191 protein-coding genes, 3 tRNA genes, 3 rRNA genes and 3 pseudogenes (1 of these 200 only partly in view) are annotated in these 230,686 nt (G+C 34.7%); 120 read left to right on the top strand and 80 right to left on the bottom strand.

Annotated elements, in window-relative coordinates; translation table 11 throughout:
- The 4 genes from AC5LXV_RS02225 to AC5LXV_RS02210 form a co-directional block, all read right to left on the bottom strand.
- Positions 1-232, bottom strand: the beginning of a protein-coding gene (locus AC5LXV_RS02225) for a PTS mannose/fructose/sorbose/N-acetylgalactosamine transporter subunit IIC (protein WP_034884326.1). 515 nt of this gene lie to the left of the window's left edge; the window shows 232 of its 747 coding nt (coding positions 1-232); its start codon is at positions 230-232; its stop codon lies beyond the left edge, outside the window.
- A gap of 25 nt (positions 233-257) precedes the next feature.
- On the bottom strand, positions 258-743 hold the full coding sequence (locus AC5LXV_RS02220; RefSeq protein WP_034884328.1) for a PTS sugar transporter subunit IIB: 486 nt from the start codon (positions 741-743) through the stop codon (positions 258-260).
- Positions 744-747: 4 nt separating this feature from the next.
- Entirely contained in the window at positions 748-1,167 is a 420-nt protein-coding gene (locus AC5LXV_RS02215; RefSeq protein ID WP_034884330.1) for a PTS sugar transporter subunit IIA, read from the bottom strand.
- A 105-nt stretch (positions 1,168-1,272) separates the two neighbouring features.
- Complete coding sequence (locus AC5LXV_RS02210) at positions 1,273-4,074, bottom strand: sigma 54-interacting transcriptional regulator (protein WP_034884332.1); 2,802 nt, start codon at positions 4,072-4,074, stop codon at positions 1,273-1,275.
- Positions 4,075-4,629: 555 nt separating this feature from the next.
- Here AC5LXV_RS02210 and AC5LXV_RS02205 point away from each other — a divergent pair.
- The 15 genes from AC5LXV_RS02205 to ggt all read left to right on the top strand — a co-directional run bounded on the left by AC5LXV_RS02205 (position 4,630) and on the right by ggt (position 23,386).
- A complete protein-coding gene (locus tag AC5LXV_RS02205; RefSeq protein WP_110434851.1) occupies positions 4,630-5,355 on the top strand; it encodes a PA3715 family protein in 726 nt (241 codons plus the stop codon).
- Between the two features lie 358 nt (positions 5,356-5,713).
- Positions 5,714-7,576, top strand: a complete 1,863-nt coding sequence (locus AC5LXV_RS02200) for a beta-glucoside-specific PTS transporter subunit IIABC (protein WP_493467270.1) — start codon at positions 5,714-5,716, stop codon at positions 7,574-7,576.
- A 12-nt stretch (positions 7,577-7,588) separates the two neighbouring features.
- The gene (locus tag AC5LXV_RS02195; RefSeq protein ID WP_493467269.1) at positions 7,589-9,055 is read left to right on the top strand and encodes a glycoside hydrolase family 1 protein; all 1,467 of its coding nucleotides are present in this window, start codon (positions 7,589-7,591) and stop codon (positions 9,053-9,055) included.
- 14 nt (positions 9,056-9,069) lie between these two features.
- Positions 9,070-9,906 (top strand): BglG family transcription antiterminator LicT, encoded by an 837-nt coding sequence (gene licT / locus AC5LXV_RS02190; protein WP_493467268.1) that lies wholly within the window; start codon positions 9,070-9,072, stop codon positions 9,904-9,906.
- A 522-nt stretch (positions 9,907-10,428) separates the two neighbouring features.
- Positions 10,429-11,250: a hypothetical protein gene (locus AC5LXV_RS02185; protein ID WP_493467267.1), complete on the top strand. Its 822-nt coding sequence runs from the start codon at positions 10,429-10,431 to the stop codon at positions 11,248-11,250.
- A 15-nt stretch (positions 11,251-11,265) separates the two neighbouring features.
- Positions 11,266-11,949, top strand: a complete 684-nt coding sequence (locus AC5LXV_RS02180) for a hypothetical protein (RefSeq protein WP_493467266.1) — start codon at positions 11,266-11,268, stop codon at positions 11,947-11,949.
- Between the two features lie 319 nt (positions 11,950-12,268).
- Positions 12,269-13,549, top strand: a complete 1,281-nt coding sequence (locus AC5LXV_RS02175; RefSeq protein WP_110424573.1) for an MFS transporter — start codon at positions 12,269-12,271, stop codon at positions 13,547-13,549.
- 14 nt (positions 13,550-13,563) lie between these two features.
- Positions 13,564-14,424 (top strand): pyridoxal kinase PdxY, encoded by an 861-nt coding sequence (gene pdxY / locus AC5LXV_RS02170; RefSeq protein WP_110434858.1) that lies wholly within the window; start codon positions 13,564-13,566, stop codon positions 14,422-14,424.
- 100 nt (positions 14,425-14,524) lie between these two features.
- Positions 14,525-14,992, top strand: a complete 468-nt coding sequence (locus AC5LXV_RS02165; RefSeq protein WP_493467265.1) for an STY0301 family protein — start codon at positions 14,525-14,527, stop codon at positions 14,990-14,992.
- 224 nt (positions 14,993-15,216) lie between these two features.
- Positions 15,217-16,194, top strand: coding sequence for a hypothetical protein (locus AC5LXV_RS02160; RefSeq protein WP_493467264.1), 978 nt, complete (start codon positions 15,217-15,219; stop codon positions 16,192-16,194).
- A 148-nt stretch (positions 16,195-16,342) separates the two neighbouring features.
- Positions 16,343-16,474: a hypothetical protein gene (locus tag AC5LXV_RS02155; protein WP_493467263.1), complete on the top strand. Its 132-nt coding sequence runs from the start codon at positions 16,343-16,345 to the stop codon at positions 16,472-16,474.
- Between the two features lie 243 nt (positions 16,475-16,717).
- On the top strand, positions 16,718-17,305 hold the full coding sequence (locus tag AC5LXV_RS02150; protein ID WP_493467262.1) for a transposase: 588 nt from the start codon (positions 16,718-16,720) through the stop codon (positions 17,303-17,305).
- A 341-nt stretch (positions 17,306-17,646) separates the two neighbouring features.
- Entirely contained in the window at positions 17,647-17,976 is a 330-nt protein-coding gene (gene gapS6a / locus AC5LXV_RS02145; protein WP_144190112.1) for a GapS6a family protein, read from the top strand.
- Positions 17,976-21,356, top strand: coding sequence for a tetratricopeptide repeat protein (locus AC5LXV_RS02140; RefSeq protein ID WP_493467261.1), 3,381 nt, complete (start codon positions 17,976-17,978; stop codon positions 21,354-21,356). Before gapS6a ends, AC5LXV_RS02140 begins: the two co-directional genes overlap by 1 nt.
- 284 nt (positions 21,357-21,640) lie before the next feature.
- The gene (gene ggt / locus AC5LXV_RS02135; RefSeq protein WP_493467260.1) at positions 21,641-23,386 is read left to right on the top strand and encodes a gamma-glutamyltransferase; all 1,746 of its coding nucleotides are present in this window, start codon (positions 21,641-21,643) and stop codon (positions 23,384-23,386) included.
- A gap of 130 nt (positions 23,387-23,516) precedes the next feature.
- On the opposite strand, the gene AC5LXV_RS02130 is transcribed toward ggt, so the two are convergent.
- Complete coding sequence (locus tag AC5LXV_RS02130) at positions 23,517-24,914, bottom strand: RtcB family protein (RefSeq protein WP_493467259.1); 1,398 nt, start codon at positions 24,912-24,914, stop codon at positions 23,517-23,519.
- A 146-nt stretch (positions 24,915-25,060) separates the two neighbouring features.
- A complete protein-coding gene (rtcR, locus tag AC5LXV_RS02125) occupies positions 25,061-26,683 on the bottom strand; it encodes an RNA repair transcriptional activator RtcR (RefSeq protein WP_493467258.1) in 1,623 nt (540 codons plus the stop codon).
- Between the two features lie 263 nt (positions 26,684-26,946).
- Here rtcR and AC5LXV_RS02120 point away from each other — a divergent pair, with 263 nt between their 5' ends.
- Positions 26,947-28,167 carry an RtcB family protein gene (locus AC5LXV_RS02120; RefSeq protein WP_493445651.1) on the top strand — a complete coding sequence of 407 codons (1,221 nt, stop codon included), beginning with the start codon at positions 26,947-26,949 and terminating at the stop codon, positions 28,165-28,167.
- Between the two features lie 1,864 nt (positions 28,168-30,031).
- On the opposite strand, the gene AC5LXV_RS02115 is transcribed toward AC5LXV_RS02120, so the two are convergent.
- Positions 30,032-30,859 carry a PAAR domain-containing protein gene (locus AC5LXV_RS02115; protein ID WP_493467257.1) on the bottom strand — a complete coding sequence of 276 codons (828 nt, stop codon included), beginning with the start codon at positions 30,857-30,859 and terminating at the stop codon, positions 30,032-30,034.
- Positions 30,860-31,604: 745 nt separating this feature from the next.
- Here AC5LXV_RS02115 and AC5LXV_RS02110 point away from each other — a divergent pair.
- Both AC5LXV_RS02110 and AC5LXV_RS02105 read left to right on the top strand, forming a co-directional pair.
- Positions 31,605-32,360, top strand: a complete 756-nt coding sequence (locus AC5LXV_RS02110) for a nucleotidyltransferase domain-containing protein (RefSeq protein WP_493467256.1) — start codon at positions 31,605-31,607, stop codon at positions 32,358-32,360.
- Positions 32,361-32,375: 15 nt separating this feature from the next.
- On the top strand, positions 32,376-33,437 hold the full coding sequence (locus AC5LXV_RS02105) for a nucleotidyltransferase domain-containing protein (protein ID WP_493467255.1): 1,062 nt from the start codon (positions 32,376-32,378) through the stop codon (positions 33,435-33,437).
- Between the two features lie 65 nt (positions 33,438-33,502).
- Here the strand turns inward: AC5LXV_RS02105 and treC are convergent, their stop codons facing one another.
- The 6 genes from treC to AC5LXV_RS02075 all read right to left on the bottom strand — a co-directional run bounded on the left by treC (position 33,503) and on the right by AC5LXV_RS02075 (position 42,368).
- On the bottom strand, positions 33,503-35,179 hold the full coding sequence (gene treC, locus AC5LXV_RS02100; protein WP_493467254.1) for an alpha,alpha-phosphotrehalase: 1,677 nt from the start codon (positions 35,177-35,179) through the stop codon (positions 33,503-33,505).
- Between the two features lie 78 nt (positions 35,180-35,257).
- Positions 35,258-36,685 carry a PTS trehalose transporter subunit IIBC gene (gene treB, locus AC5LXV_RS02095; RefSeq protein ID WP_493467253.1) on the bottom strand — a complete coding sequence of 476 codons (1,428 nt, stop codon included), beginning with the start codon at positions 36,683-36,685 and terminating at the stop codon, positions 35,258-35,260.
- 180 nt (positions 36,686-36,865) lie between these two features.
- Entirely contained in the window at positions 36,866-37,828 is a 963-nt protein-coding gene (treR, locus tag AC5LXV_RS02090; protein WP_493467252.1) for a trehalose operon repressor TreR, read from the bottom strand.
- A 575-nt stretch (positions 37,829-38,403) separates the two neighbouring features.
- Positions 38,404-39,492 (bottom strand): 5-methylcytosine restriction system specificity protein McrC, encoded by a 1,089-nt coding sequence (locus tag AC5LXV_RS02085; protein ID WP_493467251.1) that lies wholly within the window; start codon positions 39,490-39,492, stop codon positions 38,404-38,406.
- 5 nt (positions 39,493-39,497) lie between these two features.
- Entirely contained in the window at positions 39,498-41,876 is a 2,379-nt protein-coding gene (locus tag AC5LXV_RS02080) for an AAA family ATPase (RefSeq protein WP_493467250.1), read from the bottom strand.
- 153 nt (positions 41,877-42,029) lie between these two features.
- Positions 42,030-42,368 carry a winged helix-turn-helix transcriptional regulator gene (locus AC5LXV_RS02075; protein ID WP_110434881.1) on the bottom strand — a complete coding sequence of 113 codons (339 nt, stop codon included), beginning with the start codon at positions 42,366-42,368 and terminating at the stop codon, positions 42,030-42,032.
- A 134-nt stretch (positions 42,369-42,502) separates the two neighbouring features.
- Between AC5LXV_RS02075 and AC5LXV_RS02070 the strand changes: the two genes are divergently transcribed.
- The 3 genes from AC5LXV_RS02070 (at position 42,503) to AC5LXV_RS02060 (ending at position 46,285) form a co-directional block, all read left to right on the top strand.
- Complete coding sequence (locus AC5LXV_RS02070) at positions 42,503-43,138, top strand: NAD(P)-dependent oxidoreductase (RefSeq protein WP_110434882.1); 636 nt, start codon at positions 42,503-42,505, stop codon at positions 43,136-43,138.
- A 342-nt stretch (positions 43,139-43,480) separates the two neighbouring features.
- On the top strand, positions 43,481-44,848 hold the full coding sequence (allB, locus tag AC5LXV_RS02065; RefSeq protein WP_493467249.1) for an allantoinase AllB: 1,368 nt from the start codon (positions 43,481-43,483) through the stop codon (positions 44,846-44,848).
- Positions 44,849-44,902: 54 nt separating this feature from the next.
- Complete coding sequence (locus tag AC5LXV_RS02060; RefSeq protein ID WP_493467248.1) at positions 44,903-46,285, top strand: NCS1 family transporter; 1,383 nt, start codon at positions 44,903-44,905, stop codon at positions 46,283-46,285.
- Positions 46,286-46,326: 41 nt separating this feature from the next.
- Here AC5LXV_RS02060 and flhA read toward each other — a convergent pair whose 3' ends face one another.
- The 5 genes from flhA to flgA all read right to left on the bottom strand — a co-directional run bounded on the left by flhA (position 46,327) and on the right by flgA (position 51,228).
- A complete protein-coding gene (flhA, locus tag AC5LXV_RS02055) occupies positions 46,327-48,414 on the bottom strand; it encodes a flagellar biosynthesis protein FlhA (RefSeq protein WP_110434884.1) in 2,088 nt (695 codons plus the stop codon).
- 25 nt (positions 48,415-48,439) lie between these two features.
- Entirely contained in the window at positions 48,440-49,570 is a 1,131-nt protein-coding gene (gene flhB, locus AC5LXV_RS02050) for a flagellar biosynthesis protein FlhB (RefSeq protein WP_493452720.1), read from the bottom strand.
- A gap of 143 nt (positions 49,571-49,713) precedes the next feature.
- Positions 49,714-50,148, bottom strand: coding sequence for a flagella synthesis protein FlgN (locus AC5LXV_RS02045; protein ID WP_110434886.1), 435 nt, complete (start codon positions 50,146-50,148; stop codon positions 49,714-49,716).
- Between the two features lie 22 nt (positions 50,149-50,170).
- Positions 50,171-50,470, bottom strand: coding sequence for a flagellar biosynthesis anti-sigma factor FlgM (gene flgM, locus AC5LXV_RS02040; RefSeq protein ID WP_493467247.1), 300 nt, complete (start codon positions 50,468-50,470; stop codon positions 50,171-50,173).
- Positions 50,471-50,553: 83 nt separating this feature from the next.
- Positions 50,554-51,228 (bottom strand): flagellar basal body P-ring formation chaperone FlgA, encoded by a 675-nt coding sequence (flgA, locus tag AC5LXV_RS02035; RefSeq protein WP_493467246.1) that lies wholly within the window; start codon positions 51,226-51,228, stop codon positions 50,554-50,556.
- A 155-nt stretch (positions 51,229-51,383) separates the two neighbouring features.
- Between flgA and flgB the strand changes: the two genes are divergently transcribed.
- From flgB to AC5LXV_RS01980, 11 genes are all read left to right on the top strand, one after another.
- Positions 51,384-51,794 carry a flagellar basal body rod protein FlgB gene (flgB, locus tag AC5LXV_RS02030; RefSeq protein ID WP_110434889.1) on the top strand — a complete coding sequence of 137 codons (411 nt, stop codon included), beginning with the start codon at positions 51,384-51,386 and terminating at the stop codon, positions 51,792-51,794.
- 5 nt (positions 51,795-51,799) lie between these two features.
- Entirely contained in the window at positions 51,800-52,204 is a 405-nt protein-coding gene (gene flgC, locus AC5LXV_RS02025) for a flagellar basal body rod protein FlgC (protein WP_110434890.1), read from the top strand.
- Positions 52,205-52,217: 13 nt separating this feature from the next.
- The gene (locus tag AC5LXV_RS02020; RefSeq protein WP_493467245.1) at positions 52,218-52,943 is read left to right on the top strand and encodes a flagellar hook assembly protein FlgD; all 726 of its coding nucleotides are present in this window, start codon (positions 52,218-52,220) and stop codon (positions 52,941-52,943) included.
- 16 nt (positions 52,944-52,959) lie between these two features.
- Positions 52,960-54,171 (top strand): flagellar hook protein FlgE, encoded by a 1,212-nt coding sequence (flgE, locus tag AC5LXV_RS02015; protein WP_493467244.1) that lies wholly within the window; start codon positions 52,960-52,962, stop codon positions 54,169-54,171.
- Positions 54,172-54,185: 14 nt separating this feature from the next.
- Entirely contained in the window at positions 54,186-54,941 is a 756-nt protein-coding gene (locus AC5LXV_RS02010; protein ID WP_110434893.1) for a flagellar basal body rod protein FlgF, read from the top strand.
- 18 nt (positions 54,942-54,959) lie between these two features.
- Positions 54,960-55,742: a flagellar basal-body rod protein FlgG gene (gene flgG / locus AC5LXV_RS02005; protein ID WP_110434894.1), complete on the top strand. Its 783-nt coding sequence runs from the start codon at positions 54,960-54,962 to the stop codon at positions 55,740-55,742.
- A 21-nt stretch (positions 55,743-55,763) separates the two neighbouring features.
- On the top strand, positions 55,764-56,441 hold the full coding sequence (locus AC5LXV_RS02000) for a flagellar basal body L-ring protein FlgH (protein WP_493445641.1): 678 nt from the start codon (positions 55,764-55,766) through the stop codon (positions 56,439-56,441).
- Between the two features lie 11 nt (positions 56,442-56,452).
- Positions 56,453-57,562 (top strand): flagellar basal body P-ring protein FlgI, encoded by a 1,110-nt coding sequence (locus AC5LXV_RS01995; RefSeq protein ID WP_493467243.1) that lies wholly within the window; start codon positions 56,453-56,455, stop codon positions 57,560-57,562.
- A 27-nt stretch (positions 57,563-57,589) separates the two neighbouring features.
- Positions 57,590-58,123 (top strand): rod-binding protein, encoded by a 534-nt coding sequence (locus AC5LXV_RS01990; protein WP_110434897.1) that lies wholly within the window; start codon positions 57,590-57,592, stop codon positions 58,121-58,123.
- A 15-nt stretch (positions 58,124-58,138) separates the two neighbouring features.
- Positions 58,139-59,164, top strand: a complete 1,026-nt coding sequence (gene flgJ / locus AC5LXV_RS01985; RefSeq protein ID WP_493467242.1) for a flagellar assembly peptidoglycan hydrolase FlgJ — start codon at positions 58,139-58,141, stop codon at positions 59,162-59,164.
- A gap of 1,120 nt (positions 59,165-60,284) precedes the next feature.
- Positions 60,285-60,512: an integrase core domain-containing protein gene (locus AC5LXV_RS01980; RefSeq protein WP_493467956.1), complete on the top strand. Its 228-nt coding sequence runs from the start codon at positions 60,285-60,287 to the stop codon at positions 60,510-60,512.
- A gap of 452 nt (positions 60,513-60,964) precedes the next feature.
- On the opposite strand, the gene flgL is transcribed toward AC5LXV_RS01980, so the two are convergent.
- The 8 genes from flgL to AC5LXV_RS01940 all read right to left on the bottom strand — a co-directional run bounded on the left by flgL (position 60,965) and on the right by AC5LXV_RS01940 (position 68,419).
- Positions 60,965-61,900, bottom strand: coding sequence for a flagellar hook-associated protein FlgL (gene flgL / locus AC5LXV_RS01975; RefSeq protein WP_493467241.1), 936 nt, complete (start codon positions 61,898-61,900; stop codon positions 60,965-60,967).
- Between the two features lie 15 nt (positions 61,901-61,915).
- Positions 61,916-63,559, bottom strand: a complete 1,644-nt coding sequence (gene flgK / locus AC5LXV_RS01970) for a flagellar hook-associated protein FlgK (RefSeq protein ID WP_493467240.1) — start codon at positions 63,557-63,559, stop codon at positions 61,916-61,918.
- 163 nt (positions 63,560-63,722) lie between these two features.
- Complete coding sequence (gene motB / locus AC5LXV_RS01965; protein WP_110434901.1) at positions 63,723-64,619, bottom strand: flagellar motor protein MotB; 897 nt, start codon at positions 64,617-64,619, stop codon at positions 63,723-63,725.
- Positions 64,619-65,506 (bottom strand): flagellar motor stator protein MotA, encoded by an 888-nt coding sequence (gene motA, locus AC5LXV_RS01960; protein WP_110434902.1) that lies wholly within the window; start codon positions 65,504-65,506, stop codon positions 64,619-64,621. Before motA ends, motB begins: the two co-directional genes overlap by 1 nt.
- 67 nt (positions 65,507-65,573) lie before the next feature.
- On the bottom strand, positions 65,574-66,179 hold the full coding sequence (gene flhC, locus AC5LXV_RS01955) for a flagellar transcriptional regulator FlhC (protein WP_493452710.1): 606 nt from the start codon (positions 66,177-66,179) through the stop codon (positions 65,574-65,576).
- Positions 66,180-66,191: 12 nt separating this feature from the next.
- Positions 66,192-66,512, bottom strand: a complete 321-nt coding sequence (flhD, locus tag AC5LXV_RS01950; RefSeq protein WP_034883583.1) for a flagellar transcriptional regulator FlhD — start codon at positions 66,510-66,512, stop codon at positions 66,192-66,194.
- Positions 66,513-66,709: 197 nt separating this feature from the next.
- On the bottom strand, positions 66,710-67,420 hold the full coding sequence (locus AC5LXV_RS01945; protein ID WP_110434904.1) for an RNA polymerase sigma factor FliA: 711 nt from the start codon (positions 67,418-67,420) through the stop codon (positions 66,710-66,712).
- Between the two features lie 174 nt (positions 67,421-67,594).
- Complete coding sequence (locus AC5LXV_RS01940) at positions 67,595-68,419, bottom strand: flagellin N-terminal helical domain-containing protein (RefSeq protein ID WP_493467239.1); 825 nt, start codon at positions 68,417-68,419, stop codon at positions 67,595-67,597.
- Between the two features lie 339 nt (positions 68,420-68,758).
- On the opposite strand from AC5LXV_RS01940, the gene fliD reads away from it, so the two are divergent.
- The 3 genes from fliD to fliT are packed head-to-tail and all read left to right on the top strand — an operon-like array spanning position 68,759 to position 70,943.
- Positions 68,759-70,189, top strand: coding sequence for a flagellar filament capping protein FliD (gene fliD / locus AC5LXV_RS01935; protein WP_493467238.1), 1,431 nt, complete (start codon positions 68,759-68,761; stop codon positions 70,187-70,189).
- Between the two features lie 11 nt (positions 70,190-70,200).
- Positions 70,201-70,581 carry a flagellar export chaperone FliS gene (gene fliS, locus AC5LXV_RS01930; RefSeq protein WP_493467237.1) on the top strand — a complete coding sequence of 127 codons (381 nt, stop codon included), beginning with the start codon at positions 70,201-70,203 and terminating at the stop codon, positions 70,579-70,581.
- The gene (fliT, locus tag AC5LXV_RS01925) at positions 70,581-70,943 is read left to right on the top strand and encodes a flagellar protein FliT (protein WP_493467236.1); all 363 of its coding nucleotides are present in this window, start codon (positions 70,581-70,583) and stop codon (positions 70,941-70,943) included. The genes fliS and fliT overlap by 1 nt, the downstream gene beginning before the upstream one ends.
- Before the next feature lie 801 nt (positions 70,944-71,744).
- On the opposite strand, the gene fliE is transcribed toward fliT, so the two are convergent.
- The gene (gene fliE, locus AC5LXV_RS01920) at positions 71,745-72,044 is read right to left on the bottom strand and encodes a flagellar hook-basal body complex protein FliE (RefSeq protein WP_493460633.1); all 300 of its coding nucleotides are present in this window, start codon (positions 72,042-72,044) and stop codon (positions 71,745-71,747) included.
- A gap of 178 nt (positions 72,045-72,222) precedes the next feature.
- Here fliE and fliF point away from each other — a divergent pair, with 178 nt between their 5' ends.
- The 13 genes and pseudogenes from fliF (at position 72,223) to fliR (ending at position 83,583) form a co-directional block, all read left to right on the top strand.
- A complete protein-coding gene (gene fliF / locus AC5LXV_RS01915) occupies positions 72,223-73,926 on the top strand; it encodes a flagellar basal-body MS-ring/collar protein FliF (protein WP_493467235.1) in 1,704 nt (567 codons plus the stop codon).
- The gene (gene fliG / locus AC5LXV_RS01910) at positions 73,926-74,924 is read left to right on the top strand and encodes a flagellar motor switch protein FliG (protein ID WP_110434911.1); all 999 of its coding nucleotides are present in this window, start codon (positions 73,926-73,928) and stop codon (positions 74,922-74,924) included. The genes fliF and fliG overlap by 1 nt, the downstream gene beginning before the upstream one ends.
- A complete protein-coding gene (locus AC5LXV_RS01905) occupies positions 74,917-75,669 on the top strand; it encodes a FliH/SctL family protein (protein WP_493467234.1) in 753 nt (250 codons plus the stop codon). The genes fliG and AC5LXV_RS01905 overlap by 8 nt, the downstream gene beginning before the upstream one ends.
- Positions 75,659-77,035, top strand: a complete 1,377-nt coding sequence (fliI, locus tag AC5LXV_RS01900; RefSeq protein ID WP_110434913.1) for a flagellar protein export ATPase FliI — start codon at positions 75,659-75,661, stop codon at positions 77,033-77,035. The genes AC5LXV_RS01905 and fliI overlap by 11 nt, the downstream gene beginning before the upstream one ends.
- Before the next feature lie 17 nt (positions 77,036-77,052).
- On the top strand, positions 77,053-77,517 hold the full coding sequence (fliJ, locus tag AC5LXV_RS01895) for a flagellar export protein FliJ (RefSeq protein WP_110434914.1): 465 nt from the start codon (positions 77,053-77,055) through the stop codon (positions 77,515-77,517).
- Positions 77,507-79,240 (top strand): flagellar hook-length control protein FliK, encoded by a 1,734-nt coding sequence (locus tag AC5LXV_RS01890; protein ID WP_493467233.1) that lies wholly within the window; start codon positions 77,507-77,509, stop codon positions 79,238-79,240. The genes fliJ and AC5LXV_RS01890 overlap by 11 nt, the downstream gene beginning before the upstream one ends.
- A 182-nt stretch (positions 79,241-79,422) precedes the next feature.
- Complete coding sequence (locus tag AC5LXV_RS01885) at positions 79,423-79,890, top strand: flagellar basal body-associated FliL family protein (protein ID WP_034883540.1); 468 nt, start codon at positions 79,423-79,425, stop codon at positions 79,888-79,890.
- Positions 79,891-79,895: 5 nt separating this feature from the next.
- Positions 79,896-80,933: a flagellar motor switch protein FliM gene (gene fliM, locus AC5LXV_RS01880; protein WP_110434916.1), complete on the top strand. Its 1,038-nt coding sequence runs from the start codon at positions 79,896-79,898 to the stop codon at positions 80,931-80,933.
- A 109-nt stretch (positions 80,934-81,042) separates the two neighbouring features.
- A pseudogene (gene fliN / locus AC5LXV_RS01875) lies at positions 81,043-81,306 on the top strand (flagellar motor switch protein FliN); the annotation flags it as partial.
- Positions 81,307-81,330: 24 nt separating this feature from the next.
- On the top strand, positions 81,331-81,738 hold the full coding sequence (gene fliO, locus AC5LXV_RS01870; protein WP_110434918.1) for a flagellar biosynthetic protein FliO: 408 nt from the start codon (positions 81,331-81,333) through the stop codon (positions 81,736-81,738).
- A gap of 2 nt (positions 81,739-81,740) precedes the next feature.
- On the top strand, positions 81,741-82,481 hold the full coding sequence (gene fliP, locus AC5LXV_RS01865; RefSeq protein ID WP_110434919.1) for a flagellar type III secretion system pore protein FliP: 741 nt from the start codon (positions 81,741-81,743) through the stop codon (positions 82,479-82,481).
- 23 nt (positions 82,482-82,504) lie between these two features.
- Complete coding sequence (fliQ, locus tag AC5LXV_RS01860) at positions 82,505-82,774, top strand: flagellar biosynthesis protein FliQ (protein WP_110434920.1); 270 nt, start codon at positions 82,505-82,507, stop codon at positions 82,772-82,774.
- 5 nt (positions 82,775-82,779) lie between these two features.
- On the top strand, positions 82,780-83,583 hold the full coding sequence (fliR, locus tag AC5LXV_RS01855) for a flagellar biosynthetic protein FliR (protein ID WP_493452701.1): 804 nt from the start codon (positions 82,780-82,782) through the stop codon (positions 83,581-83,583).
- Positions 83,584-83,903: 320 nt separating this feature from the next.
- On the opposite strand, the gene AC5LXV_RS01850 is transcribed toward fliR, so the two are convergent.
- From AC5LXV_RS01850 to AC5LXV_RS01810, 9 genes are all read right to left on the bottom strand, one after another.
- Positions 83,904-85,085, bottom strand: a complete 1,182-nt coding sequence (locus tag AC5LXV_RS01850) for a serine hydrolase (protein ID WP_493467232.1) — start codon at positions 85,083-85,085, stop codon at positions 83,904-83,906.
- 14 nt (positions 85,086-85,099) lie between these two features.
- Positions 85,100-86,206, bottom strand: a complete 1,107-nt coding sequence (mrdB, locus tag AC5LXV_RS01845; protein ID WP_110434923.1) for a peptidoglycan glycosyltransferase MrdB — start codon at positions 86,204-86,206, stop codon at positions 85,100-85,102.
- A 2-nt stretch (positions 86,207-86,208) separates the two neighbouring features.
- Positions 86,209-88,146, bottom strand: a complete 1,938-nt coding sequence (gene mrdA, locus AC5LXV_RS01840; RefSeq protein ID WP_493452730.1) for a penicillin-binding protein 2 — start codon at positions 88,144-88,146, stop codon at positions 86,209-86,211.
- Between the two features lie 29 nt (positions 88,147-88,175).
- On the bottom strand, positions 88,176-89,189 hold the full coding sequence (locus AC5LXV_RS01835) for a PhoH family protein (protein ID WP_110434925.1): 1,014 nt from the start codon (positions 89,187-89,189) through the stop codon (positions 88,176-88,178).
- A gap of 24 nt (positions 89,190-89,213) precedes the next feature.
- Positions 89,214-89,693 (bottom strand): zinc-ribbon domain-containing protein, encoded by a 480-nt coding sequence (locus tag AC5LXV_RS01830; protein WP_493445631.1) that lies wholly within the window; start codon positions 89,691-89,693, stop codon positions 89,214-89,216.
- A gap of 64 nt (positions 89,694-89,757) precedes the next feature.
- Positions 89,758-91,185, bottom strand: a complete 1,428-nt coding sequence (gene miaB / locus AC5LXV_RS01825; protein ID WP_110434927.1) for a tRNA (N6-isopentenyl adenosine(37)-C2)-methylthiotransferase MiaB — start codon at positions 91,183-91,185, stop codon at positions 89,758-89,760.
- 189 nt (positions 91,186-91,374) lie between these two features.
- Positions 91,375-94,206 carry a M16 family metallopeptidase gene (locus AC5LXV_RS01820; protein WP_493467231.1) on the bottom strand — a complete coding sequence of 944 codons (2,832 nt, stop codon included), beginning with the start codon at positions 94,204-94,206 and terminating at the stop codon, positions 91,375-91,377.
- 77 nt (positions 94,207-94,283) lie between these two features.
- Complete coding sequence (locus AC5LXV_RS01815) at positions 94,284-96,719, bottom strand: TonB-dependent receptor plug domain-containing protein (protein WP_493467230.1); 2,436 nt, start codon at positions 96,717-96,719, stop codon at positions 94,284-94,286.
- Positions 96,720-96,752: 33 nt separating this feature from the next.
- The gene (locus AC5LXV_RS01810; protein ID WP_493467229.1) at positions 96,753-98,417 is read right to left on the bottom strand and encodes an ABC transporter ATP-binding protein/permease; all 1,665 of its coding nucleotides are present in this window, start codon (positions 98,415-98,417) and stop codon (positions 96,753-96,755) included.
- Between the two features lie 193 nt (positions 98,418-98,610).
- Between AC5LXV_RS01810 and AC5LXV_RS01805 the strand changes: the two genes are divergently transcribed.
- Positions 98,611-99,843: an N-acetylmuramoyl-L-alanine amidase gene (locus AC5LXV_RS01805; protein ID WP_493445626.1), complete on the top strand. Its 1,233-nt coding sequence runs from the start codon at positions 98,611-98,613 to the stop codon at positions 99,841-99,843.
- 28 nt (positions 99,844-99,871) lie between these two features.
- Here AC5LXV_RS01805 and rsmG read toward each other — a convergent pair whose 3' ends face one another.
- Positions 99,872-100,471: a 16S rRNA (guanine(527)-N(7))-methyltransferase RsmG gene (gene rsmG / locus AC5LXV_RS01800; RefSeq protein WP_110434932.1), complete on the bottom strand. Its 600-nt coding sequence runs from the start codon at positions 100,469-100,471 to the stop codon at positions 99,872-99,874.
- A complete protein-coding gene (gene mnmG, locus AC5LXV_RS01795; protein WP_110434933.1) occupies positions 100,449-102,341 on the bottom strand; it encodes a tRNA uridine-5-carboxymethylaminomethyl(34) synthesis enzyme MnmG in 1,893 nt (630 codons plus the stop codon). Before mnmG ends, rsmG begins: the two co-directional genes overlap by 23 nt.
- Before the next feature lie 1,569 nt (positions 102,342-103,910).
- Between mnmG and hda the strand changes: the two genes are divergently transcribed.
- Together hda and AC5LXV_RS01785 are read left to right on the top strand one after the other, a co-directional pair.
- Positions 103,911-104,594, top strand: a complete 684-nt coding sequence (gene hda / locus AC5LXV_RS01790) for a DnaA inactivator Hda (protein ID WP_493467955.1) — start codon at positions 103,911-103,913, stop codon at positions 104,592-104,594.
- A gap of 1 nt (position 104,595) precedes the next feature.
- Entirely contained in the window at positions 104,596-105,375 is a 780-nt protein-coding gene (locus tag AC5LXV_RS01785) for a Cof-type HAD-IIB family hydrolase (protein ID WP_493467228.1), read from the top strand.
- A 72-nt stretch (positions 105,376-105,447) separates the two neighbouring features.
- On the opposite strand, the gene AC5LXV_RS01780 is transcribed toward AC5LXV_RS01785, so the two are convergent.
- Positions 105,448-106,953, bottom strand: a complete 1,506-nt coding sequence (locus AC5LXV_RS01780) for an MFS transporter (protein WP_493467227.1) — start codon at positions 106,951-106,953, stop codon at positions 105,448-105,450.
- A 301-nt stretch (positions 106,954-107,254) separates the two neighbouring features.
- Here AC5LXV_RS01780 and AC5LXV_RS01775 point away from each other — a divergent pair, with 301 nt between their 5' ends.
- From AC5LXV_RS01775 to AC5LXV_RS01760, 4 genes are read left to right on the top strand one after another with little or no spacing between them, the layout of a single operon-like run.
- A complete protein-coding gene (locus AC5LXV_RS01775) occupies positions 107,255-108,817 on the top strand; it encodes an oligogalacturonate-specific porin KdgM family protein (RefSeq protein ID WP_493467226.1) in 1,563 nt (520 codons plus the stop codon).
- Between the two features lie 32 nt (positions 108,818-108,849).
- Positions 108,850-110,421, top strand: coding sequence for an SGNH/GDSL hydrolase family protein (locus AC5LXV_RS01770; protein WP_493467225.1), 1,572 nt, complete (start codon positions 108,850-108,852; stop codon positions 110,419-110,421).
- A 21-nt stretch (positions 110,422-110,442) separates the two neighbouring features.
- Positions 110,443-111,609 (top strand): pectate lyase family protein, encoded by a 1,167-nt coding sequence (locus tag AC5LXV_RS01765; RefSeq protein WP_493467224.1) that lies wholly within the window; start codon positions 110,443-110,445, stop codon positions 111,607-111,609.
- Between the two features lie 35 nt (positions 111,610-111,644).
- Positions 111,645-113,888, top strand: a complete 2,244-nt coding sequence (locus AC5LXV_RS01760) for a right-handed parallel beta-helix repeat-containing protein (RefSeq protein ID WP_493467223.1) — start codon at positions 111,645-111,647, stop codon at positions 113,886-113,888.
- Between the two features lie 285 nt (positions 113,889-114,173).
- Here the strand turns inward: AC5LXV_RS01760 and AC5LXV_RS01755 are convergent, their stop codons facing one another.
- Positions 114,174-114,809, bottom strand: a complete 636-nt coding sequence (locus tag AC5LXV_RS01755; RefSeq protein WP_493467222.1) for an RpiB/LacA/LacB family sugar-phosphate isomerase — start codon at positions 114,807-114,809, stop codon at positions 114,174-114,176.
- 240 nt (positions 114,810-115,049) lie between these two features.
- Here AC5LXV_RS01755 and AC5LXV_RS01750 point away from each other — a divergent pair, with 240 nt between their 5' ends.
- From AC5LXV_RS01750 to kdgR, 4 genes are all read left to right on the top strand, one after another.
- Positions 115,050-116,222, top strand: coding sequence for an oligogalacturonate lyase family protein (locus tag AC5LXV_RS01750; protein ID WP_110432214.1), 1,173 nt, complete (start codon positions 115,050-115,052; stop codon positions 116,220-116,222).
- A gap of 49 nt (positions 116,223-116,271) precedes the next feature.
- Positions 116,272-117,066 (top strand): gluconate 5-dehydrogenase, encoded by a 795-nt coding sequence (locus tag AC5LXV_RS01745; RefSeq protein WP_110432229.1) that lies wholly within the window; start codon positions 116,272-116,274, stop codon positions 117,064-117,066.
- A gap of 99 nt (positions 117,067-117,165) precedes the next feature.
- On the top strand, positions 117,166-117,486 hold the full coding sequence (locus AC5LXV_RS01740; protein ID WP_110432215.1) for a cupin domain-containing protein: 321 nt from the start codon (positions 117,166-117,168) through the stop codon (positions 117,484-117,486).
- Between the two features lie 110 nt (positions 117,487-117,596).
- Positions 117,597-118,391, top strand: coding sequence for a DNA-binding transcriptional regulator KdgR (gene kdgR / locus AC5LXV_RS01735; protein WP_493445618.1), 795 nt, complete (start codon positions 117,597-117,599; stop codon positions 118,389-118,391).
- A 6-nt stretch (positions 118,392-118,397) separates the two neighbouring features.
- On the opposite strand, the gene AC5LXV_RS01730 is transcribed toward kdgR, so the two are convergent.
- The 3 genes from AC5LXV_RS01730 to tusB form a co-directional block, all read right to left on the bottom strand.
- Positions 118,398-119,504, bottom strand: coding sequence for an anhydro-N-acetylmuramic acid kinase (locus tag AC5LXV_RS01730; protein WP_493467221.1), 1,107 nt, complete (start codon positions 119,502-119,504; stop codon positions 118,398-118,400).
- A 4-nt stretch (positions 119,505-119,508) separates the two neighbouring features.
- Positions 119,509-120,072 (bottom strand): L-threonylcarbamoyladenylate synthase type 1 TsaC, encoded by a 564-nt coding sequence (gene tsaC, locus AC5LXV_RS01725; protein WP_110432218.1) that lies wholly within the window; start codon positions 120,070-120,072, stop codon positions 119,509-119,511.
- A 121-nt stretch (positions 120,073-120,193) separates the two neighbouring features.
- A complete protein-coding gene (gene tusB / locus AC5LXV_RS01720; RefSeq protein WP_493445616.1) occupies positions 120,194-120,475 on the bottom strand; it encodes a sulfurtransferase complex subunit TusB in 282 nt (93 codons plus the stop codon).
- 142 nt (positions 120,476-120,617) lie between these two features.
- Between tusB and tsaE the strand changes: the two genes are divergently transcribed.
- The 21 genes and pseudogenes from tsaE to AC5LXV_RS01615 all read left to right on the top strand — a co-directional run bounded on the left by tsaE (position 120,618) and on the right by AC5LXV_RS01615 (position 142,324).
- Positions 120,618-121,091 (top strand): tRNA (adenosine(37)-N6)-threonylcarbamoyltransferase complex ATPase subunit type 1 TsaE, encoded by a 474-nt coding sequence (gene tsaE, locus AC5LXV_RS01715; protein ID WP_110422359.1) that lies wholly within the window; start codon positions 120,618-120,620, stop codon positions 121,089-121,091.
- 59 nt (positions 121,092-121,150) lie between these two features.
- Positions 121,151-121,855: pseudogene (locus AC5LXV_RS01710) on the top strand (N-acetylmuramoyl-L-alanine amidase); the annotation flags it as partial.
- Positions 121,856-121,875: 20 nt separating this feature from the next.
- Positions 121,876-123,738 (top strand): DNA mismatch repair endonuclease MutL, encoded by a 1,863-nt coding sequence (gene mutL, locus AC5LXV_RS01705; RefSeq protein ID WP_493467220.1) that lies wholly within the window; start codon positions 121,876-121,878, stop codon positions 123,736-123,738.
- Positions 123,735-124,646, top strand: coding sequence for a tRNA (adenosine(37)-N6)-dimethylallyltransferase MiaA (miaA, locus tag AC5LXV_RS01700; protein WP_493467219.1), 912 nt, complete (start codon positions 123,735-123,737; stop codon positions 124,644-124,646). The genes mutL and miaA overlap by 4 nt, the downstream gene beginning before the upstream one ends.
- A 310-nt stretch (positions 124,647-124,956) precedes the next feature.
- Positions 124,957-125,202, top strand: a complete 246-nt coding sequence (gene hfq, locus AC5LXV_RS01695; protein WP_065555596.1) for an RNA chaperone Hfq — start codon at positions 124,957-124,959, stop codon at positions 125,200-125,202.
- 21 nt (positions 125,203-125,223) lie between these two features.
- Entirely contained in the window at positions 125,224-126,519 is a 1,296-nt protein-coding gene (gene hflX / locus AC5LXV_RS01690) for a ribosome rescue GTPase HflX (RefSeq protein WP_493467218.1), read from the top strand.
- Positions 126,520-126,542: 23 nt separating this feature from the next.
- Positions 126,543-127,763 (top strand): FtsH protease activity modulator HflK, encoded by a 1,221-nt coding sequence (gene hflK / locus AC5LXV_RS01685; protein ID WP_493467217.1) that lies wholly within the window; start codon positions 126,543-126,545, stop codon positions 127,761-127,763.
- A gap of 11 nt (positions 127,764-127,774) precedes the next feature.
- Positions 127,775-128,737, top strand: coding sequence for a protease modulator HflC (gene hflC / locus AC5LXV_RS01680; protein ID WP_110432226.1), 963 nt, complete (start codon positions 127,775-127,777; stop codon positions 128,735-128,737).
- A 19-nt stretch (positions 128,738-128,756) separates the two neighbouring features.
- Complete coding sequence (locus tag AC5LXV_RS01675; RefSeq protein ID WP_110432227.1) at positions 128,757-130,055, top strand: adenylosuccinate synthase; 1,299 nt, start codon at positions 128,757-128,759, stop codon at positions 130,053-130,055.
- Positions 130,056-130,147: 92 nt separating this feature from the next.
- Positions 130,148-131,329, top strand: coding sequence for a formate-dependent phosphoribosylglycinamide formyltransferase (gene purT, locus AC5LXV_RS01670; protein WP_493467216.1), 1,182 nt, complete (start codon positions 130,148-130,150; stop codon positions 131,327-131,329).
- Positions 131,330-131,630: 301 nt separating this feature from the next.
- A 16S ribosomal RNA gene (locus tag AC5LXV_RS01665) occupies positions 131,631-133,168 on the top strand.
- Between the two features lie 55 nt (positions 133,169-133,223).
- Positions 133,224-133,300, top strand: a tRNA-Ile gene (locus AC5LXV_RS01660).
- 49 nt (positions 133,301-133,349) lie between these two features.
- Positions 133,350-133,425, top strand: a tRNA-Ala gene (locus AC5LXV_RS01655).
- Positions 133,426-133,633: 208 nt separating this feature from the next.
- A 23S ribosomal RNA gene (locus AC5LXV_RS01650) occupies positions 133,634-136,532 on the top strand.
- Positions 136,533-136,666: 134 nt separating this feature from the next.
- Positions 136,667-136,782 (top strand): 5S ribosomal RNA (gene rrf / locus AC5LXV_RS01645).
- Together the 16S, 23S and 5S rRNA genes with 2 tRNA genes alongside form the textbook arrangement of a ribosomal RNA operon.
- Before the next feature lie 75 nt (positions 136,783-136,857).
- Positions 136,858-137,424 (top strand): pseudouridine synthase, encoded by a 567-nt coding sequence (locus AC5LXV_RS01640; protein ID WP_110422370.1) that lies wholly within the window; start codon positions 136,858-136,860, stop codon positions 137,422-137,424.
- A gap of 155 nt (positions 137,425-137,579) precedes the next feature.
- Positions 137,580-138,503 (top strand): annotated as a pseudogene (ftsY, locus tag AC5LXV_RS01635) (signal recognition particle-docking protein FtsY); the annotation flags it as partial.
- 9 nt (positions 138,504-138,512) lie between these two features.
- A complete protein-coding gene (gene ftsE, locus AC5LXV_RS01630) occupies positions 138,513-139,172 on the top strand; it encodes a cell division ATP-binding protein FtsE (RefSeq protein ID WP_110432230.1) in 660 nt (219 codons plus the stop codon).
- On the top strand, positions 139,172-140,146 hold the full coding sequence (gene ftsX, locus AC5LXV_RS01625; protein ID WP_493467215.1) for a permease-like cell division protein FtsX: 975 nt from the start codon (positions 139,172-139,174) through the stop codon (positions 140,144-140,146). Before ftsE ends, ftsX begins: the two co-directional genes overlap by 1 nt.
- Positions 140,147-140,308: 162 nt before the next feature.
- Positions 140,309-141,169, top strand: coding sequence for an RNA polymerase sigma factor RpoH (rpoH, locus tag AC5LXV_RS01620; RefSeq protein WP_493445611.1), 861 nt, complete (start codon positions 140,309-140,311; stop codon positions 141,167-141,169).
- An 855-nt stretch (positions 141,170-142,024) separates the two neighbouring features.
- Positions 142,025-142,324, top strand: a complete 300-nt coding sequence (locus AC5LXV_RS01615) for a hypothetical protein (RefSeq protein ID WP_493445610.1) — start codon at positions 142,025-142,027, stop codon at positions 142,322-142,324.
- On the opposite strand, the gene AC5LXV_RS01610 is transcribed toward AC5LXV_RS01615, so the two are convergent.
- Positions 142,310-142,999 (bottom strand): aspartate/glutamate racemase family protein, encoded by a 690-nt coding sequence (locus AC5LXV_RS01610; protein WP_493467214.1) that lies wholly within the window; start codon positions 142,997-142,999, stop codon positions 142,310-142,312. The genes AC5LXV_RS01615 and AC5LXV_RS01610 overlap by 15 nt on opposite strands.
- Before the next feature lie 188 nt (positions 143,000-143,187).
- Here AC5LXV_RS01610 and AC5LXV_RS01605 point away from each other — a divergent pair, with 188 nt between their 5' ends.
- A complete protein-coding gene (locus AC5LXV_RS01605; RefSeq protein WP_493467213.1) occupies positions 143,188-144,012 on the top strand; it encodes a hypothetical protein in 825 nt (274 codons plus the stop codon).
- A gap of 52 nt (positions 144,013-144,064) precedes the next feature.
- The gene (gene cobB, locus AC5LXV_RS01600) at positions 144,065-144,751 is read left to right on the top strand and encodes a Sir2 family NAD+-dependent deacetylase (protein ID WP_493467212.1); all 687 of its coding nucleotides are present in this window, start codon (positions 144,065-144,067) and stop codon (positions 144,749-144,751) included.
- A 9-nt stretch (positions 144,752-144,760) separates the two neighbouring features.
- On the opposite strand, the gene mtgA is transcribed toward cobB, so the two are convergent.
- On the bottom strand, positions 144,761-145,453 hold the full coding sequence (gene mtgA, locus AC5LXV_RS01595; RefSeq protein WP_493467211.1) for a monofunctional biosynthetic peptidoglycan transglycosylase: 693 nt from the start codon (positions 145,451-145,453) through the stop codon (positions 144,761-144,763).
- Positions 145,454-145,534: 81 nt separating this feature from the next.
- A complete protein-coding gene (gene mobB, locus AC5LXV_RS01590; protein WP_110422376.1) occupies positions 145,535-146,029 on the bottom strand; it encodes a molybdopterin-guanine dinucleotide biosynthesis protein B in 495 nt (164 codons plus the stop codon).
- Between the two features lie 73 nt (positions 146,030-146,102).
- On the opposite strand from mobB, the gene AC5LXV_RS01585 reads away from it, so the two are divergent.
- Positions 146,103-147,134 carry a threonine aldolase family protein gene (locus AC5LXV_RS01585; protein WP_493467210.1) on the top strand — a complete coding sequence of 344 codons (1,032 nt, stop codon included), beginning with the start codon at positions 146,103-146,105 and terminating at the stop codon, positions 147,132-147,134.
- A gap of 371 nt (positions 147,135-147,505) precedes the next feature.
- Here AC5LXV_RS01585 and mobA read toward each other — a convergent pair whose 3' ends face one another.
- The gene (gene mobA, locus AC5LXV_RS01580) at positions 147,506-148,099 is read right to left on the bottom strand and encodes a molybdenum cofactor guanylyltransferase MobA (RefSeq protein ID WP_110432238.1); all 594 of its coding nucleotides are present in this window, start codon (positions 148,097-148,099) and stop codon (positions 147,506-147,508) included.
- Positions 148,100-148,335: 236 nt separating this feature from the next.
- Between mobA and AC5LXV_RS01575 the strand changes: the two genes are divergently transcribed.
- Entirely contained in the window at positions 148,336-148,605 is a 270-nt protein-coding gene (locus AC5LXV_RS01575) for a YihD family protein (protein ID WP_034884473.1), read from the top strand.
- 14 nt (positions 148,606-148,619) lie between these two features.
- Entirely contained in the window at positions 148,620-149,366 is a 747-nt protein-coding gene (locus AC5LXV_RS01570) for a DsbA family protein (RefSeq protein ID WP_493467209.1), read from the top strand.
- An 89-nt stretch (positions 149,367-149,455) separates the two neighbouring features.
- Here AC5LXV_RS01570 and AC5LXV_RS01565 read toward each other — a convergent pair whose 3' ends face one another.
- Together AC5LXV_RS01565 and AC5LXV_RS01560 are read right to left on the bottom strand one after the other, a co-directional pair.
- The gene (locus AC5LXV_RS01565) at positions 149,456-151,420 is read right to left on the bottom strand and encodes a MacB family efflux pump subunit (protein ID WP_493467208.1); all 1,965 of its coding nucleotides are present in this window, start codon (positions 151,418-151,420) and stop codon (positions 149,456-149,458) included.
- 1 nt (position 151,421) lies between these two features.
- Positions 151,422-152,621 carry an efflux RND transporter periplasmic adaptor subunit gene (locus AC5LXV_RS01560; protein WP_493467207.1) on the bottom strand — a complete coding sequence of 400 codons (1,200 nt, stop codon included), beginning with the start codon at positions 152,619-152,621 and terminating at the stop codon, positions 151,422-151,424.
- Between the two features lie 305 nt (positions 152,622-152,926).
- On the opposite strand from AC5LXV_RS01560, the gene AC5LXV_RS01555 reads away from it, so the two are divergent.
- Both AC5LXV_RS01555 and AC5LXV_RS01550 read left to right on the top strand, forming a co-directional pair.
- Positions 152,927-153,688, top strand: coding sequence for an IclR family transcriptional regulator (locus AC5LXV_RS01555; protein WP_110422382.1), 762 nt, complete (start codon positions 152,927-152,929; stop codon positions 153,686-153,688).
- 53 nt (positions 153,689-153,741) lie between these two features.
- Entirely contained in the window at positions 153,742-154,509 is a 768-nt protein-coding gene (locus AC5LXV_RS01550) for an IclR family transcriptional regulator (RefSeq protein WP_110432242.1), read from the top strand.
- A 43-nt stretch (positions 154,510-154,552) separates the two neighbouring features.
- Here AC5LXV_RS01550 and kdgK read toward each other — a convergent pair whose 3' ends face one another.
- The 5 genes from kdgK to AC5LXV_RS01525 all read right to left on the bottom strand — a co-directional run bounded on the left by kdgK (position 154,553) and on the right by AC5LXV_RS01525 (position 158,891).
- Positions 154,553-155,485, bottom strand: coding sequence for a 2-dehydro-3-deoxygluconokinase (gene kdgK / locus AC5LXV_RS01545; RefSeq protein WP_493445603.1), 933 nt, complete (start codon positions 155,483-155,485; stop codon positions 154,553-154,555).
- 95 nt (positions 155,486-155,580) lie between these two features.
- Positions 155,581-156,045 (bottom strand): NanQ anomerase/TabA/YiaL family protein, encoded by a 465-nt coding sequence (locus tag AC5LXV_RS01540; protein ID WP_493467206.1) that lies wholly within the window; start codon positions 156,043-156,045, stop codon positions 155,581-155,583.
- Positions 156,046-156,122: 77 nt separating this feature from the next.
- Positions 156,123-156,884 (bottom strand): 2-dehydro-3-deoxy-D-gluconate 5-dehydrogenase KduD, encoded by a 762-nt coding sequence (kduD, locus tag AC5LXV_RS01535; RefSeq protein ID WP_110422385.1) that lies wholly within the window; start codon positions 156,882-156,884, stop codon positions 156,123-156,125.
- A gap of 28 nt (positions 156,885-156,912) precedes the next feature.
- Positions 156,913-157,917, bottom strand: coding sequence for a zinc-dependent alcohol dehydrogenase (locus tag AC5LXV_RS01530; RefSeq protein ID WP_493445601.1), 1,005 nt, complete (start codon positions 157,915-157,917; stop codon positions 156,913-156,915).
- Positions 157,918-157,946: 29 nt separating this feature from the next.
- Positions 157,947-158,891, bottom strand: a complete 945-nt coding sequence (locus tag AC5LXV_RS01525; protein WP_493467205.1) for a C-terminal binding protein — start codon at positions 158,889-158,891, stop codon at positions 157,947-157,949.
- Between the two features lie 466 nt (positions 158,892-159,357).
- Between AC5LXV_RS01525 and kdgT the strand changes: the two genes are divergently transcribed.
- From kdgT to AC5LXV_RS01485, 8 genes are all read left to right on the top strand, one after another.
- The gene (kdgT, locus tag AC5LXV_RS01520; protein ID WP_110432246.1) at positions 159,358-160,356 is read left to right on the top strand and encodes a 2-keto-3-deoxygluconate transporter; all 999 of its coding nucleotides are present in this window, start codon (positions 159,358-159,360) and stop codon (positions 160,354-160,356) included.
- Between the two features lie 25 nt (positions 160,357-160,381).
- The gene (locus AC5LXV_RS01515) at positions 160,382-160,816 is read left to right on the top strand and encodes a nuclear transport factor 2 family protein (protein WP_110432247.1); all 435 of its coding nucleotides are present in this window, start codon (positions 160,382-160,384) and stop codon (positions 160,814-160,816) included.
- Positions 160,817-162,410: 1,594 nt separating this feature from the next.
- Positions 162,411-162,959, top strand: coding sequence for a pentapeptide repeat-containing protein (locus AC5LXV_RS01510; RefSeq protein WP_493467204.1), 549 nt, complete (start codon positions 162,411-162,413; stop codon positions 162,957-162,959).
- Positions 162,960-163,511: 552 nt separating this feature from the next.
- The gene (locus tag AC5LXV_RS01505) at positions 163,512-164,030 is read left to right on the top strand and encodes a pentapeptide repeat-containing protein (RefSeq protein ID WP_493467203.1); all 519 of its coding nucleotides are present in this window, start codon (positions 163,512-163,514) and stop codon (positions 164,028-164,030) included.
- A 620-nt stretch (positions 164,031-164,650) separates the two neighbouring features.
- A complete protein-coding gene (locus tag AC5LXV_RS01500) occupies positions 164,651-165,664 on the top strand; it encodes a pentapeptide repeat-containing protein (RefSeq protein ID WP_493452359.1) in 1,014 nt (337 codons plus the stop codon).
- Positions 165,665-166,176: 512 nt separating this feature from the next.
- Complete coding sequence (locus AC5LXV_RS01495) at positions 166,177-167,295, top strand: pentapeptide repeat-containing protein (RefSeq protein ID WP_493467202.1); 1,119 nt, start codon at positions 166,177-166,179, stop codon at positions 167,293-167,295.
- An 846-nt stretch (positions 167,296-168,141) separates the two neighbouring features.
- Positions 168,142-168,876 (top strand): pentapeptide repeat-containing protein, encoded by a 735-nt coding sequence (locus AC5LXV_RS01490; RefSeq protein ID WP_493445597.1) that lies wholly within the window; start codon positions 168,142-168,144, stop codon positions 168,874-168,876.
- A 1,149-nt stretch (positions 168,877-170,025) separates the two neighbouring features.
- On the top strand, positions 170,026-170,280 hold the full coding sequence (locus AC5LXV_RS01485) for a YfhL family 4Fe-4S dicluster ferredoxin (RefSeq protein ID WP_110432253.1): 255 nt from the start codon (positions 170,026-170,028) through the stop codon (positions 170,278-170,280).
- Here AC5LXV_RS01485 and ispH read toward each other — a convergent pair.
- The 5 genes from ispH to folE form a co-directional block, all read right to left on the bottom strand.
- Positions 170,277-171,227: a 4-hydroxy-3-methylbut-2-enyl diphosphate reductase gene (gene ispH, locus AC5LXV_RS01480; RefSeq protein WP_493452442.1), complete on the bottom strand. Its 951-nt coding sequence runs from the start codon at positions 171,225-171,227 to the stop codon at positions 170,277-170,279. The genes AC5LXV_RS01485 and ispH overlap by 4 nt on opposite strands.
- Before the next feature lies 1 nt (position 171,228).
- Positions 171,229-171,699, bottom strand: a complete 471-nt coding sequence (gene lspA, locus AC5LXV_RS01475; RefSeq protein WP_110432255.1) for a signal peptidase II — start codon at positions 171,697-171,699, stop codon at positions 171,229-171,231.
- A gap of 94 nt (positions 171,700-171,793) precedes the next feature.
- A complete protein-coding gene (gene ileS, locus AC5LXV_RS01470) occupies positions 171,794-174,601 on the bottom strand; it encodes an isoleucine--tRNA ligase (RefSeq protein ID WP_493467201.1) in 2,808 nt (935 codons plus the stop codon).
- 37 nt (positions 174,602-174,638) lie between these two features.
- Positions 174,639-175,577 carry a bifunctional riboflavin kinase/FAD synthetase gene (gene ribF, locus AC5LXV_RS01465; protein WP_493467200.1) on the bottom strand — a complete coding sequence of 313 codons (939 nt, stop codon included), beginning with the start codon at positions 175,575-175,577 and terminating at the stop codon, positions 174,639-174,641.
- 187 nt (positions 175,578-175,764) lie between these two features.
- The gene (gene folE, locus AC5LXV_RS01460; RefSeq protein WP_110422393.1) at positions 175,765-176,424 is read right to left on the bottom strand and encodes a GTP cyclohydrolase I FolE; all 660 of its coding nucleotides are present in this window, start codon (positions 176,422-176,424) and stop codon (positions 175,765-175,767) included.
- A gap of 203 nt (positions 176,425-176,627) precedes the next feature.
- Between folE and polA the strand changes: the two genes are divergently transcribed.
- The 6 genes from polA (at position 176,628) to asnB (ending at position 185,263) form a co-directional block, all read left to right on the top strand.
- Positions 176,628-179,402: a DNA polymerase I gene (gene polA / locus AC5LXV_RS01455; RefSeq protein ID WP_493467199.1), complete on the top strand. Its 2,775-nt coding sequence runs from the start codon at positions 176,628-176,630 to the stop codon at positions 179,400-179,402.
- A gap of 264 nt (positions 179,403-179,666) precedes the next feature.
- Entirely contained in the window at positions 179,667-181,097 is a 1,431-nt protein-coding gene (gene gltX / locus AC5LXV_RS01450) for a glutamate--tRNA ligase (protein ID WP_493445594.1), read from the top strand.
- Positions 181,098-181,148: 51 nt separating this feature from the next.
- Positions 181,149-182,753 carry an intermembrane phospholipid transport protein YdbH family protein gene (locus AC5LXV_RS01445; protein WP_493467198.1) on the top strand — a complete coding sequence of 535 codons (1,605 nt, stop codon included), beginning with the start codon at positions 181,149-181,151 and terminating at the stop codon, positions 182,751-182,753.
- A gap of 18 nt (positions 182,754-182,771) precedes the next feature.
- On the top strand, positions 182,772-182,957 hold the full coding sequence (locus AC5LXV_RS01440) for a YnbE family lipoprotein (RefSeq protein ID WP_110422397.1): 186 nt from the start codon (positions 182,772-182,774) through the stop codon (positions 182,955-182,957).
- Positions 182,958-183,082: 125 nt separating this feature from the next.
- Complete coding sequence (locus AC5LXV_RS01435; protein WP_493452368.1) at positions 183,083-183,427, top strand: YdbL family probable chaperone protein; 345 nt, start codon at positions 183,083-183,085, stop codon at positions 183,425-183,427.
- Between the two features lie 162 nt (positions 183,428-183,589).
- Entirely contained in the window at positions 183,590-185,263 is a 1,674-nt protein-coding gene (gene asnB / locus AC5LXV_RS01430) for an asparagine synthase B (RefSeq protein WP_493467197.1), read from the top strand.
- Positions 185,264-185,347: 84 nt separating this feature from the next.
- Here the strand turns inward: asnB and satP are convergent, their stop codons facing one another.
- Positions 185,348-185,926: an acetate uptake transporter gene (gene satP / locus AC5LXV_RS01425; protein WP_110432263.1), complete on the bottom strand. Its 579-nt coding sequence runs from the start codon at positions 185,924-185,926 to the stop codon at positions 185,348-185,350.
- A gap of 230 nt (positions 185,927-186,156) precedes the next feature.
- On the opposite strand from satP, the gene dnaK reads away from it, so the two are divergent.
- The 5 genes from dnaK (at position 186,157) to AC5LXV_RS01400 (ending at position 191,614) form a co-directional block, all read left to right on the top strand.
- Positions 186,157-188,076: a molecular chaperone DnaK gene (dnaK, locus tag AC5LXV_RS01420; protein ID WP_493467196.1), complete on the top strand. Its 1,920-nt coding sequence runs from the start codon at positions 186,157-186,159 to the stop codon at positions 188,074-188,076.
- A 125-nt stretch (positions 188,077-188,201) separates the two neighbouring features.
- A complete protein-coding gene (gene dnaJ / locus AC5LXV_RS01415; RefSeq protein ID WP_493467195.1) occupies positions 188,202-189,338 on the top strand; it encodes a molecular chaperone DnaJ in 1,137 nt (378 codons plus the stop codon).
- 194 nt (positions 189,339-189,532) lie between these two features.
- Positions 189,533-190,030, top strand: a complete 498-nt coding sequence (locus AC5LXV_RS01410) for a MarR family winged helix-turn-helix transcriptional regulator (RefSeq protein WP_493467194.1) — start codon at positions 189,533-189,535, stop codon at positions 190,028-190,030.
- Complete coding sequence (locus tag AC5LXV_RS01405; RefSeq protein ID WP_110422404.1) at positions 190,027-190,662, top strand: peroxiredoxin-like family protein; 636 nt, start codon at positions 190,027-190,029, stop codon at positions 190,660-190,662. The genes AC5LXV_RS01410 and AC5LXV_RS01405 overlap by 4 nt, the downstream gene beginning before the upstream one ends.
- A gap of 229 nt (positions 190,663-190,891) precedes the next feature.
- The gene (locus AC5LXV_RS01400; RefSeq protein ID WP_110422545.1) at positions 190,892-191,614 is read left to right on the top strand and encodes a GntR family transcriptional regulator; all 723 of its coding nucleotides are present in this window, start codon (positions 190,892-190,894) and stop codon (positions 191,612-191,614) included.
- 54 nt (positions 191,615-191,668) lie between these two features.
- Here AC5LXV_RS01400 and AC5LXV_RS01395 read toward each other — a convergent pair whose 3' ends face one another.
- Positions 191,669-192,868, bottom strand: coding sequence for an enolase C-terminal domain-like protein (locus AC5LXV_RS01395; protein ID WP_493467193.1), 1,200 nt, complete (start codon positions 192,866-192,868; stop codon positions 191,669-191,671).
- A gap of 267 nt (positions 192,869-193,135) precedes the next feature.
- Here AC5LXV_RS01395 and AC5LXV_RS01390 point away from each other — a divergent pair, with 267 nt between their 5' ends.
- On the top strand, positions 193,136-194,536 hold the full coding sequence (locus tag AC5LXV_RS01390) for a PTS transporter subunit EIIC (protein WP_493467192.1): 1,401 nt from the start codon (positions 193,136-193,138) through the stop codon (positions 194,534-194,536).
- Positions 194,537-194,905: 369 nt separating this feature from the next.
- On the opposite strand, the gene grcA is transcribed toward AC5LXV_RS01390, so the two are convergent.
- Positions 194,906-195,289 carry an autonomous glycyl radical cofactor GrcA gene (gene grcA, locus AC5LXV_RS01385; RefSeq protein ID WP_110432270.1) on the bottom strand — a complete coding sequence of 128 codons (384 nt, stop codon included), beginning with the start codon at positions 195,287-195,289 and terminating at the stop codon, positions 194,906-194,908.
- A 186-nt stretch (positions 195,290-195,475) separates the two neighbouring features.
- The gene (locus tag AC5LXV_RS01380; protein WP_493467191.1) at positions 195,476-196,039 is read right to left on the bottom strand and encodes a DJ-1/PfpI family protein; all 564 of its coding nucleotides are present in this window, start codon (positions 196,037-196,039) and stop codon (positions 195,476-195,478) included.
- A 246-nt stretch (positions 196,040-196,285) separates the two neighbouring features.
- Here AC5LXV_RS01380 and AC5LXV_RS01375 point away from each other — a divergent pair, with 246 nt between their 5' ends.
- The 7 genes from AC5LXV_RS01375 to AC5LXV_RS01345 all read left to right on the top strand — a co-directional run bounded on the left by AC5LXV_RS01375 (position 196,286) and on the right by AC5LXV_RS01345 (position 205,596).
- Positions 196,286-197,806 (top strand): MFS transporter, encoded by a 1,521-nt coding sequence (locus AC5LXV_RS01375; RefSeq protein WP_110432344.1) that lies wholly within the window; start codon positions 196,286-196,288, stop codon positions 197,804-197,806.
- A gap of 31 nt (positions 197,807-197,837) precedes the next feature.
- Entirely contained in the window at positions 197,838-198,977 is a 1,140-nt protein-coding gene (bglB, locus tag AC5LXV_RS01370) for a beta-galactosidase BglB (protein WP_493467190.1), read from the top strand.
- Between the two features lie 95 nt (positions 198,978-199,072).
- Entirely contained in the window at positions 199,073-199,762 is a 690-nt protein-coding gene (gene ung, locus AC5LXV_RS01365) for a uracil-DNA glycosylase (RefSeq protein WP_110432272.1), read from the top strand.
- Positions 199,759-200,757 carry a gluconate operon transcriptional repressor GntR gene (gntR, locus tag AC5LXV_RS01360; protein ID WP_110432273.1) on the top strand — a complete coding sequence of 333 codons (999 nt, stop codon included), beginning with the start codon at positions 199,759-199,761 and terminating at the stop codon, positions 200,755-200,757. The genes ung and gntR overlap by 4 nt, the downstream gene beginning before the upstream one ends.
- Before the next feature lie 151 nt (positions 200,758-200,908).
- Positions 200,909-201,535 (top strand): uracil phosphoribosyltransferase, encoded by a 627-nt coding sequence (gene upp / locus AC5LXV_RS01355; protein ID WP_034883276.1) that lies wholly within the window; start codon positions 200,909-200,911, stop codon positions 201,533-201,535.
- A 95-nt stretch (positions 201,536-201,630) separates the two neighbouring features.
- Positions 201,631-202,893: a uracil-xanthine permease family protein gene (locus tag AC5LXV_RS01350; protein ID WP_493467189.1), complete on the top strand. Its 1,263-nt coding sequence runs from the start codon at positions 201,631-201,633 to the stop codon at positions 202,891-202,893.
- Between the two features lie 1,422 nt (positions 202,894-204,315).
- Entirely contained in the window at positions 204,316-205,596 is a 1,281-nt protein-coding gene (locus tag AC5LXV_RS01345) for a hypothetical protein (RefSeq protein WP_493467188.1), read from the top strand.
- Between the two features lie 682 nt (positions 205,597-206,278).
- Here AC5LXV_RS01345 and lysS read toward each other — a convergent pair.
- The 5 genes from lysS to AC5LXV_RS01320 all read right to left on the bottom strand — a co-directional run bounded on the left by lysS (position 206,279) and on the right by AC5LXV_RS01320 (position 211,432).
- Entirely contained in the window at positions 206,279-207,793 is a 1,515-nt protein-coding gene (lysS, locus tag AC5LXV_RS01340) for a lysine--tRNA ligase (protein WP_110432275.1), read from the bottom strand.
- 25 nt (positions 207,794-207,818) lie between these two features.
- Positions 207,819-208,917, bottom strand: a protein-coding gene (gene prfB / locus AC5LXV_RS01335; RefSeq protein WP_493467187.1) for a peptide chain release factor 2 whose coding sequence is annotated in 2 segments (ribosomal slippage) — positions 207,819-208,841 and positions 208,843-208,917 — 1,098 coding nt in all. Because the reading frame shifts where the segments join, the coding sequence is not laid out codon by codon here.
- Positions 208,918-209,081: 164 nt separating this feature from the next.
- Entirely contained in the window at positions 209,082-209,708 is a 627-nt protein-coding gene (locus AC5LXV_RS01330) for a Fe-Mn family superoxide dismutase (RefSeq protein WP_493467186.1), read from the bottom strand.
- Positions 209,709-209,847: 139 nt separating this feature from the next.
- A complete protein-coding gene (locus AC5LXV_RS01325; protein WP_493467185.1) occupies positions 209,848-210,675 on the bottom strand; it encodes a VanW family protein in 828 nt (275 codons plus the stop codon).
- A gap of 28 nt (positions 210,676-210,703) precedes the next feature.
- Positions 210,704-211,432, bottom strand: a complete 729-nt coding sequence (locus AC5LXV_RS01320) for a type 1 glutamine amidotransferase (RefSeq protein WP_493467184.1) — start codon at positions 211,430-211,432, stop codon at positions 210,704-210,706.
- A 1,165-nt stretch (positions 211,433-212,597) separates the two neighbouring features.
- On the opposite strand from AC5LXV_RS01320, the gene AC5LXV_RS01315 reads away from it, so the two are divergent.
- The 6 genes from AC5LXV_RS01315 to AC5LXV_RS01290 all read left to right on the top strand — a co-directional run bounded on the left by AC5LXV_RS01315 (position 212,598) and on the right by AC5LXV_RS01290 (position 216,842).
- A complete protein-coding gene (locus tag AC5LXV_RS01315; RefSeq protein WP_493467183.1) occupies positions 212,598-213,035 on the top strand; it encodes a hypothetical protein in 438 nt (145 codons plus the stop codon).
- 153 nt (positions 213,036-213,188) lie between these two features.
- Complete coding sequence (locus AC5LXV_RS01310) at positions 213,189-214,001, top strand: DUF6708 domain-containing protein (RefSeq protein ID WP_493467182.1); 813 nt, start codon at positions 213,189-213,191, stop codon at positions 213,999-214,001.
- Between the two features lie 54 nt (positions 214,002-214,055).
- Complete coding sequence (locus tag AC5LXV_RS01305; protein WP_493467181.1) at positions 214,056-214,877, top strand: DUF6708 domain-containing protein; 822 nt, start codon at positions 214,056-214,058, stop codon at positions 214,875-214,877.
- 60 nt (positions 214,878-214,937) lie between these two features.
- On the top strand, positions 214,938-215,765 hold the full coding sequence (locus AC5LXV_RS01300; RefSeq protein WP_493467180.1) for a DUF6708 domain-containing protein: 828 nt from the start codon (positions 214,938-214,940) through the stop codon (positions 215,763-215,765).
- A 66-nt stretch (positions 215,766-215,831) separates the two neighbouring features.
- Complete coding sequence (locus AC5LXV_RS01295; protein WP_493467179.1) at positions 215,832-216,653, top strand: DUF6708 domain-containing protein; 822 nt, start codon at positions 215,832-215,834, stop codon at positions 216,651-216,653.
- A 54-nt stretch (positions 216,654-216,707) separates the two neighbouring features.
- The gene (locus AC5LXV_RS01290; protein ID WP_493467178.1) at positions 216,708-216,842 is read left to right on the top strand and encodes a hypothetical protein; all 135 of its coding nucleotides are present in this window, start codon (positions 216,708-216,710) and stop codon (positions 216,840-216,842) included.
- Between the two features lie 279 nt (positions 216,843-217,121).
- Here the strand turns inward: AC5LXV_RS01290 and AC5LXV_RS01285 are convergent.
- The 12 genes from AC5LXV_RS01285 to atpA form a co-directional block, all read right to left on the bottom strand.
- Positions 217,122-217,197, bottom strand: a tRNA-Asn gene (locus tag AC5LXV_RS01285).
- A 107-nt stretch (positions 217,198-217,304) separates the two neighbouring features.
- Entirely contained in the window at positions 217,305-217,895 is a 591-nt protein-coding gene (locus AC5LXV_RS01280; protein WP_493467177.1) for a YiiX/YebB-like N1pC/P60 family cysteine hydrolase, read from the bottom strand.
- Complete coding sequence (locus tag AC5LXV_RS01275) at positions 217,865-218,449, bottom strand: biotin transporter BioY (RefSeq protein ID WP_493467176.1); 585 nt, start codon at positions 218,447-218,449, stop codon at positions 217,865-217,867. The genes AC5LXV_RS01280 and AC5LXV_RS01275 overlap by 31 nt, the downstream gene beginning before the upstream one ends.
- Before the next feature lie 124 nt (positions 218,450-218,573).
- On the bottom strand, positions 218,574-219,206 hold the full coding sequence (locus AC5LXV_RS01270) for an MBL fold metallo-hydrolase (RefSeq protein ID WP_493467175.1): 633 nt from the start codon (positions 219,204-219,206) through the stop codon (positions 218,574-218,576).
- A 19-nt stretch (positions 219,207-219,225) separates the two neighbouring features.
- On the bottom strand, positions 219,226-220,608 hold the full coding sequence (locus tag AC5LXV_RS01265; RefSeq protein WP_493467174.1) for an MFS transporter: 1,383 nt from the start codon (positions 220,606-220,608) through the stop codon (positions 219,226-219,228).
- Between the two features lie 106 nt (positions 220,609-220,714).
- Entirely contained in the window at positions 220,715-221,689 is a 975-nt protein-coding gene (panS, locus tag AC5LXV_RS01260; protein ID WP_493467173.1) for a ketopantoate/pantoate/pantothenate transporter PanS, read from the bottom strand.
- A gap of 43 nt (positions 221,690-221,732) precedes the next feature.
- Positions 221,733-222,539, bottom strand: a complete 807-nt coding sequence (locus tag AC5LXV_RS01255) for a TatD family hydrolase (RefSeq protein WP_493461330.1) — start codon at positions 222,537-222,539, stop codon at positions 221,733-221,735.
- 8 nt (positions 222,540-222,547) lie between these two features.
- Positions 222,548-225,751: an exodeoxyribonuclease V subunit gamma gene (gene recC, locus AC5LXV_RS01250; RefSeq protein ID WP_493467172.1), complete on the bottom strand. Its 3,204-nt coding sequence runs from the start codon at positions 225,749-225,751 to the stop codon at positions 222,548-222,550.
- Positions 225,752-226,370: 619 nt separating this feature from the next.
- Positions 226,371-226,796: a F0F1 ATP synthase subunit epsilon gene (locus AC5LXV_RS01245; RefSeq protein WP_034883253.1), complete on the bottom strand. Its 426-nt coding sequence runs from the start codon at positions 226,794-226,796 to the stop codon at positions 226,371-226,373.
- Positions 226,797-226,822: 26 nt separating this feature from the next.
- Entirely contained in the window at positions 226,823-228,205 is a 1,383-nt protein-coding gene (gene atpD, locus AC5LXV_RS01240) for a F0F1 ATP synthase subunit beta (protein ID WP_025314341.1), read from the bottom strand.
- Positions 228,206-228,252: 47 nt separating this feature from the next.
- Positions 228,253-229,122 (bottom strand): F0F1 ATP synthase subunit gamma, encoded by an 870-nt coding sequence (gene atpG / locus AC5LXV_RS01235; protein ID WP_034883246.1) that lies wholly within the window; start codon positions 229,120-229,122, stop codon positions 228,253-228,255.
- A 14-nt stretch (positions 229,123-229,136) separates the two neighbouring features.
- Positions 229,137-230,678, bottom strand: coding sequence for a F0F1 ATP synthase subunit alpha (gene atpA, locus AC5LXV_RS01230; RefSeq protein ID WP_110432288.1), 1,542 nt, complete (start codon positions 230,676-230,678; stop codon positions 229,137-229,139).
- Between the last annotated feature and the right edge of the window lie 8 nt (positions 230,679-230,686).

Raw genomic sequence — 230,686 nt, 5'->3', positions numbered from 1 at the left:
CTAAAGCGGGGTCTGATGGCACATTACCTCCTGGTGTGGAAGTGACCCCCAAGTAGACTAATTGCATTCCAGCACCGATTATCATTGATGCAGGCATATTACCGGTTAACAATCCAACAAAAATGGCGACAACTATTGGTTGTAGAAGCATTGCTGACAGGGTATAACCGAATCGCAAGCGAGCAAACCAATAATAAAGTCCCATGCAGACTGCAATCATTAAGGTACTCATACATCTCTCCTAATTAAATAAATCATTAATATTTTTTTAAAACATCATCGACTGGTTGAGGTTTATCTTCTGGGATGGTTTGGAAGTAAACATTCACACTCGCTTGCTTAAGTTTTTTGAGTATCTCAACATCAGCATCATCTAAAGTAATATTTTGAAAAACAGCTTTACGATTAGGTCCACCACCTAAGCCACCAACTTGTATTTGATCAATATTGAATCCCATTTCAACAGCTTGACAAACAGTGGTTAAATTAGGGAATAACACTAGTACATTTCCATCGCCAAGTTGATTTTCTAACCATGATTTAACAAAGCTTTGATTACCAAAACAATCTACTTTGACATTCGGAGGAGCTGCCATTAAGTAGATATTTTTCATAAATGGATCGTTTTCCAATTCATCGCTAACCACAGCTATTCGATTGGCTTGAGACTGACCAACCCATTTTGTTACGACTTGACCATGAATTAAACGACTATCAATTCGACATAACACGATATTTGCCATAGTTTTAGTTCTCCTGAAATTTTTGTTTTATTTCTGCTAGTACATCTTTGCAGCTTTCTTGGCCAACTCCGACTAACTCGTCAACGATATTCATTAGTGGCCCTTCATCTTTTCGATTAATTGCTTCGATCAACAACAAAGCATTAAGTCCTGAAATAACCGCAATAGGGTAATCAAGACTTAGACGTGCTGCGACATTAGAAGTGGTGCCACTTATGAAGTCAGTAAGAATCAGCGAGCCTTTTGGCATGGTAACCACTTGCTGTTTAACTTTTTCATAAAATTCATTGAATGTATCGTTAGCGGTTAACGCGATATCAAATACTCCCTCGATTTTGCCAAGGATCATGCTTAAACTTTCTTTAAGCTGTTTTCCCCAATCGCCATGAGTGAGTAATAAAATTTGAGATGATGAGTTATTCAACTTTTTGCTCCTTATTACTATTAACTTACAATAACAGGAGCAAAAAACGTGCCAACAAATTTGTCAGCTACCAAGGATGATAATTTATTTCTTAATAATCAATAACTAAGAGTATAATAATTCATAGATATATAAAAATTCTGCATCAGAGAGGCGAATAGTGTAACTCTTTTCAATAGGTAAAAAGGCTTCTTTGATGACAGATATCGCGTAATTAGAATGAATTGTCTGATTATCAATTGCCATCTGTAATGGTTTGCGACTAATTACAATACGTTCTACCATACAACAGCAGTGAATTAAAAAGCGAAGTGTCACTTGTTTGGAAGGATGCAGATCAAGTTTTTGACAAATATACTGATAAAGATCTTCCATTTCCCGCAAGATACGCTGTGGATTTAATACGGAGATCTGGTTAATGATACTTTCTAATGTTAACGCACCGATGAATTTCATGGTGCTTTTTTCAATAATTAACCGGCGTTCATTCTCACTCATATGAGGTTTTAGTAAGCTGATCACCAATTCCGGACCCTGCTCGGAGAAAAGTTCTTCTAATGAGATAAATGGAATGTCGGGTAGTTCTGGCTGAAAAGTACCAATAATACCTACTACACGCTCTTGTGTATTCAATATATTACGTAATCGTTCCGGACTACGAATATCATTATAATCAACAATCAATATGCGAGTATTAATCAGTAATTCTTTAAAGCTTTCTTCAATCACATTTTTAATTTTAACCGCAGTACCCATACCGGTAATACAAGATATCATTAATACTTGTTCGTGATCTTCATCGACTTGATCACACAACTTATAATCAATATTTTTATCTTGGATTAAATTAATTATTTCAGCAAAATCTTTGGCTGCATAAGTTATATCTAAACTAAAATCTAATAGTGCTGAAAGTGTAATATTGTGCAAAAGTAACACATTAATATTGAATAATTGGTGAATAACATTGCCAAAATGAACTAATGAACCGGTATCGACAATTAAAATCAATTGTTGGCATTCGTATTGCTTAATTTTTTCAATTAAAATAGCTAATGTGTCATGCACTGATTGCTCAAATGGCATATTAATCGGTGTGATTAGTTGATATTCTAAAATTCGATTAACATAATTAGCCATACTGGTTGCGGTAGTGTCACCATGAGCAATAAATATAACTTTATAATTGTCAGGCGCTGATTTTTTTAAGCGATTTAAACGGCATTCTTTTAAAAATAAACACCAATACACTATTTCCGTTGACGGGCATTGGATATAAAAAATAGCTTCTATACGCTTACAAACTAATACCGCATTTTCATACTCATCTTTACAGTGGTCTAAAATCAAATTAGATGAATACAAATTGGGAATTAATCCTTTTTGTATATATGCTAATAAGGTTAAAAAGTGTTTATGTAATAAACTTTTAAGATGATCTTGTAAAACAAATCCCAAAATTTCTTCAATATATTCTGTCAGGCTACTAATTCGTTTTTCTAACTGTTCACTATGTAAATATTGACTATGCCCACTATTTTTTTGATTGATGCCATAATCAAAAATATTTCGCAGTTTCTTTTTTAAGATCGATAGTGTTTCTTGTGGCGATACATGACTATTACGTAAATTCACATATTCTTGGGTAATAAAGGTATAAAAAAGATCACTATCTTCTTTGGCGGATAATAATGATAAGGTATTTTTCAACTGCAATTTATCTGTGGTAGATATCTCAATCTGGGCATCATTTTTGAATAAAGCATTAATTAATGTGGTCACTTCTGGAGTCGGCGCACAGGGTTCTTCAATAAAACGCTTATCAAGCAATAAGGTTGAGGATAGTTGATTAAGATCTGCCGCCCATCCTTGGGCACATAAAAACTGAATATCACTTTTTAACTGTCCGATATTACCTTTTAATGGTTTACTTAATAGATAAATTAAAGCAATTTTATCAATAGCAATCGTACGTTTTATCTTTCTGCTTTCAAGTAATATAAAATGAAAAATAAGTTCAGCACGCTCTTCTAAACTACGTTGCTCAATTGAAGGGAGCGTAATATAAACTTGAATACGTCTTAAAAAAGTACGCAGTAAACTTGATTGGATATTTTCTGTGGTAGCGCAAATTAAACGAATATTAACTTTTATTGGTTTATCACTTGAACCTAAAGGATGAAACTCTCCTTTATCAATTATTAAAAATAATTTTTCCTGACTTTCATTACTCAATCGATGTACTTCATCTAATAATAATAAGCCACCATTAGCTTGTTCAATCAGGCCGACTTTATTGTACGAAGCGCCAGTAAAAGCGCCTTGTTTATGACCAAATAGATGTGAAGAAAGTAACTCTTGGTTGTTATAGTATTCAGCACAATTAAAATAGATAAAAGGGACCGGTTGCTTATTTTGTTGTTCTCTAAGTTGATGCATTAACTCTGCAAAATAAGTTTTTCCAACACCAGAATCCCCCGTTAATAATACATGTAAACCATCAGGATAAAGTACCGCTGCACGCCCTTTTTCTACAGCCGTTTTCAAACTGCGATCATAACCAATCAATTGGCTAAATGGATCTATTATCGGTTCAGCAACTTTCGGTAATAACTGATATTGGGTACTTTCATCATAAACGTTTACTGTTAATTGCCGTTGAATCAACTCTTCGTAGGATTTTTTATCTAAAAAATAGACGGGGCGAGATTTGATTTTTAAAACTAAACCATCCAAAGTTAGTTGATTTAATTCTTTGCTTACAGAATTTCGCGCTATACCTAAATTATGTCCAATCGTATTGGCATCAAAACCCAAAACTTTAGTCAAGTCGGTAGTAAATTTATCCCTCAAAGTATTAGTAAGACGAATAAGTTCATGATGAATTATCTGTTTGCGTTTAGTCATAAACAGTAATTTTTATAAATAAATCAATAACAATAATATAACATAGTTTTATTGGATTAAGTCAAATTAACATTTTGGTTATGTGTGATAGGGTAATTATCACCGATATACCCGCAAATCTAACCGAGAAAAAAATAAAAATTATAATTCAACAATCTCAATACTAAATGATGATAAGACAGTGGAACATCAAGTGTTGCTTAACAAGCTAATGGATGCTAATAATTGAGAATTTAATCAAGGTTAATAATGAAAAACAACACTAAAGCAATTCGAATTGATATTGCGAATAAAGTGGGTGATAATATTTTTTAACTGGATTTTATTTTTAATTTTCACAATAAGATAGCTACAAATAATATAGAAATCTACAGTGATTTTATAGTAAATGATAATATTCTATTTATTGAACCTAGTGATGAAATTTATCAATTTAATATTATAGAAATAAAATACAGTATTGTGGTACACGTAGCCATTCGCAAACTTCTTGATAAAAATAAAGGTTAATGGAATAACTTAAAATCAGTTGATATAAAATTAAGGATCCCCCCAATGAAAAACATAAAAAAATTACTACTACTGATTACGCTTTGTTTGCCTATGGTAAGTAGTGCTGATTGTGAAAAATGGATTGATCAATTACTTGAAAAATACCACTCTTCTCGTGAAAGTGATATGCCGGTTTGTAAAATATGGCCTGCTGATGAAAGTAAAACAATTGTGGTTTTACCGTTTCCTCGTGGATCAGATGATTCTATTTTTTATGATCTTGATGTATTACTTATTGATACACAAAGTGGTGAAGTAATTGCTCATAATTGGGAACCCGATGCGTTTGTGAGTGATGCTATTCAATTAGTTGGTTTTGGAATCGATACTGCTCGTTATCAACTCAATAATGAATCCCGAGCTTTTGGAGTGCGGGTTGGTTTTCGCGGTAGCTCTAGCGTCTACCCTTTTTATGAACAACAAATTAACCTCTATGTACAGCAAAATGAAAAATTAAATCGCATTGTTAATCAGTTAGTGTTAAAAACATCTGGTGGTGAAATGTATAATTGTAAAGGTGAATTTCATAACAATGATGCTGTTTTATTATTAGGAAACAGTAGCACCAATAATTTTAAAGATCTGATTGTTTCTGATAAAGAGCAAAAGGGTATCATTAAAGTAAATAGCGAAGGGGAATGTGTTGAAGAAATCACTGAATCAACAAAAAGAGAATATATATTATATTATAACGGTGTTGAATACCCTTTACCGGAACCTATATATTAATCGCTAAGCAACCAAGATTCTTAATTAAAATCAAAACTTAAAATGGACAGATTCTATCTTTAATATTCTGTCCTTTATTTTTAACTCTAAAAGTTATTCTTTGGCATTTTATTCACTTTATATCTTAATAAATGATAACACTTAGTTAACTTAACTATTATTCTGCGGTAGTGATTGAGATCTAGTTCACAGTTCTTCTAAATGAAAATTGACTCAGCACCTATTGTATGTTTGTATGCTATTAAACAGGCATGTGACTGGTAGAGCAGGCAGGACCTTAATAAATTGCGTAGGTAAAACAGCATTTTATTAGGTTCTGCTTTTTTTTTACCACTAACAAGAGCAATAGGAGATAGTAATGGATTATCAAAAAATAGCAGAAACCATTCTAGATAATATTGGTGGCAAAAGTAACATCGCGCATTTAGAACATTGTGCAACAAGGCTAAGATTTACCTTAAAAGATGATAACCTGATTAATATTCCGGCTTTAGAAAAAATTGAGGGTGTTATAGGCGTACGGCAAAACGTTCAATGCCAAATAATTATTGGTAATGATGTGTTTGAAGTTTATAACGAAATAATTAAATTAATTGGCAACATTAACGAAAATAGCGTTAACCATCAGCCTAATAGCAAGAAAAAAATAAGTGCTATTTTACTCGATTTTCTTGTTTCAATTTTTCAACCATTAATTCCTGCAATTGCTGGCGGTGGTCTGTTGAAATCTTTTGTAATACTGTTTGCCATGCTCGGATTGATTGATGAGAATGGATCGAACTATAAAATTTTGCAATTAATTGGTAGTGCGCCCTTATATTTTTTACCGATACTGGTCGCATTTACCACGGCAAATAAACTAAAAGCGAATCCATTAGTAGCGGCATCCGCGGTAAGTGCGTTAATCCTTCCTGATATGGTGGCTCTGCTACAAAAAGACAGCAGCCTCTTCTCTCTGCCTTTAGAGAATATCAATTATGCGTTTCAAATATTTCCAGCCATTTTAACCATCCTTTTTTATTCTGTTGTTGAAAAATTTTTCACGAAATATTCATTTAAAGTTATTCGTCTGTTCTTTGTGCCAATGATGAGTTTAATCATAACAGTACCGGTCTCACTACTGTTACTTGGTCCCCTTGGCTACAACGCCGGTGTGATATTTTCTAAATTTATTATATTTTTTTATACCCATTTTTCATGGATTACCACCGGATTATTAGCCGCGGTACTCCCATTTATGGTTGTTGCCGGCATGCATAAAGCAATGCTGCCTTATGCCATTGATGCAATGGGTAAAACTGGATGTGAAATGTTATATATGCCGGCTTCTTTAGCACATAATATTGCCGAGTCAGGTGCTTGTTTTGGCGTAAGTATTAAAACTAAAAATAGTAAATTAAAATCGATTGCTTTATCTGCCGGATTATCCGCCCTTTTTGGTATTACCGAACCTGCGTTATATGGTGTGACAATTGTAAATAAAAAAATTCTTTATAGCGTGATGACCGCTGGTTTAATTGGTGGCGCTTTTGCTGGCATTATTTTATTAAAAGCATTTGTTCTGGTAGGTCCAGGTTTAGCCAGTATGACCATGTACATTGATAAAGACAATGCGATGAACATAGTCTGGGCATTTGTGACTTTAGGGATATCGTTTTTAGTGGCATTTATTCTTTCCGCCATACTATTCAAAGATAGTGTTGAGATTGATGATGAAAAGATAAATAACAATACTAAAAATATAACTAAAGATGAAGTTATCCAAATTAGAAGTCCGATTAAGGGTAAAGTGATAGCAATGACGGAAATTAACGATAATGTTTTCTCTACTGGTATTGTTGGTCAAGGTATCGGTATTATTCCCAATGATGGCGTTTTAAAATCACCATGTAAAGGGGTTATCGCTATGATATTCCATACTAAACATGCATTGAGTATTAAATTAAACAATGGTGCTGATCTGCTTTTTCATATAGGAATCGATACGGTACAACTCAATGGAGATGGCTTTGAGACACTGGTTAATGTTGGCGATATTGTCGATATTGGTGATGATTTAATTAAATTTGATATCAACATCATTAAAAATAAACAACTAGATCCTACTGTAATATTTTTAGTCACCAATCCAGAAGACTATACTATTTCTACTTTTAATGAAAATAAACAGGTCACTAACGACGATACTATTTTAGAAATTAAGCCAAAGGTATTAAGCTAAGGAGAGTAACCAATGAAAAATTTAGCATTTCCAGATAATTTCTTATGGGGCGGAGCGATAGCCGCCAATCAAATCGAAGGCGCATGGAATATTGACGGCAAAGGAATTTCTGTTGCAGATATAGCAACCTATAAACCAAATCTCGATGTCAAAGATTATGTTGCTCATATGGCGGTAACCAGTGAAGGAGTAATGGCAGCGATAAGCGATCCTTCTGATAAAAATTACCCAAAACGACGAGGTATTGATTTTTATCATCGCTATAAAGAAGATTTAGCACTTTTTGCTGAAATGGGATTTAAGACATTACGCTTATCAATTGCTTGGACCAGACTGTTTCCTACTGGTGAGGAACTTACACCAAATCCTGAAGGCGTTGAGTTTTATAAAAATGTTTTTAAAGAGATGAAACGACTTGCAATAGAACCTATTGTCACCTTATCGCATTATGAAATGCCAGTAGCATTAAGTATTAAATATAATGGTTGGGTAAAACGTTCAGTGATTGATGATTTTGTCCGTTTTTCTACCGTTTGTTTTGACCAGTTTGGCGCTTATGTAAAATATTGGTTAACCTTTAATGAAATAGATAGTATTTATCGACACCCGTTTACTACAGCCGGAATTATTCCGGATAAATGTAAAGACGGGCAGCTTGAACAAGATATCTATCAAGCGTTACATCATCAATTTGTAGCAAGTGCACTGGTTACCAAAATCGCCCGTGAAAAAATTGCAGATTGTAAAATAGGCTGTATGCTCACTAAATTAACCACTTATCCATTGACCTGTAAGCCTGAGGATGTGGAATTGGCGTTGCAAAAAACCTTAGACAATTATTTTTACGCCGATGTACAAATTAAAGGCGAATATCCTAAACTTACATTGGCTAATTTAAAACAAAAAGGAATTGATATTAAGTTTGAAGAGGGCGATAAGCAACTTCTTAAACAAAATACCGTCGATTTCTTATCTTTTAGCTACTATATGTCAAAAGCTGAATCGACAAATCCTGATGCTGATCGCATACCCGGTAATACGATTATCGGCGTTAAAAATCCTTATTTAAAATCCACTGAATGGGGCTGGCAAATCGATCCTAAAGGGTTAAAAATTTCGCTAATTGAACTCTATGACCGCTATAATATTCCAATGATGATCGTCGAAAATGGTATCGGCGCGGTTGATAAGTTAGAGGGTGGTACCGTTCATGACCATTATCGAATCGAATACTTTAAAGAACATTTTAAACAAATGAAAGAAGCCATTGATGAGGGCGTGGAGTTAATTGCTTATACCAGTTGGGCACCAATAGATTTAGTCAGCGCCAGTACATCGCAAATGTCGAAACGATATGGTTTTATTTATGTCGATCAAGATGATGAAGGTAATGGCACCTTAGCTAGATATAAAAAGGAATCATTTTATTGGTATAAAAAAGTGATTGAAACCAATGGTAAAGCTATTTACGACAAATAGCTGGAGTGTGAATAATGATTTTGGTGGTGAAAGTACTAAATTCTAGTGTCGTTTTAGTCGAAGAAGAGGGTATCGAGAAAATTGTATTAGGCAAAGGCATTGGTTTTGGTAAAAAACCAGGTGATACTATTGATGATGAGCGAGTCGATAAAATCTTTTTAGAGAATAATGTCAAGCTTGCTTATATCACCGATTTAGTCAAGGAAGTGCCTTTTCAATTTTTTCAGATAACCAAAGAAATCATCACATTAGCTGAAAATGACTTAAACAGAAAACTGAATAATAATATTTATTTAACCCTAACAGATCATATTTACTTTGCGGTCGAAAGAGTTAAACAGGGTCTGTTCATCCCCAACAAACTATATTGGGAAATAAAAAATTATTATCCACAAGAGTTTAATATTGCTAAGCAAGCTATTGAGTTACTCAATGCCAGATATGATCTCGCTTTTCCCGAAGAAGAAGCGAGTAATATCGCATTTCATCTGATTAACGCTCAAACCACCAGCACGCAAAATCTTAACGCATTTCAATATGCCAAAATGATAAATTCGATAGTGAATTTGGTGAAGTATTCCGTCGGCGTGCCAATAGATACCTCATCAATTCACTATAGCCGTTTTATTACCCATATTAAATTTTTTGTAGAACGATTTTATGCCAATAATCAATTACAAGAAGATAATAACGATCTTTATCAACAAATATCCTCGCTTTATCCTTATGCGATGCATATTGCAGAGAAAGTAAAACAGTACATCGATCAAACTTATCATTATTCAATATCCGATGATGAGGTGGTCTATTTGGGGATCCATATTAATAGACTAATACGCAATACTAAATAATTAGTCTTAGCAGTATATCTAAACGGATAATAACTAGGTAAGCAATCCTAATAAGATAATTTTCTCTTCTTTGATTCTAAAAAAATCTTGAGAGATCATTTAGTTCTCAATTATTTATAGCTAACTGTTTTACTAAAAATTGCTTTTAATTGATTAGCCTTACCAATATGGCAAAATTGGATTTCAAAATGGCGTATGATCATAACTTGTAATCTAAATAATATAGTTATCTTAATAAAATAACACTATTTGCCAACCTAACCAGTTAACATGCATTGATAGTACTAACGTCGTTATTGGTAATGGATATAATTAGATTAAACCTTAACCATATTAACGGTAAATAATATAGTTAACAAATCCCTATGATTCTATGTAATACGATGTATAATCACTACAATTAAAATAAATATTGTAGTTGATTAATACCATGATATTTATGATTAATTTATCGAACGGTGTTACTAACTAATTTCAGGAAGAACTATTATTGATAGTTTGAAAATATTAAGGAGTTGGAAAGTGTTACATGCAGTTATTAAGAAAAAATGCCATTATCTTTTAAAAGAGCAAAATAATATTAGAATACCTCGAGAAGATATCATTACCTCCACAATATTTGGTCCACTACGTTATTTTGAAGCTAAAGAAATTCATTTTTTCATTACATCTATCGCTGGAATTCAGACTAATTTAATTGATGATAGCAAGTTACAGATAAAAGCTAATATTGATTTTTGGCCATCTAAAATAGATACTTTTAATAATGAGTGTAGAAGAACTGAACCTGATATTGTCTTCAATTTCAAAGTGAATGACAAAAAGGAAACTTATATATTTGAGTTAAAATGGGGCACTTATTCTTTTTCAGAAGATCAAATAGAAAGAGAGTGGCAGTTTTTTAAATCGCCAGAAGAGGATGCAACATCTTATTTAATCTATTTAGCTAATTATGTTGATACGTTTAATGCTATTAAAGCCAGTAAAAATAAGAATTGGAAAAGTTTAACGTGGTTAAATTTTTTACATAAAATAAAAGAAATTAAGCATCAAAGTCATAATCCAAAATTACAGCATTATTTAGATGATTTAATCAGCTTTTTGGGTTGTTTAGATTTTAGAGAATTTGATTCTTTCTCTCATCTAAAACTCAACATAGATTCTGACTTAAAAATTAATTATCATTTTCGAAATATTGGGGATGATTTAATCAGCTTTTTGGATTGTTTAGATCTCAGAACATTTAACGCTTTCACCAATCTAAACCTCAACATAGATCCTGACTTAAAAATTAATTATCATTTTCGCAATATTGGAACTGATGTATCTTCATCTAACATTTAATTGGAGTGGTCAACAATGGAAAATAATATTATGCGCGAACAAGGTATAGCAATTACCAATGCATTAAATGAGTACAAAAGATTCACTGAAGAAGTCGAGGTGTTAAAAAGTACTATTTCAGATAAAATCAAAGCCTATTTTGATAAAAATGCTAAGCAATACAAAATAGATTCGACAAAATACACAACAAAAAAGTTTAACAACGGTTGGTTTTGTGAGTGGATTAGCTTAAGTGTTCCGATTTCAAAGATAAATGCCAAAACAGGAACAGAACCTTATGGCTATTTGAACTTTCAATTATGTTTTAGTGGCGAAACGGTTTTTGATAAATCAATAAGTGAAGAGCCATTTCCATTAATTCATATTATTTTTTGGGAAAGTATGGTACATCGAGATTCATATTTTAGATACCCAGTAAGTGAAAGTGAATATTTTGATGAAGACGAAGAAGCTGGTAAATTTATTTTTATTGATGATGAAAATAAATGTGTCTTATCTCTTCTTTACGATAAGCTTCCTAACAATTGTTGGACTTATAGTGTTGAGCTAATGAAGATCAATTCCGATAATATTGAAGATATATTATTTAAACCAGCTATTGAATTATTGGAAAACAACCAACTTATCCTAAGTAACAATAAGGCGTTAGAAGGCGTTATCAGAAAATATCCACCTTTAGAAGAATTTATTATTGAATAATAATCGCCAAGTAAATTACTAGCAATAGCTAATTTTTAATAAAAAATTAAGTCATTGCTAGTAGCTAATTCAATTATTTTAAGCATAATATATATAATTGAATAAAACATAGAGTTTTACTAATTCATCGAACTATTTTTATAAAGCTGACATTGTGGTTTAATACTTTAGTTTTTTAATACTTTAGTGTTTTAATACTTTGGCTTTTTAGATAATTTTCCCTCTCTTATCAGATTACAAATTGTGATATTAATGGTTTTGTGTTAGTTTCTCTGTTTCAACTAACTACATTCATCATCGGCTCCGCCAAGGTCTAACTATGCCCAATTCATCTGCTAAAAAAGTTGCTTTTGCTGCTTTTATTGGTACTACTATTGAGTGGTATGATTTTTATATCTATGCGTTAGCATCAGTATTATTTTTTGGTCAGCTCTTCTTCCCTTATGATAATCCATTTTTGCAAGTTTTAGGGGCTTTTGCCACTTTTGCCGTTGGTTTTTTATCTCGACCATTAGGCGCAATCATTTTTGGCCATATTGGCGACCGTTTGGGGCGTAAAAAATCGTTAATTATTACCTTGCTGTTAATGGGCATTGCTACAACGTGTGTTGGCTTGTTACCCTCTTATCCACAAGCGGGGATCACCGCACCAATACTGTTAGTTGGCTTACGAATATTACAAGGTATTGCTGTCGGTGGTGAATGGGGTGGTGCGGTATTAATGGCCAATGAGCATGCGCCGAAAGGCTTGAAAAACTTTTTCTCATCATTTGCTCAGTGGGGTAGCCCGGCAGGTAATATCCTCGCATTACTGGTTTTTTCTTATATCATTAGCTTGCCTACTGATAAACTTATTGATAGTGGTTATTGGCGTATCCCGTTTTTAGCCAGTTTTGTTCTATTAATTGTTGGTATCATTGCCAGAATTACCTTAACCGAGTCACCCGTATTTATTGAATCAGCTAAAAAGCAAGCTAGCCTGAAACAAAAAGAGTCGGTACCAATTATTGAGGTGTTTAAACAGGCAACGCCAATACTGATATTAGCCATATGCGCCAATGTACTGTCATTTAGTGGTATTTTTTCTAATACGCTAATGATTGGGTATACTACTATGGCGCTTGGTATTGAAAAAAAGGTCATCGTTGATGCACTATTTTGGATTGCGATGGTACACTTTATTGCGCAACCATTTATCTCTTACTTTTCAGAAAAGTTCTCAGCAACACGCTTTTTAATTGTCTCGGCGGTATTCGCTATGGCGTCAGTCTTTCTGTTGTTTCCAATTATTCAGGCAGGAACAAAAACTAGCTTTATTATTGGTATTTCATTAAATGTACTTTGTTACAGTGGTTTCTATGGGGTAATAGCTGGTTATTTAAGCCGAGTTTTTCCAGCCAGAATTCGCTATACCGGCTTATCCATGAGCTATCAAGCTTGCGCAGCCATTTTTGGTAGCTTAATTCCATTGTTGGGTGGATATATTATTTATGAACACGGAACTAATTGGTTACCATTAGCCTTATTTTATTGCGGTTTAGCAATGCTATCCATTATCAGCATCTATCTATTAAGTGGCTATCACTATTATGATGAATAAAAAGGCGACTATTTATGAAAACCGTTCTATCAATTCAATCTAATGTTGTTTATGGTTATGCTGGCAACAAAGTTGCCACATTGGCCATGCAATTACAAGGCGTTGAAGTTATGCCGATCCACACAGTACAACTATCGAGTAATACGGTTTATCCTGATTACGATGGTATTGTACTGGGCGCTCAACAAATTACTCGAATAGTAAACAGCTTAGAAAAAATTGGCGTTCTAAAATCAATTGATGCTGTCATATCGGGTTACATCGGCCTTGCCGAACAGGGCGAAGAGATCCTCGAAGCGGTAAAAAAAATTAAATACTATAACCCGAATGCCATTTATGTTTGCGACCCGGTTATGGGCGGTGATATCTATAAAGGTAGCTCATTGCCGCAAAATATTATTGATTTCTTCACTAAACAAGCCATCAAACACGCAGACTATATCACCCCCAATTTATTAGAACTGCAATTATTATCGAATATCGAAATTAAGACGTTTGACGATGTACAAACAGCAATCAAAAAACTACAAAATCAACCTATCCAAGCGGTATTAGTCAAAAATCTAGTTCATGCAGGCAAAACCACAGAGTTGTTTGAGATGATTTTGGCCACCAAGTCGCAAAACTATCACCTTGCACGACCACTATATGACTTCCCTTATCGCCCATTAGGTGTTGGGGACTTAATTTGTAGTTTATTTACGGCCCACTTAGTTAATGGCAAATCACAACTAAATGCCTTTGAGTTAGCCGCTAATGCAGCTAATCATGTACTGGCGGTGACAAAACAGAAGGATGCCAGAGAACTGGCAATCATTGATGCTCAAGAGTGGATTAAACAACCTAATTTACAGTATCGCGCAACACAATTCTGATAAAAACAGAATTTGAATAATCAGCTAACTTGATTTAAATTATTGCTATAATTAAAAATCTTAACAATAAGTAAGATACAATTTAAATAGGATTGATGATATGCGAGGCAAGATATTCAGTATAAGTTTAGTGGCAATGGTTTGGTTTGCAGCTATAAGTATAGCCAATGCTGACGAAATTGATTGCCCGGCCAGAATCAACATTAAATCCGACAATCCCGAGCTGGAAAATATTCCCGAAGGCTGGCAAGTTTCCGATAAAAAAGATCGCCACCTGTTACTCAGTGGTATAGGTGTTTATTCCGATGAACCGGTTAAATTATTCCAATTAAAGCCTGAAATTGGGATTATCGATGGCCAAAAACATGACCTCACTTGGCAAGTTAATTCTGTCTATGACGAAGGTGGCAGCTACGTTAGTTGTAGCTATAATCACGATGAAGTCCAATTGATAAAGAAACTCGATCCATCGATGAAAAGTTGTTGGGCACTTTATGCAAATGATAAAAACCAAGCCATAAAAGCCAAACTTATCTGTAGTGCTAGTGAATGGCAAAAAGTGGAATAAATCTGTTTTTTTATTTTAAATGCTTTGAATTTAATTATCTTCAATAGCGTTTGTTATGCTTAGTCGGTTTGATAATTATCTCATCGACTTATCAAATTTGGCATATTTTAATCTATGCTTAGATGTCATTAATTGAACTAATAAGAAATATATCAAAATTTGTAACAAGAAAATAAGATATTTGTGGTTTTACACAATGAAAAAAATAAAATAAAAGGAAAACAATGAATTTTTTTTACAAATTGAAGAATAATATTAAGAAATATCCTGTTTTGTTTATCGTGTTATTACTATTTTATGTTGTCGGTATAATTTTTCTTTTTATTAATAAAATGCAATTGGATATTTGTACATTTATAGTTTCTATTATATCAGTGATTATGATGCTGATAATTTATTATGTTGGTTTTGCAAGCTATCAACAAAAGCAATTAACTATTAGATGGCTTAAATTTATTTTTTTACTACCAAAAAAATCAAAAAAAAATTTACATAAAATATTTTTTCTATCTGGCTGGGGAACACTATTTGGTACTTTAGCTTTTATTACATTCTTATTAAAATTCGAATGGCGAGTTAGTTTTATTTTTTTTATATGTCAATGTTTTACAGCTATCCTTATAACAGCAAATTATATAGATCGTAAAAAAATCATTAGTTTGGCTGTAACAATTAAAGGTAGTATTTTAATTATTATATATACATTCTTTGATTTCTTAAGTAAAAATTTAGGGCGTTCTTTCGTCACACAAATAATATCAGTTCCCCCAGAACAAATTCCGACTATAACACATGGAGTATATTGGTATTACTTTATTACATTAATAAGTATGTTTTTACTGCTAATTATTATATTTTGGGCTGATTTAGCAAAAAATAGAAAACTTTTATATAAATTACCATTTTTAACTTATATTCTTATTTTCATAAGTGTTATATTACCGAGTCAATTAATTACTTATCATCATAATAGTATTATTAATACTATTATTGAAGAAACATACATTGCTGACACAATGAATTATTTTAAATGCGATAACAAAATTATAAAAAAAGTTCCCAGTAATAGTGCTCGATACTTGAAAGTTGATGAAAATGAATTTCGTGTATTCTATTTTAAAGAAGGTAAAAACAATATTCAATTAACCACATATCTCTGTAACGGATCTGATTATACTGAAATTGATATTCATAAAAAATAATTATTTAAATTGCAATTATGATGATTGCAATTTAAAAACACATTATTCATTGTTTTTATTTAATTTTTTCATTAAATATGGTATAATAAAAGCGTCAAATACTGATTTAATAAATTCAGTAAAATTACCATTAGAGGAATTATAAAAAATGAAGAATAAAATTAAAAATGCAAGAAGTCTTTCAAAATTAAACTTAGTTAAAATTTTGACCAGTATGGCAATGTTTTTCTTGAGCGGAATAAACATTGCCATAGATTTTATCATTTTTCATAAAAAATAACAAAAAATTTTTTATTTATACTTATCCTATAAACTGTTCTAGACATTTCATTTGTTATCTTTTTTAAATAATTAGCAAGTCTATACCATCAAAAAAATCAGCTATAATATATCATCCTCTTTTAGCTATTGAGCAACATCTTGCCGCTGAGCGTTTTTTGCTAGCATTGCCAGATTTGGTAGCGACAACGCCTCTATGTCGACGTTTTAAACCAGCTTCATTGTTTATAAATATTGCGCACCGATGACGTTAAGCAATCAACCACATAGCTTTATTGCAGATAAGTTTCACCTTTCAGCGCGAGCAGCACGGCGGTGGGATAATGTTATCCGTCAGTTGTTAGCACAATATGAACCGGATCTTTATCAAGCGATTCTTAACCTTGCTCAAGCAAAACCAACAGAAGTTTTTCAGCAAGCTAAGGCTTTTAAGTTGTGGCTTACTGGACTACTTAAGACGGCTGTCATGCCTTGCGATTATTGCCACTCTTTGAATACTATTCGCATTGGTCATCGGCTTAATTTTCGTTGTAAAACCTGTCGGCGAACCTTTAATCCACTGAAAAAATATCAACTTAATAAGTTATCTCACCATGAACGATGGTTGCCGTTTATTGATTTATTGCTGCAAGGTGAAACATATAAAACCATTCAGCAACAATTAGGCATTAATGCCAATACCGCAGCTAAATGGCAGCGCTATTTTTTTACATTGATGGAAGAACAAGGATTTACACTTTTAGTTAACTATTGCCGAGCAAAGCGACGCCAGCGTTATCGTCAAACTTGGTTAGATATTAATGCGAATAGTCCACATATCAAAGCAAAATAATATTATTATATTTGTAATAAATATTAAGGAGTCTATACCGTCTTATAATATCGTTGATGGTTTATTAAGGCTCTTTAGAAAAGTATCGATTTATCTGCAATTTTAGTGGGATAGTTTAGATGTTAGTATTTTTTATGATACAAAAAGCCATTAGTTCAAAATTGTTCATTAATTATATCTAATGGAGATATAAATAAATTATTTCTTCTTATCAGAAAATTCATAGGATCATTTTTAATAATTCTATAGAACAGAATTATACATATTGTTAAAGACAAATTTATTGTATAATTATACAGTATTTTATATAAATATAACTTAATTTATTGAAAGGTTTGAAGATGGAATTTATAACAACAACAATACTATCTGGTGTTATTTACGATATATTTAAAAAAGGGATGTTAATAACAAAAGATGTATTAGCAAACAATTTAAAAAAATGGTTAATGGATGATACTACTTTAGAAAAATTAACAGTCAAGCTGCAAGAATTAAATTTAAATGATGAAATGAGCGAAAAAGCAATAGAAAGAGAGATAAATTCTTCAAATGGAATAAAAGAATTACTCAGCAAAATTTCAGCCCATAATGTTGATATCGATATTCAAATTCACTCTGGCACAGGAGACAATATCATTGGCAATAAAATTATCAATGGTAACAGATAATGGATAAAAATGAATTCAATCATTCAATTCAGATTCATAAAGGTACTGGTGATAATATTAGCGGGAATAAAAATATTTCTATTGAAAATTTAAATATTTATCAAGAAATTGCTCCTAAAAGTATCCAAAAAAATGTCACACAAATTCTCAATGATTTAAGGGATTATAAAATTGATGAAGCAAAAATAAAGCTTACCACTTTACAGTCACTTGGTTGCCTAGATGAGGAAAGTTCTGCAATAATTGAAACACTTTCTATACATGCGGATCTCATTGCAAAAGAAAATATAGATAATGCCTTATCAGTAATTAATAGATATCTGTCAAAATATAAAAACTTATTAATTAGAGATCTTTGTTTGTCAGCTTTCATTAAATTAAGTTGTCATCAAAATAATGATACAGCAGCAAAAGAACGTTATCTGAATGAAGAGGATCCTGGTGAATATGCTAGAAAATCCTATTACCACTTTTTAGCTGATGCAGATGAATTAATAGAAATCTTTAATTCAAAAAAATTTTCTCTAACAGAAAATGAATTAGAAGGTATTATTGATGGAGCATTGTGCCATAATGAAGGCGAATTTGCATATCAAGTTGCACAATTTTTAGATCACAATTTTAAATCTTATAATAGCGAATTTTTAATATTATACTCAAGAGCAGTAAAATTAAATCCGATTATAAGTAATACTCATTATTGGCTCTGTTCGGCAGAGGTACGAAGTGAACTAATGGATATTTGTAATCAATTAATACACTTGTTTGAGGTATCCAAAAATAGAAATTATCGTATTTTTAATATTGCAACACCAATGATTCATTATTTAAGAGGTGATCACAAGGACTTACTTTCATTATGTAGCAAACATATAAATAAAGTTGAAAAAATAGATAATTTTGTAGCTCATTGTATTGATCAAAATATTGTGATTAAAAAGGTTGATATATCAGATATAGACTTCAAAAAAGTATTTGAGGATAAAAGTTATAAAAAAGAAGTAGTAGAAAAAGTATTAAGAAAAAAACAGATTTCACCGAAAGAAGTTTTCCTGATAAGTCGATTTGCATCTTCACAACAAATAAGAAATTGGCTTGAAGAATATGGAGAGTTTTCTACCAAAGATATAACAGAGTCACATTTCAATTCTTTTTATTTAAAAACATTATCTGTGACAAATAATAAAGACTTGCAATACATTAATGAAATTCGATGTGATTTTAATTTATTAATAAATAAATATTCGGAAATAATAAAAGAATTCAACCCTGAATATATTTTAGAGATTGCTAAAGAATTATTTGATATAGGTTTAGCTTATGAATCAAGTCGTTTACTTAACTTGTTAATCCCAATTCAGGATAGTTTTTGGAATTCTCAATTAATTTATATTTATATAAATAGTTTATATGAAGGACAACAATATTCACAACTATCCCGGTTCCTAAATAAAGTTGAAAAAAAGACTTGGAATAACGATATTTTTATCATTAAAGCAGCAATTACCTCATTTGAAGGAAATCTTGTTGAAGCTGTAAACATAATTAAAGAGGCATTAAGTTATAATAAATCATGTTTAACATCTTGGGAATATTTAATCAATTTAAGCATAAGTTTAAAAGCAGAAAAAATCGAAAACATATTGAACGATATCCCGCTAGAGCTATTTAATGAACCAAGTGAAGTAGGCAATAATTTATTAATATTGATGGCTAAAAATAACCTTTTCAATAAAGCTGAAAAAATTATTGTTTCATGGTTTCTCCAAGATCCCAATAAAGCAGCTTTTTATCTTAGTAATTTTCATCTTAGTTTAGGTATTAATGATAATGAACTTAGCTCAGAACCCGATAATAAACTATTAGTTTCAAACAAGATCAATAATTGTTTATGTGGAATAACTTATAAATTAGACAATAAAACCATCACTAAATTAATCGTAGAAAATCCAGATTTAAATCATGAAATGATTCTAGATGCCTCATCACCAATAGCAAAATTCTTAAACGAATTATCAATTGGAGAAAGTCGTAAATATTCTATTAATGTCATTGAAATTCTTGAAAGAATGACCCCGTATGAAACTGCAATAAGGTTAGCTCATGAACTAAGAAATAAATTAAACGATGGAAGTGATTGTTTTTGTTATTCTACTGTACCTGATGATCCAAATGAAATGATTGAATTTTTTAAAGAAAAATTAACGTTAGATAAGAATGACCAACAAACTGAAATCTTTAAAAATCCATTCTATCCAATGATCATTAAATCCTATTTTATGGGTAAAGTTCAAGATCCTTTTCAAGCTGCTTTAGAACAATTTACAGATAATAAATATGTAAAACACAATTTAATTAATGTTGGAGATGAGTTAGCAAAAGATATAGTTTTAGATATTTATACTATTTGTTATTTAACTTTAACTCAGTTATCAAAAAATATAGAACAAGCTGGACTAAATTTAAAAATAACAATTGAAACTAAGTTATATTTAGAAAATTGGATTGCAAAAATTGAATCAGGAAAATATTTGACTGCAGGGGTTGATAAGAATGGAAAACTTACAAGAACAACTTCGGAAGATATAATAAAAAATTTTAGTGATATGATCATAGAAATGAAACATCTTATTAAGATAGCTGATATTATTTATCCTAAACTTGTTGATGTTCATCCTGAATTAATATTTTTTAAAAAATTTATGGATAAAGGAACATATTCGACAATACTGTCAGCCATTAGCCTTGATATCCACTTATTATGTATTGATCAAGTATTTATTGAAGCTCTACAAACTTCTAATATAAAGATTTATAACCCAATAAATTTATTTGCTAAATTAGGAAATTCATTAGGTTTTCAACATAAAAAATTAGGCCTTTATCTACATGCCTCTGAGTGTATTCCTTATGTGTTAACTTTAGATGATTTTTATTTATTAGCAGAATCACAAGATAACTTTGCTGATATCTGGCTTGTAAAAATAATAAATAAATATCCTCAAGCAATAAGTAATAATTTTGAAGTGTATGCAAAATTTCTCGTATCTATTTTATCTAGATTTATATTTAATGCTATAAGACAGAGCAAATTTGTATTAGGTAATCCTAAGCAAAATTTTAAAATTAATAGTCCATTTAGCTTTGGTGCAGATAATGTTTTTTATGCATGTTGTAATAATATATTAAAATATCCAAGTGATTTAAAAAGTGAAGAAAAAATAGCATTTTATTTATGGCTTCTTGTTAAACATTATAAAAACATTGAATCACTTTTTGAATGGTTATCAATAGCTGGAAGTTCTTTTATTTTGGGCCATTTTATGAGTTTTGATGAAATTAATAGGCTAATATCTAACTTTGATAATTTAGAAAAATAATTTAAAACATTTAATTATAACCCTTGCCCTTTTACCCTGAAATTTCATGTTAAAATTATTCAGAAATCTATATCATTTCATTGTAATTTTTTTTAATAGTCTCCTGTGTTATTGAGCTGTTTTTAGCAAAGTTAATTAATATTTATTGCCCTTGAAGATAGAGTTCACGTCTTTGGTGATGAATTGATATGTCATGGTAATTTTACTTAATAGTTTTGGGTTTATAATTTTTGGCATAAAAAATGCATTCCTTAGTTATCATTAATAGATGAGGAATGGTTAAAATGGAAAATAAATATAAAGTTAAGCTGTTATTAAGTATGTTGCTCGTGAGTGGCTTGTGTCAGGCGGAACCGTTGCCTTTTTCAGAAACAGGCAAATATTGTGAGACGCCTTCTCGATGTCTTAATCCAATCACTACCCATGTTATGGTGACTTCGCCAAATTATTTAGCAACTCAAGCTGGTCTTGATGTGTTACATCAAGGTGGTAATGCGGTTGATGCTGCTATTGCGGTTGCATCGACATTAGCGGTTGTTTATCCACAAATGAATACTATTGGCGGTGATAATTTTTGGATAATTTATAACTCAAAAACCAAAGAAATTAAGGGATTAAACGCAAGCGGGCGATCTGGTAGTCTGGCGACGATTGCATTTTATAAACAACAAGGATTAGATAAAATTCCGTCGCGTGGTTATTTAGCTGCTAATACCGTCCCTGGCGTGGTTTCTGGTTGGGATGAAGCTTATCAGTATGCATCAAAAAGTATGAATAACTCTTTACCGTGGAATAAGTTGTTTGATTCGGCAATCAATTATGCTGAACATGGATTTGCTGTTTCACCGAGTTTAAATTATTGGTCTACCGTTAATATTGATACTAAAGATAAGGAGTTCCGAGATCTCAAGCGCTTTGATGAATTTAGTAAAATCTTTTTAAAAGATAATGGTGAGGTCTATCAAATTGGTGAAATTCTTAAACAACCTGATTTAGCAATTTCATTAAAATCCATTGCCAATAATGGCGCCAATGAATTTTACCGAGGCAATATTGCTGAGAAAATTGTTGATGATTTAAAGCGTCATGGCGGTGTGTTGACCTTAGAGGATTTTGCTAACCATAAAGCAACATGGGTTTCGCCTATTCATGTTAACTATCGGCAGTATACGGCTTATAATTTGCCTCCTAATACACAAGGGATGGCTTCTTTAGAGATTCTTAATATATTAAATAATTTTGATGTTAAATCATTAGGCGAAGGCAGTGCTGATTATTATCATTTAATCATTGAGGCGACCAAGCAAGCGTTTGCTGATCGTGATAAATATTTGACGGATCCTGATTTTAACCCGATCCCGCTTGAGTTCTTATTATCCTCTCAGCATGGTCAACAGCAAGCTAAACAAATTGATATGCAAACTGCACGTATCGATATTAAGCCATTAGATCCAAAAGGGGATACGGTTTGGTTTGGCGTTGTTGATGCACAAGGGAATGCGGTTTCTATCATTCAGAGTATTTATCATGATTTTGGTTCAGGAATTGTCGCCAAAGATACCGGGATTTTGCTGCAAAACAGAGGGAGCTTTTTTTCACTCGATCCCAACCATATTAATCGTTTAGAGCCAAATAAACGAACCTTTCATACCTTAAATCCAGCCATGTTATTTAAAGAGGGGGCACCGTATCTGGTCTATGGCACTATGGGAGGAGAAGGGCAACCACAAACTCAAGCTGCCATCGTCACGCGAATTGTCGATTTTAATTTGTCTCCTCAAGATGCCATTAATGCACCAAGATGGTTACATGGGCGAACTTGGGGAGCATCATCCAATGATCTTAAAATAGAAGGGCGAGTCGCTAAGAATATTATTGATACTCTTAAATCGCGTGGACATAATGTGAAAATTGTTGATGATTATACCGATACCATGGGGCATGCCGGTGCAATTTTAATTGATGCCGATAATCATAGATTAATGGGGGCAACCGATCCTCGTGGTGATGGTTTAGCGGCGGGGTATTGATGATTGATTAAAATAATAGATCAAATCAGAAATGATAAAACTAATATAATAAGGATAATGACATCAGTCATTATCTTTATTCACTCTATAGAGATGCCAATTTTTTGGAGAAACTGAGATCTTTTTTACATCATACTTTAAACGTTATCCAAGGTTTAAGTCTGACAGCGGTTTGGATTAAACCAGCGTTTTCTTGCGCTTGAATGACGGGTGTAATAGGTTTATATGCAGCAGGCGCTTCCTCAAATAGTCGCTCTTGTTTCAAAGTAACGCATTGCCATGGCAATAAAGAGTTATCTGAAGCCAATTTCTTACTGCGCATCGTTTGCCTTTTTTCTGCTCGTCCAGCACCATGCGAGCAAGACCATAACCAATCAGGATGACCTTTTCCGATTGCAACATAAGAATAATCGCCCATAGATCCGGGTATTAAAGCGATTTCACCTAAATGTGCAGGTGTTGCGCCTTTACGATGAATATTCATGCTATTTTCAGGAAAAATGACATTGTGTGATATATCGACCAATAATTGACTCGCATCTTGCTTAAAGAGTGTGTTAAAGGTTTTACGCACCAGCTCTGTGATCACAATGCGATTTATCCAAGCATAACGCACTGCAACCCCCATCGCTTGCAAATACTCTTGAGCATGATTGTCGGTCAAAGCAAATAGACCTGATTTAGGATATTTTTGATCAACCGGCCATAATGCTTTGGCTTTATCTTGCCAACGCTTGCCAATATAAAAACCGACATCACGTGATCCAGTATGAATCATCACCACAATAGCATCTTTCTTTAAACCTAATTGATAAGCGACATGGCGATCAATAATTTCATCAACAATTTGTAATTCAACAAAATGGTTACCGGAACCTACTGTGCCTAAACTTGACGGACGAATAATCGTCCGTTTTTCAAAAAAGGCTTCGGGAGCATACTGGCTATCGGCTGAAAGAAGATCATTGCCAGAAATTTTGCTAATCTCATGCGTTAGTCGATCAAAATTGACACTATTCCATAAACCTTGTTGCGGTAAAGCATTCAACCAAGCGGTAAGTCCTTCATCAAAGAGCGCTTGAAAAGAAGTGGGGGTAACCGGTACATCGCGCTCATCGTGCAATAACACCTGTTTCAATTGTTCAATGAGACTTGATTTTTGTTCATCCACCTCATTAAGACTTAAACCGGTAGTAAATAGGCGCATCCCACAATTAATATCGGTGCCTATCGCCGCAGGAATAATTAAATCAGGCGTCGTGGCAACAATACTTCCAACTGGTGCAATCGCACCGGGATGAAAGTCTGGCGTAGCCCTTGCAGCGCAAACTTTGCCATCACTATTGGGCATAGTTACCGATGCAAAATCAAGTAACTGCTCAACCGCTTTTTCTTCTAAAGGTAACGGATTAGGTAACAGTACTTGTGCCGTAATATCTTGTTTATTAAATGTATAGATATCATTATTAAAATGAGTTTCGATCCCACATCGGGATAAACGTTTTTGTAAACGGGTAAATGTAGACATAATAGCCACCTAGAAAACAATAAAATACCGTCCTCTCAATTTGAGAGGATAATTACTGTTTCCTGCAGCAGCACTATTCAGGAAAGTGGGCGTATTCTAGACCAAAGTTTATTAAGATGTAAACGGATAAATCATTTTTTATTAGATCATCCGTTCTTACTACGTATTATTTCCCAACTCAGGCCAAATTTAGCTAAGTATTTTTTTAAACGATCAGCATCGTTACTGCGCTGTTTTTTGCTTCTTGAAACAGCAAATAGTGTTCGGCCTGCTTCAGACAAGGAGGCGCTGTTTTGGCATATTTCTAATACTTTTTCTAACTGGCAACGATCAAATTCATCAATTTCAGTTGGCATTAAATCGTTATAGCTTTTGGTTGTTTGCTGCCAATTTTGCTGTAAACGGCCGATTTCTTGCTCAACTTGTTGTAATGTAATATTGGCTTGTGGCGCTAATGTCGCCATACGGGTAATCGAACTATTGAGTTCACGAAAATTGCCTTGCCATTTTACTTGAGGAGAAGTGGCAAATTTCAGATAGGCATTACGGGATTGTTGATTGAATCGTGGCATAATGCCATATTCTTTGGCATAACGGGCTAGCTCAAAATCTATATTGGGTTCGATATCTTCCTTTCTTTCCGCCAATCCTGGTAATTGATAACTCCAAAGGTTAATTCTGGCAAAAAGATCTTCACGAAACTCACCTTGCGCTATAGCCTGTTTGAGATCTTTATTGGTACCAGCAATTAATTGAAAATTGCTTTGAATCGGTTTGTCACTGCCATATGGATAAAATTGTTTTTCTTCTATCGCTTTCAATAGCATTGCTTGTTCATCAAGACCTAATTCACCAATTTCATCTAAAAACAGTAAGCCACCATCGGCACTTTTTAGTAATCCGGTGCGGGCAATATTGGCACCAGTAAATGCCCCTTTAACATGGCCAAACAAGGTTGACATTGCGCCATCACCGCGTAATGTTGCACAGTTGATCTCAACAAATTGCCCTTGAATTTGATGATTATTATGTTTGAGCAAATAAATCTGTTTAGCTAAAAATGATTTACCCGCACCAGTTGGCCCAGACAATAAAATCGGCGCATGTGATCGGCTAGCAACTTGTTCTATTTCGGCTATGAGCTGATTAAATTGCTGATTACGGGTGGCAATACCCGATTTTAAAAGATCGGTGGCCTGATTAGCATAGTGTTGGAAACGAGTTAGGATCTTATCATATCGATGTAGATTCAAATCGATCTGATTCATTGTGCCACGAGGAATCATTGCCAATATGTCATCATCATTTAATTCATTATTGCTAGCGCTAATATCTTTTGGTTGTGGCGGTGACATTTGGAGCAATTTGGCGGGAAAGTAGCGTGATTCAGTCAATAAAAACCAGCAAATCTGCGCAACGTGTGTCCCAGTAGTAATGTGAACATAATATTCTTCTTTATCAGGTTTGAAGGTATATTTTTCGGCAATATCAAATAAGCAAGTGTAGACTTGCTCAAAATCCCACGGATCGGCTATGTCTATCACAATTGGCCGAACTTCAGTCTGTGGTGATAACAGTTTAATATCTTTAATGATTTCACAAAGCAGATGATAATCATTTTGATAATAAAGTAACTCTAAACGAGTAATAGGTTTATCGGCATGATGACATAAAGCAATGGTTGGTCGCCAATGCCGCCATCGTCGTTTACCTTTGCCTCGTTGATCAAGGACATTTCCGAGAAAACCAAACACCACATTCTTTTTCATAAATTTATCTATTTTTATAAACTAATATCTGAAATTATAAAAAACACCATTAAAAAATACTATGCGAATTTTAATTAATCTTGAAGAAAATAATTTATTTTATTTAAAAACATATAATTAAAAAATAATTTCAGGTTCTTTTATTAATTGGCACGTTTTTCGCAATAATTAATATATTGATGCAAAAAATATTTTTATAAAACTAAACTTATTAACAAGTGATAACTTGTTAAGTGAGATGAAAAAGAGAAAAGGAATTAAAAATGACTCAATATCATTTATTACAAACCGAAAATGCCAAACCGATTAAGATGTGGACAGAAGGAGTACCTGTGGAGCTAGGAGCTAAAGAGCAATTAAGCAAAACAGCACAACTTCCTTTTATTTTTAAGCATATTGCGGTAATGCCAGATGTTCATGTTGGTAAAGGTTCGACTATTGGTAGTGTAATACCAACAATTGGAGCCATTATTCCTGCTGCCGTCGGTGTGGATATTGGTTGTGGGATGATAGCCGTACAAACATCATTAATGGCAACAGATTTACCAGATAATTTATTACCGTTAAGAACCGAAATAGAAAAGGCAGTTCCTCATGGTATCGCGCCCAAAAATCATAAACGAGATAATGGTAGTTGGCATAATCCACCAGCTTTGATCGACCAATATTGGCAACAATTATTACCAGGTTTTCAGAAGCTAATTGACAAGTATCCTCATTTGGAAAAGACCAATAACTATCGACATCTAGGAACTCTTGGTACAGGTAACCATTTTATCGAAATCTGTTTAGATGAAGCCGACCGAGTTTGGATCATGTTGCATAGTGGATCACGTGGTGTCGGCAATGCTATTGGTCGCTTTTTTATTGAGATGGCGAGAAAAGATATGGAAGTCCATATAAAAAATCTACCAGATAGAGATTTAGCTTACTTAGAAGAAGGTACTGAACATTTTCAGGATTATGTCGATGCCGTTCATTGGGCACAAGAGTTTGCTCGACTTAACCGTGAAGCAATGATGACCAATGTGATTTTAGCTATGCGAAAAATCATTACTAAACCATTTACAACACATATGTCGGCAATTAACTGTCACCATAATTATGTGCAAAAAGAACATCATTTTGGTGAAGAGATCTTTGTTACTCGTAAAGGAGCGGTTTCAGCCCGTAAAGGGGAATTAGGGATTATTCCAGGATCAATGGGAGCGAAAAGCTACATTGTTCGCGGACTAGGCAATGAAGAAAGCTTTTGCTCTTGTTCTCATGGTGCGGGACGGGTTATGAGTCGCACTGAAGCGAAAAAGAAATTTACCATCGCAGATCAAATTAAAGCAACTGCACATGTTGAATGTCGTAAAGATGCCAATGTGATTGATGAAATTCCAATGGCATATAAAGATATTGATGCCGTGATGACGGCACAAAATGAATTAGTTGAGATTGTTCATCAACTACGACAAGTGGTCTGTGTGAAAGGATAAATGATATCGAGGATAACTTCCTCGATAATCATAATAAAAATAGTAGATTAATTATAAATTATATAATTAGTTACCTTGTATCCATTAAATTTAACTAAATGTTTTTTTTAACAAATCTAAATATTTCTATTTTTTAGCCATTTTTCAATATACAGAAACGAGTAATGGCAACATAATAAAACTATTGGATAGATAATAAAATTGAGAGTCATAAGTGATGACATAAATAAATCATAGACATCAAATTCTAAATATAGGTGCGTATTAACAAATAAAATGGATGGATTAACAATCCATGAAATAAAACTAGTTAAGACAGCGATGAGAACACCTGAAATCAATAATATGACAGGCCGATTAACTTTATTTAATATAAAGAATGAAATAAGTATAAAACTGAAATAACACACCCCATAAAATAATAAATACTGCCATGCTGGCGTGCTGTATTTTCTGATAAAAAATCGATAACACCAAAGGTAACTCAGTAATCCTCCGATAAAATTAAACAACACTATAATAAATAGATTAATGGTTTTCATTGATTAATTATTTTTTCTTAAATCTTTTAACTCTTTTTTCAATCCATAAAAACGAGTAACGGCAACATAATAAAATTACTGGATAGATAATAAAATTGAGAGTTATAAGTAAAGTTATAAACAAATATATAAAAAAAACCTCAATATTTAGAGTCGCTCCTTTATAAAAACCTAAAATAAAAGGTGTAACCATCCATGAGATAAAAGTAATTACAGTCCCAGTAATTACGCCGATACTTATTAATGCGAAAGTTTTTTTTATTTTATTTAATATCCAGATTGAAATAAGAATAAGACAGAAATAACACACCCCATAAAATGCTAAATACTGCCATGCTGGCGTGCTGTATTTTCTGATAAAGAATCGATAACACCAAAGGTAACTCAGTAATCCTCCGATAAAATTAAACAACACTATAATAAATAGATTAACGGTTTTCATTGATTAATTATTTTCTCTTAAATCTTTTAACTCTTTTTTCAATCCATAAAAACGAGTAACGGCAACATAATAAAACTATTGGATAGATAATAAAATTGAGAGTTATAAGTAAAGTTATAAACAAATATATAAAAAAACCCTCAATATTTAGAGTCGCTCCTTTATAAATACCTAAAATAAAAGGTGTAACCATCCATGAGATAAAAGTAATTACAGTCCCAGTAATTACGCCGATACTTATCAATGCGAAAGTTTTTTTTATTTTATTTAATATCCAGATTGAAATAAGAATAAGACAGAAATAACACATCCCATAAAATACTAAATAATATAATTCTGGCGTGCCATGTTTTCTGATAAAGAATCGATAACACCAAAGGTAACTCAGTAATCCTCCGATAAAATTAAACAACACTATAATAAATAGATTAATGGTTTTCATTGATTAATTAATTTCTCTTAAATCTTTCAACTCTTTTTTCAATCCATAAAAACGAGTAACGGCAACATAATAAAATTACTGGATAGATAATAAAATTGAGAGTCATAAATGAAATCATAAACAAATATGGAAAAAAAGACTTACTATTTAGACCCAATCTTTCATAAATACCTAAAATAAAATGTGTAACTATCCATGCGATAAAAGTAATTACAATCCCAGTAATTACGCCGATACTTATCAATGCGAAAGTTTTTTTTATTTTATTTAATATCCAGATTGAAATAAGAATAAGACAAAAATAACACACCCCATAAAATAATAAATACTGCCATGCTGGCGTGCTGTATTTTCTGATAAAGAATCGATAACACCAAAGATAACTCAGTAATCCTCCGATAAAATTAAACAACACTATAATAAATAGATTAACGGTTTTCATTGGATAATCCTTTTTTTCTTTTCGACTTCTTTGACCGCATCTTCTAATGAGCCGGGTAAAAGATAAAGCTCGTCTAATCCATATTCATCTAATACTGATGAAACAGCCCGTGCACAATATGGGAGAACTCCCGTCTCATAATCACCATTAATTACTCGTTGTTCAATATTAATGGCTTGCTGACGTGTTAAAGTGATTTTTGTCAAATTAACATAATCACCAACTAATTCATGATATTTTTTGTATTCTTCTATTGAAAAAGGAAAATCACCATCATCGTAAAAAGCTTCGGCTTGTCCTCGATATCGCCGCATATAATCACCATTAGGATCGAAAATTAATGGATATTTATCTTTCTCATTAAAATTAATATATAGGGCAGAATGTACACCAAATCCAAATGTAGCACCCCTAACAGTAAATAAGTACGCTTCTATTTCATGTTGCTCTTCTTTTGTTGCATCATTATTTAAATTTTTGCTTATATTATTTTGAGTAATAGAGTTATTGATGATAGGGCTTAAACTATTATTTTCTGTCCCAACACTCACAAAAACAGCACTTTGCAACGCGATAATTTTATTACAGCCTATTGGGGAACATTTACATGCAACGATACAACCGTCATAAGCTGCTGGCTTTCCAGCAACGATAAAATTGTAAGTTCCTTCTATAATTTTTCCAGTACTTTGGCACTTAGGACATGAAACATAATCGCCAATGCAAGCTATACCTTGGTTAGCATAAAAGCTGTCTGCTGATCCTGAAATAATTCTGCCGCCAGTCGTGGTTATATCACCTATAATGGCTATTTGCTTACTCATCATAGCATCCCTGTTGTTTTTTTGAGCGATTTGTTGTGATTTTATGAAACAGATGTAGAAGATCAAGCTTATATTTGTAAAGATATTTTAATGAAATAAGTAAGTTACGTTTATTAGTAATTGAGTATCTATTGCATATAATCAAGTTATTTTTATAATAATTGTTACTTGAGAGAAATGGTTAAATAATGATAATTTAATTCATCACTTAAGAATGGTAAATTAACTTATGAATTTTAATCTAAAAATTCCAACAGTTTATTTTTTATGATTATATTATTTATTAAATCCATACAGAAGGTTGTACCGTTATAAGTAGAGTAACGATGTTTCGAGAAATTTTACCTGTTAAGTAGCATTCTACTCTTAAGGCAATTACGTGAGTTGGTTGCAAAGTAATCCGTTATGCAAACGCCTTAAGCCTTTCTCATTGAGTATTGACATTGTGCCATGGGCATTAATTGCTCAGCCCTAAAGAACCAAAATAGAAAAAGCGGTACCTTGTAGCATCGCGCCCAAAAATCATAAACGAGATAATGGTAGTTGAGATAATGGTAGTTGAAATAATGATAGTTGGCATAATCCACCAGCTTTGATAGATCAAAACGGCAATACAAGAACTGGCAATCATTGAACCTGATGACGAGATTAAAGAAGATTTAGCCGCATTAATAGCTGAAGAGAATGATTAAAAATTTTGTTCAATTGATGGTTATTATAAAAATTAATAAGGATGTTATTAAAAATGCAAAACCGTATACAAGAAAAACTTATTGAATTAGAACAACAATATAACATTAACATCATTTTTGCCTGTGAATCTGGTAGCCGAGCATGGGGATTTCCCTCACCAAATAGTGATTATGATGTTCGTTTTATTTATATTCATCCACTTGATAAATATCTATCAATTGATAATCCTGCTTCTCATCTGACTTTTCCAATCGACGATGAGTTGGATTTACATGGGTGGGATTTGAAAAAAACGTTACAGTTAATTCGCAAATCCAATACTACGCCATTTGAGTGGTTGCAGTCACCAATTATTTATCAGCAAAATGCTGCAATTGCCGAGCCATTATGGCAATTATGTGCAGAATTTTTTAATGCCCGTGGTAATATTTTTCACTATTTAGGTATAGCGAAAAGTGCTTGGCAAAGTAGTGAAGGGCAGCAAATTGGTGTCAAAAAGTTATTTTATGTGTTAAGACCACTATTATGTGCTAAATGGTGTTTGGAAAAACAGCAAATTGCGCCGATGGCAATAGCACCATTGTTGACGCTATTGCCCGATAATTTACGTAACAAAATCAATAAGATTATTGAGCAAAAAGCAACCATGGCTGAATCACAACTTATCGCTATCGATCCTGAAATATTACTATTTATTGAACAATCGATGAATGATATCTTGCAACAGGTTGCGCCAATAACTGAACGACATTTTAAACCGGCTAAATTAGATCAATTTTTCATAAAAACATTGATGGATTTACAATAGGGAAAAGAATATTAGATGACAATTGATGATTTAAAAAGGCAAAATTTAATCTTATTTGAAGTTATCAGTGGTAGTCGTGCTTTTGGATTAGCCACTGAAACATCCGATACTGATATCAAAGGGGTATTTTACCTACCGAAAGAAAAATTTTATGGACTTGAATACATTCCGCAAATTAGTAATGCCTCGAATGATATTGTCTATTATGAATTAGGCCGGTTTGTTGAATTACTGCTTAAAAATAACCCTAATATTTTAGAAGTGTTAGCTTCCAGCTCGGAATGTATTTTATATCAACATCCGATTATGCAGCAGTTGACCCTCGATCTTTTTTTATCTAAACAAACCGAACAAACATTTGCTCATTATGCAATATCGCAAATAAAAAAAGCTAAAGGGTTAAATAAAAAAATTAATAATCCGGTAGAAGTTAAACGAAAAACAGTACTGGATTTTTGTTATATCATTCAAGGGCAACATACTTATCCAATTACCAACTGGTTAACCAAAAATGGTTTACAGCAACAGTGTTGTGGTTTGGTTAATATACCTCATGGTAGAGATTTATATGCTCTCTTCTATGATGCGTCAGGTAGTTGTGGTTATCATGGCATTATTCAGCATGAAGATTCCACGGAACTCTGTTTATCTTCGGTGAAAATCGATACCCCTGTGATGGCTTATTTGAGTTTTAATCGTGATGGCTTCTCATCGCACTGCCGTGACTATAAAGCGTATTGGCAATGGGTCGCCAATCGTAATCAACAACGTTATAAAAATAATATTGAAAATGGTAATGACTTTGATGCTAAAAACATGATGCATACCATTCGGTTATTGCAAGTTGCCTACGAAATCATGACAAAAGGAACCATTACCAATAAACGACCTAATCGTGATGAACTGTTAGCCATTAAGCAGGGTAAATTAAGTTATGATGAGATTATGCAACTTGCTGAATCACTATTAGCAAAAATCGAAACTGCATCATTATCATCACGATTACCAGATCAACCTAATAACCAAAAAGCATTAGCAGTTTTGCTAACTATGCGTAATCACTTATATCAATCATAATGATTAATAAAAAAGCGCTCATTTTAATAATGGCGCTTTTTTACATTCAATTTTACTAAAGCTTATTATTTATCATCACCAGCCAATAAATATAATGCTTCGTATGGTCTTAATTGGATTTCAGCGTCGACTGCCGTTGCTTGCTGATAATTACTCAATAATCTTTGCCAATTAGCACTTTGTAAGTTTTTTGGTAACTGCCAGTTAACGGGTTTTTCGGTTAGATTGATTATCACTAATAGTTGTTGATTATTATAACGGCGCAAGTAACACCAATAATCAGCAATATTGGCGGTTAAATCTTGATAATCACCAAAAATAAAGATTGGATACTCTTTACGTAACTTAATTAATGTTTGATAGCAGTAAAAGATCGAATTCTGATCAGCCAATGCGGCTTTGACATTAATTTGTGGGTAATTATTTGCCACCTCAATCCATGGTTGCCCCGTTGTGAAACCAGCATTTAGGCTATCATCCCATTGCATAGGCGTACGACTGTTATCACGTGATTTACTCGCTAAAATTGCTAAAATTTCCGCTTCATTCATCCCTTCAGCTATTTTTTCTTGGTAGATATTTAAACTTTCAACATCACGATATTGGTTAATATTATTAAAATGTGGATTGGTCATGCCGATCTCTTCGCCTTGATAGAGATATGGTGTACCTTGTAATCCATATAGCAACATGGCAAGCATTTTGGCGGATTCTGTGTGATATTGGTTTTCATTACCTAAGCGTGACACAATTCGCGGTTGGTCATGATTACACCAAAAAATGGCATTCCATGCTTTAGCATGCATCCCAGTTTGCCAATCACCAATAATATTCTTTAACTCAAGCAGATCTGGTTTCGCTAATGCCCATTTATAGCCATTTGGATAATCAACTTTTAAATGATGAAAGTTAAAAGTCATAGTGAGCTCTTTTCCGTCTAACGAGGCATATTGCAAACAGTTGGCTAATGAGGTCGAAGACATTTCACCAACGGTTTTGAGATCATTAGGTTGAAAGGCATCGCGACTCATTTCTTGTAAAAACTCGTGGATTTTAGGTCCATCCGTGTAAAAGCAGCGACCATCCCCGTTTTTATCATCTGCAAAATCTTGTTGTTTGGAGACTAAATTAATCACATCTAACCTTAAGGCATCCACGCCTTTGTCTGACCAAAACTGACACACTTTTTTAATTTCAAAGCGAACTTGCGGATTTTCCCAATTAAGGTCCGCCTGCTCTTTGGCAAATAAGTGTAAGTAATACTGCCCTGACTGTTCATGCCATTGCCACGCTTTACCGCCGAATTTGGAGCGCCAGTTATTGGGTTCACTGCCGTCGGTTTTAGCATCTTTCCAGATATAAAATGAGCGATAAGGGCTAGATTTATCTAAGGCTGATTTAAACCATGGATGCTCGGTTGAGGTATGGTTAAACACCATATCCATCATAATGCGGATACCACGTTCATGCGCCTGTTTGACTAATAATTCAAAATCCGCCATTGAACCATAAGCCGGGTCGATATCGTAATAATCGGCAACATCATAGCCATTATCAATTTGCGGTGATGGATAAATTGGCGTTAACCAAATGGCACTAATACCAAGTTTTTTTAGATAATCTAAACGACTGATAATACCTAACAAATCACCGGTTGCCTGATCTTGACTGGCTTGAAAACTTTTTGGGTAGATTTGGTAAATGGTGCCGTTTTGCCACCATGGGATAGCTATTTTATTCATTGCTCGCTCTTTATTTTTAATCAGTAAATTGTAATATTCACCCTTCTGTAAAGTTGGGTGAATCACCCTGGCTATTCTTTATTGGACATTGAGCGTGCCTTTTTTCTGTTTTATTTTGTAAACAATGGTGGTTAATACGATTGGCACCACAATCGCCACCAACATAGCCAAGGCATAAATCGCCCAGAAGACAGGTTTTATCGATAGGATACCGGGTAATCCACCGACGCCGATACCATTGGATAACACCCCATATAAGCCACAAATTAATCCGGCACAAGCAGCACCAATCATGGCGCAAAACATCGGAAATTTATAGCGTAAATTGATACCATACATCGCTGGCTCTGTCACACCGAGATAGCCAGATATTGCTGCAGGAATGGATACTTCACGTTCATTATGTTTTTTACTTATTAAGATGATACCAACCACCGCTGAAGCTTGGGCAATATTGGATAAAGCGATAATTGGCCAAATCGGTGTGCCACCCATGCTTTCGGTCATCTGCATATCGATGGCTAATGTGGTGTGGTGAATACCTGTAATAACCAAAGGAGCATAGAAGAAGCCAAAAATAGCAGAGCCAATAAAGGCATAATCACCGGTCATTAAATACTTAACCACATAAGCAATACCATCGCCGAGCATGCGCCCAATTGGTCCTAAAACGAAGTGAGCTAAGACGACTGATACCATTAAGGCAACAATTGGCACGATAACTAGATTTAAGTAATCAGGAATAATTTTACGAAGCCGTGTTTCAATCCATCCCAACGCTAAACCGGCAAAAATTGACGGTATAACTTGTGCTTGATAGCCAACTTTAGCAATGGTAAACCAACCAAAATCCCATACCTTGGGAATGGCCTTACCCAAATCATAAGCATTCATCAGTTGTGGTGAAACTAATGTGATGCCTAATACAATGCCCAAAACGGGTGATCCGCCCATTTTTTTCACCGTAGACCAGCAAATAGCTACTGGTAAGAAGTGAAAGATAGCTTCACACGGTAACCATAGGAAATCGTTAATTGGTATCAGCCAACTAAAAGTGTGTATTAGCGGTTTATTGTCAATGGTTGGCATTTCACCAATCACATTACGTAAGCCAAGTAGTAAACCACCCGCAATGAGTGCGGGTAATAATGGCACGAAGATTTCCGCTAAATTCGAGATTAACCGTTCAAACCAGGACATATTTTGTTTAGCTGCGGCTTTGGTTTGTTCTTTGCTTGCTTCATCAATATTTAACTGTTCAGTGAGTAATTTGTAATAACGGTCAACATCCGTGCCAATAATAACTTGGAATTGCCCGGCGTTATTAAAGCAACCTTTGACAAAAGGTAATTCTTCAATAGCTTCAACATTGGCTATTTTCGGATCAGCAAGCGCAAATCTTAATCTGGTTAAACAATGGGTGACACTGGCAATATTTTCTTTTCCGCCAACCAGCTCAATTAGTTGCATAATTGATGCGGTTGAAACTTTAGGTGCTTTCGCCATTGTTAAATCTCCTTATTTTCAATTTAAGCCAATATTTTAGTTTTTAGTTAAATCATTTCGCTCCTAATTTGATAGAGATTAAGCATAAATGGAATTACTATTTAAATAAATGGGAACGTTCCCTTTTTGTGACAAACCTCACAATTTTGCGGCAATATCGCGTTATAAGATTAAAAATCGTTAATTAACAATTTGGGATGGCACCGTAATGATTTTCGCTTTTACTTCACTCTGTAGTGTTTGCAAGAGTTCATTTGCGGCATAGGTGCCAGCTTTATCAAAACCAAGATCGACGATAATCGTTTCGGTAAATAAAAAATTAAGAAGATCGCTATTACCGATACTAATAACAACAATATTATTAATATTTTTTTCAGATAAGTATTTATTTAAACCTAAGGCAATTGAATCGGTGGCACAAACGATCGCTGTTGGCGAATCAAGTAAGACTGATTCAGCAAGTTCATAACCTGAATAAAAACTTAACTTACCAAGCACCGCATTTGGCTTAATTTTATGAGTATGACAAAAATCAATATAGGCCTGATAACGTAAACCACCAGTAGTTTGATCTTGTTTATCAACACCAATAAAACCTATTTTTTTATGTTTTTCTGATTGATATAAGTAAGTTAGTGCTTTATTTACTGCACCAATATCATCATAACAAATACAAGAATAAGCCGGAAATGGCCTTGCAATAACCACACATTTATTTCGCCAAAATGCTAACCGAGAACTCTCTAATCCAGTAAAAGCAAAAACCACCACCCCATCAGCTTGTTTTTCTTTTAACATTCTCAGGTGCTCTTCAACTTTAGGCGCACTAAATTGGCTCTCAATAATAATCGGATCATAACCATTAGCATAAAAAATGGGTAACATACTTCGAACAGCATGATTTTCCGAGATGGAATCGAGGCGAGTGACAATAATGCCAATCACTTTATTACCATAACCACGCATTGCTCTAGCCGATTTCGATGGCGTAAATTGATATTGTTCAATGATTGCCATCACTTTATTGCGAGTTGATTCCTTCACCATTGGATCGTGATTAATGACTCGCGAAACAGTGGATTTACTAACACCACTCAATTTGGCAATATCTTTAATGGTTAAATTAGTTAGTGACTTACTCATAATCAATTTACGGAATGAATATCAATTAAATCATAGTAATATAGATTGAAGAAAATAGCGATATTGACGCTTATTATGCGGTGGCAAAACAACTTAATTTGTTATTGGAAAATAATATTAATATATTGTTTTAATTTGTTTTTATTATAATCAATCAGCATATATTGCTAGTAATAGATTTATTGTTATCGACTGCGAAATCTTGATAGCAAAGTCAATTATTCTCATGACTGCCATCATTTAAAAACTTAAATTGACTCAATAAGTGATTTTTAATCATTACGTTGATTACATTGAATTTATCAACCACAGTATTAGCTCTTTATTGTGTTTAACAAATCCTACACTAGGATGGTATTGACGATTACTATAAATATACCACATCGAAAACTGAACAAAACCCTTATCCAAAGATAATAATTATTGCCCGTAATAAAAATCTAAACCGAGATGAATTTTATTTTGTTTGTGGGCTAAGCGCCAAGCATATTTATTAAAAAAGGCAGAATAGCCCCTTTTCTGAGTAAGCTTAAACCCTACTAGTTTTAGTGCTATATTTTGATTTGAAGTTTTACCTATATATCAGAGAATAAAGTTAATAAACTAGTTTTAATTGACTGTGCATCTTGAGTTAAATCAATCGTACAAAAAATTAATTTATGCCCTTGAATTATTACATGTTCATATATTGATTTATTCACCGTTGGATATAATAACATTCCTGATGATGATAGAGATAATGGATCGTTGATTTGCTCTTGGCTTCTAACATAGGCATAGAGTTGATAAAGATGAGATGTTTTAAAAGAGCTACTGTTTTTAGAAAAAATTGAAGTACATTTAGTATCAATGATTAATCGATTATGTGTCGTAATATTTTCAATGATTAAATCAGTTTTCATATTAGGCATAAATTTTTCAATATTATTTGTAGATTGCGTATATTGCCATTTAAACTGTGTTCCTGATGATATTGAATAATTGTTATGATCAAAGTGAATTTGACAAAAACCTACAATTGCTTTTTCAAATAAAAATCTTAACCATTCATCCGTTTTATTCAATATATTAACCGAGTGATTTCCTACAAATTCAGTTGGAATTGATAATTCAAAAATAAGCTTTGCTATAGACAGCAATAGAATGTCTTGTCGATTATATTTATCAAAATAATCAGCTTTATAATTATAATTTTTTAATTGCCCAACCTTTAATCTATTAAATCTATTTATTATTTTTTTGCATTCATTACGTAAATTATGATCAGTTAATTGATTGAATAAAACATGTGCTGCGCCATGAATATATTGATTTTTAGGAATGTTACACGTCAATTCATTATATGAACATTGAACCTGCCCTTTTTCTAACAAAAATTTCCTTGCTGTACCAAAATTATCTATTTTTCCCCTAACTCTTGTTAAAGTATCTATCCGAGATTGGTAACCGTTTGATAACGATTTGCGTAATCGATCATTGACCACTTTAAAATAAAGTTCTGCAATAAGATCGATAATTTTTTCAGGATTTTCCTCAAATTTAACTCTCTGTTGTTCATTGATGTCTCTATATAAATCCGAAGCATATAACAAAAGTAACCATATATTTCTTATTGGTATCTTATTGAGAGTATTATTTGATGAAGGTAAATGATTAAGGGTCATATCATTTATAGATCATTAAGTACTAACTTATTCAAAGCAGTTTCAAGTTTATTTTTATCATCAAACCAATATTCTTCTAATAAAGGCTTAATTTCTGAATCAATAATATCGGTATACCATGACAAAGCATCAGGTATAACATTATCATGCGTTAAATAACTATGACCTATTGTAAAAGCACTGCCTAACATTCTTTCATCGGTAACATATTGATTTAAATCATTCAAAGCATTTTTAATTTTCTCTAAGGTTTGTCGAGAAAGTTTCGTTTTTTCAATCATATAATTTAACCAACCTTCATTAAAGTTCGGTGATAAATTAAAAAAGGCAAAACGACGACGTAAGGCAAAATCAACCATAGCTAACGATCTATCTGCAAGATTCATAGTTCCTATGACGTATAAATTATTAGGTATAAAAATACCATTTTCATGTTCTCGTCGATAAGTCAGTTCTAAAGCTTCTGATGGTGTTCGTTTATCAGCTTCAAGCAGTGTCAACATTTCCCCTAAGATTTGAGCTGGATTACCACGGTTAATTTCTTCAATTACTATTACATAATTAGATTGCGAATCATTTCTTGCCTTATTAACCATTTCCAAAAATGGCCCATCAATAAGAACTAATTTACCCTCACTCGATGGTCGATAACCGCGAATAAAATCTTCATAAGACATACCAGGATGAAATTGTATTGATTTGATATTATTTGAATTTTTATAACCAACGATAATATTAGCTAAACGTTTAGCAAGCCATGTTTTACCGGTCCCTGGTGGACCTTGTAAAATAATATTTTTTCTACGATTTAGACTTGAAATCATCTTAGATATTAGCTGTTCGTCAACAAAACAACCTTCTTTAATTAAGTCAACTAAGTTATAACTTTGTTTAGCTATTAATTGTTGATTAACATCATCATTATCTATATTGTCATCATATTGGAAATTATTATTTAGTAATTGATATGTACCCTTATTCAAAAACAGTAGATTATTTTTATCTCTTAATCTTTGTAAGGTGTTACTTAAAGATTCAAAAATTGAATTATTATTTGGAAATTCATCTTCAAATTGCTTAAGGTAATTATTGAGCAGTTCTTGTTGGGTAAATATATCTGTTCCATTTTTTTGACATAATTCTTTTATAAACTGCAATGTAATAATTTGCCATTGGTTTTTTGATGAAAGATCATCTTCACTTAGATAATTTACATATTTCCGTAAAGCAGTCAAATAAAGTTCTGGAAAAGAATGGACATAAAAATAATTTTCTTTAAATCGAACAGATAAATCATCTAACAATTGAAGATAATCATCACCTTTAAAATAGTTTTTGCTTAAATTTTTATTTTTTATAAGACCTAAATCATCAGCTAGATATATTTTAGTTATTTTGTCTAATACCAAATAAGCATTAGGACGAATCCAGAATAAACCATTGGTTAATTGCCAAGAACAATAAGGTTGAGCCATAACATTATCAAATTGTTGTTTGAATTGATCTTGATAATTTTCATCCGCATTTGAAAAATTTAATGCAACAACATAAAAATCCCATAAATTATTGATCTCTTTTTGCTGATTTTCTGAATTAGTAAAAAACCATGAAAGCTGATTATTTAGTAATGGAACACCCTCAAAAGAATTTGGTATAGGCTCCTTTACACCAAGAAATTTAGCCCATTTTTTTGCTATTTTTTTTCTTGTAGATTCTTTAATATGTCGATTAAAAGTACCTAAAACTGTAAAAGGACAAATATCTTTTAAATTTTTATTAAGCAAATAAGATAAATTAAATTCTGTAGCAATCTGATTAACATATGAGAGTAAATCTAAACGCTTTTTCTTATCATGATAAACTAAGAGCTTATCAGCTATTTCTTCATAAAATGGTATCCATTTGAACAAAGTAATAGTATCTCCATAACGTGATTTCCAATAGGGGGCATTACGAAAATAATCTAAGTCTTGTGGTTTATCATAAAAAGTAAAGTCAATTAACTGTTTCGACAACGGAAAATCATCTTTAACACTCCAAATAGAGGATAAATTAGTATAAAAATACCATTTCTTATTTAAATTAGTTTTTTGCCAATCAATTTCTAATAATTTACCATCTTGATGATTTTTAGTTACTGTGCCAATAGCTTTAATTTCCATGACAGAGACTAGTTGACCTTTATTATTAAAAGGCAAATTATTTTTTAAATTATAAGTAGATTTAATAGCAACTTTTTCACCAACAGCAATAGAACGAACTACATTTAGAAATTTGTTTTCATAGCCGTTTTCCCAAATTCCATCTTTTATAAAACGTTCTGTTTGATCCAAACCACCACTAAATTTAGCGCTTAAAAACCAGTAAGTTTTTATTCCTTCCAATTTGAGTCCTTATATCCAATTATTTGATACTTTTAATAGTAAAAAATTATTTTTTGGGAAAATTTTATTCTATCTTTAAATAATAAATTAATTTATTTTTTTATTTGTGACTAAACTCTAAATTTAGAATATCTCTAATGAATTTTTTATCACTTAATTTATTGTAGTATTACATTGATGTTGATAATTTTTTCCCCAATCTAACATCGCATCATGCACCTGTTTTAAGCTCTGTCCAACCTCGGTTAAGGTATATTCCACTTTAGGTGGCACTTGGGCATACACTTTGCGGGTAATTAAGCCATTTTTTTCCATCGTTCTTAAATGCGAAGTGAGAACTTTTTGTGAGATGCCGTTGAGTGATTTTTTTAGTTCACCAAAACGTTTGGTGCCAGAAAGTAAGTCTCGAACAATTAGCACTTTCCATTTGTCCCCCATTAATAATAGGGTGGTTTCAACAGGACATGGCGGTAAATTTTCGATCGCCTGCATAATAATTTTCCTTTAATTTCAACAATAGTATCCATTTGGTAACTATATTACTACTTAGTACCTACTTTACAATAGAAACTTTGGATATTAAGCTAAAAAAATTAATTTATCTAAATCGTAATAAGGAGAATAAGATGAAAATTGCAGTAATTGGTGCAAATGGTAAATCAGGACAATTGTTGGTTAAAGAAGCATTATCTCGAGGGCATGATGTTACCGCGATCGTGCGTAATCCTAGTTCAAATACCGATTCAAAAGCGAAAGTATTAGTAAAAGATTTGTTTCAATTAACTTATGACGATTTAAAACCATTTGATGTGATCATTGATGCATTTGGTACTTGGGCGCCTGAATCGCTACCACTACATCAAACTAGTCTAAAACATTTAACCGATATTTTAAGCGGTAAACCTAATCGTTTATTAGTTGTTGGCGGTGCAGGTAGTTTATATGTCAATCCAGAGCATACTGTTCGTTTAGTTGATTCACCGGATTTCCCTGATGAATTTAAACCATTAGCCAATAATATGGCGAAAGCTTTAGATCAATTAAGAAATTGTAATGATGTGCAATGGACCTATCTAAGTCCAGCGATTGAATTTATTGCTGATGGCCCAAGAACAGGTCATTACATTGTTGGTGGCGAAGAAATTTTGGTTAACAGCCAAGGAAAAAGTCAAATCAGCTACGCTGACTATGCGATCGCCATGATTGATGAAGCAGAAAAAGCAAAACATATCAAACAACGTTTTACTGTTGCCACTGAATAATATTCTTATTAAGCCTTACATTAAGAGAGTCAACAATCAAATGGTTGATTTTAATGTAAGGCTCATAAATTAATCTTTTATTTTATACATCTAATGCAATCTTCCTTGTCAACACCCCAAAATAGTGCAAAACAATTAATCCATTGCGCGCAAATGGATCATTTTAGTGCATCATCAATCTAACAGAATAAGGTCATGTCTGTCATTACTTAGTTGTTTATTAATTGGCACGTTTATTGCATAAATCAAAGATTATTATGAATAATTTGATAATACCAATAATACTGATAATATGATTTATTATACGTTTAATTTGTAATCATTTTACTTGGGAAAACTATTATGCAGTACGATCTAATCATTAAAAATGGCCTTGTTATTCTCGAATCTGGCGAGATCTTTAGCGATGTTGCAATAAAAAATGGCAAAATTGCAGCAATTGGCCCTAATTTAGTGCAAGCCGATAAAATTATTGATGCTGAGGGCTTGATTGTTAGCCCCGGAATGGTTGATATTCATGTTCATATTAGTGAACCTGGCGGTGTACGTCATGAGTGGGAAGGCTATGTCACAGGAACCAAAGCATGTGCAAAAGGCGGAGTTACAACCTTTGTTGAAATGCCGCTGAATCAACTTCCAGCAACAACTAGTGGTGAAACACTTCGCACTAAATATGCTGCCGGCGAAGGAAAACTCTATGTCGATGTAGCTTCTTATGGTGGCTTAGTACCTTATAACCTGACTAATAATGGTATTGCCGAACAAGTTGAAGAAGGCGTCGCGGCATTTAAATGCTTTATGGCAACCTGTGGGGATCCCAATATTGATGGTGATTTTGCTAATGTAAATGATTATGCCCTATGGGAAGGGATGCGCCAAATTGCCAAAACCGGTAAAGTGTTAGCCATTCATGCAGAAAATGCCGCCATTACAGATATCTTAGGGCAACAAGCTAAAGCGCGAGGCGAAAGCACATTATCACAATATGTGGCTACTCGTCCGGCCTTTACTGAAGTTGAAGCTATTCGTCGAGCTATCTTTTTTGCTAAGCAAACTGGATGCCCGATTCACATTTGCCATGTAGCTTGCCCAGAAGGGGTTGAGGAAGTGATCAAAGCACGCCAAGAAGGTGTAAATGTGACTTGTGAAACCTGTATCCATTATCTCTATTTTACTACTGATCAGCTAGACGCCATTGGACCAATTGCAAAATGTTCACCACCAATTCGTGATCAACAAGCTCAAGAAGGATTATGGAAGTATCTCTTTGCTGGTCACATTATCACAGCCGTGTCTGACCATTCACCATGCACTTATGATCTAAAAGATAAAGCTAATGCTTTTGACGCATGGGGCGGAATCTCTGGAGTACAAAATAATGTCGATATCCTATTTGATGAAGCCGTACAAAAGCGTGGTATGTCGTTAAAACAATTTGCCGATATCATCGCTAAAAATCCAGCCGAAAGATACAACTTACCAGCTAAAGGCTCGATTAAAGTTGGTAAAGATGCAGACATTATCTTTATTAAACCGCATTCAAACTATGTATTAAAAGAACAAGATCTCGAATATCGCAATAAATTTAGCCCTTATGTAGGACGACAAATTGGGGCCCAAGTTGTGCAAACACTATTACGTGGCGAAACCATTTATCAGATAAATTCTGGTATTGATTCAACTCCAAGAGGAACTTTTATTCGACGTTAATCATTATAGTAAAACGATAAAAAATAGATAAAAAATAAGTAGGAAAGGAAAACCATGAAGAATAACACAACACAATCACCGACGACACCAACGCAGATTGATAGTTCGCTCTTACCCAAATCTAGCAAAGATCGAACTATGAATCCTTTAGCCTATTCCTTTATGTGGATTGGTGATGGTATGAATTTGGGTAATATGACTTTAGGTGCGAGCTTAGTAGTAGCGGGTGTCGCCACCATGAATATTTTCCAAACGTTTGCCGCAACATTTATTGCCATATTAATTATTACCACCATTTTTGTCTTTAATGATCGTTTAGGGTATCGCACCGGTATTCCTTACGTGGTACAACTACGCATGTCATTTGGAATAAAAGGCGCGATTATTTCTTCATTGCTACGCGGCATTCCTGCTATCGTTTGGTATGGATTTCAAAGTTGGATAGGTGCAACAGCACTCAATGAAATTATTAAAATATTATCTAATGGCGATTTTAATAATGTATTTATCTGTTTCCTTATTTTGCAATTTTTCCAAATTGTCTTATCACTATATGGATTCCATGCCATAAAATGGGTAGAAACGTTAATTTCAGTAGTTATTCTTTGTGCATTAATTTATGTCTTTATTATATTACTCAATAATCATCAAGAGATTATTATAGATAAATGGGTGAACACAGAAGGAACTTGGGGATTACCATTTTGTGGTTTTATTATGATGTTTTTAGGTAATTATGCTGCAATCTTCTTAAGTGCAGCAGATTATTCGCGAGAACTGAAAAGCGGTTTTAGCAATCGCAAAAGAGGTCTTCTCTATTTTTTACCAATATTTGTCGCTTACGGCTTTATTATTACCATTGGGGTGATGTTGGCGTCAGTCACCGGTAACTCTAATCCAGTTAAAGCATTTGCAATTGTGGTAAACAATCCATATATCACCATCGTGGTATCAGCCTTTATCGTGTTAGGTACTGTTGCGGTAAACATCGTTGCGAATATTATTCCACCAGCTTACGTAATTACGTTATTAACAAAAGCTAAATATAAAGTGGCGGTGACTATTACCGGGTTATTAGCTATCTCTTCTTTCCCTTGGGTTTTAGTTCAAGATACCTCAGCAAAGGGATTAGGTTTATTTATTTTAATTTATTCCGCATTCTTGGGACCAATTGTGGCAATTTTATTGGTGGAATATTATCTATTACGTCGCCAAAAAATTGATATAAACAGGTTATACGATAATAATGGTCAATTCTCTGGCTATAATCCAGCCGCGATTCTAGCTATGCTAATCGGTTCGGCGGCTGCATTTTATGAAGTAAGCTTAACGTGGATTGTCGGCTTTGTTGTTGGTGGAATAAGTTATATCTTATTAACCAAATACACTTTTAAAAATTCGCCATTCAAAAATGGAACCATTTTTGAAAACAAATAAATTTTAAGTGACAATTAAATGGCAGCAAATTTAATGTGTTATCACATGTCGCTGCCAATTTGATATGTCACTTTAATTTCTCGGTTATCAGTTATTTCTAAGTTTGATAATACCGCCAGTTGAGGGAAACTAGCTCTTAAAAATTGCGAAAGCATAGCCCGCAATGAATGATTAACCAATAAAACAGGTGGAGCACCAATTGCATCTTGTTGATGAATAGCTTGTTTAACTTGATTAATAATATCTTCCGCTAAACCCGGTTCAACATTACTGGTATTTTGTAAAGCCTGTAATAATAATCGTTCTAAATTGATATTTAATCCGATGACTCTTATAGGCCCAGCCCCTGGGAACCACTGCTGAGTAATAACTCTTCCTAAAGCTATTCTAACCACGCTCAATAAATGGTATGGGTCATTTTGGTTTGGAGCCTGTTCACAAATTGTTTCAATAATTGTGCGCATATCACGAATTGATACTTTTTCAGCCAGTAAGTTTTGAAGAATTTTATGGAAAGTAGTTAATGGCACTACATCAGGAATAAAATCCTCAACTAATTTAGGTACTTCTTGTTTTATTCTATCTAGTAATTCTTGTGTTTCTAGACGACCCAATAAGTCACTCGCAAATTGAGTTAATAAATGATTGAAATGGGTAGCAATCATAGTGCTGGTATCAACAACGGTATAACCCAATATTTGCGCCTTTTCTCTGTCGCCTTTATCTATCCAAAACGCCGGCAAACCAAAAGCTGGTTCGGTAGTTGCAATACCTTCTATGGTTTCGGTCACTGTACCTGGGTTGATTGCCAACCATTTGTTATTCATAATTTCGCCTTGGCCAACTTCACCACCTTTTATGAAAAATTTGTATTGGTAAGGTGATAATGAGAGATTATCGCGAATATGAATCTGAGGCGGTAAAAAACCTAATGTTTGCGCAAACTTTTTGCGCAAACTACGAATTCGACCAAGCAATTCACCATTTTGGTTTTGATCAACCATAGGAATGAGTCCGTATCCAACTTCCATCGCTAAGCTATCTTCAATACTAACGTCAGTCCATGAAGGTTCGATGCTGGCTGGTTTGGTCGCTTGTTCATTGGTTTTGGTTTTATCAACTGATTTTTCGTTTTTCTTTTGTTTGCTTAACCACCAAGAAATTAGTGATAAAACTGCAGTAAACATTAAAAATACCAAATTTGGCATACCTGGAATAAGTCCAAGCAAACCAATAACCACCGCTGTTAAAATCAATACTTGTGGATTATTAAACAGCTGTTTAAGCATTTGGTCACTAATGTTTTCTTGTGAGGAAACCCGAGTCACAATAACACCAGCAGCGGTTGAAATAATCAATGAGGGGATCTGTGCAACTAAACCATCACCAATAGTTAGAAGTACATAGGTTTGACTAGCATCCGATAACGTCATACCATGCTGAATAACCCCAACTAATAAACCACCAACAATAGTAATGACCATAATTAGTAAAGCGGCAATAGCATCACCACGTACGAATTTACTTGCCCCATCCATTGACCCATAAAAGTCAGCTTCTTGGGTAACTTCTGCACGTCGTGCTTTAGCTTCGTCTTCACCAATCAATCCTGCATTAAGATCAGCATCAATTGCCATTTGTTTGCCTGGCATACCATCTAATGCAAAGCGAGCACCAACTTCAGCTATCCTACCGGCACCTTTAGTAATAACCATAAAGTTGATGATGACTAAAATAACAAAGACAACAATACCAATAGCAAAGTTACCACCAACCAAAAAATGGCCAAACGCTTCAATAACTCGACCTGCGGCATCACTACCGGTGTGTCCTTTTAATAATACCACCCTCGTTGAGGCAACATTGAGTGATAAGCGCAATAACGTTGCAAAAAGCAAAACAGTAGGAAATGCCGCAAAATCTAAGACTCGCTTAGTAAACAATGCAACAATTAAAATGATAATTGATAATGCAATATTAAAAGTAAAAAACAGATCCAAAACAAATGCTGGTAAAGGTAATACCATCATTGAAAGAATCAATAAAATTAGCAATGGCCCAGTTAAAATTTGATAATGACCTTTCTTTAATGCATTTATTGATAATAAATTAGTAAATTTTGATTTCATCATAACAATAGAGTGTTGCCTTTATTTATTCATTCACTGATAAAGATTCAGGGATCGTAATATTTGTCGGTTTGCGTGGCTTATCACCACCATGTTTATACCAACGTTTTAATTGATAAACCCACGCTAAAATTTGCGCAACAGCCGCATAAAGTTCTGTTGGGATATTTTTTCCTATTTCACCATAGCGATATAATGCACGAGCTAGAGGTGGAGCCTCTAATTGTGGAATATTATGCGCTTTGGCAATTTCTTTAATTTTGATAGCAATATTATCGGTACCTTTGGCTAAAAGTTTTGGTGCCGACATAGTTTTTTCATCATATTGTAGCGCTACGGCATAATGGGTAGGGTTAGTTATAATGACATTTGCTTTGGGAACATCTCTCATCATTCGACGTCTTGACATTGCTTGTTGTATTTGACGAATACGGCCTTTGATTTGAGTATTTCCTTCTTGCTCTTTAAACTCATCTTTAACTTCTTGTTTTGACATTTTTAATTTTCTGAAATTACTCCAGATCTGATAAAAAATATCAAACCCAACCATAGGTATTAATGCTAAAACACACAATAGTCCAGAATAGATAATCATCTGCATAGCATCTGATAATGCATTATTTAAATACATATTCGGTAGCGAAAGCATATTTGAAAATTGATTTAATAAAAAAAGTGATGCAACAAAACCGATTAAAACCACTTTAAGAATACTTTTAAATAGTTCTGATAAAATCCGGATACCAAATACTCGTTTGAAACCATTAATTGGATTCAATTTACTAAAATCGGGTTTGATTGATTGTAAGCTAAAAAGTAAACCACCAACACTAAGTGGTGCAATGATAGCTATAATTACAAGTCCAAAAAAAATAGGAAAAATTGCCCAAAATCCAGCACTTAACAAATCAATTAAATTGAAGATAATTTGTTTATCATCATCGGTTCGGTAGGCAACCAAGATGGCTTGTTTAATAATTGTTTTTAACTTCGCGACAAAATTTGCACCCATTGACAAGAACAGCATGATACCAACTAGTAATATAATTAACGATGTCAATTCACGAGATCGCGGAATTTGTCCCTTTTCCCTAGCTTTTTTTAATTTACTTTCGGTGGGTTGTTCACTTTTATCTAGATCACTATCATCAGCCATATCTTAACTAAATCAATTTTATTATCTAATTATCGTTTACCTTGATAACACAGTATGAACTCAACTTGATAAAGTTATTGGCTTAATAAGACCATAATTTAACGGTTATTTATCTCGTTTACCGTTAGATAACATCAAAAAGATTAAACTTTAGCGCGTTCAGAAGAAATAGTTTCTGATTGTTGATAACCATTATAAGTATAAACAGAGGGATTATTCATGTTTTTCAAATAATCGATTGATTTTTGAGTCACGTTCATTCGATTTTGAATAAGTATACCATTGTCTCGATTAATTTGAGCTAATCGCTGCGTCATATCTGTAATTGCTTGCCATTTTAAAGCTATCTCTTGGTTTTCACTATAAGGTGATTGCATATTGTATTGCTGACTTACTTTTAGTCGTTTTTCATCAACTAACTTTAACTCAATAAGCAATTGGCTTTTTTGATTTATAACTTCACTCAATTGATTTATTGAACTATTTTCAATTAATATTTGCTGTTCAGCTTCTAAAATAACTGAAAGATCCTGCAACATAACCGTTATACTATTAAAAATGTTATCTAATTCTAACATGACGACATTCCTTCAATAATAATTAGCAGTCAATATGTTCAAATGTTTGCTTAATAATTTCATCAGCAATTTTATGTGGGTTGATGACTAATTTACCTTCAGTAATGGCCTGTTTAATCTTTTCAATTTTATTGATATCAATATCATTCTCAGTGGAATGTAACATTGCTATAGTATTTTGGTTCAATTTAACATTACTATTAAACGTCAAACTACTTGATTGTAGAGTAGATATCTTGGCTTTCTTATTTTGCTTATTTATTAGATTACGATTAGGTAGCCCAGATACGGTAGTTACCTTTTTTGTTGCTTCTATACTCATAATATTCCTTCAATTAATGTTATGATTATGGTTTTATAGGATAGTTAATCTAATTATCGGCAAAAATCAAAAAATCATTAATATTATTTATTCAAAATTATGATGCCATCTTCAGAGACAACACCCTCTACAACATTACCCGTATTAAGTTTAACATTTATTAGTTCACCTAACGCACCATTACTAAGTGTTTTACCATTACTAGTAATTGAATAACCCTCACCATTAACAATCACTTTTACAGTCTGGCCAGCTTTAACATACCAGTTTTTTTGCAACATTGAATTTTTTATCGGTTCACCATTATCGATATTACGTAAAGCAATATGATTTAACACCTCAGATTTATTCAAAATAATATTTGGCGGTAATTTATCCAACCGACCAGATTGCATTTTCAACAGTTGCTCCGTCATTAGCGCTCCAGCGCCTATTGATTGATTGGCCACCACATAACTACCGGTTACAGCAACATAAACCTGAATATATTTAGTGCTATTTTCACATTTGGCACTAATCGTCAAATTTCCCCATTGCTTATTTTTATTTAAAATCGTTAGTCTTGGTGCATCACAATTCAATTCAGGCTTCAAATTCGGATAATCAATAGTAATATTTTCAACATTAGTATCACTAATTTGTTGATAAACTAGATCGCTAATCTGTTTTTCAATCTGTTTTTCTAGTGAAGTGGCTAAAACTATTTTTGAGCTACCCAACACACAAAAAAAGCATATAAATTTAATAAAATTAGACATATCCGTATTTTTTTAATACCATTTATGATTAAATTTTACTGTATCAAGCAATTATTGAATGTTGAAATAAGGGCAATTTTTATCGTTATTTATACGATGATTTTTTTTTGATTTGCTTAAAATATCTAGATATTGAGAAAAAATGAGATCATTCTATGCTAAATAAATTAGATACTTTTGTTAATTTCCATGAAAAGGCACTAGATGTTCGTGAAAAGCGACAAAACATACTTGCAGCCAATGTGGCTAATAGTGATACGCCTAATTATCAAGCTAGGGATATTGACTTTAATGTTGAATTAAAGAAAGCAATCAATAATCAACATACTTTTAATAGTATAAAGCTTAGTGTTACATCTGCAAGACATATTCAAACAAATATTATCGGTCCCCTTGATTATCGTCTTCTTTATCGTGTTCCTTATCAATCATCGGCGGATGGCAATACTGTCGAAATGGATCAAGAGCGAACGGCTTTTATGGATAACAGTATTCATTATCAAAGTAATTTAACATTTTTAGGTGAACAATTTAAAAATGTAGTTTCCGTATTACAACAAGGATAACTAATATGAGTTTCTCTATTTTTTCTATTTCTGGTTCAGCTTTAATGGCTCAAACTCAACGAATGAATATTAGTGCTAGTAATTTAGCTAATGCCGATAGTATTACCAGTACTTCTGGTCAAGCTTATCGAGCCAAACAAGTTATTTTCGAAGTTGATAATTATGGTTACCAAAATAGCGTAGCTGGGGTAAAAGTATCAGAAGTGATTGAAGACCCAGCACCAATGAATTTAGTATATGAACCTAACCATCCTTTAGCTGATGAAAGAGGATACATACAAAAACCTAACGTAGATGTAGTAGCAGAGATGGTCAATACTATTTCAGCATCTCGTAGTTATCAAGCGAATGTAGAAGTGATTAATACAGCAAAAAGTTTAATGCTAAAAACACTTACCTTAGGGCAATAAAAGGGCTTAATTAATGGGTATTTCAAATGTGACAGTATCTGGAACACCAAATACCGCAACACCTCAAACGGTAAAAAAAGGGACATCAGATGGTAACTCTAGTCAGGAATTACAAGATAATTTCCTGACTTTGCTTATTGCCCAAATGAAAAATCAAGATCCGACCAATCCTATGGACAATAGTCAGTTAACCTCGCAACTTGCGCAAATTAACACTTTAGCCGGTATTGAACGGCTTAATACCACTTTAAATGTCGTCTCAGGTCAAATTGACGATAGTATGTCGGTTAATGCAAGTAATATGATTGGCAAAGGGGTCATGGTTCCTGGTAATAAAATTTTAGTCGCCTCATCAAATAGTGGTGATGAAGGATCAGAGAGTCAAAAAGAGACAATTATTACACCGTCGGGATTTGAACTTTTAAGTAATGCTGATTCTGTAATTATCACCGTAAGAGATCAAAGCGGTAAAGTTGTGGATGAGATTGATCTAGGTCCAGTTTCGGCTGGAGTTTGTACTTTTACTTGGACGGGCAAACTTAATGATGAAACGCAAGCTCCAGATGGAAGTTATACGTTTTCGGTCGAAGCTAGCTCTGATGGGAAAAAAATACCATCAACACCATTATCTTACTCGTTTGTCTACGGAATAATTAAAAGCAAAGTTAACAACCAAATATTACTTGATTTAGGAATACTTGGTTCAATTAGTATTGACGAAGTACGTCAAATTCTTTGAAGGAGAATAAGTTAATATGGGATTTTCTCAAGCAATTAGTGGTATGAATGCCGCATCAAAACACTTAGATGTTATTGGTAATAATATTGCCAACGCAGCAACTGTGGGCTTTAAAAGTTCTAGCATCGCATTTGCTGATTTCTATGCTGGCTCAAAAGTAGGAATGGGCGTTAAAATTGCCGATGTTATGCAAAATTTTAATGATGGTATAACAACAGCAACGAATAATAATTTAGATGTCGCAATTTCAGGTAACGGTTTTTTCCGCTTAACTGATAGTGGCGGACAAGTCTACTATAGCCGTAACGGTCAATTTCAATTAGATGCTGAACGTAATATTATATCAACTGAAGGCTTCCATTTAACAGGTTATCCAACAACCGGTATGCCACCAAAAATTCAGCAAGGGGCAACACCTGTTCCATTACAGATTTCGCAAGTAATGTTGAATGCAACAGCAACGACTAAAGCTTCTATGCAAATCAACTTAAATTCAAATAACAAAGTACCTGTAAGGTCGCCTGTCAATGAAAAAGATTCTGATAGCTTTAACTATTCAAACACGATCACAACTTATGACTCCTTAGGTAATCAACATAATGTTCAACTTATTTATGTAAAAACCTCTGATAACCATTGGGATGTTCATTATATTGATAATAGTGATCCAAGCGCCACTCTTCAACCATTAGGGCAAATGGAATTTGACACAGCAGGTAGATTAATTAGTAATCCAGATATGACTATTAATGTTAATGGGATAAATGGTTCAGCAAATAATACTTTTACCTTGACATATCAAAACAGTACCCAACAAAATTTAGGTAAGGAAGCCGGTAGTGTTAAATCTCCTTACGCTGATGGTTTTGCTGCAGGTGATCTGGTTGGCTTTAATATTAATGATGATGGCACAATTTATGGTGTTTATTCTAACCAACAAACAATGATATTAGGCCAGATTGCGATGGCTGATTTCGCCAATCTTAATGGATTAGAACCAGCGGGTAATAATAACTGGCGATCAACCATTAATTCTGGTGGAGAAGTATTAGGCATAGCCAATACAGGGACTTTTGGCATATTAACTAGTGGTGCAGTTGAAGCATCTAATGTTGATATGAGCCAAGAATTAGTCAATATGATTGTTGCTCAACGTAATTATCAATCTAATTCTCAAACCATTAAGACTCAAGATCAAATACTTAATACTTTAGTTAATTTAAGATAATTTAAGGAATATTTATGGATCGCGTTATTTATACTGCTATGTCTGGTGCAAGCCAGACATTAAATCAACAGTCCATAACCAGTCATAACTTAGCTAATGTATCAACAGTGGGCTTTCGTGCTCAATTAGTGGCTATGAAAGCTGTTCCCATTGTAGGTAGTAGTATGCAAACAAGGACTCTGGTTGCCGCAACCACGCCAACATACGATTCAACAATGGGAGCATTTAATTACACTGGACAAAATTTAGATGTTGCCTTATCTCAAGACGATTGGCTAGCAGTGCAATTACCTGATGGCAGTGAAGGATATACACGTAATGGTGCAATTCAAATTGATGAAGAAGGCACTCTTAACATTAATGGCTATCCATTACTTGGTGATAATGGCGTATTAACTGTTCCTCAGAATTCACAAGTTACGGTTAGTGCAGACGGGACTTTATCAACTTTAGGTGCTGGCGATATGCCCACTACCATTGCTCAAGGGGGAAAAATAAAAAAAGTTCACCTTGAACGTAATGAAATTGTGCGAGGTGATGATGGTTTTTTCCATGCAACTGAAGCAACAATTAATAACCGTGGAGCAGTGTTAGAAGATAATCCTAACGCCAAGCTTATGTCTGGGGTATTAGAAGGCAGTAATGTTAATCCCGTTACTGCAATGGTGGATTTGATTAGTCATGCTCGTCAATTTGAAATGCAGATGAAACAAATTTCTACTGCAGATGAAAATGCACAAAGAGCTAATCAAATATTATCATTAACTTAATTAAAATAGGAAAAAATAATGATTAAATCATTATGGATTGCAAAAACTGGTTTAAGTGCGCAACAAATGAATATGGATATAATTTCCAATAATCTAGCCAATGTTAGTACTGGTGGCTTTAAACGCCAACGTGCAGTTTTTGAAGATCTGTTATATCAAACTATTCGCCAACCTGGCGCACAATCATCTGAACAAACAACATTACCTTCTGGATTACAAATTGGTACCGGCGTTAGACCTGTGGCAACAGAACGTATCCATAGCCAAGGCAATTTAGAATTAACGGATAACAGTAATGATGTCGCTATTAACGGACAAGGTTTTTTCCAAATTCTAATGCCTGATGGAACACTAGCCTATACGCGAAGTGGTGCTTTTCAAGTTAATCAAAACGGTCAGTTAGTTACCGCTACTGGTTATGAGCTTCAACCAACAATTAATATTCCAACAAATGCCATCAAAATGACTGTGGCACGAGACGGTATTGTTAGTGTTACTTTGGCTAACCAAACAACCCAAGTGCAAATCGGTCAATTGACATTACATACGTTTATTAACGAAACAGGACTTGAAAGCATTGGTGAAAATCTTTATTTAGAAACCGAAAGTTCGGGGGCTCCAACTGAAAATACGCCAGGTTTAAATGGTGCTGGATTACTCTATCAAGGTTATCTTGAAACATCTAACGTGAATGTTGCAGAAGAGCTAGTTAACATGATACAAGTACAACGTGCTTATGAAATTAATAGTAAAGCAATATCGGCTTCTGACCAGATGTTGCAACGTTTAAATCAGTTATAAATCTAACAAAATGATAGGCATATGAGATATCTTTATATTTTAGTAGCACTATTTTTAGTTGGTTGTAGCCAATTACCTAAAAAACCGTTGGTTGAAGGGCAAACGAGTATTGTTCCTCAAGTAACAGTGATTGCAAATTCGAGTGGCTCGATTTTTCAAGCTTCACAACCAAGTAGTTATGGTTATCAACCAATGTTTGAAGATCGCCGGCCACGCAATATTGGAGACATACTAACGATTGTTCTACAAGAAAACGTTAGTGCTAGTAAAAGCTCATCGATTAATGCTGGCCGTAATGGTAGCGCTAATTTAGGGGTCACGACAGTACCTAAATTTTTAGATGGACTCGTTGGTCGAGGAAAGGTAGATACTGATGTCTCAGGTACTAATGATTTTAAAGGTTCTGGTGGGGCTAATGCAAAAAACACTTTTAGCGGAACGATTACTGTCACCGTTCAAGATGTAATGGTTAATGGTAATTTAAAAGTAATTGGCGAAAAACAAATTGCTATAAACCAGGGAACAGAGTTTATTCGATTCTCCGGTGTTGTTAATCCAAGAACAATAAGTGGTAATAATACCGTTATATCAACTCAAGTTGCTGATGCTCGCATTGAATATGTAGGTAATGGTTACATTGATGAAGCACAAACTATGGGTTGGTTGCAGCGCCTATTCTTAAACCTTTCACCGTTTTAATGAGTCTAAATATGTTTAATAAATTACGTAGTTTCATCTGTTTTATCTTAATGGTGCTAGCTGTTGTACCTTATAGTTATGCAGAGCGAATACGAGATTTAGTTACCGTTCAAGGTGTTCGTGAAAACGCCTTAGTTGGCTACGGAATTGTTGTTGGACTTGATGGTACTGGAGACCAAACCTCACAAACCCCATTTACCATACAAAGTATAACTAACATGCTCTCACAATTAGGCATTACTGTTCCTTCAGCTAGTAACATGCAGTTAAAAAATGTTGCTGCGGTAATGGTAACAGCAAAATTGCCTTCTTATGCTCGTATTGGACAACAAATTGATGTGGTTGTCTCTTCATTAGGTAATGCGAAAAGTCTACGTGGTGGTACATTAATTATGACGCCATTAAAAGGCGCCGACAATCAAGTTTATGCCATTGCGCAAGGTAATCTTTTTGTTGGTGGTATGGGCGCAAGCACTAGAGGAAGTCGAGTAAGTGTCAATCAAACAGCGGGAGCAGCGATTCCTGGTGGAGCGACAATTGAAAGAGAATTAACCACTCGTTTAGATGAAGAAAGGACTATTCACTTACACCTTAACCAATTTGACTTTACTTTAGCAGCTAAAATCGCAGAAGCAATTAACAAGGTGCAGAAAAATATCGCCGTTCCTTTAGATGGTATGACAGTTAAATTAATCATGCCACAAGACAGTCAAACAAGAGTTAAATTATTATCTAAAATTCAGAATCTCGAAATTAGCTCAACGCCAATTTCAGCCAAAGTTGTGATTAATACTCGCACTGGCGTGGTTGTGATGAATCAAAGAGTTCAATTGGACAATTGTGCGGTTGCTCATGGTAATTTATCAGTTGTAGTAAATAACCAATTAAGAGTTAGCCAACCGAATACCCCATTTGCTGGAGGTAGAACTGCCGTTGTTCCTGATAATGAAATTAGCATCCAACAAGATGGTGGTGCACTACATAATTTAGGTTCTGGCGCCGATTTAAACCGAGTTATTAGCTCACTTAACCTATTAGGCGCAAATCCTACAGAATTGATGTCGATACTTGAAGCATTAAAAAGCGCAGGTTGTTTACACGCCTCATTGGAAACGATTTAAAGTAAAATTTTAAAGTAGGATATTGATATGAAAAATATAGTAAATCACTCTATTAATCGTTTTGCTTATGATTTTTCAAACATTAGCCAATTAAGACGCGAAGCAGTTAGTGGGTCAAGTGAAAGTATCAAAAAAGTGGCTGATCAATTTGAGACATTATTTATAAATATGATGATGCAATCTATGCGCAAAGCTGTGCCTAGTGGTGGTTTATTTAACCAATCTTCAATGCAATTATTTACCTCAATGTTTGATCAACAAATTGCTCAGCAAGCAGCTGGTAAAGGTTTTGGGTTAGCCGACATTATTGCCAAGCAATTAACTAATCAATCAAACAGAGCGGTTAATATTAACAAGCAATCTGAAACTGATAATAGTAACCAAACTAATAAACGATTAGCACAATCACTATTTGGTGATGATTATCAATCATCAAATTTAACACCTGAAGCATTAGGTCAAATACTTTACCAGCAGTATAAGACCAATAATCTAACTCAAACTGATACTAATGAATTATCCTTGCAAACAGCACTTGATGGTCTTAATAAAGGTCGATAAAGTAGAATTATTGATATGAAAAATGTAGTAAACCAGGTCATTAATCGCTTTACTTATGATTTTTCAGACATGAGCCAATTAAGGCCCAACGTAGTTGTTCGATCAAGTGAAAATATCAAACAAGTTACAGATAAGTTTGAAACACAATTTACGAATTTGTTGGAGCAGTCCATACCCAAAACCGTTACTCATAACGAGTTATCTGAGCAATCTGCAATGCAATTATTTACCTCAGTATCTGATAAACAGATTACTCAGGCTGCAACAGATAAAGGTTTTGGACTAACCAATGATATTAGTAAACAATTAAATAACCAATCAAACACACCGATTAATATTAATAACCGGCAATCTCAAGCTGATAACAGTCAAAATAACATACAATTAGCACAATCCTTATTTAGTGATAACCAATCAAATTTATCACCTGAAGCATTAGGCCTAAGGCTTTACCAGCAATATAAAGCCAATAACTTATCTAAGCCTAACGAGTTAGCTTTACAAAACTCAAACAATGACTTGGATAAAGATCATATCACTCAATTTGTAGTCGAGTGGTTTGAAACAGCTAAAAAGGCTTCTAAAGCTTATGGTATTCCCTATGAAGTTATTATTGCTCAAGCTGCTTTAGAAACAGGCTGGGGTAAAAATCTAATAAAAACAACTGATAATCAATCAAGTTATAATTATTTCGGTATAAAAGCAACTTCGTCATGGAAAGGTAATTCAACTCGCTCAACAACTCGAGAATTTATAAATGACAGCATGGTGAAAATTCAAGACGAATTTAGAGTTTATAACAGTAAACAACATGCATTAGCTGACTATCTTAATTTACTAACCAAAAATCCCCGCTATCAGGATGTTGTTAACGCACCTGATGCCAGAGCCGCCGCCAAGGCGTTGCAACAAGCACGTTATTCAACCGATCCTAACTATAGCGATAAGTTGATTCAAATTATTAGCCGTATTGAAGATATTACAAAAAAAACACCACCAAAATCGATATCTGGTTTTAAACATATTGCTTTTAAAGAGTAGTTTATAAAGACAACTAGCTGATATTAAATTAGGTTAAGTTATTGGCCTTATGTTGTTGGTAAAACCTTAGGTCTAATGCCGTAATGATATATATGATTTGTTATCATAAATAATGATTGTGCAAATCATATATTAATTTAATAGGTTGATATAGGGTAACTAATATTGATCGATATACTTGGCTGATTGTTTAGCTATAAATGATATTCACTACCTTTTTAACTACCTCTTTAACTAATTCTAAAAATAGTACATAAAAAAATAGAAAATTCTCGATAATATTTTTAAGGAGAATTTCAATATGAAAAAATTGTCAGAGCATTAAATTGTTTCAATTTTAAAATAAGCTGAAGTTGGCATCCTTTTCAAAAATCTTTGCCGTAAATATGGTGGTAGCAATCTTCGGAGATTAAGCGGTTTAAAACAACTGTAAGCTGAAAATCGTAAACTCAAACAGCTCTATGCCCAATTAAGTTTGGCCTCTCACTGCAACAAGAAATAATAAACAAACTTTAGTGCCGACGTCTGTTCGTAAGAGTAGAGCACAAACACTACATTCACAATACTGTATAACAATTTAAATGAGTTATACTATTGTGAATTTAAGTCGCTGTGCTTACTACTTACTACCAACCTAAATCGGCAGATGACGCTATAATTATTTCGTTACTTAAGTCAATAACAGATAAGCATTGACGTTGCAGATTTCTTAACTGTTTTTATCGAACCAGAAAACAGGAATATATATGGAATTATAAACGAGTTTATCGGGTTTATTGGCAGTTAAAACTCAATATCCGTTCTAAACGCAATAAACGATTGCCCAACGTTATCCAGAGCCATTATCAGTATCAAGTCATTTAGGAGAATGTTGGACAATCGATTTTATGAGAGATAGTTCTCAAAAAATCGTCGATTTGGAACGTTTAATGTTATTGGTGACTTTAATCATCAGGCTTTAGGTATTGATATAGTAGTGAGTTTATCGGCAGGTAGAGTTATCCATTATTTATTTAGATAGACTAGCCAATAACATGGTTATTATCCATTAAAAATACGCGTTGATAATGGCGCAAAATTTACCTTAAACAGATTCAGAAACTGAGAAAAATCACATGGAATAACGCTAGATTATATTAAACCTGGTAATCCTTATCAAAACGACTATATAGAACGATTTAACCGGACATATCAAACGGAGAAGTTAAATTGGTATTTATTTAAAAATTGGGAACAAGTAAGAAAAATAACGGAACTGTGGTTAGAGATATATAACACAAAAATACCACAAGAAGCATTAAATAATATGCCGCCAATTGAATATAGAAACATGAAACAAATAGCATGATGTTCTACTTGATTTGTGTACTAACAATAGGATATTTGCACCGCTAACTCTACCAATTGCTTGCTATTAATTTGTCAAACATTGCCATACTCAATTATATTACAATTGATCAAAGAGACTATCAGCTATAATAACTTTTGGTAAAAAATGCTTTATCATAATCATAAATAATGTTTAAAACTGAGCTGTAAATTTTTGTTTGATATGCTTATTGCATCCATAAATTGGATCCAGTCTTAATTGGCATATGCTTGGAAAAGCATAAACAACACAGTTAATTTATTAATTTAATCAATTTATATTTTAATACTATTTGATCGATGTTTATGCAGAAAAAAAGTGATATTTGATAAATGGATTTTAAAAAACTAAAAAAAAGGAAGCGAAAAGCTTCCTTTTTTAAACGGTAATCTTAATGTTGAATTAACTAACGTTTAGTCATATTAAATTAATTATGCCTGTTGGAATAATGACATACTTTGTAACGACTTAAACGTGTATTGTGCTGCTTGTAAGTTGACTTGTAGCATCATATACTTTGAAATTTCTTCATACCAATCAACATCTTCAATCAAACTAATTTGTGTTTCAAATTCATTATCTAAAGCTTTTCCATGCATAGTTAGTCGTTCTAGTTCAGTTAATACATTACCACCTGCCGCTCTAACAGTTGATATGTTTTCAAACGAATTAGCGATCCCTTGACTGGCTTTGGACAAATTATCTCTAAATTGTGCAATCGCCGCGGGATTAGAACTATCGATACCAGTTTCTAACGCTTCTAATGCATAATCAATACTGGCAAAAATATTACTTTCAGCATTAGGATTAGCACCTGTCATAAAAATTTGAGAGCCAGTAAAACTTAATGACACTTCATGCGTCTCATCGATAAAAACATTAATGTTTGCTGAACCGCCTACATAACTAACTTGACCGGCACTGATAACAAAAGGCGGAGTGTCATTTTTATAACCAGCAAACAGATAATTACCATTAGCATCTTTGGCATTAGCTAAAGAAAATAACTCTTCTTTTAATCCTTTTAGTTTATCGGCTAAATTTAATCTATCTAAATCTGTTAACGTTTCATCACCGGCATAAACTAATGTCTCTTGGATTGAATGTATAACAGTATTTGCTTCTTGTAATACTGTTTCTTGGCGACTCAATGAGTCATTAGCATTTTCGCGAGCTGATTGAAATTGATCATTTCTTGATTGAGCCTGTTTTAGGATTAATGATTGTGATGAGCCAATAGGATCATCAGAAGGTGCTAATATTTTTTTACCTGTTGATAAATGTGAACCTGACTCTTGCCATTTTACATTAGTATTTGTAATACTTGTTAAATGTTTTTGAAACATTAAATTAGTACTAATACGCATAACGAAATCCTTTTATTATTTAGCTAAACCTAAAATGGTATCAAATATTACTGTTGCCGTATCAATGATTCTTGCATTAGCTTGGTAATAACGCATATAAACTTGCATCGAAATATATTCTTCTTCAATATCAACACCCGAAATTTCTTGATTTTGTGCATTAATCTCTTGTGCAATATTCTGACTAGATTGTGCAGAAACTTTGGCTGTATGCGTTTGACCACCTACATAACTAACTAATGCGTTATACGCAGTACTTAAAGTTTTGGTACCATTAATTAGTTTTTCATTTTGTATATCTAGCAATTTAATTACATTACGGTTATCGCCATGACCATTTTCACTATCATTAATACCTGTTGCTAGCTTATTCACATCTTTAACTAATAACTCTAGTGATGATGCTATATCGGCAACAGGTTTAATTAAGATGCTATCCCCTACGACTGGTGTGCCACTTATTGCAATAGATAATCCATCAAACTCTAAAGTACTACCGACAACACGTGGTGTAATTTGCTGGTTATCAGATTGTCTGATTACCACCCAGTCGCTGCCATTAAATTCAATCTTATAATTAGACGCTTTTACCTCAGTTACTGACGTATAACTAACCGCTGCCGTCGCATTACCCTGATTTCGAGAATTAACAATACTACTAGGTTTATGATAATCAAATAATTTCTCGCCTGCGACACCATTTACATCAACACCTGACATATGTACTTCATTAAAGCGTTCTGCTAAATTTAATGCGATCAAACCTAATTGGTTACGAGCTTCAGTAAGCGGTCCATCACGAAGAGATAACAATCCATTTAGTCGACCAGATGCGATATTTTTACTTGTTAATTCTTGAGTAGCCCCTGAATTATGTCTGTAAATAATCGCGTTTAAAGATGGATCATCTTTAGACGGTTGTACAGATAACAGATTTACTGATGATCCTTGAACTAAATTTAAACCATTAGGCAATGAAATATTATATTGTCCATTTTGCTCAGTAACGGTTATTCCAATCATTTCGTATAATTCATTAACCAATTGATCACGTTGATCAAGTAATGCATTTGGTTCATTACCATTACCTACAGCTTCTAATCTTGCAATTTTCTGATTAAGTTCAGCAACTTGTTGAAGACGAAAGTTAACTTCATTAACATTATTTACAATATCAGAATTGATATCGGCAATCTGATTTTTTAAATTCAATTCAGTTTTATTAAATTGACTAACTAAAGAGGTAAGATCATTAATGACTGATTGTTTAATTGCTAAATCGCCAGCATTTGAAGAGAGTTTATTTAGACTTGCAAACAGGTTATTTAATTGCGAAGAAATACTGCTATCATTATCAACTAATAAATTATCAATTTTTGACAACTCACTATAATAAGACTTCATCGCACCATTTTGCGATTGTGCCTGACGTAATTGATCAACGACCAAGCCATTAAAGACTCGATTCGTTGCTGAGATCGCTACACCGTTACCAACAAATCCAAAATTATATTTCGTTTCCATTGCTGGACGTAAAATTTGTTGTTGACGATTATAACCAACTGTATGCGTATTGCTGATATTATTGCTTATTACATTAAGCATATTTTGTGCTGCGTTTAATCCACTAATACCTGAATTCAACAATGAACCTGCCATAAAAGCTCCTAAATAAAAATTTAGTCAACAATAAAACTTATTAACTTAAAGGTTTATTCCTTGTATCGGACTAAAATCATAAAACTTTAGTTTTTTTTAGATAAAATTGGATTTTTAATTAATTTTAATTTTTAGCACATTCAATAAATTATAGTTATTGATATTATTCTGATTGATTTTGTTTAAAATGTTTTAAAAAATCAATACCTGTCATCGTATTTTCTTCTTCAATATATTTTTGAGCAGATTTATTCAAAATCAAAATACTTATACGACGATTTGCATCTTTACTGTAAGTAGAATTATTTAAACCAACCGTATCAGCTAACGCAATGATTCGAATAATCTTATTTGAATCTAATCCACCAGCAATGAGTTCTCGTCTGGATGAATTTGCTCTATCTGCTGACAATTCCCAGTTACTATAACCACGATCACCAGTTATATACTGACGCTCATCGGTATGACCAGATAGAGTCATTTTGTTAGGTAACGAATTAATTATTGGCGCTAATGCGTATAAAATCTCTTGCATATTAGGGTGAATAACTGCACTACCAACATCAAACATCGGCTTATCGTCAGTGGCTAAAATCTGGATTCTTAACCCCATTTCAGTTAGCTCAATAATAAGATTAGCCGCTAATTTTTGTAATCTAGGATCTAATTCAAATTCTTCATAAATCTTACGAGCGGTCTCAATTAGCTTATTTCGCTCATCTTCATCAGGATCTGACTTAATTAGTTCGTCATTTATTGGGTTTTCGTTTTCTTCGCCTGAATCTTTAGTGACATCATCGCCACCACCAGGTATAGGACTATTACTGTCACTAACGTTCTTGCCACCATTATGACCAAGTATCAACGGTGTTCTAAAGTATTCTGCAATCCCATGTAATTCTGTTGGACTTGATTTAGTTATCAACCATAACACTAAAAAAAGCGCCATCAAGGCGGTCATAAAGTCAGCATAGGCAATCTTCCATGAACCATTATGATGAGAAATGCCATGCTTGGACTTCTTTTTAGAAATAATTATTTTTAATGATTTATTTTTCATTATTCTCTATTTTCTTTTGAGTTAGCGTTTTTATCTTTCACTTCTTGAATATATTTCTCTAATTCAAAGAAAGAAGGTCGTTCATGCGAAAAAATAGTTTTTCGACCAAACTCAATACAAATTTGTGGCGCATAGTCATGCATACTGGCAATAAGAATAACTTTTATACATTCTAAGATTTTTACTGTATCAGCATTTTTTTGCCTTAATAAAGCAGCCAACGGTGAAACAAATCCATATGCAAGCAAAATACCTAAAAAGGTTCCAACCATGGCATGGGCAATAAGCTCACCCAACTCATTAGCTGGTCTGTCTGCTTGTGCTAATGTATTAATAACACCCATAACCGCCGCTACGATCCCAAAAGCTGGCAACCCATCACCAACACAAGAAATGGCATAAGCCGGTTTTTCTAACTCATTAGTACAAGTTTCTATTTCCTCATTCATTAAGGCTTCAATTTCGTACACATCGGTATTTCCACTGATCATTAATCGAAAATAATCAGTAATAAAATCACAGATTTGCGGATTGGCCAAAATGAGTGGATATTTTTTAAATAACGCACTCTCTTTTGGATTATCAATATCTTGCTCAATCGATAACCCGCCATTTTGACGTACTTTAGTTAGAAGGTTGTACATTAAATTAATTAATGTTAAATAAAGGGCTTTATTATAATTTGAGGTTTTAAATAAACTACCCAATGATTTAATTGTTGCTTTTATCGCTTTTTTTTCATTACTCACTATGAAAGCACCAATAGCCGTACCACCAATTATGAGAAACTCTAATGGTTGAAAAAGTACTGCCAAATACCCTCCAGTTAACACGTAACCCACTAAAGCAGAAGCGATAACTACAATATATCCTATTATTATTAGCATTGGCTCTCTTTTATCTCCATAAACATAAAATATAACTAATTTATTTTTGATTAATTGTAAATTTTACCTAAATCATCATCTGATTTGCTGTAACCAAATTGAATGCGCTAGGTATTGATAAAACTTTTAAACATTTTTCTTTGTTCTCAGCCTGAGTTTTACTATTTTTTTCTGCCCTTGAAGGAGGTTGGCATAAACTGCAAATAAAGCTATTAAGCGGCTGGTAAGCATGAGTGATAAAGCGACCTTTACACTCTTTACAACATGATTGCTGCATAACATTACTTTCAACAAATTTAACTAAAATCCATGCGCGGGTTAATCCCAAAACAGGCTCTTCATCACTTGGCACAGAACATTGTTCTAAATAGAGCTCATAAGCTTTAACAATGGCATGAACACCAGATTTAGTGCCATGCTTCACTAAAAAATGGTAAGCATTATAAAACATACTTGAATGAATATTGGGCTCCCAAGTCATAAACCAAGTTGTTGAAAAAGGCAATAAACCTTTAGGTGGAGGGCATCCTTGAATTTCTTTGTAGAGTTTAATTAACTTTCCGCGACTTAAATTGGTTTCACTTTCCAACATTTGAATTCTAGCGCCAAGAGTAATTAATCGAATAGCTAATTGAACTTCTTTATATTCTTGAATAATACTTGTGCCACTCATCTTACCATTTACCTACTTATTAATAGAATCTAAAAGCAAGCTTGATAGAAGGATCCCTGTATGCATCTGCTTTATATCACTAATGCGAGACTCTTCAGTTAATTTTTCAATCATTGCTGAATTTTTAAATCGAAATTGAAAAGTTAATTGATTAGTTTCCGATAAAACCAACATTTGAGAAGCACTTAAATTACTCAAAATATCTGCGGTTTTCTCATCTATACCTAATCGATACATTGCCATCACTTTATCTTTTTCAATCATCCGTTGGCTTAATAAAAGTGTTGAAAGATTCAAATGATGTATACATTTCAAAACATCATCATCTTGTATATTTCCCAATTTAACCACCACAATCCATATCCTTTATTGTGCGCAAAAAAAACGCAAAATTAATAAAAATACAGCTTATATTCTTTATATTGGTTAAAGTTACATTTTTAAAAGCGAAAGGTCAATAAAAAAATCATTTCAATTTATTTTCAATTTATTTTTTAATTTTTTTCTTTTTTTTATTTTTTTTTAATATATTATATTTTACTCTGTATCCGTTTTATAGCTTGACTATGTAATTGACTAACCCGAGATTCACTAATATCTAACACTTTGCCAATCTCTTTTAAATTCAACTCTTCTTGATAATAAAGCACTAAAACCATCTTTTCTTTTTCAGGTAAATTATCAATTTGCTCAACGATAATATTGCGCGTTTCATCATTTATGATGGAAGAAAAAGGGTTGTTATCTATATCCGTCTCGATCAGTGCATCCAAATTATCGCCTAATTTTGTTTGTACTTCATCGAAAGAACAGATTTGGCTATAGTTTGAATCTAATAATACTTTATGGTACTCACTAAGCGACAATTGCATATGTGCAGCTATCTGGTGATCATTAGGCGGAACACCTAAGACTTGCTCTAACTCGTTAATGGCATTAGTAACATCTTTAATTTTTTTGCGAGTTTGCCTTGGTAGCCAATCTCGACTACGCAACTCGTCTAACATTGCTCCCTTTATTCTAGGAATAGCAAATGTGGTAAAAGTATAACCTTGTGAAGCATCATAACGCTTTATCGTGTCTAATAAACCAATATAGCCAACTTGCAATAAATCATCAAGTTCAATAGTTATTGGTAAACGAACAGCCAATTTTAACGCTTCATTACGAACTAGATAAATATACTGTTGCCAATCAATTTGATTCACTACACCTTGAGAGTTATACAAGCTATCACTCATTTCCTGAACCAATGTAAAAAAATGCCAGCAGATATTATGACAATAATTGCCTGAATTAATGTCAAGAATAAGATATTAAAAAATAGGTAATTACCATTATTAGCAATAATGGTATCAAAATACCATTATTGCTATATTACCAAATTAGAATAGTTAAAATTCTAGAGATATACCTTATTGTAATAATGCTAATACATTTTGTGGTATTTGGTTAGCTTGAGATAATACTGCAGTACCTGCTTGTTGTAAAATTTGATTACGAGTCATTTCAGATACTTCTACAGAGTAGTCTGCATCTTCAATACGGCTACGCGCAGCACTAAGATTATTTACAGTATTGGTGATATTAGATATAGTTGACTCAAAACGATTTTGTACGGCACCTAAGTCTCCACGTAATACTGTAATTACTTTTAACGAATTATCAAGTATCGCTAAGTAACCCGCTGATTGAAATCCCGTCGCCGTAACATCAATACCGTCTATATTTAAAGAGGTACTATCAGTTTTTAATGATCCCAAATTGACAGTAATAATTTGATCATCTTTTGCACCTACTTGAATATTCAGTGTACCGCCATCTTTTAATACTTGTTTTCCATTAAACGAAGTTTGATCTATTATACGCGTTACTTCAGCTCTACGTTGACTGATTTCAGATTGAATTGATGCAAGATCTTCAGTATCATTAGAACCGTTTAGCGCTTGGACAGTTAACTCACGAATACGTTGTATATTACTAGTGATTTCCTCTAATGCCCCTTCAGCAGTTTGTGAAATTGAAATACCGTCGTTTGCATTACGTGCAGCCTGAGTTAAACCACGAATATTTGCTGTAAAACGAGTCGCAATCGATTGACCTGCGGCATCATCTTTAGCGCTGTTAATACGTAAACCAGATGATAAGCGCTCAATTGCAGTTGAAAGCGCATTTTGTGATTTATTAAGATTAAATCTTGTTTGTAAAGACATAGTATTGGTATTAATTACCTGAGCCATTTTTTATCTCCTTTAATATAATTAGTAAGATCAACGGGATATTGAAAAATTACTCAATATTCTTGCTGATGGTTTAGTTATCGGTATAAAAAAAGGAAACTTTAATATTTTTTAGCTTGAATAAATTTAATCCGCAAAAATTAGCAGCCAAATTAATAACATTATTAATAAAATTCATATTGTTATTTAAATTTTACTTGCTAAAAAAATAAACACTTTTTTACCAAGCAATCACCATTTTTTCTTTCCTTATTAATAAATTTACTATCCAAACTAAACTTTTTATAATTTTGGTCGATAATTTGAAGGATACAAGAATTCACAATAGGATAATTAATCATGGCAATGAATTTATTAGGAGTTGGTTCTGGTTTAGATTTAAATGGAATATTAGATAAATTAGAAGCTGCTGAAAAAAATCGCCTAGCCCCAGTAAAAGCACAACAAAAAACAGTTAATAATAAAATAAGTGGCTTTGGTAAATTAAAAAGTGCACTATCAACATTCAACAGTGCAACAGCAAAATTGCAAAAAAAAGAGCTATTCCAAGCGCGCACAGTGGTAGGCAGTGATAACTACTTTACTAGCACTGTAAGTAGTAATGCACAATTAGGTAATTATGTGATTAATGTGGAACAACTTGCCACAGCTCACAGCGTTACCACCAACGCCGTTAATGATAAAAATACCGCGTTAGGCAATAACAACGCTACACGCACAATCACCATTCAACAAGCCAATGGCAACCGGTTAGATATCTCATTAGCTGAAAATGAAACTTCTTTAGAATCGATAGCTAACGCAATTAATCAAGCCCAGATTGTTAATGCAGATGGTTCAACCAGTGATTCAACCGTAAATGCGACGATTGTACGTTCAGGAACCAATAGTTATCAGCTAGTTATCACATCGAAAGAAACCGGCGAACAACAAGCCATCACGTCTATATCATCAGATGATAGTAACCTCAATTCATTAATTGGTTTTGATATTAATCAACCAAGTTCATCGGCAATGAGTCAGGTAGTTGAAGCTAAAAATGCCAAATTTAACTTTAACGGTATTGCTATTAATAGTAGTTCCAATACAGTTAAAGATGTTATCCCTGGTGTTGATATCAATTTAAAAGCGGTAACAACCATCCCACAAAATTTAACTATCACGGCCGACAATGAAAAAGCTCAAGAGGCACTTAAAGAGTGGGTAGAGGCTTTTAATCAGTTAAAATCAACCATGTCAACCTTAACTAAATTTACTCCTAGTGAAGCTAATTCAGATAAATTGAATGATGATAATGGTCCACTGATTGGTAATTCAACACTACGTAACATAGATCAAAGTATTCGTTCAATATTTGCTAAAGGTCAAACTGGCGAATTTTCAGTATTGGCACAAATTGGTATAAATATGGACACCAATGGTAATTTGGTTATTAAAGAAAACCAGCTAGAACAAGTACTTAAGGAAAACAGTGAAGCGGTAGCAACTTTATTTACCGGTAATGGTGAAACGGGTATAGCTAACGAAATTTTTGCTAAAGTCAGTAGCTTCATCGACAAAAATGGTACGATTGATAATGCAACTGATGGTTTAAATACCACCTTAAAATCATTAGATAAACGCTATGAGCAGATCAATGATTCCATTGACAAAACGGTTGATATTTATCGAGCGCAATTTACTCGATTAGATGTATTAATCAATGAATTAAATAGTTTGAGTACTTACTTAACTTCCCAATTTGATATGATGGCGAATATGAAAAAATAAAGGATAACACAATGTATAAAATGGGATCTCAAGCTTATAAACAAGTTGATTTAGAAACCAGTGTTAGTCAATCTTCGCCTCACCAGCTTATTGTTTTGTTATTTGACGCTGCTCTTAATGCCATACAATTAGCTGGTTTATATATAGAAAAGGGCGATATTGCTGGTAAAGGAGAAGCCATTTCAAAAGCAATTAATATCATTGATAATGGACTTAAGAGTTGCCTTGATTTAGAAAAAGGCGGTGAAATTGCTGAAAATTTAGATGAGTTGTATCACTATATTATTCAGCAACTGGTTTTGGCTAATTTACACAGTGATAAACAAAAACTACAACTTTGTTTCGATTTGCTTGATAACATTGCGCAAGCTTGGCGAAAAATAGCAGAATAATGAGAGTATCAGTTTTGAATGCCAATTTATTATTAGAACAATATGAACAACTTAATTATGTTGTTGAACAGATGCTAGATAATGCGCAACAAGAAAATTGGGAATCATTAATCAATTTACAAGCTAAATATCATCAATTAGCCGAAAATATCCAGCTAAATGATGATATAGATCTTATTAATGATATACCATCATCGCAGCAAGATAGTATTCGAATGTATATCAAGAATATCCTTAGCTATCAACTGCAACTAGAAAAGTTAATTCATAGGCGGCATAGTGAACTAGCTGAACTAATTGGTGAACAAGTTGATTATCAAACTAAAATAGATAGTTATCAAAAAATAGCTAACTTAGTATAAGTTAATACCATTGGCTTAATTAGTTAACTAATTAAAAATAGATAACATATTATTGAGGAAAAGGTTTTTGAGTTATTTTCGTGAGCTAATATCCTTTTCCTCAAACTTTTTTATTTATCAATTTTAATTAAATTGAAGCATGCCCTTACTCATACCAATAATAAAAATACTTCACAATAATTTACATATTTTAATAGACACAACAGGTGGTGACGGGCTTCACTATAATAACATCCCCAAAAGGCTCTACTTTTGTATAAATTATTTAACCCTTTTTATCTTAGGTATTTTTATTAGTCTTTCATTCGATCCCTTGCTAAAAATATGGCTTGATAAATAACAAGATATAACTAAATTTTTAAATAACTAGCCATAGCAAAAGTTTAAATACAGACACACAAGCCTATATTTGTTAATTAGTTGATATACTAAATAGTAATTAACCGACAACTACTATTATTTTTTTCAACCCTTTTCTATCATTTGCAATTAAATCTATATGAAGATCAAGTTATAGCCATTATATACAAAATAATAAAAAGGCTATTAATTTTAGATCACTGTTTTAAAATACGATAACGATAAATTCGTCACAATCCGTATCAGCTTTATATAAATGAAAAACAAATTAAAGATTTAAATTACAACAAGATGGGGGAAGGAGAAGTAGACTGACTATTTTTAGTCAATAAAAATAGTCATATTAAACCAACATTTTTATAAAAATTGGCAACGCGTTAATGATACTATTTAAATCTAAACACTATCGATTAACTTGAACGTTACCAATCGAATAAAGATCTAAACATTCATATTCATGATTTCTTGATATGCTGCCACTAGTTTATTACGAACTTGAACACCAAATTGTAAAGAAACAGAAGACTTTTGCATACTAACCATAACTTCATTCAATGAGATATTCGGTTCTCCCATTTCAAAAGCTCTAGCTTGCTTACTAGCCTCTATTTGTGTTTGACTTATTTTATCTAATGCCATTTTTAATTCAGCAACAAAACTATATTTGTCGTTTATTGGTTGTTCTGCTGAAAAACCTAGATTGGTTAATATTGCAGGGTTAAAAGCCTCGATACTATTCATAATAACAAAGTTCACTTTTATTCTTCTTAATCAGATTAGCAGCTAAATTATCATAAAGATAATAATCTAAAAGCGATAACTAAAGGGTAAAGAGTGTGCTTTTTTAGCTATTGATTTTTTTAAATACACAGATAATAAACCATAGAATTAATCTAACCTGTTTAGAATTGGGAAACATATGGATAGCCAGACTGAGGGTAACAAAGGCGAATCAATATTGAATAAGTTACCGTTTATCAATCAATTAAAACAAAATCAAAAAATGCTTCTCCTTATTATAGGGGTAGTTTTAATTGCTATAAGTAGTATTGCCTATTTATGGCTTAAAAGCGATAATTATGGTGTCTTATTTAGTAATTTAAATGAGAAAGATGGCGGTGAAATTATTAGCCAACTTGATAAGATGAATATTCCTTATAAATTTTCATCTTCAGGCACTGCCATCTTAGTTCCAGAAAATAAAATTTATGATACTCGCCTACGCGTTGCTCAAATGGGCTTACCAAAAGGTGGCTCTATCGGTTTTGAACTACTCGACAAAGAAAGTTTTGGGATGAGTCAGTTCAATGAACAAATCAACTATCAACGAGCATTAGAAGGCGAACTATCTAGAACGATTTCAATCATCAGTAGTGTTGATGATGCCAGAGTCCATTTGGCAATGCCAAAACCCTCTTTATTCGTTAGAGAGAGAAAATTCCCTTCCGCATCAGTCGCATTAACGTTATTACCAGGTCGTAGTTTATCACAAGGCCAAATTGATGCCATTATTCATTTAGTTTCGAGCAGTGTACCGGAACTACAAGCGGATAAAGTGACTATCATCGATCAAAACGGTAATTTATTAACGGGTGAAAAATACCGTGACGCTATTGTTAATGTTGCTCAACTTGAGTACAGCGAACGTATTGAAAATTCAATCCGTGAACGAGTAGAAAAAATTATTATACCGATTTTAGGTAAACAGAATGTTAAGGTTCAAGTCAATGCTGAGATTGATTTTAGTCGCCAAGAATCAACATCTGAAATCTATGATCCTAATAGTGATGAAGCCCATCAGACTATTCGCAGTAAACAACAAGTGCAGAACCAAGAGATAGCTTCTAGTGGTACTATAGGCGGTGTGCCAGGCGCTTTATCTAATCAACCAGTGCCGACGCCAAGTGCTCCAATTGATGGAGAAGCGGCAAATGATAAAGACGGCAAACAAAAAATGTATCATTCACAGTCGAATAGTACATTGAATTTTGAAGTTAATCGCCAAGTTGTTCACAGCAAAATACCAGAAGGACGTATCAAGCGTTTATCAGTAGCTGTTTTAGTTAATTATAAATTTATCACAGCCGATGAAGCCGAATCTTTAAATGAAGAAAATTCAGAAAGCGAAAATTACCCAACCGATCAATGGGTAAAATTAAATGAAAAAGAACTAACGCATATTGAAGCGCTTGCCCGTCAAGCAATGGGCTTTTCTGACTCGCGTGGAGATTCATTAACGGTAGCTAATATGAAATTCACTGATCAAATTGATGATAGCGACAAAACCCCATTTTTCCAATCACATGAAGTTTTCGACTTTTTGAAAACACTAATAAAATATCTGACTTTAATTTTCATTATTTGGTTGGCATGGCGTAAAGTGTTACGTTCGGTATGGCTCAAAATCCAAAGACAATACCTTATTAAAACTGATAACACCTCAGTTGATAGTCCAATAATAACTGAAGATAAGCTTGATTATAAAGCTCACAGTAAACTACAACAGAAAATTCTTGAAGATAATATGCAACAACAGCAATACATTCGAAAAATTGTCGAAAAAGATCCTCGCGTAATGGCATTAATTATACGTGGTTGGATGAATAAGAAGGACACCAAGTAATGAGTTTAACTGAATCTCAAAAAGCAGCGACAATTTTAATGATCTTAGGTGAAGAGTTAGCTGCAAAAGTAATGCAATATTTAAATCAGAAAGAGGTACAACAAATTAGTAGTGCCATGATGGGGTTACCACAATTAACTCAAGAACAACTTAAAAATATTCTTAATGAGTGTCAAACCGCGCTTGATGATTGCGCTGTATTAAATACTGACACTAACAGTTATTTGCGAACAATCCTTGAAAAATCACTTGGCACAGAAAAAGCTAGTCATATACTCGATGAACTGTTAGGTAATAATATTGAAGATACCACAGATGGTTTAAAAATGCTCAATTATGTAGAAGCAGCTCAAGCTGTTGATTTAATCGAGAAAGAACATCCGCAAATTATTGCTACTATATTAGTTCACTTGAACCGTGAATTAGCTGCTGATATTTTAAATCTATTTGATGACGATTTACGCAATGACGTAATGGTACGTATTGCAACCTTTGGTGGGGTAGAACCTTCTGCATTAGAAGTGTTATCAACATCATTATCAACCTTACTACATGGACAAAATGTGAAGCTTAACAATATGGGTGGCATCCGCACCGCAGCAGAAATCATTAATCTAATGAAATCGCAGCAAGAAGGACTTGTTATCAATGCGATACGTGAATATGACGATGAACTTTCACAAAAAATTATTGATGAAATGTTCTTGTTTGAAAATCTGGTTGATGTTGATGATAAGAGTATCCAACGTCTCATCAAAGAAGTGGATAATGAAACTTTAATCATTGCTATGAAGGGTGCGACAGAGCCATTACGCGAAAAAATATTATCAAATATGTCACAACGTGCTGCGTCGATATTGCGCGAAGATTTACAAAACAGACCGCCTGTACGCTTATCACAAGTTGAATCTGAACAGAAGAAAATTTTGGAAATTGCTCGTCGTTTAGCTGAAACAGGTGAGATAATACTAAGTAATGATGATGAAGAATATGTATAACCAAAATAATTCATCAAGTTGGAAACCGCTACACTTCCAAGATTTAGCGCTAACCGAACAACCAGCATCATCAACTAACCAACAAAAAACGGAAGAGTTGGAAGAGAGCGAGCATCAGCCTGAAGCAGAAATGCAAGAGGAGGCTGATGATGCTATTGATATTAATAGCCCTGAAATAGTGCTAGAATTAGAAAATATTAAACAACAAGTAAGAGAAGAAGCCTATCAAGAAGGCTTCAGTGCGGGCAAACAAACTGGCTACGAACAAGGGTTAGAAATTGGTCAACAGGAAGGTCGTGAAAAAATAGAGCAACAACTAACCGAAGAAAAATTAAAAACTTTAGATATAATCAAAAGGTTAGCAGATAGTTTTCAACAATCTATTAATCAAATTGATGAAAAAATTGTACCAAAACTGTTTGATTTAGCTTTAATCGCCGCCCAAAAGACGATTGGTTCGCTATCCGAAGTTGAGCAAAGACAATTAATGCATACCATAAAATCATTAATTGAACAAAACACTGTTGTTAATCCACCGATTGTGGTAAAAGTAAATCCAAAAGATTTTTTATGGCTTGAACCACTGATAGATGAGCAATTGCAACAAAATGAATGGCAGTTTATTGCCGATGCTAATATTGAATTGGGTGGTTGCAGAATATTTACCCAAACTAATGAAATCGACGCCAGTGTAACTACTCACTGGCAAATCATTTCAGATAGTGTGCATGGAGATGAGCATTAAAGTGGAATTTTGTACACAATGGGCAACTAAAATTGAAAGTGCGAAACAGAAATTACAATCTGCATCATTGATTCGCCAATATGGTCGATTAGTTAAAGCTTCAGGCCTAGTTTTAGAAGCCGTTGGTCTAAAATTACCATTAGGATCCAACTGTTTTGTTGAACGACAATTAGATGGAACCATCCAAGCTGTTGAGTGTGAAGTAATTGGTTTTAAAGGAAAAACTTTATATTTGATGCCATTTGAGTCTACCGACGGCATATTATTAGATGCTAGAGTTTACACATCACGATACGATTTAACTCATTTTAGCCACAAAGTTTTACCTTTAGGTATCGGTTTATTAGGTCGAATTGTTGATGCAATGGGAAAACCTCTCGATGGCAAACCACTACCTGAAAATATTGAATATGAAGGTTTAATCAATAAATCACTCAACCCACTAACAAGAGCTCCTATTCATCAAATTCTTGATGTTGGTATTCGTGCAATTAATGCTTTATTAACTGTTGGGCAAGGTCAGCGAATGGGACTCTTTGCTGGTTCTGGTGTGGGTAAAAGTGTTTTGCTCGGCATGATGGCTCGATATACCAAAGCCGATATAATAGTGGTTGGTTTAATCGGTGAACGAGGCCGAGAAGTAAAGGATTTTATTGAAAATATTTTAGGTGAAGAAGGTTTAGCACGCTCAGTCGTTGTTGCTGCACCAGCCGATGTATCGCCATTATTACGTTTACAAGGTGCAGCATACGCCACGAAAATCGCTGAAAATTTTCGTGATCAAGGATTTAATGTCTTACTCATCATGGATTCCTTAACTCGATACGCCATGGCACAACGTGAAATAGCCTTAGCAATCGGCGAACCACCAGCAACTAAAGGTTATCCACCATCGGTATTTGCCAAATTACCAGCATTAGTTGAAAGGGCCGGTAATGATGCAAAAGGTAAAGGTGCTATTACCGCTTTTTATACCGTGTTAACCGAAGGTGATGATCAACAAGATCCAATTGCTGATTCTGCCAGAGCGATCCTTGACGGTCATATTGTCTTATCCCGTTCACTTGCCGAATCAGGCCATTATCCTGCTATTGATATTGAAGCGTCAATCAGCCGAGTGATGACAGATCTCACTAAACCAGAAGATGAAAAAAAATCACGGGTATTTAAACAACTATTTTCAAGCTTCCAACGAAATCGTGATTTAATTAACGTTGGTGCTTATATACCAGGAACCGATCCTATATTAGATAAAGCCATATCACTTTATCCTGCTATGCAGCAATTTTTACAGCAAGGTATTTATGAGCATTGTAGTTATCAAGAGGCTTATCAACAATTAGTCAGTATTGTAGATTCAAACTGACAAATTAGGAAAGAATAATGAACAATCAATATAATAGTAAATTTGCCTTTTTAACATTAAAAAAGTTAGCTGAAAAATCAGTCGATGACAAATTGATAAAATTAAAATATGCGCACGACAACAAATGTAATGCTCAATCACAGCTTAATGTTTTAAATGATTATTATGAAGAATACCAACAACGCCTGAATGACGCTTTATCAAAAGGTATTAAAGGAGCGGAACTAAGTAATTTTAATTCGTTTCTTTCGGCAATAGAGCTAGGAATAGCACAACAGAAAAAGCTATTATTAACTTTAGACATTAAACAAAAACAGATTACTAATGAGCTTAATAAATCACAAAAAAGCCTCAAGACCTATACCACATTATTAGATAAACAAGATAAAAAACAAATGTTACAACAAAGTCGTCTACAACAAAAATTAACAGATGAATTTGCACAACAGCAGTTAACAAGGAGAATTTTGAATGAATATTAATAAACTTAGCGATATACCATTAATATCATCTCAGCCGTTGGAATTTAACGACAGCGAGTTATCTGTTATTGAAGACGATTTTTTTCGACAATTGTTACAATTCACTGAAAAACAGCAAGATTTAAGTGACAATAAAAAACTAATCAATTTAAACTTACTCAAAGAGAAGCTAAATAGAGAAGAAGATAGCAATAATAGTGATGAATTATTCATGCTGTTTGCATCACCACTTAATTTGCAAGCCGATCAAGAATCGACAATATCTATCACTAATAGACAGACTATTGAACAGATAGATGAAAGTAAACCATTGTTAAAAGGAAATACTAAGGCTGATGATTTACTTCTTGATGCCAAGCTTGCCAATAATGTAAAACAACCAACCAGTATCGATCAAAAAGCGGCAGAGATCCTTACTTCTATCAATAATAGTGAACAATTTATCAACAAAGCAAATGATCAGCATAAGACCTCAAAAAATATCAATTTAGTTGAATCGGCAAAAGCAGATCAAACTTTACCAAACAGCAACCTTACTAAGACTCAAAGCAGTAATAGCTTTAACAATTTACAACAAACCGTTGCCAACAATCTTGCTGATAACAAAATCATTAATTCTAATCAAGAAATAGCATTAGTAGCATCAGGAAATAGCCAAAATCTATTATCTACATCAACGCCAATTGCTGAAAAGCAACTTTTTGATAGCAATATCGCTAATACCAACCAAGAACCAACATTAGTGACAGCAGGAAGTAATCAAAATCAATTATCCACATCAACACCGATTACTGAAAAGCAACTTTTTGATAGCAATAGCGCTAATAACAATCAGAAATCGGTATTAGCAACAGCCGGAAATGGTCAAACACCATCGCCATTATCCACATCATCGGCAACGCTTGTTGATAGCAATATTGCTAATACTAACCAAGATCCTGCATTAGTTGCTCCAGAAAATAGCCAAACATCGGCAACGTTGGTTGATAGCAATATTGCCAATAGTAACCAAAAACCAGAATTAGTAACAGCGGAAAGTAATCAAAATCTATTACCTGCATCAGCATCGCTTTTTGAAAAACAATCTACTGATAGTAAAAGTGCCGATGCTAATCAAGAGCCAGATAGTCAAAATCTATTATCTACCTCAACTTCAATTTTTGAAAACCAAGTTATACAAAACAAAATCAATAATAGTAACCAAGAACCAGAATTAGTAACAGCGGTAAATGGTCAAAATCTATCAACAACGCCAACACCACTAGTTGAAAAACAGACAACATTAGACTTAAATTTACCGATGCCGATGGATATTACTAAATGGCAAACCGCATTAAATGAAAAAATTAGTTTAATTTGCCGTCAAGGTATTCAAAATGCCGAAATAAAATTACATCCGGAAGAACTTGGTTCACTACATATTAAATTAGCAATCATTGATGACAAGATGAACTTGCATATGGCTGTTGCTCATAATATGGTTAAAAACGTTTTAGAATCAGCTTTACCACAATTAAGAGCTTCATTGGAAGAACACGGTATTACATTACAACAGACCGATATCAGTGATTCTTCAATGATGAATGATTCCAAACAGTCTTCACCATATAAACAAGAACAACAATTTAAAACAGAACAGTTATTAAATGAAAAAAATCAATCTTTACCTAAACCTGAACATCGTTCAAATGTTACTCAATCAGGATTAAGTATTTTTGCCTAAATAATAGTATTTAAGAGAGAATTAGATTTGGATAGCTAAATATCAAAAAGGTTGAATAGGTAATGTTTTTACTGCCTATTCTTCAAATTAATTATTAAAGCATGATTTATTATTTTAGTAATTTTTTGATTATTTAGATAGTTATAAACATTTCGTTAAATTTCATTGAGACAATAATAAATATGGAAACTACAAATAAAAAAGTAAGTGTTTTAAATGTGATACTTATTTTAAATACGCTAGTAGCAACAGGTTTCGCTGGTTATTTATGGTTACAAAGTCAAGCTAGAAATATGGCTAATGCCCAATTAGAGCCTGAAGTGTTGTCACCAGTATTTTTAACATTAAAACCGTTCACAATTTCACTACCTCCTTCTGAAGACAATTTAGAAACCAATAAAATTCTTTATGTTGGTATTGTGTTACGCGTTGCTGATAAAGAACAAAAGAACATATTATTAGATTATCTACCTGAAGTAAGAAGTAATGTATTACTGTTAACTTCTAAACAGTATATCAATAATTTAAAGACAGAATCAGGCAAACTTGAATTACAAGAGCAGATAAAAGCGGCGTTATCTCGCCAATATGATACAAGACGTTCAGTACAAGTTGATGAAGTTTTATTTACTGATTTTATTGTAAGGTAGTTATCATGTCTGATGATCTTCAATCTAATACCGATATAAGTGAACCTTCAACAGAGTATTCACAGGAAAATTCAGCAAGCATAAACAATGATGCAGAGCAGAATTATCGTTCACCGCAAAGTAAACGGACTGAAGTTAAACCTTATGATATATCAGTTAAACATAACTTTATTCCTGAACGATTACCCGCGTTAGAAATTATTAATGAACGCTTTGCACGTCAGTTTAGAATTGGATTATTTAACTTATTACGCCGTAATACCGATGTTATTACATCGCATATTGAATCGAAAACGTTTAAAGAGTTTTCAAGTGTTTCGGCACTCAATCATTTAAATTTAGTTCATCTAAACCCTTTACGAGGAAGTTGCTTATTTTCATTTTCACCAGAATTGGTTTTTATTGTCGTTGATACACTTTTTGGTGGGGATGGACATATATCTAATGTTTATAAAAAAGAACGAGAATATACACACACCGAACAAGAAATCATTAGACGAGTGTTAAATCTTGCCTTAACTACTTACCAAAATTCTTGGATTGATGTCTACAATATTGAAACAGAATACATTCGTTCAGAAGTAGAAAGCAGATTTACTAATATTACCAGTTCACCCGATGATGTTATATTAATCTCTACATTTTTAGTTGAAATTGGCAACATTAAAGCCAATTTTTATATTTGTATTCCTTATACAATGATTGAGCCAATCAAAGAGCTTTTAATTAAGCCACCGAGCGAAAATCAAACTAGCCAAGATGATAACGTCTGGATGAGTTCACTGACTAGCGGTATTAAGCAATCAACTGTTGAGCTAGTAGCTAACTTTGCTAATATTCAAACAACAGTTGCCAAATTATTGGCCTTAAAGGTAAACGATATTTTGGATATCGAAAAACCAACTAGCCTTGATGTCACCATTGGTGGTGTTCCGGTATTAAAAGGTCATTACGGTAGTGTGAACAGACAATATGCAATCCAAGTAGAACAGATAAGCAACCCAGTTATAGAACAATTGAATGAAGGAGTGTTCAATGAATGATATTCCAAACAATGGTGATGATAATCAACCAAGTAATGTAGCTAATGAAGAGTCAGTAACTAAAGAGGCTATTTTCGAAACTCTTTCACCGCAACCAACAGATATAAAAAAACAAGATATCAATCTTATTTTAGATATTCCTGTTAATCTAAGTGTTGAACTTGGTCGAACCAAAATGACCATTAAAGATTTATTAAATTTAACACAAGGTTCAGTTATTGCCTTAGATGGCTTAGCTGGCGAACCTTTAGATATTCTTATTAATGGTTACTTAATTGCCCAAGGTGAAATCGTTGTGGTTGGTGATAATTATGGGGTACGAATTACCGATATTATGACTCCATCTGAGCGCGTACGTAGATTAAGCCGTTAAAAACAAATAATTGTTGAGATAACCATGACAGAGCCTGCCTTAACCAACAATGTTCAGACCTTATCATCTTTTTCGATAGAATCAGGTCTGTATAGTCAGATTGGTTCGGCATTTTTTTGTGTTATTGCTGTTATCTTTTTTTTAGGATGGATATTAAAACGATCAGGTTGGAGAAAGTCTTCCAAGCAATTCATTGATGTTAAAGCAACATACAATATAAGTGCTAAAGAGCGTATTCTTCTGGTTTATGTTGACCATCAATTACTGGTTGTTGGGGTTACTGCTCAGCAAATGACATTACTACATACTATAAATGAAGAACGTACCGAAATGTTATTAGCAGAACCTAATGGTGTTGAGCAAACATCAAAAAACAAATCATTTAATCAGATATTGCAGTCAGTATTAAATGCGACAAAAAGGAGTAACTAATCGTGCGGTTAAAACATATTATTTTGCTAAGCTTATTGTTTGTTAGCCAATATAGTTTCGCAGGATTATCACCGTTAACGATTGTTACTCAAACAGGTAATCAAGATGGGCAAAATTGGTCATTACCTGTTGAAACCTTAGTTTTTTTAACTTTACTGACTTTTATCCCAATTATTCTGTTATTAATGACGAGTTTTACTCGTATCATTATTGTATTAGGGTTATTACGTAGCGCACTTGGCACCCAATCAGCACCACCTAATCAATTAATTTTAGGTATAGCGCTATTTATGACATTTTTTATTATGTCACCAACACTAGATAAAATATATCAAAACGCGTATATTCCTTATTCAGAACAAAAAATTACTATGCAAGAAGGGCTAGAAGAGGCAACTAAACCGCTTCGCGAATTTATGCTAACTCAGACTCGTGAAAGTGATTTAGCATTATTTGTAAATATGTCTCATGCTTCTGAGATTCAAACTCGAGAAGAAATCCCTCTGCGAATTTTAGTTCCTGCTTTTGTAGCAAGTGAATTAAAAACCGCCTTTCAAATTGGTTTTACGCTTTTTATTCCATTCTTGGTAATTGATTTAGTTGTTGCTAGTACCTTAATGGCATTAGGTATGATGATGGTACCACCCGCAACGGTATCACTACCCTTTAAAATTATGCTGTTTGTATTAGCTGATGGTTGGCACCTATTGTTAGGTTCATTAGCTCAAAGCTTTTTTAGTTAGCAAAGATAAAGTAGGGGATCGATATGCAATCTGAATTTATTAGCCATTTCGCCATGCAAGCTATCAAAGTTGCCGGATCAATAGCAGGTCCTTTATTATTAGCGGCATTGATTACAGGATTAATTGTCAGTTTACTACAAGCTGCAACACAAATTAATGAAATGACCTTAACTTTTATCCCAAAAATTTTAGCTGTCATCGTGGTATTAATTATTTTAGGTCCATCGATGCTAACCACAATGATCGACTATATTAGCCTTGTCATTACGAATATACCCAACTTAACAAGTTAATTTCAATGGATTTAGCTATTCAGGATTTTTTGAATATTGATTATTTTTCTTGGGTTAGATCAAGTTTTCTTCCTTTTGTCCGCATTTTAGCTTTAATTATGGTCGCACCTATTACTGGTGAAAGAGAAGTACCAAACCGTGTCAAAATAGGTTTAGCAATACTGATTGTGATTGTTTTACCTTTACCAGAGTTAGACGATAATCTTACCATTTATTCACTAATGGGCATCTGGGTCATTGGACAACAAATTATGATTGGCATCATAATTGGTTATTCCATACAAATCACCTTTATGACAGTTAGGTTTTCCGGTGAACTAATTGGTATGCAAATGGGGTTAGGCATGGCGACGGTTTATGATCCTGTTGGCGGACCTTCTACCTCAGTATTATCACGTTTAATTAATATTACTGCCCTATTGGTATTTTTAAGTTTAGATGGCCATTTATGGTTAATCTATGGTTTAGCTAATAGTTTTAGCATAATTCCTATTGGTGTTTCACCGTTAAAAGAAAACGGCTATTTAGCTTTAATAGAAACCACAAGTCTATTATTCAATAACGGTGTTATGTTGGCATTACCTTTACTGACGCTATTACTTATTATTAACCTGTCGTTAGGTTTATTAAATCGAATCACACCACAGCTATCAATTTTTGTGGTCGGTTTTCCACTGACATTATTATGTGGGTTAATAATGTTAACCTATTTATTTTCTGTGTTACCTTCATTTGTAGAATTAATTTTAGAAGAGATCTTTTCCTCAATGTCGCGAATTTTGCTCTATCTTGGTGAACCTTCTCCCTAGGTCGATAAACCTTAACGACTATCTATAATTTTTTTGGCAAAATATAGTGAAAAGAAAGTCAACAAAGATAGATTGACTAATAATTTAGCAATATCGCTTAATCTTCATACCTCTATTTTTGTGGCATCAACGAATTTATCTGATTCTTAATGTTTGTTGCAAATCATACAATTTATTAGCAAAATGTTGAGGAGAGGAAACATTTTCTTTAACGGCAAAAATAGCAGTAATTCAAATGTTATCTAGTTAGTATTTACTTATAGCAAGTAATGAAAAACCGCTGCACAAATAAAAGATAAACAGCGGCTATAAAAAACAAATTAATTAAAAAATTTATGGAATTGTAATTTTATCCAATCCCAAATACCGCCGAAGAATCCGGTTTCGTCAACATTTTCCAGTGCAACTAAAGGTTGTTCATTGATAACTTTATCATCTAATAAAAATTGGATTTTACCAACCGTCGTACCTTTGCTAATTGGTGCATAAATATAATCATCAATGCTGTATTGCACTTTCACATCCGCTGCACGGCCTTTTGGCACCGTGATATATGCGCCATTGATGGAACCGAGTTTAACTTCATTTTGATCACCATACCAAACTGACTTATTCACTAATGGATCATTCGGTTTTACTGGATTTGCCGTTTCAAAGAAGCGAAATCCCCAAGTAAGTAATTTTTTACTTTCTTCTTCACGACCTTTAAATGTTCGACCGCCCAATACCGCTGAAATTAAACGGGTGTTGCCATCCACTGCTGATGCTACAAGATTATAACCAGCCGCTTGAGTATGCCCGGTTTTAATGCCATCGACATTTAACGAGGTATCCCATAGTAAACCATTACGATTCAATTGTGGTTTAGAAAGATTATAGGTAAATTCTTTTTCTTTATAAATAGCATATTCTGTTGGTAAGTCACGAATTAAAGCTTGACCTAATAATGCCATATCTTTGGCAGTTGTATATTGACCTGGCGCATCAAGACCATGTACAGTTTCAAAATGGGTGTGCTGTAAGCCAATTTTTTTTGCATATTCATTCATTAAATTAACGAATGCACCTTGGCTACCAGCAACATGCTCTGCCATAGCAATACACGCATCATTACCTGATTGGATAATGATACCTTTGTTTAAATCTGACACCCGAACAGTTTTACCAACTTCTAAAAACATTAAAGACGAGCCTTTTAATGCTGGGTTGCCTGTTGCCCATGCATCTTTACTAACTAGAACCATATCATCATTTTTAATTCTGCCGGATTCTAAAGCTTGACCAACAACATAACTGGTCATCATTTTAGTTAAGCTTGCTGGGTCACGCTGTTGTTCAGCATTGTATTGCGCTAAGATTTCACCAGACTTGGCATCCATTAAGATATATGCTTCAGCATTTAATTGTGGAATAGCAGGAATAGGAAAAATCATTTCCGCCGAGGCTGAAGAACATATTGCGAGCGACAATAACCCAAAAGATAATTTAAATTTCTTTTTCATTGATAAAAATTCCGTTAAATGTTTTTAGATAACATGTATCGATGTGTGTGAATAGACATCATAATGCCAAAACTTGCCATTAAAACGACTAATGATGAGCCACCATAACTTATTAATGGTAATGGTACACCAACAACTGGTAAGATGCCACTGACCATACCGATATTAATAAATACGTAGACAAAAAAGACTAAAATTAAGCCACCAGAAAGTATTCGCCCAAAGGTCGTTTGTGCCCGTGAAGCAATAATTAATCCACGTATAATTAAGCATAAAAACAAGACTAACAAAATAATAGAACCAATAAATCCAAATTCTTCTGCGATAACTGAAAAAATAAAATCGGTATGTCTTTCTGGTAAAAATTCTAACTGTGATTGCGTACCTTGCAGCCAACCTTTACCCCATATTCCACCAGATCCAATTGCCGTTTTAGACTGGAGAATATGATAACCTGTACCATTAGGATCACGCTCAGGATTAAATAATGTTAAAACCCGTTCACGTTGATAATCATGCATTAAGTAGAACCACATAATCGGTAAAAATATCGCGATCAATATCAAGGCAAAAAGAATAAATCGCCAATTAATTCCTGCCAAAAAGATAATAAAAATACCCGACATGATAATTAAAATAGCAGTTCCCAAATCAGGTTGCATTGCTACCAACAGCGATGGTACACCAATAATAGCTAATGTTTGTACGGTAGTTTTTAGCGGTGGTGGACAACCATCACGATGAATAAATTTAGCCACCATTAAAGGCACAGCTATTTTAGCTATTTCTGAAGGTTGAAAGCGAATAACACCTAAATCTAACCAACGCTGAGCCCCTTTACTGGTATAACCAAAAATATCAACCAATAACAATATAATAATACAAACAACATAGAGATAAGGCGCCCACTTTTCATAGGTTCTTGGTGAAAACTGAGCAAAGACAATCATTGCAAAAAAACCAAGTACTATTTGGATCACCCGCTTTTGCATCATATCAATACTTTGACCACTAGCGCTCCATAATATATAAAGACTATAACCAAGAAGTAAGGTGATAAATAAGCAAAAAAGTGGATCAATATGTATCTTTTGCCAAAAAGATCTCTTAATATTACTCATAATTAATCTTCATGTCCTATATTCGGTGAGTCATCTTTTAATTCTGCTGAATTATCACCTTCCAGATAATAATCAAGTATCTTACGCGCAACCGCACCACCGTTGGAGCTACCTCCGCCGCCGTTTTCTAAAACAATGGCCAACGCTATTTTCGGTTTATCATAAGGTGCATAAGCAATAAATAAAGCATGATCACGTAAATGTTCAGGTATGTGATTGGCATTATAGGTTTCGTTCTCTTTTAATCCATAAACTTGAGCTGTACCAGACTTACCTGCAGCTTGATATTTAGCATCAGCATAAATTTTTCGTGCAGTACCATGTGAACCAAACATAACGCGATGCATACCTTCTTTTGCTAATGCCCAATAGGCTGGATTAATATTAATAAGACTGTTGTTTTCCACATATTTTGATGGTTCAATTTTTGGTTGGTTTTGATTGGTATTAATAATGTCACTCTTTTTATATAATAAAAAGTGTGGCGTAAAAGTTTTACCATTATTTATCATTATAGACAATGCTTTAACCATTTGCATTGGCGTTGCTGTCCAATAACCTTGACCAATACCAACTGGAATAGTATCACCTTGTAACCACGATTTTTTATGGCGTTTCATTTTCCATTCGCGACTTGGCATAACAGCACGTGACTCTTCATTAGGAGAAATATCGATGCCAGTTCGCTCACCATAACCAAATTTTTTCATCCATAAATTTAAACGATCTATGCCCATATCATAAGCAACTTGGTAAAAATAAGTATCAACGGATTCTTCAATTGCTCTTAATACATCGACACGACCATGTCCCCATTTTAACCAGTCTCGGTAACGCCTTTCTGTACCTGGCAGTTGCCACCAACCCGGATCATTAATTACGCTTTTTGGTGAAACAACACCTTCAGTTAATGCCGCTATTGAAATAAACGGTTTGACTGTTGAAGCAGGTGGATAGGCACCGAGTAAGGCGCGATTAAACAGCGGTTTACTTGGATCATTTAGTAACTCGTTATATTTCTTACTTGAAATTCCACCAACAAAATCATTTGAGTCATAGCTTGGCGTCGAAACCATTGCCAACACTTCACCATTATTAGGGTCAATGGCCACCACTGACGCTTTACGACCGGCGAGCAGCGATTCTATATAGAGTTGTAATTTAAGGTTAATAGATAAATAAATATCTTCACCCGCTTGTGGTGGATGTTGCTCAAGTAAACGTACAATACGACCTCGGCTATTTACTTCAACCTTTTCATTACCAGCAGTACCATGTAAAACATCTTCGTAATATCTTTCAATCCCCATTTTACCAATATTAAATGTGGCCACATAATTACTGGCTTTATTTTGTTCCTCTAGGCGTTGCTTATCTTGAGCGTTTATTTTCGATATATAACCAAGAATATGAGTGAGCGAAGCACCGTATGGATAATATCGATGTTGAATTTTAACAATGGATACAAATGGGAAACGATGCTGATCAACAATAAAACGGGCAATCTGCTTATCAGTTAAATTTTCTTTGAGTGGTACTGGACGATGAGCTCGATAATTTCGTCGTTCCTTTTGAAAATTTTCGATATCTTCATCGGTTAAATCAACAATTTTTTTTAACTGTTCAAACTGTTCATTAAGGTTTTTAGTTTTATCAGGAACTATATTAAGTTGATAAGTAATATTATTTATCGCCAATGGCGTGCCATTACGATCATAAATCATACCGCGACTAGGCGGAATTGGGATAATTTCAATACGATTATTGTTTGATTTAGTACTGTAATAACTAAAGTTTAAAATTTGTAAATCAGCTAAATTGGCTAATAATACAAAAATTAATAGAATTATTACCACAAACGCAAACAGTGCTCTACGCAGAAATAAGTTTGTTTCTGCTGAGTGATCGCGAATATTGCCTTTTAGATTTTTACCTGAAATAGAGATAATCTAGCTCCTCTAAATTCTGTTTATGACTGCTGGTGCTTGTGTTCTTGTTGCTCCCATTTTTCATAAGCATTAACAATTCTAGCCACCACAGGATGACGAACCACATCTTCGCTCTTGAAAAAATTAAAACTAATATCATCAACCTCGCTTAACACTTCTATCGCGTGACGTAATCCCGACTTTTGATGACGCGGTAAATCAATTTGGGTTATATCCCCAGTGATTACGGCTTTAGAGTTAAAACCAATGCGGGTCAAAAACATCTTCATTTGTTCTATAGTGGTATTTTGGCTTTCATCAAGAATAATAAAGGCATCATTAAGAGTTCGCCCACGCATATAGGCTAATGGAGCAACCTCAATAACACTTTTTTCAATCAGTTTTTCGACTTTTTCAAAACCAAGCATTTCAAATAATGCATCGTAAAGTGGACGTAAGTAAGGATCAACTTTCTGACTTAAATCACCGGGTAAAAAACCAAGTTTTTCACCTGCCTCTACCGCAGGGCGAGTTAATACGATTCGACGAATTTGTTGCTTTTCCAGTGCATCAACTGCAGCAGCAACAGCTAAATACGTTTTACCCGTACCAGCAGGACCAATACCAAACGAAATATCATAATCTAATACATGGGCAATATATTGTGCTTGATTAGGGGTGCGTGGTTTTATCACACCACGCTTAGTCTTTATCATCACTTGTTTACTGCCATACAGATCAACATACGAAGGTAAGTGCTCGCTAACTTTTTCTAGTACACCTGATTCTTTGATTATTAAATGAATCTGTTCTGGCTCAATATCGATAATCTTATCTTTTACTTTAGTTTGTTTATAAAGCGATTGTAAAATTTCTGCTGTCGCTTTCGCACAAATAGCATCACCAGTAATAGCAAATAGATTACCACGATGATTTATTTCAATACCCAATCGGCGTTCAAGTTGTTTGATATTGTCATCATAAGGACCACAAAGACTATTAAGCCGCTGATTATCTGCTGGTTCAAGCATTGTTTCATATGTCGTAATATTCAATGTTATGTCCTCAAATTGTTTATTTTAACTACCAATACGTCCTTCACATAAAGAGCATTTTTCAATACCTTTTAGGAAATCCATATTGCAATTATGGCAAGTAACTATATTGCCACCAACTACATTATCCACCGCGCTAGTTGCTTGGTCGTTATCTAATCCTTGCCTTTTTAATTTATTTATAACCATGGTAATCGGCGTACCGCCTTTTAACTCTTGTTCAATAAAAGAGGCAACTTGCTGTTCAAATGTTGGTGGAATGTACTCTAAAACCTTTTCATTATAATCAGAATCACAATGTTGGCACTTAATATATCGACCTAAAGTTTCATAATCAAAAATAGGGATAAAAAAGAGAGTAAAATATTTAGCTACTTTGATTTGTGAATATTGTTGCTGTTTTTGATCGCCAGTTATATATTGCTGAGAGCAACAGTTTGGGCAATTAAATTGCCCTGTATTTTCAATGACTTCACGTCCTTTGGTACCAAATATAATAAACATTTTCTTTTCCTTACTTATCCATTAATATCTTTAATTATTATTTTAATTACACTACTTTTTATAATTATGGTTGATAAATACCAACGCCTAAATTATTTTCTTTACGAGTACGTGAAATAACTGATATTGGTGATTCACTCACCCGTAGATCCATCTGATCTTCGGTTCTCACTACTTTACCACGTAATGAGTTAGGATAAACATCGGTAATTTCAACGTCAACAAATTTACCTATCATGTCCGGATGACCTTCAAAATTGACAATACGATTGTTTTCAGTTCGCCCTGTTAACTCCATAAGATCCTTTTTAGAAGGGCCTTCAACTAAAATACGTTGTACTGTATTTAACATACGACGACTAAATTGCATCGCTTGTTGATTGATTCTTTCTTGAAGAATATAGAGACGTTGTTTTTTCTCATCTTCAGAAACATTATCTTCCATTTCCGCAGCAGGTGTACCTGGACGTGCTGAATAGACAAAGCTGTAACTTAGATCGAAATTAACATCAGCGATTAATTTCATGGTTTGTTCAAAATCTTCTTGAGTCTCACCTGGGAATCCAACAATAAAGTCTGAACTAATTTGAATATCAGGGCGAACTTTACGTAATTTACGAATAATTGATTTATATTCAATTGCCGTATGCGTTCGTTTCATTAAGTTTAAAACTCGGTCAGAGCCACTTTGTACCGGTAAATGTAAAAAGTTAACCAGTTCTGGGGTATCACGATAGACATCAATAATGTCATCAGTAAATTCAATTGGATGGCTGGTTGTAAAGCGAATACGATCAATACCATCAATAGCAGCAACCAAACGTAATAGTTCTGCAAAAGAACAGATATCACCATCAAAGGTTGGTCCACGATAAGCATTGACATTTTGCCCTAGTAAATTAACTTCTCGCACCCCTTGTTCAGCAAGTTGAGCTATCTCATAAATGACATCATCACAAGGTCGACTCACCTCTTCACCACGGGTATAAGGTACTACACAATAAGTACAGTATTTATTACATCCTTCCATAATTGAAACGAAAGCCGTTGGACCTTCACTACGCGGTTCCGGTAAACGGTCAAATTTTTCAATTTCAGGAAAACTAACATCAACCACATGATGACCATTACCACTACGAATTTGTTCAATCATTTCAGGTAAGCGGTGAAAGGTTTGTGGTCCAAAAATAATATCGACAAAAGGCGCACGTTTACGAATATGCGCACCTTCTTGTGATGCCACACAACCACCAACACCAATAATAATATCAGGATTATGTTGTTTTAAATTTTTCCAACGGCCTAGTTGATGAAAGACTTTTTCTTGGGCCTTTTCTCGAATAGAGCAAGTATTTAATAATAAAATATCAGCTTCTTCAGCATTCTCGGTTAGCGTTAAACCATGGGTGGACTCAAGGAGATCTGCCATTTTATTTGAATCATATTCGTTCATTTGGCAGCCCCAAGTTTTGATATGTAATTTTTTGCTCATCAATAACTCAGCTATATTTAATTGTTAAAATGAAAACGGGTTTAAATCCGCGATTTTAGCGTGTTATATTGTAATCCTTTGTGATTGTAGGGTCTATACTAAAAATAGTAAAAGGCAATATAAAACCAGAATTTATATTACCTTAATCATTGATTGAAAAATGAAAAATAGCTAATTTATAAAAAATAATTATTTTTCAGATTGTTGTGAAATATCATTCGGTTTTAATATTGCTGTTGATTCAATCAAACCACCATTAAAAAAGTGTTTAACTGTTTGATTAATACTTTCAACTGTTAAATCTTCAATGTAACTTTCGATATTATCAAATAAAGACATATTCTGATAAATTGACAAGCTATTTGCTAATAATCTTGCTATTTGAGCATTACTGCTTTTTTGTAATTTAGCTGTTCTTAATTGAATTTTTTTATACTCAGCTAACTCTTCCCTAGTCATACCTTTTTCTATACGCTTATCAATAATATTCTTGCTTAATTCAATTAGTTCATTATATCTACTAGGATCACAACTAAAATTAAAACGATAGACAAATTCATTAAAGTAAGGGTTAATAGACGTAATAGAGCCAATACTATATACGCCAGATTGTTTTTCTCTAATTTCAACTCTTAGATCGCGGCTTAACACAAAATTAAACGCTGCCAGTTGTTGTTTTGTCTTTTCATCGTAGGATCTTGAAAGTGGCTTATAGCGAAAATTTATCGCCCGTGTATAAGGCTCTTTTTCACCTTCAATAATAATATTCTGTTGCGAATTTAGCCGATTTAATTCTCGAGAAGGTGGCAAACTAAAATCTTTGTTAATTAAACTGGCTAAATATTTTTCCGACAAATTTGATATTTCATCAAGGTTAATATTACCAACAATAATAAAAGTAAACTGACTAGGATCACTAAATAACTGTTGATCAAGTTTAAGAAATTGATTGTTATCGATAGCATCAAGTTGTTGTTGGCTAATAGGTAATGCTCGAGAATCTTGATATCTTAATTGATATACTGCTTGATCGTATTGTGAACGAGGTTGAATTTCTAAAGCTTTAATCTCATTTTCTTGTGACTGTTTAATGACTTTCCATATCTCTTGATTAACTTTAGTAGCATTAAACCGCTGATATATTAATTGGAAAATAGGTTCGATATTTTTATTATTCCCCGTCAAAGAGATAATCGTTTGATGATCTTGTAATATAGTATTAATGTTAGCTAGATTTTGCGCCATCCAACTTTTTAATTCTGAGGCTGAAAGATCACCCAATCCACTATTATTAACCACTTTATTAGCAAACTGCACCGCATTATAGTCATTATCAGAAAAACTTAACGCACCTCGTTGGCCAATAGCCATAACACTAATATTACTATCATCAAATGTTGTTGGATATACAATTACTTTAGCACCATTATTCAGAGTAAGCATCGTTGCATTATCTTTTAAATTTTCACGAAGCGTTACTTTCCCAGTAGCTGGAAATGTATTCATTAATGGTTTTTCTTGCAAATTTTGTTGATAAGCTTTTAACTCAGTTTGTTTCACTTGGTCACTTAATTGTACTAATTGCTCTGGTGTTAATGCTTTTGCTTCCATCTGTTTTGTAACAATTTGTTCATAAATTTTATCTTCGCCATGACGCAATGTTAACCAAGCTTGATTTATTTTAGTTAAATCAAGTTCTTCATACGCTTTTAATGTTAATCGATACTTCTCTTTTGGCGAAATAATCGGTAAATTATATAAAGAAGCATTATCAATTCGTGAAATTAACATTTTTGCATCACGACTTTCTGGATTTTCGGCAGCATTTTTAAGATAGGATAGTTGCGTTTTTTTTAAGCGTTCAAGTTCAGGTTGAGTAAAACCAAAACGATCAATACGTTCAAGTTCTAACATTAAGCTATTAATTGCCCCTTTAAGATCGTCTTTTTTAGCCACAATTCTAAAGTAAGAAGCTTGATAATCATCTCCTAACTGGGAAACCATTGATACTCCCGATTGAGCATCTGTTAATTTACCTTCTTGAATTAAGTCATGAAAACGCTGATTAAACAGTTGGGTTAACAAACTATAAGTGGTTTGCTCAATAAATGTTTGTTCATTTTTAGCAAAAATTCGCGGATAACGATATATGATAGCAAAGCTGTTTACTGTATTTTCATCATCACTAATAACATTATAACGCGCCTTATTAATGGCTGGTATTTGGTAATTTAGTGTTTTATAACTTTCATTATTAACAATATTTTTATTCATCAAAGAAGAGAAAGTATTCTCAATAATCGTTTTTGCATATTTTACATCAATATCACCAACTACAATAAAAGTCATATTTTGAGGTTGATACCATTTTTCATAATAATCTTTAATCCGTTGTGGTGAAACATGATTAATAGTGTCCATTAAACCTATTGGTTCACGAATTAAATGGCGAGAATCAGTTAAAGTAAAAGGATATCTTTGCATACTATTTCGCCATTTTAAACCTTGATTAGCTCGCCATTCTTCGACAATTACACCTCGCTCATCATCGACTTCCTTTGGATCAAATGTTGCTTGCGATGCCCAGTTATAAAAAATATTCATTACTTTAGAGATATTTTGTAGATTATCACTTGGCATATTAAATTGATAAACCGTTTCACTATAGTTAGTGTAGGCATTAACATCTCGACCAAACTTTAAGCCTAATTTTTCAAATTCTTCAATAACACTATTATTAGGATAATCACGCGTTCCATTAAACAGCATATGTTCAACAAAATGAGCTATACCTCGTTGATCTTCTTCCTCTTGTAATGAACCTGAATGAATTTGTAACCAAAAATTAACTTGTCCTTTAGGACTACTATGTGGGTAAATAATATAGTCCATACCATTTTTTAACGAACCCCTTACTACCTTTTCATCATCAGAGATTAAATTGGCAGGTAATGAAGCCAAACAAGTTTGAAAACTTATAAAAATAATTAAGTAAATCAATTGGCTAATTTTTTTTATCATATATTTTATTCCCTTTAAATTAATTACTTATATTTGTTACTTACATAATTTTGTAAATAAAAACTAATAGTTAGTAATTAAAATTCATAATCCAGTTGTAACCAAAATTGTCGACCAGCACCATAGTTAGTAATTGCTGAACTACTTGGAAGAATTGCCGATGAACTATTATATGGAACCGCGTGTACTCGATCTAAAACGTTTAATACATCAACACTAATGGTAAAAGGAGCTTTAGGAATAAAATGAGGTTTCCATTTCACTTTGGCATCCCAAATAACCGCAGAACCTAGTGACACATCACAGTAATGTCTTGCTATATCTTTATAATTTGAGTTATAACAACTATCTGTTTTTCGAGCGATAATCCTGGCATCTTGGCCACTTTGATAAGTAAAAGTATTAGCCCATAAAATATTATAATCAGGTATATTAAAATCAAGATTAAATGAAGCTATCCAAGGCGTGTTATAATCAACAGCTGGCAAATCTTCATGTTTTATTAATTTACCATTATAGACAACTTCATCATAACGAGACGTATAATCATCATCATAACCAGTTTCTAGCCGTGAGTTACTCTTTTTATCCATATAGCTTAAAACTAGTTGAGGCATAACTTCTAATTTTTGTATTTTAAAAGGTTCAATTGGTTTAACACTAAAATTATAAGAATCTGTTTTACTTTTAGCATCATTACGATAAGCATAACCATTAGGGATAGAGACTCGAGAAATTTGATCTTTATCATGCCTATTTACATAATTAGCACCAACAATAAAACCGATGATTTTTTGTTGTAAACCTATAGCCCACTCATCTGTGTAAGGTGTTTTTAAATCTTTATACTGAGTAATATTTACTTTTTTTTCACCGGTTACCGCATTGTAACGTAAATTAGAACGTATATCGCGTAATCCCATACCTAGAAAGCTAGTTCCATAATAGCGATTGTAACCAGCTGTTAACATTGTTTGATTATTATTAAATACATCTATTTCCGTTCGTAATCGCGGTGATAGATGATCATTATCTAAAAAAGACTCATGATCATAACGAATACCAGGAGTGAATGAAAAACGCTCTAACTTAATGGTATCAGACAAATAAAATGATTGTTGTTTTATATCTAATGAACCCTTACCTTTTTGATACTTATAGTGATTCATAACTTGATAAACATTACTATTTTTTTTCTTTCTATATATGTAAGTTTCTGATTCATTATACCTTTTTGTTTCTGCATCAGTAGATATAAACTCACCACCTAAATAAAGATTATGTTCGATTAAACCCGTATAAAATGGATTAAAATCCCACCTAGCCTTAGAGGTAATATTTTCAATATATTGTGATATATGTCCTTGCCCACCAATAGTACAACTGTTACTTTCAGGATAATAAAGACAAGGCATTTGTGTCATAAGAGTTGTTGCATTGGCTTTAGTATAATTACTCATATGATCCCAACCAATGTTTAAATTTAATTTACCTACCTTAAATAGCTGTTCATACTCCCACGCCAAACCATACGATTTACTTCCCATATTTCGTCCCGAATTTATAAATTCAGGTGTTTGGATTTCATGATTAGATTGATTATATTTGATAACTAAATTATGTGTTGCCGTATCAGTAGCAAGCCATGTTAATTTAGTCAGAAATGTATTAATTTGATCGGTATTTTCATGACGGATTTTTATATTTTGATTGCCCTGAGAATATCGATTCATATTACTTTCCCGGTGCGAAAAGCCAACAGTAAAACCTAATGTATCTGTTAATTGTTTATCGCCACTAATGGTATAAAAATATTTTGTAAAGTTTGGGCTATATACTTTAGTTGAACCATTACCACCTGCTTCATAACTCTCTCTATCACGACTATTAATATGTTCTTTAGTCCAATTATCACGTGATGTTCTAAAACTGATTTTTAATTTATCATCCCCACTAAATTTTCGTAGTTTAGCATCGACAACACCACCATTAAATTGACCAAATTCGACAGGAACATTACTATCAAATACTCGAACACTATCTAATAAGGCTACATCAATAAAATAACCTTGAGAATTACTTGGTATATTAACGCCATTATCTACCATATTTGTGTTAGCCGGATCGATATTATTTGTTGCACTAATACCTTCAATTAAGAATAAATTTTGATAAGGTGATGCTCCATGAAATGATAAATTTTCTGGATCGATAGAACCTTGATTTAAACTATTGCGCATTGATTCATTAAAACGCACCGTTGGATTTGATTTCAGTAAATCACTTATATTTCCGTTACGAGTAGGAAGCCTATCTATATCAATATAATCATAGTAAGTATTGCCACTTACTGGTACCGGCGTTGGCGCATGTACAATCATTACTTCATTTACTTTATTTTTCTGTAGTTGACAACTTTTATCATCTTGTTGACATTGAATATCTTTATTATCGCTAGCGCTTGCAGTACCAAGTACAGACGTTATTAATATGAATAATAGCGTTCTTTTCATCTTTATTTCCTTTAAATAATATTTTTATTGTTTTCATTGGTCTGCTTCCAACTGATATATGCTATCTGCTACTTGTTGTGCTATTTGATTTTGATGTGATACAACCAATACACTCATTTGAGGATAACTTTGTTTTAATAATTTTAATAAGGTTAATGCTGACTCTTCATCTAGATGACTTGTTGCTTCATCCAATAACAGCCATTCAGGATTTTTCAATAAAACTCTAGCGATACCAATCCGTTGTTTTTCACCGCTAGATAATATTTTCTGCCATTGATGATCAGCATTAAGATTAGGTATAAGATGAGCTAAATTGACTTTAATTAGGGTGGAAATAAGAATATTTTCGCAAATGTTACCTTGACTAGGAAACCTTAATACATCAGCTAATGTTCCGGTTGGAATATAGCTATTTTGCGTTACCATATATATTTTTTCAGGCTTTATAAATAGTCCTTTAGCATAAGGCCAAACACCCATTATTGTTTTTAATAATGTTGTTTTACCTATTCCAGATCGTCCTTTAATATATAACCAACAACCTTTTTTTAATGAAATATTTATATTTTTTAATAAATTAATATTATTAGGTAATAGAATTTCACCTTTTTTGACAACAATTTTTTCACCGATTTGGGTAGGATTATGATGTTTTTTTTCAATAGCTATATGAAATTGATAAAGTCTATCAACAATAGCGGCAAATTCAGCTAAATCATCATATTTATTAATAAACCAACTTAAATTATTTGCAACTAACATGAAAGCTTGTCTCGCTTTCATTAATCCCCCTATATTAATTTTTCCCGCAATAAAGATAGGAATAAGTAAAAATAAAGGAATAACTGTACTGATTCGTTGATGTAAAACTTGCCAATATTCTAGATTTCGTTGGCAATTCATCAATCTATGCCAGTTTCCTTTAATTGAATAAAAAAGTTGGTTAAGTTCATTTTTTTGCTTATTCTGGTTTTCTTCATCAAGCACCAGAGTTTCAGCATTAGTTTGTTGATTAATTAATGCAGTTCTAAAATTAGCTTCACTTTTCTGTTTTTCTCTATTTAGATACCTGATTTTTTTACCAATAAAATGAGCGATAAAACTATTAATCAGAACAAAAATAAAAACACAATAAACTAATGAACCTTTCACTTTCCACTGTTGATTAAACAGTTCAAATTCCAAAGAACCTGATACATTCCATAATACGATAATGAATGTGACCAACATAGAGAAAGACTGTATAAATCCTAATGTTAAAGCCAAAAATCTATCAATAAACATTCGTATATCTTCAGCTATTCGCTGATCAGGATTATCAATTTGCTGATCTTTATGTTCAAGTAAGTAGTAATAATATTGATTATCTTTTAACCAAAGATTAAGATAATATTCAGTTAACCATTTACGCCAACGAATATTTAATAATTTTATTAACCAAGATTTATTCACTTGCACAATAATCAATATGGCAAGTACGCCAATAAACCAAAAGACTAAATTTTTGAGTTTATTAGCATCAATTTTTTCTAATGCATTAAAAAAATCACTATTCCAATTATTAAGCCAAACCTGTATTTCTACCAATAAATAGATCATCGTTAAAATTGAAAAAAATAAAAGACTTGAAAAAATACTGTGACGAGAAAACCAGAAGGGTTTAAGCAATATCCAAATTTTTTGGTAGATTTTCATTAATATCAAAATAGAACTTATAAAAACAGAATAACAGATAATAATGATAATCATTTTCATTATAAATAATATTTTTGATTTATAAAAAAATAAATTATTTTCCTAATAAACAGATAATTATAATAATCATTCTATTTATTTTTATGCTATCATTCTTATCCTATTAATATTACTAATATAAAAGTGTTTAGGTATGTCAAAAACATTTAGTCCAACAAAACGTTTTTTGATTAAAGGCGTTATTGCGACTTGTTTGTTGTCGGTTACTCGAGTTGGTTTTGCGGCGAAAATGGCTCAAATTATTGCTGTGCGTGTTTGGCCGTCATCAACCTATACACGAATAACATTAGAGTCAAATATTAAACTTAACTATAAATGTGCACAACTATTCAATCCAGATCGAATGGTCATTGACATAGATAATCTCAACTTAAATCCAACATTAAAAACTATTTCGACCAAAATATTAAATAATGATCCCTTTATTAAATCTATCCAAGCGACACAGTTAGCGCCAAGTACTGTTCGTATTATGGTCGAACTAAAACAAGACTTCTATCCAAATACCTTTACATTGTCGCCAATCGCTGAATTTAAACATCGATTAGTTGTTGATCTTTATCCATCTAAATCAGCTTCTGCTGACGATGATCCTTTACTTACCCTTTTAGAAGAGTATCAAAGAGGCGATCTAAATAAAAAACAGGCACAAATAAAATCACCAACCAATAAGAAGAAAAATGCCCCCATTATTGTCATGCTTGATCCTGGTCATGGAGGAGAAGATCCTGGAGCGATTGGCTACAAAAAAACCCGCGAAAAAGATATTGTTTTACAAATTGCTCGGCGAACCTATAACTTGCTAAAAAAAGAAGCAAATATAAAAGTCTATATGACACGTAATGAAGATGTATTTATTCCTTTAAAAGTCCGTGTAGCAAAAGCAAGATCTTTAAATGCCGATCTCTTTGTATCTATTCATGCAGATGCATTTACTAACCGTTCAGTTAAAGGATCATCAGTATTTGCTTTATCAACCCGTGGAGCGAGTAGTTCAGCAGCAAGTTATTTAGCACAAACTCAAAATGATGCTGACCAAATAGGTGGTGTTAGCCGCAGTGGTGATAAATATTTAGATAATACTATTCTAGATTTAGTCCAAAAGACCACGCTCTCTAATGGTGTATTATTGGGTAGTGCTATTTTAAATCGCATGAAAAAGGTAAATAATTTGCATAAACCGTCGATCGAAAAAGCCGGTTTTGCTGTATTAAAAGCTCCAGATATTCCATCGGTTTTAGTTGAAACAGCTTTTATTAGTAATATAACCGAAGAGCAAAAGCTCAAAACCACGTCCTTCCAAAATCAAGTATCTAAAGCCATAGTTGATGGCATTAAGGATTATTTGAAGAGACGTAAAAATTGATCTAAAAAAGATTAGATCAATTTTCCATTTACTCAATGATCATTAAACGTCGTTCAGCATCCAACTCGGGTACGGAAAGTTTTATATTTTGTTTAAGCACAAATCCTTCCGGGATCGCATCAAGATCACTACCTTTTAATGCGTAAAAAGATCCTTGTTGATTAGGTAGATGTTTACACCAAATTAGCATATCTTGTAAAGAAGCGAAGGCTCGACTGATAACACCATCAAATTGTTTTTGATTATATTCTTCAATACGGCTTTGAATTGGTTGAATATTCTGTAATTTTAATTCAAATTGAACTTGTTTTAAAAAGCGGATCCTTTTACCTAAACTATCAACCAGATCAAATTGCTTATCTGGATTAATGATGGCTAAAGGGATCCCAGGTAATCCAGGACCCGTTCCCACATCAATAAAAGTATTGCCAACTAAATAAGGCGATACCACTAAACTATCCATAATATGTTTAATTAGCATCTCACTAGGATCACGTACCGCGGTTAGATTATAAGCCTTATTCCATTTATTAAGCATCTCAACATAATCGATCAACTGATCAATTTGCTGCGAAGTGATCGAAAGATCCGTTTGATCAATAAGATTAATGAGTTTCTTTTTTAACATAGTTTTTCTTTTTTAAATAAACTAATAACATTGAAATTGCCGCCGGTGTAATACCAGAAATACGTGAAGCTTGACCTATTGAAACCGGCTTATGTTGTTTTAATTTAGCGACGACTTCATTAGATAACCCAGATATTTCTGCATAATCAATATGCTCAGGAATAAGGGTTTCTTCATTACGTTTTTGTCTTTCAATTTCTTCTATCTGTAATTTTATATAACCATCATATTTAACTTGAATTTCAACTTGTTCTGCCGCTTGTTGGTCGGTTAAGCCTGGTGCAAAAAGAGACAAGGACTGTAGTGTTTTGTAGCTCATTTCAGGGCGTTTAAGTAACTCTTCACCATTGGCCTCTTTGGTGAGATTAGCACTTAATACCGCATTGACTTCATCAATAGTTTCAATATGAGGATGAACCCAAATATCACGAAGACGGGATCTTTCTTGTTCAATCGCTTCAAATTTTTCGTTAAAACGTTGCCAACGATAATCATCAACCATACCTAATTTTCGACCTATTTCGGTTAAACGAATATCAGCATTATCTTCACGCAACATTAGACGATATTCAGCACGAGAAGTAAACATACGATAAGGTTCGTTAGTTCCTAACGTACAAAGATCATCAACTAATACACCTAAATAAGCTTGATCACGTGTTGGATACCATTGATCTTGATCATATACAAATCTTGCCGCGTTTAAACCAGCTAACATTCCTTGTGCAGCAGCTTCTTCATAACCGGTAGTACCGTTGATTTGACCGGCTAAAAATAAACCTTTGATCACTTTGCTTTCTAATGTAGGTTTAAGATCACGAGGATCAAAATAATCATACTCAATCGCATAACCTGGTCTTACTATATTGGCATTTTCCAGTCCTTTCATACTACGAACAAACGCTAATTGGGTATCAAAAGGTAAACTGGTCGAGATCCCATTAGGATAAATTTCATTGCTATCTAAACCTTCAGGTTCTAAATAGATCTGATGCGAATTACGATCTGCAAAACGCATTATTTTATCTTCGATAGAGGGACAATATCGTGGTCCAACACCTTCAATCACACCTGTGTACATAGGGCTACGATCTAAGCTATTGCGAATGATCTCGTGCGTAGTTTCATTAGTACTGGTTATATAACATGGGATCTGTTTAGGATGCTGCTTAGCATCACCTAAAAATGAAAAGACTGGAACAGGATCATCGCCATATTGGGTGCCTAATTTAGAAAAATCTATGGTTCTAGCATCAATACGTGGTGGTGTTCCTGTTTTTAAACGTCCCATTCTAAATGGATATTGATGTAATGATTTAGACAGGCCGATCGACGCAGGATCACCTGTTCTACCACCGCTATAATTATCCAAACCTATATGGATCTTACCATCTAAAAAAGTACCTGTGGTTAACACAACCGATTTTGCTTTAAAAGAGACACCCATCTGGGTAACAACGCCGGTGATCTGATCGTTTTCAATGATCACATCTTCAACAGATTGCTGAAATAACATTAAATTTTCTTGGTTTTCAAGCGTTGTTCTTATAACTTTGCGATATAAGGATCGATCTGCTTGAGCACGAGTAGCTCTTACCGCAGGACCTTTGCTGCTATTTAAGATCCTAAATTGGATCCCTGCAAGATCAATGGCGTGTGCCATTAGTCCACCCATAGCATCAATTTCTTTGACTAGATGTCCTTTACCAATACCGCCAATAGCTGGATTACATGACATTTGACCTAATGTATTGATGTTGTGGGTTAAAAGTAATGTTTTTCGTCCCATTCTAGCTGATGCCATAGCTGCTTCAGTTCCGGCATGGCCACCACCAACAACGATGACATCAAAAAGATCTGGATAAAACATAGAAAGCCTCATTTTTTATTTACAGATAGATGATCATTATTTTTGATCAGGTGATTTGCTTTTATTTAGCGTAACGAATTTTACTCATCTTTTTTATTACGTCAAATGATCTATTTTGATCGCCATTTAAATAAAATAAGATCTTTTATATGATCTTTTTATTTTTATTACTATTAAGGTGGATCCTTTTTGTTGATAACTCGTTTTTATGATTATTTTATAGGATCTTATCGATCGTTTAATTCTGTTAATTGATCGGATCTTTTTTTAGTTTAACCTGTTTATAACTTCTATTTTTATCCACAACGTTTTTGCGTTTCAAGGTTATTAATGCGATTATAACAGCTTTTAAGCTGGGTTTATCACAGAGTTATCCACAAAAAATAAATTCGTTTGCTTAATATTTTAGCTTTTATTGTTTAGGATTTAATCTCTACCATTAAGATCATTCTGACTGAAAACAATTTATAATATTAAATATTAGATCAATAAAATATAATGATGAGTATTAAAGATTTCTATATAGTTCAAAATAAGATCATCGAACTTAGTGATATCAACCTACTTACTCAGTTTTGTTGGTAAATTAAATTTGTTGCTATTAAAGAATAAAAGAGTGTATAGATTTACAAGAAGAGTATAATTATTTTAAATCCGTATTTTAAAGCAAAGTTAAAATTGGATAATTAGAGCTCATATTCAAGTTTAATCTCGTAAGTTTAATAGTTTAGTTTTGAGCAATTTAGAAAATACGTCTTAACCAAAGAAATTACTTCTTTTTTAATTAGCGCTGATCTTTTTAATATTCAAATTGATGGTGTTATTTATCGAGGTTGGTTAGGTGATTGTTCTTTTCAGGCAGGTGATGAAGTAGTTGTTATAGCACAGCAGCAAAAAGATCATTATTAACTTTATGCATTAGATAAACTAGCTGAGCGGATAATCAGTATGTATCCTAATTGTAGTAAAGGACTAATTGCTTATTTAATCCATTAAGCTAAATTGTTACTATTTATGATCGTTTTAGTTATGATTTTTTTAATCTATTTTATATTTTAGCTTGGGGTAGTCTTTACCATTACTTCACTTAACAACAGAATATATCTTTTTTATGAAACCTACATTTTTAGCGTGTAGTATTTCTAGTTGCAATAATTATTGAGTTTATATCTAGTGCGATTAAAAAAACGAAAATTACTGAAAAATTTTTAGTACTTTAAATTTGTCAAAAATAGCTAGAATGGATTCAGAGGTTATTATTAATAAAAAAGTTGCTAAATTAAAACAAAAAAGCAGCATAATTGTATTAAACCTTCTAAAATGTTCTTTCTTGGAAAAGATGAAAATAATTTATTTTATTATTAGTGATTAATAATGTGTTAAATATTTATAGCTAAACGTTGTTTTAGCTATCTTATTATTTTGTTTTTTTATAAGTTAACTCGTTTTATTATAGCTATTTTTAATAGCTAGTTTAGCTAACTTGTTTTGTTATTTATAAAAGAGATTGATTTTTGTAAAAGCAAATTTATACTTAGTACGATTGTATTTTTATTGTGAGGTTATTTTATTACTCTTTCACAGTTACCTTTACCTTTAATATTACCTAATAATGAAAACTTTGATAGTTTTTATGTGGGTGATAATCAATTATTGTTTGATTCTTTGCAAACCTTATTTGATAAGGAAGGTTTCAATGTCTTTTATATATGGTCAGCAAGTGCAGCTGGTCGCACGCATCTATTACATGCTTCAAGTCAAAATAAATTAGCCAGTTATATACCATTAAAACAACATGTTTTGCTGGTCCCCGAGATTTTGCAAGGTTTAGATAATTATGATTTGGTCTGTTTAGATGATATTGATGCGATAGCTGGCCATCGTGACTGGGAAGAAGCTATATTTGATCTATTTAACCGGTTAACTGAAAAGAACGTTAGTAAATTATTAATTACTGCCAGTGCACCGCCTAAACAAATTCCTTTTATATTACCTGATTTAGTGTCTAGATTAACGTGGGGACAAGTTTATCAGTTAAAAGAGTTAAGCGATGAAGATAAATTAAAAGCTTTACAGCTTAGGGCTAAATTAAGTGGCTTTGAGTTATCAACTGAAGTTGGGTTATTTTTATTAAAACGTGTTAACCGTGATATGCGAACTTTGTTTTCTTTAATGGAAGAGTTTGAAGTTGCAACGTTAGCTCAACAACGTAAATTAACCATTCCTTTTATTAAACATATTTTGGATTTATAAAATGATAAAAAAACCTGAAGCTATCGTTTTTTTCGATTTAGATGGCACCTTATTTAATAAAGATGTAGATGTGTTACCTAGTACTTATGATGCAATTAGAAAACTAAAACAAAATAATATTGTACCAATGATAGCAACAGGTCGAACCCCGCCAGAAGTCCTCGATTTGATGAGGGATACGGGTATAGATTCCATTATTGGTATGAATGGTCAAGTCGTTATTTATGAAAAAAATGTCGTTTTTACCAATAATATCGATAAAAATGTGATTACTCGACTGTATGAATATTCAACAAGGGAAAATAATATTCCTTTGGCTTTTTATAATTATAAAATGATGCGAGTATCTGAAAATGGTCAACCAGCACAAAAATTTTATCACCATTTAAAACAAGATGTTCCACCTGTTGATGATCAAATCTATTTAAAAGAACCTATTCAAATGTTGCTATTACTTTGTGAACAAGGCGAATCACTTTATCGCGACCATTTTCCTGAACTAACCTTTATTCGAAATACGCCTTACTGTGTTGATGTATTTAATCATGGTGGGTCGAAAGGCAGGGGAATTAATGAATTGTTGAAAACTCAGGGTTTTAGTGATGTCCCTACTTATGCATTTGGTGATGGTATGAATGATTTTGAAATGTTCTTAACCGTTGATCATCCCATTGCTATGGATAATGCCGTTGATGCCTTAAAAGATAAAGCTGAATATGTCACTGATAATAATAATAATGATGGTATAGCTAAAGCATTAAAGAAATTTGGATTAATTTAAATATAAAAAAAATCATCTAATTGTTTAGGTTAGATGATTTTAAATTTAATTAATTTATCGTTATATTTTTATTTAATGATATTGTTTATAACCAACACTATTGTTACCAAAGCAGTGATCATAATCAAAGCCGGTTAACTCTTCAACTAACGCTCTTATTTCTGGGGTTGCATCTTCTTTTTTACCACCTTTTTTCAATCGATCAAGCTCTTGAATAATAAGTGCATGGGTAGATTTGTCCAATTTCATACGGTAAGTGAAGAAAATACCTAATAACGCCATTCCACACACACCAAAGATTAACACTAAGTTAATTGCAGTAACTGCACTTTCTGGTTGAACAGCATCTACGCCCGACACAAAACCAGAGTATTTTAGTACAATACCTAAGACAAAAACGATAGTTGCCCGCATTAATTTACCCGCCATGGTCATTGCACCTGCATAGATACCTTCACGACGTCTGCCTGTTAGTACTTCATCTATATCAGCTAAGAAGGTGTATACGCTCCACGGAATATAATAAACCCCACCTGTTCCTAAACCAAACCAAATAGTAATACCAATAACAATCCAAGTAACATGGGGCATATTAAGATAGTAGACACCGATATAGCCAATTACCGACGATATTACGATTAATATTGCAATAACAAATGGTCTTTTGAATCCACGTTTGACACACCAAGCCATAAAGAAGGCGGTGGAAATTAATTGGCAAATACTACTTAAACTATTCATTTGCGAAACAAAGGTTTTTGGTTGGCCTAAGTTAAATACTACGAAATAAGTAAATGTTGCCGCAAATAGCCATTCAGCACCAAAGCCAAATAGATACATACCTAAATGGTTTCTAAATGTTTTTAAACGGAAGGTTGAAAACACATCAGAGAATAATTTAACAATGCTTTCCCAAAGACCAGAGGTTGTTTCATCTTCGATTTCATCAACTGATTTTTCCCAACTATTTAAGTAAAGTAGAATTAATGCAACAGCCATGATAGATGCATAAGTAATACCTGTTAATAGGAATGGTAGTGGTGAGTCTTTACCATCAAATAGGTAGAAAAATACACCAGGGATAGCGGCAGCTAAGAAGTTAGCTACTTTACCAAACATCGCTTTCGAACCAGCTAAATAAGTTCGTTGATCGAAGTTTTTGGTCATCTCTACCGGTAAAGTATTATATGGGATCATAATCATGGTATAGATGAATTCAAATAAAATATAGGTAGTTAAGTAGTACCAGAAATTCATCCCATCAACCCAAAGCAATGGGTAAATAATCATACACGGAATAGCAAATAGGATGAAGAATCGACGGCGACCAAAACGACGTCCAAGTTTAGTATGGTTAAAGTTATCAGTAATAAAACCCATTAATGGATTTAAAATAACATCTAAATAAGTCGCAATAGAAAAAATTAACGTTGCTTGAAATGCCGAAAGTCCACAAAAAGTTGTGTAAAAATATAGTAACCAAGCAGCACTAATTGCCAGCGCACCACTTCCTATCAAATTACCACTACCATACGAAAATCGAGTTAGTGTGGTTATTTTTTTCTGATTATCAGCCATAAATCTATTTCCTTTAATAATTATGAAATACTGTTTTAAAATTATTATCGAAATAATACTAAATTTATACAAGTTAATTTTAATTTTTTTTTAGAAATGTGACATTGATAACAAATTATTTTGTTTTATAAGGCAAATCTATTAATATTATTTAATAAAAATATATAAATTTCATGATGTTATTCTTTTGTTTGATATTATTTTCTGAAATTGTGATCTTATTAACAGAAAAAATTAATAAAATAATAAAAAATATAAAACAGGATTTCAAAAAATAATTTTTAAATTTAGGAAAACAAGAATGAGTCAATTTAAATTAAAAAAAATACCGCTTTTAATGTTTTTGTCTACCTTCCCTATCTATACCTTTGCAGATCAAACAACTTTTCAATATGAACATAACTGGAAATCAATGGATAGAATTCATGGCGATACGATAAAGTTAATTCATAAAACCGATAATAGTTGGCAATATGAATTTAAATTTGGTGTTACTGAAGGCGGTGGAAACAAACGTGATGTTTTATATGATGATATGCAAGGTGGCTCAGGTGGTGTTGTCATTCAAAAAACGATTACGCTTGATGATGGTTGGGGGGCGATTATTCCTTCATTAGAATTAGGATTTAGTAAAGATTCAACGCTTTATCAACCCGGATTAAAATATAGTTATAAAATTAATAATGATTGGTCAACAAGTTTTCGTTATCGTTATGAATGGAAAAAAATATCTCATGCTGAACGTTATAAAACAGCAAAAATATCTGGTCAACAAGTTAAATATGTTGCGAGTAGCAATACAGGAAGGAATCGTTTAGATTGGGCATTAATATATTCAGGCATTAAGGCATTTAACTTTAATTATACCTTTAACTATTATATTGGTGATTATACCAACAATTCTTATAAAGCCTTGAAGAAAGGTTTTTCTAAAAATGAGTATAAAGCTTATAACAATAAAAAAACGGATTATGAGCAAGAATTTAAAATTACCTATAATTATTCAAAATTATTCCGCCCCTATTTTTCTATTTCTGATGTGTCAAAAAGTAAAACTACAGATACTAGACAAGCTAAGTATAAAGTTGGTTTCAATTACGCTTTTGGTCAATCAAATAGTAAAGATTCCGATTTTGCTTACAAAACCTATTTCAAATATGCACATCATTATGGTTTAACTTCCCATTATCATGGTGATAGTTTTGGCTTATATACTGATTTTGATAAAAAAGGTTATGTTGGTCTTAGTGTAAATACCTATAACCAATTGAAAAATAGATTATTCTTTGATGATATTGTTTCAAGCCATTATCAACTATATGGTGGTTACAACTTTTATTTAGCTGATCAGTGGGTACTAACACCGAATATGGAAGTTAGATTCTATTCTGGTGGTGGTTATAAAGCAAAAAGTAAAGAAAACTTACCGCATTATCAACTAGGTGATGTGAGTGATTCACAACGCCCAGGTGTCCGTTATTCTCCTGCTTTAAAATTGAGTTGGTTACAAAGCGATGATGTAGCGTTTTATAGCCAATATCGATATGAATATCGTAAAGTTTCAAGAACTAAACGTGAAGATAGTGTCCAAGGTTATATTGATAACCGAGCGCGTAATCGTTTTGATATAGGTACTGATATTAACTTATCTCCTGATTGGAATGTTGGCTATCGCTTCTCATACTTAAAAGGAAATTATGTATTACATAATGATAAAAAGCATGATTATCAGCAAGAGTTCGATATAAATTGGCAAGCAACTAAAGCTTGGCAGGTTAACTTGGCTGCTGAGGATGTGGCGAAAAGTCTCCATTCTGACGCAAGGGAAGCTAAGTTAGCACTAGGATTATCTTATCTATTTTAATCAATAAAGAAGGTGTTAAAAGTGGTGGAATCATGTTAAACAGAATAAAGAAAACCTTTTTCGGACTTTTATTAGTTGTCTCTTCAATCAGTCAAGTAATGGCAAGTACGGTTATACAAGGTTATGTTTATGTCAATAAACCTATTATTTCATCGGTGATAATCCGTGATGCTAATAATAAATTTTTAAAAACCATAACTAATAGCGAAGGGTTTTATCAACAAGATGTTTCTGAACTGACGCCACCACTAATTGTTTTTAGTAATGAAAACTCACTTGCTCGAACAGCGGATAGCAACCAAACTTGTAATGGTAACTGTTTGGTTTCATATGTCTACAGTTTAGCAAAAGATCGGCAAAATACCGTTAATATTAATCCATTAACTGATTTTTTAGCTAGTGAACTAGCTAAACAAGTAAATCTTTTAGGTCCAGAAGAGTTTGTTAATAATCAATTGCCTTTTTTAATAGATGATGCTGCATTAAGCAATGCTTATAAAAAATTTCATTTATTGTTTGATAATGCATTACCTCAAGTAGGCATTATCGCTAAATCGTTTGATCCAGTTACCACAGTTAATCAAGATATCAACCAGCTACTTAATGTAATGCTCTTTAATCGAGGATACGATTCATCTATTGGTAAGGTGAGTGGAACCGTATTGTTTGATATGCGTTTAATACCTATTAGCCAAGATTCGCCTTTTAATTATTCCCAAGCGGTTAAGCAACAAGAAAAAAATATAAATGCTAAACAACGTATTTTTATTTTAGGCGATTCGACAGCGTCTAATTATGATAAAAAAGTTTATCCAAGAATGGGATGGGGGCAAGTTTTTGATCGCTTTATTAATGATAAGGCTGATATCGTTGTCATTAATGGTGCGCAATCTGGCCGTTCAAGCCGTAGTTTCAAAACGGAAGGTTGGTTTCATTTGATGAAGCCTTTTATGAAAAAAGGCGATTATATGATCATCGCTTTTGGGCATAATGATGAAAAATGTGATGGTAGCAATCCAAAACGCGGTAAAGTGGATGTGGCTAATTTATGTACCTATCCAAATGATGATAATAATCAAAAACAGTATCCATCAAAACAAGAAAATATGTCATTCCAATCTTCTCTAGAGAGTTATCTTGCAGTGGCAAAAGAGTTAGATATGACACCAATTTTAATGACTCCTGTCACCCGTTATAAAGATCACAATAATAAAATAGCTTATCAAGATCAGAATAAAAACCCTGTTAGCCATCTCCATTACACCACCAATAAACCCGGTTTTGCTTATTGGGGCGATTATTCCAATACCATCAAACATACCGCTAAAGTTAACCAAGTTGCTTTAATTGATTTGGAATCCTTGAGTATTAATTTTGCTAATCAGCATAAAGATGACTGGCAGTCTTACTGGTTAGTTGTTGATCCTAATGATCCTAAATATCCCTATTATAAAAAGCAATCTTCCGGTGTGATAGGCAATCCTGACGCAACGCATTTTCAAGAAAAAGGTGCACTAGCGATAGCTGAAATTATAGCCATAGCAATCAGCAATCATCCTGATATAAAACAAGATATTGTTGATCTTAATAAAATTCGTCAATAAAAAATTAAGGTATCAATTAAAATGAAAAAACGACTAATAGCGCTGTTAATTCCATTAGCCATTAACTCATATAGTTTTACAAGCTATGCGTTATCACCAGCACCAATAAAAATAAAACAGGCACTTGATGTTGCGCCTGAAAATGGTTTTGCTGGTTTCAATTTAGCTACCAATAGTGGAACAACAGGTGGATCAAAAGCTAAAAAAGAGATGATCTTTTTAGTTAACAATAAGAAAGATCTTTTAGAAGCTATTAATATAAATAAAGATCAACCTCGTATTATTCAAGTTTCAGGGGTGATTGATATTAGTGAAAACAAACCTTACAAAAACTTTGATGATCAAAAATCACGTTCGTTAATCAAAATTCCTAGTAATACTACATTGATCGGTGTTGGCGATAATGCTGGTTTTATCAATGGCTCAATAATGTTATCTAAAGTAAATAATGTCATTATTCGCAATTTAAAAATTGAAGCCCCAATTGATATTGAACCAAAATTTGAAGAGGGTGATGGATGGAATGCTGAATGGGATGGTATCAACATTATCTCCTCAACTCATGTTTGGGTTGACCACGTCACTTTAACTGATGGTACCTTTACCGATGATATGTATCGTGAAAAAGATGGCTGGAAATATGTACAACATGATGGTTTGTTAGATATTAAACGTGGTAGTGATTTTATTACTATCTCTTATTGTCTATTTGAAAACCATGATAAGACAATGTTAATCGGTCACAGTGATAAAAATGCTGATCAGGATGAGAATAAATTAAATATCACCCTTCATCATAATGTCTTCACTGATATCACTCAACGTGCGCCAAGAGTGAGGTTTGGTAAAATCCACATGTATAACAACCTTTTTAAAGGGACTGTGAATAAATCTAAAACAGTATACCCATATCAATACTCTATTGGTTTAGGCTATAAAGGCAGTGTACTTTCGGAAAATAATCTATTTTTGATTGATGGTTTAAAAGATAGCTGCAAAGTGGCTAAACAATTTAAAGGCGATAACCTTCAAGATAAAAACTCTCTATTTAATCAATCTAAGTTGCAATTATCATCATGTGGTTTTGATGATAATTTGCGTTGGTCTGTGCCTTATCAATATAACTTGGATGATATTAAGCAATTTAGCAAAAGTTACAGCCGATTAGTTGGTAGTGGAAAACTTTAGAATTATTGAAATAAACAAAAATGTTAGGGTCTATAATGAAAAAAATATTAACTTCAATACTTTGTCTATCTACGCTTTATGTTAGCGCAGCTTCTGCACAAGAGTGGAAAGCGATAGCCTTTGGCCAATCGACAGACTTAAATTTTGCCTCACTTATCAAACCAGAAAAAGTGGGAACCAATAATGCGTGGGTTGCCGGTGAAAAAGATTTTTTAGTTCCAAATCAACCTTATCCATTACCATCAGATTTCTACCTAGAAAGTCGAGGCGGTAAAATTGCTAACTCGCATGATGGTATGGTGGTGTTTTATACCCAATTACCGGTTAATCAAACATTTACTTTAGAGAGTGATGTTACCTTAGAACAAATAGGACCGGAAGTTGATGGTAAAACGCCCGCTGCTCAAGAAGCAGTTGGTTTATTTGCGCGTGATACCATTGGTGTTGCGCGAAGTGAACCACAGCCTGCTGGTTATGAAGAATTTCCAAATGCTTCAAATGTTATTATGAATGCATTAATTACGCAAAATCAGAAAAATGATAATTTAGTAAAAGTAACCGGCTTAGTGCGTGATGGGGTTAAAAAAGCATGGGGTAATGAAGGCATATCCATTGAGAAAGTCGCTTATGTTGAAAATGTTAATTATGTTGATGTAAAAAGTATGCATTTAACAATGACTAGAACGGCAGATCAATTTATCTTATCGATGAAAAATAATGCCACAGGTGAAGAGAAACAGTGGGCAACTAATGATTATTCTGGATTTTTAAATCAACAAGATAATCAAAATATTTATGTTGGTTTTTTTGCTTCGAGAAATGCGAAAGTTGAGTTTAAAAATTCTACCTTAACTCTTAAGGATGAAAAAGTTAATTATGATAAATTACCTGCTAAACCAGAGGTAATAGTGGATATTAAACCAACGTTAATTTTGTCCTCACCGCAAAATGCCTATAGTAAAGATTATACATTACAATTTTTCCCAAATACTTCTGGTACCGTATTGGTTAAGGAAATTAATAAAAAGTTGAATGCCGAAGTTGGTAAATTATTACAGTTTCCAACTCAGTTAAAAGATGGAAGTAATACCTTTACTGTTGAGTTTAAAGATAAAGCAAATACTAGTACCCAAACTTTTACCGTTAATCTAAATAAATCATCGATTGAAAATTTATCTAAAATCATCGTTTCACCAGAAGGTAACAAAGATAATAAAGGTACTCATCAATCACCGGTTGATTTTCAGACCGCGGTTAATAGTGTTGAGCCTGGTGGGGTTATTTATTTGATGGATGGTTATTATAATGGTGTTACCCTACCTGAGCAATTAAGTGGTTTACCGGGTAAATTAAAAACGATACAAGCCATTAATAAGCATAAAGCAATTTTTATCAATACTACGTTTAATTTAGATAGCCATTATTGGTCTATTAAACACGTCATCTTTGATGGAAATATTGATAATAAAGACAATAAGCCCGCTTATTTAAGAATTTCCGGTAGTCATAATGTGATTGATCAAGTTGTTACCCGAAATAATAGTGATACTGGACTGGCAATATCAGCAAAAAAGAAAAATCAAAATCGAATTTACTGGCCTTCTTATAACTTAATTGTTAACTCTGATTCTTATAATAATATGGATAAATCAGGGAAAAATGCCGATGGTTTTGCCGCTAAGTTAGGGGTGGGTAAAGGTAATGTCTTTAGAGGATGTATTGCCCATAACAATACTGATGATGGCTTTGATCTTTATAACAAGATTGAAGATGGCCCGAATGACCCAGTATTAATTGATAGTTCCGTAACGTATTCAAACGGTTTTCCTTTCTCAAAACCTAATATTGCTAAGGGAAGTATTGGTAATGGTTTTAAATTAGGTGCTGAAGGGCAACCGGTAAATCATAAAATTATCAACTCGATTTCATTAAACAATAATATGGATGGATTTACTGATAACTTTAATACGGGTTCTTATATCATGAGCAATAATATTTCAATTAATAGTGCGCGATATAATTATATTTTACGAGCTAACCCTTATGAGTTTTTAAAACCAGAGGTTACTTTTGAACATAATTATTCTATTCGAGATAGTTGGGATTCAGCGATAAAAGATTCATTTGGACCACAAATTAAAAGTATAGATTTTAAATCGGTGACCAGTGATAAATTATGGCCGGGCAATACTGACTTTAAAATCACTCGAGATAAAAACGGTAATATTGTGTTACCAAAAGAGTTACAAACATTAATTGAAAAAAATAAAGTTAACTAATTAAAAAATAACGCGCTAAATCTAATAAGATTTAGCGTTTTTCATCTTTACAACTTATCTTTGCAATTTATGTTTTCAGCTACCACTCTTATTACTCAATTTTGATTGCCAATACGTTATTATGTTTGTTTAATAATATGTTGTTGAGAAATATATTGCAGTTAAAAAATTATATTTAAAGATAACTTTTATTTATTGAATAGCAATTATTAGAAGTAATGAAATGTGTTATTTCATCGATTAAGCTGAAATAACACAAGTTTTGTTGAAGGTGTAGATACTAAATTAAGCTAACAGACTTTTGATATAAGCTGTGATTTCTGGGTCTTGGCTGTTTTCAAATAAACATTTTTGGAAACGCTCACCTCGGATCGCATCTTTAAGTAATGATTGATCAATTGATTTCAATGCTTCGATTAAACTTTTTCCTGCTGCATTTTTCATATCATTTAAAATTACCGCATTAGCATTTTGTGATTCACGACGCTCAGGCGGATAGCCTAATCCTTTTTCGCCATCAAAAGCTTTTTCAAAAATATAACGCGCATTAAGTTCAGCTCCCCATCCAAAACCTTTAGCAAAAGCAAGAGATAACGCATTACCATTATTTACTTGTGCAAATAAATAGGCATCAGTAGGTTCAATACAATAACCACAGTTAACACTAGGGAATGCGTTTAACGCCATTAAAGCGCCTTGGCCTGTTCCACAACCGGTGATAACAAAATCAACTGCTTTGCTGTTTAATAAAATAGCGCTAATAATACCTAAATGAACATAAGTTAATTTTTTATCATTGTCGCCATCCATGCCGACGTTAAAAACAGTATGTCCGTATTTCTCAGTTGCGTTTTTTAATTCATTTAAAATAATTGGATTTTTAGCTGCTTGGCTAAATTCGTTCATTAGTGCTATTTTCATGATTTTCCTCTATTTTGTGTGAAATAATAACCAAACACATTATGGTTATTAGTACATTTCGCTTTCATTATAAGCCTGCAAAAAAATATATCAATTTTTTTAACTAAAATAAAACGATGTTTTAATAAATTTGTTGCAATGTGATGAAAGTCACAAAATCGTCTTGGTTTTTATATTACTATATTTAATAAATTATCATCTTTTAAACAGTTAATAATATTTATATGCAGGGAGTTTTATATGGCTAAGGGGAATATCGTAAGGCTATCTTATTCATCATTTACTGATGAAGATTCAAAAAATGAAATTATTCGGTTAACGCCAGAAGGTATTTTATGTCATCGTAATTATTTTTATCAAAAATGTTTTACCAATGATGGCCAAAAGTTACTTTTTGCGGGTGAATTTGATACTAATCGCAACTATTATTTACTCGATATTGAAAACCAAACAGCAAAACAACTTACTGAAGGACCAGGTGATAATACTTTCGGTGGTTTTTTATCTCCAGATGATAAATTTTTGTACTATGTTAAAAATGAACGCAACTTACAACAAGTTAATCTAGAGACGTTGGAAGAAAAAAATGTTTATACTGTTCCTGATGACTGGGTTGGCTATGGAACATGGGTTGCTAATAGTGATTGTAACGAAATTGTTGGTATCGAGATTGATAAAAAAGATTGGACACCACTTACTGATTGGACAATATTTAAAGCATTTTATGATAAAAATCCGCACTGCCGTTTAATCAAAATTGATATTGAAACTGGCGTAGCTAAAACAGTTATTGATCAAAATGTATGGTTAGGTCACCCTATTTTTAGACCTTTTGATGATAAAACTATCGCATTTTGTCATGAAGGACCTCATGATTTAGTTGATGCCAGAATTTGGTTAGTTGATCGTGATGGTAAAAATGAGCGTAAAGCACATGATAACTTACCTGGTGAAAGTTGTACTCATGAATTTTGGGTACCAGATGGTTCAGGATTAGCTTATGTATCTTATATGAAGGGCCAACAAGAACGCTATATTCGCCTTTACAATCCAGTCACCAATGAAGATAAAGAGATCATGGAAATGCCAGCGTGCTCTCACTTAATGAGTAATTTTGATGGTACGCTCTATATTGGTGATGGAACAGGAAGCCCAGTAGATGTTATTGATACTAGTGGTTATAAAATAGAGAATGATCCATGGCTGTATATTCTAGCACCTAAAACCAAAACAGCGCATAAACTGGTTAAACATAATAGTACTTGGCGAGTTTTAGATGGTGATCGTCAAGTGACTCATCCTCATCCATCGTTTTCACCTGATAATAAATATGTTTTATATTCATGTGATGCACAAGATGAACCCGCACTTTATTTAACTAAAGTGCCAGCTAACATATTAGAAGAAATGTGATAGACCCGTTTTGTCTATCATAACTAGAACGGAGAATATAATTATGTCGATTTTAAATAAATTTTCACTCAACAATAAAATAGCGCTAGTAACCGGCGCTTCTTATGGCATCGGCTTTGAAATAGCAAAATCGTTAGCTGGTGCAGGAGCGAAAATCGTATTTAATGATGTCGTGCCTGAAAATTTACAAAAAGGACTTGAAGCTTATAAAGCCGCTGGCATTGATGCTCATGGCTATTTATTTGATATTACCGATGAAGCCACTGTTGAAAAATCTATTGCCCAAATTGAAAAAGAACATGGTGTGATTGATATTTTAGTTAACAATGCGGGTATTATTCAGCGCAAATCAATGCTGGAAACCAGTGCTGCTGATTATCGAAAAATTATTGATATCGACCTTACAGGTCAATTTATTATGGCAAAAGCGGTGCTTCCTTCAATGATCAAAAAAGGTAGCGGTAAAATTATTAACATTTGTTCAATGATGAGTGAGCTTGGTCGTGAAACTGTTGTTGGATACGCATCAGCTAAAGGTGGTTTAAAAATGTTAACCAAAAATATCTGTTCAGAATTTGGTCATGCCAATATTCAATGTAACGGTATTGGTCCAGGTTATATTGCAACACCGCAAACAGCACCATTACGTGAAAAACAAGCCGATGGTTCTCGTCATCCATTTGATCAGTTCATTATTGCTAAAACACCTGCAGGACGCTGGGGCACACCTGATGATTTAGCTGGCGCTGCAGTATTTTTAGCATCAGAAGCTTCAAATTTTGTTAATGGCCATATTCTTTATGTAGATGGTGGTATTTTAGCTTATATCGGTAAACAACCTTAATAAAATAAGATTAAAAAAATTAAATGGTTTAAGAGATAATAAGATAAAGGGATGTATTTTATTATCTCTTGTTTATTTTATAAATTTAGGAGTGATGTCATGTTTTGTTTTAATGCAGATATTGAATTAATTGATTTAGGAAATGGAGTTAAACGTAAAGTTTTAGCGCACGATGGTAATATGATGGCAGTCGAGGTTCATTTTGAAACTGGGGCGATTGGGGCAATGCATCATCATCCACATGAACAATTAACATATGTTTTATCGGGTGAATTTGAATTTACTATCGGTGATGAGACTAAAATTGTTCGTGCTGGCGATACATTATACAAAAAGCCCAATATTGAACATGGTTGTGTTTGTAAACAAGCTGGTGTATTACTTGATATGTTTACGCCACAACGATTAGATTTTTTATAAAATAGCTTGTTCATTATTAATTATGATATACTTTCGATAGTTTTAGTTGTTCTAAGTGATCATTTAATAATAGAATAATGACTATTTTTCAGTAAGGAGATGTGCTAATCATGAGTGATAGCTCGCCAGAATCGGTTGCTTCGGTTTTAAAAGTTTTCGGAATTTTAGAAGCTTTATCTGAATCTAAAGACATTGCTATATCAGAATTATCGCAAAAAGTAATGATGCCCAAAAGCACAGCCTATCGTTTCTTGCAAACTATGAAATCATTAGGTTATGTTAATCAAGAAGAAGATTCAGATAAATATTCTCTTAATTTAAAATTGCTTGATCTAGGCAACCGAGTACTTTATCACCAAAACTTCTTAGCTATTGCTGATTTAGAGATGAGAAAGCTAAGAGATAAAACCAAAGAAACGATCCATTTAGCTGTTCGTGAAGGTGACCAAATTATTTATATTAATAAAGTGGCATCCGAACAGTATAGCCTTTGCTTAACCTCTAAAATCGGTAATCAAGCGACGGTACATGCAAGTGGATTAGGTAAGGTTTTATTGGCTTGGTTAGATGATGAAAGCAAAAAAAGCTTAGTTAACAGTATTGATTTTGTTCAATACACGCCGAAAACCATTACCAGTAAAGAGGCTTTTCTTGCTGAACTAGATGAAGTTAAACGTCTAGGCTATGGCAAAGATGATGAAGAATCAGAACTTGGTTTGCGTTGTTTTGCGGTACCTATTTATAATCGTTTAGGTAATATTATTGCTGCGTTAAGTTTATCAACCTCTATCTTTAGATGTAGTACAGCGGAAGATGAAGCTAAACTGGTGAGTGAAATTAGCCAAGCTGCCGCCAAAATATCTGAATTAATTGGTTATAATAATCAGTCAAAATCATCAGATTAAAGGTTATTATTGATAAATAACCCCTAAGCTTACTGCTTGGTTTGCTCCGGTTACTTCTGGAATGTTGGATGGAAGATTATTCATTCTACAATAAGCAAGCCAAGCAAAAGCAATCGCTTCCATATCATCACTGTTCACCCCTTTAACATCAGTCGTTAAAACTTGCCATTTGGGTAATAATACTGATAAGCGTTCCATAATGAGTGGGTTTTTTGCGCCACCTCCACAGACTAACAATTGACATGGTAAATGCATTTTTATTGATAATTTATTAATCTCATGGGCAATAGTGGTAGCAGTAAATTCAACCAATGTTGCTTGTATATCTTCGGCACTTAAGGCAAAGTCAGTTAATTTTTGAGTTAACCAAGTTAAATTAAATAGTTCTCTACCGGTGCTTTTGGGCGCTGGTAGCTGGAAATAATCTTCATTGCATAACGCACTTAATAAGGTTTGATTTACTTTTCCTGATTTGGCCCATAAACCATCTTTATCGTAATTTTTTGCTAGATTTTTATTTATCCAACTATCAAGTAAAACATTACCAGGCCCTGTGTCATAACCAATTACCGGTTGATCAGGAATTAAAACTGAAATATTACTAATTCCGCCAATATTTAAAACAACACAGTTAATTGTTGGATTTAAGAATATTGCTTTATGAAAAGCGGGTACTAATGGTGCACCTTGACCACCATAAGCCATATCTTTACGACGAAAATCGGCAATGGTTGTAATGCCAGTTTGAGCAGCAATAATATTGGCATCGCCAATTTGCATGGTAAATGGATTAGCACCATTGGGCGAATGATAAATGGTCTGTCCATGACAGCCAATGGCGTTAATTTGTTTTTTATCAATATGATTTTGTGTTATAAACTGATTGATGCTTTTGGCATAAAGCATACCTAATTGATGATCAAGCTCACCTAAATCTTGTAATGTAGTTTGCTTACTAGTACAAAGCGTTAATAATCGAGTTTTTATTTCTTTTGGCATTGGATAGCAATCACTCGCAATAGCAGTTATCTTTCCATTACTGATATCAACTAAAGCGATATCTACTCCATCCATACTGGTACCCGACATAACACCAATATATAAATTTTGCATAATATTATCCTTGTCGAATGATTGTGCCTGTTTGTACATCGCGAATGATTGATGGTTGTGAACGTCTTCCGGTTTGACCATCTAAAATGGGAAAATTCTCGCCAAATTGCTGGGCAACTTCAATTGTTGTTTTACAAGCTGGGTACCCAGAAAGATTGGCACTGGTCGAAACTAATGGCTTAGCAAATAAATCACAAAGCTGACATACTAAAGGATGATCAGTAATTCGAACGGCAATTGAATGATATTTTCCAGTTAAAAAATCCGGAGTATTAATATTTTTTGGAAAAATCCAAGTGTTAGGGCCTGGCCAACTATCAAAAGCTATCTGTTTTTGCTCTTGAGTGACTGCTGATTCATCAATATAAGGAAGGAGTTGCTCATAGTGACTAGCAATTAAAATTAAACCTTTATCAACCGAACGTTGCTTTAGTTTTAACAATTTAAAAACGGCTGATTGACAATCGGGATCACAACCTAAACCAAAAACAGCTTCGGTTGGATAAGCAACGACTTCACCTTTTTTTAATAATTGATTGATTTCTAATAGAGTTAATAAGTTTGCCATCAAATTTGTCTGTTTACCCAATATCATTAAAATTTATATTAAACTGAGGTAGGCCTATTTGCAAATTGGCGATGATGGAAATTCTAATAAGATAGGTATTAGTTAGAAGTAATCAGCCAAATTATTCCCAATTGATTTGAGGATAATAGTTAACGGTTAAATCAACGACCTGTTGCATATTGATAATTTCAACTCTTGGATCTATTCGTTCTTTTAAACCACGAGCGCGAATATCACTATCAAGCACATAACAATGTTGTGTGTTTTGCAAAACCACATTTAATATAGGGTTATTTTGACAAGCTATAATGACGCCATTTTGCCAAAATAGCACAGCATCTTGTGCTGATATAAGCTTTGGATCGATTATTGATTGGTTAGCTGTTGTGATGGTATGTAACATTTTTCTCTTTTTACCCTTAAATTAAACCCCAAAAAAAACGTTCCTCAACATTTTTTGTTAAAATTCAAGTAAATCTTACTTGGTACATCTTTAATGGTTATTAGTATATAATAAGGGCTATTTATCGAGCAAAGAATTCGTTATGAAACCAATTATTTTAGCTAATGAACAAGAGACAATTTTGTTTGGTAAACAATTGGCAGCACAGTGTCTAAATTATTTGTCTAATCATAATAGTGCAATAGTTATCTATCTGATAGGTGATCTTGGTGCAGGTAAAACCACGTTTAGTCGAGGATTTTTGCAACAATTAGGTCATGTTGGCAATGTCAAAAGTCCTACTTATACACTGGTTGAACCTTATCAATTTGATACGTTTTGTGTTTATCACTTTGATTTGTACCGATTAGGTGATCCTGAAGAGTTAGAGTTTATGGGTATTCGTGAATATTTTTCCTCCAAAGCAATTTGTTTGATTGAGTGGCCTATGCAGGCTAAAGGTATTTTGCCTGCTGCTGATATTGAAATTCATTTGGCTTATTTCATGCTTGAACGAACCGTTTGTCTGCAAGCAAACAGTGATAAAGGGCAAGCTATCATTAACCAATTACTATAAAAATTAGCGAAAAAACCATGAAGAAAATACTCACTTTTTTTATATTATTATTTCTATGTAGCTCAGTTTATGCGTCGAAAGTTGTCATAGCTGTCGATGCTGGTCATGGCGGTAAGGATTCGGGGGCAATTGGTCAAAATCAGTTATACGAAAAAAATGTCACTATTTCGATAGCGAAAAAATTAACTAATTTATTAAATAAAGATCCCAATTTTAAAGGGGTATTAACCCGTAGAACAGATAATTTTATCTCTGTTCATGAGCGTTCGGATATTGCGCGTAAAAGTAAGGCAAACTTATTAATTTCTATCCATGCTGATGCCGCACCTAATCGCAACGCCACTGGCGCATCAATTTGGGTATTATCAACTAAACGAGCCGATACCGAGTTGGGTCGTTGGCTAGAACAAGATGAAAAGCAATCACAATTATTAGGTGGCGCAGGTGATGCTTTGAGTGATGATCATGACCAAAATTTAAGCCAAGCAGTACTCGACTTACAATTCTCTTATTCACAACGAGTTGGTTATGAACTAGCAACTCAGGTATTAAAAGAGATGGACGGTGTGATTAAACTGCATAAAGGTATACCTGAACATGCCAGTTTAGGCGTATTGCGTTCACCAGATATCCCTTCAATATTGATTGAAGTTGGATTTATAACTAATGAAGCTGAAGAACGATTGTTAGCAAGTAATGCCCATCAAGATAAAATAGCTAAAGTGATTTATCAGGGGATAAAAAATTATGTTAAACAGAATCCTAAATTTGGAGAAAAACATTAATGGCAATTCATATTCTATCACCTCAATTAGCTAACCAAATCGCTGCTGGTGAAGTGGTAGAACGGCCGGTTTCGGTGATCAAAGAGTTAGTTGAAAACAGCCTTGATGCTGGTAGTACGCAAATTGATATTGATGTTGAACAAGGTGGTAGTAAATTAATCCGTATTCGCGATAATGGTAGTGGTATTGCTAAAGCTGAATTAGCATTAGCTTTAGCTCGCCATGCAACTAGCAAAATTAATACATTGGATGATTTAGATAGCATAATGAGCTTAGGCTTTCGTGGTGAAGCGCTAGCAAGTATTAGTTCTGTTGCTCGATTAACGCTAACTTCACGCACTGCCGATCAATCTGAAGCATGGCAAGTTTATGCTGAAGGTCGAGATATGAAACCAACGATTAAGCCAGCCGCGCACCCGGTTGGATCAACCGTTGAAGTTCTTGATCTATTTTATAATACACCTGCTAGACGCCGCTTTCTCAAAACCGATAAAACAGAATTTATGCATATTGAGGAGTTTGTTCGACGTATTGCTCTTGCGCGACCTGATGTCACTTTTAATTTGCAACACAATGGTAAACTCATTAAACAGTATCGCCAATCCCCGCTTGAAAAACGGGTTGAGTCAGTTTGTGGTCGGGCATTTGTTCAAAAAGCGATAAAATTAGATTGGCAGCATAATGATTTGCAGATCCAAGGCTGGGTTAGTAGTAGTGAAGTGAGTGAACTACAATATTTTTATGTTAATGGCCGAGTAATAAAAGATAAATTAATCAATCATGCTTTGCGTCAAGCTTACAGTAGCCGAACCAATGAACAACAGAGTTATGTGGTTTTTTTACAGATTGACCCTAAACAAGTCGATGTAAATGTTCATCCAGCTAAGCATGAAGTGCGATTTCATGAAGCAAGATTAGTACATGACTTTGTATATCAAGCCATTGTAATGGCTCTTGAATCAAGTCAACAACTTGCAGCTGATGATGAAAAAATGGTAATGATACCGAATCGACAAGCTGCTGGTGAGAATATTTTTAATCAAAAAAGCCAAACTGAGCATAAAACTTATTCACCAACTAGCGCATTACCGAAAAAGCCAATTAACCATGTTAAAGAAAATGCGCTTTATGGCCAGTTGGTTGATACAAAGCTAAAAGGTTCAATCGAAAAAACGCGCTTAAGGTCACTTGAATTAGTTGATGATGATAGTTCAATAACGGCACCACAACAGGCGGTTATTGAGGGCTTATTTCCTAAACGTGATGTTCCATTGCAATCCTTGCATCAGCAAGTTGATAGTTCCTCATTAGTGCAATTTGGTCGAGTATTAACGGTTATGCAACCTGATATAGCCTTGCTTGAGAAGACTGAAAATAATCAACAGCAGTTTATGTTAATGAAGTTGTCGGTTGCTCAACAGAAAGTAAATGCCATTAAATTATTATCTCATGAGTCTGAAAAGTTACTTATTACATTAACAATTTTAGTCAATAAGAAAGAACAGGATGCTTTAAATGATTATCAAGACCAATTGAAATTTTTAGGTTTTGATTTTTATATTGATAAAGCCAAACTACATTTGCATAATGTACCGAAAATGTTACGAACCACAAATTGGCAAAAATTATTACCCATGTTAATTGCGTTCCTTTTATCATCAGGTAAAGATGTACTCGACCCGACGCAAATCGCGACTTGGTTAGTTGAAAATGCCGACAATGATTATGCTGAAAATTGGAGTATAAATAAAACTATCCAGTTATTGGCACAATTGGAACAGATAGATAATAATTTGTTACAACAAGATAGCTTTTTATATCCGATTGATCTTCAATCTTTATCACAATCAATTTTATCATGAATAAACCTAAAATTATCTCGTTAATGGGGCCAACGGCATCAGGTAAAACCGCTTTTGCGATGGCCCTTTATGACAAATACCCGATCGATATTATTAGTGTTGATTCAGCACTTATTTATCGAGGTATGGATATTGGCAGTGCTAAGCCAACCAAAGAAGAACAACAGAAATATCCACACAAACTTATTGATATTTGTGATCCAGCGGAAAGTTATTCTGCTGCCAATTTTCGGCATGATGCCATTGTAGAAATTGAAAAATCATTAAGTAATGGTCGAACACCATTATTAGTTGGCGGAACAATGTTATATTTTAAAGCGTTAATTGAGGGGCTTTCGCCGTTACCGGCTGCCAATAGTGATATTCGCCAACAGATTGAAGAAAAGGCCAATAGATTAGGTTGGCAAGCGATTCATGAGGAGTTAAAAAAGGTTGATCCTGTGTCAGCTGAGCGAATTCACCCTAATGATCCACAGCGCCTTAATCGAGCATTAGAGGTTTATCTTATTTCTGGTAAAAGTTTAACCGAATTAACACAAGAAAGTGGTGAAGCATTACCTTATGATATTATGCAATTAGCCATCATGCCGGAAGATCGAGCTGAATTACATCACCGCATTGAGCAACGTTATTTACAAATGTTAGATCAAGGTTTTGAAGATGAAGTAAAAAAACTTATGCAGCGCGCCGATCTTCATTTGAATCTACCTTCCATTCGTTGTGTTGGGTATCGTCAAATGTGGGAGTATTTAAATGGCGATAGTAGTTATGATGAGATGGTTTTTAAAGGAATTTGTGCTACTCGCCAATTAGCCAAACGACAAATTACTTGGCTTAGAGGATGGAAACAATCGATAACTTGGTTAAATAATGATAATATGGAAACAGTTTTTAATCAGATTTTTTAAGTTACAAATTGTAGTAATAGCTTTTGATATTTTTTCTATTGGTTATAATAGTACACAAAATTTTTTCATTTCTTAAAAAACTTTCTACTTATACTGATGTTAAAAGTTGCTTGTTTGTTTAAATTTCGTTAATTTATTAAATTTTTAGTTATTTGTGCATAAATTGCCGTCGATTAGTTTAAGAGCTGGGTTTTTTATGTTATTTTGATAAATACTACATAAGTATGTTATGTTGCAATCGGATAGATCATCATTTCGATTGTATATTTATTTATCTTTATATTTTTATTTCATCTTAAAGGATAAACTCATGTCAAAAGGGCAGTCATTACAAGATCCTTATCTAAATTTGCTTCGTCGCGAGCATATTCCGGTATCAATCTATTTAGTTAATGGTATTAAATTACAAGGACAAATTGAGTCATTTGATCAATTTGTTATTTTATTAAAAAATACTGTTAGCCAAATGGTATATAAGCACGCAATCTCAACAGTGGTACCGTCAAGACCAATTTCGGGATTGGTATCTCAACCTGAAGAGGAAAGCGAAAGCTAATTATTTGAGTGGAGAATGTGATTGTTTGAGCGATATAAAGGTGGCGAGTCTGCCTTATTAGTCCATGTATTCTTCCCTCAAGAAAACGATATCGAGGATTTAAAAGAGTTTGAAGTACTTGTTTCTTCTGCTCAAATTGAAATTCTCGATATTGTGACAACCTCAAGAAAGTCCCCGCAAGCTAAATATTTTATTGGTGAAGGAAAAGCATTAGAAATCGCCGATAAAGTAAAAGAACTCAATGCCTCAGTGATTTTAGTCAATCACACCCTAACACCAACTCAAGAACGTAATCTTGAACAGTTATGTGAATGTCGCGTAGTCGATAGAACCGGATTAATTCTCGATATTTTTGCACAACGAGCTAGAACACATGAAGGTAAATTGCAAGTTGAATTAGCACAATTACAATACTTATCGACTCGATTAGTTCGTGGTTGGACTCACTTAGAACGTCAAAAAGGTGGGATTGGTCTTCGTGGGCCGGGTGAAACTCAGTTAGAAACCGATAGACGATTAATCCGTCAACGTATTCAATTAATTTTATCAAGACTTGCTAAAGTTGAAAAACAACGCAATCAAAATCGTCAATCTAGAAACAAAGCAGATTTATCAACGGTATCATTAGTTGGTTATACTAATGCCGGTAAATCGACCCTGTTTAATGCATTAACTAATGCTGATGTTTATGCTGCCGATCAATTGTTTGCCACACTTGATCCAACTTTAAGACGCATAAATGTCAAAGACGTTGGTGAAGTTGTTTTAGCTGATACCGTCGGATTTATTCGTCACTTACCCCATGATCTTATTGCTGCTTTTAAAGCAACTTTATTAGAAACACAAGAAGCATCACTACTATTACATGTTGTTGATGCCGCTGATCCTAATCTATTGGATAATATTCATGCGGTTGATGAAGTTTTGTTGGAAATTGATGCACAGGATATTCCTACCTTGTTAGTGATGAATAAAATTGATTTAATCGAAGGTAAACAACCAAGTATCGATCGTGATGAAAATGGGGTGCCAATCCGAGTTTGGATTTCTGCTCCAAATAGTTTAGGATTAGATCTCCTATTTTCTGCATTAAAAGAGAGGCTTGTCAGGCAAATTCAAGTTTGCCAATTAAATTTACCTCCCTATTTAGCTAAACTTAGAAGCCGATTATATAAATTAAATGCGGTGGAGCATGAAACCATTGAAGATGATGGAAGTTTTCATCTAAATATAAGAATACCTTTAATTGAATGGAATCGCCTCTGTAAACAAGAGCCAGATCTGTTATACTTAATCAATACGCAAAATAACAACTAATTGTTAAATGGAGCATATAAAATATGGCGTGGAATCAGCCCGGCAATAACGGACAAGATAACGACCCATGGGGAAATAACAAGAAACCTTCCAGTTCTTCGGCAGGAGGGATACTTGATCAAATAAAAAATCTCCTAAAAAACGGGAATTCAGGTAATAATCAGGGTTCTGCTGATATTAAATTACCAATGAATACTTCGAAAATTATTATGTTAATAGTAGCCGTGCTTGTCCTGATTTGGGCGGGTAGTGGTTTTTATACTATCAACCAAAATCAACGCGGGGTAATAACTCGTTTTGGGCAAGTTCAACCAGAAATTATCCAACCTGGTTTAAATTGGAATCCCTCTTTTATTGATAAAGTTTATAAAGTTGATACTCAGGGTACTTATAACTTTAATGTTCAAGGGGATATCATTACAACAAGTGATAAAGGTGAAAACTTAGTCTTTGTTGAAATGAACGTTCAATATCGAATTAGCGATCCTATCAAATATCTATTTAATGTAACTAATGTTGAAGATAGTTTACGCCAAGCAGCTGATAGTGCACTTCGAACTTCTATTGGTAGTTCAAATATTGATGCAATTATTTCAGATGGTCGTGCAGTTTTAGAGAACAGCACTAAAGAAGAACTTAACAATGTTATTTCTCATTATGATATGGGGATTACTATTGTTGATCTTAACTTCCAAGTAGCACGTCCTCCAGTCGAAGTACAAGATGCTTACGCTGATGCCATTCGAGCGCAAAATGATAGTGAGCGAGAAATAAAACAAGCTAAAGCTGATAAAGTTCAGTTAGTTCAGCAAGCGGAAGGTCGTTCTGCCACTATTTTAGCCGATGCCAATGCCTATAAAGTAAAAGTTGAATTAGAGGCGGTTGGTGATGTTGAACGATTTGAAAAATTATTACCGCAATATAAAGCTGCACCTGAAATTACTAAAGATCGTTTATATATTGAAACGATGGAAAAAATATTAACTAAAACCCAAAAAGTCATTGTTAATGATAAGAGTGGTAATTTGTTAGTATTACCATTAGAGCAATTGATGAAAAATAAAAGTGAACAATTAACTGAATCAACTAACTTCTCAAATTTAGGTGGTGATAATAATATTAATTTACCAACTACTACATCAGAGAATTTTGAGAGTACTTCTCAAAATAGTAATGAAGCACAAAACTCTATGACTGATAATAACAGTTCTACTAATCGCAGTAGACGAACTATGGGACGATAAGGAGAAAAAAGATGCGAAAATTATTGATTCCTATAGTTTTAATTTTAATGGTTGTACTTTATTCAAGTGTTTATGTTATTGAGGAAGGTACGCGCGGTGTTGTCTTACGTTTTAATAAGATAATTGGGTTATCAGAACCAGGTTTACATTTTAAAATGCCACTGGTTGATAGTATTAAAACCATCGACGCTAAAATACAAACTACTAATAGTTCAAATAATAATAATGAAAAACGCTTTTTTAACGTTCAAAAGAAAGAGTTAATTGTTGACTATTTTGTCCAGTGGAAAATTGTTGATTTTAACCGTTATTATGAAACTATTGCTGGTGGTAATGATGTCAATGACTTAATATTGGCTCGCTTAAATGGTCGTTTGCGTTCTGAAATTGGTAAATTAAGTAACCGAGATATCATTAATGATTCTAACGCTGATACTAAATCAAGAAATTCATTGATGACGAGTGTTAAAGATGCGCTAAATGGCTCACTGCAAGATGTTGAAGAAAATTTACCTATTGATAAATTAGTCACTGATGCGAAAAAAGATCCTGAAAATAGTAAAACCAGTTTAAGGGCTTTTGGGGTAGTTGTGGTTGATGTTCGAATCAAACAAATTAATTTCCCAGCTGAAGTATCCGAATCAATTTATGCTAACATGCGAGCTGAACGTGGTGTTATCGCGCGTGAAAAGCGTTATGAAGGTAAAAAAACGGCAGAAGAAATAAGAGCAGAAGCTACATTTGAAAAAACTAAGATTATATCAGAAGCAGAGCGCCAAGCTCGTGCTATTCGTGGTGAAGGTGATGCAAATGCAGCTAAACTTTATGCGGATGCTTTTGGTAAAGATATTGAGTTTTTTAGCTTTATTCGTAGTTTAAAAGCTTATGAACAAAGTTTTACAGGTAATGATGTTATGGTCATTAGTCCTGATAGTGAATTTTTCAAATACATGAAACTAAAGTCTAACAAATAACACAATGAGTAAATAAACTATGAGTAATAATGTTGTTGTGCTAGGTACACAATGGGGTGATGAAGGCAAAGGAAAAGTTGTTGATTTACTCACAGAAAAAGCAAAATATGTGGTACGTTATCAAGGCGGACATAATGCTGGTCATACCTTAGTTATTAATGGTGAAAAGACAGTATTACATCTAATTCCATCAGGTATTTTACGTAATGACGTCATTAGTATCATTGCTAATGGTGTTGTGCTTTGCCCTGATGCGCTTATGAAAGAGATGAAAGAGCTTGAGGATAATGGTATTCCGGTTAAAGAGAGACTTCTTATTTCAGAATCATGTCCTTTAATTTTGCCTTACCATATAGCATTAGACCAAGCTCGAGAAAAAGCTCGTGGTAATAAAGCAATTGGTACCACCGGTCGTGGTATTGGTCCTGCATATGAAGACAAAGTGGCCCGTCGTGGACTACGTGTTGGTGATTTACGTGATCGCCAAGCATTTGCTGAAAAATTGAAGGAAGTCATGGAGTATCATAACTTCCAATTAGTTAATTACTACAAATCAGAAGCTGTTGATTATCAGAAAGTTCTTGATGAAACTTTAGCGATTGCCGATATTTTAGTGGCTATGATTGCCGATATTCCGACCCTTTTAGAAGATGCTCGTAAAAAAGGCGAAAGAATCATGTTTGAAGGTGCACAAGGTACTCTGCTTGATATCGATCATGGTACTTATCCTTTTGTTACTTCTTCAAATACCACAGCTGGTGGTGTCGCAACAGGATCTGGTTTTGGTCCTCGTTATGTTGGTTATGTATTAGGTATTGTTAAAGCTTATTCAACTCGTGTTGGTGCAGGTCCTTTCCCAACGGAATTATTTGATGACGTTGGTGAATATCTCTGTAAGCAAGGTAATGAATTTGGCGCAACCACCGGTCGTCGTCGTCGTACTGGATGGCTCGATGCTGTTGCGGTACGCAAAGCGGTGCAACTTAATTCAGTTTCTGGCTTTTGTTTAACTAAGCTTGATGTTTTAGATGGTCTTAAAGAGGTAAAAATTTGTGTCGGTTATCAATTACCAAATGGTGATGTGATTAAAAATGCACCGGCTGCCGCTGAAGATTGGAGTTTAGTCAAACCAGTATATGAGTCTATGCCAGGTTGGAGCGAATCAACTTTTGGTATAAAAAGTTATGACGCTTTACCACAAGCGGCTAAAGCTTATATCAAGCGAATTGAAGAATTAACTGAAACACCAATTGATATTATCTCGACTGGACCAGATCGAAGTGAAACTATGATTTTACGTGATCCATATTCAGTATAATTTTAAATTAAGAAAAATCGGGAAAATTATCCCGATTTTTTATTTTAAGCTTATTAATAAAGTATAATGGTCTAAACCTATAAGAGGATATTATGGCGAAAATAGGGACACCGTTATCACCTAGTGCAACAAAAGTATTACTCTGTGGCGCAGGTGAATTAGCCAAAGAAGTTGTTATTGAATTGCAGCGTTTTGGCTGTGAAGTTATTGCTATTGATCGTTATGCTAATGCACCTGCGATGCAAGTTGCCCACCGTTATCATATTATCAATATGCTAGATGGTAATGAACTTAGAAAAGTTATCGAGGCTGAAAAACCTGACTATATTGTTCCTGAAATAGAAGCAATAGCAACCGACACCTTGGTCGAATTAGAAGAAGCCGGATTTACTGTTATTCCCACCGCGAAAGCGACGCAATTAACGATGAATCGTGAAGGTATTCGTCGTCTGGCCGCAGAAGAACTTAAGTTACCAACCTCACCATACCGTTTTGCATCAAATGAAGCTGAATATAAACTCGCAGTTAAGGAAATAGGTTTTCCTTGTTTAGTTAAACCCGTAATGAGTTCCTCTGGCAAAGGACAATCTTTATTGAGAAGTGACGCGGATATTGAATCTTCTTGGAAATATGCACAAGAAGGTGGCCGAGCTGGTAGCGGTAAAGTCATTATTGAAGGTTTCGTTGATTTTGATTATGAAATTACCTTATTAACAGTTAGACACATTAATGGTGTTTCCTATTGTGAACCTATTGGTCATCGACAAGAAAACGGTGATTATCGCGAGTCTTGGCAACCACAGCAGATGTCAGATAATGCATTATGCTTAGCTAAAGATATCGCTACAAAAATGACCCAAGCTCTAGGTGGTTATGGTTTATTTGGTGTAGAATTATTTGTTAAAGGCGATCAGGTATGGTTTAGTGAAGTATCACCTAGACCACATGATACTGGAATGGTGACCTTAATATCGCAAAATCTGTCGGAGTTTGCATTGCATGCCAGAGCAATTCTCGGATTACCAGTACCATTAATTGAACAATATGGTCCAAGTGCTTCGGCAGTATTGTTAGCAAATGGTGATTCGGATAGTGTTACTTTCGCTAATTTAGATAAAGTATTAAGTGAGCCTGATACTGATTTACGTTTATTTGGTAAACCAGAAGTTAAAGGAACCAGAAGAATGGGCGTTGCTTTAGCTAAAGCTGCAACGGTAGGTGAAGCAATTAAAAAAGCGGTTAATGCAATTAATCAGCTAAAAATAACCCTATAAACCGCTATTTTGATTAAAAATAAATCACTTGATACAAAAAAAAAGAATTTTCTAAAATAGGGGTTGACTACGGCATTCGAAATGCGTAACATACGCAACCCTTGAGACAGCAAACTAAAACAAGAAATTGTGAAGTTAATTAATAAGCTGTCAGCTCTTTAAAAAGAAGAAACAGACAATCTGTGTGGGCACTTACGAGACGAAAAATTAAAAGTCTACGGACTAAAAAAATTAAGTCTTGATAAGTGACACTGAAGATTCATTTGAATATGTCAGAGACAGTTATTGAGCATCAAACTTTAAATTGAAGAGTTTGATCATGGCTCAGATTGAACGCTGGCGGCAGGCTTAACACATGCAAGTCGAACGGTAACATGAGTGCTTGCACTTGATGACGAGTGGCGGACGGGTGAGTAAAGTATGGGGATCTGCCGAATGGAGGGGGACAACAGTTGGAAACGACTGCTAATACCGCATAAAGTTGAGAGACCAAAGCATGGGACCTTCGGGCCATGCGCCATTTGATGAACCCATATGGGATTAGCTAGTTGGTAGGGTAAAGGCTTACCAAGGCGACGATCTCTAGCTGGTCTGAGAGGATGACCAGCCACACTGGAACTGAGACACGGTCCAGACTCCTACGGGAGGCAGCAGTGGGGAATATTGCACAATGGGGGAAACCCTGATGCAGCCATGCCGCGTGTATGAAGAAGGCCTTCGGGTTGTAAAGTACTTTCGGTAATGAGGAAGGTGATGTATCTAATAGGTGCGTCAATTGACGTTAATTACAGAAGAAGCACCGGCTAACTCCGTGCCAGCAGCCGCGGTAATACGGAGGGTGCGAGCGTTAATCGGAATGACTGGGCGTAAAGGGCATGTAGGCGGATAATTAAGTTAGGTGTGAAAGCCCTGGGCTCAACCTAGGAATTGCACTTAAAACTGGTTAACTAGAGTATTGTAGAGGAAGGTAGAATTCCACGTGTAGCGGTGAAATGCGTAGAGATGTGGAGGAATACCGGTGGCGAAGGCGGCCTTCTGGACAGATACTGACGCTGAGATGCGAAAGCGTGGGGAGCAAACAGGATTAGATACCCTGGTAGTCCACGCTGTAAACGATGTCGATTTGGAGTTTGTTGCCCTGAGTGATGGGCTCCGAAGCTAACGCGATAAATCGACCGCCTGGGGAGTACGGCCGCAAGGTTAAAACTCAAATGAATTGACGGGGGCCCGCACAAGCGGTGGAGCATGTGGTTTAATTCGATGCAACGCGAAGAACCTTACCTGGTCTTGACATCCACAGAATCTTGCAGAGATGCGAGAGTGCCTTCGGGAACTGTGAGACAGGTGCTGCATGGCTGTCGTCAGCTCGTGTTGTGAAATGTTGGGTTAAGTCCCGCAACGAGCGCAACCCTTATCCTTTGTTGCCAGCGGTTCGGCCGGGAACTCAAAGGAGACTGCCGTTGATAAAGCGGAGGAAGGTGGGGACGACGTCAAGTCATCATGGCCCTTACGACCAGGGCTACACACGTGCTACAATGGCGTATACAAAGGGAGGCGACCTCGCGAGAGCAAGCGGACCTCATAAAGTACGTCTAAGTCCGGATTGGAGTCTGCAACTCGACTCCATGAAGTCGGAATCGCTAGTAATCGTGAATCAGAATGTCACGGTGAATACGTTCCCGGGCCTTGTACACACCGCCCGTCACACCATGGGAGTGGGTTGCACCAGAAGTAGATAGCTTAACCGCAAGGAGGGCGTTTACCACGGTGTGGTCCATGACTGGGGTGAAGTCGTAACAAGGTAACCGTAGGGGAACCTGCGGTTGGATCACCTCCTTACGAAGAGCTCGTAAGTGTTCACACAGATTGTTTGTTTAGAAAGAGTCACTTTATTGGGTCTGTAGCTCAGGTGGTTAGAGCGCACCCCTGATAAGGGTGAGGTCGGTGGTTCAAGTCCACTCAGACCCACCAATTCGACTGCTTAAGCGGATAGCTTGATTAGTTGATGAAGTGAGACAATGGGGCTATAGCTCAGCTGGGAGAGCGCCTGCCTTGCACGCAGGAGGCCAGCGGTTCGATCCCGCTTAGCTCCACCATTAAAGAAGTCTCTTTTATTATATATAAATTATGTTTGTATTTATTTGATATTCGAATGAATAGAAAGATAAAGCTCTTTAACAATTAGGAACAAGCTGAAAGAAACGAGTTCTCGTTTTTATGGCAAATTGATGTATGAAAATATATTAGTTTGAGATAAGAAAGAGAAGAAAGCGTAATTAAAACCAAGACAACTGTGAGTTGTAAGGTTAAGAAATTAAGCGTACACGGTGGATGCCTAGGCAATCAGAGGCGATGAAGGACGTGTTAATCTGCGAAAAGCAACGGTAAGTCGATAAAAGGCGCTATAACCGTTGATGTCCGAATGGGGAAACCCAGTGCAGGCGACTGCACTATCATCTGATGAATACATAGTCAGATGAGGCGAACCGGGAGAACTGAAACATCTAAGTACCCCGAGGAAAAGAAATCAACCGAGATTCCCTAAGTAGCGGCGAGCGAAAGGGGAGGAGCCCAAGCGGGTAGCATATTGTGTTAGTGGAAGCGTCTGGAAAGTCGCACGATAGAGGGTGAAAGTCCCGTACACGAAGATGCATTATGTGGAAGCTTATAGAGTAGGGCGGGACACGTGATATCCTGTCTGAAGATGGGGGGACCATCCTCCAAGGCTAAATACTCCTGATTGACCGATAGTGAACCAGTACCGTGAGGGAAAGGCGAAAAGAACCCCGGGAGGGGAGTGAAATAGACCCTGAAACCGTGTACGTACAATCAGTGGGAGCTGTTACCATTAGGTAATAGTGACTGCGTACCTTTTGTATAATGGGTCAGCGACTTATATTCTGTAGCAAGGTTAACCGAATAGGGGAGCCGAAGGGAAACCGAGTATTAACTGTGCGTTAAGTTGCAGGGTATAGACCCGAAACCCGGTGATCTAGCCATGGGCAGGTTGAAGGTTGGTTAACACTAACTGGAGGACCGAACCGACTAATGTTGAAAAATTAGCGGATGACCTGTGGCTGGGGGTGAAAGGCCAATCAAACCGGGAGATAGCTGGTTCTCCCCGAAAGCTATTTAGGTAGCGCCTCATGAGTAACTGTTGGGGGTAGAGCACTGTTTCGGCTAGGGGGCCATCCCGGCTTACCAACCCGATGCAAACTCCGAATACTGACAAGTTTAATCATGGGAGACACACGGCGGGTGCTAACGTTCGTCGTGAAGAGGGAAACAACCCAGACCGCCAGCTAAGGTCCCAAAGTCATAGTTAAGTGGGAAACGAAGTGGGAAGGCTTAGACAGCTAGGATGTTGGCTTAGAAGCAGCCATCATTTAAAGAAAGCGTAATAGCTCACTAGTCGAGTCGGCCTGCGCGGAAGATGTAACGGGGCTAAAACTATGCACCGAAGCTGCGGCAGTGCACGAAAGTGTGTTGGGTAGGGGAGCGTTCTGTAAGCCGTTGAAGGTGTATTGTGAGGTATGCTGGAGGTATCAGAAGTGCGAATGCTGACATAAGTAACGATAAAGCGGGTGAAAAGCCCGCTCGCCGGAAGACCAAGGGTTCCTGTCCAACGTTAATCGGGGCAGGGTGAGTCGACCCCTAAGGAGAGGCCGAAGGGCGTATCTGATGGGAAACGGGTTAATATTCCCGTACTGGCTATAACTGCGATGGGGGGACGAAGAAGGCTAGGTTTACCACCTATTGGATGGTGGGTTAAACGTGTAGGGGTGTGATTAGGCAAATCCGGTCACTAAGACTCTGAGGCGTGACGACGAGGCACTAAGGTGCTGAAGTAATTGATGCCCTGCTTCCAGGAAAATCCTCTAAGCTTCAGGTTATAGTTAATCGTACCCGAAACCGACACAGGTGGTCAGGTAGAGAATACTAAGGCGCTTGAGAGAACTCGGGTGAAGGAACTAGGCAAAATGGTGCCGTAACTTCGGGAGAAGGCACGCTGATGGTAATTGAAGTCCCACGCGGATGGAGGTGAAATCAGTCGAAGATACCAGCTGGCTGCAACTGTTTAATAAAAACACAGCACTGTGCAAACACGAAAGTGGACGTATACGGTGTGACGCCTGCCCGGTGCTGGAAGGTTAATTGATGGGGTTATGCGTAAGCAGAAGCTCTTGATCGAAGCCCCAGTAAACGGCGGCCGTAACTATAACGGTCCTAAGGTAGCGAAATTCCTTGTCGGGTAAGTTCCGACCTGCACGAATGGCGTAATGATGGCCAGGCTGTCTCCACCCGAGACTCAGTGAAATTGAACTTGCCGTGAAGATGCGGTGTACCCGTGGCAAGACGGAAAGACCCCGTGAACCTTTACTATAGCTTGACAGTGAACATTGAGCCTTAATGTGTAGGATAGGTGGGAGACTAAGAAGTGTGTACGCCAGTATGCATGGAGTCAACCTTGAAATACCACCCTTTAATGTTTGATGTTCTAACCTATACTTCTGAATCGAGGTAAGGGACACTGTCTGGTGGGTAGTTTGACTGGGGCGGTCTCCTCCCAAAGAGTAACGGAGGAGCACGAAGGTTAGCTAATCCTGGTCGGACATCAGGAGGTTAGTGCAATGGCAAAAGCTAGCTTGACTGCGAGAGTGACGGCTCGAGCAGGTACGAAAGTAGGTCATAGTGATCCGGTGGTTCTGAATGGAAGGGCCATCGCTCAACGGATAAAAGGTACTCCGGGGATAACAGGCTGATACCGCCCAAGAGTTCATATCGACGGCGGTGTTTGGCACCTCGATGTCGGCTCATCACATCCTGGGGCTGAAGTAGGTCCCAAGGGTACGGCTGTTCGCCGTTTAAAGTGGTACGCGAGCTGGGTTTAGAACGTCGTGAGACAGTTCGGTCCCTATCTGCCATGGGCGTAGGAAAATTGAGAGGGTTTGCTTCTAGTACGAGAGGACCGAAGTGAACGCACCGCTGGTGTTCGGGTTGTGATGCCAATTGCATTGCCCGGTAGCTACGTGCGGAATAGATAAGTGCTGAAAGCATCTAAGTACGAAACTAGCCTCGAGATGAGTTTTCCCTGATGAGAATCAGTAAGGTCCGTTTGAGACTAAGACGTAGATAGGTCAGGTGTGTAAGTGTAGTGATACATTGAGCTAACTGATACTAATGAACCGAGAGTCTTAACCTTACAACTCGGAGTTGTTTTGGATACGCGAAGATAAAGATTGATTATGAGATAATCAAACAGTTTGTTCCGGATTGAGCGATTGTGGCGGATATGAGATAATACGCAGCAATTGGAAGAAGAGAAGACAGAATATGTCTGGCGGTAATAGCGCGGTGGTCCCACCTGACCCCATGCCGAACTCAGAAGTGAAACGCCGTAGTGCCGATGGTAGTGTGGGTATTACCCATGTGAGAGTAGGGTGCCGCCAGACTTTTAAATACACGAGCCCAGCAGTGATGCTGGGCTTTTTTGCATTCTAAGATTATTTAATTCTTCTGGGGATAAGATGAGTTCCTTAATCGCCTTTAATAAACCGTTTAATGTTGTGACGCAATTTTCTGCTCATGAAAAATATCAGACGTTAAAAGATTATATATCCTTACCACGATTTTATCCTGCTGGCCGTTTAGATACTGATAGTGAAGGATTATTATTACTCACCAACGATGGTCAATTACAAGCAAAAATTAGTTCGCCAAAGTTTAAATTACCTAAAACTTATTGGGTACAAGTGGAAGGGCTAATTGATAACCAAGCGATTGATAAATTAACCAGAGGTGTTCAACTAAAGGAATTTCATACGGCACCGGCAATAGTGACTTTTCTCGATGAGCCAACTAATTTGTGGCAACGAGTTCCACCTATTAGAGAACGCAAAACAATTCCGACTTCATGGATCACTATTACCATAACCGAAGGAAAAAATCGGCAAGTTAGAAGAATGTGTGCTGCTGTTGGATTTCCTTGCTTACGCTTAATTCGCGTTCAGATTGGTAACTATAATTTATTTACTCATCACTTACCGTTAGGCGAATGGCGATCTATTAACATTAACGATCTTTATATTAGATAATTAATTTATGATCCTTAAAGAATTCTATTTTTGTAGGATCAAATAGATCAATAATATGATTCTCTTTGCTCGAATCCGTTGGGCTTTAAACTAAAATAAGATAAAATGATCACCAACATTGATCATGGGATAAGTTATTTATGATTGAAAAAAAGAAAGAAGGATTTTTTTCTCGTTTAAAAAAAGGTCTTTTTAAAACTAAACAAAATATAGGATCTGGTTTTCTTAGCTTATTTAAAGGAAAAAAGATCGATGATGAGCTATTTGAAGAATTAGAAGAACAATTACTTATTGCGGATATTGGTTTTGATACCACACAAAAATTAATAACTACGTTAACGCAGCAAGCTTCGAGAAAAGAGTTAAAAGATGCCGATGCATTACATGATCTATTAAAAAATGAAATGAAATCTATTTTAGATGGTGCTCAACAACCGTTGAATTTAGAAGAGCATAAGCCTTTCGTTATATTAATGGTTGGTGTAAATGGCGTTGGCAAAACCACAACCATAGGTAAATTAGCCCGTCAATTTCAACAACAAGGGAAATCGGTTATGCTTGCCGCTGGTGATACTTTTCGTGCAGCTGCCGTTGAACAGTTACAGGTATGGGGTGAGCGTAATAATATCCCTGTCATTGCTCAGCATATTAATGCTGACTCAGCGTCAGTAATTTTTGATGCTATGCAGGCGGCAAAAGCGAAAAATATTGATGTATTAATTGCAGATACAGCTGGTCGTTTGCAAAATAAATCTCATCTAATGGATGAGTTGAAAAAAATAGTCAGAGTAATTAAAAAACAAGATGAAACTGCGCCACACGAAATCATGTTAACTATTGATGCTGGAACCGGTCAAAATGCCATTAGTCAAACGAAATTATTTAATGAAGCTGTTGGTGTAACAGGGATGACATTAACTAAGTTAGATGGTACTGCAAAAGGTGGTATTATATTCAGCATTGCTGATCAGTTTAATATTCCAATCCGTTATATTGGTGTCGGTGAAAAAATTGAAGACTTAAGGCCATTTGTTGCAGATGATTTTATTGATGCACTTTTTGATGAAGCAGAAGAGTAGAGATAAATCATGATTCAATTTCAACGCGTTAGCAAAGTTTACCTTGGTGGCAAGCCAGCTTTGCAAAATATAACTTTTACTTTATCACCCGGGGAAATGGCCTTTTTAACCGGTCATTCAGGTGCCGGTAAAAGCACATTGATGCGTTTGATTTGTGGTTTAGAAAAAGCGAATGATGGCAAAGTATTATTAAATGGTGTTGATGTTTCCCGATTAAAAAAACATCAGATGCCATTTTTGCGTCGCACAATTGGTATGATTTATCAAGATCATCAATTGTTATTTGATCATACTGTCTATGATAATGTAGCGTTTCCATTGATTATCTTAGGTAAGCCTGCTGACGAAATTAAAAGGCGTGTTTCAGCATCCTTAGATAAAGTAGGCTTGATTGATAAAATGAAATTTTATCCTATACAGTTATCTGGTGGCGAACAGCAACGAGTAGGTATTGCCCGAGCAATTGTCAATCGCCCAACTGTACTTCTTGCTGATGAACCGACGGGGAATTTAGATAATAAACTGTCAAAAGATATACTAAAATTATTTGAAGAATTTAATCAAGCGGGGGTAACGGTGTTAATGGCAACCCATAATATGGGGCTTATTCGTCGAAAACATCACCGAATATTAAATTTGAATCAAGGACGTTTAGAGGTTAAAAATTGATGATAAAGGCAAAGTTTAAGCCATCTAAACAAAAAAAACACAAGAGCCATAGTTTTTTAGGGCGCTGGCAAAGACAGATTGGTTACGCATGGCATAATGTGTTTAACTATTTTTACCAAAACATCTTTGCCTCGTTGCTAACAATTTTTGTTATTGCTATTTCAATTACATTACCGACAATCGGCTATATATTATTGAAAAATGCCAATCAAGCTGCAGAACAATGGTATCCAACACCAAATTTAACGGTATATATCGACAAAACATTAAGTGAAGAGCAAAGCAAAGATTTAATTGATAAATTTAAGGCAATTTCTGAAGTCGAAAATGTTATTTATCTTTCTCGCGACGAAACTCGTGAAGAATTCAAAGCTTGGTCTGGATTTGATGATGCTCTTGACTTACTGACTGAAAACCCATTACCGGCGGTTGCTATTGTCTTTCCAATTGAAACAGCTAAACAAACCAATAAATTACATGCATTACAAGCAGAACTACAGAAAATAGTAGGGGTTGATGATGTGCATCTTGATGATAGTTGGTTTACTCGATTAATGGCATTAACTAATATGGTAAAATCCATAGTTTGGACCATTTCAATCTTTATGGTTATTGCGGTATCATTAGTTATTGGTAATAGTATCCGCTTGAATATAGTTGCTCGAAGGCAAACAATTATCGTTATGCAATTAATTGGTGCAACAGAAGGTTTTATTTTACGACCATTTTTATATAATGGCATTTTCACAGGATTGATAAGTGCTATTTTGGCTCTCATTCTATCGAAAGTATTTATTCTTCAAATAGATTCAACCATGTTGCAAGTATCCAATGTTTTTGGAAAAATAGTTAGTATCAATGGTCTTTCATGGGATGAAAGTTTATTAATTATTTTATTTTCGATAATTATAGGTTGGCTTTCAGCATTTATTGCCACTAAAAAGTATTTGAACGAAATGGTGATAGTCTCATAATTGTAGATTAATTATCTACGGTTTTTATTGGATGCTTTACTGCAAATATAATGATAAAAATGTGAACTAAATCACATTTTGGTGGTCTAACTAAACAGAAAGATTTTAAATTGCTACATTAATAGCGTGTAGCAAAATTAGTTTAATTTAAGGGGGAATTAAATGACTACTGATTTAAAAATGCAAGCAGGTGCTTTAATCCCACAAGGAAATATCGAATCATACCTTCGCATGATAAATACCTATCCGATGTTAACAGCTGAGGAAGAAAAGTCTCTAGGTGAAAGACTTTATTATCATGATGATGTCGATGCAGCAAGACAATTAATTTTATCGCATTTACGCTTTGTTGCGCATATTGCTCGTGGCTATTCTGGTTATGGTTTGCCACAAGCTGATTTGATTCAAGAAGGTAACATTGGTTTAATGAAAGCGGTACGTCGATTTAATCCAGGAATGGGCGTGCGTTTAGTCTCTTTTGCCGTGCATTGGATAAAAGCCGAAATTCATGAATATGTATTAAAAAACTGGCGTATTGTTAAAGTTGCAACCACTAAAGCGCAAAGAAAATTATTTTTTAATTTAAGAAAAAATAAACAACGTTTAGGTTGGTTTAATAGTGCTGAAGTCGATCTGGTTGCCGATGAGCTAGGCGTGAGTCGTAAAGATGTCTTAGAGATGGAATCACGAATGGCTGCGCAAGATATGTCATTTGATATAGATAGTGATGATGATGATAATTCAATTGTTGCACCAGCTCTTTATTTAGAAGATAGCAATTCTGACTTCTCAAAATCGATTGAAAATGACAATTGGGAAAATGACGCAACCGATAAGCTACATGATGCCTTATCTCAATTAGACGAACGTAGTCAAGATATTATTAAAGCACGTTGGTTAGATGCTGATGATAGTAAATCAACATTGCAAGTATTGGCCGATAAATACAGCGTTTCTGCTGAACGTATTCGCCAACTTGAAAAAAATGCCATGAAAAAATTACGAGTGGCTATAGAAGCATAATTGATTTTTATTAATAATAAATAAGCCCTACTTTTGAAGTGACCCCCAATAGTTGGACAACCAATTACAGGGGGGCTTTTTTATAAGCTGAATTTAATGTAGCTAATAAATAAGTTAACAATTAAAACTACCATTTAGTAATAAAAAATTATGTTTTTATTTTTTTGTTTTTTATTGGCTGATAAGCTGTATTTTATAAATAAAAATCAATAATAATATTTCTTAGTCTCAGTCATATCTTAATAAATATTGCAAATTTATGACCATACTGACTTGTATTTTTTTAATAACGATACTTATTGGAATGGTATTACTATTATTTTTTAATTTTAAAAATATTGGTTTACCCTTATAAGTTTATTTTTTATTACACATAGTTATGAAATTTACTCTGATATTGCTCCAACTAAATTTTCTACATGGCGAGCAGTTTTAATTACCTTAATCGATACCATTATTATGGCAATTTTAACTTATGGTTTCTTGCAATTTAGATTATGGATTTTAAGTTATCGTAAATCGGACTATTTTTAGCAAATTGAGTAATTTATTGTTATAAGTTTGCTAATAAATTTGTTGTTTGCGACGTTATAGAATTAACTACTAGACCACTATGATCATTAATTTTATCTGTTAATAACACGCTTTATGAACATTACATCTCTTTATCATTTATCGGTGAAGATTTAATGTTATTATTTACTTCAATTAGTATTATGATATTTGAACGAATATTAAAAATAAGCATGCCAACTAGTTGAATAACACAGTTATATTTAAGGTGTTTTTATACACGATAGTTTAAGATTAATCAGATAATTATCTAAAAGTTTGCTTTTATATAAGGGATAAAGAATGTTAAAAAGTTTATTGAGAGTTATTTTATTTAGTCTAATTGCTGTTAGTTTAATTGCTTGTAATGATAGTGCTAAAAATACATCTTCTGATTTATCCATTGATACCGGGGTTATTGACTGTGATCGCTATATAAAGTTAGTTCACGAATTACAATTATCATCTAAACTCCCGGCTGATCCTCAAGAATCTTTAGAAAATACTATAAATCATTTTAAGCAATTGATAGAAAAAAATCCGGAATCAGCGAAGAGAGAGTGTAATTCTGCCTATACAGCTTTGCGATCAATTAATCGCTAACCATGCTGCTTCTTGGGCATGTAATAGGGCTGTATCAAAGAAAGGGATGGCGTAATCTTGTTGGCAGATTAATAAACCAATCTCAGTACAGCCTAAAATTACCCCTTCAGCACCTTGCTTAACAAGTTTATCAATAATATTGAGGTAAGCTTGCTTAGACTCAGGTTTAATTTTTCCAAGGCAAAGTTCATCATAAATAATATTATTGATGATTATTCTATCTTGTTCATCAGGGACTAAAACATTTAAGCCTTTTTCAATTAGTTTTGATTTGTAAAAGTCTTGCTCCATGGTGTATTTGGTACCAAGTAATGCAACTGATTTTATTTTATCTTTGATCAAATGGTTGGCCGTTACGTCGGCGATATGAATGATAGGAATAGTAATGGCCTTTTGAATTTGCTCTGCAACCTTATGCATGGTATTGGTACAAATAATAATAAAATCAGCGCCGGCTAATTCTAATCTTTTCGCCGCATCGGTTAAAATAACCGCGCTTTTATCCCATTCATTATTCGCTTGGCAACTTTCTATCTCTTGAAAATCGACACTATATAACAGTGTTTTGGCTGAATGTAATCCACCAAGTGATTTGCCAATAACTTGATTGATAACTTGATAATAAGTAACGGTACTTTCCCAACTCATGCCACCAATCAATCCAATTGTTTTCATTTGTAATACTCCATTATATTCTCTCGTAACTAGTAGTAATTGATTATTAATTATAATTATTAGTATGTAAAGATGATGAATTAGAATAAAATATCATCAACTATCAGATCGTTGTAGTAAGATCGTTGTAGTAAATGAGTTAAAAAACGCATTGTAGCCGTTGGTTGATAAATGGATGTTTATTATTAATGAAAAACTATAAAAACTATAAAAACTATTTAGCATTTCTCTCATTTGGATTGCTAATGCTATCATTTTCATGTTTGGCTGAACCAAAAGTTATCCATGTGCTAGTGGCATTATGTGATAACAAATATCAGGCTATCGCTCCAGTACCTGCGGCAATTGGTAATGGTCAAGATCCGAAAAATAATCTTTATTGGGGCGCGGCTTATGGTTTTAAAACCTATTTTGCTAAACAAAAAGAGTGGCAAGTTCTACAAGTTAATAAACCCAATAAAGGCAAAATATTAGAGGAAATAATTTATAAACATCAAAGCAAGGATGTCTATCTTATTGCTCAGGCATATGATGGTAAATATATCAACGACACAGTAGATGATTTTATTAGTTATTCAGCTGGAAAAAAATCAGCATCATTTTTAATCGATAAAGATCAAATTGCGGCCGGAGCAAAAGCTCATTTAGTTGTTTATGTTGGACATGATGCATTAATGGAATGGTCTTGGTGGAATTATTTACCAGATAGTTGGCGTTGGTATACCCTTTCAAAAGCAGAACAAGAGAAACAAAAAACACGCTATGCAGCCGTATTTGCCTGTAAAAGTCAGAAGTATTTTACGCCGCCATTATCTCGATTAGGTATAACACCACTTATTTTAACCCTGCACCGTATGGCACCGGAAGCTTATAGTATTCATGCTATGATTAGTAGTTGGTTGAATGGTGAAGCAAAAGATGAAACAAGGCTTAAAGTAGCAACTGCTTATAGCCAATATCAAAAGTTAAGCAAACCCGCTTTACATATATTTACCACAGAATATAGTCAATAATGATGTTTAATTATAGTAGATGATTTAACTTATTAATAAAAGGCAAACAAATATGTTGCAAACACCTAAAATAGTCATTTTAACAGGTGCCGGTATCTCTGCTGAATCTGGCTTATCAACTTTTCGCGCCCAAAATGGATTGTGGGAAGGTCATAATGTGGATGATGTTGCCACCTACCAAGGTTATTTGCGTGATCCCATTGGTGTACATAATTTTTATAATATGCTACGCAATAAGTTACAAAATCCTGAGGTAAAACCCAATGCGGCTCATTTTGCTTTGGCGCAATTAGAGCAGACTTTAGGCTCGGATAATGTACTAATTATTACCCAAAATGTGGATAACCTGCATGAAAAAGCCGGTTCAAAAAATATCATCCACATGCATGGTGAATTATTAAAGGTTCGCAATGAAAAAACTGGAGAGATTATTGATTATTATCAAGATGTCAATTATGAAGAAAACAAACAGATTCGCCCACATATAGTTTGGTTTGGTGAAATGCCATTACAGATGGATGAAATCTATGATGCGATCTCAAATGCTGATTATTTTATTTCAATTGGTACTTCAGGAAATGTTTATCCAGCGGCTGGATTTGTGCAAATGGCGAATCAATTTGGCGTTAAAACGGTAGAACTTAATTTAGAGCCAAGTTTAGGTGAAAACTTATTTCAAACTAAAATTTACGGTTCTGCAAGTCAAGTGGTGCCGGAATATATTAAAAAATTTATTTAATAAGTAATATCACTTGAGCTGTTTCAGGTAATTTTTACCACCTAAATTGATCATCTGTTGACGAATCCATTCGGCCTTTTTTTGGATCCTATCATTAGGATTAGCTGGGTTCCATTTTCTTGGATTTGGTAGGGTCGCCGCTAATAAACTCGCTTGATTTGGCGTTAATTGGCTAGCACTGACATTAAAATAGTGACGAGAAGCCGCTTCAATGCCATAAATTCCTTCACCCCATTCAACGCTATTTAAATAGATCTCAAGTGTACGTTGTTTTGACCAAATAAGCTCAATCCAAACGGTAAACCATGACTCAAAACCTTTACGGATCCAACTTCGGGATGGCCATAGAAATATATTTTTTGCCACCTGTTGAGTTATGGTGCTCGCGCCAATCATCTTTTGGTTTTTTTGATTATGAATTAATGCGCGATTAATGGCTTTAAAATCAAACCCCCAATGATCGGCAAAATGTTGATCTTCAGCGGCAATCACCGCAATTTTAATATTATCTGAAATCAGATCCCAATCTTTCCAGGTGCGTTGCTGAGTGATATTCCAATGAGCGATCTTTCTTTCCACCATCAACATTGAACCAAACGGATTAAACCAACGCATTAATAAAATAAGAAAAACCGAAACAAGCATAAATCCAAGTATGATTTTTTTTATGAGGTTTAATGTTTTCCTTAATTTGCGTTTCATAGTAGTCCAAATATGATTAGTTAAAAATAGTTAAATAAAGAATTAATCTAGCAAAAAAACCGTTAAGCAAGATACGCTATATTAACATTTAAATAAACTATTATTTATAAACTTAACTATTTGTTCTGGTTGGTTTATATCTAATACTGGTACAGATATGTTTAAAGACTCATCACTGGCAACGGCAATGGTAAAATTATCAATAAATAATGGTTTGGCGTTGGCTTTACGATGGCACATAATTTTGGGAATTTGCTCATCTTTAAATCCTTCAATAAATATCACGTCAACATCAGTAAAACGATCAATCAACGTTTTTAAATCGGCAGGAATATCTGGTGTTTCCTCAATCAATGCATAACGTTTATCACACGCAATAATCGTTTGTAGTGAACCTGCTTTGCGTAACTCATAGCTATCTTTACCGGGGATATCTAACTCAATATCATGGTGGGCATGTTTTAGTGACCCCACCTTAACATTTTGCAACACCATTAACTGAATAATTTTTTTTAATAAGGTAGTTTTACCAGATCCACTATATCCAGTAATCCCAATAATTTTTTTACCATTCATAGATTTTCAACATTATCGTGTTATATTTAAGTGCAAATATTACATCATTTTATACAAGATTAAAGGTAATGGTATGTACGATTTTTTAAATGATTATAACCAAACGGTTCACCCTCAATTATTAAAAGAATTTATCGATATCAATAATAAAAAATTGAGTGGTTATGGCTTAGATGATTGTTGTAATGATGCCATCAATCACATTAGACAAATATTAAATTCACCGAATGCCGATATCCATTTTATGGCAGGAGGAACCATTACCAATTTAACGACAATTTCCCATATTTTAAAACCTTATCAAGCCGTGATTGCAGCCGAGACCGGACATATCAATGTGCATGAAACTGGCGCTATTGAGGCGACAGGGCATAAGGTGGTAACAGTTAAAACCGAAGATGGTAAATTAACCCCAGAATTAATAAAACCGGTTTTAGATTATCATTGTGACGAACATATGGTTCAACCCAAACTGGTGTATATTTCCAATACCACCGAATTAGGTACTCTATATAGCAAGCAAGAACTGAAAGAATTGTATCAATTTTGTCAAAAAAACCACCTTTACCTTTATTTAGATGGTGCTCGTTTAGCAATGGCATTAGGTGCGAAAGATAATGACATTACTTTTCCTGACTTAGCTAAATATACTGATGTATTTTATATTGGTGGTACTAAAGTTGGTGCTTTTGCTGGTGAAGCATTGGTATTTAATAATCATACTATCAATCATGACTTCCGCTTTAATATGAAACAAAAAGGGGCAATATTAGCGAAAAGTTGGATTATAGCCGTGCAATTTAAAGCATTAATGAAAAATGACCTCTATATCTCTTTAGGTAAACATAGTAATACCATGGCTGAAAAACTGATAACCTTATTTGACAATCAAGGATTTACTTTTGCAGCAACACCACAAACCAATCAGTTATTTGTTAAACTGCCCAATCAACTAGCCAATAAAATTGTGTCGCTTTATGCGGTGGATAATTTAGGACAAAGCGATCCCGACCATATTTGCTTACGCTTTTGTACTTCATGGTCGACCCAAGAAGTCGAAATTGAAAACTTTGCTACACAACTAAAGAAACTGCTTAAAAATTAATAACGGCTTTTTTATTTATTGAGTTATTAATAATCTTAAAAATAAAAAAGTTGAGGAGTGGGATTTTGGAAATCTTGTATGACTGAAAATCCCAGTTACCTCAGCTAAGCTTTATAATCATGTAATCTCCTAAAAGCATTAGTGATCAAAAAGGCCAAAACAGTATTATAAATAATTGAGAAGCAGGGGTTTTAAACTATGAGATCGCTAAAAATCCTCTTTATACCAGCTAAGCTTGGCAATGAACTTATCTACTAAAAGTATGGCTAATCTAAGGAGATTAAAAATTGTATTTGCCAAAATGTTGAGGAACGGCTTTTTTAACGTTGAACCTCAGCGATTTATTATTTATAAATGGCCTTAGATAGGATTTACTTATTCGCTTTAATTGCCAAATTAGCACTTTCGAGCATTTCAACTGTATTAATATTGGTAAAACTAGCCGGTGTATCGCTAAAATCAACCGCGGTTGCATGAATTTGTTTTAAAAATAACATCAGTTTACGATCACCATTTTCCAAATATTTTTTTAGTTGTGGGAGGACGGATTTATTAATTAATAAAACGGTTGGGTGATTATCCTTGCCGTCAAAAGGGAAAATAGCTTGATGGGTTGTTGTGAATTTGGCTAAACGAATTAGTAGATCAAGTGGCAAAAAAGGGGTATCACAACTAACAACTAAGTTCCAATCTGTCGAGCTGCGTAATAAACCGCTATAGATACCGGCAAGCGGCCCTAAAAATCCCGGTAAATCATCACCAAAAACCGGGTAATCTAGCGCAGCATACTGATCAGCATGACGATTACAATTAATCATTATAAAGTCAACTTGTGGCTTAATCCGATCAATAACATGCTGAAATAGTGGTTTTTCTGCTAATAACATTAAACCTTTATCCACACCATTCATACGGTTACTTTGGCCACCAGCTAAAATAATGGCTGTCACAGGCAGTTTTTCCATAAATACTTTCTCTTTTACATTGCTAAAAAACAAAATAACATTACTATATAACAAAGTTATTTTTAGATACAAAATCTAGCGTAAGTTATCCGTTTATACAGACTTTATGTTCTCATTAGATTAAAAGCCGAGTATATAATAGAAGCTTTTTAATATACAGATTGCAATATAAAGATTAACATAAAGGTTTATATCATCATCTTCAACATAGTTGAATAATTAAAAAGGTAATTATTATGAAATGTCATCGTATTGATGAATTAATTGAGTTATTACAACCAGCTTGGGAAAACGATTCCGATCTCAATTTGTTACAGCTTTTAGATAAATTAGGTAAAGAAGCCGGTTTTGATGGTGATTTGAAAGATCTTAGTGATGAAGTTTTAATTTATCATTTAAAAATGCGTAATTCAGATAAAAATGAAGCCATTCCTGGATTAAAGAAAGATTATGAAGATGATTTTAAATCAGCAATATTAAAAGCTCGCGGAATTATTCAAGAATAAGGAGAATGAACTAGATGAAAAAAACGCTCATTGCTATTGGAGTATTACTAACTTCTATGAGCAGCTTTGCTGACGAAGCACCGGTAAATACTAAGAATGAAACTCAACCAGCTACAGCAAGTGCCGTCTCACAATTAGAACCGATTGAAAGTGGTAAACAATATGGCGTTTTACCATTTCAGCCATCTCCAGACAAAGAAGTTGTCGAATTTTTCTCATTCAACTGTCCTAGCTGTTTCAAATTTGAAAGCGAATTTCATGTACCAGGCGAAATTGCTAAAGCATTACCTAATGGTACTCAATTTAAACGTTATCATTTAGAAAATTTTGGCCCTTTAGCTAAAGAGTTAGCTGAAGCGTGGGCAGTTGCTAATGTTTTAGGTATCGAAGATAAAGCTTCTGATGCACTTTACAAAGCGGTACAAAAAGATCGTAAAATAAAAACTGCCGAAGATATTAAAGCTGTTTTTGCTGATTTAGGTGTTGATGCTGAAAAGTTTGATAAAACCAAACAAAGTTTTTTAGTCAAAGCATTTATGGCACAACAAACAGAGGCAATTAAGCAATTAAGTCCAGATTCAATTCCAACTGTTGTGGTTAACCGCAAGTTTTTTGTGAATTCACGAGGACTAAATGCTAACAGTACCACTAACTATATCAACGATTATGCGAGAGTAACTGCTTACTTAGTTGGTTTAGATCCTAATATTAAGGTTGAAAACGATAAAAAATCGGCTAATGAAGACAAGTCAAAAAAATAATTAATTGACGTTTTTAATTGTTTATTAGAAATAATTGAGATCCCTTTGTCGTTAATTAGTACAAAGGGATTTTATTTTAATGGGATTTTTTATTCTCTTTCTAATGCATAAATTGGATCAAGTTTTGCAGCTCGTTTTGCTGGGACATAGCCAAAAATAATCCCAATCATCGACGAACAGCTAAATGCGGCAATAATAGAAATAATAGAAAAACTCATAGCAAACGAGGTCACTAAATAATTAAAAATAAAACCAATTAAAAATGACAACACGATCCCTAATGTGCCGCCGATTAAACAAACCAGTACGGCTTCAATAAGAAATTGTTGCAAAATATCACTCGAACGTGCACCAACTGCCATACGAACACCAATTTCTCGCGTTCTTTCTGTGACAGATACCAGCATAATATTCATTACCCCAATACCACCAACAACGAGAGAAATTAAAGCAATAGTTGAGATCAGCAAAGTTAAAACCCAAGCTGATGAATTGACGGTTTCTCGGATACTATCGGAATTAAAGATAAAGAAATCTTTAGTGCCATGGCGTTGTAGCATAATTTTATTAATCGCTTGTTCTGCCACACTTAAATCAATATTATCATTGATGCGAACGGTAATACTTTTTAATGATGTTTGCCCTACCATACGATTTATCACTGTGGTGTAAGGTAACCAGATATTAAGGCTTTCGTTATTACCAAATCCTTGCTGTTGTTTAGTGGCAACTCCGATGATTCTAACCGGTAATTGACCAACCATGAGAATTTTGCCTACTGGATTTTGATCACTAAACAGCCTTTTAACGGTGTTCTCATCAATTACCGCTTCTTGAGCGGATGCGTTTACTGCCTCTTGATTAAAGGCTATTCCTTGACTAATGGTATAGCCGCGTACGGCAAAAAATTGTTCACCTACACCATTCACCGTACCGGTTACAGCTAAATTATTTATTCGAAAATAGACGCTGGTGGAAAGATTTGGTGTTGTACTATGAACAAAGCTTTGTTGCGCAAGAAAATCGGCATCTGAAGAACGTAACGTTGTGATTTTATCGGCGTTACGATCACCAAAACCGCTACCGGCATAAATTTCTAACGTACTTGTACCTAACGAATTAATATTGGATAGTATTTTCTGTTTTGTTCCTTCGCCTAAAGCAACCATAGATACCACTGAAGCAATACCAATAATAATTCCTAGCATAGTCAAAAACGTGCGTAACCGTTGTGACAACATGGATAATATTGCCATTTTAAATGCATCACGAAAACGGTAATATTTGGCGGAAAAATTATCTTGCGTTTTGGTTATTTCGATTTGCTTAACTTGTCGATTATCAACTTGCGCAGATGAGTAATTGGGATTAATTGAATCAGAAATAATATTACCATCACTAATCTCAATAATCCGTTGGGCACTTTGGGCAATGTTCGGATCATGGGTAACAATAATAACAGTATGCCCTTGTTGATGTAGTTCTCGTAAAATGGTCATGACTTCTAAACCACTTTTACGATCGAGAGCACCGGTTGGTTCGTCAGCTAAAATAATTTGTCCGCCATTAATTAGTGCACGGCCAATACTAACACGTTGTTGTTGTCCACCCGATAATTGATTAGGCTTATTATTTATTTTATCAGCAAGGCCTAAACGCGCTAATATGTTAGCCGCTCGAGTTTGACGTTGTTCATTGGTAACACCTGCATAAATAGCGGGTATTTCAACATTACCTTGTGCTGTTAATGCATTTAATAAATGGTAACGTTGAAAGATAAATCCAAAATGTTCACGGCGTAGTTCTGCTAACTCATCAGGTGATAACTGACTGGTGGTTCGCCCACTAATTGCATAAATTCCTCTGGTTGGCTTATCCAAACAACCGAGAATATTCATTAGTGTCGATTTGCCTGAGCCCGAAGCACCAATAATCGCCACCATTTCTCCAGCATTGATGGTTAAATTGATGCCTTTAAGAACTTGTATCGTTGATTCTCCAGCGGGAAATTCACGAATAATATTTTCGAGTTTAATTAATGGAGTATTGGTCATCTTAGAATCTTATCCTTGGTCCTTTGCTATTGGGATTAAATGTTGCACCATTTGCGCTACTAACAACGACAACTTCTCCTTCTTTCAGACCAGATTTGATTTCAACATTAATATTATTATTAATCCCTAAATTGACTTCCCGTTCCTCAATCTCATTGGTTTGATTAAGAATATAAACAATTGCTTTATCAGTGCCTATATTTTTTTGGATAGCCTGAGATGGAATCGTAAGTACATTCTTCGCTTCAGCTAACACAATATATACTTGAGCCGTCATTGATATCCGTAAAATACGATCAGGATTATCAACATCCAACAATCCATTATAGTAAATAGCAGTTTTGGTGGTAGATGATGAGCTTGAAGTCGAACTTTCGGTATTAATTGAGTCTGGTGCCGGTTCGATCGCTCTTAATGTTAATCCATCAAAACGCTTATTGGGTTGTCCCAAAATTGTAAAGTAAACCGGCATACCTTTTTTAACACCAATAACGTCGGCTTCTGAAATTTGCGCCTCAATGGTCATTTTATCCAGTTGGGCAACTTTAACGATAGTTGGCGCACTTTGTACCGAGTTTACTGTTTGTCCCTGATCAACCGGAATGGCGACTATCACACCATCAATCGGTGAACGTATCTTAGTGTAACCTAAATTAACTTTTGCCGTATCAACCGCCACTTGAGCACTGACGATATCAGCATCGAGGGCGGCAATATCGGCCTTAATCGCATCAAGATCAGCTTTGGCGGAATCTAAATCCGATTGGACGCCGACCCCTTTTTTAACCAACTTTAATTGACGTTCATAGATTAATTGATAGTTGACTAATTTAGCTTTCTTTGAAGTTCGCTGGGCTTCTAAGCTATTAAGTGATGCTTCCGATTGTTTAAGATCATTACTTTGTTTAAGATCGTCAATCTCAGCAATCATATCACCTTGTTTAACTTCATCGCCAAGCTCAACATACAGTTTTTTTATCTGTCCTGAAACTTGCGCACCTACGCTAACTTGTTTAAAGGCACTTATGGTGCCATCAGCAAGCACCGTTTTCTCAACACTCCCTTTAGTGACTGGCGATGTAATATAATTGACCGCTTTTTCCACAGGGAAAAAAATGGCTTTTACTATATACAACAATACTAAAGCGGCAATCGCGATAACGATATATTTGAATCTTATGAATTTTGCCAATCTTTTCATCCTTTAATTTTTTATTATTTTTTGAGCATTGTATCGTATTAATTCAATTTGCAATGATAAGCAAAGATAATAAATTGTAATTTTTATGAAAATTTTTAACTATGCAAAATAGTAAAGATGTTATTGAATTAATAGAAAAAAAATGATTATTCTAGTAATATGTAACCGCTAAGCTGAATTTATACATATAATTAGATAAAAATTGTATTCTAAAAATTGCCTTTTTAAAGTGCATCTTAATTATTTATTGTATTGTTTTTAATCAATCTATTGGATAGATAATATCATGGTCTGGGGTTTAATAAATGTCATTTGAAAAACAACAATCCACTTTAGATAATGCCTTAACTTTGCTTGAAATAATTAGTCATTATTCATCAGGCATTTCTCTAGCTGAAATTGTCAAATTAAGTAGAATGGCAAAAACAACAGTATTTAGAATTTTAGATACTCTCAAAAAAAGGCAATATCTTAGTTATGATGCGAATACTGAAAAATATTCTTTAGACGTTAAAGCTTTTGAATTAGGTGTAAAGGGATTAATGAATATCTCTTTGGTTGGTATCTCAATCCCTTTTTTAAAAAAGCTAGCTTCAAAAATTAATGAAACGTGTTTTCTTGCCGTCTATCATGATGGCAGTGTTATTTATTTATATAAAGCTGAAGGTGAACTGGCTGTTAAAACCAATTCACACATAGGAAGCCGAATGCCTGTTTATTGTACAGGACTTGGCAAATCATTATTAGCTTACCAACCATTAGTCGAAATTAATAAAGTATTAAGTCGCCCCTTAGTTCAATTTACAGATAAAACCATTATTGATCGTGAAATGATTCATAATAGTTTAGCCAAAGTATGTATCGACGGTTATTCCATGGATGATGAAGAAGTGGAAGAAGGATTGTCTTGCATAGCAGTTCCAATTTTTATAAAACAAAATAAAGTTGTTGGTGCGATTAGTGTTGCCGGATCTTCTTTTCGAATTATACAGAAAAAAGAGTTGATTATTAACGAGTTAAAAAATATTTCATCATCAATTTCAATTGAACTAAAAAAGAAAAATTAATGTGATCGGTCGGTTGAATTAATGGCTGACTATTTTTATAAAGGTTTAAAATTATGATTCAAAAAGAAGCAACATCAGCAATTGATAAGGCTATTTCAGTTTTAGATGTGATTAGTAATTGCGCTGCAGGTGTGACAATTAATGAAATCATTGAAGCGACCAAACTAAACAAAATTATTATTAAGAAGATATTAAAAACATTACTTGATCGAGAATATGTTTTTTTTGATGAAAAATCAGATAAATATACATTAGGGTTCAAATCACTTGAACTAGGTATATCAGGTTTAGTAAATGTTAATATTGTTGATGTTGTTATTCCATTTATCAAATCACTTTCAAATACAATAAATGAAACCTGTTTTTTAGGGGTCTATAATAGCGGTAATGTTGTCTATTTATATAAGAGTGAAGGGAATAATGCTATTCACACCAGCTCCAATTTAGGCCATATGCGCCCAGCATACTGTACCGGATTAGGTCGAATATTACTTTCACATCAATCTCAACAAGAGATCGATAGGGTATTGCTTTCTCCACTATTAAAACATACTAAAAACACCATAACAGATACCCAAAAGCTTTATGATATTTTAGATGAAGTTCGCCGAGAAAATATTGCTTATGATTGGGAAGAGGTTGAAGAAGGACTTATTTGCGTAGCATCAGGTATTTTTAATTACAGCAATGATGTCGTTGCAGCATTAAGTATTACTGGTCCTAGCAATCGAATGCAAAACCAAATGAAAAAATGCGCCTCTTTATTAAAAGAGACGACTAATTCAATTTCTTCCAGATTAGGATATATTGCAACCAAATAACCTGATTAGGTGGTTTTCATTTTATTGTTAAAACGTTTATCGTTTAAATTAAGTTATTCATAGCTTCAGGAGGAATGATGGCTCCTCGATATTGAATAACGGTTCCCGCTAAATCGTGACCTTTTTGGATTGCATCTTCAATTGTTCCACCTTTTAATCGAACGGATAAATAACCGGCACTAAATGAATCGCCGGCGGCAGTAGTATCAACGATTTTATCTTTAGTAATAACATTAGCAGGTACTTCTACACGTTCATTTAAAGTTTCGACTATACAGCTTTCACTTCCTCTTTTGATAATAATTTCAGAAACATTTAACTTTTTACTACGAATAATACTATCTTGATAGTGGGTATTGCCCCAAAGTAACTGTTCATCATCCTGCGTCAAAAATGCTATATCGGTATAAGAAAGAATTTTAGAATAAACATTTTGCGCATATTCCTGACTACGCCATAATCGAGGGCGATAGTTATTATCAAAAATCACTTTACCGCCATTGGCTTTAAATTTTTCTAATAACTCGATCAGTTTATCTATACTATATTCATCTAAAATAGCAATACTAATTCCACTTAAGTAAATATAATCAAATGTGGTTATTTTTTCACAGATCTGTTCTGTTTGTTCCGTTTTTAACCAAAACTTTGCCGCAGCATCATTACGCCAATAATAGAATGATCGCTCACCATTACTATCAGTCATAATGGCGTACAATCCCGGTATTTTATTATCTAATTGTTGGATGAGATCGGTTTTGATGTTCTCTTTTTGCCATTGATCTAACATCTCTTGGCTAAATGGATCAATACCGAGCCCGGTGACATAATGAATAGAGGCTTGGTCATTGGGAAATAAACGGGACAAATAAACAGATGTATTTAAAGTATCACCACCAAAACTTCTAGTTGTTAAATTATCTTTAATTGAGAGTTCAATCATGCACTCTCCGATTACCGCGATATTTATACTCATCACTATTCCTTATCAGGTATTGTTGATAATCTAAATAACCAAATCAGGTGAAGTCATACAAACCTGTTTTAGTTATTGTTACAATTAGTTACAAGTCAATCTATAGCGACTTTAACAACCACTTTACGAATTTTTTCTGCTTTGCCAGCAACAATACACAGTGGTTTATGTACTTCTTTAGGATAAAAAATGACAAAATCCTTAGGTTGCATAACAAACATTGTCTCTTCTACTGGCGCTTTTACAAATGCAATATCCCCATTAATTAGTTTATCTTCAATTACCTCAGAATGAGGTGGAAGTGTAGATACTGCCATACCTTCTTGTCCAGACAATACAATTTGAATATCAATATATTTAGCATGATATTCATATTTACCTTCTTCTTGAGTTCTCGATAAGGTTTCTGAAACCATATAAAAAACATCATCACCATCAATGGTATAACGTCCATTTTCTGTATTATCATTGACCTCTTTTTTTACTGTTTCTATTGCATGTTTGAGTTTATTTGGTAAGTAAGGGATTAACTCAAGATGTTCAATATTGCCAATAATCATAATGTCCTCCTAGACATCTTAATTATTGGTGTTAACTGTTAACCAATAATTAAGATAAAATTAATTTAAAAAAACGACTATCTACCTAACCATCCACCATCAACAGCAATGGTAAAACCATTGATATAATCAGATGCACTAGAGGATAAAAATACTGCGGCACCACCTAAATCCTCAGGATTTCCCCATCGTCCGGCCGGAATCCGTTCTAGAATTTGACGATTACGCGTTTCATCGTTCATCAATGCTGTATTCATTTCGGTAGCAATATAACCAGGAGCGATACAATTGATGGTAATCCCCTTAGATGCCCATTCATTGGATAGTGATTTTGAAAAACCAGCCACTGCCGATTTAGCAGCTGTATAAGCTGGGATGGTATATCCGCCTTGGAACGCCAATAAAGAAGCAATATTGACTATTTTTCCGTAACCTTGCTCAATCATGTGTTTACCCACTTGTTGACACATAAAAAATACTGCATTCATATTAATATTAATGACGAGATCCCAATCATTTTTCGGAAAATCAACGGAAGGGTGACGACGCTGTATACCGGCATTATTGATTAAAATATCAATATGTTGATATTTTTTAATGATATCTGAAATAAGATTTTCATATTTATCAAAGTTAGCTAGGTCAAATGTAATAGTTTCACAAGATACGTTATATTGTTTTATCGCTAACTCAGTTTGTTCATCACGAGCAACATCGATGATAATAATATTAGCGCCGGCATTAGCTAAGCTCATTGCTAGAGATTTACCTATTCCGCGAGAGGCTCCTGTCACAATGGCGTTTTTACCGGTTAAGTCAAAAGGGTTTTTATTTTTCATAATGGTATACCTTAAATTTATAAGCTTATTAATCAGAAAATTTAAATATTGTTTTAATTACGTTTTCACCGGTTAAAGCATTAGCAAATCCTTGTTTTGCTTCCTCTGGAGGCAATATGGTGAGTAATTTTTTATATGGAAAATCTTGTTGTATGAATTGGATTGCAGTTTCAAAATCCCTTGCTTCATACACTCTGGTACCAATGATGTTGAGTTCTTTAAACTCAATGTCGAGTAATTTAAATTCTGTCGGTTTTTTATATGAACCAACAATTTCAATCGTACCTTGAACTCTGACTAAATCAGTTAATTGCAAAGCAACAGAGGGATGAGCGGCACAGTCATAAACAATATCAGCACCGACTTGGTTGGTTAATTTTAATACTGTATTTAATACATCATCTTTTTTCGGGTTGATCACCGTAAAACCGAGATCTTTAGCTAAATTAATGCGGAAATCATTGGTTTCAATAACAATCACTTGTTTGGCGCCAGCTAGTTTCAGCACACTTGCTACACAAAGGCCAATTGTGCCAGCACCAAACACAACAACGCTATCACCTATCTTAAAAGGTGTTCTTGCTACAGCGTGAATACCTACCGCTAATGGTTCAACAAAAGCCCCCAAATCCATCGGAAAATCATTTGGTAAAACATGAATTTTACTTCTATCTACTTTCACATATTCAGCCATCCCCCCAGCGGTATCGATGCCATAAAGTTTAAGTGTTTTACAGACATGACTATTACCTGATTCACACGCAGAACATTTACCGCAAGAAATAAGTGGGCGCACACATACTTTAGTTCCAGTTGGTAATTGCTCATCGCCATTAACGACATAACCTGAAAATTCATGACCTAATACTAATGGTGCTTTGGCTCTAGGATGTACCCCTAAATAAATATTAAGATCAGAACCACAAATTCCCGCATGACTTACTTTTATTAATACTTCATTTTCATTAACTTCCGGTTCAACGGTTTGCTCACAAGCTACATCATTTGGACCTTTATAAATTATCGCTTTCATGTTTTATATCCTGTAATTGATAGATATTCTTATTTGTTTAAACAATAGAGTGGTTTTTCACCTTTTGCTAAGCGGATTGCTTCTTCAGCCGCTTTTCTTTTTAAATCTTGTTGAGATTGTTCTGAATACCAAGCAGCATGAGGCGTTGCAATGAAATTATCTAAGCTGAATAATTTTCTATCTGTTGGCGGTTCTTGCTTAAATACATCAAGCGCTGCACCAGCGATGGTATGATTTAATAATGCTTGATAAAGCGCTTCTTCATTTACAATGCCGCCTCTTGCGGTATTAACTAAATAGCAATTGCTTTTCATTTTTGAGAACTCTTTACTATCAATTAAGTTCTCGGTGCTCTTTGTTAATGGTAAATTAAGCGAAATAATATCTGAGTGGGCTAATAACTCATCTAAACTAACAAAGTCGATATAATCTGGAAGTTGCTCTTTTTTAGCTAATGGGTCAAAACCAATTACTTTTAATCCAATACCATGAAGTTTTTTGGCTAATGACAAGCCAATTCTTCCTAAACCAACAATGCCAGCAGTTTGTTCTTGTAATCGATAAATAGGAATAGCTTTTTCATAAGCCCAAATATTGCTTTTTGTATCTTTTATCAACAATGGTAACTTTCTGGCTAAAGCCATAATAAGAGCCAAGGCGTGATCAGCAACTTCATTTGTTCCATAATCAGGGACATTACAAACCGCTACGTTATTTTTAGTTGCTGACTCAATATCAATGGTATTAACACCAACACCATAACGGACAACACCTTTTAAATTTTTTAAAGAACTCAGTACGTTATCGGAAATAGTCGCATATTGTAAAATCAATGCATCTGCATCGTGACAAGCTCGGATAATATCTTCGGGTTGTGTGACGTTTAAGATTTCAAAATCCACACCCTCTTTAGTAAAAGTCTTTTTTTCAATGTCCATGGATTCATGGTCACAATCTGTAATATAAATCTTCATTCGTTTACCTCTATTAAATGGAATATCATTCCGAAATAATCATAATTAAGAATTTAAAAGAATGATATTTCATTTATTATTTATTGTGATCTGCGTCACATAAAATTTTAATCCATTATTAACATAATAAATGCTAACTATTTGTTTATTTTGTTTTTATTTATATGTTTTATTGTTTGGTATTTTTTTACTATTTTTTCTATCGCTATCCTTTATAAACAATATTCAATCGGGGTTGTTAATTTAGTTAATTTATCAATGAAAAAAATAATATTAAAAAATAATAGGTTGATTTTTAATTGGTGATGTTTATCACAAAATTAAGAATCAAAATTGATTTTATTTTATTATTTTGTATATTCAAAAAAGGAATGGTATTCCGAATATATAATTTTACTTAAAGTCTTTTTTACGTAAGTTAAATTAATTTATTTAAATCATATTGTTAATTTTTAGGAATGTATAAATGAAAATAAAAAAGTTTATTGATAAAGTCCCAGGAGGATTAATGTTAATTCCTCTTTTTCTTGGCGCCTTATGTAATACGGTTTTTCCTGGTGGAGGAAAATATTTAGGATCTTTTTCTAATGGATTAATTTCAGGAACAGTACCTATATTAGCCGTATGGTTTTTTTGTATGGGAGCTTCTATTGAGCTTAAAGCTACCGGCATGATGCTAAGAAAATCCGGTGTATTAGTCGTCACTAAAATCGCGACCGCATGGTTTGTAGCCCTTATTGCTGGTACTTTTTGGACCAATGGTTATATGGTAGAAGGTGGCATATTTGCTGGTTTCTCAATTCTTGCCTTAGTTGCTTCAATGGATATGACTAATGGTGGTTTATATGCTGCTTTGATGAATCAGTATGGTTCAAAAGAAGAAGCCGGTGCTTTTGTATTAATGTCTTTAGAATCCGGCCCTTTGATGACAATGGTCATTTTGGGGACTTCTGGCGTTGCTTCATTTGAACCAAGACTGTTTGTTGGTGCGGTATTACCTTTCTTAATTGGTTTTATGCTTGGTAATTTAGACTCTGATCTTCGAAAATTATTTGGTAACGCAGTACAGACATTAATTCCGTTCTTTGCTTTTGCACTAGGTAATAGCATAAAACTACAGGTTATTTTTGAAACAGGTTTAGCCGGAATCTTATTAGGCTTATTAGTCATAGTTATTACCGGTATTCCGCTTATCTTATCTGATAAATTTCTTGGTAAAGGAAATGGTACCGCGGGGGTTGCCGCCTCGAGTTCTGCCGGCGCCGCTGTGGCAACACCTTTATTGATTGCTGAAATGGTACCTGAATTTGCTCCAGTTGCTTCTGCGGCAACGGCAATGGTTGCCACGAGTGTGATTGTTACATCTGTTGTGGTACCGATTATCACTTCAATTTGGGCAAAAAAATTCAATCCAAATTTAATTAAAAATGATGAAGAGTTAATTCCTTCAACAAAAAGTGAATAAACAAATGTAATTAAGGAGAAATAGTATGAAAAAAATTTTAAGTTTTATGTTAGTTATCGTGTTATCAATTGGTTATAGTCATGCCGCTACACCAAATCAAAGCACGGTAGAACAAGCTGTAGAAACTATGCGATTAGCCATGCTTAGTGCCGATAAAGCACAGTTAGAAAATGTTGCATTACCTTCATTAACTTATGGCCATTCTAGTGCTGTGATTGAGAATAAAGCAGAATTTGTTGATGCAATAGTCAGTGGACGTTCTGGTTTTACCACGCTTGAATTTCAAGATCAAACCATCACCACTGAAGGTGATACCGCCATTGTTAGACACGTTTTTTCTGCTGATACCAACAATAGTGGTAAAATCGGTAAAGTAAAAATTGGTGTGATGTTAGTCTTCAAAAAAGTTGATAGTGATTGGAAACTACTTGCACGTCAAGCCTATAAACTTCCACAATAATAAATATCAATAAGCGTTACGATCGACATTTACCTGATTAGTAACGCTTATTTTGTGAAGTTTTAGAACTTTCCCACCCCCGCTCCTCAAAAAATCGTGGCAAAAATTTTGTCAATGTTCAATGTTCAATGTTAACGTAGATCCGTATTAGGATTTATTTAGTATTATGTTATTAACTAGGTTATTTACATATTTGGGTTATCAGCCATGTATAACACTTTGATAACACGAATATTACTTTAAAAACTTGACAGATTTACTATTTCATCACTTGCGTAACAACAAGGTCTGCATCTTATTTTTACCATGGTTGATAATACATATCGTTATAATTCACCATGGATTATATATCATTGCTATTCAGTGATGTCAGAGCGTAAAACAAATGAGGAACACTTGTATAATTGATAACCATTCCCGTTGAGATTTGAATTGAAATATTGGTGTCTTATAACTTAATGGTTTCTCGAACTAATATTTATCAGTTTAAGTAGATTTTATCAGACCTAGTTAAGTGAACGCTTTTTCATTATTAACAAATTGTTTGCATGTGGTATCACAATTGTAATTAATATTTCTTCTATTCTGGTCATAGCCCTATATCCTTGTGTTGGTATAAAACTTTTATAATCATGATTAAGTAGTTAAAAGCTATCTATATTTAATTGAATAAAAATACAATCAGCGCAACACCATAACACCTAATAGACACAATGGGTGGTGATAACATGCTTATTTATAAAGGAAAACTATATAGGGTTAATTGAATTTAAAGATTTAATAGCAGTAATTAATTGCGCAAAATAAAAAATTAAGAATGTTTTATGATACAAAGTTAACTATATCGGCAGCGATTACTGGCATAAAATTACAGGTATTTAATGTCACAAAATTATTTGAATCAAAAATAGTAATTCTTTTGCCAATTATACTAATATTGAACTGAATTAAGTCATGAATTAATAAATTGAATATTCAATTTACCCATTCATTGATATAAGAAATTAAGCGATGATGATATTTTCTAGATTGAAAACAACATTATGAAGATATTTGCTTCGAAATTTATCAAACCTGACGATATTTGAGAAATACTTAAACTTTTTTCATATAAAAGCAATATTCATATAAAAGCTATATGCAAAATTAACTATTCAAAAGCAATGTTGAACATGGGTTAATTAGCCTAAAAGTTATAAAGCAATCAATAATAATGAATATCTATCATAACTATACATTAACAGTTGTTTCAAACAAAATATACAATACAATATAACTACAACAGCATTATTCACGTTTCAACTAAATGCGATCAAGAAAATGACAGTGTTGTACTTGATCTTATTTTTGAAAAAGATCGATTGGACGATTATTCAATCGCGTAAGCTGATTAGTGTAATGTTCAGCTAAGATCAAAAATAAGAGTAGAAAAATAGGAATATAGGAGCTATCGGTTCACACTAAAGTAGTAAATATATCGACGCTTCACAAGCGGGAATAAATATTTAATGTTTGATGCTAGCCTTATGCAGTATATTACTAACATCCGCTTGCCTCTGTTGAGGACTTTTTAACAAAAATTGAGGAATGGATAATGGATCTTTATGAAATATTGGAACAACACAAGATTTGGGTTGAGACTTTGGGTCAAGAGGGTATAAAAGCCAACTTTTACGAAGCCGATTTGCGTGGTGCCAATTTGTTCTGTGCCGACTTACGAGAAGCCGATTTGCGAAGTGCTGACTTGAGCAATGCCCGCTTGTGCGGTGCCAACTTGAATGGTGCCCGTTTGTGCGGTGCTAACTTGCGCAATGCTGATCTGCGTGATAGCAATTTGTATGATGCCGACTTACGTGGCGCCAATTTGCTCGGTGCCAATTTGCGTGATGCTGATTTACCGGAATCAACATTCATAATACAGGGTGAAAAATATTTTATTTCAATAGTTAACGGAGATTGTGTCAACGTGGGTAATCAGTCTTATTCAGTTAATCAATGGCGTCAATTTAACCGACAAACTATTGAGGAGATAAATGGTAAAAAATTACTCAAATTTTACCCTCGCTTATTGGATATTATTGATTTTTATTGTGGAAAAGGTGATCGTCCTCAATGGCCTAATGAACAAAACTGTGTTGAGTAATACCGTTATAGAGTAAATGCCGATTGCACTAGCTAAAAAGTAGGTTTTGCAATAAATTTCATTCTGAATATTTTGATGAATAGAATGAGTCTAAAAAATAATAAGGTGGAATTTGATATTAAATACCGTATAAAGCCAATGTTTATATTAAGTTATGGCGTAAAATCAATAAAAAGTGGCGGTATGTTGCTTTGCATAAAGAGGTAACAATCTTCTTTCATGATTGCCAACTAAGAAAGCGACATTATTCAATTTTCAACTAAATATATTCAAAAAAATGGTAGTAATGTATTTAATCCTATTTTTGAATAAAACCAACTTTGACTATTATTCAATAGAGTGAGCTAATCAGTGTAAAGTTCAACTACGATCTAATATAGGCGTAGAAAACTAGGCAGAAAGGCGCTATCGGCTCATAATAAAGTAGTAAATATACCGAAACTTCACAAGTGGCAATAGCTTTTTAAGGTCTAGTATCAGCCTTATGCAGTGTATTACTAACATCCGCTTGTCTCTGTTGAGGTTTTTTTTATAAAAATTGAGGAATAGATAATGAATATTAATCATATATTGGAACAACACGAGATTTGGCTTGAAACCTTTTGTCAAAAGGGGAGTAGAGCTAACCTTTGCGGTGCCAATTTGCGCGGTGTAGACTTGAGGGGTACCAACTTGCGCAGTGCCGATTTGCGTGATGCTGATTTATGCGCAGCCGATCTGTCTAATGCCAACTTGTTCGGTGCCAACTTACCTGGTGCCAATTTGAGCGTAGCTAACTTGGGGGGGACTAGATTGTCTAATGCTAACTTGAGTGGAGCTAATTTGAGCGGTGCCAATTTGTGCTGTACCAACTTGAGTGATACCGACTTGTCTGGTGCTAACTTGAGTGGTAGCGACTTGAGTGCAGCTAGCTTGCGAGGTGCCAACTTGTGTGGTGCCAATTTGCGTAATGCCGACTTGTTCAATGTTGACCTCAGCGGTGCCAATTTGAGCGGTGCTGACTTGAGCGAAGCTAACTTGAATGGGGCCAACTTGCCCGATGGCAATTCGTGTAGTTCCGAGAATGTTTAATGTTGACTTGAGCAGTGCTAAAACAATTTATATTTATTGGAATCGACATTGTTAGTAGCATTGAACATTTAATGCCTAATTGCACTAGTAAAAAATTGGCGGCTCTCTGTTAGATTTTATTCTGAATATCTTGATGAATGAAAAAAGTCTAAAAATAATAAACTAGATTTTGATATTAGATATCGTATAAGGCTAACAGCAATATCTTACCTATTTCTGGTAAGTTATGGCGTAGAATCGATAAAAAGTAGCGATATGTTGTTATGGATAAAGACTGAATAATCTTCTTTCATGATTACCAACTAAGATAGCAACATTATGCAAGTTTCAGCTAAATACGGTCAAGAAAGTGATAGTTATGTATTTGAACTTATTTTTAAATAGGAAAATTTATTGATTATCAATAGGATGAGCTAACTAGTTTAATGTTCAAGTACGTTTTAAAATAAGAATAGAAAAATATGAAAACGGCTGCTATTGGCTCATAACACAGTAGTAAAAATATGGACGCTTCACAAGCAGGTGTAGAGTTTTTAAGGCTTGGTGCTTGCCTTGCGCAGTTTATTTCTAACATATGCTTGCCTCTTTTGAGGGCTTTTACTGAATTTGAGGAATGGATAATGAATATTAATGAAATATTGGAACAACACCAAATCTGGCTAGAGACTTTTTGTCAAAAGGGAGTTAGAGCCAACTTTTGCGATGCTAACTTGCGTGGTGCCGATTTGAGCAATGCCAACTTGCGCAGTGCCGACTTTCGCGGTGCCGATTTGCACGGTGCCAATTTGTGCAATGCTGACTTGTTCGGTGCCAACTTACCTATTGCCGATTTGAGCGAAGCCAATTTGCATGGTGCCAACTTGCAACATGCTGACATGTCACGAACCTACATGAGTGGTGCCGACTTAAGTGATACCAACTTGCGCAGTGTCAATTTTTGTGATGCTGACTTGCATGATGCTAACTTGAGCAATGCTGATTTGCGTGATGCCAAATTGAACCACACTGACTTAAGTGGTGTCAATTTGTGCGGTGCTAAGTTACGTGATGTAGAGTTGTGTGAAGCAAATTTAAGTTATGCTGACTTGTCCGGCACCAATTTGAGCTATACCAACATGTTAGCTGTTAATTTGAACGGTGCTGACTTGTGCCAAGCCAATTTACGTCGTGCAAATTTGGAAGGTAGCAATTTTATTGGTGCCAATCTGCAAGGTGCCGATTTGTCCGATGCCAACTTGTTTAATGCCTGCTTGTGCGGCGCTAACTTGAGTAGTGCCAGCTTGTGCGGTACTGACTTTCGTGGTGCCAACTTGTCTAATGCTGACTTGAGTGATAGCAACTTGTACGATGTCGACTTGCGCGATGCCAATTTGTGGGATGCTGAATTACCGGAATCAACATTCATAATACAGGGTGAAAAATATTTTATTTCAATAGTTAATGGGAATTGTGTCAGAACGGGTTATCGGTCCCATTCAGTCGATCAGTGGCGACAATTTAGCCAACAAACTGTTGAGGAAATAGATGGTGAAGAATTGCTCGAATTTTATCCTCGATTATTGGATATTATTGATTTTTATTGTGGAAAAGGTGATCGCCCTGAATGGCTTAAGGAACAAAATAATGACAAATAATGCTATTTAGAGTAAGAACCGATTACATTAGCTAAAAAGGGCAACGGTTAAATTTTATTCTGAATATCTTGTTGGATGGTAAGAATCTAAAAATAATAAGATAGATTTTGATATTTAATTCTATCTAAAGCCAATGTTTATATCTATTTATGGCGTAGAATCAATAAAAAGTGGCAATATGTTGCAATCGATAAAAACAGAATAATCTTCTTTTATAATTGCTGACATAGGAAAACCACAATAATGCATTTAATCCTGTTATTGAAATAGGTCGATTTAATTAATGTTCAATAAAATGAGTTGACTAGCTTAATGTTTAAGTCCGATCTAAAAATATACAGTAGAAAAGATGAATTAGTGAGAGCTATCGACTCATACTAAAGTAGTAAATATATGGACGCATCACAAGCAGGAGTAGATTTTTATAAGGCATAGCGCTTGCCTTAAGCTGTTTAATTCTAACATCCGCTTGCCTCTTTTGGTCGTTTTTTACTGAAATTGAGGAATGGATAATGAATATCAATGAAATATTAGAACAACACCAGATTTGGCTTGAGACCTCTGGTAAAGAGGGAATTCGAGCCAACTTGCATGGTATCGACTTGAGTCATGCCAACTTACGCAATGCTGACTTGTCCGGAGCCGACTTGCGTAATGTTAATTTGCGCGATGCCAACTTAAACGGTGCTAATTTATGGGGGGCTTACTTGCTCTATGCCAATTTGCGCCGAGCCGATTTGCGCGATACCAATTTAAACGGAGCCAACTTGAGCGGTACCAACTTGTGCAATATCAACTTGAGCAATGCTAACTTATGCGGTGCTGATTTAAGCTATGCCAACTTGCGTTGTTCTGACTTGAACGGTGCCAACATGCGCTATGTCGACTTGCACGAAGCCAACTTGTTCAGCGCCAATTTAAATAGTGTTAATTTATGCGGTTCCATTTTACAGGTCGCCAATTTGCGCAATGCTGACTTGTGCAATGCCAACTTGAGCGAAACCAACTTGTTTAGTGCCAATTTGCTAAATGCCAAATTACGTGGTGCCAATTTGTGTGATGCCGACTTAAGGGAAGCCAATTTGAGCGGTGCCAACTTGTGCGAAGCCAATTTGCGTGGTGTTAATTTGTGCAGCTCCGATTTACGTGGTGCTAACTTACGCAATGCTGACTTAAGCGGTGCCAACTTGAACAATGTCAACTTGTGCTGTGCCAACTTGAGCCGTGCCAACTTGAGCAATGTCGATTTGTACTTTGCCAATTTGAATGGTACCGACTTAAGCTACGCCAACTTGCGAGGTGCCAACTTGCGTAGCGCCGACTTGAGCAATACCGACTTACACGATGTTGACTTACGCGATACTGACTTGTGGGATGCTGATTTACCATTATCAACCTTTATAATAAAGGGTGAAAAATATTTTATTTCAATAGTAAACGGAGATTGTGTTAGAGCCGGCTCTTGGTCTTATACGGTTAATCAATGGCGGCAATTTAACCAACAAACTATTGAGGAAATAGGTGGCAAAAAATTACTAAAATTTTACCCTCGCTTATTAGATATTATTGATTTTTATTGTGAAAAAGCTGGTCGCCCCGAGTGGCTACAAGAACAAAACAATGACGAATAAAGCTGCTAGAGAACCATTACCGTTAGCCAATTAGAGTGTTGTATGGCAAACAAACACATGAACGCAATTTTTTGTAAATAAATAAGTGAAAACACAAAAATCACCTAGCATAAAGCTCATTAAGTAAGCGAAGAACATCAATTTAAAAATTTTTTAACCAATAATACTGCTTAGTGTTAGTTTTTTTGAAGAATGATAACGGTATTTTGTCCATGCCATAAATGGTTACAACATTACTTTGCATATAAAAAGATAAAAGTATCACCGATTGCTTCTTTAATTTAATAAAGGCTAGTGATGAAAAATTAATACCGCAAAATGAAGATGAAGATCATTTAGTACAGATTGCCCGAACTAAAAGAGAAAGTAATCGGATAAATCGTATCTTAAATATTTTGAGGAATGGAGAGAGCCTAAAATAACAAGGTAGATTTTGCTATCAAATAATGTATAAAGCTAACAATACCTGTTTCTCATAAGTATGACATAGTATCAATAATAAGTATTAGTATATTGCAATGGATAAAGATGGAACAATCTTCTTTTATGATTGCCAACCAAAAAAGCAATATTATTCAATTTTCAACTAAATACGATCAAGAATGTGACAAAATGTATCTAATCTTATTTTTAAAAAAAGACCGGCTTGACTATTATTCAATAAAATGAGCTAACTATTTTAATGTTCAATTACGATCTTAAATAAGAGTAAGGTACTATGAAAAGGGGGACTATCGACACATAATAAAGTAGTAAATATATGGACGATTGATGAGCAGGATTAAAGTTATCAAGACTAGTGATTAGCTATCTTTTGATGGCTTTACAAATAATGTGGAATGGATAATGAATATCAATAACCTATTGAAACAACACCAAATTTGGCTTGAAACTTTTCATCAATGGGGATGTAGAGCCAACTTAAGCGATGTTGACTTGCGTGGTGCCGATTTGTACGAAGCCAACTTGCGCTTTGCCAACTTGTCCGATGCTGACTTACGCAATGCTGATTTGCGTAGTGCCGACTTGTGCAATGCTAATCTGTGTGGTGCTGACATGGTCGAAGCCAACTTAGTTAATACTCGCTTGTGCAGAGCTAACTTGCGCGATGTCAACTTGAGTCGAGCAAATTTGCATGGTGCCAATTTATTCAGTACTAACTTATTCGATGCTAACTTGTCAGATGCCAACTTGCTTAGTGCCGACTTGCACGGTTGCGACTTATGTAATGCCGACTTATTTAAAGCCCGGTTGCGTGGTGCCAATTTGCGCGATGCAGACTTGCGACGTACTAACTTGCGTGAAGCCAATTTGCATGGTGCCAACTTGCGAGGTGTTGATTTACGCGAAGCCAACTTATGTGGTGCTGATTTGAGCAATGCCAATTTGTTCAAGGCTAACTTGAGCGGTGCCAATTTACGTGGTGTCAACTTGTATGGTGCCAACTTGCGAGATACAAGCTTACGCGGTGCCGACCTAAGTGATGCCGACTTGTGCGGTGCCAATTTTTGTAATACCAATTTGTTTGCTATTAGCTTGCGCGGTGCTAAGGTAATGCAGCTTTACCAGAAATATAGTTGAACAATGGCAACATGTTTCCGTTGATTATGTATTATCCAATGTATATTTTTCCATTATACAGTTAGCCAACTAGCTATGATTTTAGGTAAGTTGATTAGATGATTTTACCCGACAAAAAAGAGTAATTGAGTTTAGCTTAGCTAAAAATGAATTGTAGCTATAATTTAATTTTCGACGCTAATTATAGTTAACCGTAGCGGAGATGAAATATCATTAAGTAACGTTGTTATTGTCTGTGTAATTTTTAATTTTTCTTATTAACTGCATTGTATTATTTCATCAACAGATCAACCGTTTAGCTTGATGTTTTAGAAGTGTGCTCTCAAAAATCGCGGTTATTAACGTCTATTTTATGGTTTGATTTCTTTGTACTTAACTATTTATAAAACGGTATACAGTCCTCAATTATGTTTACTATCCTATCTCAGTAACCCAAACTAAAAAACTTTTATATTGCTAAATATAGTTGATCTATTGATCTAGTTATTGTTGCTTGTGGAGAAATATTTATCTGAAATAACTCAATTAATAAGTTTGATTATTGTATCTTTTCTGATTTACGCTTAATGTTATGGGCGGTTGATTTATGTGCAAAACTTAATGAAACGGTATAGACTTCCTAACTATTACCCTCATATCTCAATAACTGACTAAATAAGCATTACCCACAAAATATAAAAGGACAATTGGTATCGTTGTTGTTGGTAGTGAGTATTATCGCTTTCTCTTACTTATTAAATTCAATAGTTAAATAATTTTCTTTTTCGTATTTTGAGCGCTGTAGTTTATTCATGTATAATAGTGCCGTTTTTACGGTAGTAACGCAGATTGGCGTGTATGCTAGTGTAAAGTAGTTTACATTCTGACTGTCTACTGAAGCAATTAAATATTCATCAGACTGATGCTTATAAGCTTTTGCGTTAAGCATTAGCTATGACCAACTCTTTCATTTTTAAACAAAACAAGTCAGTATTACACTTGCAGATTTACACCCTAACAATAATGGTGTGTGATAATGTTTTGCGTTATTAGAATGAGTTTCTCCTTATTTTATTTTTGGTAAAAAAGATAATAATTTTGTGATAGTGTGGAATGCAAAAATGATTATAACTACCTGTTTTTATTTTTTAAAATGGATAACGCATTGATATGGCTTTAATTATAACAGAACGCTGTATTAATTGTGATATGTGTGAACCAGAGTGTCCAAATGAGGCCATCTCGATGGGGTTTGATACATATGAAATTGATCCCAATAAATGCACCGAATGCGTAGGTTATTATGATCATTCAACTTGTCAACGCGTTTGTCCGATTCAAAATGCGATTATTGCAGATCCAGACCATGTGGAAAGCCAAGAAGAGTTATTGGAAAAATTTAAGCAACTGACCCATTCTTCTTAGTCTGTTGTTTTAACTTCTATCCGTAACTCTTTAGGAATTTCGAAAGTAATATTTTCAGAAATACCTTCGGTTTCAATCATCGATGTACAACCTAAACTTTTTAGATGATCAATAACTTGTTTGACTAAAATGTCTGGGGCAGATGCACCAGCGGTTACGCCAATCCGTCGAGCATTGGCCAACCATTCTAGGTTAATGTCAGAGGCGTAATCGATTAAGTAGGCATTTTTGCTGTTGCGCCGTGCAAGTTCCGCCAATCGGTTTGAGTTTGATGAATTTTTAGAACCTACGACTAAAACAATATCGGCTTGTGAAGATAACTGTTTAACCGCTTGTTGACGGTTGGTGGTTGCATAACAGATATCGTTTTTACGGGGACTACGAATATTGGGAAATCGATTTTTTAACGCTTCAATAATCTCTGCCGTATCATCAACCGATAAGGTGGTTTGTGTGGTAAAACAGAGATGATTATCATTTTTGACCTGTAAGTTTTCTACATCTTCAATCGATTCAACTAAATAAATGCCACCAGCAGGGTTACTGTATTGTCCCATTGTGCCATCAACTTCAATGTGACCGGCATGACCAATAAGAATAACCTCTTCACCTCGATAGCTCGCTCTGGCGACTTCCATATGAACTTTGGTTACTAATGGACATGTTGCATCAAATATGCGTAGTTGACGGCGTTTTGCTTCATCACGAACCGCTTTAGATACACCATGAGCGGAAAATATAAGGATACTATCGTCCGGTACCTCATGGATCTCTTCAATAAATATTGCGCCTAGCTCTTTAAGGCGATTAACTACGTAGCGGTTATGTACAACTTCGTGGCGAACATAAACCGGAGCACCAAATAGTTCCAGTGCGCGTTCGACGATAGTTATAGCTCGATCAACGCCGGCACAAAAGCCGCGAGGATTAGCTAATATAATCTGCATGTTAGGCGGTCTTTTTGGGTTTTGCATAATTGCCTAGGATGAATAATCCAATACCTAAACAAATTGCACAATCAGCAATATTAAAAGTTGGATAATGCCAATCACCAAAATTGACATCTAGAAAATCGACCACAAAGCCATGATAAAGCCGATCAAACAGGTTTCCTAAGGCGCCACCTAAAATCAGCGCTAATGAAATGTTTTCTAATTTTTGTTGCCGATTATTGCGATATAGCATATAGATAATCACTACACTGACAACAAATGCCACTGCGGCAAGTATCCAACGTTGACCCTCAAAAATACTGAAAGCCGCCCCAATATTGTGTACATAGGTGATCGAAAAGAAGGGCAAAAGATTTACTGATTCATATAAGAAAAAGTGGTTAAGAATCCAAAATTTACTCGCGATATCTATCACAAAAACGACTACCGCAAATAAAAACCAGTAAAGTCCGGTATCTTTTTTCATATAGTTCTCATTATAATAATGCCGCCGACAATCGTCGGCGGTAAGTATACTTAATTGCTATAAGATTATGTTTATAGCCCGGTTTATTTATCACTTAGGCAAAATGTCTAACTTCACCATTACCATGGATATTCTCTTCACAGCGTTTACATAAGTGAGTAGTTGGGTTGTTATCAACGGTATAGTGCCAACAGCGAGGGCATTTATCACCTTGGGCTTTAACAAGCTCAATTTTTAGACCTTGAATATCGCTTGTTACAGCTTGTTGTGGCGCGTTTTCTAAAGGCTTCACACTTGCTTGCGAAGTTAGTAATACGAACCGTAATTCGTTTTCTAATTTAGCAAGTGCTGTCGCAATTTCGCTATTGGCATAAAGAGTAACAGCAGCTTCAAGCGAACCACCAATAACTTTATCATTACGGCCTTGTTCTAAGACTTTATTGACTTCACTACGGATAGTTAAGATCTGAGCCCAATAAGCACTGTTCAATGTTTCACTTTCCGCTAAGGTAAAGAGTGAGTTATACCATTCATCTTCAAACACAAATTCAGATTTTTCACCAGCAGGTAGATATTGCCAAATTTCATCAGCGGTAAATGATAAAATTGGTGCAATCCAACGAACCATCGCTTGAGCGATATGATATAACGCCGTTTGACAGCTATGGCGCGCAATACTATCGCTTTTCGCCGTATATTGTCGATCTTTGATAATATCTAAATAGAATGACCCCATTTCAATTGAGCAAAATTGCATAATACGTTGTACAACTTTGTGGAAATCATAGTTTTCATAAGCCTGAATGATCTGTTCTTGAGCCTCTTTTGCCACACTGACAGCCCAGCGATCAAGTACTACCATATCCTCTGGTTTAACCATATCTTTAGCTGGATCAAAGCCATTTAAGTTAGCCAGTAAGAAACGGGCGGTATTACGAATACGACGATAACTATCGGCGGCACGTTTAATGATTTCATCTGAATAACTCATTTCCCCTGAATAGTCAGTCGAAGCAATCCATAAACGTAAAATATCCGCCCCAAGTTTGTTCATCACTTCTTGTGGCGTCACAATATTACCGAGTGATTTAGACATTTTACGACCTTGTCCATCAACCACAAAACCATGAGTTAATACTTGTTTATAAGGCGCTTTGTTATCAATCGCCGTTGATAACATTAATGAAGACATAAACCAACCACGGTGTTGATCTGAACCTTCTAAGTACATATCGGCTTCGTGGCCAGCAAATTCAGGACGCACGCCGACAACAGAGTAGAAGGTTGAACCTGAATCAAACCATACATCTAGCGTATCTGGTACTTTGCGATAGTCATCAGCATCAGGGCCTAATAGATCTTTAATATCGGCATCCCACCATGCTTGAATACCGTTTTGCTCCACCAATTTCGCCACTTTTTCGACTAACTGTAATGTGTCTGGATGTAACTCTTCAGTCTCTTTGTGTACAAATAGCGTCATTGGTACGCCCCAAGTACGTTGACGTGAGATACACCAATCTGGACGGTTAGCTACCATGGTTTCAATTCGCGCTTGTCCCCAATCAGGGATCCAACGAACTTGTTTAATCTCTTTTAGCGATTGGGCACGTAAACCTTGTTTGTCCATACTGATAAACCATTGTGGTGTTGCACGGTAGATAACCGGTGTTTTATGTCGCCAACAGCATGGGTAGCTATGTTCAATATTTTCAAAGTGTAGTAACGCACTGCGTTCTTTTAATAGTTCAACTACTACTTTATTGGCTTTAAAAACAAATAAACCATCTAATCCAGCGCCAGTTCCAGGTAAGTAACAACCATTACCTCCAACCGGGTTGGCGACTTCAAGGCCATATTTTTGACCGACGATAAAGTCTTCAGCACCGTGTCCAGGTGCGGTATGCACCGCACCAGTACCAGCATCAACCGTAACGTGTTCACCAAGTACAATTGGCTCATCAAAATCGAGGAACGGATGTTTGAAACGTAATAATTCAAGGGCATCACCTTGGCAAGAACCTAAAATTTTCCAATCAGTGATTTCAGCGCGTTTCATGACTGATTCAACTAAATCAGCAGCTAAGATTAAGCACTCTTTATCATTGATTTGGACTAGTTGATATTCTACTGTTGCATTAAGTGCAATTCCTCGGCTAGCTGGAAGTGTCCATGGTGTAGTGGTCCAGATAACGGCATAAATGGTTAAATCGGTATTGATACCAAATTTACTCGCTACCGCTTGATTGTCGGTGGCTTGGAATTTGACATCAATTGCCGGTGATGATTTATCATAATATTCAACTTCGGCTTCAGCTAACGCTGACATACAATCGGTACACCAATAAACTGGTTTAGCACCTTTGACTAAATGGCCATTTTCAATCACTCTACCTAAAGCCCGAATAATATTCGCCTCAGTATCATAGTTCATTGTACGATATGGGTTTTGCCAATCGCCAAGTACCCCCATACGAATAAAATCAGCTTTTTGTAGTTCAACTTGTGAAGCAGCGTAATCGCGACAAATCTGGCGAAACTCGGCCGGTGTTACTTTTACGCCAGGTTTACCAACTTGTTCTTCAACTTTTTGCTCAATCGGCAAACCATGACAATCCCATCCTGGAATATACGGGGAGTCATAACCACTCAAGCCTTTTGATTTGATAATAATATCTTTAATTATTTTATTAACGGCATGACCAATATGAAGTTTTCCGTTTGCATAAGGAGGGCCATCATGCAAAATAAAGGTTTTTTTGCCTTTTTTCACTTGACGGATTTTGCGATAAAGTTCTTTATCGTACCAATTTTGCAACATTGCCGGTTCACGTTTAGCAAGATCGCCTCGCATAGGGAATCCGGTTTCCGGTAAATTCAATGTATTTTTATAGTCTGTCATGCTAATTTATTCCAGTTAATTTTGTTGATACTACTTTTTAATTGGTTAATTTTGCACTGATCTGTTGCGCAGTGCAAACATCTTGTACAATTTGTTGTTGTAAATCGGTTAGCGAATCAAATTTTTTCTCATCGCGTAATTTACGAACAAAGGTAACGTCTAAATATTGTCCATAAATATCACCTGAAAAGTCAAATAGATTCACCTCTAAAATCGCTTTTTTGCCTTGAATAGTTGGTCTGATACCGATATTGGCAATACCATGATAATGTTGATCATCACAACAATTCCTGACTTTAACCAAATAGACGCCTTGCAAAGCTGGTTTACTGCGATTTAAATGAATATTGGCTGTCGGGAAACCTAATTGTCTTGCTAACGCATTGCCATGAACTACCTTGCCTTGAATAGCGTAATGGCGACCTAAAAGGCAATGCGCTAATTTAAAATCACTATTAAATAAAGCTTCACGAACCGCGGTACTGCTGACTCTTAAAGTGTCGTATACAAATGTTGGCATACTTTCTACGGCAAATTGATTATTATGCGTATACTGTTGTAAAAGGGTGATATCACCTTTACGTTGATGGCCAAACCGGAAGTCATCACCAATAACAATATATTTAGCTTGTAATTGGTTTATCAACCAATCTTGAATAAAATTTGCGGCTGACATATTGGCAAAGGTTTGGGTAAATGGAACCGCGATAATATAGTCAATACCGAGTTTTTCAATTAACTGCACTTTTTCTTTAAATGACGTTAATCTTGCCGGAGCATTTTGTTTGCTAAAAAATTCTAAAGGTTGAGGTTCAAATAACATAACCACAGTTGGCAAGTTTAATTTCTTACCTTGTTCTATTAAATGGTTAATTAATTGTTGGTGTCCTAAATGCACGCCATCAAAGTTGCCCAATGTAAGTACACATTGAGAAAATTGATTGTTTAAATTAGCTATACCGCGGATTATCTTCATGAAAGCGTGTTATTAATTATGATGTTTTAACTTAAATAGTTGTGGATTATACCAATCTTTCGGAAAGATGCACCTAATATCAGTAGGGTTTTAAATAAGCAATATTTTGTGATAAGAAAATTCAAACGCTTGATCTGGATACCAAGCGTTTTGGGGATTTTACTACTGTATATTTTTGATGATTTTATTAATAGTGTTTTAGCGCTCTTAAAAATTCTTGTCGGGTACTAGGATTTGTTTTGAACCCTCCACCTAATGCGGTAGTAGTGGTTAAACTATTGGAATCTTTAATACCACGAGCTTTCACACAATAATGGGTAGCGTCAATTGAAACGGCAACATTGACTGTGCCTAATAATGTTTGCAAGGCAACTAAAATTTGTTGGGTTAATCTTTCTTGTACTTGCGGACGCTGGGAGAAAAATTCAACAATCCGATTGATTTTCGATAGACCGATCACTTTATCTTTTGGGATATAAGAAACGGTAGCTTTTCCGTCGATGGTGACAAAATGGTGTTCACAAACGCTGGTTAAAGTAATATCCCGAACGGTAATCATTTCATCAACCTGCATTTTGTTTTCAATCAGGGTGATTTTGGGAAAGTTATGATAGTTAAGTCCGGAAAAGATCTCATCAACATACATTTTGGCAACGCGGTGTGGCGTTTCGCTAAGGCTATCATCACTCAAATCTAGCTCCATGAGTTTCATGATTTCGCGAAAATGTTCTTCAATTTTGGTTTTCCGTTCGTTACTGTCCATAGGTAAACGACATGATGGGGTTTCAAGATTTTTAGCTGCAAGTGCTTTTTTGACTTCTTGAGCAGCAAGACTTAATTCTGTCATTTATTCAATACTCAGACGAAAATAGATATCACATTATATATTACAGATATAGTGATATACAGTATTTTTAACCAATCAATTGAGGATAAAGCGCCGCGACATTCAAATATTTTTGCACTATATTATCGTGGTTCACAAGAATATTGCTACTAATTAGGTTATACTGATAACAATCGTATAAAATAACATTTGGGTAACTATTAATGCCAAATAATACGCCAATTATTTTAATTGATGGCTCTTCTTATCTTTATCGAGCTTTTTTTGCTTGTCCTCCTTTAACTAATGCCAAAGGTGAACCAACTGGGGCTATTTTTGGAGTGATCAATATGATTCGTAGTTTGATGAATCAATATAATCCTACCCATATTGCAGTAGTTTTTGACGCCAAAGGTGGATCATTTCGAAATGAAATTTATAGCGAATATAAAGCAACACGTGACGAAATGCCTGAGAATTTACGCCCACAAGTTGAACCAATTCACACTATTTTAAAAGCAATGGGGTTACCTTTGCTTTGCGTAGATGGTGTTGAAGCTGATGATGTAATAGGAACTTTAGCCAGACAAGCTGAAAAAGAAAATCTCGAGGTACTCATTAGTACTGGGGATAAAGATATAGCGCAATTAGTGAGTGATAAAGTTACACTGATTAATACTATGAATAATACAGTGCTTGATCCGCAAGGTGTTATCGATAAATTTGGAGTGCCGCCAGAAAAAATTATCGATTATTTAGCATTAAGAGGCGACAATTCCGATAATATACCAGGTGTAGCAGGGATTGGAGAAAAAACAGCACAGGCTTTATTAACCGCTTTTGATAGTGTAAAAGATATTTATGACCATTTAGATGATATTGAAAAATTATCGATTCGAGGTGCTAAATCATTAAAGCAAAAATTAATAGACAATCAAAAAGATGCTGAGCTTTCTTATCTATTAGCTACCATTAAAACCGATGTGGCATTAGATTTTACCAATGAACAACTACTTGTTACAGATCTTGATGTAAATAAGTTAGTCGAATTATTTGCTTATTATGGTTTTCATCGTTGGCAAAAAGAATTAATAGCGGGTAATTTTTTAAAACAACAAAAACTAACGGCTACAGATATTAATAATCTGTCGTTATTCTCACAGGAGAGCGATACCGTTAAAGATAAGATTGACACCGATTATCAATGCATATTAACCCATGAGCAGTTAGATGATTGGCTCGCTAAATTAACTAACTGTCAGCAGTTTGCCTTTGATACTGAAACGGATAATGTTGATCATATTCATGCTAAATTGGTTGGCATATCGCTAAGTGTTACACCTCATCAAGCTGCTTATATTCCTATTAATCACCAATATCTTGGTGTGCCAGATCAATTACCATTAAATGAGGTATTAACTAAATTAAAACCAATATTAGAAAATCCTAAAATTAAAAAAATCGCGCAAAATGCCAAATTTGATTATAGTGTGTTAGCTAATTATGGTATCCATGTGCAAGGTATTGCTTATGACACCATGTTAGAGTCTTACGTGTTAAACAGTACTGAACGACACGATATGGATAGTATGGCAAATCGTTATTTGCATCTTAAAACTATTACCTATAATGAATTAACCAAGGTGGATAAAAAACAGATCACCATCGATGCTATTGAGGTTGAAAAAACCACGCAGTATGCCGCTGAAGATGCCGATGTTACTCTGCAACTTCATCAGAAACTATGGCCGGAAGTGGAAAAAGACCAAAAGCTCACCAAGTTATTTACCGATATTGAAATGCCACTGGCGATTGTGTTGGCCGATATGGAAAGAACTGGGGTGTTAATTGACCCTAAACAGTTAAATGAGTATTCCACAGAATTAAATAAAAAAATGCTAGAAATAGAAACTGAATTGCAATTTCTAGCGGGTGAAAAATTTAATCCTTCTTCACCAAAACAGATTCAAGCTATTTTATTTGAAAAACACCAACTACCCGTATTAAAAAAGACCCCAAAAGGTGATCCATCAACGAGTGAAGATGTGCTCAGTGAGCTTGCGGAGCAGTATGTTTTACCACGTAAAATTTTGCTTTATCGTAGCTTAGCAAAACTGAAAAATACTTATACTGATAAATTACCTTTGATGATAAGTCCAATCGACCACCGAATTCATACCAATTACAACCAAATTGGTACGGTAACAGGACGACTGTCATCAAATGATCCAAATTTACAAAATATTCCGGTTCGTAATGAAGAGGGGCGGCGAATTCGGCAGGCATTTATTGCACCACAAGGTTATAAAATTATTTCAGCCGATTATTCGCAAATAGAGTTACGCATTATGGCGCATTTATCACAAGATCAAAGTCTGCTTAGCGCCTTTGCTAATGATAAAGATATTCATAGAGTAACCGCGAGTGAAGTATTAAGTAAACCAGAAGCAGATGTGACAGCCGAAGAGCGACGACGCGCTAAAGCGGTCAATTTCGGTTTGATTTATGGTATGAGTGCGTTTGGATTATCGAAACAAATTAATATTCCTCGTAAAGAAGCACAATTCTATATTGATCGCTATTTTGAACGTTATCCTGGTGTACAAACTTATATGGAAGAAACACGCCAATTGGCAACGCAACAAGGCTATGTGGAAACTCTATCAGGAAGACGATTATATTTACCAAAAATTATTTCTGGCAATGCTATTGAAAAACGAGGTGCTGAGCGTGCGGCAATTAACGCGCCAATGCAAGGTACTGCAGCTGATATCATCAAAACCGCTATGATTAAGATGAGTGAGTGGATAAAAAGTCTACCGACCGGTAGTATCAAAATGGTGATGCAAGTGCACGATGAGCTGGTGTTTGAGGTTAAAGAAGAGTTGGTGAGTGAATATAGTGTGTTGATTAAATCAATTATGGAAGATTGTTACCAACTGTCAGTACCATTAAAAGTAGACGTCGGTGTAGGTAATAATTGGGATGAAGCGCATTAATTTTTTAATTAACTTCATCCTATAGTATATAGTGTAATTTTTATATTAGACTATATATTGAGTAAATAGTTAAAATAAGTTACTAATTATGCCTTTTACTGGTGACTTGCTGAAACCTTTGGGCATGTTAGAATAAGCAGCTAAATCGAATTTATTGCAAAATATTATTGTCTTTCCCATTTATGGGAAAAGTTTGAATAAAAAAGAGCGCGAGTGACGAATTGATGTTCTAGTGTTCTTTTTTGTTATTTATAGGATTATTTCATGAAAATTAAAACCCGTTTTGCGCCAAGCCCAACAGGTTACTTACATGTTGGTGGTGCTCGTACTGCGCTTTATTCTTGGCTTTATACCCGCCATGCGCATGGCGCCTTTGTATTGCGTATTGAAGATACCGACCTTGAACGTTCAACACCAGAAGCCATTGACGCGATTATGGAAGGTATGAATTGGTTAAAATTATCATGGGATGAAGGTCCCTATTTCCAAACTAAACGCTTTGATCGCTACAATCAAGTTATTGACGAAATGTTGGCGAAGGGAACGGCTTATCGTTGCTATTGTTCAAAAGAGCGCCTAGAAAAATTGCGTGAAGAGCAAATGGCTAAAGGCGAAAAAGCCCGTTATGATGGTCATTGCCGTTGTGATGAAGTGCAAAAACAACATTCCCATAGCGAACCGCATGTTGTTCGTTTTGCTAATCCGGTTGATGGTGTTGTGATATTCAATGATTTAATTCGTGGACCGATCGAAATTGCCAATAAAGAGCTTGATGATCTCATCATTCGTCGTACTGATGGTTCTCCAACTTATAACTTTTGTGTCGTGGTTGATGACTGGGATATGGAAATCACCCATGTGATTCGCGGTGAAGATCATATCAATAATACCCCTCGACAAATTAATATTTTAAAAGCATTAGGGGCACCTCTGCCTGAATATGGTCATGTATCGATGATTTTAGGTGATGATGGCCAAAAACTCTCGAAACGTCATGGCGCAGTGAGCGTGATGCAATATCGTGATGATGGTTATTTGCCAGAGGCCTTGCTTAACTATTTAGTTCGTCTTGGTTGGTCGCATGGCGATCAAGAGATATTTTCAGTACCAGAAATGATTGATTTCTTCTCGCTAGATGCCGTTAGCAAATCAGCCAGTGCCTTTAATACTGAAAAATTACTCTGGTTAAATCATCACTATATTAACCATTTAGATGCTGACTATGTCGCGCAACATTTAGTTTGGCATATGAATCAACAAGGTTATGATTTAACCCAAGGCCCAGATTTGATTACTATCGTTAAACTCTTTGGTGAACGTTGTAAAACATTAAAAGAGATGGCTGAATCATGTCATTACTGTTATCAAGATTTTGCTGAGTTTGATAATGATGCAGCTAAAAAACATTTACGGCCGGTCGCCAAAGAACCTTTAGAAGCAATTAAAGCCAAAATTGCAGCGATTTCCGATTTCGATTGGCAAATTGATAAAATTCATCATGCTATTGAGGCAACCGCAACCGAACTTGAAGTTGGTATGGGAAAAGTCGGTATGCCACTTCGTGTTGCAGTAACGGGGATAGGTCAATCACCTTCTGTTGATGCAACGGTTTATGCTGTTGGGAAAAAACGTACATTAGCAAGAATTGACAAAGCATTAGCTTATATTGCTAACAGAGAGCAAACTCAAGCATAATAATATTCCGTCGCCGATAATATTCGGCGACTCACTTATAGAGAGTTTATGATGACTCGCTTAAAGAAACGTTATTGGATTCCAGCCATTATATTACTTATTATAGTAATAGTGAGCTTATATGGTTGGCGATATTGGCTAGCATTTAAGGATGAACATAATCTTTCTGTAGACTGGCAAGGTCTCGATATCAGCCTTGACGGATTATCTTTTGCTGAACTCACTATTTCTCAACAACCACAATTATCGTTAAAAGCGAACAATATTAAACTATCTTGGTCTACCTTAACTGCAAAAAGTATTGATATTTATTGGCAATCCACCGAGTTAACTGATAAATCGACTTTGCCAAAGGTGGCAGATAATGTTAACCAACAACTTGAGCAATCCCCATTCAACTCTTCGCTTATATCTACCATCATTTATTGGTTACCGAAAACAATTAAAGTTGATTCGTTAAAATTTTATCAACAAAAAAATGAGTTAGTTAATCTAAAGATTGAAGCTACTAAAAATCAAAATACTATCGAGCTAAATTTAGCAAGCAATACTCAGGATATGGCAACGCTTGCGGCCAATATTTCATTCAATCAATCTAATTCTTGTTTTGTTATTGAAAATGGTATCTTGACTACTACTTTGCACCACTTTGGTATCGAAAAAGGTAATTTAACTTTACCATTTAGCGGAGTTTTAACCGATAAACAACTTACTTTAAAAAGTAGCGACAAAGCATTGCTTAATATCGATAAAGCTAAATTTTCGGATGATTTTCTGGTACAAAAACTAGTCGGCAAAGTCGCATTTGAATTGGTCATACCGATTCCATTTCAATCAAAACAGATCAATGGTAATGTGGCATTAATTATCAACCAATTCAATGGGATATATAAAGCGAGTGAAATTAAATCCGCAGTTGGTGATATCAGCATTTTAGTAAAAAATAATCAACTTTCTATTTCGACTTCGTCACTAACTGTTCAAGAAGTTAATATTGGGGTTAGTTTCGAGAAAGTTAAACTTGCTGGTAGTTATTTGGCATCTTTAGATAAGCCGCTTAACGGTATTGTAAAATGGCAATTAGCTCAAGCTACAATTTTTTCCGGTTTGGTTTTTCTGGATAAAGGACAATTGAATTTTGCTAAATTACCTCAACAGTTTAATTTAAGATTAAAAAAGTTACAATTGAAGGATATCTTTGCTAAATATCCGGCGGAAGGTTTAGCTGGTGATGGCGCTATTGATGGAACTTTGCCGGTAACACTATTACCATCGAGTAAAAAAGGGGCGGCTTTAACGGAAGTAATTATCAAAAATGGTCAATTAGTCACGGTTAATGATGGTTTCTTACGGTTTGATAATTCTGCCTTGAAAAATTATGCGCTTACAAATCCTAATATGAAAATTCTCACTGATCTTATTAAGAATTTTCATTATACTAAATTATCTGGTACCGTTAATTATGCCAATGAAATTGCTAAATTAGGACTAAACATTCAAGGAAGTAACCGTGATGTTGAGAATAATAAAGCAGTAAATTTAAATATTAATCTTGAAGAAAATATTGCAAAATTATTAATAAGTTTACAACTTGCTGATCAAATAAACGAACCTATTCGAAAACGTATTGAAGCGTATTTAAAAAGGAAATCTTGATAGATAAGAGGTTAATCTATGCTTAAAAATATTATTACCATTATAGTGTGTAGTGCTGTACTAATGGGTTGTACACCAACGGTTAAAGTACAAGCGCCTAACGAACCAATTAATATCAATTTGAACGTTAAAATTGATCACGAAATTAATATCAAAGTGGATAAAGCTCTAGATAATATTATCAATAAATCAGGTTTATATTAACTTGATAATATTATTCGTTGTTATTGGTTAATGAAACTGACCTTTACCGCGAAAGATTTAAAGTTTAATCGTTTTTACACATATTCATCTCATTTTAATATGATGTATTTAATAAGGAGTCTGTCATGAATATCTATAAAAAAGCAACAGTAGCATTATTATCAATCACCTTAGCTTTGCCGGTATTTGCTTTAAATTTAGATCAAGCGATTGATTCACTAGGCCAAGCTAAAGCCAATGGGTTAGTGGGAGAACAAGCTGATGGTTATTTAGGGGTAGTAAAAAATGAAGGTAATGCCAGCGAAATTGCCCAGTTAATTAATCAGGCTCGTAAACAAGAGTATCAAAAAGTATCAGTTCAAAGTAATGTGCCATTAGTGGACGTTCAAAATAGAGCAGGAACTAAAGCACAAGAAAAAACACCAGCTGGTCAATATATTAAACAACAAGGGCAATGGTTAAAAAAATAATAGTCAACTTTTACTGAAATAGAAAAAGTATAATGATATTGTACTTTAATTGTTAACCAATAATGTGTATGCTGTCATTTTTATGCTTTGCTTGTAATAATATTTAAAATAAATCTTATTAGTAAATAGTATCGTTTTAACGATTTTAAATGGAGAAATTCAATGTGTTCGATTTTAGGTATTCTTGATATTAAATCAGATCCAGAACAACTACGAACAAAAGCATTAGAACTATCAAGTCTACAACGTCATCGTGGCCCTGATTGGTCTGGTATTTTTGCTTCTGATAAAGCTATTTTAGCCCATGAACGTCTATCAATTGTAGATGTTAATACAGGATCTCAGCCGCTCTATAATAAAGACAAAACACTTGTTTTAGCGGTAAATGGCGAAATTTATAATCATCAAGAACTCCGAAATCAGTATAAAGATCGTTATGAGTTTCAAACAGGATCTGACTGTGAAGTGATCTTAGCTTTATACCAAGAAAAAGGTATTCACTGTCTTGATGATTTACAAGGTATGTTTGCGTTTATCCTTTATGATATTAATAAAGGTACCTATTTTATTGGTCGTGATCATATCGGTATTATCCCAATGTATATGGGATATGATGAAAACGGCACTTTTTATGTTGCCTCTGAAATGAAAGCATTAGTCCCAGTTTGTAAAACTATTGAGGCTTTCCCTCCTGGTTGTTATTTATCTAGCACTGAAGGTGAAATCAAAACCTATTACAAACGTGATTGGATGCAGTACGATAATGTCAAAGATAACAAAACTGATATCAATGAACTTCGTATTGCATTAGAAGAATCTGTTAAAAGCCACCTGATGTCTGATGTGCCTTATGGGGTTTTATTATCAGGTGGACTTGACTCTTCAGTTATCTCTGCGATTACCAAAAAGTTTTCTGCGCGTCGCGTTGAGGATCATGAAAAATCAGAAGCATGGTGGCCACAATTGCATTCATTTGCGGTTGGTTTAAAAGGAGCGCCAGATCTTAAAGCAGCACAAGCGGTTGCTGACCATCTAGGTACGGTTCACCACGAAATTAACTTCACCATCCAAGAAGGTATTGATGCGATTCGTGATGTTATTTATTACATCGAAACCTACGATGTCACAACCATTCGCGCATCAACCCCAATGTATTTAATGGCAAGAAAAATTAAAGCAATGGGCATTAAAATGGTGTTATCGGGTGAAGGTGCTGATGAGGTATTTGGTGGTTATCTCTATTTCCACAAAGCGCCAAATGCTAAAGAGTTCCATGAAGAAACTGTGCGTAAATTAGCTGCACTGCATATGTATGATTGTGCTCGTGCTAATAAAGCAATGGCGGCTTGGGGGGTGGAAGCTCGGGTACCATTCTTAGATAAAAAATTCTTAGATGTTGCAATGCGCATTAACCCTACAGATAAAATGTGTGGTAGTAACGGTAAAATGGAAAAACACATTGTCCGTGAAGCCTTTGAATCTTACTTACCGGCTTCAGTAGTATGGCGCCAAAAAGAGCAATTCTCTGACGGTGTTGGTTACAGTTGGATCGATACCTTAAAAGAGATTGCAGAAAGCAAAATTACCGATCAACAGTTAGAAAACGCAAAATTCCGCTTCCCATACAATACGCCAACCTCAAAAGAAGCGTATATGTATCGTGAGATTTTTGACGAACTATTCCCAGTTGAAAGTGCGGCACATTGTGTACCGGGTGGTCCAACCGTTGCTTGTTCAACAGCGAAAGCGATTGAATGGGATGAGTCATTTAAAAATCTAAATGATCCATCAGGTCGTGCAGCAGTTGGTGTGCATAATGATGCTTATAAAAAATAAATAGTATCGTAAAGAAAAATAAAAAAACGGGGATATTTCCCCGTTTTTAATGCTCACAATGCTATTATCACAAAAAGATATTGCTTAATGTGCTGCGCCTTTTGCCGCGCCAATTGGTAAAATTGTACGGCCGTATTGCTCATTGAGCACTTCAGCCATAGCAAGATAAATTGCACTCCCACCACAAATAATCCCTTCAAAGCCGGCAATATGAATAATGTCATGGTTACCAGAGATGTTGCCGATTGCTAATAAAGCAAATAAAACCGTTAAGCTAGCAAAAACAAATTGCAATGCACGATTTGCTTTTAAAGTACCGATAAACATAAAGGCGGTAAAAATCCCCCACAATGCTAGAAAAATACCTAAAAAAGTTGCATCAGTGTTTACCGTTGCTGATGAAGTGGGTAAATACCAAATACCGACTAATGCTATCCAGAAAAAACCATATGAAGTAAAAGCTGTGGTGCCAAAGGTATTGCCTTTACGGAATTCTAAAATTCCGGCAATCACTTGAGCCAGTCCACCATAAAAAATACCCATAGCAACGATGGCTGTGGTAACTGAAAAAAAGCCTGCATTATGAATATTTAATAAAATTGTTGTCATACCAAATCCCATAAGCCCCAATGGTCCCGGATTGGCAAGTTTAGTTTGTTGCATAAAATTCCTATTTTTAAACACAATAATAAAAATGGGTTGCAATAATAAGAGGTGAAATTATTGGAATCAAGGTCTATAAAAAAATTATTTTTATTTGCCCCCTTGATATTAATAATAATGTTCCCATCTATGTGAAAACAATTACATATCTTTGTCAAAATAAGGCCTTGAAATTGAATATTTAAGACTTATATACAGAGAATAAAATACAGGTTTGAGGAGAAACGATTATGGGTAAAATTATTGGTATCGACTTAGGTACAACAAATTCATGTGTTGCAGTAATGGATAACGGCCAAGCAAAAGTATTAGAAAACGCCGAGGGTGATCGCACAACCCCATCGATTATTGCTTACACACAAGATGGCGAAATTCTAGTTGGTCAACCAGCTAAACGTCAGGCAGTAACTAATCCACAAAATACATTATTTGCAATTAAACGTTTAATCGGTCGTCGTTATGAAGACGCTGAAGTACAACGTGATGTTGGTATTATGCCATATAAAATTGTTAAAGCAGATAATGGCGATGCTTGGGTTGATGTTAAAGGTCAAAAAATTGCGCCACCACAAATTTCTGCTGAAGTTTTAAAGAAAATGAAAAAAACCGCAGAAGATTATCTTGGTGAACCGGTTACTGAAGCAGTTATTACTGTTCCTGCTTACTTTAATGACGCACAACGTCAAGCAACCAAAGATGCTGGTCGCATTGCCGGTTTAGATGTAAAACGTATCATCAACGAACCAACAGCTGCTGCACTTGCTTATGGTTTAGATAAAGATGTGGGTAACCGCACTATCGCAGTATATGACCTTGGTGGTGGTACTTTCGATATTTCAATTATCGAAATTGATGATGTTGACGGTGAAAAAACATTTGAAGTATTAGCAACTAATGGTGATACTCACTTAGGTGGTGAAGACTTTGACTCACGCTTAATTAACTACTTAGTTGATGAATTTAAACGTGAACAAGGTTTCGATCTTAAAAATGATCCACTTGCGATGCAACGTTTAAAAGAAGCGGCTGAAAAAGCGAAAATCGAATTATCATCAGCGCAACAAACTGATATTAACTTACCTTATATCACTGCTGATGCAACAGGACCTAAACACTTAAATATCAAAGTGACTCGCGCAAAACTTGAATCATTAGTTGAAGATTTAGTTAAACGTTCAATGGAACCAGTTAAAACAGCATTAAAAGATGCAGGTCTTTCTGTTTCTGATATTAAAGATGTCATCTTAGTTGGTGGTCAAACACGTATGCCAATGGTACAAAAAGCCGTTGCTGACTTCTTTGGCAAAGAGCCACGTAAAGACGTTAACCCTGACGAAGCAGTTGCAGTTGGTGCTGCGGTTCAAGGTGGTGTATTAGGTGGTGATGTTAAAGACGTATTATTACTTGACGTAACACCATTATCATTAGGTATCGAAACCATGGGTGGTGTCATGACTACCTTGATTGAGAAAAACACAACTATCCCAACTAAACATAGTCAAGTGTTCTCAACAGCTGAAGATAATCAATCGGCGGTAACTATTCATGTGTTACAAGGTGAACGTAAACGAGCAAGTGATAACAAACCATTAGATCAATTTACCCTAGATGGTATTCAACCTGCACCACGCGGTATGCCACAAATTGAAGTAACATTTGATATTGACGCTGATGGTATTTTGCATGTATCTGCAAAAGATAAAAATACTGGTCGTGAACAAAACATTACCATTAAAGCTTCTTCAGGATTAAGTGAAGAAGAGATCCAAAAAATGGTAAGAGATGCAGAAGCAAATGCTGATGCTGACCGTAAGTTTGAAGAATTAGCACAAATTCGTAACCAAGCAGATCACCTTGTTCACTCAACTCGTAAACAAGTGACTGAAGCTGGCGATCAATTATCAGCTGATGATAAAACCGCTATCGAAAGCGCAGTAAGTAATTTAGAAAATGCTGCCCGTGGTGAAGATAAAGCAGAGATTGAAGCTAAAATTAATGCATTAATGGAAGCGTCAAAAAAATTACTTGAGTTAGCACAACAACAAGCTCAAGCGGATCAATCTGCTGGTCAAACAAATAGCGGAAGTGCTGCAGGGCAAGATGATGTTGTAGATGCCGACTTCAAAGAAGTTGATGACGAGAAAAAATAAGCATTAACTAATATGTTTTTTAATGAGTTATTGCAACGAGTTTTAAACATGTAAAACATCAAACGGGCGCGAGGTAACTCAAGCCCGTTTAGTTGTTTATATAATGATTAAAGTAAAGGTTAATTATGGCGAAGAAAGATTATTACGAAACATTAGGCGTAAGTAAAAGTGCCACTGAAGCAGAGATAAAAAAAGCCTACAAACGCCTAGCCATGAAATATCATCCGGATAAAAATCAGGATAATAAAGCAGAAGCTGAAGCAAAATTTAAAGAAGTCAAAGAAGCTTATGAAATCTTAACCGATCCGCAAAAGAAAGCTGCTTATGATCAGTATGGCCACGCTGCTTTTGAACAAGGACACGGTGGTGCTGGTGCTGGAGGATTTGGTGGTTTTGGCGGTTTTGGTGGCGGTTCGGCATTTGATGATATCTTCAGTGATTTCTTCGGCGGTGGTCGAGGACGAGGGCAAACAGCGTCACGAGGTAATGACTTACAATACAATATCTCCTTAACGCTAGAAGAAGCAGCAAGTGGCGTAACTAAAGAGATCAAAGTACCAACTTGGGTAACTTGTGATGTATGTCATGGACAAGGGACTGAAAAATCATCTGATGTGGTAACTTGTGATACTTGTCATGGCGCTGGTGTCGTCCAAATGCGGCAAGGCTTTTTTGCGGTACAGCAAGAGTGTCCAACCTGTCACGGTCGTGGAAAAATCGTTAAAAACCCATGTAAAAAATGTCGTGGTGAAGGACGAATCCAAAAAACAAAAACGTTATCTGTTACTATTCCAGCCGGGGTTGATACAGGAAACCGTATTCGACTTTCAGGTGAGGGTGAAGCAGGACTTAATGGCGCACCAGCGGGTGATTTATATGTTCAGGTACAAGTAAAACCACATGCAATTTTTGAGCGAGATGGTACTAATTTACATTGTGAAATTCCAATTAACATTGTATTAGCATCCCTTGGTGGTGAAGTTGAAGTGCCAACCCTAAATGGTAAAGTTAGTTTAACCATACCGGCAGAAACGCAAACCGGTAGGATGTTTAGATTACGTGGAAAAGGTATTAAATCATTACGTGGTAGCACAGTAGGTGATTTGTATTGCCATGTCGTGGTTGAAACCCCAGTAAACTTAACGGGCAAACAAAAAGAGTTACTCAAAGAGTTGGGTGACAGTTTTAAATCCGATAAAAACTCAAAACACAGTCCGAAAGAAAAAAGCTTTCTTGATAAAGTGAAGAAATTTTTTGGATAACATTCGTTATTGATTATACAATCGAGCCTTATGATTAAGGCTCGATTTTTTTGTTCTATTGATATCTTAATATTTTTCATTTCAGTTAACTTTAATTTTTCCTTTATTATTAAATATTCATAATTTGACATTAAGTCATATAGTCTTTAATATATCTAATTAGTAAGGGGGCTAACTAATTTGGAGGATAATACATGCAGCTCGAAAATCGCTATTTATCTTTTTGCAATATTTTGAAAAAACAAAATACGGTTGATTTAGAAAAGATTAGAACATGCTTTACATTATTATCTGTTGCTAATCTGATCGATATAGAGTGTGCTAAACGTCTTGATAAATATCATCTTTCAGAAAGTAGATTAATTATTTTAGTTTTACTGAAAGAATATCAAGAATTATCTTTGCAAGAAATCGCCAAATTATTAGGAATAACTAAAGCTTCGACAACCACGCTTGCCAGCTCGTTAATTAATGATGGGCTAGTGTCAAAGAGAAATGATGAAAATGACAAAAGAATTTCAATCATTTGTCTAACCTCAACAGGAATGGATTTATTAACGGAAACGTTAAACGAACACAGTGTTTGGATCGAAAAAATCACTAATAACTTATCTGATAGTGATGTTGTTATATTCAGAAAAGTACTAAGCCAAATTCATGAAAATGTATCAAAAAAGGAAATTATTAAATGAAAGTAATTGAAGATTTAAAAATATTAAGACAAGATCTATTAGCACAATTACCACCCGATGTACTAAATATGTTAGATAACTCACTAGCTGATATGCTAAGTGAAAAACTAGAAAGTCATGCTTTACGATGTGGCGATATTGCACCAGACTTTTCATTAATCTCAACTGAAAATGAAGAAATCAATTTATACCAATTACTGGAAACTCAACCGGTAATCATTAGTTTCTTTCGAGGTAGTTGGTGTCCGTTTTGTGTAAAAGAATTGGAGCATTTTCAAAATAACTTAAAATTGATGCAAAAAAATGCACATTTCATTGCTATTTCACCGCAGAAATCTTCAATTAGTGGACAGTTAAAAAAAGAAAAATCGATGTCGATAACGATACTATCAGATATTAAAAACAACATAGCTAACCAATTTGGTTTAGTATTCACATTACCTGAAAAAATGCGAGAATTATATAAAAGTTTAGGCGCTAATTTATTCGATTTTAATGATGATGATAGTTATACATTGCCAATACCAGCAACTTATTTAATTGGGCAGGATAAAAAGATTCAGTTTGCTTATGTTAATGCTAATTATATGGAACGAGCTGATATATCTGAATTACTAAAAGTATTAAACTAATGAAAAACTAGTAGCATAACTGCCTATTAATCATAGTTAGTAATATAAATTTATTTAACCATATAAAAAGTTATTACTGTTATGTAAAAAAGGATAATATTTAATATTATCCTTTTTTGTATTAAATTTAATTAAAAGTATAAACTTACATTTTAGTCGTAAAGGCATGAGCAGTAACATTATATTGTTGTTCTGTGGTGAGTGAGTTATAAGGTAATAGCTTGTGAAGATAAAGAAAAAAGATTTTATTGCTCAAGATCTTTTAGGGCGAATTTATCAGCAATTAAGTTTTGCTAATCAAAAATTGCCTGCCGAACGAGAGCTTGCAGAAAGTTATGGCGTCTCTCGTCATACAATACGTAAAGCACTAGAAAAATTGCTGCAAATCGGTATTATTTCGGTTCAAAAAGGTTCGGGTGCTTTTATTAATCAACAAGCTAAAAATAATCCATTAATTTATAATTCGCTGACGGAAAAACATTACGATCAAATTAACTCTAAACTTATTTTATTTCGTAAAAGACATGCACAGTTAGAAGAGAAACAGACCTTTAATCTAATTGACGATGATTATATTTGGGAGTTTCATCGTATTCGTTTTGTTGATGGTCGTGGTACCCAAATTGAGATTTCTAAGTTACCTTGTCGATATTTTCCAGATCTAAAACAAAAAAACATTGAAAGCTCTATCCAACAATATGTATTAAGTAAAGGTTATGAAATATCCCATTATTTGACGCAATATCAAGCTGTTGCCATTAATCGTCAGGAATCAGAATTACTCAAATGCAAAAAAGGCATGCCTGCAATGAAAATTATCAATCGCTGTTTTTTAAATAATGGTGCAATTTATGCCATTAGTGAAATTATTGATATTCACTATACTTGTACCTATATCACACCATTTAATAAACCTAATTTTGAATTAAGATTAGTTGATGATAAAAAGTAAATTTACCCATCAACTTGGTGTAAACTAGTTTAAAAAACTTTCATTAAACCTGATTTATGGCGTATGTATGACCCCATTAGGTAAGCGGCTTTGAGTCCATTCATGTGGTCGATAAACCACTGGATATTTACTTGCCTCAGCTTTATTAAGTGTAACACCAATACCTACTTTCTCGATTGGATATAAATAGCCTTGCTTGGCGGCAATAATACCTGGAAATACTGCCTGTGTATTTGTCGAATAAGGAATATATTCTTGAATTGCCGCATTATGCAAATGAATATTTAGATGAGTATTTACCGCTGCAGCAATTGGTGTCATATCTGGTGGACAATGCCAGGCAACTCTTACCCCAAATGGTTGGCAAAATGCGGCTAATTTTAAAGCAGGTGTGATTCCGCCAATTTGTGAAACATGACAACGAATAAAATCAATTTTACGTTGAATAATCAGATCTTGCCACTCTAATGGATTATTGAATAGTTCACCGGTTGCCAAAGCAACTGAAGTTTGGCTACGAATTTGATCCAACCATTGGTTTTGATTCGGTGGTAAAATATCCTCAATAAAATAGGGCTGATATTGTTCAACTTGTTTTGCAAAAGCGACGGCTTGATTAGGAAATAATCTTTCATGTACATCATGCAAAAAATGGATTTTATAGCCATACTTTTCTCGTAACTTTTTAAACATCTCTAAAGTATTTTGCATATACTGATCTTGATCAAAGTAAGCCCCACAACTTGACTGTTGTGGACTATGCAATTCATCTGGTTTGCCACCGTAAAACCCTAATTGACAACGAATATGGCGATAACCTTGGCTGATACATTGGTCAACTTGTTTAAAAAGTTCTGAAAGTGTTTCACCGGTTGCATGGGTATACACTTCTATCGCATCTTTTGATTTACCACCAAATAATTGATAAAGAGGCATATTCGCTAGTTTAGCTTTGATATCCCACAATGCCATATCAATACCAGCAATAGCATTATTAATGATTGGCCCATTACGCCAATAAGCATTAACCATTAACATCTGCCAAATATCTTCAATATGATTGGCATCTCGGCCAATGAGCAATGGTTTTAAATATTCATCAACAATGGTTTTTACGGCTAATGGTCGCTGTTGAAAAGTTGCACAGCCATAACCGATTACCTCTTTATCCGTATAAATAATTACGCTAACAAGATTATGTCTATCTGGTTTAGTAATGATACATTCAATGTCAGTGATATGGGTTGGTAACATAGGGTTAGTATCCTCTTTAAAACTTTTTCTTTTTATATAATTACCGATATTTTCCACATCTGTAAAGCGCAAAATATTGGTGAAAAATTATTGGTTCAAATTTAAATAAAAATTGTTGAGAAAAAGCATACCAATTGGAAAATAAAGTAAATTTCAGTGTCAAAACCGCTTTTTTTGTGATCTAGATCAAATTTTTCATTCTTGTATTGGTAATTTAAAGTTTCTATTATTTTAGATAAACCAATTCTAAGGACGATTGAGGTTCTAATGAGTAAACAAGAAAGTATTCAAAAAATTATTGCTAATATTGGCGGTAAGGAAAACATTAAAAATGCTTGGCATTGTATGACACGTTTACGATTTGATTTAGTAGATCAAACCAAGGTTAATTGGGATGAAATTAAACAAATTTCTGGGGTAATTGCTGCGCAATTTCAAAGTGATCAATGCCAAATTGTAGTAGGCACTCAAGTTAAAGCTTATTTTGACATTTTGGCTGATGAAATAGGATTACAAACACCAGTAAATGATCAAGCTAAACAATCCGTTAAACAATCAGTTAAACAATCAGTTAAACAACATAAAGGCATTGTTTCTTTGTTTATGGATACTGTCTCTGGTGTTTTTGGTCCTATTGTACCGGCAATCGCTGGAGCAGGGATGATTAAAGGGTTACTTGCTGGCCTAATTGCGTTAAAAGTGGTTCCTAAAACCAGTGATACCGTTATTATTATTGATTTAATCGCCAGTGGTGTGTTTTACTTTTTACCGTTCTTTTTGGCGGTTTCGGCAGCAAAAATATTTAAAACTAATGAGTATTTAGCCGCAGCTATCGCCGCGTGTTTGATGTATCCAACTTTAATTGATGCGGCAAAATTGTTAGCAACTAATCCTGATGCTGCCAGTTTTTATTATTTTTTGGATATGATACCAATATCGATTTTTAGCTATGCTGGTAGTGTTATTCCTATTATCTTCTCGGTTCTGGCATTAAGTTATATCTATCGATTTGTTGATAAAATTATGCCTAATGTACTAAAAACAGTTTTCACACCAACGGTAACTTTATTTATTGCTGGTTTATTGGCTCTTAGCGTAATTGGTCCTATAGGTATCTATTTAGGTAAACTATTAGCGCTGTTTATCCGTTCATTATTTGATGTTTCTGCCGTATTTGCTGGCGCTATTGTTGGCGCGATTCGACCAGTCGCTATTTTAACCGGGATGCATCATGCGATGACACCGATAGCGCTGCAGAATTTTGCTGAATTAGGCTATGATATGTTGATGCCGATGATGTTTATGGCGAATATGGCAATTGCCGGAGCGACTGCTGCTATGTATTTTAAGGCGAAAAATAAACAAGAAAAAACAGTGATTGTTTCTGCCGCGGTATCCGCATTATTAGGTATCACCGAGCCAGCACTATTCGGAGTATTAACTAAGTATAAAAAAGCTTTTATCGCTGCAACTGCCGGTAGTGCGATTGCCTCAGCCTTCATTGCATTATTTGGGGTAAGGTTATATGGCTATATTCTATCGAGTATCTTTAGTTTACCTGCTTATATTGGTCCTTACTTTATCTTCGCAATATTGGGCGTATTAATATCAATTTGCTCCTCTTTCATCATGGCATATATTTTCGTTGGTAAACAACGGGCTGAATAAAGCAACAGCCCATCGTGTGTGGGCTGTTTTGAACAGGCTAAAAATTTTAAGAATGCCTCTATGCTTGTAAAAATGTTAACTTAATATGTAAATCACATTGGAAATTGTTCGCTAAGCGGGATTTTAAAAAATTATATTTATGAACCAGAAATTTAAAGAAATAATTAAATGCAATATTGCTGATAGATAAACTTTTTATTCAGCATCCGGTTGAATTGAAGGATATTTAAATAACGCGTTGAAAATAACCGAAAGTGAAAGTTAAAGTGAAAGAGAAAAAGAACAAAATTATCGCTATTAAAAAAATTAACCCAGTATAATTACTGGGTTAATCTAACTTATACTACGTAAATATTTAAAATATGTAAATTACATTTTAGTTGTGAAAGTACGAGCAATAACGTCGCGTTGTTGTTCAGCTGTTAGTGAGTTAAAACGTACCGCATAACCAGAAACACGAATAGTTAATTGTGGATATTTTTCTGGATGTTGTACTGCATCTTCTAAAGTTTCACGACGAAGTACGTTTACATTTAGATGTTGACCACCTTCAACTTTAATTGTTGGAGCAATATCTAATGGAATTTCACGATATTCGATTTGACCAAGTTCTGCTGTTGGTACAACTTGATCTTCTTTATAAACTGATTTAGCAGCGACGCAACGTGCCTCTTTTGTTGAATCATCTAATAACCAAAATGAGTTAAGTAGTGCTTGGTTGTCAGCTTTAGTAATTTGGATGCCTGTAATCATTTTTAAATCCTCCTAATGGATTGGGACCTTATTGTCCTAAACTATTTAAGCTTAATATAGCACTTTGAATATTTGATTAAAGTCAAAAAAAACTATTAATCTAATAAGTTTTACCGTTGATTAGCTTTTTAGGATCTTGTCGATATAAATAAAAATATTCCAATAACGTTATGAATTATCAGTGGTTCAGTAATTGACATAAATATGATCGGCTTGAAAGCGAATCTCGTTTTTATCTAATTTCAATAATTCTGCGAGTGTAAAAGCAAATTTAAATGCCATGCCTAATCCTTTACCACTAAAAAGATTGGCATCACAGACAACATCCTGATCAACAAAAATACCGTCTGCTACGTTTTTATATAAATCACCAGAGCAGACATATTTTCGACCATTTAATAAATTATTCTTACTTAAAACTTTTGCTGCTGCTGAACATATTGGGCAAATCCACTTATATTCTTTATCATGGCGTTTAATGAACTCAATCACATCGGCATTATTACCCAAATTAACCGTACCATCAGGTCCACCCGGTAGAATCACTGCATCATAAAGTGTGTTTGGTTTATTCTTAAGTAACGCATGTGCTCTCATCTCAATACCGTGGTAGCTCTTTACCTTAATATCATCTTGGCAGGCTAATAGATCGACATCTATTTTCACTCGGCAAAGTGCGTCATAAATAATAATGGCTTCGGCCTCTTCAAAACCTTCAGCTAACAAAATGGCTACTTTTGGGACATTCATCATAAGTACTCACAATAACAGTTGAAATTTGAATCATTGTTTCATAAATTTTTTTTGAAAATAGAATTTATTTCATAAAAATAAAATATATGTGAACAAAATCACATCGACTTTCAAAATTTTGCCATTTTTATAGAAAGTAGGCAGGTATATTAAAGTTTCAGGAAAGTTCCCACCATAGACTAGTCACAGTACTTAAAGGAGTTATTTATCTTTTGGAATAAGGAAAAAATGAGTGGGGAAAATATGAAAAAGAGAGTGATAGGATTAAAAAATTACTTAGCCTATGGCGCGGGTGATTTTTTAGGTGCCGGTACAACAGCATTGACGGCTGTATGGTTATTGTATTTTTATACCAATTTTTGTGGACTAACGCCAATTGAAGCCACATTTATTTTCGCGGCCGCAAGGGTTCTTGATGCGGTGATTAGTCCATTGATGGGTTATTTAACCGATAACTTTGGTCGAACTCGATTAGGAAAACGTTTTGGACGTCGTAAATTCTTCATATTGCTTGGTATTCCTCTCATATTCAGCTATAGCGTAATGTGGGCGCCCGGTATGAATTATCTCTACTACTTAATCACCTATCTTTTCTTCGACATGGTATACACCATGGTGCTTGTTCCTTACGAAACCTTAGTCCCTGAAATGACCGACGATTTTAAGCAAAAAACCAAATTCTCTGGTGCCAGAATTTCAATGGCACAATTGTCGGCAATATTAGCTGGATTCTTACCGGGAATTTTGCTCAACTATTTTGGAAAAGATAACGCAATATCATTTTTTTATGCCAGCTTAGTGTTCTCAATCTTATGTTCATTTGCTCTTTGCATGGTATACCTATTTACTTGGGAAAGACCAAATGAGCTTAAATCAAACGAAGCATTACTTGCCGAACAACTGGCTGCTTCATTACCATTTAAAGAAAGTATCCGCCATTTAGTCATCGAACTATTATCCACGTTCAAAATAAAAATCTTTAGACAGCATTTAGGTATGTATTTGGGCGGATATATTGCTCAGGATGTTTTTAATGCGGTATTTACCTATTATGTAATTTTTGTTCTATTACAAGAACCAACCGTGGCTTCAATGCTAATTGGAACAATGTCTATCACACAATTCGTTGCTGTACTATGCATGATGCCATTATGCATCAAATATGGCCCCGCACCAGCCTACCGGGCTGTGGTCACAATCTTCGGTATAAGCTGCCTTTCGTATGGCGTCATTTGGTATTACAACTTAAGTCACGTTCATACCTTACTCGTTACTATCTCAGCCATTGCCGGCCTAGGTCGAGGCGGTATCAATTACGTTCCTTGGAATATCTATACCTATATTTCCGATGTTGATGAAATTATTACTGGCAAACGTCGCGAAGGTATTTTTGCTGGCGTAATGACCTTCACTCGTAAAGCTTCACAAGCTGGTGCGGTAATGTTGATTGGTGTGTGTTTACAATGGTCTGGTTTTGTTAGTGGTCAAAATCAACAACCTGAACAAGTTTCACTAACCATCTTATTTTTATTAGTGATTGGAACAATCTTTGTGCTCTCATTAGGATTTTTAATTTCATTAAAATTTAAATTAAATTTAACTACTCACAAAATTCTAATCAATGAAATTAATAATATAAAAGGTATTGGTTCTAGTTCTGAAAAACGAATTAGTGATGAGGGTAAACCTGTTGTTGAAATGTTAACCGGTATGCCGGTTTCCCAACTATGGGGAAATAATAATATAGGTTATAAAAATAAATAAATTCGTTTTTAATGTTTAGTAGAGGTAAAAAATGCAGATATTTCCTGTAAAACATAGCAAATTACTTTGCCAACCAGAATATATAATTTCGCGTTCTGAATTGAAACAACTGATTCACAAAATTGTTAATAATCTCATTAATATTAAAGATGAAACCGGTGAATTTCTACTACGATTAGATGACGGGCGGGTAATTGATACCAAAGGGTGGAATGGCTGGGAATGGACTCATGGCATTGGACTTTATGGTATGTATCAATTTTATCAACAAACCGGTGATAAACCGACTCTCGACATTATAGACGATTGGTTTATACAGCGTTTATCAGAAGGGACACCAACCAAAAATGTTAATACCGTTTGCCCACTTTTAACTTTAGCCTATCGGTATGAAGAAACCAAAAACCCGGTTTTCCTACCTTATTTGGAGCGTTGGGCTGATTGGGTAATGTATGAGATGCCAAGAACCAAATTTGGTGGCTTACAACACATCGTTTATAACAATGAAAATCACCAACAACTTTGGGATGATACTCTCATGATGAGTGTATTATCTATCGCCAAGATTGGTAAATTGCTTAATAAGCCTGAATATATACAAGAAGCAATTTATCAAATACTGATTCATATCCAATATTTAATGGATCGCCAAACCGGGCTTTGGTTTCATGGATGGACATTTGAAGGTAACCATAATTTTGCTAAAGCAAGATGGGCAAGGGGAAATAGTTGGTTGACAATTGTCATTCCCGAATTTATTGAATTACTTGATCTTGATCAACATGATCCTTTTAGAAAATTACTTATTGAAGTACTCAATGCGCAAATAGAAGCGCTTGCTAAATATCAAGATCAAAGTGGATTATGGCACACCATTATAGATGATCCCGATTCTTACTTAGAAACATCGGCAACCGCTGGCTTTGCCTATGGTATTTTAAAATCAATAAGAAAACGTTATATCTCGGCAGATTATGCATTAATGGCAGAAAAAGCAATTAAAGGTGTAATGACAAATATTGACGATAACGGAACACTGTTAAATGTTTCATTTGGAACGGCAATGGGTAGCAATTTAGAATATTATAAAAATATTCCGTTAACATCGATGCCATATGGTCAATCTATGGCGATTTTATGTTTAACTGAATATTTAAGAGTCTTTATTTAACATGGTTCAACATTGATTAGCATTAGGTTTATTATTATTTTTAGGTATAATTATTATCATCTCAATGTTAGATAAAATAATAGTAAAGGTAAACTATGAGTAATCAATTAACCTGGAATGATGTTATTGGCTCTGAAAAAGAGAAACCCTATTTTCAACATATAATGCAGTTTGTAGCCACACAACGTGCTGAAGGTAAAACTATTTATCCACCTCAGCACGATGTGTTTAATGCTTTTCGTTTTACTGCATTTAATAACATCAAAGTGGTGATCTTAGGGCAAGATCCTTATCATGGTCCAAATCAGGCTCATGGTTTATCCTTCTCTGTTTTACCGGGAATTAAACCGCCTCCATCATTACTAAACATCTATAAAGAGCTGTCAACCGATATTGAAGGTTTTACTATTCCAAATCATGGTTACTTAGGTTACTGGGCAACCCAAGGGGTATTACTGTTAAATAATGTTTTAACTGTTGAGGCCGGACAAGCTCATTCTCATGCCAAATTAGGTTGGGAAACCTTTACTGATCATGTTATTGAAGCGATCGATAAACATTTGCAAGGTGTCGTGTTTTTACTTTGGGGCTCTCCGGCGCAAAAAAAAGGTCAATTTATTGATCGTCAAAAACACCATGTGTTAACCGCTGTACATCCTTCGCCACTGTCTGCTCATCGAGGATTTTTTGGATGTAAACACTTCTCAAAAGCGAATAATTTTATTTTACAACATGGTAAAACGCCAATTGATTGGCAACCAAGATTACCGGAAAATAAGCAATGAATAAAAAACGTCGACCAGGCTTACAAGAAATCGCCAATTTACTTGGTATCAGCAAAATGACAGTAAGTCGCTTTTTACGAGATCCCAATCTTGTATCGGAAGCACTACGATTAAAAATTTCATCGGCTATCGATAAACTGGGTTATATCCCTAACAAAGCCCCAGACATGTTATCCAATGCTAAAAGTTATGCTATTGGGGTGGTGTTACCCTCGTTAACCAACCAAGTTTTTGCCGACATTTTAAAAGGTATCGAAATGGTCACGGATGTAAAAGGGTACCAAACCATGATCACGCATACCGGATACAGCGCCGATAAAGAAGAGTTACGGGTTCGCTCATTACTGTCTTACAATATTGATGGACTAATTTTGACCGAAAGAATACATAATCCCGCCACACTTAAAATGATCGAAATTTCAGGCGTACCGGTAGTTGAAATTATGGACAGTGTCTCACCTTGTATTGATATGGCTGTTGGCTTTGACAATTTCACCGTCACCAAAAATATGATTCATCACATGATAGATAAAGGGCGACGTAATATTGTCTACTTTAGTGCCAGACAAGATCAGCGAAGCATTATTCGTCAGCAAGGTTATGAAAAAGCTATGCAAGAGGCGGGATTAACGCCAAAAACATTAGCGACAAAAGAAGCTTCATCCTATGAATTAGGTGCAAGATTTTTACACCAAGTTCTAGAAGAAAATCCAAGCGTTGATGGTATTTTTAGTACCAATGATGATTTAGCTATAGGCGTATTACTTGAATGTCAACGTATTGGTATTGAAATACCTAAGCAGATAGCTATAGTTGGATTCCATGGACACAAAATTGGCCAATATATGAATCCGAAATTAGCCTCCATACAAACGCCAAGAATAGAAATGGGTAACATTGCTGCCGAATTACTCCTAAAACGCATCAATGGTGAAAAGATAGATCAAAAGGTAATCGACTTACCTGTTGCATATCTAGAGGGTGAAAGTTTATAAAAAATAAAGACTTTTTTTAAAAGTCTAGATTAACGATCTGCTTTGTTGGGATTTCTGGTTTTCATGATTTGATATCTCTGCTATAATTACCTCTCAGTGGTTATTTATACCTACTAATTAGATCATCAAAGAATAACACTGAGGCCCCCCAATGAAAATTGTTGAAGTAAAACACCCTCTAGTTCGCCATAAAATTGGCTTAATGCGTGAACATGACATTAGCACAAAAGATTTCCGAGACCTTGCCAGTGAAGTTGGCAGTTTACTGACTTATGAAGCAACAGCTGACTTACCGACTGAAAAAGTGACGATTGAAGGTTGGTGTGGACCAGTTGAAGTCGAACGCATCAAAGGGAAAAAAATTACCGTTGTTCCTATTTTACGTGCTGGTTTAGGTATGATGGATGGTGTCTTAGAACATATACCGAGTGCAAGAATTAGTGTTGTTGGTTTTTATCGTAACGAAGAAACTCTCGAACCTGTTCCTTATTTCCAAAAACTCACTTCTGATATTGAAGAACGTATGGCTTTAGTGGTAGATCCAATGCTTGCTACTGGTGGCTCTATGGTGGCTACTATTGATCTGCTTAAAAAAGCTGGTTGTAAAAATATCAAAGTACTGGTTTTAGTGGCTGCGCCAGAAGGTATTAAAGTATTAGAACAAGCTCACCCAGATGTTGAACTTTATACTGCATCAATCGATGAACGATTAAACGATAAAGGATACATCTTGCCCGGACTTGGCGATGCAGGTGACAAGATATTTGGCACTAAATAAAATCTCAAATTTTAGACCGGTTTATCCGGTTTTTTTATGTCTGTTAGTTAACAATGAAATTATATTAAACATGAAGTTCAATAAGAGAGGATAACGTGGCTAAAAACACCAATGACGAGATACAAAAAGATATTTCGCAATTAAAGCCATCTTGGCAAGATGTTTTCACCGGCGCACAAATGCTATTTGTCGCATTTGGCGCTTTAGTTTTAGTACCACTTCTAACAGGATTAAACCCAAACGTAGCACTATTTACCGCAGGGGTGGGAACTTTACTATTTCAACTCACCACTAAAGGAAAAGTACCGGTATTTTTAGCTTCTTCTTTTGCTTTTATTGCTCCAATATCTTTTGGGGTAGCGCAATGGGGAATACCAGCAACCTTAGGTGGATTAGTGGCAGCTGGCTTAGTATTTATGTTTTTTGCTTTTTTAGTAAAAATTAATGGTAACAATGTCATTGACCGGATCTTACCTCCGGTAGTCACTGGACCAATTATCATGGTAATCGGATTATCACTAGCGCCCGTTGCTGTTGGGATGGCCATGGGTAAAAACAGTGGACTTCAAGCCGAAAATTACCAACTTATTATTATCTCAATGGGCTCTTTACTAACGACATTAATTGTCGCTATCTGGGCAAAAGGTTTTTTTAGATTGGTACCGATTATTGCCGGTATTGTGGTTGGATACGCGCTTTCTTGTGTTTTTGGTATTGTTAATTTTCAACCGGTAATTGACGCACCATGGTTTAAAACACCCGATTTCACCTTCCCTGAATTTCAATGGCAAGCTATTTTATATATGATACCCATTGTTATTGCGCCAACCATCGAGCATGTAGGTGACATTATGGCAATTGGCTCAGTAACCGGTAAAGATTATACTCGCGACCCAGGTTTACAACGAACATTATTGGGCGATGGCCTAGCTACAAGCACGGCTGGATTTTTAGGGGGACCTCCTTGTATAACTTATGCTGAAGTAATTGGTGCGGTAACTTTAACGCGTAATTTCAAAACACAAGTAATGACATGGGCAGCAATCTGGGCAATCTTAATGTCTTTCATAGGTAAAATTGGTGCCTTTTTAAGTTCGATTCCTACAGTAGTGATGGGGGGAATCATGGTTTTACTATTTGGTTCCATTGCATCAGTTGGCATTAACATTTTAGTCAAACACAAAGTCGATCTTTCCGTATCACGTAATATGTGTATTGTCTCGTTAGTACTAGTATTTGGTATTGGTGGCATGATTTTTGACTTTGGATCTTATGCACTGCAAGGTATAAGCTTATGTGGAATTTTAGCGATTGTGTTAAATTTAATCTTACCTCATAAAACCAAATTAGCTGACTAATCAAGTCAAGTGGCCGTTAATCATTAAATTGATTAACGGCTAAAAGTGTTGATGACGTTTCTCAAAAAAGTTGCGCGATGCCGTTTTTGTCGTTCAATATCTAGTTTAGCAATAACAAATTTTAGCCAGTAAGTAACAACTTTAATAAAAAGTTTCTTATCAATATGTTGTTTTATTAATTGGACTTAATGTGTATTTATTATCAATAACATCATAATTAGTGTCTTGTGGCATAAAGTTAAGTGAGTAATAACTTTATGCGTTGAATAGATTTTAAGAAAGTTGCACAATGCTGTTTTTGCCATTCAATCTTTAGTTTCTTAATTTAGTCTTCAAGTAACAATTTTGCTAACAACTCTCCTATCAATATGCTTATTTAGGTATAGGATTTAATGCGTATTTTTTATCAATAACATCATAATTAGTGTTTTGTGGCATAAAGTTAAGTGAGTAATAACTTTAAGTGTTGAATGGATTTAAAAAAAGTTGCGCGATGTTTTTTTCGGAGCGAGCTAATTAAGGAAAATTTAATGTTATTCTATATATTAAATGATTAAAACTTTATTGAAACAAAAAAGTAAAATGAAACACCTAAAAAAACAGCTATGATTTCCAATGATAACTACTAATTGCAACCTCTAACACAATATTTCTTTTCATCAAAATAGTTTGTTTTTTAACGATAAGTAACTGGAGGTTTTCGTAATTAGAATCGGCACTTGACGATCGATGTTTAGATCCTGTTTTATTGCCTTTACAAAATTTAACAATTAAAAATAACAAAAATATTGCATCGTGTTTTTTCAATCACTATACTTTTTATACCACTAAGAGGTAAATACATAAAAAATAAACATAATTTATTTTAAATTTTGTATAAATCAAAATTTAATTTGACAGGAAGTCAAGATGTACCATAATTTGCAACAGGCCGTAAGAGTAGCCTACAATTTAAATTCGTCGATATTACGCTCCCCGAGGTCTTTTTTTAACATAAAAATATTGCCTCATGTTTTTTCAGTCACTCTATTTTTTACATCATCTAGCATTTGCGAGTAAAACTTAATCAATATATAAAATTTAAATAAGTTATTAACCTATTAACCTATTTGACAGGATGTCGAAATGCATTGTAATTTTCAAAAAGCCGATATATCAATCTATAATTTAACTTCGTCAAAGTTAAGCTTTCAACGATCATCTTTTAGCTTGGTATGTTTTTTATCAAGAGTGAACGCAATTCTGCGAAATTTATTACAATCCTTGCATCGCTCTTCTTTATCCCGACCGATGCTTGTAGTACTATCGTTCGGCCTGTCTCTAATGATGACATCCTATTCTAGTCAGGCGTTAACCGCTGAAACTGTGAATGTTATCTAGGGTAATGCGCCTTATTTTACCATTGATGGGGGGCGCACACGTTTGACTAACCTCGAAGATCTGCTTGAGATAACCCTTTCGAATGGCAAAAAATTTAACGCCTCTAACAGTTTAGATTATGATGAGTTCAACCCTATTTTGGTACCGGGAGGTGATAGTTTTGCCGATATTGCAATGACAATGCCAATTGATGCTGAGCAATTCGAACCTGAAGCGTATGGTGAATACCAAATTGATATGAATACACTTATCAACCCACCTTATAATTATTGGGGGGATGATGATGGAGATGCTACAGCTAACGGTTTATTAGATTTGTATATAAGTGATTGGTATGGGAATGGTGTTCAACGTAATGAAGTCCTTAACATTTGTAAAGCACCTTATAATATAGAATTAATCATATCTGATGTTACATTAGAAACACGTTATGGTGTTCCAAAAAGTGATAGTTTTAAGGATTATTTACGTGTGCAATATGTTGTTAGCCCTGATGTACCACCATCTGTGTGCTATGCTAAACCAATTTTAAAGCCTGGTGATAGCGATCGTTGGGAAGCTGAATATGCTGGCCCTCCTTCCATTTGGAGTCGTGATTACGGTTTTCTGACGCAGTCTTATAATCCTTCATCATATGGCCTAAATTTTCCAACTACAGGTAGTAATAATTTATACTTTGACCTAATTATATCCGGTAATAAAGAGGCTCTTTCTTGGGATCCAGTTACTCATAGTGGTATAACTGCGACTATGACCAATTCAACAAAAGAAAGTGTTCGTGTTACGTTAACAGGTCCGGTAGCTACACCATCGCAATGGGTTTCGGATAATCCGGGTTATCTACCTAAACCAGTATTACCACAAACTTTCGAGTTAGTCGGTAAAGACAGCAAAGGCAATGCTGTGGTTAAGTATGGTTTCCAGTTAAAGAAGTGGTTTATCACTAAAGGTGATGAATATGATGCAAAAGCTAAGTGTTCTTCAATTAAATCATGGTGTAATAGCATAGGATACCGTATGGTGTTGGTAAATGATGTAACTAACGCGTACTATGAGGAAAATGGTATAAATTTAGGCGCTTTACCTTCCTCACAAAATTATAGTTTACAGCGTAATATTGGCGCAGGACTATTTTCAGAGTGGGGCCTTATGTACCATTATCCAAATGCCCACTATGGTAACGACGAATACGATGAGGTCGATTATTATATGGATCGTTATAAGCCGGGTTCTCGGTCGGAGTGTTATAGAGTGTACCCTTGGGGTTCTATTGACACATCCAATTATGATTTCCCTGCGTATGGACTTTGTGTCTATCCTTAGGAATTATTTCTTAGTTCTTAATTGTTAGGTTTAAGCAACATAGACAAGAAAATAGAGTAAGTTTGCTAGAGACATGGTTGACTCATAGAGTCAACCAAACTGACCAAAAGGATAATAAAAAGTGATTTATAGCCTAGCCTCAACCACCAGCCCCAACTACTCAGGTTTATTTTGAGGCAATTTTTTTATAGCAAAAAATTGAGAAACGCCGTTTTTATCGTTCAATATCTAGTTTCTTAATTTAGCCAATAAGTAACAACTTTGCTAAAAACTCTCCTATCCATATGTTAATTTACCAATTAGAGTTAATGATTATTTATTACTAATAACATCATAATCTATATATGCTGGCATAAACGTCATTGCGTGGTAGTGTTAAGCGTTGAATGGATTTTAAGAAAGTTGCGCAATGCTGTTTTTTGTCATTCAATATCTAGTTTCTTAATTTAGCCAGTAAGTAACAACTTTGCTAAAAACTCTCCTATCCATATGTTAACTTACCAATTGGAGTTAATGATTATTTATTACTAATAACATCATAATCTATATATGCTGGCATAAACGTCATTGCGTGGTAGTGTTAAGCGTTGAATGGATTTTAAGAAAGTTGCGCAATGAGGTTTGTGAAACTAAAAAACTCACTTATTTAAAAAATAAGTGAGTTTTATTAAATTAGTAATGACTATTTAACTGGTCGCATCGTCGGGAATAAAATCACATCACGAATAGTGTGACTATTGGTAAATAACATCACGGTTCGGTCAATCCCAATTCCGAGTCCTGCTGTTGGTGGTAAGCCATGTTCTAATGCAGTGATGTAATCTTCATCATAGAACATTGCTTCGTCATCACCAGCATCTTTTTGCGATACCTGATCGGCAAAACGTTGCGCCTGATCTTCGGCATCATTAAGTTCTGAGAACCCATTTCCAATTTCTCGACCACCGATGAAGAATTCAAAGCGATCTGTGACAAATGGGTTTTCGTCATTACGACGCGCAAGTGGTGATACTTCCGCTGGATATTCGGTAATAAACGTTGGTTGGATAAGATTTGCTTCAGCAACTTCTTCAAAAATTTCGGTTACTACTCGACCAAGTCCCCAGCCTTTTTCAACTTTGATACCGACTGATTTTGCAATTGCACACGCTTTATCAAAATCATCTAAATCGGCGTTATTGGTTTCAGGGCGATAATGGCAGATCGCTTCGCGCATAGTCATTTTGATAAAAGGCTTACCAAAGTCAAAACTGTGTTCGCCATATTGCACTACTGGATTTCCTGTTACGGCAATAGCTAAGCGGCGGAATAATGCTTCGGTTAATACGATCAAATCTTTATAATCGGCATAAGCCATGTACATTTCCATCATTGTGAATTCTGGGTTATGTCTTGGCGATACGCCTTCGTTTCGGAAATTCCGGTTGATTTCAAAAACACGTTCAAATCCACCAACAACTAAACGTTTTAAGTAAAGTTCTGGTGCAATACGTAAGTACATATCTAGATCAAGCGCATTGTGATGAGTGATAAATGGTTTAGCTGATGCCCCACCAGGGATAACTTGCATCATTGGTGTTTCGACTTCCATAAAGTGGTTTTCTAACATGAAGTTACGAATTTCAGTTACCACTTTTGAGCGAGCAATAAAGGTATCGCGTGATTGTTGATTAGTAATTAAATCAAGGTAACGTTGACGATAACGCATTTCTTGGTCAGCTAAGCCGTGGAATTTATCTGGTAATGGGCGTAATGCTTTAGTAAGCAGGCGGATTTCTTCACAATGAATGGATAGCTCACCGGTTTTGGTTTTAAATAAGTAACCTTTAGCGCCAACAATGTCACCAAGATCCCATTTTTTAAATTGTTCATTGTAGTAATTTTCTGGTAGATCATCACGCGTGACATAAAGTTGGATTTGCCCAGTGACATCTTGCAATGATACAAATGAAGCTTTCCCCATAATCCGGCGCATCATCATTCGACCTGCAACGGTTACGATAATTTTATTTTCAATTAACTCTTCGTTAGTTTTATCATCATACAATTTATGAAGATCGCTTGAAATGGCGTCACGACGGAAATCATTCGGGAAAGCAATGCCTTGTTCGCGAATTGCAGCTAGCTTTTCACGACGTATTGTAAGCTCGTTATTTAACTCTTCAATATGGTTTTGTTGCTCTTGCTGTGTTGACATAATTTTACCTTTTATTTTTTACCGGTTATAAACCGGCTTTTAAGCTTTCTTCAATAAATTGATCTAAATCACCGTCTAAAACGGCTTGGGTATTGCGTGTTTCAACGCCAGTGCGTAAATCCTTGATTCGTGAATCATCAAGTACATACGAACGAATTTGGCTGCCCCAACCAATGTCGGATTTGTTTTCTTCCATTTGTTGTTTTTCGGCATTTTTCTTCTGCATTTCAAGCTCGTACAGTTTTGCTTTTAACTGTTTCATCGCCTGATCTTTATTACTATGTTGCGAACGGTTATTTTGACATTGCGTCACAATTCCCGTTGGCACATGGGTAATACGTACAGCAGATTCGGTTTTATTAACATGCTGACCACCGGCTCCCGATGCGCGATAAACATCGATGCGTAGATCAGCAGGATTAATATCGATATCAATATTATCATCAATTTCCGGGTAGACAAATACTGATGCAAATGAGGTATGCCGACGGTTACCTGAATCAAACGGACTTTTACGTACTAGGCGGTGAACACCGGTTTCAGTGCGTAACCAACCGTAAGCATAATCGCCAGAAACCTTAATTGTGGCGGATTTTATACCAGCCACATCACCGTCTGAAACTTCCATTACTTCGGTGCTAAACCCTTTCGATTCAGCCCAACGTAAATACATTCTAAGTAGCATCTCAGCCCAATCTTGTGCTTCAGTGCCGCCTGAGCCTGATTGAATATCTAAATAACAGTCTGCACTATCATAATCACCGGAGAACATGCGGCGGAATTCAAGAGCGGCTAGTTTTTTTTCTAGTTGTTCTAATTCTTGATTGGCCTCGTCAAAAGTATCTTGATCTTCTGCTTCTATGGCAAGTTCAAGTAGACCTTCAACGTCATCTAGACCTTGGTCTAAAGCGTCGATGGTATTGATGATCTCTTCAAGCGTAACGCGTTCTTTACCTAACGCTTGAGCTTTTTCTGGATCGGTCCAAACTTCTGATTGTTCTAATTCGGCATTGACTTCCTCAAGACGCTCTTTCTTGAGATCATAGTCAAAGATACCCCCGAATGACATTCGTGCGTTCGGTAATTTCGGCTATTTTCAATTTGATAGGATTAATTTCAAACATGTTTGGTTAGATTTTAAATTTTTAACTAATCGTATATTGTAACGGATTTAAGTATAACTTAGCAATTATTTTACTTGTGTCATTTAAGTAAAAGTGGGGATTAAGCAGTGCTCAAAAACAAAAATGACGCATTAAGCGTCATTTTGTAGATTAATTTGCGATGATTATTTTTTTGCTACTGCGTATAATTCTGCGACTTTGTCCCAGTTGATGACATTCCAAAATGCACCAATATAATCGGCACGGCGATTTTGGTATTTTAAGTAGTAAGCATGTTCCCAAACATCAAGGGCTAAAATTGGTGTTCCCGAAACCCCAGCAAATTTTTCGCCCATAATTGGCGTATCTTGGTTGGCGGTTGAAACCACTTCAAGTTTATCGTTTTTTAGTACTAACCAAGCCCAACCTGAACCAAAACGCGTTGCAGCCGCCGCTGAGAATTTTTCTTTAAACGCATCAACTGAACCAAAATCTTTTTCAATAGCTGTTTTGAGTTCACCTTTAAGTTCAGTTCCGACTTTTAATAACTCCCAAAATAGCGTGTGATTGACATGACCACCAACATTGTTTTTTACACCGGTCACTTTATCTGCAGGGACTTTATCTAAATTTTTTAATAATGTTTCCGGACAGAACTCGCTCAATTCTGTAGGTAGCGTTTCTAATAGTGCGTTAGCATTATTTACATAAGTTTGATGATGCTTATCATGATGTAGATGCATGGTTTCAGTATCAATATAAGGTTCTAATGCATCATAAGCATAAGGTAGTGGGGGTAGTGTGTAAGCCATGAAATTGCTCCTCTCATCTAATAGGAATTGTTAACTACTTTATGTTACCGAGTATACGAACTATCAATTCATCTCACAAACTATTATTTAGATAGTTGATGACTATCTAAGTTGTAAATTATGGTTTAAATGGCAAGTCTTAATCTTGCTGATTTTTTAAATAAGGGACGTACATCATAATAGCATGATTTTCGCTAATCAGTTTTTCTTCTGTGTGGTTATCGATCATATCAGTTTTTCGTTGCCATATTTTATTATGCCGGGTGTATCCTCCCCACCATTGTTGTTCAATAATATGATCGGTTTCGAATATTTCATAATGGTGCGATAAAGGGGTATCGGCTAGCAGTTCGCCATGTAAATATTCATCATCTAACCATAAATTAAGTCGATATGTCATATTGGTACGATTAACCAATTGTAAATCAATATAGTTGTAAGATAATGTGGCACCACAAGCAAAGGGGATAGTGCGATTAATATCAGGAAACACATCAAAACTATGTCGCCATCGTTCGATAATGGTTAAATCAGAGTGTAATGCAATCCAGTAAATTAAATTGCCCAATTGACATAAACCGCCACCAATATCTTTACCGATTTGCCCGTTATGCAGTGAAAGCCCTTCTAAAAAACCACGTTTTTTCGATGGCCGCCCCACTTTTTGCCAAATTGAAAATTGTTGATTGGGCTTAATTATTGCACCGTTGATCTGTTCAATCGCTAATCTAAGGTTAGTGATTTTGTTATATTGCAAATACATATCAACATCTTTCAGTTGTCTTAACAATATAGATTGATGTTTTTTATGGGAATAGCAGCAAGTATTATTATTCTTATCAATTACGCAATAGGCGTGACGATTGCGCCACCAATCTAATTTACGCTTAAGAATAAAATATTCCTTACCTAGTTTTAATCTTAACTTACTGCGTTTTCTAGGTTTATTTACCATAAGGTTTTGCATACCACAACTATCCTAACCACTAAATTGATTATTTTTTGATTAGTGATAAATAATTAAGGCTTAATTTATCTAAAAAACCAAAAAGCTTTTGATTCATCTCTGAATAGTCGTGGCAGCGGAGTTGATCGGGTGTATCTACAAAACGGAATTTTGCGGCCTCTTTTAGGTCATTTTCAGAGTGAGCAATAAGTTGTTCAACCACCGCATGGGTTAACTCCATATGGCATTGAAAACCATATACTAATGTACCATAAGCAACGATTTGTCGTGGGCAACCTTCACTATAAGCAATAATTTGTGCCTCTTTAGTTAAACCCGGCATATCATTATGCCAATGACCGACGGCTAAACTATTGCCAAAATCGGCAAAGAGGGGATGATTTTGGCCAATTTCAGTTAAGGTGATAGGGAATTTACCGATCTCTTTTTCCGGACTATGGCCATGCGGTGCACCTAATGCTTCACCAATTAATTGCGAACCAAGACAGACGCCGATAACGATTTTTTGCGATTTGATTGCTGATAATATGCTAGCTTGCTCTGCTAGCGAATCAAAATACGGGCACTGTTGTTTGCTGGTAGCTGGTGATTGAGGACCCCCCATGATAATCAACATATCAATTTTATCTATCTTATCGGGAAGTGGTTCCCCAAGATAAACCCGAGAATAGCTGATAGTGTGATGGTGCATTTTTGCCCATTGCTCATAGGCACCAGGTGCTTCGAAATCTTCGTGGATAATAAAATGTATATGCATGGGTTCCTAATTCCTAGTGTGTTAAATTTATTAGATTAATAAACAATAAATTCAGTATTAAATATCTCAAAAACACTTAACAATATAGTAAGCAATAACAGTTATAAAAACAAAATATTACTGTTTCAATCATTGCCATTTGTCATGATAAATTCAATGTATGCCATTATAGTCATCTTCAATCATATTATTTTGAAATAAGCGAAGTAACGTTATCCTTTTTATTAAAAATAATCTGCAACATTATTGTTAATAAATGCTAATTTATAACCTTAAAATTAAATGAATAAATGTTACAGTTAATTGACATTCTGTATCCCTTATTTATCTTGCTAACAGCGTAATTTTAATCATGCTAATAATGGTTATTTGACTATAAATTGATAAAAAAGAACACATAATAAAGTTAAAAAACACAATAACAGCTTGAAAATCATACAAATAAATTATATTCTTTAAACTAAATGTAACTTACTTATATTAAGGATCATATTGGTAAATATTTAATTTTTAAAAATAATAAATAGAATTTAGCTTGTTAGGATATGTAAGGAAGTAATGGAAACATCGTTGTAAAAATAACATTAACCAGTGTTAACGCACTCTCTAAAACGGTTTTAAAAAATCGTTATTCGCTTAGAATTGATATTATAAACAATAGATTGATTGTTATTTATCTAGTTGTAATAGATGAACAATTAAATCAACTTTCCGATTATTCAATTATTTCCACTTTCAGCTACCAAAAGCTATCGTTCAACCCAATGTTAGATCAAAGTAATTCATTTATTAAAATCAACGAAAAGGTCATTGATTAGGGGCATCGTCGATGAAGTCTACTTAAAATGTAATGCTTTGAGAAAACAGGCGTATATTATTGGTATTATTTTTATGGTTGCGGGTGGAATTGCCATTTTATTGAGCAAAAATATGATAAATACACGCCTATTTAGCATTGGTTAAATCGTTGCTATTTTGGCAAACACGCAGAGTTCGAACATTTAGGTTATGACGCTTATCATGAAGATGAACGCCATTCACACAGTGGTTTTGGTTTAGCGCGCAATGACTATACTGTTATCATCTATGGCATCCAAACCTTTACCGTAAGATACTGCTTTATAATGGTGCCCCTATTGGATCACCAATAGATAACTCTGTCCGCGTGTTCCAGAATCATCTCTATTTTTATCTGGATATTCCTGATTTTGCTAAAGCCGATCCTAACGAAGTGCTAACGGCTTCCATTCGTTTATATCTTTATAACTTCTACCATCTTAAAAACCAATCAACTGTAATAACCGATAAATATATCGATTTAAAATGCCGTGTATCAACCAACGGTATTGAAGTTTTAGAGTTAAAAAATGGTCCTGAAACCGACAAAAATATTTGCACTGATAAAAAAATGTTTTTCAATAAATATGAACTGCCGGCAATGAAAAGCAAATTTCCTTCCCAAACTGGCGAGCGTTATATCCATGAGCCAGCTGAATTTCAATTAACACAAACTCTAGAAAATGGAACAAAAGTGATCGAAAGCGAACTAAAATTTAGTGACGTTGAAAATGTTATTGTTAAACAGTATGATAGCATTGACTGAGATGGGTTGATTATTAATAAATGGATTGCAGGCACAATTAACGCTATTGGTATAAAAAAATACCAAATAATCATTGAGTATAATAACCGTGAGGCAGCTCCACTAATCATTACCAAAAAGTCTAATAAAATTAATTAACGAAAAGGAGCAACAATGCCATCACAATATCGCCCACAAATATTAGGCTGGATAGATGATTTAGATAAAGGTGCGAATTACCTTTCAGGTGCTGATGATCGCTTACTGTATGTCAACGATAACTATTGCGCTTTTCTTCGTAAAACCTCATCTGATCAGATTTTTTATTTTTGTATAAGTTTTTTTTGTACAATTGCAAGTATTTTTTCAATACCCTTGTTAAGTTATGCGCTTTCAGATTGTAATAGTAAAACAGTTTACTTTTTTTTATTAACATTTTTATTTTGTTTTATTTTACTTTTATATCTAATGATTCCCGAACTATACCAAAATATTTTTACACGGCGAGGATGTCCAATAATCTTTAATCGTAAAACCAAGAAAGTGTATATTAATGAGAGCTATTTCTTTAATTGTACCACGTTTAAAAATGCGATTTATTTTTTACACCCCAATAAAAAACGGATAAAAGAGTATGATTGGGCCGATTTACATGGGGTTGTGGTGCATAATTTTTTCACTTATTCACTCAATATCACTATTTTAATGGTGTGTGAACCGGGCACGCATAAAACTATTGACCATGTGCTATTAGATCCACTGCGTTCTGGTGTTGGTAGTTATCATGTATGGGGATGGGTCAATAATTTTATGTGCTTTAATGATTTAATTAGTTTAAACGACGGAAAATATACTTGGGAGCAAGAAACAGCCTTTAAAAAGGATATCATTCAAGGTCAAGGTTGGCCGGAATGGATGGTTGAAGCGTTTAACGCCCTATCGCCGGAACATCTGACAGAGATTAAACAAAAATATCATGTGCAATAACCAGATTAGCCAATAAAAACAAAGCAAAAGGAAAAGGAATAATTAGGAGCAACAATGCCATCACAATATCGCCCACAAATATTAGGCTGGATAGATGATTTAGATAAAGGTACGAATTACCTTTCAGGTCCCGATGATCGCTTACTGTATGCTAACGATAACTATTGCGCTTTTCTTCGTAAAACCTCATCTGATCAGATTTTTTATTTATGTGTTTCTACAATTGTCATTATATGTTCATTTCCAGCGATTTATATATCTTTTCTGTTACTTTTTGAGTTTAATCCCGAAACTGAAAGTTTTATATTTATTACTGTTCTCATTTCATTTATTGCAAGTATTTTAGCATTATACATTTGTATTCCTGAGTTATACCAAAATCTTTTTACACGAAAAGGTAGTCCAATAATCCTTAATCGTAAAACCAAGAAAGTGTATATTAATGAAAGCTATTTCTTTAATTTTACCTCGTTTAAAAATCCGATTCATTTTTTACACCCCAATAAAAAACGGATAAAAGAGTATGATTGGGCCGATTTACATGGGGTTGTGGTGCATAATTTTTCCACCTATCCACTCTGTACCACTATTTTAATGGTGTGTGAGCCGGGCACGTATAAAACCATTGACCATGTGCTATTAGATCCACTGCGTTACGGTATTGGTAGTTATCAGGTCTGGGGATGGGTCAATAATTTTATGTGCTTTAACGATTTAATTAGTTTAAACGACGGAAAATATACCTGGGAGCAAGAAACACCTTTTAAAAAGGATATCATTCAAGGTCAAGGTTGGCCGGAATGGATGGTTGAAGCGTTTAACGCCCTATCGCCGGAACATCTGGCAGAGATTAAACAAAAATATCATGTGCAATAACCAGATTAGCCAATAAAAACAAAGCAAATGGAAGAGCAAAAGGAATAATTAGGAGCAACTATGCCATCACAATATCGCCCACAAATATTAGGCTGGATAGATGATTTAGATAAAGGTACGAATTACCTTTCAGGTCCCGATGATCGCTTACTGTATGCTAACGATAACTATTGCGCTTTTCTTCGTAAAACCTCATCTGATCAGATTTTTTATTTATGTGTTAGTGGGATTATTACAATTTTATTGATTTTCGTTATACCAATATCAATATATTTACTTACATTAATAAAAATAGATTCTATTAATCATATGGCTATATTTCTGATTCCGTATATTATTGTTATTTGCTTTGTTATTACTCTATATTTAATGATTCCCGAATTATACCAAAATCTTTTTACACGAAAAGGTAGTCCAATAATCCTTAATCGTAAAACCAAGAAAGTGTATATTAATGAGAGCTATTTCTTTAATTTTACCACGTTTAAAAATCTGATTCATTTTTTACACCCCAATAAAAAACGGATAAAAGAGTATGATTGGGCCGATTTACATGGGGTTGTGGTGCATAACTTTTCCACCTATCCACTCTGTACCACTATTTTAATGGTGTGTGAGCTGGGCACACATAAAACCATTGACCATGTGCTATTAGATCCACTGCGTTACGGTATTGGTAGTTATCAGGTCTGGGGATGGGTCAATAATTTTATGTGCTTTAACGATTTAATTAGTTTAAACGACGGAAAATATACCTGGGAGCAAGAAACACCTTTTAAAAAGGATATCATTCAAGGTCAAGGTTGGCCGGAATGGATGGTTGAAGCGTTTAACGCCCTATCGCCGGAACATCTGGCAGAGATTAAACAAAAATATCATGTGCAATAACCAGATTAGCCAATAAAAACAAAGCAAATGGAATAAGAAAAGGAAAAGGAATAATTAGGAGTAATTATGCCATCACAATATCGCCCACAAATATTAGGCTGGATAGATGATTTAGATAAAGGTAAGAATTATCTTTCAGGTCCTGATGATCGCTTACTATATGCCAACGATAACTATTGCGCTTTTCTTCGTAAAACCTCATCTGATCAGATTTTTTATTTATGTGTTTCTACAATTGTCATTATATGTTCATTTCCAGCGATTTATATATCTTTTCTGTTACTTTTTGAGTTTAATCCCGAAACTGAAAGTTTTATATTTATTACTGTTCTCATTTCATTTATTGCAAGTATTTTAGCATTATACATTTGTATTCCTGAGTTATACCAAAATCTTTTTACACGAAAAGGTAGTCCAATAATCCTTAATCGTAAAACCAAGAAAGTGTATATTAATGAGAGCTATTTCTTTAATTTTACCTCGTTTAAAAATCCGATTCATTTTTTACACCCCAATAAAAAACGGATAAAAGAGTATGATTGGGAAGATTTACATGGGATTGTGGTGCATAATTTTTCCACCTATCCACTCTGTACCACTATTTTAATGGTGTGTGAACCGGGCACACATAAAACCATTGACCATGTGCTATTAGATCCACTGCGTTACGGTATTGGTAGTTATCAGGTCTGGGGATGGGTCAATAATTTTATGTGCTTTAACGATTTAATTAGTTTAAACGACGGAAAATATAGCTGGGAGCAAGAAACACCTTTTAAAAAGGATATCATTCAAGGTCAAGGTTGGCCGGAATGGATGGTTGAAGCGTTTAATGCCCTATCGCCGGAACATCTGATAGAGATTAAACAAAAATATCATGTGCAATAACCAAATTAGCCAATAAAAACAAAGCAAAAGGAAAAGGAATAATTAGGAGCAACAATGCCATCACAATATCGCCCACAAATATTAGGCTGGATAGATGATTTAGATAAAGGTAAGAATTACCTTTCAGGTCCCGATGATCGCTTACTGTATGCTAACGATAACTATTGCGCTTTTCTTGGTAAAACATAATGGTTATAACTAAGATTTGCTCTGTGATCTGAATAAAACAATCAGGGTTAGATTAAGCAAAAGCAAAAGACTGCCGTATTGAACACAAAACTGATAAAAATGATAAATTATGCAGATCCATCTATTTTTAACATATTGAATAAATTTAACTATAGTGTGGAGACAGTAATTTTTATTTACTCGTTTATTTATTATTTTTGAAATATTGATTAATAGTGAAAAGTTATAATAAAAATTGAAAATTAGCGTTTTTATGGCAGATAACATAATGTGAGAAGTTGGCTCCTCCAACAGGACTTGAACCTGTGACATACGGATTAACAGTCCGCCGTTCTACCGACTGAACTATGGAGGAACCGAAATGTAGCGCGCATATTATAGATTTAATGGCGCTGTGTCAATAGTTAATTATCTGAAATTGCTTTTTTTGTTCAATTTTTAACTAATTATCGTCATTTGATATTATTTAAGTGTCAGGATTGTCTTAAATAGTTCTTTTTGTCTTAATAACTGTTGTGGGTGTGAGCCGAGTTCACCTTGAGGGATGGGCACTTTGAGTTTTCGGTAATATTCGATCCAATAAGGAAGAATTTGACCGGTGGCTAAATCGTTAAAATTCATCGGATAGCGTTGAAAATAGTCTTCACCAGATGGGTACTTGAAGGCATAAGTAATTAGTTCACTACAGTAAAAGCCTTCATCATCCTCACGAAAACTATGGTTATAAGGCAACCCTAGACAGGTGTGAACTCGCGTTAATGCGTTTTTGATGACGGTATCATCATAGATGGTTGCTAGCAGATTATATTGAGCGCTAGCTAAAAAGTCGTTGAGCAGCCGTTGGATTACGCCGTACTTTTGAGTGGCTTCAATGACGATATTATTGCCAATATATAACCCAACATGGCTTATCTGATTGATAATGTCATCAGTGTTGGGTTGAGCACCAGAATGGATAATCGCGCTATTGAATTCGCTTACTTCATTCTGGGATTGGAAAATAATATCGCCAATTTGCATTGTTATTGATGTTTTTTCGCGTGATGGCGCCATAATGAGAACATAACGCAAGTTGCAATAATAAACTTAAGTGCATCCACACCGACAAAAGGCAAGTAGCCTACTTGTAGCGCTTCAATAAGTGAAATATGCAAATAACCCATTAGGTAGAGTACACCAAATACAAATAATAGTTGGTGGGCACAGGCGAAGGCGATTAAGCCAAGAATAAAGCGACGATCGTAACCTTTTTCTGCCGCAAATCCGGCTAAATAGGCACTAAATACATAGCCATATAAATAACCAGATGATGGTGAAGCCAATGCCATAATGCCACCGCTACCATTGGCGAATAGTGGTAATCCCATTGCGCCTAAAAAAAGGTATTGCACGATGGCTAATGCACCTAGTTTACGACCTAAAAAAGCGCCAATTAATAACACGGCTAACGATTGAAGGGTAAATGGTACTGGGTAGGTGGGAATGCTGATATTCGCTGCAAGCCCAAGTAGTAGTGCTGCCCCTGTGGTTGCACACAGTTTGCGTTGCCAGGATGTTAAGTTAACTAGTGTGTTGAGATAAGTTGGATAAAAAGTTGTTAATTTCATTATTTTCTACCATTAAAAGATAAACAGTAGTGCCATAATAATACAAAAATTTATAATGTAAACTATTTATAGTTAAAATAGTTTACATAAAAATTTCTTGGTTATCATTTAAATGAATAACTCGTTACACTAAGAAAGGATTGGTCATCCGTTCATTACCAAAGCTCGACATCGGCCCATGACCGGGAACAAAGATAAAATCATCCCCCAAAGGAAAGAGTTTATGGGTAATTGATGAGATGAGATCTGCATGATTACCACGAGGAAAGTCGGTTCGTCCAATACTGCTTTTGAATAATACGTCACCAACAAAAGCAATTTTATCTTTAGCATTAATAAATACGATATGACCGGGAGTGTGGCCGGGACAGAATAGAATATCTAAAGTGATATTGCCGACTTTCACTTGTTCACCTTCCTTTAACCAACGATCCGGTAAAAAGCTGTCAATATATGGAAACCCAAATTGCATGCACTGTTGTGGTAAGCTTGACAATAAAAATTCATCTTCTTGGCTAGGACCAAGGATCTCAACATTATAATGTTTCGCTAATTCAATCGCTGCGCCAACATGATCTAAATGGCCATGAGTTAGGAGTATTTGTTTGATGTTAACACCAAGCTTTTCAACCGCTTTTTTAAGTAGTTCTGCTTCGCCACCCGGATCGATAACTGCGGCTTCCTTTGTTTCATCACACCAAATAATGCTACAGTTTTCCTGAAAATGGGTAACTGGAATGATTTGATACTGAAACATAGTGTTTTCTCCTTGTTGCTTAGTGCCGAGCCGTTAAATTTTGCCCATCTTCTTGGTTTAATTGCGCAAAGATTATGCTTGATAGCATAGTTACGATGCCTAGTATAACAAAGGTTAATTGAAATGCGTGAATGGTAGTTGTTGAATTGCTAAATAATCTTACTAATACTGCACCAAAACCAGTACCAAAACTGATGGCTAATTGTTGATTAACCGCCATCAAACTATTGCCACTGCTGGTGCTTTCACCTTGTAAGTTAGCTAACGTTATACTATTCATTGAGGTAAATTGCATAGAATTAACGCCACCAATACAAAATAACAATACTCCTAATACGGTAAGTGGTGTCGCTAGATTTAATAATGACATGAGAAGGATCAAAATTCCTGCCAAAATAGTATTTGCCACCAGTACAAAACGATAACCTAACCGAGCAAGTACTTTAGTAATAAAGAATCGGGTAAAAATTGAAGCGATTGCCATTGGCATTAACATCATTCCAGCAAACATCGCCGAATAGCCAAAACCAACTTGTAAAAATAGTGGAATTAGAAAAGGTACCCCTGAAATACCCAAGCGACAGACTAAGTTACCGATAATGCCAATTTTAAAGGTGCGGATAGTAAATAATGAGAGTGGAAACAGTGGTGCTTGTCTCTTTTGGGCATAGAGGCGATAAATAAATAGAAATATTAAGCTAATAATAGCCAGTGCCAATGGCAAATAATATTGTTGGCCTTGATTTAAACATTCAATACTCAGCGTCGCGCTGACAAAGGTAATAACAATAAAAATAAATCCAAATGAATCAAAAGGCAGACGTTCACCTTTTAGGTTGGGCATATATTTTAAGCTGACAAGCACGCCTAAAATACCAATTGGCAAATTAATCAAGAACACCCAATGCCAACTTACCATATCAACCAGATAACCGCCTAGTACTGGCCCGAGAACCGGTCCAATTAACCCCGGAATGGTTGCGGTATTTAATGCAGCTAAAAACTCATTACGCTTAAATGCCTTAATCAATACCAAACGTGAAACGGGCACCATCATTGAGCCACCAATACCTTGGATTACCCTAGATATATCTAAGAATATTAGGGAATTGGATAAAGCACACAACAGTGATCCTAATGTAAAAAGCGATACGGCCATGACAAAGATGTTTTTGGTACCAAATTTATCTGATAAATAGCCACTTACCGGAATAAACAGTGCCAAGGTTAACGCATAGCAGATTACCGCTGATTGCATATTTAATGGCGATTCATTAAGATCTTTAGCCATGGTTGGCAGTGCAGTATTTAAAATCGAGGTATCAAGTGATTGCATAAAAAAAGCAAATGCTGCAATCCAAGGTAATATTCGATAGACAAAAGGTGGTAATTCGCTATTCATGTTATTCAGCCTAATATTGATTAATATGCACACACGATGTGCTTAGTGCTAAGTTTATATTCTCTTACCCTTTTATTATGAGGTAAGAGAATTGATGAATGCTAGGTTACGATGACTGATTATTCGCTTTTTGCTTATTTTTAACCGGTTTTCCTTGCCAATAACCGGCCAATAGTGAGCCTGAAATATTGTGCCAAACAGAAAACACGGCTGCCGGCAGTGCAGATAAGGCTGAAAAATAGGTGTTACCAAGTGTCGCAGCTAATGCAGAATTTTGCATTCCAACTTCTAGTGACATGGTTCGGCAAGTCGATTCATCAAATCCGAATAAACGCCCTCCCCAATAACCACCTAGCAAACCAATACCATTATGGATGATTACCGCAAAAATCACCGTTATCCCCACTTGTGCAATGCGATCATGACTACCTGCAACAACAATGCAAATAATTAATAAAATACATAGCATGGATAATAATGGTAAAAAGCGTTCACATTTTTTTACCACTGAATATAAAAAGTGGTGAACCATTAAGCCTAAAACAATTGGAATCAGCACAATTTGGATAATATGCACTAACATCTTCCAGACTGGCACTTCAACAGTGGTACCGACCAGTAAAAGCGTAAGAATTGGGGTTACCACAACGCCAACCAGGGTTGATACCGATGAGATGGTGACCGATAACGCGACATCCCCCTTAGCGAGATAAATCATCACATTTGACGCGGTACCGCTAGCGACGCTGCCGACTAAAACCATGCCGACTAATAATTCTGGTCGCATGGTAAATAATTTAGATAAGATTAAAGCAGTCAGTGGCATAACAATATAATGCAGTAGGGTACAAATTATTACCGCTTTGGGTTTGGTGACGACGCGTTTAAAATCATCAATACTTAACGTTACCCCCATAGTAAACATGACAAACATTAATAATTGTGAGGTATATGGACTAACCGGAAGGAAGATGTTAGGTGAAAAATAGGCGACTATCGCGCAAAGAATTGCCCATAATGGAAATAATCGCGTAAGTGAGATAAGGGATTGCACAAAAAGTTGACTGTAGCGTTGCGACATAAGTACCACCTTGTGGCTTGATAAATTATTAATTATTATATATTTATCTTTTTATTGGATTTGGAATTTCCATTTTATTGATTCTACTAAATAGCGTCAAGGTATTTGTTAGTATTGTGTCGCGTATTAGCAGAGGATCTTCGCTGCGTAATTGACAAAGGATATTAAAAATATCGACAATGTTTTCCGGCCTATTGATTTGTCCTTGCCGGCCACTTAACGGCATGTCAGGTGCATCAGTTTCTAACACTAAACTTTCGAGAGGTAATTTGGCGATGGTATGACGAGTTTTATTGGCTCTGGCATAACTTATTACCCCACCGACACCAATATAATAGCCTAATTTAATAAATTGCATGGCTTGCTCATAGCTACCAGAAAAACCGTGGATCACGCCACGACACGGCAAATTTGCTTGATGTAATTCATGATAGATAACATCGTGAGTTTTGCGTGAATGAATTAAGACCGGTAAATCATGACGTTTGGCGATAGCCAATTGCCCTCGAAAAAACGCAAGTTGTTGTTGCCACTCAACAGATTGGTCATAACGATCTAAACCAATTTCGCCAATAGCAATTAGCTTTGTAGGGTGAGTACTAACTTCACTTACGATTGCCGTTAATTTTTCAAGATCAGCAGGAGAGTGTTGATAAATAGGGTGCAAGCCAAGTGCCGCATACAGTTCATCATATTGCTCTGTGAGTTGTAAAATTTCGCTAAAATGGTCGGCTAATACCGCAGGAATAATTAGACCAGTAATTTTAGCTTGTCGAATAAGGTTGATTGAATTATCTAAATCGGTAACAAAAGCAGGAAAATTAAAATGGCAATGCGTATCAATAAACATAATGCCTCCTATTGTTCGACTTGATGTATTAATATCGGCAGTAAAAAGCGCTGCGCAAAATGGGTTATTTGCTCAATTAATGAATCGTTCAATTCCGGATATAGTCTGGCGTAATAGCTGTCACATTCAGCCAAGTGGAATTGCCCACCTTGCCAAGTATTTAATAATTTGCTGATGGCTTTTTCGCTAGGCTCAATTTCTGCTGTTTTCGGATTATATGTGGTAATTAACCAGCTCCATGCACTTTGTAGTGGGATTAACAGTGGTTGATTAATACCTTGTATATAGCCTTTAACTAAATCGGTCAATATAGTTAAAGCTTGGTTAGCATCAATATGTAAAAAACGCCATTGGTTATCTTCTCGCCCATATAGCCGACTTTGGCTTTCGGTTTTATCCCAATTTAAAATACAGTAAATTAAGTGGTCGATCCATAATGACATACCATCACGAATAGAAAGATTGGCTGGTCGCCAAGTTAAAATTCCATCTTCTTGAATATGGGTTAACCATCCTTGTAATGGATAATGTTGGCCATCTATCGGAATAGTTAAATTCACCTCTAATGTTGACAGATTGGTTCTCTCTTCGAGGATTTTATTGGCTAATGGTTGTAATGATTCGCATAGTTCATCATAAATAATCTCACCAAAAGCACCATCCGGTAATTCACCTGTTAGTGTAAGGCGTTGATAGAAATTATCAGAACCTAGCGACTCTTTGGTGAGCATTTCATTTAAAATCTGTAAATTGAGTTGATAGCGTTTTAAGCTATCCAAACTAAAGTTTTCAGCATCGGGCAAGGTTTCATCTAAATAATTGACATAAAAATTAAAGCGTTTTTGTAAAAAGAATCGAATAGAATGTTGATAAAAACGCTTCAATTCATCCAGATTAATACTATCAATAACTATATTGCTAATATCACTGATAAACGATTGGCTAGCCCCTGATTTTAACGCGGCTGGCAACCATTCATCGGCATAACTTTTTGGTTCATTTAAGAAATTTTGTGGATTAAATGGCGTGCGGGTATGCAATGTTCTTAAGCCATCAATTAGCTGAGTTTGTTTATTGTTGTCTATATCAGTAGCATAATACTGCACAATATAATCCCAAAGTTCATCGACTAATACCGATGGGTAACGTTCGCTATCATCTTTCATATCCCGACCAATATAACTGATATAGAGTTGATTTTGTGCTGATAAGATCGCTTCTAAAAATAGATAACGGTCATCAATACGTCGGCTACGATCGCCTCGTCTTGGATTTTGCGCTATTAAATCAAAATCTAAAGGCAAAGAGGTTCTTGGATAATCACCATCATTCATACCTAACAAGCAAACCAATTTAAACGGAATAGAGCGCATTGGCATCATGGTACAAAAGTTTATTTTACCGACTAAGAATCGATGGGCTAAATGATTTTGTTCCAAGCGTGATTGCATTGCATCATGTAAAATAGTTATCGAGATGTTGTCGGTAAAATTGGCATTTAAACCACTGCTGATCAGCTTTTGCCACTCTTCTTGAATCATTAGCAAAATCGACTCGCGCGAAGTATCGCTAACAAAAAAGTCATTGATAAGCTCAATACAGCAACTTTGCCATTCTGATAACGGTTTGTCTTCACTTAAAATAGTTAGCCATTTACGTACCGATTTTATAAATTCAGCTAATTGACCGATTAATTCGGCATCTAATCCTGTTGCACCATCATAAGGTAAAATCTGCTGCCAACCACCTTGTTCACTATTCATGGTATAACCAAGTAATAATCGTTCAAGGCCAAATAGCCAGCTGTGAGCATTTTCTAGGCCAAAACGAATGCCTGATTCAATAATCCAAGTATGTAATAAAGTTAGTTGTGACTCACTTATGGCAAATTTTTCAGCAATGGCGGGAATTTCTAATAGATTAAATAGCTCTTCAGCGGTAAAGCGGCTTGCAGTAAAGTTTAAAATAGCAAAAAATCCTTGCACGATTGGATCGATGTTGCGGGCTTTTTGATCGGAAATCGTGAACGGTAAATAACGTTGACCTTCGGCATTGCCAAATACCGATCGAATGTAAGGAACATACTTATCAATATCTGAAACCATGACAATGCAATCACGTAGTTCCAGTGTTGGATCGGCATCGAAGGCCGATAAGAGATAATCATAAAGTACTTCAACTTCACGCTGTTCGCTATGGCAGGCATGAAACGTTATTGATCTATCTGTTTTGTCTACTGGTATTTTAGTTACATTGGTTTGGTAGAGTTCTAAGATATCTTGCTGAATAGCCTGTAATAGACACTGGCGCTTATTATCGACAAAGATATCAATGTCTTGTTTATTATTGAACTCTTGTAATAAAAATAGGTTATCTCGCCCCAATTTCCCCCATGATGTTAGCAGTGGGTTGGGAATATTGTCAGGGCTATTTTGCATATCAGATAACTGTTTTTCAACAATATCACCCCAATACCATTTGCAAGGGTTGTTAAACATTAAGTGGACATCAATATGTTGCCCAAGTGCGGATAATAATGACAGATAGATTGGTGGTAATGAGGTAATACCAAAAATGTAAACCCGCTTCGGTAAATGGTTCAACCGCGAGCGATCAAAATCACTATCTAACATAATATCCAACATCTGTTGATAAATATTGGCACGATGATAAGGTTGACTGATTGAGATGAGTTGACGCCATAATTCAGCTTGCCATTTCTCATCGGGATGATTGTTTAATTCCATTACCGTTTGATTAGCTTCCCATTTGGCAAGCCAATCAGGTCGATAGACTAAATATTGGTCAAATAGTCGAGCTATGCGCGTTGCTAATTGATACTGTTTTCGTTCTTCTTTATCAATATTAAGATAATGTTTGATGGTATCAAATTCAGGTCGCTCAATAATTTTCGGCAATAGATAATATAAACGCCAAGTCATTGATTCGACATTATAGCTATTTTCAATCGGTGCTTCAGGCAGCAGAGTTTGATATAACTGCCAAATAAATTGACTGGGAAAGGGAAAATCGACATTAGCTACAATACCCAGATCGTTGGCCAATTCGATTTGTAACCATTGTGCCATGCCTTGGCTTTGCACAATAACCATATCAGGTGTAAACACCTGTTCTAATGGCTCTCTGCGCATTAACTCGCTGACTAATGTTTTGAGTAAATCGACTTGATTTGAATGATAAATAGTAAACATAGTTACATAAATATAGTTACATTAGTATTAATCTAATTGAACTGATTATCGCCGATTGCTATTAATAAATCCAGCTAGCAATCGGTCATGGTTTTTTATAAAGCGACAATTTTCATAAAATCAGCTAGTTTTTATAAAAAAGTTGCGTAACGCTGTTTTAGAGAAGGGAAAAATTGTATTTTTCGCTGGCAACATTTGCTTACTTAATTTGCTTACTTAGTTAAGTAAAGACTAAAAAACAGAAATGTTTGATTAATGATTTACGATGGTAAGCGAGAATAAATCAATTCTTGCAATGTTAATTCCTCCCAAATTCAAGGGAATTAAAAACGGTGTTGGTTGTAAAAGTTTCGATCTGTCAACCAAGAGATGCAGTGATGTTATAGGTGTGATAGCTCTATATGCCCATATGTCACGGTGAATCTATTATTCTCAATTTTTGGTCTTATCGGCAATAAAATCATAAAAAATAGCTTCTATAAAAAGTAGCGGAACGCGGTTAATGAAAATAAAAATGCTGTTTAACAGATATGAATAGATGCAGTTAAGTTGCTAATGAAAAAGGCTACAATTTATTCATTTGTAACCTTTATTGTTTTGTTAAGTGATCAACGTATATTTATTGACCTATACGACGAGTTAACTCGATAACGCGTATTTTTGCTAAGGCTTTTGAAAGTTCAGCAGATGCTTGAGCAAAAGACATATCATCGCTAGGATGATTAATGTGTTCTTGTGCTTGTCTTACTGCTTCTTGCGCCCTTGCTTCATCTAAGTCTTCACCACGAATCGCGGTATCAGCTAAGATTGTTACTATAGTAGGTTGAACCTCTAAAATACCACCAGATAGATAGATAAATTCTTCTTGTCCATCGGCTTTTACAATCCCGACCATTCCCGGCTTAATGGTTGTCAGTAACGGAGTGTGACCAGGATAAATTCCAAGTTCACCTTCTCGTCCTGTGACTCTGATTCGCTGAACATCACCTGAAAAAAGGTGAGATTCAGCACTAACAACTTCTAATTGATAGGAAGTTAGTGCCATAATGCTCTCTCCGTTCTATAAATCTCTTAGAGAGATTTCGCTTTCTCAATCGCTTCGTCGATTGAACCAACCATATAAAATGCCTGTTCAGGAATATGGTCATAATCACCGTTCATAATACCTTTAAATGCACTGATGGTGTCTTTTAATGGTACGTATTTACCCGGTGAACCTGTGAACACTTCCGCAACGAAGAATGGTTGAGATAAGAAACGTTGAATTTTACGTGCGCGAGCAACAGTTAATTTATCGTCTTCTGATAATTCATCCATACCAAGAATCGCAATGATATCTTTTAATTCTTGATAACGTTGAAGAATTGACTGTACGCCACGAGCACAATCGTAATGTTCTTGCCCAACAACAAGTGGATCTAATTGACGACTTGTTGAGTCGAGTGGGTCAACCGCAGGGTAAATACCTAATGATGCGATTTGACGACTTAATACGATTGTTGCATCCAAGTGAGCAAAGGTAGTTGCCGGTGATGGGTCAGTTAAGTCATCGGCAGGTACATATACTGCTTGGATTGAGGTAATTGACCCAGTTTTTGTTGAGGTAATACGTTCTTGTAATAACCCCATTTCTTCTGCTAATGTCGGTTGGTAACCTACCGCAGATGGCATACGACCTAATAGCGCAGATACTTCGGTACCGGCTAAGGTATAACGGTAAATATTATCGATAAATAATAGTACGTCTTTACCTTCATCACGGAATTTTTCTGCCATGGTTAAACCAGTTAACGCTACGCGTAAACGGTTTCCTGGTGGCTCATTCATCTGACCATAAACTAACGATACTTTATCCAGTACGTTTGATTCTTTCATTTCATGATAGAAGTCGTTACCTTCACGCGTACGTTCACCTACACCAGTAAATACTGAGTAACCTGAATGCTCGATCGCGATGTTACGGATTAATTCCATCATGTTTACGGTTTTACCAACACCAGCACCACCAAATAGACCTACTTTACCACCTTTGGCAAATGGACAAATTAAGTCGATAACTTTGATACCAGTTTCAAGTAATTCTGTTGAGTTAGCCAACTCTTCGTATGTTGGTGCTGCACGGTGAATCGCCCAACGCTCTTCTTCACCAATTGGACCTGCTTTATCAACAGGATCACCAAGTACGTTCATAATACGGCCAAGTGTTTTTGTTCCCACAGGAACTTCAATGCCGTGACCTGTATTTACTACTTTAAGTCCACGTCTTAAACCATCAGATGAGCCCATTGCAATACAACATACAACGCCACCACCTAATTGTTGCTGAACTTCCAGAACTAATTTTTCAGTGCCAGTTTCCACTTCTAATGCATCATATACCTTTGGTACTGCATCTTCTGGGAATTCGACATCAACCACCGCACCGATGATCTGGACAATCTTTCCAGTAGCCATTTTTATTCCTCTACGTCTTTTTCTTAACTATAAGCCAATATTTAGCATTAACCTGAAACAGCAGCTGCACCAGATACAATATCAATTAATTCATTTGTGATAGCACCTTGACGGGCTTTGTTATACACAATTTGTAATTCATTAATTAAATTTGCACCATTATCTGTTGCTGCCTTCATGGCCACCATTCTTGCTGCTTGTTCACTCGCTAAATTGTCAACCACCGCTTGATAGACTTGTGATTCAATATAACGACGTAAAATCACATCTAATAATGATTTTGCATCCGGCTCATAAATATAATCCCACGATGAAGCTTTAAGTTCTTTATCTTCTGAAGCTGGTAATGGTAATAATTGCTGTATTGTCGGCTTTTGCGACATGGTATTAATAAATTTATTGGTTACAATATATAATCTATCAATTTTACCGTTGTCATATGCCTCTAGCATTGTTTTTACCGGACCAATTAAATCAGATAAAGTTGGTTCGTCACCTAAATTAGTTACTTGGGTTAAAATATTCGTTTTTACTGAAGAGAAAAACGACACCCCTCGTGAACCAATTAAAGCCACATCGGCTTCAACTCCTTTCTCTTGCCATGCTGACATATCAGCAATAACCGTTTTGAAAAGATTGATATTTAATCCACCACATAAACCACGATCGGTCGAAATGATAAGATAGCCAACTCGTTTTACATCCCTTTCTTCTAAGTAGGGATGTTTGGCGCCTATTTGAGCTAACGCTAAATGTCCAATTACTTCACGAATCATTTCTGCATATGGACGGCTAGCGGCCATTCTGTCCTGCGTTTTACGCATTTTAGAATTGGCTACCATTTCCATCGCTTTAGTGATCTTTTGCGTACTTTGGATACTGGCAATTTTCGTTCTAATCTCTTTTGCATTAGCCATTTGTTACCTCACCCTTACCAAGTTTGAGTTGATTTAAAGCTTTCAAGCATTGCTTTTAACTTACTTTCAATCTCATCGTTGTAATTGCCTGTCTCGTCGATTTGTTTTACAAAATCGGCATATTGACTATGGGCATAAGCAAGAAGTGCTGTTTCAAATGATAATACTTTTGCAAGTTCAACATCTTCTAGATAACCACGTTCAGCGGCATAAAGTACAATTGATTGCTCAGCAACAGTCATAGGAGAATATTGCTTTTGTTTGAGTAATTCAGTTACTTTTTCACCGTGGCTTAATTGGTTTCTTGTTGCTTCGTCTAAGTCAGAGGCAAATTGTGAGAACGCAGCTAATTCACGATATTGGGCAAGTGCGGTACGAATACCACCAGATAATTTTTTCATTATCTTAGTTTGCGCAGCACCACCAACACGAGAAACCGAAATACCAGGGTTTACCGCTGGGCGAATACCTGAGTTAAATAAGCTAGTTTCAAGGAAGATCTGACCATCAGTAATCGAAATTACGTTAGTTGGTACGAACGCCGAAACGTCACCTGCTTGGGTTTCGATAATTGGTAATGCCGTTAATGAACCAGTTTTACCTTTTACTTCACCTTTAGTAAACTCTTCAACATAAGCTTCGTTAACACGAGCTGCACGTTCAAGTAAACGAGAGTGAAGATAGAATACGTCACCCGGGTAAGCCTCACGTCCAGGTGGACGACGAAGTAATAATGAAATTTGACGATAAGCAACGGCTTGTTTTGATAAATCATCATAAACAATAAGCGCGTCTTGTCCACGGTCACGGAAGTATTCGCCCATTGCACAACCAGCGTATGGCGCTAAGTATTGTAACGCTGCTGATTCAGATGCTGATGCTACCACTACAATGGTATTTTTTAGCGCACCGTGCTCTTCAAGTTTACGCACTACGTTAGCAATAGTAGATTGTTTTTGTCCGATTGCCACATAGATACATTTAACACCAGAATTACGCTGATTAATAATAGCGTCAATTGCTAATGCGGTTTTACCGGTTTGACGGTCACCGATGATAAGTTCACGTTGACCACGACCGATTGGAATCATTGAGTCAACCGCTTTATAACCAGTTTGTAATGCTTGGTCAACAGATTGACGGTCGATAACGCCTGGAGCAACAACTTCTACAGGTGAGAACCCATCATGTTGAATCGAACCTTTACCATCAATTGGTTCACCAAGTGTATTGATGACACGGCCTAATAAACCATCACCTACTGGTACCTGTAAAATACGACCAGTACACTGCACTTTCATCCCTTCAGATAAGTCTTCGTATGGTCCCATGACCACTGCACCAACAGAATCTCTTTCAAGGTTTAATGCCATTGCATATCGGTTACCAGGTAATGCAATCATTTCGCCTTGCATTACATCAGTTAATCCGTGGATTCGAAGGATACCATCACTTACTGAGATGATTGTTCCTTCATTGTGAGCGTTACTCACAATATTGAACTGAGCTATCCGCTCTTTAATTAGTTCACTTATTTCAGTTGAATTTAGCTGCATTATCAGTC

This window comes from Gilliamella sp. LMG 34359 (assembly GCF_984569085.1).
Note: the sequence above shows the minus strand (reverse complement) of the source record. Positions and strands in the feature narration are given on the sequence as shown.

Excerpts from the sequence above, each read along its gene's own strand:
- AC5LXV_RS01515 (WP_110432247.1), top strand. The coding sequence starts at position 160,382 with ATGAAAAAAATTTTAAGTTTTATGTTAGTTATCGTGTTATCAATTGGT.
- AC5LXV_RS02020 (WP_493467245.1), top strand. The coding sequence starts at position 52,218 with ATGGGTATTTCAAATGTGACAGTATCTGGAACACCAAATACCGCAACA.
- mobB (WP_110422376.1), bottom strand. The coding sequence starts at position 146,029 with ATGAATGGTAAAAAAATTATTGGGATTACTGGATATAGTGGATCTGGT.
- flhA (WP_110434884.1), bottom strand. The coding sequence starts at position 48,414 with ATGAAATCAAAATTTACTAATTTATTATCAATAAATGCATTAAAGAAA.
- licT (WP_493467268.1), top strand. The coding sequence starts at position 9,070 with ATGATTTTGGTGGTGAAAGTACTAAATTCTAGTGTCGTTTTAGTCGAA.
- AC5LXV_RS01375 (WP_110432344.1), top strand. The coding sequence starts at position 196,286 with ATGAAAAAGAGAGTGATAGGATTAAAAAATTACTTAGCCTATGGCGCG.
- AC5LXV_RS01560 (WP_493467207.1), bottom strand. The coding sequence starts at position 152,621 with ATGAAAAGATTGGCAAAATTCATAAGATTCAAATATATCGTTATCGCG.
- AC5LXV_RS01995 (WP_493467243.1), top strand. The coding sequence starts at position 56,453 with ATGTTTAATAAATTACGTAGTTTCATCTGTTTTATCTTAATGGTGCTA.
- AC5LXV_RS02115 (WP_493467257.1), bottom strand. The coding sequence starts at position 30,859 with ATGAGTAAGCAAATAGCCATTATAGGTGATATAACCACGACTGGCGGC.
- atpA (WP_110432288.1), bottom strand. The coding sequence starts at position 230,678 with ATGCAGCTAAATTCAACTGAAATAAGTGAACTAATTAAAGAGCGGATA.
- AC5LXV_RS01585 (WP_493467210.1), top strand. The coding sequence starts at position 146,103 with ATGTACGATTTTTTAAATGATTATAACCAAACGGTTCACCCTCAATTA.
- AC5LXV_RS01310 (WP_493467182.1), top strand. The coding sequence starts at position 213,189 with ATGCCATCACAATATCGCCCACAAATATTAGGCTGGATAGATGATTTA.
- flgJ (WP_493467242.1), top strand. The coding sequence starts at position 58,139 with ATGAAAAATGTAGTAAACCAGGTCATTAATCGCTTTACTTATGATTTT.
- hfq (WP_065555596.1), top strand. The coding sequence starts at position 124,957 with ATGTCAAAAGGGCAGTCATTACAAGATCCTTATCTAAATTTGCTTCGT.
- AC5LXV_RS01325 (WP_493467185.1), bottom strand. The coding sequence starts at position 210,675 with ATGCAAAACCTTATGGTAAATAAACCTAGAAAACGCAGTAAGTTAAGA.
- AC5LXV_RS01640 (WP_110422370.1), top strand. The coding sequence starts at position 136,858 with ATGAGTTCCTTAATCGCCTTTAATAAACCGTTTAATGTTGTGACGCAA.
- flgL (WP_493467241.1), bottom strand. The coding sequence starts at position 61,900 with ATGCGTATTAGTACTAATTTAATGTTTCAAAAACATTTAACAAGTATT.
- flgM (WP_493467247.1), bottom strand. The coding sequence starts at position 50,470 with ATGAGTATAGAAGCAACAAAAAAGGTAACTACCGTATCTGGGCTACCT.
- fliO (WP_110434918.1), top strand. The coding sequence starts at position 81,331 with ATGACAGAGCCTGCCTTAACCAACAATGTTCAGACCTTATCATCTTTT.
- gapS6a (WP_144190112.1), top strand. The coding sequence starts at position 17,647 with ATGGAATTTATAACAACAACAATACTATCTGGTGTTATTTACGATATA.
- AC5LXV_RS01485 (WP_110432253.1), top strand. The coding sequence starts at position 170,026 with ATGGCTTTAATTATAACAGAACGCTGTATTAATTGTGATATGTGTGAA.
- AC5LXV_RS02045 (WP_110434886.1), bottom strand. The coding sequence starts at position 50,148 with ATGTTAGAATTAGATAACATTTTTAATAGTATAACGGTTATGTTGCAG.
- grcA (WP_110432270.1), bottom strand. The coding sequence starts at position 195,289 with ATGATTACAGGCATCCAAATTACTAAAGCTGACAACCAAGCACTACTT.
- ileS (WP_493467201.1), bottom strand. The coding sequence starts at position 174,601 with ATGACAGACTATAAAAATACATTGAATTTACCGGAAACCGGATTCCCT.
- ung (WP_110432272.1), top strand. The coding sequence starts at position 199,073 with ATGAGTAATCAATTAACCTGGAATGATGTTATTGGCTCTGAAAAAGAG.
- bglB (WP_493467190.1), top strand. The coding sequence starts at position 197,838 with ATGCAGATATTTCCTGTAAAACATAGCAAATTACTTTGCCAACCAGAA.
- AC5LXV_RS01850 (WP_493467232.1), bottom strand. The coding sequence starts at position 85,085 with ATGAAAAAGAAATTTAAATTATCTTTTGGGTTATTGTCGCTCGCAATA.
- dnaK (WP_493467196.1), top strand. The coding sequence starts at position 186,157 with ATGGGTAAAATTATTGGTATCGACTTAGGTACAACAAATTCATGTGTT.
- folE (WP_110422393.1), bottom strand. The coding sequence starts at position 176,424 with ATGACAGAATTAAGTCTTGCTGCTCAAGAAGTCAAAAAAGCACTTGCA.
- AC5LXV_RS01490 (WP_493445597.1), top strand. The coding sequence starts at position 168,142 with ATGAATATCAATAACCTATTGAAACAACACCAAATTTGGCTTGAAACT.
- tsaE (WP_110422359.1), top strand. The coding sequence starts at position 120,618 with ATGAAACCAATTATTTTAGCTAATGAACAAGAGACAATTTTGTTTGGT.
- AC5LXV_RS01270 (WP_493467175.1), bottom strand. The coding sequence starts at position 219,206 with ATGTTTCAGTATCAAATCATTCCAGTTACCCATTTTCAGGAAAACTGT.
- AC5LXV_RS01830 (WP_493445631.1), bottom strand. The coding sequence starts at position 89,693 with ATGTTTATTATATTTGGTACCAAAGGACGTGAAGTCATTGAAAATACA.
- ftsE (WP_110432230.1), top strand. The coding sequence starts at position 138,513 with ATGATTCAATTTCAACGCGTTAGCAAAGTTTACCTTGGTGGCAAGCCA.
- AC5LXV_RS01275 (WP_493467176.1), bottom strand. The coding sequence starts at position 218,449 with ATGAAATTAACAACTTTTTATCCAACTTATCTCAACACACTAGTTAAC.
- AC5LXV_RS01785 (WP_493467228.1), top strand. The coding sequence starts at position 104,596 with ATGATAAAAAAACCTGAAGCTATCGTTTTTTTCGATTTAGATGGCACC.
- kdgT (WP_110432246.1), top strand. The coding sequence starts at position 159,358 with ATGAAAATAAAAAAGTTTATTGATAAAGTCCCAGGAGGATTAATGTTA.
- kduD (WP_110422385.1), bottom strand. The coding sequence starts at position 156,884 with ATGAAAAATAAAAACCCTTTTGACTTAACCGGTAAAAACGCCATTGTG.
- AC5LXV_RS02070 (WP_110434882.1), top strand. The coding sequence starts at position 42,503 with ATGAAAATTGCAGTAATTGGTGCAAATGGTAAATCAGGACAATTGTTG.
- AC5LXV_RS02110 (WP_493467256.1), top strand. The coding sequence starts at position 31,605 with ATGCAAAACCGTATACAAGAAAAACTTATTGAATTAGAACAACAATAT.
- AC5LXV_RS01405 (WP_110422404.1), top strand. The coding sequence starts at position 190,027 with ATGAAAGTAATTGAAGATTTAAAAATATTAAGACAAGATCTATTAGCA.
- mutL (WP_493467220.1), top strand. The coding sequence starts at position 121,876 with ATGGCAATTCATATTCTATCACCTCAATTAGCTAACCAAATCGCTGCT.
- flhC (WP_493452710.1), bottom strand. The coding sequence starts at position 66,179 with ATGAGTGGCACAAGTATTATTCAAGAATATAAAGAAGTTCAATTAGCT.
- AC5LXV_RS01395 (WP_493467193.1), bottom strand. The coding sequence starts at position 192,868 with ATGTTACCAACCCATATCACTGACATTGAATGTATCATTACTAAACCA.
- fliT (WP_493467236.1), top strand. The coding sequence starts at position 70,581 with ATGAGAGTATCAGTTTTGAATGCCAATTTATTATTAGAACAATATGAA.
- upp (WP_034883276.1), top strand. The coding sequence starts at position 200,909 with ATGAAAATTGTTGAAGTAAAACACCCTCTAGTTCGCCATAAAATTGGC.
- kdgK (WP_493445603.1), bottom strand. The coding sequence starts at position 155,485 with ATGAGTATAAATATCGCGGTAATCGGAGAGTGCATGATTGAACTCTCA.
- AC5LXV_RS01320 (WP_493467184.1), bottom strand. The coding sequence starts at position 211,432 with ATGCATATACATTTTATTATCCACGAAGATTTCGAAGCACCTGGTGCC.
- dnaJ (WP_493467195.1), top strand. The coding sequence starts at position 188,202 with ATGGCGAAGAAAGATTATTACGAAACATTAGGCGTAAGTAAAAGTGCC.
- AC5LXV_RS01300 (WP_493467180.1), top strand. The coding sequence starts at position 214,938 with ATGCCATCACAATATCGCCCACAAATATTAGGCTGGATAGATGATTTA.
- AC5LXV_RS02210 (WP_034884332.1), bottom strand. The coding sequence starts at position 4,074 with ATGACTAAACGCAAACAGATAATTCATCATGAACTTATTCGTCTTACT.
- AC5LXV_RS01440 (WP_110422397.1), top strand. The coding sequence starts at position 182,772 with ATGCTTAAAAATATTATTACCATTATAGTGTGTAGTGCTGTACTAATG.
- ribF (WP_493467200.1), bottom strand. The coding sequence starts at position 175,577 with ATGAAGATAATCCGCGGTATAGCTAATTTAAACAATCAATTTTCTCAA.
- fliG (WP_110434911.1), top strand. The coding sequence starts at position 73,926 with ATGAGTTTAACTGAATCTCAAAAAGCAGCGACAATTTTAATGATCTTA.
- AC5LXV_RS01255 (WP_493461330.1), bottom strand. The coding sequence starts at position 222,539 with ATGTTTATTGATACGCATTGCCATTTTAATTTTCCTGCTTTTGTTACC.
- AC5LXV_RS02085 (WP_493467251.1), bottom strand. The coding sequence starts at position 39,492 with ATGACCCTTAATCATTTACCTTCATCAAATAATACTCTCAATAAGATA.
- AC5LXV_RS02180 (WP_493467266.1), top strand. The coding sequence starts at position 11,266 with ATGGAAAATAATATTATGCGCGAACAAGGTATAGCAATTACCAATGCA.
- AC5LXV_RS01740 (WP_110432215.1), top strand. The coding sequence starts at position 117,166 with ATGTTTTGTTTTAATGCAGATATTGAATTAATTGATTTAGGAAATGGA.
- AC5LXV_RS01540 (WP_493467206.1), bottom strand. The coding sequence starts at position 156,045 with ATGATTATTGGCAATATTGAACATCTTGAGTTAATCCCTTACTTACCA.
- tsaC (WP_110432218.1), bottom strand. The coding sequence starts at position 120,072 with ATGGCAAACTTATTAACTCTATTAGAAATCAATCAATTATTAAAAAAA.
- treB (WP_493467253.1), bottom strand. The coding sequence starts at position 36,685 with ATGGCGAAAGCACCTAAAGTTTCAACCGCATCAATTATGCAACTAATT.
- AC5LXV_RS02075 (WP_110434881.1), bottom strand. The coding sequence starts at position 42,368 with ATGCAGGCGATCGAAAATTTACCGCCATGTCCTGTTGAAACCACCCTA.
- AC5LXV_RS01380 (WP_493467191.1), bottom strand. The coding sequence starts at position 196,039 with ATGAATGTCCCAAAAGTAGCCATTTTGTTAGCTGAAGGTTTTGAAGAG.
- flgK (WP_493467240.1), bottom strand. The coding sequence starts at position 63,559 with ATGGCAGGTTCATTGTTGAATTCAGGTATTAGTGGATTAAACGCAGCA.
- AC5LXV_RS02200 (WP_493467270.1), top strand. The coding sequence starts at position 5,714 with ATGGATTATCAAAAAATAGCAGAAACCATTCTAGATAATATTGGTGGC.
- fliJ (WP_110434914.1), top strand. The coding sequence starts at position 77,053 with ATGAACAATCAATATAATAGTAAATTTGCCTTTTTAACATTAAAAAAG.
- AC5LXV_RS01495 (WP_493467202.1), top strand. The coding sequence starts at position 166,177 with ATGAATATCAATGAAATATTAGAACAACACCAGATTTGGCTTGAGACC.
- AC5LXV_RS01820 (WP_493467231.1), bottom strand. The coding sequence starts at position 94,206 with ATGATAAAAAAAATTAGCCAATTGATTTACTTAATTATTTTTATAAGT.
- AC5LXV_RS01410 (WP_493467194.1), top strand. The coding sequence starts at position 189,533 with ATGCAGCTCGAAAATCGCTATTTATCTTTTTGCAATATTTTGAAAAAA.
- motB (WP_110434901.1), bottom strand. The coding sequence starts at position 64,619 with ATGAAAAATAAATCATTAAAAATAATTATTTCTAAAAAGAAGTCCAAG.
- AC5LXV_RS01780 (WP_493467227.1), bottom strand. The coding sequence starts at position 106,953 with ATGGCTGATAATCAGAAAAAAATAACCACACTAACTCGATTTTCGTAT.
- lspA (WP_110432255.1), bottom strand. The coding sequence starts at position 171,699 with ATGAAAAAAGATACCGGACTTTACTGGTTTTTATTTGCGGTAGTCGTT.
- AC5LXV_RS01815 (WP_493467230.1), bottom strand. The coding sequence starts at position 96,719 with ATGAAAAGAACGCTATTATTCATATTAATAACGTCTGTACTTGGTACT.
- AC5LXV_RS01500 (WP_493452359.1), top strand. The coding sequence starts at position 164,651 with ATGAATATTAATGAAATATTGGAACAACACCAAATCTGGCTAGAGACT.
- mnmG (WP_110434933.1), bottom strand. The coding sequence starts at position 102,341 with ATGTTTTATCCAGATCTTTTTGATGTCATCGTTGTTGGTGGTGGCCAT.
- AC5LXV_RS01885 (WP_034883540.1), top strand. The coding sequence starts at position 79,423 with ATGGAAACTACAAATAAAAAAGTAAGTGTTTTAAATGTGATACTTATT.
- hflC (WP_110432226.1), top strand. The coding sequence starts at position 127,775 with ATGCGAAAATTATTGATTCCTATAGTTTTAATTTTAATGGTTGTACTT.
- flgC (WP_110434890.1), top strand. The coding sequence starts at position 51,800 with ATGAGTTTCTCTATTTTTTCTATTTCTGGTTCAGCTTTAATGGCTCAA.
- AC5LXV_RS01755 (WP_493467222.1), bottom strand. The coding sequence starts at position 114,809 with ATGAAAATAGCACTAATGAACGAATTTAGCCAAGCAGCTAAAAATCCA.
- AC5LXV_RS02105 (WP_493467255.1), top strand. The coding sequence starts at position 32,376 with ATGACAATTGATGATTTAAAAAGGCAAAATTTAATCTTATTTGAAGTT.
- AC5LXV_RS01675 (WP_110432227.1), top strand. The coding sequence starts at position 128,757 with ATGAGTAATAATGTTGTTGTGCTAGGTACACAATGGGGTGATGAAGGC.
- AC5LXV_RS01765 (WP_493467224.1), top strand. The coding sequence starts at position 110,443 with ATGAAAAAACGACTAATAGCGCTGTTAATTCCATTAGCCATTAACTCA.
- AC5LXV_RS01295 (WP_493467179.1), top strand. The coding sequence starts at position 215,832 with ATGCCATCACAATATCGCCCACAAATATTAGGCTGGATAGATGATTTA.
- AC5LXV_RS02120 (WP_493445651.1), top strand. The coding sequence starts at position 26,947 with ATGACTCAATATCATTTATTACAAACCGAAAATGCCAAACCGATTAAG.
- AC5LXV_RS01810 (WP_493467229.1), bottom strand. The coding sequence starts at position 98,417 with ATGAAAATCTACCAAAAAATTTGGATATTGCTTAAACCCTTCTGGTTT.
- AC5LXV_RS01330 (WP_493467186.1), bottom strand. The coding sequence starts at position 209,708 with ATGGCTTACACACTACCCCCACTACCTTATGCTTATGATGCATTAGAA.
- gltX (WP_493445594.1), top strand. The coding sequence starts at position 179,667 with ATGAAAATTAAAACCCGTTTTGCGCCAAGCCCAACAGGTTACTTACAT.
- gntR (WP_110432273.1), top strand. The coding sequence starts at position 199,759 with ATGAATAAAAAACGTCGACCAGGCTTACAAGAAATCGCCAATTTACTT.
- AC5LXV_RS02160 (WP_493467264.1), top strand. The coding sequence starts at position 15,217 with ATGAATTTTTTTTACAAATTGAAGAATAATATTAAGAAATATCCTGTT.
- pdxY (WP_110434858.1), top strand. The coding sequence starts at position 13,564 with ATGAAAACCGTTCTATCAATTCAATCTAATGTTGTTTATGGTTATGCT.
- AC5LXV_RS02175 (WP_110424573.1), top strand. The coding sequence starts at position 12,269 with ATGCCCAATTCATCTGCTAAAAAAGTTGCTTTTGCTGCTTTTATTGGT.
- AC5LXV_RS01550 (WP_110432242.1), top strand. The coding sequence starts at position 153,742 with ATGATTCAAAAAGAAGCAACATCAGCAATTGATAAGGCTATTTCAGTT.
- AC5LXV_RS01525 (WP_493467205.1), bottom strand. The coding sequence starts at position 158,891 with ATGAAGATTTATATTACAGATTGTGACCATGAATCCATGGACATTGAA.
- fliM (WP_110434916.1), top strand. The coding sequence starts at position 79,896 with ATGTCTGATGATCTTCAATCTAATACCGATATAAGTGAACCTTCAACA.
- flgE (WP_493467244.1), top strand. The coding sequence starts at position 52,960 with ATGGGATTTTCTCAAGCAATTAGTGGTATGAATGCCGCATCAAAACAC.
- AC5LXV_RS01280 (WP_493467177.1), bottom strand. The coding sequence starts at position 217,895 with ATGGCGCCATCACGCGAAAAAACATCAATAACAATGCAAATTGGCGAT.
- flgB (WP_110434889.1), top strand. The coding sequence starts at position 51,384 with ATGCTAAATAAATTAGATACTTTTGTTAATTTCCATGAAAAGGCACTA.
- AC5LXV_RS01730 (WP_493467221.1), bottom strand. The coding sequence starts at position 119,504 with ATGCAAAATTTATATATTGGTGTTATGTCGGGTACCAGTATGGATGGA.
- hflK (WP_493467217.1), top strand. The coding sequence starts at position 126,543 with ATGGCGTGGAATCAGCCCGGCAATAACGGACAAGATAACGACCCATGG.
- AC5LXV_RS01575 (WP_034884473.1), top strand. The coding sequence starts at position 148,336 with ATGAAATGTCATCGTATTGATGAATTAATTGAGTTATTACAACCAGCT.
- AC5LXV_RS02140 (WP_493467261.1), top strand. The coding sequence starts at position 17,976 with ATGGATAAAAATGAATTCAATCATTCAATTCAGATTCATAAAGGTACT.
- AC5LXV_RS01805 (WP_493445626.1), top strand. The coding sequence starts at position 98,611 with ATGTCAAAAACATTTAGTCCAACAAAACGTTTTTTGATTAAAGGCGTT.
- rsmG (WP_110434932.1), bottom strand. The coding sequence starts at position 100,471 with ATGTTAAAAAAGAAACTCATTAATCTTATTGATCAAACGGATCTTTCG.
- asnB (WP_493467197.1), top strand. The coding sequence starts at position 183,590 with ATGTGTTCGATTTTAGGTATTCTTGATATTAAATCAGATCCAGAACAA.
- fliQ (WP_110434920.1), top strand. The coding sequence starts at position 82,505 with ATGCAATCTGAATTTATTAGCCATTTCGCCATGCAAGCTATCAAAGTT.
- AC5LXV_RS02195 (WP_493467269.1), top strand. The coding sequence starts at position 7,589 with ATGAAAAATTTAGCATTTCCAGATAATTTCTTATGGGGCGGAGCGATA.
- mobA (WP_110432238.1), bottom strand. The coding sequence starts at position 148,099 with ATGGAAAAACTGCCTGTGACAGCCATTATTTTAGCTGGTGGCCAAAGT.
- AC5LXV_RS01435 (WP_493452368.1), top strand. The coding sequence starts at position 183,083 with ATGAATATCTATAAAAAAGCAACAGTAGCATTATTATCAATCACCTTA.
- AC5LXV_RS02060 (WP_493467248.1), top strand. The coding sequence starts at position 44,903 with ATGAAGAATAACACAACACAATCACCGACGACACCAACGCAGATTGAT.
- AC5LXV_RS01390 (WP_493467192.1), top strand. The coding sequence starts at position 193,136 with ATGAGTAAACAAGAAAGTATTCAAAAAATTATTGCTAATATTGGCGGT.
- AC5LXV_RS01940 (WP_493467239.1), bottom strand. The coding sequence starts at position 68,419 with ATGGCTCAGGTAATTAATACCAATACTATGTCTTTACAAACAAGATTT.
- AC5LXV_RS02010 (WP_110434893.1), top strand. The coding sequence starts at position 54,186 with ATGGATCGCGTTATTTATACTGCTATGTCTGGTGCAAGCCAGACATTA.
- AC5LXV_RS01750 (WP_110432214.1), top strand. The coding sequence starts at position 115,050 with ATGGCTAAGGGGAATATCGTAAGGCTATCTTATTCATCATTTACTGAT.
- motA (WP_110434902.1), bottom strand. The coding sequence starts at position 65,506 with ATGCTAATAATAATAGGATATATTGTAGTTATCGCTTCTGCTTTAGTG.
- AC5LXV_RS02155 (WP_493467263.1), top strand. The coding sequence starts at position 16,343 with ATGAAGAATAAAATTAAAAATGCAAGAAGTCTTTCAAAATTAAACTTA.
- flgA (WP_493467246.1), bottom strand. The coding sequence starts at position 51,228 with ATGTCTAATTTTATTAAATTTATATGCTTTTTTTGTGTGTTGGGTAGC.
- AC5LXV_RS02165 (WP_493467265.1), top strand. The coding sequence starts at position 14,525 with ATGCGAGGCAAGATATTCAGTATAAGTTTAGTGGCAATGGTTTGGTTT.
- rpoH (WP_493445611.1), top strand. The coding sequence starts at position 140,309 with ATGACTACTGATTTAAAAATGCAAGCAGGTGCTTTAATCCCACAAGGA.
- tusB (WP_493445616.1), bottom strand. The coding sequence starts at position 120,475 with ATGTTACATACCATCACAACAGCTAACCAATCAATAATCGATCCAAAG.
- AC5LXV_RS02205 (WP_110434851.1), top strand. The coding sequence starts at position 4,630 with ATGAAAAACATAAAAAAATTACTACTACTGATTACGCTTTGTTTGCCT.
- kdgR (WP_493445618.1), top strand. The coding sequence starts at position 117,597 with ATGAGTGATAGCTCGCCAGAATCGGTTGCTTCGGTTTTAAAAGTTTTC.
- AC5LXV_RS02150 (WP_493467262.1), top strand. The coding sequence starts at position 16,718 with ATGACGTTAAGCAATCAACCACATAGCTTTATTGCAGATAAGTTTCAC.
- AC5LXV_RS01305 (WP_493467181.1), top strand. The coding sequence starts at position 214,056 with ATGCCATCACAATATCGCCCACAAATATTAGGCTGGATAGATGATTTA.
- treR (WP_493467252.1), bottom strand. The coding sequence starts at position 37,828 with ATGAGTAAGTCACTAACTAATTTAACCATTAAAGATATTGCCAAATTG.
- ispH (WP_493452442.1), bottom strand. The coding sequence starts at position 171,227 with ATGCAGATTATATTAGCTAATCCTCGCGGCTTTTGTGCCGGCGTTGAT.
- flhB (WP_493452720.1), bottom strand. The coding sequence starts at position 49,570 with ATGGCTGATGATAGTGATCTAGATAAAAGTGAACAACCCACCGAAAGT.
- atpG (WP_034883246.1), bottom strand. The coding sequence starts at position 229,122 with ATGGCTAATGCAAAAGAGATTAGAACGAAAATTGCCAGTATCCAAAGT.
- flgG (WP_110434894.1), top strand. The coding sequence starts at position 54,960 with ATGATTAAATCATTATGGATTGCAAAAACTGGTTTAAGTGCGCAACAA.
- AC5LXV_RS02000 (WP_493445641.1), top strand. The coding sequence starts at position 55,764 with ATGAGATATCTTTATATTTTAGTAGCACTATTTTTAGTTGGTTGTAGC.
- cobB (WP_493467212.1), top strand. The coding sequence starts at position 144,065 with ATGTTGCAAACACCTAAAATAGTCATTTTAACAGGTGCCGGTATCTCT.
- ftsX (WP_493467215.1), top strand. The coding sequence starts at position 139,172 with ATGATAAAGGCAAAGTTTAAGCCATCTAAACAAAAAAAACACAAGAGC.
- fliD (WP_493467238.1), top strand. The coding sequence starts at position 68,759 with ATGGCAATGAATTTATTAGGAGTTGGTTCTGGTTTAGATTTAAATGGA.
- ggt (WP_493467260.1), top strand. The coding sequence starts at position 21,641 with ATGGAAAATAAATATAAAGTTAAGCTGTTATTAAGTATGTTGCTCGTG.
- treC (WP_493467254.1), bottom strand. The coding sequence starts at position 35,179 with ATGAATAAAATAGCTATCCCATGGTGGCAAAACGGCACCATTTACCAA.
- AC5LXV_RS02220 (WP_034884328.1), bottom strand. The coding sequence starts at position 743 with ATGGCAAATATCGTGTTATGTCGAATTGATAGTCGTTTAATTCATGGT.
- miaA (WP_493467219.1), top strand. The coding sequence starts at position 123,735 with ATGAATAAACCTAAAATTATCTCGTTAATGGGGCCAACGGCATCAGGT.
- mrdB (WP_110434923.1), bottom strand. The coding sequence starts at position 86,206 with ATGAGTAATATTAAGAGATCTTTTTGGCAAAAGATACATATTGATCCA.
- AC5LXV_RS01505 (WP_493467203.1), top strand. The coding sequence starts at position 163,512 with ATGAATATTAATCATATATTGGAACAACACGAGATTTGGCTTGAAACC.
- atpD (WP_025314341.1), bottom strand. The coding sequence starts at position 228,205 with ATGGCTACTGGAAAGATTGTCCAGATCATCGGTGCGGTGGTTGATGTC.
- allB (WP_493467249.1), top strand. The coding sequence starts at position 43,481 with ATGCAGTACGATCTAATCATTAAAAATGGCCTTGTTATTCTCGAATCT.
- AC5LXV_RS01610 (WP_493467214.1), bottom strand. The coding sequence starts at position 142,999 with ATGAAAACAATTGGATTGATTGGTGGCATGAGTTGGGAAAGTACCGTT.
- rtcR (WP_493467258.1), bottom strand. The coding sequence starts at position 26,683 with ATGAAAAAGAATGTGGTGTTTGGTTTTCTCGGAAATGTCCTTGATCAA.
- polA (WP_493467199.1), top strand. The coding sequence starts at position 176,628 with ATGCCAAATAATACGCCAATTATTTTAATTGATGGCTCTTCTTATCTT.
- AC5LXV_RS01605 (WP_493467213.1), top strand. The coding sequence starts at position 143,188 with ATGAAAAACTATAAAAACTATAAAAACTATTTAGCATTTCTCTCATTT.
- AC5LXV_RS01530 (WP_493445601.1), bottom strand. The coding sequence starts at position 157,917 with ATGAAAGCGATAATTTATAAAGGTCCAAATGATGTAGCTTGTGAGCAA.
- AC5LXV_RS01905 (WP_493467234.1), top strand. The coding sequence starts at position 74,917 with ATGTATAACCAAAATAATTCATCAAGTTGGAAACCGCTACACTTCCAA.
- AC5LXV_RS01945 (WP_110434904.1), bottom strand. The coding sequence starts at position 67,420 with ATGAGTGATAGCTTGTATAACTCTCAAGGTGTAGTGAATCAAATTGAT.
- lysS (WP_110432275.1), bottom strand. The coding sequence starts at position 207,793 with ATGTCAACACAGCAAGAGCAACAAAACCATATTGAAGAGTTAAATAAC.
- AC5LXV_RS01990 (WP_110434897.1), top strand. The coding sequence starts at position 57,590 with ATGAAAAATATAGTAAATCACTCTATTAATCGTTTTGCTTATGATTTT.
- AC5LXV_RS01245 (WP_034883253.1), bottom strand. The coding sequence starts at position 226,796 with ATGGCACTAACTTCCTATCAATTAGAAGTTGTTAGTGCTGAATCTCAC.
- AC5LXV_RS01445 (WP_493467198.1), top strand. The coding sequence starts at position 181,149 with ATGACTCGCTTAAAGAAACGTTATTGGATTCCAGCCATTATATTACTT.
- fliE (WP_493460633.1), bottom strand. The coding sequence starts at position 72,044 with ATGAATAGTATCGAGGCTTTTAACCCTGCAATATTAACCAATCTAGGT.
- AC5LXV_RS01890 (WP_493467233.1), top strand. The coding sequence starts at position 77,507 with ATGAATATTAATAAACTTAGCGATATACCATTAATATCATCTCAGCCG.
- AC5LXV_RS01290 (WP_493467178.1), top strand. The coding sequence starts at position 216,708 with ATGCCATCACAATATCGCCCACAAATATTAGGCTGGATAGATGATTTA.
- mtgA (WP_493467211.1), bottom strand. The coding sequence starts at position 145,453 with ATGAAACGCAAATTAAGGAAAACATTAAACCTCATAAAAAAAATCATA.
- AC5LXV_RS02130 (WP_493467259.1), bottom strand. The coding sequence starts at position 24,914 with ATGTCTACATTTACCCGTTTACAAAAACGTTTATCCCGATGTGGGATC.
- satP (WP_110432263.1), bottom strand. The coding sequence starts at position 185,926 with ATGCAACAAACTAAACTTGCCAATCCGGGACCATTGGGGCTTATGGGA.
- AC5LXV_RS01615 (WP_493445610.1), top strand. The coding sequence starts at position 142,025 with ATGTTAAAAAGTTTATTGAGAGTTATTTTATTTAGTCTAATTGCTGTT.
- AC5LXV_RS01570 (WP_493467209.1), top strand. The coding sequence starts at position 148,620 with ATGAAAAAAACGCTCATTGCTATTGGAGTATTACTAACTTCTATGAGC.
- miaB (WP_110434927.1), bottom strand. The coding sequence starts at position 91,185 with ATGAGCAAAAAATTACATATCAAAACTTGGGGCTGCCAAATGAACGAA.
- AC5LXV_RS01555 (WP_110422382.1), top strand. The coding sequence starts at position 152,927 with ATGTCATTTGAAAAACAACAATCCACTTTAGATAATGCCTTAACTTTG.
- fliR (WP_493452701.1), top strand. The coding sequence starts at position 82,780 with ATGGATTTAGCTATTCAGGATTTTTTGAATATTGATTATTTTTCTTGG.
- fliI (WP_110434913.1), top strand. The coding sequence starts at position 75,659 with ATGAGCATTAAAGTGGAATTTTGTACACAATGGGCAACTAAAATTGAA.
- AC5LXV_RS01760 (WP_493467223.1), top strand. The coding sequence starts at position 111,645 with ATGAAAAAAATATTAACTTCAATACTTTGTCTATCTACGCTTTATGTT.
- fliS (WP_493467237.1), top strand. The coding sequence starts at position 70,201 with ATGTATAAAATGGGATCTCAAGCTTATAAACAAGTTGATTTAGAAACC.
- recC (WP_493467172.1), bottom strand. The coding sequence starts at position 225,751 with ATGTTTACTATTTATCATTCAAATCAAGTCGATTTACTCAAAACATTA.
- AC5LXV_RS01775 (WP_493467226.1), top strand. The coding sequence starts at position 107,255 with ATGAGTCAATTTAAATTAAAAAAAATACCGCTTTTAATGTTTTTGTCT.
- AC5LXV_RS01770 (WP_493467225.1), top strand. The coding sequence starts at position 108,850 with ATGTTAAACAGAATAAAGAAAACCTTTTTCGGACTTTTATTAGTTGTC.
- panS (WP_493467173.1), bottom strand. The coding sequence starts at position 221,689 with ATGTCGCAACGCTACAGTCAACTTTTTGTGCAATCCCTTATCTCACTT.
- purT (WP_493467216.1), top strand. The coding sequence starts at position 130,148 with ATGGCGAAAATAGGGACACCGTTATCACCTAGTGCAACAAAAGTATTA.
- AC5LXV_RS01265 (WP_493467174.1), bottom strand. The coding sequence starts at position 220,608 with ATGAATAGCGAATTACCACCTTTTGTCTATCGAATATTACCTTGGATT.
- fliF (WP_493467235.1), top strand. The coding sequence starts at position 72,223 with ATGGATAGCCAGACTGAGGGTAACAAAGGCGAATCAATATTGAATAAG.
- AC5LXV_RS01510 (WP_493467204.1), top strand. The coding sequence starts at position 162,411 with ATGGATCTTTATGAAATATTGGAACAACACAAGATTTGGGTTGAGACT.
- AC5LXV_RS01565 (WP_493467208.1), bottom strand. The coding sequence starts at position 151,420 with ATGACCAATACTCCATTAATTAAACTCGAAAATATTATTCGTGAATTT.